At 69.5% G+C, this 171,724-nt stretch carries 153 protein-coding genes and 5 pseudogenes (1 of these 158 only partly in view); 67 read left to right on the top strand and 91 right to left on the bottom strand.

Going from position 1 to position 171,724, the window contains the following annotated elements; translation table 11 throughout:
- The first annotated feature begins 411 nt into the window (after window positions 1-411).
- A complete protein-coding gene (locus IG88_RS0108030) occupies window positions 412-603 on the top strand; it encodes a hypothetical protein (RefSeq protein WP_031036663.1) in 192 nt (63 codons plus the stop codon).
- Window positions 604-973: 370 nt separating this feature from the next.
- Here IG88_RS0108030 and IG88_RS43295 read toward each other — a convergent pair whose 3' ends face one another.
- Complete coding sequence (locus tag IG88_RS43295; protein ID WP_051851825.1) at window positions 974-1,519, bottom strand: hypothetical protein; 546 nt, start codon at window positions 1,517-1,519, stop codon at window positions 974-976.
- Between the two features lie 306 nt (window positions 1,520-1,825).
- Between IG88_RS43295 and IG88_RS0108015 the strand changes: the two genes are divergently transcribed.
- Complete coding sequence (locus IG88_RS0108015) at window positions 1,826-2,464, top strand: hypothetical protein (protein ID WP_158853847.1); 639 nt, start codon at window positions 1,826-1,828, stop codon at window positions 2,462-2,464.
- 69 nt (window positions 2,465-2,533) lie between these two features.
- On the opposite strand, the gene IG88_RS0108010 is transcribed toward IG88_RS0108015, so the two are convergent.
- The 3 genes from IG88_RS0108010 to IG88_RS43290 all read right to left on the bottom strand — a co-directional run bounded on the left by IG88_RS0108010 (window position 2,534) and on the right by IG88_RS43290 (window position 13,583).
- Window positions 2,534-9,070: an RHS repeat-associated core domain-containing protein gene (locus IG88_RS0108010; protein ID WP_234332067.1), complete on the bottom strand. Its 6,537-nt coding sequence runs from the start codon at window positions 9,068-9,070 to the stop codon at window positions 2,534-2,536.
- A gap of 117 nt (window positions 9,071-9,187) precedes the next feature.
- The gene (locus IG88_RS0108005; protein ID WP_031036652.1) at window positions 9,188-12,835 is read right to left on the bottom strand and encodes a LamG domain-containing protein; all 3,648 of its coding nucleotides are present in this window, start codon (window positions 12,833-12,835) and stop codon (window positions 9,188-9,190) included.
- Between the two features lie 571 nt (window positions 12,836-13,406).
- Window positions 13,407-13,583, bottom strand: coding sequence for a hypothetical protein (locus IG88_RS43290; protein ID WP_158853844.1), 177 nt, complete (start codon window positions 13,581-13,583; stop codon window positions 13,407-13,409).
- A 440-nt stretch (window positions 13,584-14,023) separates the two neighbouring features.
- Between IG88_RS43290 and IG88_RS0107995 the strand changes: the two genes are divergently transcribed.
- From IG88_RS0107995 to IG88_RS0107970, 6 genes and pseudogenes are all read left to right on the top strand, one after another.
- A complete protein-coding gene (locus IG88_RS0107995; RefSeq protein ID WP_037835538.1) occupies window positions 14,024-15,499 on the top strand; it encodes an NF041680 family putative transposase in 1,476 nt (491 codons plus the stop codon).
- 59 nt (window positions 15,500-15,558) lie between these two features.
- On the top strand, window positions 15,559-16,035 hold the full coding sequence (locus IG88_RS0107990; RefSeq protein ID WP_037835488.1) for a hypothetical protein: 477 nt from the start codon (window positions 15,559-15,561) through the stop codon (window positions 16,033-16,035).
- 305 nt (window positions 16,036-16,340) lie between these two features.
- The gene (locus IG88_RS40160) at window positions 16,341-16,751 is read left to right on the top strand and encodes a hypothetical protein (RefSeq protein ID WP_158853841.1); all 411 of its coding nucleotides are present in this window, start codon (window positions 16,341-16,343) and stop codon (window positions 16,749-16,751) included.
- Window positions 16,748-17,149 (top strand): annotated as a pseudogene (locus IG88_RS45260) (magnesium transporter MgtE N-terminal domain-containing protein); the annotation flags it as partial. The gene IG88_RS40160 and the pseudogene IG88_RS45260, both read left to right, overlap by 4 nt.
- A 443-nt stretch (window positions 17,150-17,592) precedes the next feature.
- The gene (locus IG88_RS0107975) at window positions 17,593-18,129 is read left to right on the top strand and encodes a hypothetical protein (protein ID WP_158853838.1); all 537 of its coding nucleotides are present in this window, start codon (window positions 17,593-17,595) and stop codon (window positions 18,127-18,129) included.
- Between the two features lie 363 nt (window positions 18,130-18,492).
- Window positions 18,493-18,828, top strand: coding sequence for a hypothetical protein (locus tag IG88_RS0107970; RefSeq protein ID WP_037835534.1), 336 nt, complete (start codon window positions 18,493-18,495; stop codon window positions 18,826-18,828).
- A 21-nt stretch (window positions 18,829-18,849) separates the two neighbouring features.
- Here IG88_RS0107970 and IG88_RS0107965 read toward each other — a convergent pair whose 3' ends face one another.
- Complete coding sequence (locus tag IG88_RS0107965; protein WP_158853835.1) at window positions 18,850-20,421, bottom strand: ISL3 family transposase; 1,572 nt, start codon at window positions 20,419-20,421, stop codon at window positions 18,850-18,852.
- Between the two features lie 209 nt (window positions 20,422-20,630).
- Between IG88_RS0107965 and IG88_RS0107960 the strand changes: the two genes are divergently transcribed.
- Window positions 20,631-21,110 (top strand): HIT family protein, encoded by a 480-nt coding sequence (locus tag IG88_RS0107960; RefSeq protein ID WP_031036635.1) that lies wholly within the window; start codon window positions 20,631-20,633, stop codon window positions 21,108-21,110.
- Between the two features lie 550 nt (window positions 21,111-21,660).
- Here the strand turns inward: IG88_RS0107960 and istB are convergent.
- Together istB and IG88_RS40965 are read right to left on the bottom strand one after the other, a co-directional pair.
- Window positions 21,661-22,470: an IS21-like element helper ATPase IstB gene (istB, locus tag IG88_RS0107955; RefSeq protein ID WP_031036631.1), complete on the bottom strand. Its 810-nt coding sequence runs from the start codon at window positions 22,468-22,470 to the stop codon at window positions 21,661-21,663.
- Entirely contained in the window at window positions 22,467-22,631 is a 165-nt protein-coding gene (locus IG88_RS40965; protein ID WP_199807426.1) for a hypothetical protein, read from the bottom strand. The genes istB and IG88_RS40965 overlap by 4 nt, the downstream gene beginning before the upstream one ends.
- 54 nt (window positions 22,632-22,685) lie before the next feature.
- Here IG88_RS40965 and IG88_RS0107945 point away from each other — a divergent pair, with 54 nt between their 5' ends.
- The 3 genes from IG88_RS0107945 (at window position 22,686) to IG88_RS0107935 (ending at window position 25,091) form a co-directional block, all read left to right on the top strand.
- Window positions 22,686-23,852 carry an IS30 family transposase gene (locus tag IG88_RS0107945; RefSeq protein ID WP_031036628.1) on the top strand — a complete coding sequence of 389 codons (1,167 nt, stop codon included), beginning with the start codon at window positions 22,686-22,688 and terminating at the stop codon, window positions 23,850-23,852.
- An 82-nt stretch (window positions 23,853-23,934) separates the two neighbouring features.
- Window positions 23,935-24,531 carry a TetR/AcrR family transcriptional regulator gene (locus IG88_RS0107940; protein ID WP_031036623.1) on the top strand — a complete coding sequence of 199 codons (597 nt, stop codon included), beginning with the start codon at window positions 23,935-23,937 and terminating at the stop codon, window positions 24,529-24,531.
- Window positions 24,528-25,091, top strand: a complete 564-nt coding sequence (locus tag IG88_RS0107935) for a TIGR03086 family metal-binding protein (protein ID WP_031036620.1) — start codon at window positions 24,528-24,530, stop codon at window positions 25,089-25,091. Before IG88_RS0107940 ends, IG88_RS0107935 begins: the two co-directional genes overlap by 4 nt.
- A 234-nt stretch (window positions 25,092-25,325) precedes the next feature.
- On the opposite strand, the pseudogene IG88_RS0107930 reads toward IG88_RS0107935, so the two are convergent.
- The 4 genes and pseudogenes from IG88_RS0107930 to IG88_RS0107915 all read right to left on the bottom strand — a co-directional run.
- Window positions 25,326-26,261, bottom strand: a pseudogene (locus IG88_RS0107930) (Tn3 family transposase); the annotation flags it as partial.
- A gap of 7 nt (window positions 26,262-26,268) precedes the next feature.
- Entirely contained in the window at window positions 26,269-27,120 is an 852-nt protein-coding gene (locus tag IG88_RS0107925) for an IS5 family transposase (RefSeq protein WP_031036612.1), read from the bottom strand.
- A 103-nt stretch (window positions 27,121-27,223) separates the two neighbouring features.
- On the bottom strand, window positions 27,224-27,883 hold the full coding sequence (locus IG88_RS0107920; RefSeq protein ID WP_107452079.1) for a DedA family protein: 660 nt from the start codon (window positions 27,881-27,883) through the stop codon (window positions 27,224-27,226).
- Entirely contained in the window at window positions 27,880-28,620 is a 741-nt protein-coding gene (locus IG88_RS0107915; RefSeq protein ID WP_031036606.1) for a class I SAM-dependent methyltransferase, read from the bottom strand. The genes IG88_RS0107920 and IG88_RS0107915 overlap by 4 nt, the downstream gene beginning before the upstream one ends.
- Before the next feature lie 132 nt (window positions 28,621-28,752).
- On the opposite strand from IG88_RS0107915, the gene IG88_RS0107910 reads away from it, so the two are divergent.
- Both IG88_RS0107910 and IG88_RS0107905 read left to right on the top strand, forming a co-directional pair.
- Entirely contained in the window at window positions 28,753-29,907 is a 1,155-nt protein-coding gene (locus IG88_RS0107910; protein WP_234332064.1) for a sensor histidine kinase, read from the top strand.
- Window positions 29,904-30,554 (top strand): response regulator, encoded by a 651-nt coding sequence (locus tag IG88_RS0107905; protein WP_031036600.1) that lies wholly within the window; start codon window positions 29,904-29,906, stop codon window positions 30,552-30,554. Before IG88_RS0107910 ends, IG88_RS0107905 begins: the two co-directional genes overlap by 4 nt.
- Before the next feature lie 93 nt (window positions 30,555-30,647).
- Here IG88_RS0107905 and IG88_RS0107900 read toward each other — a convergent pair.
- A pseudogene (locus IG88_RS0107900) lies at window positions 30,648-32,861 on the bottom strand (Tn3 family transposase); the annotation flags it as partial.
- Between the two features lie 358 nt (window positions 32,862-33,219).
- Here IG88_RS0107900 and IG88_RS0107895 point away from each other — a divergent pair.
- Genes IG88_RS0107895 through IG88_RS0107885 form a run of 3 tightly spaced genes read left to right on the top strand, consistent with a single transcriptional unit; the run spans window position 33,220 to window position 36,134 of the window.
- Window positions 33,220-34,338: a tyrosine-type recombinase/integrase gene (locus IG88_RS0107895; RefSeq protein WP_031036595.1), complete on the top strand. Its 1,119-nt coding sequence runs from the start codon at window positions 33,220-33,222 to the stop codon at window positions 34,336-34,338.
- Complete coding sequence (locus IG88_RS0107890; protein ID WP_031036592.1) at window positions 34,338-34,664, top strand: helix-turn-helix domain-containing protein; 327 nt, start codon at window positions 34,338-34,340, stop codon at window positions 34,662-34,664. Before IG88_RS0107895 ends, IG88_RS0107890 begins: the two co-directional genes overlap by 1 nt.
- A gap of 3 nt (window positions 34,665-34,667) precedes the next feature.
- On the top strand, window positions 34,668-36,134 hold the full coding sequence (locus IG88_RS0107885; RefSeq protein WP_031036589.1) for a hypothetical protein: 1,467 nt from the start codon (window positions 34,668-34,670) through the stop codon (window positions 36,132-36,134).
- Window positions 36,135-36,175: 41 nt separating this feature from the next.
- On the opposite strand, the gene IG88_RS0107880 is transcribed toward IG88_RS0107885, so the two are convergent.
- A complete protein-coding gene (locus IG88_RS0107880) occupies window positions 36,176-36,562 on the bottom strand; it encodes a hypothetical protein (RefSeq protein WP_158853832.1) in 387 nt (128 codons plus the stop codon).
- A gap of 790 nt (window positions 36,563-37,352) precedes the next feature.
- Window positions 37,353-38,366, bottom strand: coding sequence for an AfsR/SARP family transcriptional regulator (locus IG88_RS0107870; RefSeq protein ID WP_234332062.1), 1,014 nt, complete (start codon window positions 38,364-38,366; stop codon window positions 37,353-37,355).
- 946 nt (window positions 38,367-39,312) lie between these two features.
- On the opposite strand from IG88_RS0107870, the gene IG88_RS0107865 reads away from it, so the two are divergent.
- Genes IG88_RS0107865 through IG88_RS0107845 form a run of 5 tightly spaced genes read left to right on the top strand, consistent with a single transcriptional unit; the run spans window position 39,313 to window position 43,200 of the window.
- Entirely contained in the window at window positions 39,313-39,519 is a 207-nt protein-coding gene (locus tag IG88_RS0107865; protein WP_031036580.1) for a DUF5708 family protein, read from the top strand.
- Between the two features lie 42 nt (window positions 39,520-39,561).
- On the top strand, window positions 39,562-40,236 hold the full coding sequence (locus tag IG88_RS0107860; protein ID WP_031036576.1) for a response regulator: 675 nt from the start codon (window positions 39,562-39,564) through the stop codon (window positions 40,234-40,236).
- Between the two features lie 26 nt (window positions 40,237-40,262).
- A complete protein-coding gene (locus tag IG88_RS0107855; protein ID WP_234332070.1) occupies window positions 40,263-41,405 on the top strand; it encodes a sensor histidine kinase in 1,143 nt (380 codons plus the stop codon).
- Window positions 41,406-41,465: 60 nt separating this feature from the next.
- Window positions 41,466-42,086, top strand: a complete 621-nt coding sequence (locus IG88_RS40155) for a hypothetical protein (protein WP_051851822.1) — start codon at window positions 41,466-41,468, stop codon at window positions 42,084-42,086.
- Window position 42,087: 1 nt separating this feature from the next.
- The gene (locus tag IG88_RS0107845; RefSeq protein ID WP_031036567.1) at window positions 42,088-43,200 is read left to right on the top strand and encodes a beta-ketoacyl synthase N-terminal-like domain-containing protein; all 1,113 of its coding nucleotides are present in this window, start codon (window positions 42,088-42,090) and stop codon (window positions 43,198-43,200) included.
- Between the two features lie 63 nt (window positions 43,201-43,263).
- Here the strand turns inward: IG88_RS0107845 and IG88_RS0107840 are convergent, their stop codons facing one another.
- Window positions 43,264-44,688: a class I adenylate-forming enzyme family protein gene (locus IG88_RS0107840; protein WP_031036563.1), complete on the bottom strand. Its 1,425-nt coding sequence runs from the start codon at window positions 44,686-44,688 to the stop codon at window positions 43,264-43,266.
- An 82-nt stretch (window positions 44,689-44,770) separates the two neighbouring features.
- On the opposite strand from IG88_RS0107840, the gene fabG reads away from it, so the two are divergent.
- Window positions 44,771-45,478: a 3-oxoacyl-ACP reductase FabG gene (fabG, locus tag IG88_RS0107835; protein WP_030976662.1), complete on the top strand. Its 708-nt coding sequence runs from the start codon at window positions 44,771-44,773 to the stop codon at window positions 45,476-45,478.
- A gap of 59 nt (window positions 45,479-45,537) precedes the next feature.
- Here the strand turns inward: fabG and fabI are convergent, their stop codons facing one another.
- From fabI to fabF, 5 genes are all read right to left on the bottom strand, one after another.
- Window positions 45,538-46,305: an enoyl-ACP reductase FabI gene (fabI, locus tag IG88_RS0107830; RefSeq protein ID WP_031036560.1), complete on the bottom strand. Its 768-nt coding sequence runs from the start codon at window positions 46,303-46,305 to the stop codon at window positions 45,538-45,540.
- 89 nt (window positions 46,306-46,394) lie between these two features.
- On the bottom strand, window positions 46,395-46,484 hold the full coding sequence (locus IG88_RS42400; RefSeq protein WP_107452078.1) for a class III lanthipeptide: 90 nt from the start codon (window positions 46,482-46,484) through the stop codon (window positions 46,395-46,397).
- Between the two features lie 93 nt (window positions 46,485-46,577).
- Window positions 46,578-49,154 (bottom strand): class III lanthionine synthetase LanKC, encoded by a 2,577-nt coding sequence (gene lanKC / locus IG88_RS0107820; RefSeq protein ID WP_031036558.1) that lies wholly within the window; start codon window positions 49,152-49,154, stop codon window positions 46,578-46,580.
- A complete protein-coding gene (locus IG88_RS0107815) occupies window positions 49,151-49,855 on the bottom strand; it encodes a GNAT family N-acetyltransferase (protein WP_051851820.1) in 705 nt (234 codons plus the stop codon). Before IG88_RS0107815 ends, lanKC begins: the two co-directional genes overlap by 4 nt.
- Window positions 49,852-51,150: a beta-ketoacyl-ACP synthase II gene (gene fabF / locus IG88_RS0107810; RefSeq protein ID WP_051851828.1), complete on the bottom strand. Its 1,299-nt coding sequence runs from the start codon at window positions 51,148-51,150 to the stop codon at window positions 49,852-49,854. Before fabF ends, IG88_RS0107815 begins: the two co-directional genes overlap by 4 nt.
- 196 nt (window positions 51,151-51,346) lie before the next feature.
- Here fabF and IG88_RS0107805 point away from each other — a divergent pair, with 196 nt between their 5' ends.
- A complete protein-coding gene (locus tag IG88_RS0107805; RefSeq protein ID WP_030976672.1) occupies window positions 51,347-52,297 on the top strand; it encodes a ribonucleotide-diphosphate reductase subunit beta in 951 nt (316 codons plus the stop codon).
- Between the two features lie 59 nt (window positions 52,298-52,356).
- The gene (locus tag IG88_RS0107800) at window positions 52,357-52,605 is read left to right on the top strand and encodes an acyl carrier protein (protein ID WP_030976674.1); all 249 of its coding nucleotides are present in this window, start codon (window positions 52,357-52,359) and stop codon (window positions 52,603-52,605) included.
- Window positions 52,606-52,653: 48 nt separating this feature from the next.
- Here IG88_RS0107800 and IG88_RS0107795 read toward each other — a convergent pair whose 3' ends face one another.
- The 5 genes from IG88_RS0107795 to IG88_RS0107775 all read right to left on the bottom strand — a co-directional run bounded on the left by IG88_RS0107795 (window position 52,654) and on the right by IG88_RS0107775 (window position 59,370).
- The gene (locus IG88_RS0107795; protein WP_158853826.1) at window positions 52,654-54,240 is read right to left on the bottom strand and encodes an MFS transporter; all 1,587 of its coding nucleotides are present in this window, start codon (window positions 54,238-54,240) and stop codon (window positions 52,654-52,656) included.
- Window positions 54,237-55,145 (bottom strand): ACP S-malonyltransferase, encoded by a 909-nt coding sequence (locus IG88_RS0107790; RefSeq protein ID WP_078861433.1) that lies wholly within the window; start codon window positions 55,143-55,145, stop codon window positions 54,237-54,239. Before IG88_RS0107790 ends, IG88_RS0107795 begins: the two co-directional genes overlap by 4 nt.
- A gap of 13 nt (window positions 55,146-55,158) precedes the next feature.
- Window positions 55,159-56,886, bottom strand: coding sequence for a thiamine pyrophosphate-binding protein (locus tag IG88_RS0107785; RefSeq protein WP_031036547.1), 1,728 nt, complete (start codon window positions 56,884-56,886; stop codon window positions 55,159-55,161).
- The gene (locus IG88_RS0107780; protein ID WP_051851819.1) at window positions 56,883-58,124 is read right to left on the bottom strand and encodes an aldehyde dehydrogenase family protein; all 1,242 of its coding nucleotides are present in this window, start codon (window positions 58,122-58,124) and stop codon (window positions 56,883-56,885) included. Before IG88_RS0107780 ends, IG88_RS0107785 begins: the two co-directional genes overlap by 4 nt.
- Before the next feature lie 82 nt (window positions 58,125-58,206).
- Window positions 58,207-59,370, bottom strand: a complete 1,164-nt coding sequence (locus IG88_RS0107775; RefSeq protein ID WP_051851818.1) for an MFS transporter — start codon at window positions 59,368-59,370, stop codon at window positions 58,207-58,209.
- A gap of 196 nt (window positions 59,371-59,566) precedes the next feature.
- Here IG88_RS0107775 and IG88_RS44925 point away from each other — a divergent pair, with 196 nt between their 5' ends.
- Complete coding sequence (locus IG88_RS44925) at window positions 59,567-60,859, top strand: helix-turn-helix domain-containing protein (RefSeq protein WP_031036540.1); 1,293 nt, start codon at window positions 59,567-59,569, stop codon at window positions 60,857-60,859.
- Here the strand turns inward: IG88_RS44925 and IG88_RS0107765 are convergent.
- Window positions 60,849-61,478 carry a 4-phosphopantetheinyl transferase family protein gene (locus IG88_RS0107765; protein WP_031036537.1) on the bottom strand — a complete coding sequence of 210 codons (630 nt, stop codon included), beginning with the start codon at window positions 61,476-61,478 and terminating at the stop codon, window positions 60,849-60,851. The genes IG88_RS44925 and IG88_RS0107765 overlap by 11 nt on opposite strands.
- Window positions 61,479-61,705: 227 nt before the next feature.
- Here IG88_RS0107765 and IG88_RS0107760 point away from each other — a divergent pair, with 227 nt between their 5' ends.
- The 4 genes and pseudogenes from IG88_RS0107760 to IG88_RS45255 form a co-directional block, all read left to right on the top strand.
- On the top strand, window positions 61,706-62,323 hold the full coding sequence (locus tag IG88_RS0107760; RefSeq protein ID WP_158853823.1) for a LuxR C-terminal-related transcriptional regulator: 618 nt from the start codon (window positions 61,706-61,708) through the stop codon (window positions 62,321-62,323).
- Window positions 62,324-62,444: 121 nt separating this feature from the next.
- The gene (locus tag IG88_RS0107755; protein ID WP_031036531.1) at window positions 62,445-63,650 is read left to right on the top strand and encodes a sensor histidine kinase; all 1,206 of its coding nucleotides are present in this window, start codon (window positions 62,445-62,447) and stop codon (window positions 63,648-63,650) included.
- Window positions 63,647-64,342 (top strand): response regulator, encoded by a 696-nt coding sequence (locus IG88_RS0107750; protein WP_051851816.1) that lies wholly within the window; start codon window positions 63,647-63,649, stop codon window positions 64,340-64,342. Before IG88_RS0107755 ends, IG88_RS0107750 begins: the two co-directional genes overlap by 4 nt.
- A 208-nt stretch (window positions 64,343-64,550) precedes the next feature.
- Window positions 64,551-65,039, top strand: a pseudogene (locus IG88_RS45255) (IS701 family transposase); the annotation flags it as partial.
- An 86-nt stretch (window positions 65,040-65,125) separates the two neighbouring features.
- Here IG88_RS45255 and IG88_RS0107740 read toward each other — a convergent pair.
- Window positions 65,126-65,641, bottom strand: coding sequence for a hypothetical protein (locus tag IG88_RS0107740; RefSeq protein ID WP_234332057.1), 516 nt, complete (start codon window positions 65,639-65,641; stop codon window positions 65,126-65,128).
- Between the two features lie 284 nt (window positions 65,642-65,925).
- Between IG88_RS0107740 and IG88_RS43740 the strand changes: the two genes are divergently transcribed.
- Together IG88_RS43740 and IG88_RS0107730 are read left to right on the top strand one after the other, a co-directional pair.
- A complete protein-coding gene (locus IG88_RS43740) occupies window positions 65,926-66,816 on the top strand; it encodes a hypothetical protein (protein ID WP_199807425.1) in 891 nt (296 codons plus the stop codon).
- Window positions 66,817-67,251: 435 nt separating this feature from the next.
- Window positions 67,252-68,085, top strand: coding sequence for a hypothetical protein (locus IG88_RS0107730; RefSeq protein ID WP_031036523.1), 834 nt, complete (start codon window positions 67,252-67,254; stop codon window positions 68,083-68,085).
- Here the strand turns inward: IG88_RS0107730 and IG88_RS0107725 are convergent.
- Window positions 68,072-68,311 (bottom strand): DUF6207 family protein, encoded by a 240-nt coding sequence (locus IG88_RS0107725; protein WP_051851814.1) that lies wholly within the window; start codon window positions 68,309-68,311, stop codon window positions 68,072-68,074. The genes IG88_RS0107730 and IG88_RS0107725 overlap by 14 nt on opposite strands.
- A 1,318-nt stretch (window positions 68,312-69,629) precedes the next feature.
- Between IG88_RS0107725 and IG88_RS0107720 the strand changes: the two genes are divergently transcribed.
- From IG88_RS0107720 to IG88_RS0107695, 6 genes are all read left to right on the top strand, one after another.
- Window positions 69,630-69,854, top strand: a complete 225-nt coding sequence (locus tag IG88_RS0107720; protein ID WP_031036520.1) for a hypothetical protein — start codon at window positions 69,630-69,632, stop codon at window positions 69,852-69,854.
- On the top strand, window positions 69,851-70,753 hold the full coding sequence (locus IG88_RS0107715) for a sigma factor-like helix-turn-helix DNA-binding protein (protein WP_031036518.1): 903 nt from the start codon (window positions 69,851-69,853) through the stop codon (window positions 70,751-70,753). Before IG88_RS0107720 ends, IG88_RS0107715 begins: the two co-directional genes overlap by 4 nt.
- Window positions 70,750-71,649 (top strand): hypothetical protein, encoded by a 900-nt coding sequence (locus IG88_RS42390; RefSeq protein WP_051851813.1) that lies wholly within the window; start codon window positions 70,750-70,752, stop codon window positions 71,647-71,649. Before IG88_RS0107715 ends, IG88_RS42390 begins: the two co-directional genes overlap by 4 nt.
- A gap of 93 nt (window positions 71,650-71,742) precedes the next feature.
- Window positions 71,743-72,879 (top strand): ABC-three component system protein, encoded by a 1,137-nt coding sequence (locus IG88_RS0107705; protein WP_158853816.1) that lies wholly within the window; start codon window positions 71,743-71,745, stop codon window positions 72,877-72,879.
- Window positions 72,876-73,358, top strand: coding sequence for an ABC-three component system middle component 2 (locus tag IG88_RS0107700; protein ID WP_031036512.1), 483 nt, complete (start codon window positions 72,876-72,878; stop codon window positions 73,356-73,358). Before IG88_RS0107705 ends, IG88_RS0107700 begins: the two co-directional genes overlap by 4 nt.
- Window positions 73,355-75,202: a hypothetical protein gene (locus IG88_RS0107695; protein ID WP_031036510.1), complete on the top strand. Its 1,848-nt coding sequence runs from the start codon at window positions 73,355-73,357 to the stop codon at window positions 75,200-75,202. The genes IG88_RS0107700 and IG88_RS0107695 overlap by 4 nt, the downstream gene beginning before the upstream one ends.
- A gap of 380 nt (window positions 75,203-75,582) precedes the next feature.
- Here the strand turns inward: IG88_RS0107695 and IG88_RS0107685 are convergent, their stop codons facing one another.
- The 4 genes from IG88_RS0107685 to IG88_RS0107670 form a co-directional block, all read right to left on the bottom strand.
- On the bottom strand, window positions 75,583-78,339 hold the full coding sequence (locus IG88_RS0107685; RefSeq protein ID WP_031036505.1) for an RNAseH domain-containing protein: 2,757 nt from the start codon (window positions 78,337-78,339) through the stop codon (window positions 75,583-75,585).
- A complete protein-coding gene (locus IG88_RS0107680) occupies window positions 78,336-81,704 on the bottom strand; it encodes a hypothetical protein (protein WP_158853813.1) in 3,369 nt (1,122 codons plus the stop codon). The genes IG88_RS0107685 and IG88_RS0107680 overlap by 4 nt, the downstream gene beginning before the upstream one ends.
- A complete protein-coding gene (locus IG88_RS0107675) occupies window positions 81,701-82,900 on the bottom strand; it encodes a hypothetical protein (protein ID WP_031036498.1) in 1,200 nt (399 codons plus the stop codon). Before IG88_RS0107675 ends, IG88_RS0107680 begins: the two co-directional genes overlap by 4 nt.
- A 417-nt stretch (window positions 82,901-83,317) precedes the next feature.
- Window positions 83,318-83,509, bottom strand: a complete 192-nt coding sequence (locus IG88_RS0107670; RefSeq protein WP_031036495.1) for a hypothetical protein — start codon at window positions 83,507-83,509, stop codon at window positions 83,318-83,320.
- A gap of 646 nt (window positions 83,510-84,155) precedes the next feature.
- Here IG88_RS0107670 and IG88_RS40145 point away from each other — a divergent pair.
- The 10 genes from IG88_RS40145 to IG88_RS0107620 all read left to right on the top strand — a co-directional run bounded on the left by IG88_RS40145 (window position 84,156) and on the right by IG88_RS0107620 (window position 95,374).
- Window positions 84,156-84,653 (top strand): hypothetical protein, encoded by a 498-nt coding sequence (locus IG88_RS40145; RefSeq protein ID WP_051851811.1) that lies wholly within the window; start codon window positions 84,156-84,158, stop codon window positions 84,651-84,653.
- A gap of 130 nt (window positions 84,654-84,783) precedes the next feature.
- A complete protein-coding gene (locus IG88_RS0107660) occupies window positions 84,784-85,059 on the top strand; it encodes a hypothetical protein (protein WP_031036490.1) in 276 nt (91 codons plus the stop codon).
- 48 nt (window positions 85,060-85,107) lie between these two features.
- Window positions 85,108-85,554, top strand: coding sequence for a hypothetical protein (locus IG88_RS0107655; RefSeq protein WP_031036488.1), 447 nt, complete (start codon window positions 85,108-85,110; stop codon window positions 85,552-85,554).
- 92 nt (window positions 85,555-85,646) lie between these two features.
- Window positions 85,647-86,090, top strand: coding sequence for a hypothetical protein (locus IG88_RS43735; RefSeq protein WP_031036485.1), 444 nt, complete (start codon window positions 85,647-85,649; stop codon window positions 86,088-86,090).
- Window positions 86,091-86,438: 348 nt separating this feature from the next.
- Complete coding sequence (locus tag IG88_RS0107645) at window positions 86,439-86,711, top strand: hypothetical protein (protein ID WP_031036482.1); 273 nt, start codon at window positions 86,439-86,441, stop codon at window positions 86,709-86,711.
- A gap of 1,689 nt (window positions 86,712-88,400) precedes the next feature.
- Window positions 88,401-89,246, top strand: a complete 846-nt coding sequence (locus IG88_RS0107640) for a ParA family protein (RefSeq protein WP_031036479.1) — start codon at window positions 88,401-88,403, stop codon at window positions 89,244-89,246.
- Between the two features lie 602 nt (window positions 89,247-89,848).
- Window positions 89,849-90,292, top strand: a complete 444-nt coding sequence (locus tag IG88_RS0107635; protein WP_031036477.1) for a hypothetical protein — start codon at window positions 89,849-89,851, stop codon at window positions 90,290-90,292.
- A 393-nt stretch (window positions 90,293-90,685) separates the two neighbouring features.
- Window positions 90,686-91,141, top strand: a complete 456-nt coding sequence (locus IG88_RS0107630) for a hypothetical protein (protein ID WP_024126824.1) — start codon at window positions 90,686-90,688, stop codon at window positions 91,139-91,141.
- Window positions 91,142-91,538: 397 nt separating this feature from the next.
- Window positions 91,539-94,037: a hypothetical protein gene (locus IG88_RS38445; protein WP_234332055.1), complete on the top strand. Its 2,499-nt coding sequence runs from the start codon at window positions 91,539-91,541 to the stop codon at window positions 94,035-94,037.
- Window positions 94,034-95,374, top strand: coding sequence for a helix-turn-helix domain-containing protein (locus IG88_RS0107620; RefSeq protein WP_031036466.1), 1,341 nt, complete (start codon window positions 94,034-94,036; stop codon window positions 95,372-95,374). The genes IG88_RS38445 and IG88_RS0107620 overlap by 4 nt, the downstream gene beginning before the upstream one ends.
- Window positions 95,375-96,049: 675 nt before the next feature.
- Here the strand turns inward: IG88_RS0107620 and IG88_RS0107610 are convergent.
- The 7 genes from IG88_RS0107610 to IG88_RS0107580 form a co-directional block, all read right to left on the bottom strand.
- Window positions 96,050-97,228, bottom strand: a complete 1,179-nt coding sequence (locus IG88_RS0107610; RefSeq protein ID WP_031036463.1) for a methyltransferase domain-containing protein — start codon at window positions 97,226-97,228, stop codon at window positions 96,050-96,052.
- A 14-nt stretch (window positions 97,229-97,242) separates the two neighbouring features.
- Window positions 97,243-98,145 carry a radical SAM protein gene (locus tag IG88_RS0107605; RefSeq protein WP_031036460.1) on the bottom strand — a complete coding sequence of 301 codons (903 nt, stop codon included), beginning with the start codon at window positions 98,143-98,145 and terminating at the stop codon, window positions 97,243-97,245.
- 80 nt (window positions 98,146-98,225) lie between these two features.
- Entirely contained in the window at window positions 98,226-99,362 is a 1,137-nt protein-coding gene (locus IG88_RS44165; RefSeq protein ID WP_031036457.1) for a hypothetical protein, read from the bottom strand.
- A gap of 452 nt (window positions 99,363-99,814) precedes the next feature.
- Window positions 99,815-100,579 carry a restriction endonuclease gene (locus IG88_RS0107595; RefSeq protein WP_031036454.1) on the bottom strand — a complete coding sequence of 255 codons (765 nt, stop codon included), beginning with the start codon at window positions 100,577-100,579 and terminating at the stop codon, window positions 99,815-99,817.
- A complete protein-coding gene (locus IG88_RS0107590; RefSeq protein ID WP_031036452.1) occupies window positions 100,576-100,785 on the bottom strand; it encodes a hypothetical protein in 210 nt (69 codons plus the stop codon). Before IG88_RS0107590 ends, IG88_RS0107595 begins: the two co-directional genes overlap by 4 nt.
- 324 nt (window positions 100,786-101,109) lie before the next feature.
- Entirely contained in the window at window positions 101,110-102,477 is a 1,368-nt protein-coding gene (locus IG88_RS0107585; RefSeq protein WP_031036449.1) for a UDP-N-acetylmuramoyl-tripeptide--D-alanyl-D-alanine ligase, read from the bottom strand.
- Window positions 102,474-103,115, bottom strand: coding sequence for a C39 family peptidase (locus IG88_RS0107580; protein WP_031036446.1), 642 nt, complete (start codon window positions 103,113-103,115; stop codon window positions 102,474-102,476). The genes IG88_RS0107585 and IG88_RS0107580 overlap by 4 nt, the downstream gene beginning before the upstream one ends.
- A gap of 229 nt (window positions 103,116-103,344) precedes the next feature.
- Here IG88_RS0107580 and IG88_RS0107575 point away from each other — a divergent pair, with 229 nt between their 5' ends.
- The 4 genes from IG88_RS0107575 to IG88_RS43280 all read left to right on the top strand — a co-directional run bounded on the left by IG88_RS0107575 (window position 103,345) and on the right by IG88_RS43280 (window position 106,318).
- Window positions 103,345-104,187: an SDR family oxidoreductase gene (locus IG88_RS0107575; RefSeq protein ID WP_031036442.1), complete on the top strand. Its 843-nt coding sequence runs from the start codon at window positions 103,345-103,347 to the stop codon at window positions 104,185-104,187.
- 214 nt (window positions 104,188-104,401) lie between these two features.
- A complete protein-coding gene (locus tag IG88_RS0107570) occupies window positions 104,402-105,295 on the top strand; it encodes a carbon-nitrogen hydrolase family protein (protein ID WP_031036437.1) in 894 nt (297 codons plus the stop codon).
- Between the two features lie 189 nt (window positions 105,296-105,484).
- Window positions 105,485-106,012, top strand: a complete 528-nt coding sequence (locus IG88_RS0107565) for a GNAT family N-acetyltransferase (protein ID WP_051851810.1) — start codon at window positions 105,485-105,487, stop codon at window positions 106,010-106,012.
- A gap of 126 nt (window positions 106,013-106,138) precedes the next feature.
- Complete coding sequence (locus IG88_RS43280) at window positions 106,139-106,318, top strand: hypothetical protein (RefSeq protein ID WP_158853810.1); 180 nt, start codon at window positions 106,139-106,141, stop codon at window positions 106,316-106,318.
- A 267-nt stretch (window positions 106,319-106,585) separates the two neighbouring features.
- On the opposite strand, the gene IG88_RS0107555 is transcribed toward IG88_RS43280, so the two are convergent.
- Both IG88_RS0107555 and IG88_RS0107550 read right to left on the bottom strand, forming a co-directional pair.
- Window positions 106,586-106,822: a DUF397 domain-containing protein gene (locus IG88_RS0107555; protein ID WP_051851809.1), complete on the bottom strand. Its 237-nt coding sequence runs from the start codon at window positions 106,820-106,822 to the stop codon at window positions 106,586-106,588.
- The gene (locus IG88_RS0107550) at window positions 106,819-107,676 is read right to left on the bottom strand and encodes a helix-turn-helix domain-containing protein (RefSeq protein ID WP_031036430.1); all 858 of its coding nucleotides are present in this window, start codon (window positions 107,674-107,676) and stop codon (window positions 106,819-106,821) included. The genes IG88_RS0107555 and IG88_RS0107550 overlap by 4 nt, the downstream gene beginning before the upstream one ends.
- Before the next feature lie 246 nt (window positions 107,677-107,922).
- Here IG88_RS0107550 and IG88_RS0107545 point away from each other — a divergent pair, with 246 nt between their 5' ends.
- The 12 genes from IG88_RS0107545 to IG88_RS0107490 all read left to right on the top strand — a co-directional run bounded on the left by IG88_RS0107545 (window position 107,923) and on the right by IG88_RS0107490 (window position 117,824).
- On the top strand, window positions 107,923-108,300 hold the full coding sequence (locus IG88_RS0107545; RefSeq protein ID WP_158853807.1) for an ATP-binding protein: 378 nt from the start codon (window positions 107,923-107,925) through the stop codon (window positions 108,298-108,300).
- A 230-nt stretch (window positions 108,301-108,530) separates the two neighbouring features.
- Entirely contained in the window at window positions 108,531-109,268 is a 738-nt protein-coding gene (locus tag IG88_RS43730) for a hypothetical protein (RefSeq protein WP_199807424.1), read from the top strand.
- Between the two features lie 4 nt (window positions 109,269-109,272).
- Window positions 109,273-109,938: a dTMP kinase gene (locus IG88_RS0107535; protein WP_031036409.1), complete on the top strand. Its 666-nt coding sequence runs from the start codon at window positions 109,273-109,275 to the stop codon at window positions 109,936-109,938.
- The gene (locus IG88_RS0107530) at window positions 109,935-110,810 is read left to right on the top strand and encodes an isocitrate lyase/phosphoenolpyruvate mutase family protein (RefSeq protein WP_234332054.1); all 876 of its coding nucleotides are present in this window, start codon (window positions 109,935-109,937) and stop codon (window positions 110,808-110,810) included. The genes IG88_RS0107535 and IG88_RS0107530 overlap by 4 nt, the downstream gene beginning before the upstream one ends.
- 115 nt (window positions 110,811-110,925) lie before the next feature.
- Window positions 110,926-111,396, top strand: a complete 471-nt coding sequence (locus IG88_RS0107525) for an NUDIX domain-containing protein (protein ID WP_031036407.1) — start codon at window positions 110,926-110,928, stop codon at window positions 111,394-111,396.
- 2 nt (window positions 111,397-111,398) lie between these two features.
- Entirely contained in the window at window positions 111,399-112,088 is a 690-nt protein-coding gene (locus IG88_RS0107520; protein WP_031036402.1) for a TylF/MycF/NovP-related O-methyltransferase, read from the top strand.
- Window positions 112,085-113,029 carry an NAD(P)-dependent oxidoreductase gene (locus IG88_RS0107515; protein ID WP_051851807.1) on the top strand — a complete coding sequence of 315 codons (945 nt, stop codon included), beginning with the start codon at window positions 112,085-112,087 and terminating at the stop codon, window positions 113,027-113,029. The genes IG88_RS0107520 and IG88_RS0107515 overlap by 4 nt, the downstream gene beginning before the upstream one ends.
- Complete coding sequence (locus IG88_RS0107510; RefSeq protein WP_031036396.1) at window positions 113,026-113,934, top strand: nucleotidyltransferase domain-containing protein; 909 nt, start codon at window positions 113,026-113,028, stop codon at window positions 113,932-113,934. Before IG88_RS0107515 ends, IG88_RS0107510 begins: the two co-directional genes overlap by 4 nt.
- A 35-nt stretch (window positions 113,935-113,969) precedes the next feature.
- Entirely contained in the window at window positions 113,970-115,850 is a 1,881-nt protein-coding gene (locus IG88_RS0107505) for a radical SAM/SPASM domain-containing protein (RefSeq protein ID WP_063760589.1), read from the top strand.
- A complete protein-coding gene (locus IG88_RS0107500; protein ID WP_031036392.1) occupies window positions 115,847-116,560 on the top strand; it encodes a 2OG-Fe(II) oxygenase in 714 nt (237 codons plus the stop codon). Before IG88_RS0107505 ends, IG88_RS0107500 begins: the two co-directional genes overlap by 4 nt.
- Before the next feature lie 92 nt (window positions 116,561-116,652).
- Window positions 116,653-116,820, top strand: a complete 168-nt coding sequence (locus tag IG88_RS43275; RefSeq protein WP_158853804.1) for a hypothetical protein — start codon at window positions 116,653-116,655, stop codon at window positions 116,818-116,820.
- A 95-nt stretch (window positions 116,821-116,915) separates the two neighbouring features.
- On the top strand, window positions 116,916-117,824 hold the full coding sequence (locus tag IG88_RS0107490; protein WP_051851806.1) for an HEXXH motif domain-containing protein: 909 nt from the start codon (window positions 116,916-116,918) through the stop codon (window positions 117,822-117,824).
- A 130-nt stretch (window positions 117,825-117,954) separates the two neighbouring features.
- On the opposite strand, the gene IG88_RS0107485 is transcribed toward IG88_RS0107490, so the two are convergent.
- The 3 genes from IG88_RS0107485 to IG88_RS0107475 form a co-directional block, all read right to left on the bottom strand.
- Window positions 117,955-118,698, bottom strand: a complete 744-nt coding sequence (locus IG88_RS0107485; RefSeq protein ID WP_031036386.1) for an aminoglycoside phosphotransferase family protein — start codon at window positions 118,696-118,698, stop codon at window positions 117,955-117,957.
- A 115-nt stretch (window positions 118,699-118,813) separates the two neighbouring features.
- On the bottom strand, window positions 118,814-119,209 hold the full coding sequence (locus IG88_RS42385) for a phosphotransferase (RefSeq protein WP_107452075.1): 396 nt from the start codon (window positions 119,207-119,209) through the stop codon (window positions 118,814-118,816).
- A 15-nt stretch (window positions 119,210-119,224) separates the two neighbouring features.
- Window positions 119,225-119,854, bottom strand: coding sequence for a coenzyme F420-0:L-glutamate ligase (locus IG88_RS0107475; protein WP_234332051.1), 630 nt, complete (start codon window positions 119,852-119,854; stop codon window positions 119,225-119,227).
- Between the two features lie 130 nt (window positions 119,855-119,984).
- Between IG88_RS0107475 and IG88_RS43725 the strand changes: the two genes are divergently transcribed.
- On the top strand, window positions 119,985-120,305 hold the full coding sequence (locus IG88_RS43725) for a hypothetical protein (RefSeq protein WP_199807428.1): 321 nt from the start codon (window positions 119,985-119,987) through the stop codon (window positions 120,303-120,305).
- Here IG88_RS43725 and IG88_RS40930 read toward each other — a convergent pair.
- Genes IG88_RS40930 through IG88_RS0107435 form a run of 7 tightly spaced genes read right to left on the bottom strand, consistent with a single transcriptional unit; the run spans window position 120,274 to window position 127,173 of the window.
- Window positions 120,274-120,747: a GFA family protein gene (locus tag IG88_RS40930; protein WP_078861426.1), complete on the bottom strand. Its 474-nt coding sequence runs from the start codon at window positions 120,745-120,747 to the stop codon at window positions 120,274-120,276. The two genes, IG88_RS43725 and IG88_RS40930, sit on opposite strands and share 32 nt — an antisense overlap.
- A gap of 52 nt (window positions 120,748-120,799) precedes the next feature.
- A complete protein-coding gene (locus IG88_RS0107460) occupies window positions 120,800-121,894 on the bottom strand; it encodes an NUDIX hydrolase (RefSeq protein ID WP_031036376.1) in 1,095 nt (364 codons plus the stop codon).
- Between the two features lie 49 nt (window positions 121,895-121,943).
- Window positions 121,944-122,717 carry a PIG-L deacetylase family protein gene (locus IG88_RS0107455; RefSeq protein ID WP_031036373.1) on the bottom strand — a complete coding sequence of 258 codons (774 nt, stop codon included), beginning with the start codon at window positions 122,715-122,717 and terminating at the stop codon, window positions 121,944-121,946.
- Window positions 122,718-122,756: 39 nt separating this feature from the next.
- Window positions 122,757-123,641 carry a glycosyltransferase family 2 protein gene (locus IG88_RS0107450; RefSeq protein ID WP_031036372.1) on the bottom strand — a complete coding sequence of 295 codons (885 nt, stop codon included), beginning with the start codon at window positions 123,639-123,641 and terminating at the stop codon, window positions 122,757-122,759.
- A 26-nt stretch (window positions 123,642-123,667) separates the two neighbouring features.
- Complete coding sequence (locus IG88_RS0107445; RefSeq protein WP_234332049.1) at window positions 123,668-124,516, bottom strand: hypothetical protein; 849 nt, start codon at window positions 124,514-124,516, stop codon at window positions 123,668-123,670.
- A gap of 14 nt (window positions 124,517-124,530) precedes the next feature.
- Entirely contained in the window at window positions 124,531-126,906 is a 2,376-nt protein-coding gene (fxlM, locus tag IG88_RS0107440; RefSeq protein ID WP_031036369.1) for a methyltransferase, FxLD system, read from the bottom strand.
- A gap of 33 nt (window positions 126,907-126,939) precedes the next feature.
- Window positions 126,940-127,173: a hypothetical protein gene (locus IG88_RS0107435; RefSeq protein ID WP_031036367.1), complete on the bottom strand. Its 234-nt coding sequence runs from the start codon at window positions 127,171-127,173 to the stop codon at window positions 126,940-126,942.
- Window positions 127,174-127,453: 280 nt separating this feature from the next.
- Between IG88_RS0107435 and IG88_RS0107430 the strand changes: the two genes are divergently transcribed.
- The gene (locus IG88_RS0107430; protein WP_031036365.1) at window positions 127,454-128,344 is read left to right on the top strand and encodes a DUF4231 domain-containing protein; all 891 of its coding nucleotides are present in this window, start codon (window positions 127,454-127,456) and stop codon (window positions 128,342-128,344) included.
- 24 nt (window positions 128,345-128,368) lie between these two features.
- Here the strand turns inward: IG88_RS0107430 and IG88_RS40925 are convergent, their stop codons facing one another.
- The 16 genes and pseudogenes from IG88_RS40925 to IG88_RS0107355 form a co-directional block, all read right to left on the bottom strand.
- A complete protein-coding gene (locus IG88_RS40925; RefSeq protein WP_158853801.1) occupies window positions 128,369-131,737 on the bottom strand; it encodes a toll/interleukin-1 receptor domain-containing protein in 3,369 nt (1,122 codons plus the stop codon).
- Window positions 131,738-132,356: 619 nt separating this feature from the next.
- Window positions 132,357-132,854, bottom strand: a complete 498-nt coding sequence (locus IG88_RS0107420) for a hypothetical protein (protein WP_031036364.1) — start codon at window positions 132,852-132,854, stop codon at window positions 132,357-132,359.
- Window positions 132,854-135,046: a hypothetical protein gene (locus IG88_RS0107415; protein WP_031036363.1), complete on the bottom strand. Its 2,193-nt coding sequence runs from the start codon at window positions 135,044-135,046 to the stop codon at window positions 132,854-132,856. Before IG88_RS0107415 ends, IG88_RS0107420 begins: the two co-directional genes overlap by 1 nt.
- On the bottom strand, window positions 135,043-136,779 hold the full coding sequence (locus IG88_RS0107410) for a site-specific integrase (protein ID WP_031036362.1): 1,737 nt from the start codon (window positions 136,777-136,779) through the stop codon (window positions 135,043-135,045). Before IG88_RS0107410 ends, IG88_RS0107415 begins: the two co-directional genes overlap by 4 nt.
- Window positions 136,779-138,230 carry a site-specific integrase gene (locus IG88_RS0107405; RefSeq protein WP_031036361.1) on the bottom strand — a complete coding sequence of 484 codons (1,452 nt, stop codon included), beginning with the start codon at window positions 138,228-138,230 and terminating at the stop codon, window positions 136,779-136,781. Before IG88_RS0107405 ends, IG88_RS0107410 begins: the two co-directional genes overlap by 1 nt.
- A gap of 88 nt (window positions 138,231-138,318) precedes the next feature.
- Window positions 138,319-139,461, bottom strand: a complete 1,143-nt coding sequence (locus IG88_RS0107400) for a phosphotransferase (protein ID WP_234332048.1) — start codon at window positions 139,459-139,461, stop codon at window positions 138,319-138,321.
- Window positions 139,458-140,294 carry a class I SAM-dependent methyltransferase gene (locus tag IG88_RS0107395; RefSeq protein WP_031036356.1) on the bottom strand — a complete coding sequence of 279 codons (837 nt, stop codon included), beginning with the start codon at window positions 140,292-140,294 and terminating at the stop codon, window positions 139,458-139,460. Before IG88_RS0107395 ends, IG88_RS0107400 begins: the two co-directional genes overlap by 4 nt.
- Complete coding sequence (locus tag IG88_RS44160; RefSeq protein WP_234332046.1) at window positions 140,291-140,953, bottom strand: HIT family protein; 663 nt, start codon at window positions 140,951-140,953, stop codon at window positions 140,291-140,293. Before IG88_RS44160 ends, IG88_RS0107395 begins: the two co-directional genes overlap by 4 nt.
- A complete protein-coding gene (locus tag IG88_RS0107385; RefSeq protein ID WP_063760588.1) occupies window positions 140,950-142,161 on the bottom strand; it encodes a methyltransferase in 1,212 nt (403 codons plus the stop codon). Before IG88_RS0107385 ends, IG88_RS44160 begins: the two co-directional genes overlap by 4 nt.
- The gene (locus tag IG88_RS0107380; RefSeq protein WP_031036345.1) at window positions 142,151-142,495 is read right to left on the bottom strand and encodes a hypothetical protein; all 345 of its coding nucleotides are present in this window, start codon (window positions 142,493-142,495) and stop codon (window positions 142,151-142,153) included. The genes IG88_RS0107385 and IG88_RS0107380 overlap by 11 nt, the downstream gene beginning before the upstream one ends.
- Window positions 142,492-143,889: an MFS transporter gene (locus tag IG88_RS0107375; RefSeq protein ID WP_031036341.1), complete on the bottom strand. Its 1,398-nt coding sequence runs from the start codon at window positions 143,887-143,889 to the stop codon at window positions 142,492-142,494. The genes IG88_RS0107380 and IG88_RS0107375 overlap by 4 nt, the downstream gene beginning before the upstream one ends.
- Before the next feature lie 102 nt (window positions 143,890-143,991).
- A complete protein-coding gene (locus tag IG88_RS45090) occupies window positions 143,992-144,573 on the bottom strand; it encodes an NUDIX domain-containing protein (RefSeq protein WP_420712078.1) in 582 nt (193 codons plus the stop codon).
- Window positions 144,559-144,765 (bottom strand): annotated as a pseudogene (locus IG88_RS45085) (NUDIX hydrolase); the annotation flags it as partial. The gene IG88_RS45090 and the pseudogene IG88_RS45085, both read right to left, overlap by 15 nt.
- Entirely contained in the window at window positions 144,684-145,457 is a 774-nt protein-coding gene (locus IG88_RS45080) for an NUDIX hydrolase (protein ID WP_324608995.1), read from the bottom strand. The pseudogene IG88_RS45085 and the gene IG88_RS45080, both read right to left, overlap by 82 nt.
- 449 nt (window positions 145,458-145,906) lie before the next feature.
- The gene (locus IG88_RS0107360; protein WP_051851805.1) at window positions 145,907-146,776 is read right to left on the bottom strand and encodes an endonuclease/exonuclease/phosphatase family protein; all 870 of its coding nucleotides are present in this window, start codon (window positions 146,774-146,776) and stop codon (window positions 145,907-145,909) included.
- Window positions 146,773-147,873 (bottom strand): aldo/keto reductase, encoded by a 1,101-nt coding sequence (locus tag IG88_RS0107355; protein ID WP_031036335.1) that lies wholly within the window; start codon window positions 147,871-147,873, stop codon window positions 146,773-146,775. The genes IG88_RS0107360 and IG88_RS0107355 overlap by 4 nt, the downstream gene beginning before the upstream one ends.
- Window positions 147,874-147,980: 107 nt before the next feature.
- On the opposite strand from IG88_RS0107355, the gene IG88_RS0107350 reads away from it, so the two are divergent.
- Window positions 147,981-148,568, top strand: coding sequence for a hypothetical protein (locus IG88_RS0107350; RefSeq protein ID WP_234332038.1), 588 nt, complete (start codon window positions 147,981-147,983; stop codon window positions 148,566-148,568).
- A gap of 64 nt (window positions 148,569-148,632) precedes the next feature.
- On the opposite strand, the gene IG88_RS0107345 is transcribed toward IG88_RS0107350, so the two are convergent.
- The 24 genes from IG88_RS0107345 to IG88_RS0107225 all read right to left on the bottom strand — a co-directional run.
- Entirely contained in the window at window positions 148,633-150,783 is a 2,151-nt protein-coding gene (locus IG88_RS0107345) for a B12-binding domain-containing radical SAM protein (RefSeq protein WP_199807423.1), read from the bottom strand.
- An 85-nt stretch (window positions 150,784-150,868) separates the two neighbouring features.
- Complete coding sequence (locus tag IG88_RS0107340) at window positions 150,869-151,537, bottom strand: HAD family hydrolase (protein WP_031036326.1); 669 nt, start codon at window positions 151,535-151,537, stop codon at window positions 150,869-150,871.
- Entirely contained in the window at window positions 151,537-153,495 is a 1,959-nt protein-coding gene (locus IG88_RS0107335; RefSeq protein WP_031036324.1) for a phosphoribosyltransferase, read from the bottom strand. Before IG88_RS0107335 ends, IG88_RS0107340 begins: the two co-directional genes overlap by 1 nt.
- Window positions 153,492-154,286: a class I SAM-dependent methyltransferase gene (locus IG88_RS0107330; RefSeq protein ID WP_051851804.1), complete on the bottom strand. Its 795-nt coding sequence runs from the start codon at window positions 154,284-154,286 to the stop codon at window positions 153,492-153,494. Before IG88_RS0107330 ends, IG88_RS0107335 begins: the two co-directional genes overlap by 4 nt.
- On the bottom strand, window positions 154,283-154,750 hold the full coding sequence (locus tag IG88_RS0107325; RefSeq protein ID WP_031036318.1) for a hypothetical protein: 468 nt from the start codon (window positions 154,748-154,750) through the stop codon (window positions 154,283-154,285). The genes IG88_RS0107330 and IG88_RS0107325 overlap by 4 nt, the downstream gene beginning before the upstream one ends.
- Window positions 154,743-156,248 (bottom strand): NAD(P)-dependent oxidoreductase, encoded by a 1,506-nt coding sequence (locus IG88_RS0107320; protein ID WP_031036315.1) that lies wholly within the window; start codon window positions 156,246-156,248, stop codon window positions 154,743-154,745. The genes IG88_RS0107325 and IG88_RS0107320 overlap by 8 nt, the downstream gene beginning before the upstream one ends.
- A 38-nt stretch (window positions 156,249-156,286) precedes the next feature.
- On the bottom strand, window positions 156,287-157,027 hold the full coding sequence (locus IG88_RS0107315) for a GNAT family N-acetyltransferase (protein ID WP_158853798.1): 741 nt from the start codon (window positions 157,025-157,027) through the stop codon (window positions 156,287-156,289).
- A 137-nt stretch (window positions 157,028-157,164) separates the two neighbouring features.
- Window positions 157,165-157,986, bottom strand: coding sequence for an endonuclease/exonuclease/phosphatase family protein (locus IG88_RS0107310; RefSeq protein ID WP_031036310.1), 822 nt, complete (start codon window positions 157,984-157,986; stop codon window positions 157,165-157,167).
- Window positions 157,983-158,915, bottom strand: coding sequence for a hypothetical protein (locus IG88_RS0107305; RefSeq protein ID WP_031036307.1), 933 nt, complete (start codon window positions 158,913-158,915; stop codon window positions 157,983-157,985). The genes IG88_RS0107310 and IG88_RS0107305 overlap by 4 nt, the downstream gene beginning before the upstream one ends.
- On the bottom strand, window positions 158,912-159,523 hold the full coding sequence (locus IG88_RS0107300) for a DUF6624 domain-containing protein (RefSeq protein WP_051851803.1): 612 nt from the start codon (window positions 159,521-159,523) through the stop codon (window positions 158,912-158,914). The genes IG88_RS0107305 and IG88_RS0107300 overlap by 4 nt, the downstream gene beginning before the upstream one ends.
- Complete coding sequence (locus tag IG88_RS45250) at window positions 159,520-159,678, bottom strand: helix-turn-helix domain-containing protein (RefSeq protein ID WP_420712077.1); 159 nt, start codon at window positions 159,676-159,678, stop codon at window positions 159,520-159,522. The genes IG88_RS0107300 and IG88_RS45250 overlap by 4 nt, the downstream gene beginning before the upstream one ends.
- 138 nt (window positions 159,679-159,816) lie before the next feature.
- Window positions 159,817-160,185, bottom strand: a complete 369-nt coding sequence (locus tag IG88_RS0107290) for a recombinase family protein (protein WP_051851802.1) — start codon at window positions 160,183-160,185, stop codon at window positions 159,817-159,819.
- 126 nt (window positions 160,186-160,311) lie between these two features.
- Window positions 160,312-161,664: an MFS transporter gene (locus IG88_RS0107285; RefSeq protein ID WP_031036301.1), complete on the bottom strand. Its 1,353-nt coding sequence runs from the start codon at window positions 161,662-161,664 to the stop codon at window positions 160,312-160,314.
- A complete protein-coding gene (locus tag IG88_RS0107280; RefSeq protein ID WP_234332036.1) occupies window positions 161,661-162,182 on the bottom strand; it encodes a helix-turn-helix transcriptional regulator in 522 nt (173 codons plus the stop codon). Before IG88_RS0107280 ends, IG88_RS0107285 begins: the two co-directional genes overlap by 4 nt.
- A 98-nt stretch (window positions 162,183-162,280) precedes the next feature.
- Entirely contained in the window at window positions 162,281-164,122 is a 1,842-nt protein-coding gene (locus IG88_RS0107275) for a glycoside hydrolase family 15 protein (RefSeq protein WP_031036296.1), read from the bottom strand.
- A gap of 239 nt (window positions 164,123-164,361) precedes the next feature.
- The gene (locus tag IG88_RS0107265) at window positions 164,362-165,048 is read right to left on the bottom strand and encodes an HAD family hydrolase (protein ID WP_031036293.1); all 687 of its coding nucleotides are present in this window, start codon (window positions 165,046-165,048) and stop codon (window positions 164,362-164,364) included.
- A 5-nt stretch (window positions 165,049-165,053) separates the two neighbouring features.
- Window positions 165,054-165,755 carry a hypothetical protein gene (locus tag IG88_RS0107260; RefSeq protein ID WP_234332034.1) on the bottom strand — a complete coding sequence of 234 codons (702 nt, stop codon included), beginning with the start codon at window positions 165,753-165,755 and terminating at the stop codon, window positions 165,054-165,056.
- A 125-nt stretch (window positions 165,756-165,880) separates the two neighbouring features.
- The gene (locus IG88_RS0107255; RefSeq protein WP_234332033.1) at window positions 165,881-166,189 is read right to left on the bottom strand and encodes a hypothetical protein; all 309 of its coding nucleotides are present in this window, start codon (window positions 166,187-166,189) and stop codon (window positions 165,881-165,883) included.
- Window positions 166,190-166,317: 128 nt separating this feature from the next.
- Window positions 166,318-167,547 (bottom strand): cytochrome P450, encoded by a 1,230-nt coding sequence (locus tag IG88_RS0107250; protein WP_031036284.1) that lies wholly within the window; start codon window positions 167,545-167,547, stop codon window positions 166,318-166,320.
- 14 nt (window positions 167,548-167,561) lie between these two features.
- Complete coding sequence (locus tag IG88_RS0107245) at window positions 167,562-168,122, bottom strand: GTP-binding protein (protein WP_031036281.1); 561 nt, start codon at window positions 168,120-168,122, stop codon at window positions 167,562-167,564.
- Complete coding sequence (locus IG88_RS0107240; RefSeq protein ID WP_031036278.1) at window positions 168,112-168,501, bottom strand: DUF742 domain-containing protein; 390 nt, start codon at window positions 168,499-168,501, stop codon at window positions 168,112-168,114. Before IG88_RS0107240 ends, IG88_RS0107245 begins: the two co-directional genes overlap by 11 nt.
- Complete coding sequence (locus tag IG88_RS0107235) at window positions 168,498-168,956, bottom strand: roadblock/LC7 domain-containing protein (protein ID WP_031036275.1); 459 nt, start codon at window positions 168,954-168,956, stop codon at window positions 168,498-168,500. Before IG88_RS0107235 ends, IG88_RS0107240 begins: the two co-directional genes overlap by 4 nt.
- A 15-nt stretch (window positions 168,957-168,971) precedes the next feature.
- The gene (locus tag IG88_RS0107230; RefSeq protein WP_078861423.1) at window positions 168,972-171,287 is read right to left on the bottom strand and encodes a nitrate- and nitrite sensing domain-containing protein; all 2,316 of its coding nucleotides are present in this window, start codon (window positions 171,285-171,287) and stop codon (window positions 168,972-168,974) included.
- A gap of 230 nt (window positions 171,288-171,517) precedes the next feature.
- On the bottom strand, window positions 171,518-171,724 hold the 3' portion of the coding sequence (locus tag IG88_RS0107225; RefSeq protein ID WP_031036270.1) for a hypothetical protein. The gene runs 585 nt beyond the window's last position; the window shows 207 of its 792 coding nt (coding positions 586-792); its start codon lies beyond the right edge, outside the window; the stop codon is at window positions 171,518-171,520.

Genomic DNA, 171,724 nt, shown 5'->3' with positions numbered 1-171,724 from the left:
CACGATCCACGGCCGAACACTCACACCCTCACGAACGGCCGAATCGTCACACCGGTCACGCCCGACCAGCACACTCAACAAGATCGTGTTACGAGCTCTTGGAGTCGTAGACGGCCAAAACGCGGCTGAGGTCCGGCGCGACGAGCGTGGTCATGTCCGGCGTCGCGGTGACGGCGAGGACCCCGTCGGGCAGTACGCACACCGCTGAACTGGGGTTTCCGTCCGTGATAATCCTCAAACGGAGAATGTGTCACAAAGCCCTTCCGAATGGCTGGCGGAAAACCGTCGGCCATCCTGAATCCCCTCCCTTCACATAGCGTCTCGGAACGGACAGAGGCCGCCCGGTGCAGGGTCGGCCTCCTCGCGTCCTCACCCCCTCACAGCCGCAAGCAGTAAGGAAGGGACCGCCCCATGGAAACACACCCCTGGAACAACCTCCCCCTCGAATGGCGCCGTCCCGGCCTCGCCGACACCACCCTCGCCAGCACCGCCTGGTACCTCCTCCACGTCCAGCCGCAGATCCCCGAGTTCATCGCCGCCACCGCGGCCCTCGTCATCCTGCGCTGCGTCCGCTTCCGCAACCCGACCGGAGGCCGCCGTTAGTTCCACCGACGGATGCGCTGCGCCCCCCACCACCAGATGGGTGAGGGCCGCGGCGCGTTCCCGGCCTCCTCGTCTCACGCCTTCATCACCGGCCGCCGCGCCCTGCGGCCGGCAGAGGAATATCGCACCCCCACCGACGCCGAGTGGGAGGACTTCCTCGGCCACTTCGAACGCCGCAAGCTCTCCGTCGGCACCTGCGCCCGCGCCTACGGCACCGCCTGCATCCACGAACACGCTTGTGTTCGTTCCTCCGGCCGGACCCGGCCCAGCGCGACCGGTTGGAGGAGATCCGCGACAACCTCGCCGCCCGCATGACCGGTTGGGAGGCCGCATCCGATGCCCTCAGAGTGCACCTCAAGACGAGTCCGGCTCACAAGCCACTGCGCAGCAGGGGGTACAGGGAGTCGGGTGCTTCAAGGACGCCCCAGTTGCGGGGCGGGCGTGGCCGTAGGCGCGACGGGAGTCTGATTCCCAGGTACGCGCTGCCTCCGAGTTCGGACCAGGTCGGGTCGATTACGCGGCCGTCCGGGTCGGTGCACCAGGCGTGGGCTGTTGGTACGGAGCTGTCCGTCGGGACGGCGAAGCCTTCGGTGTAGGCCAGGCGCGGGTGCTCCCGCTCAGTCGCTGCCGCGTTGGCGAAGCAGTGCCGCTCCGGGCCCGGCCGCACCTCGGCCGGGAGGGGGGCGGGGGCGCTCCAGCGGCCGTGCACGGCCACGAGGTCGTACACGGAGTGGTGCTTCCACCCGACGGTGCCGTCGAAGCCCAGATGATGCTGCAGGGCGAGGTGCGCTTCCAGGAAGTCTGCGAGCACTTGTTCGGCGGGGGACGTCGGCCGGGCGGCGGCGACATCGTCGACGGGACTGGGGACGGGGGTTGCGCCGGTCGGGACGCCCTCGCCGCCTGCGGAATTCAGCATGGCTCCCCTGCCCCGGTCCTCCACAATCTTCTGCCGAGTTCGCCGGGCCGGAAGATCAGGCGCATGGGGCGGTCGAGCTGGACGCCGGTCTGGCCGGGGGTGACCACGAACCCGTCGATGGGCCAGAGGGGCTGGCCGCGGCCGGAAGCCACACCCCGTAGGGACGCGCCGCATGCGGGGCAGTCGTGGTTACTGATCTTGTCGCCTCGTCGGATGTATCTCGGGAACCCCTGCTGCCGTCTCTCGGTGACCGAGTAGCAATGACAGCCGCGAAGCGAGGACGAGAGGGGTGCAATAATCGCAACCATGATTCCCCCATCGAGCATCAGCCTGCCCCAGTTTCTCACCAAGTGGTATGGTGAGCCGGATAAATCTGCGGCCCGTATCGTGAGCCACCCTCGGGTACCGTCAGCACTCACGGAATGGCATACCCTTGCTGCGCAGTGGTCCCGCCCTTTGATGGCGGTTAAGAAGTTCACCCCTATAGGGGATATCAACGTCCGCGACGGCATGAACGTCTTCATGACAGACCCAGGAGACGCCATCTGGGCCTTCGACCCAGCGACGCCAATGGCGGTTTACGAGGGGAGAATGTATGAAGAGTGGCGCAAGGTTCCGGAGACCTTTGAAGAATTCCTGATTCATAATGCGCTCGTTGAAACCGCGTACAATGCACCGCACAGACTGTCTTGCGACTCCATCCGCAATGACCGAATGGTCGATGTTCTCGCGCCGATGGAAGAGGTAGCGTTTGGGGAGTGGAACTGGCCCGCGCCGGGCCATCGCGTATTCGCCAACGATACCCTGATCGCCCATATCGGTCCCGCGCTGAGCGAAGGCGGACCGTTGGATATCCCGTCAGCCTGTAGCGAAGTTCAGATCGGCGCCATCGACCCGACAGAAACGTCCTATCTGCGCAACATTTCGGACACCGACTGGTTCTGAGCATCCGCAGGCCATTGAAATTGCCCCTCGCATTCGACAACAAAGGCGAGGGGCAACCAAGTTGTTTTTCTATTCCTTGCGGCCAAAGGTTGGGCTATGGACCTCTCCTGCACTATCCCTATAAGTCACAGTCAAAGTCGCACCTTCGGGAAGCATGCGATCCAGCCGATCTAGACAGGCACTGCAGATGTAGTCCTGATCGATGAAGAGGTGCCCGTTACTCCATCCTTGACTCCGCATTAGGGCCACCGCGTGAGTCTCGGCGTGCTCACGGTTTACTGTGCCCGTCCCTGGCGGGTCCACATAGCCGGCAGGCTGGTTTCGCTTACCCGAGGAAATGGGAATTGCATCGTCATAACCCTCAACGTAAAGTGCGCCGTTCGTCCCTCCAGGCTTACTGAATGCACCCTTCGCTGCTGCGGCCGCCGCGAGCCCTTCTTCGTTTGTTAGTTTCACGCCGAGGCTACTTGCGGGCCCCTTAACTCCACCGGCAGAAAGGCGAAGCTTAGCCGTGCCGACGAATCCAAGAAATATACTGGAGGCGTACGTCGCTCCACCGGACGAGAATGCACTGCCTGACGTATCACACGCTTCATCTTTATGGAAGAACGTGCAGTTGAAGTAGTCGTCAAGGACGGTTAGTTCTTTATAGGCGCGAAGTACTCTCTTCCGAAATTCTGCGTCGCATCCATTACTCGTAGAGACGTTGCACAGGTCCGTCCGGAACGGGCTTGGCAGGTCTATCTCACCTTGGAGGGCACCCTGGCAAAGGGTGCCGCAACCGGTCCAATCGTCATCGCTACTGCCGCTGTCTTCCCACCCACCGCTGTCGTCGGGGACTTGGTGCTGGTCTTTGATGCCGCCCGTCCCATTGGGCCCGCATTCGTTCCAACCGCCGACACAGTCGGCGAGCCTGGTTCCGGTGGGATCGGACTGTGTGACGGGGTTGTTTGCGGCGTAGCTGTAGCCGTTGAGCGTTTGCGGTCTTTCGACTTCGAGCACAGGGTCGACGCTGATGAATTGACCGATGGTGGGGTCGTATTCGCGGGCGCCGATGTGGGTGAGGCCGGTTGTGGTGTCGCGGGTTTTTCCGAGGAAACCCCTGTCGTCGGGCCAGGGCCCGTAGAGGAGCTTGCCGCGGCCTTCGCCGAACGGGGTGGTGTAGCGCTTGGTGAATTTCTGGTCGAGTCGGTCGACGGCGAGGCTGGAGGTGCCGTGGTGGTCGCTGATGAGGAAGGTGACCTTGGTGGTTCCGGTCTGGTTGGTGCGCATGCCGGCGGTGATGCCGTCGGCGGTGTAGTAGCGCTGGGCCCAGCTGGTGCCGTCGGCTCGGAGGTGCAGTTCGGTGGTGCCGGCGTAGAGGACGCGTTCGCCGTTTTCGGTGGTGCGGATGAGGAGGGTGCCGTCGGCGCCGTAGAGGTAGTCGGTGGACTGGTCACCTTCGGTGACTTGGCTGAGCTTGCCCTCGTCCGACCAGGCAAGGTCCTGCGTCGAGTCGTCGGCGACACCGGGGCGCTTGGTGGTGTTGCCGGTGGTGTCGTAGGTGTAGGTGCGTTCGGGGTTGGTGCAGTCGGTTTTGGTGGTGGTGCCGGTCAGGGTGTGGGGCTGTTTGGTGTTGGTGTAGCAGTAGGTGGTTTTCGTGGTGGAGGTGCTGGTGTGCTGGGTTTCGGTGGTGCGCTGGCCTGCGGGGTTGTAGGTGTAGGTGGTCCAGTAGGGGGCCGGGCCTGAGAGTGTGCTGGCGTTGCGGGTGTCGGTGCAGTTCTGGGTGGTGGGGGTCCAGGCTTCGGTCAGGCGCTGGTGGGCGTCGTAGGTGAAGCATTGGGTTTCGGGGCTGCTGGTGCCGCCGAGGGTGGTGGGGTCGCTGATGGAGGTGACGTTGCCGGCCTGGTCATAGCTGTAGTTCAGCTCTTGCAGGTGGTAGTCGTGGGTGTGGTCTTGGGTGAAGGTTTGGGTGAGGCGGTCGGTGCCTTCTTCGAAGCGGTTGGCGACGTAGACCCGGTCGTCGTCGGTGCCCATGGTGAGCAGGAGCGGTTTGGCCAGGGCTGAGTAGTCGATCTCGGGCAGGTAGGTGCCGATGGCGGTGAGGTTGCCGAGGTCGTCGTGCTTGTAGCCGACGATTTCGGAGGGCAGGCCGCCCAGAGCTGGGTCTGTGGTCTGCTTCAGTGTTCCGTCGATGTTGTAGTGCGTTTCCGAAGCGACGGTGGCCGACTGGCCGGCTTTCACGAACGGGTCGCTGGCGGGCAGCCGCAGTTCGGTGTTGGTGGCGCGGCCCATGGTGTCGTAGGCGGTGACGGCCTGGGTGTAGGCGGCTCCGTTCTTGCCGCCGATGTAGCGGGTGGACGAGGTCGGCAGGCCCTTGAGGAGGGTGTCGTAGGTGTAGCCGGTGAGCTGGTTGGCGTCGGTCTTCGAACCGCTCCAGGTGCCGGTGGGGCGGCCGAGTTCGTCGTATGCGCTCAGGATCGACTTGCCGCGGGAGTCGGTGGTCTTGATGACCTGGTCGAGGGCGTTGTATTCGCTGCTCGTCTTGCCCTTGTCGGGGTCGTCGGTGCTGGTCTGGCGGCCGAACAGGTCATAGCCGTAGGACCAGGTTGCCCCGTCGGGCCCGGTGATCGTCTTCTGGCGGCCATCGAGACCGTAGGTGAACTTCGTTGCGGTGTAGCTGGTGCCGGGGCCGGTGCCGAAGGCGGTGTCGGCGGGGCTTTCACCGGCGTAGTTGCGCGTTTCGGTGGTCCTGCCACGGATGTCGGTGATGGTGCGCTGGGCGGAGCCACCGTCGAGGGCGGTGGTGGCGGTGGAGTCACCGGTGTAGCTGGTGGTGGTCGCCCACTTCTTGACCCCGCCCACGTAGAAGGTGCTGGTGGTGGGGCGGGCAGCGCCGTCGAAGACGGTCTCGGTCTGCTTGGGGGCACCGCCGTATTCAGCGCGGGTGTAGGTGCCGTTGGGGGTGCTCTTGTTGTCGAAGATGTCGGCGAAGGTTTCGTAGGCCAGGCCGCGGGTGTCGTAGTGCGTGTCGGTCAGTAGCCGTCCGCCGTCGGGGGTTGGGGACTGGGTCTGCAGCGACCGCAGCAGGGAGTCGTACACCGCATAGCTGGTGACGTAGGCGTCGCTGTTGGTCAGAGTGGAGGTGGACACCCAGGACGGATTGGTGTTGTCCAGGTGGTAATCGAAGGTGACGTTCGGTTTCTGGCTGCTGCTGCGGTTGGGCAGCCGCACTTCCTTGACCCGGCCGAGCGCGTCGTACTTCTGCTCGGTGATCTTGCTGTTGATGTCGACGCTCTGCCGGACCAGGCCGCGGCGGGGGTCGAGGAAACTGTAGGAGCGGTAGCCCTTGGGGTCGGTCGAGATCGTTTTGGTCAGGGGGCCGGCATCGGCGGGTGTATAGGCGGTGGAGGTGGTGCGGCCGACAGTGTCGGTGACGGCGAGTGGCCGGCCGAGGGTGTCGTAGGTGGTGGTGGCGACGGTCTGCCAGCCGGACGGCAGGCGCTGCCCGTCACTGTCGGCCGTGGTGGTGTAGCCGGTGGCGCGGCCGGTCCAGGTGGCCTGGCCCTTGGTGGGCTTCTGGGTAGCCAGCCAGGTGGTGGCGTCAGTCTTGTCGTAGACCGTCGCGGTATCGGCGAGGACGTCGCCGGATGTGGTGCTGGTGGCGGGCAGGTTCAGGCCGGCGTCGGTGACCGAGCACTGCTTGGCGACGGTGCGGGTGCGCGAGACCAGGCTAGTAATGCCGGCGTCGGGGTTGCGGGCGTACCAGGTGCGGGTGCAGGTTTCGTCACCGCCGAGGCCGGCCTGGCCCCAGTCGTCGGCGGCGTACACCATGCCGAGGTCGTCGTACTTCTGGCCGGTGGTCTGGGTGCGCCAGGTTTTGGAGCCGGTGAGGTAGGTGCTGGTGTAGGTGGAGGAGTTGCGCACCCACAGGGCGGTGTGGTCGGCGGCGTCCGGGACCGTCTGGGTGGCCGTGTTCTTGTAGGTGTAGTTCTTGAAGACGCTGCTGATGGGCTGGCTGCCGTTGTAGGTGACCTGCTGGCGCAGCAGACCCTTCCAGCGGTCCGCGTCCGAAGTGCCGGAGAAGTCAACGTCCGTGTCGAGCAGGGGGTTGACGGTGACGGATTTGGTAGTCCCGTCCTTTTTCTTGTCGCCGTGCATGCCCTGCAGGTAGAGGGAGACGCTCTTGGAGCGGGTGCCGCCGGCGGCGCCGGTGTAGGCGGTGACCTGGCGGTAGCCGCGCCAGTCCGACCAGGTCCGTTCGTCCTTCGGTGTGAACGGGTCGTCGTTGTAGTGCCAGGCACCGCCGCTGTAGGAGTAGGCGTACTCAACGGCGGGGTTGGTGACGGCTGCGTCGTGGACGCCGACGGCGGTGACGCGGTACTTGTGGAACCAGTCGATCGCCGCGTTCTCGTTCCCGTTGATGTGCCAGTACTGCGGGTAGCAGGAGCGGGTGTTTGTGTCCGGTGCCGCGTCCAGGGCCTCGCTGCGCGTGCACTCCGGTGACGACAGGGTCACCGCGGTGACGGCGCCGGTCTCGGAGGTGATGGTGGAGATCCGTGGCCGGGTCAGGGGCAGGATGTCGTCGGTGCCGTCGACGCGGTTCGGCCGCGTCTGATAGGTGAACGTGACGGGGTCGACCGTGATGACCGTGTCGCCTGCCTTCGCGGTCCGCTTCAGGTCGGTGAGGGTGAGGACCTGGTCGGAGCTGTCGCCGATGTCACCGCCGTCCAGGTACTTCTCGGTCAGGGCCCAGGAGTCCACCGGGTCGTAAGCGCTGCTGGTGGCGTTGTAGGAGGAGGTGTCGATGCTGGTCAGGCGCTTGCGGGTGAAGAAGGACGGACCGGCCGCGTTGCATTCGTCGTCGTCCTTGGAACAGATCGCGTCGAACGGCACGTCCGGCCAGTTCTCGGCGGTGTCCTTGGTCAGACTGCCGCACTTTTCGACCGAGACGGTGCAGCGTTCCTTGTAGGTGAGGGTGACCTTGGCGTCGGCCTTGTCGGTGAACAGGGCGTCTTTGCGCAGGCCGTACTCGATGCGGTCGAGGTGGCCGCCGCGGTCGTAGGGTTCGCTGGCCTTGGTCGCTTTGTTCTTCTTGTAGTAGTTCGACTCCTTGGTGTACCAGTACGTGGAGGCGTTGCCGCGGGTGTCTTCGATGTAGTCGAGGTTCCAGCGCCATGCCTGGGTGAGGGCGCGGTCGGCGAAGGTGTCGCCTCCGCTGTAGCCGGGTTCGCCGGAGTCGTCGCCGAAGACGGGCACGGTCCAGGTGGAGTTGGTGCGCTGGGTGCCGGCGCCGTCGAGCTTGTTCTTGCCGAAGACGTACTTGGTGCCGTCGCTGGTGGTGACGGTCCAGTATTCGCCGTTGTCGTCGTTGTTGTCGGCGCCGGTGGAGCGGGTCACCGTAGAGGCGTCGTCGTCCTCCAGGTGCCAGGCGCCGCTGGTGTTGTCCTTGACCAGGCGGGTCGACTTGCCGTTCAGGACCAGGCTCGCGTTGTCGTACTTCCAGCACTGGTCGAAGACGTCGTCGTGACCGTCGTCGTCGCAGGAGCCGTAGGTGCGGGTGATGTAGGACTCGGTGATGGTGAAGCCCTCGCCCACCGACGTGGTCTGGTTGTTCGTCGTGGCGGTGCGCCCGTCGACACTGCCCGAGTCGTACGACAGCGACAGGGGCGGCACCGGGCCCGCCGCAGCCGGGGGCATGGCGAAGTCGTAGGACCAGGTGAAGGAGCCGGAGCTGCCGCCTGCCTGCCAGGACGAGGACTCCGACAGCTTCGTCGCCGAATAGTCGCCCGCGCCCTTGGGTGATGGACCCGACCCGGCCGAGGCTGCCGTCACCGCCAGCACCGTCGCGTTCGGGGCGGCACTGCCCGCCTCGGCCAGCAACTGAGCGGACGGCCCGGCGGTCGCCTGGCTGAGGGTGACCTTCGCAGACACCGCCTGACCGTTGAGATCGTTGTCAGAAGGAACGGGCGTCTGCTTGCGGCACTCTGCCTTGTCCGGAGTCGTCAGCACACAGGATGGCAACTGGACCAGGTGCAGTCGCTGGGACCAGCCGCCACCGATCGCCGAGGCGAAGCTGCTGTAGTCCACGCGGACGTTCGCTGTGCCGGGTGTTTCGGCGGCTGCTGTGAGCAGGACGCCGGTCACCCCGGCCTTGCGGGCGGTCTGCTGGTCCAGAACGGTCAGCTGTGCCTCGCCGTCTGCTTGAGCTGACGGGGCGGTGGAGCGCTTGCTGGTGCCCGTGGTCGGAGTGATGGTGACGGGCAGGCCACCCGGAGCGATCTTGGCGCTGCTGCCGCTGTTCAGCGTGAGCGTTGTCGTGGCCTGCTTCGGCCAGGCGGCATTGCGTTCTGCTGTGGCCTTCTTGGCCTGCTGGGCGTTGGCCTTGCGTTCCTTGGCAACCTTGGCCCGTGCCTTGTTCGCGTCGGCTTCGAAGGCCTTGACCTTCGACACGGGGGACTTGGGGACGTCGGGGCGGCCCAGGCCCTCCTGTTCTGCTGCCAGCGCGACCTGGGCCAGCCCGGTCGGGACGATCAGCGCCAGCGCCACTGCCTGCGCCAGCAGCCGGCCCTTGCCATGCCGGCCTGCTCCGTCCCGGCGTCTTGAGGTGCCTATGCCAAAGCCCATGGTTCTTGCCCCACCCAGTCCCTACGAAGGAAGTCCGTCGCGCAGCGCGCCGCCGCGTGTGCCATCGCTTGATGTGGTGGGGGCGGACGCCGGTGTCCGCCCCTCACCGTTCGTCCGTCAGTCGCCGACAGTGGTCTCGCTGATCTGTTCTGGCGTCGTCATCGCTCCAGCCCACAGGCGTGCCTCGCGTACGCGGGCGGGCAGGTAGTGCTGCCATTTCCCGTTGCTGAAGCCCTTGCCGAGGGCGAAGTCACCTGTTCCGGCCTGTGCGGTGAAGACCTGGGGTGTGCCGTTGGCGATGTTGCCGACGTAGAGGGTGATGGTGCCGTCAGCGGCATTGAAGACTCCGGTCAGGCGGACCATGTCGTCCATGGCTGCGCTTGCTTCCGAGGCCACGGCGTCAAGGGTTCCGTCAGCATTGAGTCGGCCGAAGTACCAAAAGCCCTCCGGGACGGTTTTGAACTCTCCTGTCGTCTCGTCGAACTCGCTGGTACTGCCGGTCCGCTTGTACCATATGCCCCATGCCGAGCCGTCCGCGGTGCGCTGGCCCAGGACCTGGCCGATGTAGCCGTCGGTCTTGGAGGCGACCTTGTCCGGGTCTAGGGCTGCCAGGGTGGTGACGGTGAACGAGCCGGATTCGTCTACAAGTGGTCCTGGTGCGGTGGCTGCGTCGTCCGCGCCGTCCAGGGTGATGGCCTGGTCGTTCAGCGACGCTCCGCCGGTCAGGGTCAGCGGCTTGCCGTAGCCCGAGGCCATGCTGTCGGGGATGATGGTGCCGCTGCCGTGGTCAGCCGACCAGTCCGCCACCAGTTCCACCGCCGCCCGGTTCGGCGAGTTCATCGGCTGTGCGAGATCCGCGATCTCCTGCGGCTGCAGTGCCCGCTGCCACACGGCGGGCTCGTCCATGTTGCCTTTGAAGTAGTCGCTGTAGGTGTCCGACCAGTGCATGCGGCCCATCTGCAGCGGGCCGGTCGCCGCCCACGCGGTCGTATAGGGCGCGGTGCCCTGCAGCTTGCCGTTGACGTACAGCCGGATCTCCTGCTTCTCCGCGTCGTAGACGCCGGTCAGAAGGGTCCAGGCTCCGATGGTCGGCGCGTTGGCCGAATTGACCTGGGCGTATGACCAGGTGTCGGTGACCGGGGCGTCCTTGTTGACCGCGCGCAGCGCCCATCTGCCCTTCGAGTGTTCGTAGCCGAGGGCGAAGGGGCTGCGGTGTCCGCCGTCCTGGCTGAGGACCGTGGAGTTGTGGGTCGGCGCCTCCGTCAGCCGTGCCCACGAGGAGACCGTGTAGGAGGCCCGGGTCTCCAGGACCTGGCCGGCCGTGGCCGCGTAGCTCGTGGTCCCGTTCAGGGACAGGGCCTTGTCGGTCTCGGGCTCCTGCGGGGCGTCGTGAGCGTCGTGGGTGATCTCGCCGAGTCGGCCGTGGTCGTCGCGTTCTGCTCCCCCGGCCAGGGTCGCGTCGTCGGCGTCGTCCATGGTCTTGGCGGAGTCGAGGGCTGCTCCTTCATCCTCCGAGAAGTCCCAGCGTCCGACTTCTTTCTCACCGACATCGACGAGGAAGTCGACCACGGAGGCCGCCCCGATTCTGCCGATCACGTCTTTGGGCATCACATACAGGCTGTACAGGCCCGCTTTCGGCGGCGTGATCGTCACGGATTTCGTGGAGCCCTGCACCGTGGACCAGCCATCGTCGGAGGACAGCCGGTACAGGTAGGCGGAGTTTGTGTCGCCTTCGGCAGGTGCGAAGGTGAACTTGCCGGCTGTCCCAGGCCCGCCACCGGCCTTGCAGTCGTTGGTCACACACTCGCTGTACGGTGCTCCGACCGTGATCTTCGGTGCCTTGGGGCGTGTCGGGTCGACCTTGAAGAAGCAGAAACCGTTGGAGGCCGCGCTGCTCAGGTGGGAGCCGTTGTTGTAGTAGGACCAGGTCCAGGCGTGGTAGCGGTACAGCTTGCCCTCGACCAGACTCGACCATTTGAGTGAAACACCCTGATTGTCTGCCACGTACCCCGTGGAGGGACTGAGTGAGCCGGTCGAGGGCGGGGTGACGTCCGACCAGCTCGCGTCGGCGTTCTTCACGTCGATGTCGAAGTACACGCGAAGCTGCGCTTCCTTCTCCCCGCCGGCCTTGGTCTGCGGAGTGGCCTTGAGGTTCGGCGCGGGGTAGGAAACGATCGCCGGGTCGCTCTCCGACGTATTGCAGACGGGCTTGGTACTGCTCCCGCCTCCCTGCAGACCGACAGCGCTGGGCTTCTCAGGCAGGCCGACGAAGTCGACCGCAAGCACGGCGTCGTTCTTGAACCGCTTCCACGCTGAGGTGTCCGACTCGTCGTGCGCCCGGATCTCCAGGGTGAGGCGGGAGAACTTGCCCGCAGCGAAGCTCTGCACGGTCGGAGTGAGGTTCTCGTTCGACTCCTCCGGGTTGTCGTTGAACTCGATAGGCGCATCCGGCGAGTCCGGGTCGCACAGCGAGCCCCGGCCCGCCGACACCCACCGGTCGCCCATCCAGTCGAGTTCCTTCGGCCGTGACGACCAGGTGGTGGAGGAGGAGATGTTGTTGGTGCGAACCAGATCCACCCAGCGCGGATCGCACTGGAACGCCCACGGCTCGGTGACCCGGAAGGTGGCGTCCAGGATTTTCTTGCCTTTCAGGCTGTCCGGGGAGAACTCGAAGTACAGCTTCTGCACGTAGCCAGGACCGCAGTAGTAGCCGGACCAAGAGCCGCACTTGCCCGCACCCTTGCCCAGGCCGTCGTCCCCGTTGCCCCAGCCGTAGGACTCGTAGCCGTCACTGCGCAGCAGCGTACGTTCCGACTCCCCCCACGTGATCGGGGGGTCGATGAAGACCGGGAAGGCCGAGGGCTCGGTGGAGGTCAGCATGTTCGTGTCGGGGATGACCGACAGTGCGTCCTGGGTGACCTCGACGTCGATGCGAGCCACGGTGTCTCCCTGGCCCGGTTCCTGGCCCGAGCCGGACGGTGCGCTCTCCGCCGGGTCCGACGGCTGCCCCTCCTGGGCCCCGCCCGGAGTGTCGGCGGCCTGAACGGTCACCAGCTGCGGTGCGGTCCCGCCGCCGGTGTCCTGGCCGGCCGAGTCCCACATCCGGGCCGGCGGCGCCTTGAAGACCGTGGTGCCGTTGCCGTCGACCGCAGCCAGGTTCCCCGCCGCCCCCTCACGGACGGTCAAGTTCTGCGTGTCCAGGCCGAAAGTGAGCTTCTCCAGCTCATCACTGGCCGCCGCTTCGGGGGTCTTCACCACCAGGACGTACTTGAAGCTCTCCGGCGTGGCGGTCACCCGCAGGTCGACGTCCTTCAGCACCTCCGGGTACACGGCACTGGACCCCTCCAGGCGCGGGACGGGCAACTGGCCCGGCCAGTCCAGCGCCAGAGAGCGCCCCTGATCCTCGATCCGCGCCAGCGGGCCGGCGTCGCCGCCCCCGGAGAACGCCATCTGCACGGCAGCCCCCTTCGGGCCCACCGTGCCGTCCGAACGCTTCACCAGGGTCGGATCGGGTGCCTGCCACCCACCGTCCGCAGCCGGGGCGCGGACCGGTGTGGAGGACTCCTCCAGCGTGAACGTGTGACCGTCCGGATTGGCGAAGACTGTCGTCCGCGCCGTGCGCTCCCCGGTCACCTCCACCCGCTGACCAGAGTCCTGCGCCTGCGCGAGGGCCTTCTGCCCCTCCGACAACGGCGCAGCGGGCGGCTCGTCCTCAGCCGCGGCGTAAGCCGCCGGTCCCGGAACGACGGCCACAACGACCGCCATGCACACGGCCGCCGTCAGACCCGCGCCCGCTGCGCGGCCGCGTCTTCCGTCCGGTCTCCCCGCACGGCCCCTCCGTCCGGTCAGCATTCGTTGCCCGGCACGCAATCGGATCCACATCCCCGCCACACCCCGCCCACAAGATTCACAAAGTAGCCAGGGGTAACTAACGCCTCAACAGAACGCCACGTCAACGGACGGAAACGGACATCAACACGCCAAGTTCCGGAAGGCCATGTGAGGGACCCCACGTTTGGGCATGGTTGTACGACATGTGATCACGTTTACGTAACCATCATGACCCGTTAGGGCGGCAGCCTGACCCGCCGGAACTTCGGTCCAATGTGCCGTCTCTGCCGTGCATCGGCACCGCCCGCGGGCAGTCCGAACCCCCACGAGTCCGGGCCTCCCAAGTGCACAGGAGGGACGATGGGCGCGGCGCTACAACCATGGTTGTGCCGTTCGCGGGCCAGTGCCATGAGCTGCTCACGAGTGCAGTTGACCGGGATGTTGCCAGCCTTGAGGCACCCGACGGCGGCTGTGAGAGTGGAGTGCTCCAGCCAGCTGCAACCACTCAGTGCGGCGGCGCTGGCATAGGCGCCCGTCGTAGACGGTGGATGATGACGAGCAGTTCGCCGCCGTAGCGGCTGATGACGGCGATGAGCATGCCGCACCCGTCAGCGGACCGATCGTGGGCGTCGGCCTGCTCGGCTACTCCGCGGACCCAGGATTCGCCGACGCGCAGGATCACACGGCCACACTCAGCTGGGAGTCTGTGCACAGGGCGTCGAGATGCTGCTCCAGATCATCGAGGAGCCATCCGTGCTCATCTGACACCTAGACGACGGGTCCCCTCGCGCCAGATGTCCGCGGTCGGCGCTCCAGTCTTCGAGCGCGGTCCGACTCGCTGAAGGACTGCAGCTTGACCAACGAGCGAGGATGTCCTCGGACAGGCCCAAGGCTTCCTTGTCACCTGGTTGTTGATGTACAGGTCGTCAACCCTCGTGACACACTGCGCCCAGCCTTGGACCGGTTGCTGCGGGCGGTGACGGCGATGAGCTTGTCACTTATGGTCCGGTGTCGAACGCGGCTCGAACTTGGTCAGCGTTTTCGCAGTTCGGCGGACGTGTAGGCGGCCTTCGTCTGATCCTGTGCTCCGTCACAGAGTGGATCAGCGCGAAGGCCGTGACCGTGAGCTTGGTGCACCAGGGCGTCCTGCGGGATGCGTTCGCGGAAGTGTCACACTTCCGGTCGGAGCTGTACGCGTGTCTGACCGCACGTGGCGACGCGTTGTTCGAGCTGTGCGACGCGTTGCTGTGCACGGACGGGCCGGTGCGGACGCTGGTCGATCTCGCGCTCGCGCCCGAACACCGCCGTGGGCATGGAGCTCTGTACGGCGGACTCAACCAGGGCCGCATCGACGTCGCCCGGCTGCGTCGGGCCCTGGCTGGGGTGCCGTTGCCCAGGGCGGCGGACGGCCGGCTCGTGCTGGCGGTGGATGTCTCGCCGTGGCTCCGGCCGGACGCCAACACCAGCGCCGACCGGGCCTTTTGCCACACGTTCGGCCGGGGTGAGGGCAAGCATCAGATGGTGCCCGGCTGGCCTTACTCGGTGGTGGCCGCGCTGGAGACCGGCCGCACGTCCTGGACGGCGGTGCTGGACGCGGTGCGCCTGGACCCTGGCGCCGACGTCGCTGCGGTGACCACGGTCCAGCTCCGCGAGGTCGTCGAACGGCTCGTCGCCGCCGGTCAGTGGAAGCAGGGCGACCCCAACGTCCTGGCCGTCCTGGACACCGGATACGACGCGCCCCGCATCGCTCACCTGCTGGGCGACCTGCCCGTCGAGATCCTGGGCCGACTGCGGTCGGACCGGGTGATGCGCCGGCCGACGCCCTCGCTCAAGGAGTACGCCCTGTCCTATCCCCAAGGCGGGCGACCGCCGAAGCACGGCGGCGAGTTCGTCTTCGGCGACCCGGCCACCTGGGGCACCGAGCAGGCCGTGACGGTCACCGATACTCGCCGCTACGGGAAGGCGACCGCGCAGGCATGGGACCGGCTGCATCCGAGGCTGACACGTCGGGCGGCCTGGCTCGACCACGACGGTCCGCTGCCTCTCATCGAGGGCACCGTCATCCGTCTGGTCGTGGAGAAGCTGCCCAGCGGCGGGGTCAACAAGCCGGTCTGGCTGTGGTGGTCGGGCACCGACGCCACCACCGGCGACGTGGACCGCTGCTGGCAGTCCTTCCTCCGCCGCTTCGACATCGAGCACACATTCCGCCTGTTCAAGCAGACGCTCGGATGGACCAAGCCCCGGCTTCGCAGCTCGGAAGCAGCCGACCGGTGGACCTGGCTGGTGATCGCCGCCTATGCCCAGCTCCGGCTCGCCCGCCCGCTGGCCGCTGACCTCCGGCGCCCCTGGGAGAAGCCAGCCGAGCCGAACAGACTCACTCCCGCCCGCGTCCGACGGGGGTTCAGGAACCTGCGCACGAAGACCGGCACTCCTACCGGTGCACCGAAACCGTCCCGCCCTGGACCCGGCCGTCCGCCGGGCTCAAAGAACCGTCACCCCGCCACCCGTCATGACGTGGGCAGAGTCCTCGCGACAGGCGAGGCGTATACCCGTCCCGCCCATCACAAGGTGGGCACCAAGCCTCGCCGCACAGCGTGAACCCGCAGCTCACGCCACCTCGACAACCGATGCACCTCCCACCAGGCAAAATGAGCGGCATGGTCAACGACGGGAACACCAGCTTCGTGCTGCCGCGGGGGGCGACAGGCTTCTTCTGGCCGAAGGAGGGCCCACTCCCGAAGACCGACCTGCGGGCGTTCCGCGCCGCTCTGTATGCCGCTGCCCGCGGCGCCGGGGGCAAAGTGGGCGACGTGGAGGAACAGGCATACCCTCGGACCTTCCACACCGCATCGGTCGTCGGAGGCGCAGGCGAGAGCATCGTCCTATGTCACGCTCATCACCCCTGGATCGCCTTCGCCCAGACACGTCGGGACTGGTACGGGGAGGAGTTCCTCGCACCGCCTCCGTGGGCTCATGCCTTTACCGACGCGGGCTTCGTCGTCCTGAGCAGCAAGTTGCTTGCCACACCGCTTTCCGACGTGGACACCTCAGTGCTCGGGCCGGGCGAGTGGCGTGAGGTCCGCTTCTACAGCATCACGACGTTGGGCGGAGTGCTCTTCAACGCATGGGACTGACAAGCAAGCAGAGCCGTTAAACGACAAGTTCAGAAGCTGTGTCTGAGCCCTGCATGACAAGCGGCTATAGCCTCCGACGTGGGTGGATGTGGCGATCGAGTTGGACGGACTCACTGAACCCATCTCCCCGCGAGTAGCTACTGGCTCTGCCGATCGGGGACGGCGCGTTGCTGCGTGTGTGATGGCGCGTTGATGCCGGTGTGGTGGGCGGCGCTAGAGGCCAAAGCGGAGTAAAATCCGGCGCGTTGACGCGAAGCGAGGGGGGGGATCCCGTGCTGCCAGAGGCTCTGACGGCGGTAGCCGCGATGGCAGGAACCGCAGTCGTGCAGGCTGCTGGTACCGACGCCTGGAACACCTTCCGTGAGCGGCTCGGCCGGATGCTGGGTCGCGGCGGGGAGCAGGCAGAGAGCGGTGAGCTTGCAAGGCTTGATCGAACAGCCGCTGAGATTGCCTCTGCCGATCCGACAGAGGCTGATTCAGTGAGGACGTACCAGGCCGGAGTGTGGCGAACCCGGGTAGAGCTGCTGTTGGAAAGTCTCGATGAGTCGCAGCGAGAGGCGTTCGCAGCCGAGCTCCGTGCCGCTATGGAAGACGTCGCTGGCAATGATTCGGCTCAGCAGGTCTGGAACGGCGGCGTCACCATGAACGGTCTCGCAACGGGCCAGTCACGCATGTATCAGCTCGGCCAGGGCACGATGAACATCTCCGAGTCATGACGGAGACCGGGGCTGGGGAGCCGGGCGACGGCACAGCAATGCATGCCCATGCAGAGGGCAACGCGCGTGTCTACCAGGTGAGACAAGGAAACATCCACATTGGCACGGACTTCACTCGCACCGTGGCGAGTGAGTTGTCCAGCACGTCCGTGACTGCGGCGGCGGCACGCCTTGCCGAAATGCCGCTTGATCAGGCAGTAGCTGTCTGTGTCGCCATGGAAGTGGACGTGGCGGCTATGAGGCTTGGCTTACTGTCCCCGCAGCGAACCGGCGAGATGCTCGCCACCATGGACGAAGTGCGAGCCATAATGCTGCTCGCTTCCATGTCTGATTCCTCGGCGGTTGACTCTCTCTGCGCCATGCCCAGCGAAAACGCGGAGCATCTCATGGCCGTGATGCCGCGTGAGATTGTCGCGAAGATGCTTGCCGCGGGCCGTGCGCTGGACGTCTTGGCGCTGCTTCCGCCAGAGACTGCGGCGCAGATGATTGGCAATAACACCTCGGACGCCTTGGCGAAAATCATCAGCTCTCTTCCCAGAGAATCTGGACTACCGCTGCTTGGGGCGCTGCCGAAATATCATCAGACGGACATCCTTCGCGAGATGCCCGATGCATGGCTGGTCAGTTCCCTTCGCGACAGTCCACCTCACGTGGCCTCACAGGTAGTGACGGACCTTGGTGTTGAACGCGCAGCTTCCTTCGTCATCGAGCTGCCTCAGCGGAGAGAGGTGTTCCAAGCTCTCTCGCCATACGACGCAATCTTGCTTTTTAGAAGCATGGGGCCAGAAGGGGCCCTGGCGCTCCTGTCGTCCCTCCCAGCAGATCAGGCAGCCTTCGCGGTTTGGAAGTTCTCCAAGCGCACTCCTGGGCCGCCAGCGATCTGGGGCGCGTCATGGTCGCTTTTCCGGAGGAAACGCTCTCAGGGATCCTTGAGCGACTGGACACCCCGACACGGCAGAAGGTGCTTGACGAAAGATCGGCTGCCGCCCAAGTGGGCAGGTTCATCGGCATGTCTTTCGACCGCATCTGCGCCGAGATTGAATCCATGCCTGAAGACCGGGCGTGTTCTGCGGCGGAGCATATGTCCGCGGAGCAGCTGATGTCGGTCTTGGGTAGTCTCTCGGCGCGCCGAGCCCGGACACTCGCCTTCGCAAGGCCGGACACTGAAGGCATCTGCCTTGCGATCCCGAAAAAGACAATGCGGTCGATTGTGCGCGGCGCCAGCCCGCTTGCTGTCTATGTTCTCCTGAGAGATGCAGAGCCTCCCCAGAAGCAGCAGATCCTCCAGAGGCTTCCGATCGCATGGAGGATTCTTTACTGGAGTTGGATGCGGGGAATGATCGCTGCGTCCGTTCCAGTTCTCCGTCTGTTCGGATGATGCGAAAGCTTCCAAACATGTACCGCCACACCCCTGTTCGGCAGGGCTGACGTCCGTACTGTGACGACATGGGCAGGAACGGGGTGCCTCGGCTGCGGCTGGTCGTGGTCGCGGACGACCGCGTTACTGGGCCGCGGCTATGTCGGGGGTGCGGGGATCCGCTGATGCCGTCGGTGGAGTCGACGGCGGTGTTCTGCTCCGGCCGTGGGGACCAACGGAACAGCCGTTGGCGCTAAGCACTTGATCTTGGCCCCGGACATCACTGGCCCCAGTGATGGGGATCTTTGAGAACGGCTCTGTCCGCAGTTCCGTGAATGGGCATATAGCAGGGACCGAACGTGCCGCATGTGGCACTCTGGCCCGATGGCAGGCAGCAACCGGGAACGTGCAGCAGAGGGCTGGATCTGGAATGAGAACGTCCAGCCCCTCTTGGCTCTCCTGGCGCGCTATGCAGGCTACGACTTCGATGACACCGACTGGCAGACGGTCGAACTCGGCCTTGAGGCCACCGATGATGAACACCCGGATCGCTGGTACAGCTATCCACTTGTCGGATCGGACCATCACGTCGAAGTGCACCTTGCGCACGCCGTGGGTGGTGATGAGATTTCTGTCCGCGTGGCGGGAACGTGTAACCCTGAGCTGCTGCTGAGGGCGGACACCCTGATAGCGGCCTTTGCCACCAGGCTCGTTGCATGAGGCGGGCATGAGTCACAGCCCTCATGGCTGGGTGAGAATCCGGGTCCGGAGGAGTTCGAACGAGGCTCGGCCGTACATGGCTCGCTTGAGCGTTTTCACCCGGTTCACGTGTCCTTCGACGACCCCGGAGCTCCAGGGCAGGGTGAGGCCGGCGGTGACGGCGTCGAGGTCCTGGCGGAGGAAGCCAGCGAAGCCCTTCATGGGCTTCGGAGCATCCTGCTCGGCTTGCCGGATCCACTCCAGCAGCAGGTATCCGCGCTGGTGACGGACGAGATCGGCAAACGCCCGAGCGAGGTCGCAGGCTCGGGTGATGTCCGGGCAGGCGAGCCGGACTTGAAGCAGCCGTTGGTCCTGGCTCTCGGTGAGAGTGTTACGGGGCCGCATGATCCACGAGGTGATCTTGCGAGGGCTGGGGATGTCGGCCCGGACTGGTTCGGCGGTGCCCGCGCGGAGGGCGGCGAGGTGTTTGCGGACGACCTGGCGGCTGCCACGGTAGCCGCGAGCCTGGATCTCCAGGAACAGGCGTGTGCCGCTGACCTGGCCTTGGGCTTCGGTGAACTGGGCGTTGAGGTACGCCTTGAATGGCTCCAGGACGCCGTTGGGGCGGCGCTCGCGGGCGGAGGCCAGCAGCTCGTCGAGGTCGGTGTCGCGGAAACGGCGCACGGTCTTGCGGTCGAGGTTCAGCCGGCGGGCGATGGCGCTGACGGTCCAGTGCTTCTCCAGCAGGCGGTGGATGTCCTCGTAGCGGTGGCGGGTGCGTTCGATGATCTGGGTGCGGGGCAGTTCCGCGGGCGGTAACAGTATCGGAGGCGGTCCCGGCACCTCGGTCACTGTCTCCTCCTCGGCGCGTTTGCGCAGGCAGTCGCGGTGCTGGTGGCAGGTCTTCTCCACTGCCGCGGACAGGTTCTGTAACAGGTGCCAGCGATCAGCGACTTCCAGGGCACGAGGGGCGGCTTCCCTGACCGCCTTGGTGTAGGCGCTGGCCCGGTCCCGGCAGATGATCTCGGCGCCGGGATGCTCGGTGAGCCAGGCTGCGAACCTCTCCGAGGTGCGGTCGGGCAGTACGTCCACGACCCGGCCGGCCTCGACGTCGACCAGCACGGTGCCGTAGGTGCAGCCCTTGCGGAAGGCGAACTCGTCCACCCCCAGCACCCGTGGGGCACGGTCCGGCACAGCCGGGACCGTCAGTAGCCTGAGCAGCCGCGTCCGGCCCGCGGTCAGCCGCAAGCGGCGGCACAACCGGGCTGCGGGACGGCCGCCGAGTTCGATCGCGATCGAGCGCAGCCAGCCCGCCAGCCCAGTGCTGGAACGGCGGTAGCGCGCGGACAGGCCCGGAACCTGCTCGACGAAGGTCGTACGGCAACACTTCCACCGGTCGCAGAAGTACCGGCGCACCCGGAGACGGACGATGACCCGGCGCGAGCCCAACGGCCGTTCATCCAGGGTGCGTTGATACGTGCTGTGCACGCGGCGGGCCTGCTTGCGGCAGTTCGGGCACCGACCTGGGCGGGCCGTCGACACCGCCTCCACCACCAGGACGCCGGAGGAGTCGTTCACCTCCTCCACCCGCACATCGATCCCGGGAAACAGCACATCCTCAACCGTCTTGCTCGCCACGACAAGAAGTACGTTGCTGAAACGATCCCGCGTTCCTGCTACTGACCTGGGGATTCACGGAACTGCGGACAGAGCCTTGAAAACGGCCGGGGCCGCTCCTCGCCCCACTTGCTTGGCCTTTGAAGTGTGTGAGGAGGGTGGGGATCGGAGAGCGGTCCTTGATCACCAGAATGTAGGTTTTGGCCATGACTGGTGACTGGCGGATGGACCGGATCGGGGCTGCGCTGAGGGGCGAGAACCCGACCGTGCTGCGACGGCTGGCGTCGGGGTTCGCGGTGATCGGGGACGTTCAGTTCCTGCCGGGCTACTCGGTTCTGCTCGTGGACGAGCCGGATGTGCAGCGGCTGTCGGACCTGCCGAGGGCGAAGCGGCTGTCGTTCCTGTCTGACATGGACCAGCTTGGTGAAGCGGTCGAGCGTGCCTGTCGGCGGCTGGACCCGGCTTTCCGCCGGGTCAATCTGGAGATCCTGGGGAACACGGACCCGTTCTTGCACGCGCATGTCTGGCCGCGGTTCGAGTGGGAGCCGGCCGATGTGGTGGGCAAGCCGGTGTGGCTCTATCCGCGTGAATGGTGGAGCGACAAACGGTTCAGGCTCGGTCCGCAGCATGACGCGCTGCGGGATGCGATCGGCGGCGAACTGGACCATCTGCGCTCGGGGACCTGAGTGATGCGGGCCCGCCGACCGTCAGGTTGGCGGGCCCGGTGATCGGTGACGGTCAGCCCAAGCTCACTGGAGTCGTCTGAGTGGGGTGATGTCGGTGATGCGGTTGGTGATCGTGGGGCGGGCGGCTTCCTGGGTGGCGAGCAGGGCGACGATCGTGACGGGCTGGTCGCAGTGCGGGCAGTTCCGGACGGCCGTCGGTGCCAGGGGGTCGATGGTCCCGGGGGCTGTCGGCTGCGGAGCGGGCGGAAGGGTTCGGGGGTGTTCGCCGAGGCGTCGTGCCCGTTCCTCGTCGCGGGTTCGGTTGCGTTGCCTTTCCGACTCGCGACGGCATTCGGGCGAGCAGTAGACCTGGCGGAGTCGGGGGTTGGCGGTGAAGTTGCCGTCGCAGACCGGGCATGTGTGGGCGACCAGGCCGGCGGGAGCGCGTCGGTGGGCGGCGCTCTTGCAGCGAGGAGAGCAGTAGATCTGTTTCGGGCTCGGCGCGAACTCGCCTGCGCAAACTGGGCAGTTGATCGGTCTGGGGGTGAGCTGGTCGTCGTTGTGAGTGGGGTCAGGAGACACGTGCGTTGACTCCCTTGCGCATGGCGTCGGCCTGGTTCTGATGGCCGCGAAGTCGATAGGAGGGTCCGTCGATGCCTGCGACGGCAGCTCGGTGCAGGAGCCGGTCGAGCATGGCGGCAGCGACGGTGGCGTCGCCGAAAGCGCCGGCCCAGTCGGCGATCCCGACGTTGGTCGTCAGGATCGTGCTGGACTTGAGATGCCTCTGGTTGATCACCTGGAACAGGGCCGAGGCGCCGTCCTCGGGCAGCGGCAGGTAGCCGAGCTCGTCGATGATCAGAAGCTTCGGACCTGCGAAGAAGCGCATGCAGGTCTTCCAGCGGCCTTCGAGGGCGGCCTTGTGGCACTTGGCTGCGAGTTCGGCGGCGGTGGTGAAGTAGACGCGGTGGCCGGCGTCGACGGCCGCTCGTCCGAGGGCGACGGACAGCATGGTCTTGCCGACTCCGGGCGGGCCGACGAACAGCACGTTGGAGGCGTCGTCGAGGAAGCGCAAGGTTGCCAGGTCGCGGATCAGCTTCTCGTCGACGCCGGGCTGGGCGGCGAAGTCGAAGTCGGCCAGGGTCCAGGGCTCGGGCAGGCAGGCGAACCGTTCCCGGGCGGCGAGTTTGCGGGCTTCGGTGGCTTCGACCTCGATCTCCAGGAGCCGTTCCAGGGCTGCGGTCAGTGACATCCGCTCGGTGCGGGCCTGGTCCAGGACCCTGTTCAACGCCTCGGCTGCGTCGTTGAGTTTGAGGTAGGACAGGTGGCCTCTGAGCTGCTGGAATCGGCGGGCTTCGCTCACCTGCATCGGTGACGTACTCACTCCGGACTCTCCTCCTGCTTCGGTGAGGGGACGCTCCGCAGCCGGTCGGCCACGGCGGCATAGTGGGTCAGGTCGATCACGACCCGTTCGGCGGAACTGCCGGCGGCGGGTCCTTCGCGCAGGCGCTCGGCTTCGGCCAGGGCTGCGGCTGACGGCGGCACCCTCAAGTGATCAACGCACCACCCTCGGATGATCATGTGATCGTGGAGGCACAGGTGCGTGACTACGGGTTTTCGCCAGCTCAGCAGGACGAGATCTGGAGACGCTGGCGCGAGGGGCAGTCGTTCAGCTTGATCGGGCGGGCGCTCGGGGCGCCGATGCAGAGCGCCCGTCGGTTCCTGCACCAGAGCGGCGGCGTCCGCCTCGCCGCTCAGATGCGGTCAGAGCGGCATCTGAGCGGCAGAGAGCGCGAGGAGATATCCCGCGGCCTCGCCGCCGGGGAATCGGCCCGGCAGCTGGCCAAGCGGCTAGGCCGATCTCCTTCGACCATCTCACGCGAGATCGCCCGCAACGGCGGCCGGGACCGCTACCGAGCCGCGTCGGCCGATGCGGCCGCCTACGAGCGCGGGCGCCGCCCCAAGCAGGCCAAACTCGCCCAGCGACCTGCTCTACGCGCACTGGTGGAAGCCAAGCTCGCTCTGTGCTGGTCACCCGAGCCGATCGCAGGATGGCTGCGCCGGCAGTTTCCTGATGACGCCTCCATGCAGATCTCGCACGAAGCGATCTACCTCTCGCTCTACGACCCTCGCCGGCGCCAGGCGATCGACCGCAGCCTCACCCAGCGGCTGCGGTCAGGCAGGCCCATGCGCCGTCCGAAGATCGCCCGTCGGCCCACCGGGCGGAGCGTCATCCGCGGCATGGTGTCCATCACCGCCCGCCCCGCGGAGGTCGAGGACCGCAAGATCCCGGGCCACTGGGAGGGCGACCTCGTCATGGGTACCCGACCCTCGGCCGTCGCCACGCTGGTCGAGCGCACCAGCCGTTACACGGCCATCGTCGCGCTGCCCGACGGCATCAAGGCCGAGCAAGTCACTCCGCATCTCACCAGGAATCTCCTCGGCATCCCGCCCCAGCTACGACGAACGCTCACCTGGGACCGAGGGCGCGAGATCGCCGAGCACCAGGCCATCACCGCCGAGACGGGGATGCCGATCTACCTCTGCAAGCCGCACAGCCCGTGGCAGCGCGGCACCAACGAGAACACCAACCGGCTGCTTCGGCAGTACCTGCCCAAGGGCGCGGACCTTCGCAGGTTCAGCCAGGCCGACCTGGACGCCATCGCCTACGAGCTCAACCACCGCCCGCGCAAGATCCATGGCTACCGCACTCCGGCAGAGGTCTACGCTGACCTTCTGAACAGCGGTGATGCGCTGACCGCTTGAGCTCGCCTTCGTTTTTCGACGTCCTGCGGCCTTCCCGGAACCGCCATGATAGAGTACTGGTCTAGAGCAGTACTCTGGTGTCATGTTGGGTTCCGATACCTACCAGCGCATCCTGGCCGCGGCCCTCGGATGCTTCCTCGAAAACGGAGTGCAACGCACGACGGTGGAGGAGGTCCGTAGGCGGGCGGGGGTCAGTAACGGCAGCTTCTTCCACCACTTCCGCACCAAGCAAGATCTTGCCGAAGCGGTCTATCTCCACGGTCTCCAACAGCACCAGGCCGAGCTGATGGCAGTGCTGACGCCTCAAGCTGCTCTTCAAGGCGGCATCGAGGCAGCCGTGCGCCGCCACCTCGCCTGGGTGGAGGCGCACCCGGAGCTGGCTGCCTTCCTTGCAGCGCCGCCGGACTGGGGCACGCCTCGGGAGGCGCCCCGGATCGCGGCTTGTAGCAGGGAGTTCTTCCGTGCTGTCGCCCAATGGCTGAGGGACCGTGGCTGGGACGGCATGCCCGACCTGAGCGTGGTGGTCGCTGTGTGGATTGGACCGGCTCAGGAATACACCCGCAACTGGCTGATGGGCGGAGCCGCGCTACCCCATACAGCGGCAACGGCACTGGCCAGGGCCGCATGGAACGCCCTGCATCCGCTCCTACGGACGCCCACCTCGGAGGAGGCACGATGAACCATGTCCTCGCGCGCTACCAGCGCGTACTCGCAGGCGTCAGCGCCGTCGTCGATCGAGTGCCGGAACACCGCTGGACCAGCGCCTCCCCCTGCCCGGGATGGACCGGCTTACACGTCCTGGGACACATCATCGACGGCCAGCAGCAGATCGCCGCTCTGCTGTCGGGCCAGGGACCGCGTGAGCCGCTCCGGGACCCGGTCGAGGCGGTCGTCGGGCAACCGGTCACAGCCTGGAGTGCCACTTGCCGGTCCATGCTGGATCTGCTGACCACCATCGACCCGAGCAGCTGCGTTGCCTCACATCACGGCGAAGTGACGGGCGAGTGGGTACTGACCACCGCGGTCATCGAACCGCTCGTGCACGCCTGGGACCTCGCCCAGGCCGCGGGATTCGAAACGGTCCTTGATGGCGAGGCCGTCGAGGCGTGCCTGACGGTCATTGCTCCCATGGCAGAACAATTCGCCGCCACCGGAATGTATGCACCCTCGCTGACAGCTCCGGCGCGCGCCACAGCTCAGCAGCAGCTTCTGGCTCTCCTGGGGCGCAAGACCGCGTGACCTTCAGAGCGGCGCCTGTTCGCGTCCTACGCACGATGGTCAGGCTTGTACAGGGTCTTGGGGCGGCCGCGACCGCTCTCAGGTCGAGCCGCTGGTTCATATCGCGGCGGAAGGATCCATCGGCAGAACTTTCTCGCACCGACACCGCGACCTTGCCGCCCCGGTCCTGAACCACGCGCCGTACGCTCCGGGCGCCGGGCGGGGAGTGTGCCGGCCCCCCGCCCGGTGCCCAGCTCATTCCTCCGCGCCGTCGTCGTCATCGTCGAGGTAGATCGCGTCCGGGTCACGAAGGGGCCGCAGCCCGTCGACCGGCTGGGAGGCGGTGAAGCTGTAGCGGCCCAGGCAGTTCAAGTTCCGGTGCTTGAGCGGGGACAACCGGGCGACATCTTCGTCGCGGATCTCGTGGCCCTCGGCGCGGAGCTGGGTGACGGCGGCGTCGATGTAGCGTGTCGTCCACAGGACAACTGCGTTCAAAACCAGTCCAAGTGACCCTAGTTGGTCTTCCATCCCGTCCCGGTATGCCTGGTGGATGGTGCCCTTCTTGCCGTGCCAGATGTCGCGGGCGAGCTTGTGGCGGGACTCCTGGACGGTGAGCTGCTTGTGCATCTGCCGGCGGTAGGTGTCGTCCATGGGGGCGACGACTGCCAGGAGGTGCAGGGTCTTGGCGATCCGCCCGTACTCGGCGAACGCCTGCCCCAGCGGGGTGGGGTGGCCCTCGCGTCCGAACATCCGCAGCAGGTCATAGGCGCGGACCTGGTTGGTGACCAGGGAGCCGGCCACCCGGAGCATGTCCGGCCAGGCCGTGAGCACCTTCTTCACGTTCACCTTGTTGCGGGCCAGTGCCTCCAGCGGCCCGTAGGTTCCCAGGGCTTCGCCGCCGGGCATCTGGGCCTTCCAGAACCGCTGGTCTTCGAGGTCCTTGAAGCGCGGGGAGAAGCGGTAGCCGAGCATCTTGAAGATGCCGAACACCATGTCGGAGTAAGAGGCGTTGTCGGTGGCGACCATCTCCGGCTTCACCCCGCCGTCCAGGTTCAGCAGGGCATCCAGGATGAACAGACTGTCGCGCGGCGTGCCGGGCACCACCATCTGCCCGATCCCGATGACCTGGTCATTGATCGCGTTCAGCCAGGTGATGCCCTTCTTCTTCGCGAAGTACTTAGACCGACCGGCAAATGGATCACTGGAGGCGTCGGGTGGTGGGGCGGCCCTGCCAGCGATAGTGGTTTGTGGAGCGTCGGATGAGCATGCGGAGCGTGACGAGAGCGGCGGCGAGGTAGAGGTAGAAGTCCACGACCGCGCCGCTTCTCTCAGTGCAGCGCCGCAGCTTGCCGTAGTCGTTCATCCACGAGTGGGTGCGTTCGACCACCCAGCGTTTGGCGGCCTGGGTCGGGGCGGGCACGCCCTTGCGGGCGATCTCGGCCCTGAAGCCCAACTCGGCTATAAGCAGACGGGACTTGTTGCTGTCGTAGCCGCGGTCGAGGTTGATGTTAACGGTCTCTGGCATCGCGCCGACCTGTGCCCTGGCCGCGTCCAGGGTGGAGCCGAGCAGCAGTGAGTCGTGCCGGTTGGCCCCAGCGGCGACAACTGCGAGCGGGACGCCGCAGGCGTCGGTGGCCACGGAGCGTTTCAGTCCTTGCTTACCCCGGTCAACCGGCGAGCGACCGGTCTTCCTGCCGTTGGACGGGGCCTTGGTGATGCACCCGTCCACCGAGATCTCGCCGAGCCCGAGGCCAATCATGCGGTCGTAGCCTTCCAGGGCGAGAGCATGCACGGCCTGCGAAATCCCCTGCTCAGCCCACTCTTTGACGCGTCGGCGGATGGTGCGGTCGGAGCATCCTGGGGTGGAGATGCGCTCGTAGCCCGAGCCGTGGACCAGAGCGAGGACCACATGCTCGAAGACCGTACGATCAGGCACCCTGCGCCTGTGGCAGCCCAATGGATGGCCTGGCGCGAACTCCTCCCGTGCGGGCAGAAGGGCGGCGAACTGAGCCCACAACGTTTCGAGCAGGCTGGATGGCAGCGCGGGCACAGCCCGTTCCCTTCCTGATCACTGGAACTTTCCCCGTCGTGATGACGCCGGGATCGTGTTGAGGAGGAGTGCGGCGGACGCGTGGGTCTCGCGGCAGGGGCGGTCAGCGCACCGGGGCCTCCTCCTTACAGACCGGGTGACCGGGCGGGATGGTTGCGGCACCTCGTGCGGAGCGCCGGGAACGCCGCCACCAGAGCGTGGTGATGAGGGCGGTCAGGGCGACCACGGCGAGGGCCGGGCCACCGACGGTGAGAACCTGCTGGAGGGAGGTTGCGGCGCTGTAGCCGATGCCGGCTTCGGTGGTGGCCCACAGGACGGCTGCGGTGGCGCTGTAGGGGGCGATGCGGCGGTAGGGCAGGCGGGCGGCGCCGGCCAGATGGGGGGTGAGGGTGCGGACCACGGGCAGGAAGCGGCCGAGGAAGACGGACCGGCCGGCGTGGCGGGTCATGAGCGTCTCGGCCTGCTGCCAGGTTCCGGCGGGGATTTGGCGGCCGAGGCGGCCGGTCCGCAGGCGCTCGCCCAGAAGGTGGCCGGTCCAGTGGGCGAGGCGGTCGCCCGCGGCGGCCGCGGCGGCGGCGGCCGCGATCACTGGCAGGAGGTGCACGGTGCCGGTGCGGGCCATGGCTCCGGCCGTCAGCAGCAGGGTGAGGCTGGGGATGAACGTGCCCAGAGCGAGCACGGATTCGGCGAAAACGGCCAGGGCCAGGACCATGTAGACGGCGGTCGGCGGCAGGTGGGTGAGAGCGTCGGTGAGGTGGATCACTGCTCGGCGCCTGGCAGGAGGGGCAGCGGGTGCAGCGGGGCGGCGGCGTCCACGCTGGGGCGGCGCAGCTGCCAGACATGGGCGGGCGGGAGGTTGGCGAGGACCGTCCAGCAGGCGGTGGCGTAGCGGCGCTGGTAGGCGCCCACGACCTGGTCAACGGCGGCGTGGCGGCGGGCTTCGGCGCGGGGGGCGAGCAGGGTGCGGGCGCGGCGGGTGCCGAGGTAGGCGAAGTAGGTGAGGGTGCCGGCGGGGTGGAGCAGGTCCAGGTAGCGGGCCATGATGCGGTCGACTTGCTCGGGGGTGAAGTTGGTCAGCGGCAGGCCGGAGACGATGACGTCGTAGCGTCGGCTGGTGTCGAGTTCTTCGACGTACGCCTGGTGGACTTCCGCGCGGACGTGTCGGTTGACCGGGGCAGGGTGGTGGTCGACGAGGTGGCGGAGGCGTTCGGTGAAGCGCGGGTTGGCTTCGACAGTGTCGAGGTGGCTGCCGCGCGGGAGGCGGGAGAGCAGGGTGCGGGTGACGGCTCCGGTGCCGGCGCCCGCTTCCAGGACGGACAGCGGGCGGGGGCCGCGGGTGGTCACGGGATCGGTCAGGGTGCGGGCCAGGGCCCGGCCGCTGGGCGCGATGGCGCCGGTGGTGCGCAGGTCGCGGGCGGCTTCGCGCAGGAACGTCCAGCTCTCGGCCTGCCGGGCGGCGACGTTCCGGGAAATGCGGGGGGAGGAGGTCTGGTGGTCCATGCTTTCGACGCTAGAAATCCGGGACGCCCTTCGGACCTGCCGTTGTGCGACGGCCCTCCCCGACGAAAGTAGGGGTTGGGCGTCGCATTTCGTACCGCCTCCGCGTGCGGCGGGTTGCCTAGCATGGTGAGGGTGAAGTGGTGGAGGAGCCCGCGGTGGGCCGCGGTGGGCCGGGCGGCGTTCCTGGCGTTCCTGGTGTGGACGGCCTACCAGAACGGCACCGCGACGGCCGGGGCCGGGTTCGGAGTGCCGGTACTGATCGCCGCCGCGCTGTGCGCGGTCGTCCTGGCCGTGCCCCGGTGGCGCCTGTCGGTGGCACCGGTGGTCGTCACCGTCGCCACTGTCTGGGGAGGGTGGGTCGTCGACCCGTTCCTGGCCGTGGTCCTGTTCGACCTGGCAGTGGCCCGTCGCACCCGCACCGCCCTGGTGTGTGCGACGCTCGCGTTGGCGGGCAACCTGCTCGGGGTACAGGCCGGCTCGATCTGGACCAACCATCGGTGGACTGTGACGCTGACGGCGCTGCTGTTCGGCCTCGTGGTCGGCCTGTGGCAGGGCAACCGCCGCCGCCTCCTGCGCACCCTCGCCGACCAGGTCGACCACCTGCGGGTGGAGGCACGACTGCGCGAGGACGCCGCCCGGACCGCCGAACGCTCGCGGATCGCCGCCGAGATGCACGACGTCCTCGCCCACCGCCTGAGCCTGATCGCCCTGCACTCCGGTGTCCTCGCCACCCGCTCCCCCGATCTGCCGCCCCAGATCGCCGAACGCCTCGCCCTGCTGCGCGCCACTTCCCTCGAGGCTCTGTCCGACCTGCGCGAGGTGCTCGGCGCGCTACGCGGACCCGCTTCCGAGGACGGCCCCGACCCACTGGAGCCCGCGCTCAAGGACATCCGCGACCTGGTCGACCAGGCACGTGCCGCCGGGCAGGACGTCACCCTGACCGTCGACGGCGCCCCCTCGCAGGCACCGACCACGCACCGCCTGGCCGCATACCGGATCGTCCGGGAGGGGCTGACCAACGTCCGCAAGCACGCGCACGGCGGGCAGGTGGCCGTCCGGGTCGGCTACCTGCCGCCCGCGACCTTGGTCGAGGTCACCAACGACACCGGCTTCCCGGGGCCGGGCGCTTCGACCGGCTCCGGCTACGGGCTGGTCGGTCTGCGCGAGCGCGTCACCGCGCTCGGTGGCCACCTCGACGCCGGCCCGGCGGGTGCGGGGGCCTGGCGCTTGGCGGCCCGACTGCCCCACCCCGCCTCCTCCCCAGACCAGAACGGGAAGTACTCGTGATCCACGTGATGCTCGTCGACGACGACGCCCTAGTCCGCCTTGGTCTCGCCGACCTGCTCGACGGCGACGCCGGCATCGAGGTCGTCGCCCAGGCCACCGACGGGCTCCAGGCCATCGAGCAGGCCACCGCGCACCGCGTCGACGTTGCACTGGTAGACGTCCGGATGCCCCGGATGGACGGCATCACCGCCACTGCCCGGCTGCGCGCCTTGCCCCACCCGCCCAGGGTGATCACCCTGACCACCTTCGACCTCGACGAGTACGTCTACAACGCCCTCGCCGCCGGCGCCGACGGCTTCCTGCTCAAGGACACCGACCCCGCCGAGATCCTGCGCGCCGTCCACCTCGTCGCGGCAGGTTCCGCGATGCTCCACCCCAACGCGGCCCGGCGCGTCATCGACCGCTACCACGCCACCAGCCAACCCCACGCCATCGCGGCCCGGGACCACCTCGACAAGCTCACCCCCCGCGAACGCGACGTACTGGCCCTGCTCGCCGAGGGCGCGCCCAACGCCGACATCGCCACCCGCCTCGCCATGCGTGAAAGCACCGTCAAAGCCCACGTCAGTCGCATCCTCGCCGCGCTGGAGGTCACCAACCGGGTCCAGGCCGCCCTCCTCGCCCGAGACGCCGGACTCACGTCCTGACCAAACCAAAGACCGAAATCACTGAGCGTGACTGCGGCCGAGCCGACGCCGAGCCGTGTCCCCTCCAGTAATCGCTGCCTATCGCCGGTCGGTCTTAGGGCTCGGGGCGGCGTTGATCGTGCGGACGGGGACGACGAAGCGCAGGCCGTCGACGGAGGCGAGCAGGCCCTTGCCCCAGAACTTGACGATGGGCACCTTGGCCTGGGCCTCGATCAGGGCGGCGTTGACGGCGGCGATGGTGTCGGCGCGCAGGTAGTACTGGTCGACGTGGACCAGGCGGGAGCGGGTCAGGGCCTCGATGTTCGGGTTGATGACCGGGGTCATCCCGATGTTGCACGCCTCGCTCACCAGCAGCGCCACCACAGAGGTGGTCAGGTCCTTCATGCGGGTTTTGCCGTCACCCAGGTGCACGAAGGCGTCCAGGAACCCGGTCCAGGAGCGGACCTCGAACAGCAGGTCCGGCAGGTCGATCTTCGGGAGCATCTTCTCGACCCGCTTGCGCAGCCAGGCCAGCGATTTCGGCTCACCCAGCGCGTGCATCTTCTCGACATTGAGCTTGGCCCGACCGTTGGGCTGCATCTCGATGCTGATCTTCGCCTCCGAGCCGACCTCCTCCAGCCGCTCGGCCATCTGCTTCCACGCCGCGTCCAGCACGGCGACCAGGTCCTTCAGGTGCTGCTCGGCGTCCTCGTCCAGGCTCAGGCCCGCCAGGAGGTCCTCGCGGACCGCCTCCCACTCCGTGCCGTCCAGCAGGCGGGCACGCGGGTCGGACCAGCGGTGCGAGGGGGAGGCGAAGATGTCCCGGCGCTTCAGGGCGCGGAAGAGCTGCTCCAGCACGCACACCACGTACGCGTCGCGGTCTACCGCGCCCTCCGGCAACCCGGCGTTGGCGTACACCGCCTTGCGCCACACCGGCGGCACCAGCTTGTCGTCGATCTCGCGCGGCAGCAGCGGCTTCTCGCTCACCCGCCGCCGGGCCAGGGCGGGCAGCCGCTTCACCCCGGCCAGTACCCGCTTGCCGCCGCTCGCGGCGTCCAGCGCTTTCGACTCGCCCAGCAGCGCGAGGAACGGTTTGACAGTGTTGTAGCGCAGGGCCAGCGCATTGCGCATGGCGATCTCCGCCGAGTCGTCGTCCTCCGGGACCAGGCTCACCACCGTGGCCGCCGCGCTGGACAGCTCAGCCCTCGGCGCGACTTCCTCCAGGGCCCGCCACAGCGCGGCCACATCTGGATCGCAGCCGGTCTCCTCCAGCAGTTCCAGCTCCTCGATGAACACCTTCGAGACCCTGGCCGTGATCCTGGCTGCCTTCTCCAGTTGCGGCAGCGTGGACAGGCGTTCCTTGTCCCTGGCCCGCTTCGTGGTGCTGATCAGCCTTGTCGCCATCAGGATCTCGAACAGGTCCAGCGCGTCGTCGATCGCCTTCGCCTCCAGATGCCGCATCACCGCGGTGAGCATCGCTGTGCGCTTCGGCTCCGAGGCCCGCTCTAGCTTCGCCGCCTTGGTGCCCAGCCCGTACCGGGCCAGCGCCGACAGCCGGTTCGGTGGGATCTTGTTCAGCTTCACCCGCCCCAGCCGGTACGCGGCGATCGCATCCACCCGCTGCAGCGCGTTCTTCATGGCCGTGCCCGTGGTCCGCGTCGGCGGCCGGCGAAGCTGCTCCAGGTACGAGTACCGCTTGCCCTCCGGCGTCTTCAGCAGCGCCATCAGGTCTCCCGGCAACGCCGGGTCCGCCCGCCGAGCAGCCTTCGCGACCGTGGCGTGCAGTCGTTTCTCCGCGATTCCGCGGACCTCCGCCACCTGCCGCGCCAGTACCGAGACACCTGGCAGCAGCACCCGGTTCCGGCGCAGCCAGCCCACCGCGTGGTCGAATAGAGCCTTCGGACCCTCCGAATGCGCCGTCCACGCCCGCCCGTGCAGGAACGCCCTGAACTTCCGGCCCCACTCGTGATCCTCGAACTGGTGGTAGCCGTACGCGTCCCGGATCTCCCACGCATGCTCGTACGCCGTCTTCAGCCGCTCCGTGTACTCCTTGACGCAGGAGACGTCCTCGATCCCCAGCTGCCCGGCCAGGTGATCGACCACCGGCCACGGCACATCGAGAGGGTCCTCCAAGAACAACCCGACATACCTCACCGTGCAGAGCTGCAGCGCGAAGCCAAGGCGGTTGTGATCCCCACGCCGCTTCGCAATCAGCTTCCGGTCCTCGTCATCCAGGAAGAAGAACCGCTCCAGCTCGGGCCTCGTCGGCTCCTCGGCGAACTTCCCGTACGCCTCAGCCTTCTCATCAGATAAGAATTCGACCGCCACGCCCGGACGGTAGCCAGGCCCCACCCGTGATCGAGGATCTTTCCCCGAACCTCAGCGCCGGACTGGATCACTCTGCCACTCGACCAAGATCAAGTGCCTAGCGCTAATGGCTGTTCCGTTGTTCCTACCGACGCCAATTGCATCGGATGCGAATACGCGACACCCGGCCTGGAGGCGGGCCCGGGACCGCGCGGAAACGACCCCATCAGGGACGTTGGCCTCGGAAGCACGGTAGCGGTTACAGCACTGAGTGTCCGCGGGCCTCACTCCATCGAGCGATTGAACTGCGAAGACGCCCCCGAGTCGCATCTGATGCGAAATTCTCGCGTCAGATGCGATAGACGGAGAGTGATGGCGGATGGGTGGGGACGGCCTCGTTCCAGGGTCTGCTCGGCTGCACCTGATCGACGGGCTGCCGCTGCTGCGGCCGGACGAGCAAGTCTTCGAGGCGATGATCAAGGGCTGGCGCAACCAACAGCTCGCCCGCAACCTCTCGCCGGGATACGTCAACGACCAGGAACGCACGGTCCGGGCCTTCACCCGGCATGCCGACGCGATGCCGTGGCAGTGGACGCCGCAGCACATCGACGAATGGTCGGCCGATCTACGGGCCGTGCACGGCTGCGTCCGCTCCACCCTGCGCACCTACCAGGGCTCCGTACGCCAGTTCTGTGACTTCCTGACCAACCCCGCCTACGGCTGGAGCGACGAGTGCCTACGGCACTTCGGGACCCACCCCGTCCAGGTGGTCTACGACTGGAACGCTGCAACGCATGCCGACGAAGCCGAGGGCGAGCCGGAACGCCGGGCCTTCACCAGGCCCGAGCTGGAAGCGTTCTTCGACCACGCCGACGAGGAGGTCCTGCGCGTCCGCGGCAAGGGCCGCAAGGGCTGGCTGCCGGCCTTCCGGGACGCCGCCTTGTTCAAGACCGCGTACGCCTACGGCCTGCGCCGCAACGAGACCCGGATGCTCAACCTCACTGACTTCGGCCGCAACCCGCAGGGGCGGGAGTTCGGCGAGTACGGCACCCTGCTGGTCCGCTACGGCAAGGCCAAGAAGGGCTCGCCGCCCAAGCGCCGCAGCGTGCTGACCGTCTGGCACTGGACACCCGGCACGATCGAAGAATGGATCAGCGAGGTGCGTCCCGGGATGCGGCACTCGACCAGCCGGGCCCTCTGGCCATCCGAGCGAGGCCCGCGAGTCGGGCACCAGCGGCTGGACTCCCGCTTCGCCGCCTACAGGGACGCCCTCGGCCTGGATTCCGCGCTGGAGTTCCACTCGCTGCGCCGGTCCTACATCACCCACTTGATCGAGGACGGCCACGACCCGCTGTTCGTCCAGCAGCAGGTCGGCCACGACCACGCCTCCACCACTGCGATCTACACGTGCGTCTCCTCCGACTTCCGCACCCGCTCCCTGCGTCGCGTCCTGGACGCCACCGTCGAGGCCGCTTTGCGGCCGGGAAGGACCTCCTGATGCCACGCCAGATCAGCTACCGATGGCGCCTGCGCGAGCTGATGGCCGCCCGCGGCATGTTCACCGTCGCCGAGCTCATGCCGCACCTGACCGAACGCGGCATTACGCTGTCCTCCTCCCAGGTTCACCGCCTGGTCTCCGGCACGCCGGAGCGGTTGTCCCTGCCGGTGCTGGCCACCCTCTGCGACATCCTCGACTGCACGCCCGCCGACCTGATCACCACTTCGGCTCAGAACGTCCCGGCCCGCCGGGCAGCCGGAGAGGAAGCGCCGATCAACCTGGCCGCCCGGCGACCCACGCGGGTCCGGCTGACGCAGGAGGGGTGAACGGTGACGCCGGAGGAGTACGAGCGGTGGATGATCCGCGACTGCGCACGCTGCGGCCGTCGAGCCTCGAAGTCCGCCGAGTGGTCGGACGGTCCGATCTGCCGGACCTGCTACGACCGCGCCATGCATGTCCGCGGCTGCTGCCCCGGCTGCCGAGCCGACCGGCTGTTGCCCGGCCGGGACGCAACCGGCACGCCGATCTGCCGCGACTGCGCTGGCATCGCCCGCGACTTCTTCTGCGTCCGCTGTGGCTTCGAGGGGTTGCTCCTCGGCGGACGCCTCTGCGAACGCTGTACCCTCGCCGACACCCTCGGCCGACTCCTCGACGACGGCACAGGTCACGTTGCCGCTTCGCTGCAACCCCTGGTCACCTCCCTGGTGGAGATGGACCGGCCCAAGAGCCGCCTGATCTGGCTCCGCAACCCCATTGTCGTCCGTCTCCTCCGGGGCCTGGCAGTCGGCAGCATCCCGCTCACCCACGACGGGCTGCACCAGGAAACACCCTGGCGAACCATCGTGCACCTGCGTGACTTGCTGATGGACAGTGGTGTCCTGCCACGCGTCGACCGGCAGCTTCTGCTCTATCAGCGCTGGCTGGCCGAGCGGCTCGCCACCATCGAGGACCCCGATCACCGGAGGCTTCTTCAGCACTTTGCCACTTGGCACCAGATGCGGCGCCTGCGGAGCAAGGCGGAGAAGGGACCGCTGGGACGCTCCCAGACCAACCAGACGAAACAGGAGATCACCCAGGCCGGCGCCTTCCTCGCTCAGCTTGCCGACCGAGGCCGCACCATCGAACACTGCCGCCAGGCTGACCTCGACGCCTGGCACACGGAGAAGCTGGCCACCCGGCGCCCGGCCCAGACATTCCTGCGCTGGTGCATGAAGACGGGCCGGATGCCCCGCCTCGCCCTGCCACCCCAGGTCGTCAACCAGGACCAAGCGCTGCTGCACCAGCACCACCGACTCGCCGTTCTCCGGCGGGTCCTCAACGACGACTCCCTGCCCCTACGGGCCCGGATCGCCGCCGCACTCGTTCTCCTCTATGCGCAGCCCGTCACCCGCATCGTTCGCCTCACTGCCAACGACGTCATCGACGACGGGACCACGGTCACCGTCCGGCTGGGAGACCCACCCTCCCCACTTCCAGAGCCCGTCGCCAGCCTCATGCGGGCATACGTCCAGTCCTGCCGGCATCTGCCCTATGCCAGCAGCAGGAGCTCACAGTGGCTTTTCCCCGGACGCCAGCCCGGCCAGCCGATGAACCCGGTCAGCCTTCAAGTGCACTTGCGCGAGATCGGCGTCCCGCCGCAGCGCGGCAGGACCTCCGCAATCCGACAGCTCGTCCTCCAAGCCCCGGCTCCCGTCATCGCGAAGGCCCTCGGTTACCACGACAAGACAGCCACCCGCCTGGTCACCGAAGCTGGAGGAACCTGGAGTCGATACGCTCCCGGCGACCACACACGGTGATTGCGCCTGAGCTCGGTTCGCCGCTCCACACGCTCGCGAGATCAGTCGTCTGGGGGAAACTCCCGCTCCAGAAGCTGTAGTACCTCCTGCTGCCGCCGATGAAATCCGGGCAGCAGGGGCTGCACGAGGGCGAGATGCTCCGTAATCGACAAGCCCCGGTGAGCGGGCGGCTGCGCCGAGTGATTCCGATCAAGGGCCTTGTTCATCGAAGCACAGAACAGGTACGCCGTTCCCATAGCCTCCGAGTCGAAAACGATCTGTCCGGCCGCCACTGAATCGACCGGACCACATACGCCTTCGACCAAGGTGCCCAGCACATCAACGGCGACCGCCGGATCACCGTCCGGGTCCCACCGAGCATGCATGAGCGCAGCGCGCATGCCCTCAGCCAACTCCGAAGCTGACGGCTCCGCCAGATCGCTCGCCACCCCCGCATCGTCCCAGCCTGACTCGCGGAAAACCACCCTGAACCAGCTACTCACCGTGACCGAAGTCGCGGACGCCCAGCGAATACACGACACCTCAACATGCGATCCCACCAGTCCCACGGCCGTGCTCGTCGGCGTGCCGCTCGCGGCACTGGCGGCGGATGCGGCGCACGAGGGCAAGGACCGAGGCGGTCCAGGCCGCCCGGACGGTGAGCTGCCCGGAGTGCGGCGGGAGTTGGACGGTCGGGGTGGGCCATCCTGCCGGCACGGTACTGCTCTCCCCGTTGTCGCAAACGGGCCTGGCACCGGCGGCGCACGCCGCCGGGCGGGGTGTGAGACCGCGCGTCCCGCTACGGCAGGGCTGCTCCACGCGCTGGCCCGTACGCCTTGGCAGCCGCTCCCGGATCGCCGGATGGTGTCAAATGACGGGTGTTCGCGGCGAGGTGACGGCATGAAGGGTGCCGCGCCGGGCCCCGTGGGAGTGGGTGCGGATGTCCGGAAACGTCGGCAGTGTGACCCGACTCGCCGCGGCCGAGCCCACCATCGCCGACGACATCCGCTGCTCCAAAGAGAACTGATCAAGAGGTCTCTAGAGCGGGCCCCACAGGACTTTGCCTTCCGCGTCCGGCGGCGCGGCTCCGGAAGCGGGCGACAATCGGCATTACGCCATTGGCCGGGCGAGATACTAACCGGCACGGCGGCACCAGCCGAAGCCACGAACCGCCTGTTCCCTCGAAAGGGCGAGTGGCTGGGCGTGCTCGGTTGGGGGAAACTTGCGTCATTCCTCGGTTCAGCGGGCGTGGGTGGGGCGGGGCAAGAGGTTGCGTAGGAGTTCGGCGGTGTCGGCTTCCATCTCTACGCCGCCAGCGATCGAGTCGTTGATCCTGCGGAGACGTTCGGCGGCGCTGCGGAGCGCGTCGATGTCGCCGACTGCGTGGTGCGCGAGGAACACCGCGCGGTACAGGGTCTCGCTGTCTTCGACGGCGAGCAGGCCTTGTTGGGCGGCCCACAGGGCTCCGCGGGGGTCGCGGGCTTCGCGTCGTCGGGTGGAGAGTTCGGTGGCGACGTCCGTGATCGCGGAGATCATCTCTTGGATGGTGGGCTCGGCCCAGGCGTAGCGCTGGGGGTCCATGCCGGCGAAGGGGCGGCCGCGGACCAGTGCCAGGGCTCGTCGCAGCGCGAGGTCGCCGTCTTCGCTGTGGTCGGTGAGTCCTTGGTGGGCGTGGTGCTGGAAGGTGAGCCAGTCGCAGGTGACGTGGGGGCCGAGGCGGTAGCGCTTGTCTGGTGTGTTCTGTACCCGGGGCAGGTGTTGGTTGCCGTCGGTGTCGGTGCCGAGCCAGGACCGGGCTCGGCTGATGACGGCGTTGCGCATGTCCTTGCTCACGCGGGAGGCGGGCCACAGTGCGGAGTCGACCGCGTGGCGGTCGCTTCCCGGGTGCAGGGCGAGGAAGGCCAGAAGTTCGGTGGCAACACTCTTGCGGTTGGAGTCGACACGTCCTGTGGCGCCCTCGATGGTCAGCGGCCCGAGGAGGAGGACGGCCGGGCCGCTCGGGGTGGGCTCGTCCTCCGCGAGTGGCGTGCTGATCGGCGGGGTGTCCGGGCTGGCGGTGCGCGGCTGCGGAGGGCTGGCTGCGGAGCGGATGGGTTCGTCGTCACTCGCTGTGTCGCTCGCCAGGACGTCGGCGAGGGATTCGCTCGGTGCCTCGTCGGCTGTGCTGCCGTCGGCTTCCGGCCCATGACCGGGAAATGGGTAGGCCCTAGACGCGCCGCTCGCACCCCGCCGCATGCCGTCTCGGCCTCGCATCGGAGGCCGGTGACGGCCGGTTCACCGAGGTGACCTGGCGCCGCAGCAGCAAGGGCGTGATGACCTCACGGTTCGCAGGTGATGACAGTGCGACCCGCGGGGCAAGCAGTCCCTGGCCGCAGTCCAGGAAGCGGGCGGCGGCCGCAACCGACGGTACCCCAGAGCCTGGCCCCTCCTACACCGAACTCTCCGGCATACGCGTCTACTTCATCCACGTCCGTGTCCTGCCACCCACCACCACTGCCAGCAGAGCCGGCAAAGCCACCCGCGTCACCGTCACCCACGCCGACCTCACCAACCCCGACACCACCTGACCCGCGCCCCATCAAGTAGCAGTTCACCGCACCTGCACGACGCTCGATCAACCTGCACGCAGCCCCGTAGGTGCAGGTCAGAAGGACACCACCCCGCTCAGCCCCACACACCGAGCATCCCAAAGCTGCGAACATCACCCAGAAGGACTGAGAAACCCCAGGTCACAGCTACAGCAACGACTCAGAAGGGACTGGGCGACGACAGGAGCCGTGCACTGCCCGCCATCGACCCGTGGTGGAACTCGGCGTGATAGCACGCCTACCACCACGCCCGTAAGCAGTGTGGCAACAATCAGCTGCTGGAACCGGGTCATGGCTTCCGCGGGGTGGAGACGTCTGCGGCTTCGTAGCTGTACGCGCAGTGTGCCCTGTTCGAAGAGCTCTATCCCTACCAGCAGGATCTGCTGCGGGTTTCCGGCACCCCGTTCGGCGTCGGCACCGGGAAGGACCGCGCACTGCACTCTTCGATGGATCCGCACGGTGCTGCACCAGGTTTCCGGTCCGTCGAACTATGTACTCCAGATCATTCAGCAGGGTGAGGAATCGACCACGCTCCGTTCCTACGCTGAAGGGGATCCTCGGAAACGGTGCGCCCGGCACCGGTTCACGTGCTCGAAGGAGAGTGACCATCCATGAGTCAGGCGTCGAAGAACCTGGTCGAGGGAGTCGTCACCTTCGTGATCGGCCTGGCGTTGCGGTTGTTCACGGACGGCGTGGAGATCCCCGTCTTCACACTGACGAAGGTCGGAGTCGTACTGATGTGCATCGGAGGCGTGCTCATAGTGATGGGCCTGTTCCAGACGACGCGCAAGGATTCGGTGAAGGGCAGTCAGGGGTAGCTCCCCACGGTGTCTCCTGTTCCGAAATGCGAAAGGTGTGACGTGATACGGGTCGCCGTGGTCGACGACGAAGCCCTGGTGCGGGCCGCACTCCGCCAGATACTCGACTCGGCCGAGGACATCGAGGTCGTAGCCGACTGCGACGGAGGGGACGCACTGAGACAGGTGCGCATGACGAGACCCGACCTGGTCCTGGTGGATGGTGTGATGCCCGGCGTCGACGGGGTCCAGGTCGTCCGTGCCGTCCGCACTCTTCCGGAACCGCCCGCCGTGGCCATGCTCACGGCCTTCGACAGCGGTGAGCTCTTCGCCGACGCGCTGCGCAGCGGCGTCGCCGGGTTCCTCGTGAAGGACGCCGATCCCGACACCCTGATCGACGCCGTCCGGGTGCTCGCCGCCGGCGGTAGCGTCCTCAATCCCCACGTCCGGCACACCTTCGCGGACGTGCTCCGCCCGCAAGAGGCGGCAATGCCCTCGCGCGCCGCGACGGTGCTGCCCCGCCTCACCGAGCGGGAGCGCCAAGTGCTGTCCCTGGTGGCGACCGGGATGTCGAACGCGGAGATCGCCGCGTGTCTCGGCATCGGAGCCGCGACGGTGAAGGACCACGTCCGCTCACTGCGGCTCAAACTCGGGGCCAGGACCCGTGTCGCCGTGGCGGTCGCCGCCTATCAGATGGGCCTCGACGCACTCCCGGGCCGGTCATGCGCCGCATCCTGACGAGGAGGTCCGCGCCGCGGTTGGCCGTGATCGCGGTCGCGGCGGCCGAGATCTGGGCCACCCGTTCCCTGGGCGGTCCGTCGGCGCTGGCTGCCGGCTGTCTCGCGGTGGCGGCGCTGACGGTGTGCGGCCGGTGGCCAGTGTGCGCACTCATCGCGACGTTGCCCGCGCTGTCCCTGGGCTACATATGGCTAGCGCCGATGGCGGCGCTGTACCGGGTGGCGCTGGTGTCCGGCGCCCCGGCGACCGTGTACTGTGCGGGCGCGGTCGCCGTCGTGTCCTTCGTGCCGTGGCCGCACTTGGGACCGGTGAGCTGGGCGCCGTCGGCCGTGGCGCTCGCGCTGATGTTCTCCGGCCTGGTCTCCGGCGCGCCCGTTGTGCTGGCCAGGCTGGTCGCCTCGCAGCGCGAATTGCGGGCCCGGATGGCGGAACTCGCCCTCGCCAGGGCCCGTGAGGAGCAGCTCGTGAGCCGGCAGACGATCCTGCGGGAGCGGGTCCGCCTCTCGCGCGACATCCACGACACCGTCGCCCACCACCTCAGTCTCATCAGTCTGCAGGCCGGTGCGCTGGAGGTGGCCGTGCCTCCAGACCGGCGCCAGGACGCCGCACTGGTCCGCAGATCGAGCCAGGCGGCGCTGGCGGACCTGCGCCGCCTCGTCACGTTGCTGCGGGCCCCAGCGGCGGACCGCGCGGAGGGCGTGTCACCGCCGGGCTTTGCGGACCTCCCCGCCCTCATCGCGGCGGGGGGGCCGCTGGTCACCGGCGACCTGGAGTGCCTCCGCGGCTTGGAGTGTGCGCCGGAGGTCCAGGAAGCGGTCTTCCGGGTCGTGCAGGAGTCATTGACCAACGCGCGCAAGTACGCCCCCGGCGGACCGGTCGCGGTACTCGCGCAGCGGACTCCGGCCGGCCTGGAGGTGCAGGTGCGCAACCGGCGTGGCAGAGGCGGACCGGTATCGGACGGCCACGGTGACAGCGAAGGCAGCGGGATCCAGGGCATGTGCGAGCGTACGGCCGCCCTGGGCGGCACGCTGCGGGCCCACCGGCTCTCCGACGGCGGCTTCTCAGTCTGTGCCTCCTTCCCCCTTCCCCTGCCGACGGTCACCGAACGGGGGCCTTCGACCGCAGGGCCGCCTGTGACAGGTTCAATCACTTCGTTTTACAACTTGTGACTCCCCTCCCATGATGTTGGAATGTTTTGTAACTGAAGATGACTTGAGTAGGGGGAGCAAATGTCAACTCGAACGGACCTCGTCGGAACCAGGGCAGCGATCGCACCGCGCATCGCGCTCGCGGCAACGGACGAGACCGCCCTGCGCGCCGCGACCCGCGCCACGGGCGACTCCTTCCTGGCCGCTCCGCCGAGCACGGCGCGGACCATCGGCGAGGCGATGAGCACCGTCCTGGAGGCGGCCTTCGCCGCACTCCCCGACGAGCTGCGCGGTCCCGCTCCCCTGTACGTGCTCTGCCACGACTACAGCGTCTTCGCCGCGCGCCGCCTCGTGACCCGCTGCCATGACACGGAGCGGCGCCTGCGGCCCTCGGACTCCATACGGCCGGAGGCCTCCGAACTCGTCCGCCCCTATCTCACGGCGGCCGGGCACCGCGGGAGCTGCTACCTGCTGGCGGGAGTCTCCGCCGGGGCGGTACTGGAACTCGTCGCCTCGAGCGGCCACCCGGGGGTCGTGGTGTGCGAGCCGGCGCTGCTTCCCGGTGACGACCCGCACCACCGGGACTGTCTGGCCGTGGCCGCCGCATGGGGTCCGGGCGGCGAGCTGCCGGTCCTGCCCGGCATGGCCCCGTCCACTCCGTCCGGCCTGCTCAACGCTCTGTCGACGGAAAGGCAGTCCTAGCATGCGTGACATCGTCATCAGCGGCATCGGGCTGGTCACGGCCTTCGGCCCCGGCACCGACGCCTACGTCCGAGGACTGCTGGCGGGCCGCTGCGCGCTCGGCCCGGCGCGACGCTTCAGCGCGACGGCGTACCGGGGGCACGCGGTCGGCGAGGTGAGCGACACTGTGCCGGGCACGGTCCCGCGGCGCCAGGCCTACATGCTGACCGCGGTCGAGGAAGCCGTGCGGGCGGCTCGCCTGACCGCCCTGCCGGACGGCACCCGGGTGATCCTGGTCGGCCAGTCCCCGCTCCCCTCCGGCCCCGCGGCGGCCGACCCGGAGCAGCGCGAGTTCATGGGTCCCGCACCCGGCGGCCTGCTGGGCACTGGCCCGGCGCTGCACATCACCCAGGCCTGTGCCTCGACGCTGTTCGCGATGAGCCTGGCACGGGAGATCATCCAGTCCGGCGCCGCGCCTGCGGTCGTCGTGGCGGGCGCGACGGCACTCAACCCCTACGAGTACGCGAGCCTCGACGTCGTACGGGCCCTGGCGAGAGAACCGGCCCGGCCGTTCGACGTGGAGCGGCAGGGCATCTCGCTCGGGGAGGGTGGCGGCGCCCTGGTGCTGGAGCACACCGACCACGCCCGGCGGCGGGGGGCCTGCACCGATCTCGTCGTCGCGGGACTCGCCTGCCGCCTGGCCGGCGGAAAGGCCGTCGCCTCCGACGAGGACGTCGTGAGCGCGTGCATGCGCGCGGCCCTGGACGACGCCGGAGTCGATGCCGTCGGCTATCTGCACGCCCACGCCACCGGCACCCAGCAGGGTGACGCCGCAGAGCTGCACGCGGCCGAGAAGATCTGCGGCGAGAGCGGTATGACCCGTCTACCGGTCAGTTCGCACAAGGGGTCCATCGGGCACCTGTTGCACATCTCCGGCGTGGCTGCGATCGCCGCGACCGCCGCGGCCCTGCGCACCGGCACCGTGCCGCCCACGACCGGGCTCTCGACGCCCGAGGCCACGAGCCGGGTCACTCTTCCCACCCGAGCCGAGCCGGGCCACCCGCTGTCCCACGCGGCCGTGAACAGCTTCGGTTTCGGCGGCAACAACGCCTGCCTGGTGTTGCGCTGCGCATGACGCCCGGAAGGGGCACGGCCCGGCGCAGCCGACCGTGCCCTCGAGCGCGATGGACCACGGCGTTCAGCCTCCAGCCACGCCGATCAGCCGGCGCAGGGCCGTGGTGTCCACCTTGCCGTTGAAGCTGACGGGGAAACTGTCGACCACATGGACGGTGTTGGGCTGCTCGAACTCGGCGAGATGGGGCGCGAGGCGGCGCCGCCACGCGAGCGGGGACCCGCCCTCGGGGTCCGCGACGACGAAGTGCAGGGCGTGGCCACGCCGTACGTCGTCGACGGCGACCACCTTGATCTGCCGTCCGCATCCCTCCGCCTTGCGTTCCAGGCTCTCCGGGAAGATCGTGTAGCCCATGCGGTGCACCGCCTGGTCACGGCCGCTGAGCCACAGTCGGCCGTCCTCGTCGAGGTGTCCCACGTCTCCGGTGCGGAACCAGTCGCCGTCGGTCGGCCGGAGCGCACCGTCCTCGGTGAGATAGCCCTCCATCCGTCCCGCGGAGCACACCTCGATGCTGCCGAGTTCACCGGGAGCGGCCGGCCGCCCGTCCGGTGCGGTGATCCGCACCTCGACGCCGGGCAGGGGCCGCCCGCAGGCGACGGGGTCGGCAGGGGTGGCCAGCGCCACGTTGCCGAGTTCGGAGAGTCCGTAACCGTCCAGGAGGGGTGCGCCCATCTGCGTCCGGAACGCCTCGGCCAGGGGCGCGGGCAGCGGGGCACCGCCCACTCCCCAGACGCGTACGCCGCCGAGGCCGGCCCGCATGATGGGGCGACGACGCACCACGCCGAGCAGTGCGTGATACGTGGGCGGGGCCGCGTCCACGCAGGTGACGCCGTGTGCGACGGCCTGGCCAACGGCCAGGTCGAGACGTTGGTACGGAGTCACCAGCAGCGTGCAGCCCACGCGCCACCACAGCAGGAGCACTGACAGCCCGTACTGGTGGGAGAAGGGCAGCAGGGGCGCCATCACGTCCTGCGGCCGGTAGCCCATGGCCCGGGCGGTGCGTTCCGTGTTATCCAGTACGGCGCTTCCGGACTTGACGATGCCCTTGGGCCGGCCGGTGGTGCCCGAGGACCAGAGCACGGCCGCGTCGCGCCGCCGGAACCAGGCGGACAGGTCCACCTCGCCCGGCTCCGCCGCCTCTCCCCCGCCCAGCTCTCCGATGAGCAGGACCCGGCCGCCGACCGGGTCGGTCTCAGGACGACGGTCCGTCAGCATCCAGCGGGCGCTGGCCTGGCGGGCCGCGGCACGCGTGTCGGCGGGAGTCTGCCGGGGGTCGACGGGCACCAGAGAGACGTCGAGCTGCATGAGGCTCAGCAGGGTCTCGACGTACTCTCTCGAATTGTCCGCCTGCACGAGGACGCGGTCGCCGCCGCGCACTCCGCGCCGTGCCAGATCCGCTGTGACGGCGTGCACGCGCCGCCACAGCGCCGCGGACCGGACGGGGCCCGCCGCTCCGATCAGGCTGGGTCCTGCCTGTCCTGCTTCTATCACGCTGCCCTCCACCATAGTCATCGATTGTCATCTAGAGTAATACTTAGTCACAAGGCAGTCACGTGGAGCGGAGGGGAACGGGATGGCAGGGCGGCGCACCGTGTTGGTGACCGGAGGGAACCGCGGGATCGGCCTGGCGGTTGCCCGCGCGCTGGACAAGGCCGGGCACCGGGTCGTGGTGACCTACCGGGACAGCCCGCCCGAGGGCCTGTACGCGGTGCCATGCGACGTGACCTCGGAGCAAGCCGTGGGCGAGGCGTTCACCGAGGTGGAGCGCCTCCACGGGCCCGTGGAGGTGTTGGTGGCCAACGCGGGCATCACCCGGGACGCCCCGGTCACCGTGATGACCGAGGAGCAGTTCCGGCAGGTCCTCGACACCAATCTGACCGGCGCCTACCGCTGTGTGCGCCGGGCCGTGCCCGCCATGCGGCGCGGCCGCTGGGGGCGCATCGTACTGATCGGCTCCGAAGTGGGGCAGTCCGGGAACGCGGGCCAGGTCAACTACGCCGCGTCAAAGGCGGGTCTCGTCGGCATGGCGCGTTCTCTGGCCCGGGAACTCGGCTCGCGCGGCATCACCGTCAACACCGTCGCTCCCGGACTGATCGAGACCGACATGACGGCGAACCTGCCGGCCCGTCACAAGGAAGACCTCTTGGCCGTCAATCCCGTCCCGCGGGCCGGCACGGCGGAGGAGGTCGCGTCGGCGGTGGCCTGGCTCGCAGGGGACGACACCGGGTATGTCACCGGCGCGGTGATCCCCGTCGACGGCGGCATGGGCATGGGAGCGTGAGGGCGGCGTCTCGCTTCCAGCGCCCGCAGAACGGCGACGCACGGGCGCGAACGGGACGTTCAGCCCACGATGTGACGCCCGCCGTCCGCGTGAATGATCTCCCCCGTGGTCGCGGGAAGCCACTCTGACAGCAGGGCGAGGCAGGTGCGGGCCACCGGGCCGGCATCACTCGCGTCCCAGCCCAGCGGGGCGTCCGTGTCCCACTGCTTCTCGAAGGCCTCGCCGTCTCCGCCGATGCCCCGCGCGGCCAGGGTGCGCAGCGGCCCCGCGGCGACGAGGTTCACCCGCACGCCCCGCGGCCCGAGGTCCCGGGCCAGATAGCGTCCGCAGGCCTCCAAGCCAGCCTTGGCCACGCCCATCCAGTCGTACCCCGGCCAGGTGCGGGCCGCGTCGAAGTCGAGGGCGACCAGGGAGGCCCCGGGGCGCAGCAGCGGCCCGGCGGCGACCGCCAGCGCCTTGAGCGAGTAGGTCGAGGTGTGCACGGCGGTGGCGACGTCCGTCCACGGCGCGTCGAGGAAGCCGCCGTCGAGACAGTTGGCGGGCGCGTGGGCGATGGAATGAAGCACGCCGTCGACGCCGTCGAGGTGCGCGCCCACACAGTCGGCCAGGCTGGAGAGCTGGTCCTCGTCGGTGACGTCCAGATCCACGACGGGTGCGGGGATGGGCAGCCGACGGGCAAGCCGGTCAACGAGCGACCGGCGACCGTACGCGGTGAGCACGATCCGGGCGCCCTGCGCCTGGGCAAGACGCGCGACGGTGTAGGCGATCGATCTCTCACTGATCACTCCGGTGACGATCAACTGCTTTCCGTCGAGCAGACCGCTCATCCCATTCTCCTGGTCTTGTCGTCCGTGTACCGCGACCCACGCGCGCCAGTGCGGGCCGGGGGTTGGTCCCGCACCGGCGCGTGAACGGGTCAGCCGCAGTTGTTGCTGATGGTGCTGCCCAGGGCAGCGGCCTCCTCGGCGGGGGCCTCGAGGCCCTGAAGGTCGAGAACGGTCGACATGGCTGTCCCTCCTCTCATCGGTTCGGTCGGTCGGGGACCGGACGGCGGAGGCCGTCCGGGGCTCGGGGGACGCGGGCCCGCACGGAGCCGGCGTCATGGCGCGAGGAACGGCAGGAAGCCGCGTCGGCCGTCCAGTGCCGCGGACAGCGCGAGCAGGATCCCGGCGTTTCCGGTGGCCAAGTCCATCGAGAGCCGGCGCAGCTGCTCACCGGGGAAGGCGAGCTGTCCCTCGTAGGACAGGGCGTGCCAGTGCAGACGCGCCAGGTGCTGCTCGACGTAGGGAACGGTGTCCGGATGCCGGTCGGCCACGGCGCCAAGGACGGCGAGGAGGCCCGCGCGGCCAGCGAACAGGTGCGGTTCCAGGGTGAACTCCGGGCGGGCGGCGCGCAGCAGCCCGGGCAGGGCGTCGGTCAAACGTGGGTCCGGACGGTGCTCGAGCACCTCGGCCGCCACGAGGGCGATGCCGGCGCTGCCCACAGCCAGGTACGGCAGTGTGCGGAAGCCGCCGTCGACCTGGAGCGAGCCGTCCTCGGCCAGCACGCACAGATCGAGGTCACGGTGCACGGCGCGGACCGCCAGATCCAGGTGGGCCGGGTCCCCGGTACTTCCGTACAGGCGCAGAAAGTACAGGGCGACGCCGGACCAGCCGTGCAACAGACCCGCACGGCTGCCACGGCCGGGTCCGGCCGCTATGCGGGGAGCCGAGCCCCGCTCGACGGCCTCGGCGAGCCGGGAGGCGAGGGTGAGGGCCTGCTGCCGGTGCCCGTCCGATCCGGTGCGCGCAGCGAAGTCGAGCAGGTTGAGCCCGATGCCGGACAGTCCGCCGTACAGGCTGAGGTCGCTCACCGCGTCGACGGCGGCGCCCGGCCCGTCCAGCAGGCGCAGGGCCTCCTCCCGGCGGTCGAACCGGTCCAGCACGTAGGCGATGCCGTGGGCTCCGTCGAAAAGGCCGGGCGGCAGCGTACGGTCGTCCCGTACCGCAGTGACCAGCCATTCCTCGTGCTCGGGGTAGCGGCCGGCACCTGTGGCGTGCAGGGCCCACAGGACGCCTGCCGCGCCGTGGGCGAGGTTGCCGCCACCCGTGGGGAGCTGCCGGACGTCGCCGGGGAAGAGCCGGTCCTCCCGTTCCGGGGTGGCGCTGAGCAGGATCGCCGTGGCCAGCGACTTACGGACGGCCGTCCAGTCGGGAGCCGGGGTGTCCAACGCCACGGCCGGGGACCTGCGCAGGGACGCAGGTACCCGGGCCATGCGGTCGGTGTCGGGCGCGAGGGTGCGCCGGACTGCCTCCAGGCTTCCTGGCGCGAGCCCGAAGCGCCGCTCGGCCAGATCCGCATAGGAAGCGGTACGGCCCGGGTCGAGTTCGGTGAGCGCGGTGAGCGGGAAGAGCAGCCACACCCGCAGGGCGGCGAGGGCGTACCGGTCGATGGCGAAACCGGTACGGCCGGATCCGGAGAACCCGGGGTCACCCATGCCGAGCCGTTCCGCCTCGGCCACCGGGCCCGTCAGCTCGAAGTCGACCAGGGCCACCTGGTCGTCCTCGTCGACCATGATGTTGGACGGATGCAGGTCGCCGAAGACCAGGCCGCGGGCATGCACCTGCTCGACCAGCCGGGACACCCGATCGGCGACGATCCCGGCCCGCCGCGCGTACGACCGGAGGTCCTCCTCGGCGGGATCGGCCTTGGTCAGTGGGTAGTGGCGGGCGACCCAGGTCTGCAGGGTCTCACCCGGCATCTGCTGCACCGCGAGGAAGTGGTGCTCCCAGACCCGGTGGTGGCCGTAGAGCTCGGGGATGCCGGGGATCCCAGCCAGTTCCTCCAGGGCGGAGCGCTCCCGCTCGAGCCGGGTGACGGCGTCGCGGCAGCGCCCGTCGAGGCCGGCGTGCGGCCTGGCCTCCTTCAGCACGACGGACCGTCCATCGGTGTGCCGACCTACGTAGACCCCGCCGCCGTTGGAGAAGTGCAGGACGCGTTCCACCTCGTACGGGAAGTCGTCATAGGTCCCGACGGCATGGCGGGCGGCCACGTGCGGGGAGAGGAAGTCCGGGAGTTCCACCCAGTCGGGCACCGTGAAGACCGGGCGCCGGTCGTCCGGCACGAGGGTGCCGTCCGGCCGCTCGACGGCGGGCACGGGTGCCCCGTCCGGACCAGCGCAGTAGCGGTCCACGAAACCGCCGTAGCGCAGGTAGACGGGGCCGTCGCCCCACCTCAGGTCCGTCAGGATGTACGGTCCGGGGATGCCGTGGAGCAGGTCCGCGAGCGCCTCGGCGGTCTCTCGTACCTGCCCCTCGTCCGAAGGGTATACCGTGACGATCTTTCCGCTTGCCGAGCGCGGCGCGTACTTCAGGCTGTGGGTGGTCACGACGTCACGGCTGCGCAGGAACTTGAAGGGAAGGCCGTGGGCCACACAGTGGTCCCAGCACAGGTCGATGACGCGATGGGCGTTGTCCGGCAAACCGGAGACGTGGATCTTCCAGCCTTGTGCGGGCATCGAGTGTCCCTCGGGGGTGTGGACTACCCACACCCCGCGCTCGGTGCGTCGCCAGCCGGGCGGGGCGGGACTGAGGGTGCGGTCGAACGCCGAGGCGTCGTCCGGGCTGTACCGGGTGCCCGTGTCGTAGAAGACGGGGTCGGCCTGGCAGTAGGCCTCCGCCTGGGGCCGGCTGTTCATCGTGCCTCCGCCACGGCCACGAGGGTGGCCTCGGCATCGGCGTTGGCGTCCTCCAGCAGCAGCTGGATCGACGTCTCGGAGCGCGGGTGCCGCAGGTGGCTGAGGACGATGTCCAGCGCCTCGGCCTTGGTGGACTCCGGGATCACGTCGGGCCGTACGAAGGACGGGTCGCGCTGCTCCTGGCGGTCCAGGGAGTCGTAGTACTCGTAGCGCAGCAGCGACCAGACCGCGGCGTGATGGTAGGTGCCGTCGAGGTAGTGGTGGTCGCGCAGGATACCCTCCAGCACGAAGCCCGCCCGTGTCACCATGCGCAGCACGCTCTTGTTGTAGAGGGCGGTGGTGAACTGCATCCGGTGCGCGTTGCGTGCGTGGAACAGGTGGTCGATGAGCAGGTCGAACGCTTCGGCGCCCAAGCCCTGCTGCCACAGCGCGGGGTCACCGATGGCCCCGCCGATGGCGTAGTTGCCGACCGGGCCGTGCTGACGGTAGTTGACGGTGCCGACGGTCCGGCCGTCGTGGGTGCGCACCGCGAACTGCCGTATCTGACCGCTGCTGTTGAGTCGCTGGAGGTCCTCCGGGGTGATGTACTCCCCCGCGTCAGCGGTCAATACGGCCGCTTGGGAGGCCGGCCCCAGCCAGTCCGCCATCAGTTCGTAGTCGGCGTCCGTGGGCCGATCGAGGCTGACGCGCCTGCCCTTCATCCCTCTTCCCCCTGGTTCTCCTGGACGCGGTCCGTGCCGCGGGCCTCGCGCACGACCAGCACCGCGTTGTGTCCGCCGAAGCCGAACGAATTGCTGATCACCACGCGGGCGTCGTGCCGTCGCGCCCGGTGGGGTACGTAGTCGAGTTCTGGGTCCTCGGGGTCGTCGCAGTTGATCGTGGGCGGCACCACGCCGGTGCGCACCGTCTGGAGCGCGGCGATGAGTTCCACCGCGCCAGCGGCGCCGATCATGTGCCCGGTCATCGACTTGACGGAGCTGATGGGGATCGCTGGCGCGCGTTCCCCGAACACCTCGCGGATCGCCCCGCTCTCGATCCGGTCGTTGAGCGGGGTGCTGGTGCCGTGGGCCGAGATGTGGTCGACGTCCTCGGGCCGCAGCACGGCGTCGGCCAGTGCCTCGGTCATCGCCCGCCGCACGTCCCGCCCGTCGGGGTGCGGATGCGTGGAGTGGTAGGCGTCGGTAGTGACGCCGTAGCCCGCCAGTTCTCCCAGGACGGTCGCGCCCCGTCGGATCGCGTGCTCTTCGGCCTCTAGGACGACGACCCCCGCTCCGGCGCCCATCACGAAACCGTCGCGCTCGCGGTCGAAGGGGCGGCTGGCGCGTTCCGGCCGGTCGGTCCGCCGGGAAAGCGCACCGATGTTGGCCGAGGTCGCGAGATCGAGGGGGTTGACGGCGTCGTCGCTGCCGCCGGCCACCACGACGTCAGCATAGCCATGGCGGATCAGCCGCATCGCGTCGCCGATGCACATGGCTCCGGTGGCACACGCCGCCACCATGGCGCCGGAGGGGCCGCGGGCGCCGAGCCAGCTCGCGATCTCCACCGTGGCGCTGTCCGAGGAGCCGGCCGAGGCGAAGTAGGCGTTCATGCGCCGGCGCCCCGAGTCCCGCAGGGTCAGCACGGCGTCCCGCGTGAAATGGCCGGCGCCGTACCCGGTTCCCACCACGACCGCGGTCCTGGGCGCGAGGTCCTCGGTGACGGTCAGACCGGCTTCCTGCACCGCCTGCATGGCGGCGGCGAGGGCGAACTGGGCGAACCGGTCGAGCCTGCGTCCCACCCGGTTGGGCATGTAGGTGCGGGCGTCGAAGTCCACCACCTCGCCGGCGAAGCGGGTGGGGAGGGTGTCGGGGTCGTAGCGCGAGATGACCCGGATGCCGCTGCGCCCGGCGACCAGCGCGTCCCAGAAGTCCCGGGTAGTGAGGCCGATCGGTGAGATCACTCCGGTGCCCGTGATGACGACACGCCGGCCTGCCGGGTCGCGTGGCGTGGCGGTCATGTCCGTCTCCTTCTCGTCCGCTGCCCCGGACGGGGCGCAGGTCTGGTCGGGGCCGCACGGGGCGACGTCGGAACGCTGGCACAGACCCGTCACACTTGTCAAGAAATATGACTCATCATTGACAGCTAGGGTGAAGTTGTGTTCACATTGCCCGACGTGATGAGTCACATATGATGACAACCGGCAAGGAGTGCTGATGACCCGCTGGAGCACACTGCTGCTCGACGAGGCGTCCCTGACGGAGATGCCGGACCTGCCGTTCGGCCATGTGATGCGCCACGCCGACCTGGTGGCGGCCGAACGCCCCAAACCCCACAAGCTCTACGAGCGCTGGGAGAGGCAGCAGTGGTCGGCACAGGCGATCGACCTGGAACGGGACCGTGTCGCCTTCGACACCGAGCTGCCGAAGACCACCCGGGACGCACTGGCCGAGTCCATCGCCACGTTCATCACAGGCGAGTACACCGGCCTCGACCTGCTCGGGCCGATCCTGACGGGGGCCCCGGAGGAGGTCGACCACCTCTACCTCGGCACCCAGATCGCCGACGAAACCCGTCACACGCAGTTGATGCTGCGCTTCGGCGAGGAACTGCTGGGACTCGACCGCGATCCGCGCCGCATGCTCGTCCAAGCATGGGACATGCTGACGCCCTCGCACCGCGAACTCAGCATCATCGAGGCCGAGATCGTGAGCGAGCTACAGTCCCACCCCTCGGACTACCGGCGCTGGCTGCGAGCTGTGACGCACTTCCACCTCATCACCGAGGGCGTCCTCGCGCTGGTGGGCCAGCGGGCCATCCTCAACGCGCTGCACGACACCACGCTGCTGCCCGGTGTGAAGGCCGGCTTCACGGCCATGTGCCGCGACGAGTCACGGCACGTCAGCTACGGCCTGCACGCGCTGCGCCAGGGCGTGCAGGAGGGCTACGGTGACGAGATCCGCGAAATCGTGGAGCTGACCGCGCCCATCGCGCTGCGCATCGACGCCGACAGCGAGACCGTCGAGGAACGGGCCGACGGACTGACCATGACGGACCTCAGCGTCCACAGTCTGCGCCGCCAGCTCGACCTGATCGGCATCGAGCGGGAGTTCACGGAACACGTCATCCAGCGCTCCCTGCAGCCTGCAGCCGCCGACTCCGACTGACCTCCCGTCCGGCGCAGCCCGCCGGACCGAGCACCGCACCTCTTACGAAAGGCAAGCACATGACGCGTGAACAGATCGTGGCCGCTTTTGCCGACATCCTCAACGAGGTGGCCGACGTGGAACCCGCCGACGTCACCGAGGACAAGTCCCTCGTCGACGAACTCGACGTCGACTCGCTCGCCATGGTGGAGATCATCGTGGCGGTGGAGGAACGCTTCGGCGTCGAGCTTCCCGAGGAGGCGCTCAAGGAACTACGTCTCGTCTCCGACGTGGTCGGCCGGATCGAGAAGCAGCTCGCCCCGGCGTGACACGCGGGCCCCGGCCTTCCGGGCCGGGGCCCGCGCATCTCCGCCGGCTTACTTGCCGGTGCGGTCCCGGCGGGGGAAGAAGGTGTACGACCAGGACCACAGAGTGTCGATGACGTACGCGGTCACCCACACGCGGCTCACATCGGGCAGCACCTCGAGCAGCCTCAGCACCGCCTGGCCGGGCAAGAAGACCGCGGTGTGGACGTACCAGCGCCGGCGTTCCGTGCGCGCCCGGCCCTCGGAGGACGGCCGCGGGCGCTCCGGCCCCGCCGGTTCGCCGAGGCCGTCCTCCGGCCCGTCCTCGCCGGCCGCTGTCGCTTGCCGCCGCGGCGCATCGGGCGCGTCGGTGCCAGGAACCTCGGCCCGGTCATCGGAAGCAGCCTGCCGCACGCCCGGCCCCCCGTCAGCCGGGCCTTTCGGGACGTCGGGCCCGTCGGCGCCGGGGCGGGTGACGGGCGGCAACCCCAGAGCCCGGATCGCGTGCGGAACCGCCACCGCGCCGCATCCGAAGGCGGCGGCGGCCACCAGGCACGCCGCGGCCCAGCCGGCGCCCTCGTAGACCGGTCCGAGCAGGGCGGCCCCCGCCACCACACCGGCCAGCCGGGCACTCTCGTACCGGCCGATGCCCCGGCCCGGGCGGTCCTCCGCAACCGCAGCCACGGTCGCCTGTTCGACAGGGATCTGGGCGGCCAGACAGGCTGCGGTCAACGCCCACAACGCGCTGACGGAGGCCGGCGAGGACACCACCCCAAGGCCACCGGCGAACAGTGCCCCCGCCACAAAGGAGACGACGAGTGTGGCGGTGCGTCCGATGCGGTCGGTGACGCGATGCGTGTACTCCGGCAGCAGAATGAGCACCAGGAACCCCGGTGCGAAGACTCCGGCAACCTCGACCGGCTCCATCTCCAGCTCCTCCTGGAGCCGCAGCAACAGCACCATCCATAGCCCGGCCTCGGCGGCCGAGGTAAGTGCCGTGACGCCCATCAGGGCCGTCATGCGTCGTACGGGAGCGGAGCCCTGCGGATCCCCGTCGGACGGGGTCCCGGTGCGTACGCCGGCCGGAGCCGTCGCGAGCAGGACGGCGGCGAGCGCGCTCACCGCGCACCCGGTCCAGAACAGTGCCGGATATCCCCCGCGGTCCAGCAGGCCGAAGGCGGCGAGGTAGCCGGCCAGGGCCCCCTTGCCCTCGGCCGAGAGGAGGGCGCCGTAGGCCGCGGTGTGGGCCGTGCCGCGCAGGCCGGCCGCGATCCAGGTGCGCAGCGCGACCCAGAACAGGGCACCGCCCACGCCCCCCAGCGCGGCCGCGGCGAAGGCCATGGGCAGCGAGTCGGCCACGGCGTAGCCGGCAAAGGACACGGCGTACAGCGCCGCCCCGCCGGCCGCCGCCCGCCGGGGGTCGCGCCGGTCGCACAGCTCACCGGCCAGGGGTCTGACCAGCAGAGAGAGCAGCGCCTCCACAGCGATCAGCGCCCCGACCTCGGCCGCGCCCGCGTGCAGCCCGGACCCCGCCCACAGCGGCAGGAGGAAGTCGAGCACTTCGGCCGGAGCCCCGACCAGCACCGCAGCCGACAGCAGCCGGCGGTCCACCCGGGTCCCGGTGCCGGAGGACGGGCCGGGCCGCTCCACCCTGGTCACGCAGCGAGCGCCGTCTTCGGCGAGATCACCCGGGTGGGGTAGGCCCGGTTGCTGATCCGGGCGAACATGTTTCGAGGTCCGGGAATCCACACCCGATCGCCGCCCGCCCGGCCGATGCCGTCCATGACGGTCCGCCAGTGGACAGGGGTCGTCCAGCCGTCGAGGAGGTCCTGCTTAATCTCCTCCCCGCTGGTCAGGCAGCGGCCGTCCACGTCCGAGATCATCGGGATGGTGGTGTCGCGCCATGTGACGGTGCCGTACACCTCGTCCGCGAGGCGGTCCCGCAGCCTGGCCAGAGCCGAGCAGTGCTCGGCCCGGTCGACGGTGTAGAAGGGCATGCCGCCCTCTTCCCTCACCCGCTGCTCGAAGCGGGTGAGGGTGTCCTGGTGCGCGGACACCGCGTGCACCGAGGTGTCGAACGCGACGGACAGTTCCATCCACAACCCCTGCGCCCGGAACTCCTCGATCAGCTTCTGTACGGTGTCGTAGGAGAGCTTGTAGAAGAAGTGGCAGCCGATCGGTTCCCGCTGGGAGGAGAAGTAGTCCTGCTCCACCTGCACGCTGCGGGCCATCAGCCGCAGCGCGTCCGCGTAGCTGAGGGCTCCCGCGCGCACGGCGGCCATGACGGCCCCGTAGCTCTGACCACCGCACAGCTCCGGCCGCTCGCCGTAGTGCTCCTCGGCCCAGTCGGCGAGCGCGAGGGTCAGGGCCATGTATCCGCTCTGGTAGACCTCCCAGTCGTAGATGGACGCGTTCTTGTACGCCTCGATGAGGGGGTAGCCGAGGACCTCGTCGGCCTCGGCGAATCTGCGCTCGGCGTGTCTGTGGGTGGTCACGAAGTCGCCGATGGCGTCGTACCGGGTGGGCGTCAGCCCGGGGAAGAACAGCACCAGGGACACGTTCATCTTCCTTTGCTCGTCAGTCCTGCTCGCCGGCGGGTGCCTCGCGCTGCGGGAAGTCCCCACCGGGTGTCTCCATACCGGGCGGCACGTCGTCGAGCGCCACCGCGACCTCGACCACGGTCGGCACACCCGAGGCGCACTGCTCCCACGCCTTGCGCACGGTCCCCTCCAAGTCGCCCCAGGAGTCGACCCGCCAGTGTCCGAGTCCCATGGCCCGGGCGAGTGCGCCGGTCCCCGTGTCCCGGTCGGCGACGAACGCGAACCTGGACAATCCGCCGGAGACCTGGTCGAGGTTGCTCTGCAACCAGCCGTAGCCACCGTTGTCCAGCACCACGTACAGCACCGGGCTGCCGCGGTCGGCCAGCGTCGGCAGCTCGCTACGGAACAGGTGAAAGGCGCCGTCGCCGACCAGCGCGACCACGGGACGCCCGGGCTGCGCGTGGGCCACTCCGACGGCGGCCGCCGCTCCGAAGCCCAGGGGCGTCTGCTCACTGGGCACGACGGACCCGCCCCGGGAGCCGCAGGACCAGTGGGGGAAGTGGTACGACCACATGTCCTGCAGCCCGTTCTCCTGGACCAGGACGCTGTCGTCCGGTACGACGTCACGCAGAGCGTCCAGCACCTGGACGACTGCGGGGCGCGCCGACAGGGGGACCGTGGCCGCCGCGGCGCTGCGGGCCCGGGCGCGGGCGTGCAGTTCCGCACGGGCTGCGCGCACCCGCTCCGTCCAAGAGGCGTCCGGGGTTCCGAAGGCGAGCAGGCCCGCCCAGCCGGAGACCGCCCGGGCCACGTCCCCGAGCACCGCGCGGCCTCGCGGGCCGGTGACGAGGGTCTGCTCGTCGGTGGTCACCTGGATCACGGGCGCCTCGAACGGCTCCGGCCAGCCGAAGGTCGCTGTCTCCTCCAGCCTGCTGCCGAGCGCGATCACCAGGTCGGTCTCGGCCCACAGCCGGGCGGCGGGGCCGGTGCTGTAGAGACCGGCGAGGCCGCAGAACAGCTCGTGGTTCTCGTCGAGGGAGCCACGCCCGGAGGCTGTGCAGAACATTCCGGCACCGATGAGCTCGCCGAGCCTTTCGACGCAGCGGCCCGTGTTGCGGTGCCGGGTGCCGCCGCCCGCGAGCAGCAGCGGCCGCCGGGCTGCGGCGATGAGGCCGGCGGTCTCGCGCAGGACGTCGCCGTCGGGGGCGAGCCGCTGCGGTGCCGCTTTCCCGCGCAGGATCCGGGGGGCCGGGGACGTGTCCTGGATTTGTTCGGCGATCTCGACGTAGACCGGTCCCGGGGTGCCGTTCAGGCAGATCGCGGTCGCCTTCTCGAGGACGGCCGGCAGTTGGTCCGCACGGTCAACCCTGGCTGCCCACTTGGTGAACGGCCGTACGGCCGCCATCTGGTCGAACTCCTGGAAGGCGCCGGTGCCGAGGCGGCTCAGCGCGGTGCCGTCGGCCACCAGGATTACCGGGGCCGCCGCGGACCGGGCCTCCAGCAGCCCGGTGAGGGCGTTGGTGAAGGCCGGCCCCTTGCCGACGGCGCAGATGCCCGGGGTTCCGGAAGCCAGGGCGTAACCGGTGGCCATGAAGACGGCGTTGCGCTGGTCCCGGCACAGTACGACGTCGATGTCCCGGTCCTCGACGGCGGCGAGCAGCGCCATGTCGTCGCCCGGCAGGCCGAACACCGTCCGGGTGCCGAGGTGTTCGAGATGGTCGGCGATCAGGTTCCACGGCCGGGAGGCGTGGGTGGGGTGGTTCATCGGGCGGCCTCCGGCAGATGGTCGGCAACGGCCTTGGAGATCAGTACGGGCTCGGCCCAGAGCCTCTCGCCGTCGGTGATGTAGTTGGCCTGGCGTCCGTAGCCGCCGAACGGTGCGTTGCCGTCGTCGACCGTCAGGAGCGTGGCGTCGACGGTCACGGTGGTCCTGCGCCGCAGGGCCTCGATGAGGGCGGGCGCGTCACCGTAAACGCTGGCCCCGAGAGCGCGTTCGGTGAAGGGGCCCGTGGTGAGGGTCGCGGCGAGGCTGCCGGTGTCGTCGTAGCCCACGACGTTGAAGACGGGGGCGAAGAACTCGGGCACGTGCGTGCGGGGGGTCACTCCGTCCGCGACGACCACCACGGGGTCCAGGCGGCGGCTGCGGAAGTCGACCGCGCCGCCGTGCACGATGGAGGCCCGGTTGCGGGCCAGGAACACGGCCGTCTCCTCCAGCGTGCTCTCGTAGAAGAGCGGGCCGTAGTCGGCCCCGGGGTCGTCGTAGGGCCCGTAGCGCAGTTGCTCCAGGCGGGCAACGAGGGCGTCCAGGAAGGCGGGGAGCAGCGACCGGTGGACGCAGAACAGGTCGGGCCCGAGGCAGTCCTGGCCGGCGTTGAGTATCCGCACCTCGACCGCGTCGTCGACTGCGGCAGCGAGGTCGGCGCCCGGTGCGACGACGAAGGGGTTGACGCCCGCACCCAAATGGAGGAAGAGCTGCCCCGGGGAGAGCTGGGCCCGGATGCGTTCGGCGTTGTGGTAGGAGCCAGTGAAGACCACGACGGCGGCAGGTCCGGCGTGCTCGGCGACGAAGCCCCGTTGACTCGCGGCGGCGAGCCGCACCGGCAGCCGGTGCCGGCGGGCCAGCAGGTCGTGGAGCCGGGCCGTCTGGTCGCGCACCTGGCTGGAGGGCCGGAACACGATGCGCTCGGCGTACAGCGAGGGGACCAGCAGGTAGAGCACGTACGAGTACAGGATGACGTTGGACGGCATGAACACGGCCACGCTCGGCACCTTGCCGGGGCGGTAGGTGCGCACCTCTTCGGCTGCCCCTTCGAGGGTGTCGACGGCCGCCTCGATCTCGTACCGCGCCGCACGGTGGGTGGAGATCTCACACAGGAGGCGATGCACGGGTCCCGGCTCCTCGACGAGCAGGTCACGGACCGACTGCAGGGCCTCGAGCCGGTCGGCATACGGGATGTCGAGTGTCACGGCCGCACCGACGGGCCGGACCAGAGCCGATGTCATCTGTCCCCCTAGAAGCGGACTCTCGGAAGCAGGTACGAGTGTCCCCATAGAGTCACAGCTTGTCAACAATAGTCAATTTTCGTTACTCATCGAGTCGGTGAAACGCCGGTGCCGCCGCACACGCCGCCACGACGGCCAGATAGGCGGCCGCGATCAGCAGCACGGTAGGCCGCAACCCCAGACCGGCGACGAGCACGACAGCCAGGGACGACCCGAGCGGTACAGCGGTCAGCGCCAATGCGTCGACGGCGGTCACGACCCGGCCGTAGCGTCCGTACGGCACCGCGCACTGCAGGGCCGTCGCCCGCACCGGCGCCACGGGCGCGGCCACCGCGCCGAGCACCGCCAGCAGCCCTGCGGCGACGGGCAGCGGCGGCAGCGCCGCCAGCGGTGCGATCAGGAGGCCCGCACAGCACCCGGCGGTCAGATAGGTGCGGCGCCGGCCGAAGCGGTGCCCCACGGCCGCATAACCGAACAGCCCCGCGGCCGTCCCGGCGCCGAACGCAGTCAGCAGCACACCGAGATGCGCCGCGCTGCCGAGGTACTGATAGGCGTAGGTAACCAGCACGACCCCGCTGAAGCCGCTGTCCAGGCCGTTGAAGGCGCTCGACGAGGCGGTCAGCGCACGCAGCAGGGGATGCTGACGCAACGTGCGCAGGCCGCTGCACAACCGGGCCGCGTAGCCCTCCGTGCCCGCCGTCCCGGGGCGCCCGGCGGCGGCGGGCACGCCGAGCGCGACGACCAGCGCGGCGAGGCCGCAAGCGGCGGCGTCGACCAGAAGGACGCCGGCGGACCCCACCAGGACGACGGCAAGGCCGCCCAGTGTCGGGCCGCAGAGCTGACTGATCTGGCGCACCCCGGACAGCAAAGCGTTGGCCCGCTCCAGCGGCACGCCGGCCGACCGGGCCAGGGACGGAACCAGGCCGGACACCGCCGCGACCCCGGGGATGTCCAGCAGGCTCGCCATGAGGACGAGGCCGAGCAGGGCGGCGAAGTCCAAGCGTCCGGCGGCGTGCAGCAGGGGGACCGCGCCCGCGGCCGCGCCTCCGAGTAGATAGGAGGCGACCGCCATCGCCTTGAAGCCGACCCGGTCCACCAAGGGGCCTGCCGCGAATCCCGCCAGGCCCGCTCCCACCGAGGCCACGGCGACCACGAATCCGGTGCGCGCCACACTGCCGGTGGTCTCCAGGACGAACCATGGGACGGCGACGACGATCATGGCCTCACCGACCGACACGACGGCCACCGCCCCAAGGAGAGCGACAAGGCCGGCCCGCCTTCGGGTGCCCTGCCCCTGCATCGACTTCACAGTAGATGACTGTAACATGACTCATTTTTGACAACCTCTTGCGTCGCCGAAGCTTCGAAGCCGGTACCGAGCTCGCTAAGCTGCTGGTCAAAGTTCCTTACTCATCCACACAACCCCTGAGCGAGCGATTACGGTGACGGTCGAACAACCACACTTCGGACAGCAGGTGAGGCAGATCCGCCGCGCGCAGGGGCTGTCGCAGTCGGACCTGGCGGGCGACACCATGTCCCCGAGCTACATCTCCCTGGTCGAGAGCGGCCGGCGGGCACCCAGCCTCAAGCTCGCCCGGGCGATCGCCGAGCGCCTCAACACGCCGGTGGAGGCGCTGCTCGCCCCCCAGGAACCGGAGCAGCAACCGCCGCACCGACTCGGTGTCGTGGGCCGGCTGGTCGCCGCGCGCGCCCACCAGCTCGCCGGCGACTGGGACGTGGCCCGCGACGAACTGACCGGCATCATCGGGCTGCCCGGCGGGCCGGAACTCGACGACGTGCGCTGGGAGGCACGCTGGGAACTGGCGACCACTCTGGGTCGGCTCCGGGAGTCCAAGGCTCGGGAGCAGACCCTCCGGGACCTGCTGGCCGATCCGCTCACCCAGTCATCTCCCCTGCTGCACACCCGGGTCGCGGTGGAGACGGCCCAGGCGCTGAAGGACATGGGGAACCTGGCGGAGAGCGCCCGGTTCGCCGAGGAGGCGGTGCGACTCGCCCGGACCGCCGAGCCGCCCGCCCTCGTGGAGACGGCCCAGGCCGAGACGGTCCTCGTATCGGTGTGCACCGCGAGCGGTGACTGGGAACGGTCCTGGGAACTGGCCGACGGCCTGCTGCGAACGGTGCAGGGCGTCTCCGGGGGCCGGCTGCGGGCCACCGGGCTGTGGGCGGCGGCGGGCGCCCACTACGTCAACGGGCGCGCCAAAACGGCCCTGGCCCTCATTGCCGAGGCCGAGCAGGCCATGGCGCAGGCCGGCGATCTGCCGCTGCGTGCCCGGCTCCAGTTGGCGGCGGGGCTGTTGCACATCGCGGGCGGCCAGCTCGACGCGGCGGACACCCTGCTGGGGCAGGCGGCGCAGGCGACGGAGCTGGTGGGCAGCCCCGAGGACGGGGTGCGCCTCGCGGCAGCCCGGGCACTCGCCGCGCTGCGTCGTGACGACCTGGCCAAGGCGGGCCGACAGGGCGCCCTGGTAGACTCCGGACTTTCCGCGCTCGCCGTGCTGGACCGGGCGCGCTGCACCGTGGTCACGGCCCGGATTCACCGGGCCCGCGGTGAGGAGGACGCGGCCCGCGACCGCTTCCAGTCCGCCGCCGCCCTCTACGAGGAGGCCGGCGCCTACCGCATCGCCGTCAAGGTGTGGCGGGAGCTGAGCGCCGCGGACGCGGTGGCGGGCGCGACAGCCCCGGACGTCGATCCACACGTGCTGCTCATGCCGTGACCGGCATCCGGTCGAGCTGCCAGACGAAGACCTCCCGCACCGGACACGAGGTGGCCACCGACACCACGACCCCGGCGTCGTCCGGCACGTCGTGCACATAGGCGACGTCCGGTCCGTGCCATGTGGACGGGCCTGCGTCGGGCACCACGACCCTGCCCTCGCGTTCCTCGCACAGCACATCCACCAGGTCCGCCCGGGAGAAGCCGCCGCCGGACAGACGCAGGGTGGCTTCCTTGCGGGTCCACAACCGGGTGAGCCGGCTGGCCCGCATCTCCATCGGCGCCGCCGCGATGAAGGACCGCTCCGGCGCACTGAACGGCAGCAGTGACAGGGCGTCCACGCGGCCGGGAACCCGGCGCCCCGAGATGGCCACCGACGTGCCGCGCGCCAGGGCGACGAACTGGCGCTCCTCCTCGGCGCACACCGCAATGTCCACATCGCTGTCCGTCCCGGCGACCCGTCCGTAGGGGTCACGGGTGAGGGCCGCTTCGTCGGTGTCTCCCAGGAGCCAGCTCAGCAGAGCCCGCCACGGGGCCCGGTGACGGCCCGCTTCCCGGTGGCGAGCGGGCCCGGCCAGCGAGAAGACATGGACCGCCTCCACCTCACGTACGCGCTGCACCGGCGGTTTCGCGTACGTCTTCGGTCCGCGTATGACGCACCCCCGTACTCCGCACATGGATTTGCCCCCCCTGAGCTGAATCAGTCGGCAGGAGGATCATGTCAGCCGGCCGCGCAGACGTTCTAATACCAGAGGACGATCTGACACCCCCCCATCGGTGGGGTGGGAACGGGGGAAGCTGCATGATCCGGGTGTACATCTTGGGCGAGCCCGAGGACAGGGAAGCGTTGGCCAGAGTCCTCCGGACGCTCCCGGATCTCACGCCCCTGCTACCCGGCCGGACCGAGGAGGGCGCGCGCCGGGTGCCGCCCGGCACCGACCTGCTGCTGCTGAACGCGCCGCGGTGCTCCTCCTCGGTGCCGGAGACGTTACGGCGGCTGCGTACGGCACCCGACGCGCCGCCCGCCGCGGTCGTCACCGCAACGGAACAGGACGCCTACGTCGCCGACTGCCTGACCTCCGGTGCCGCGGGCATCCTGCATCACGACCTCGCACCGGCTCTGCTGCTGTCCGCCATTCGGATACTCGTCGCGGGCGGCAGCGTCCTGTTCCAGGACCCCCGGGCAGCCGTTCTCCCCGTGCCCGGTGCCGCCGCCCCTGCGGCCGCGGTATCCGCGGAGGCCGCAGTAAAGCGCCTGACCGCGCGGCAGCGAGAGATACTCCGCCTGCTGGCCATCGGGCTCACCAACGCCGAGATCTCACGGCGACTCGGCATCTCGGGTGACACAGTCAAGGAACACGTGCGCGCGGTCCTCCGGGAACTCGGCGTTCCACGCCGGATCAGCGCCGCGCTGCTGGTCTACCGCACGGGCCTGCTCGACCGGCTGAGCCCCGATGCGACCTGAGGGTCCGCCGAGGGTGAGCGGGGCGCGTCGAGCACTACATCCTTCGATGTACACCGGCCGGCGTTCCGGCTACACCTGCAAGAGGAGGCCTAACGAGGGTCGACGTGCTGAGATTGGGAGCATGCTGCCCGTGTTGCCCCGGCCCCACCGAGACGATGTCCTGATCGCGGCGGGCGGGCTGGCCGGAGGCGTCGTGCTGTGGCATCTGGGCCTCTTCACGAACGTGCCCGCCCGGCGGGACCCGGGCGCACTGCCGCTACTCCCCCTGATCGCCATGGCCGCGGCCGAACTGCTGCGCCGAGTCGCCCAGCCCCTGGCCCTGCTGATGGCCGTCGCCGCCGTCGCCGCCGACCAGTACTTCGGGTCGCTGATCGCCACCGTCCTGATGTTCACGGACATCGTGTACGCCAGCGTGGTATACGGGCCGTCCCGGACCGCCCGTCAGGTGATCCCGGCCAGCATCCTGGTCACCGTCGGGCTCACGGTGTGGGCCGTGTCTGCGGTGCCGAAACCGGAGTCGCTGTTCGTCGGCGTGGTCGCCGCGCTGGTCACCATCGCCCCGGCGTGGACCGGGCTCACCATCCGGCAGCACCAGAAGGTCGCCGACGAGGAGCGGCTGCGCGCCGAACAAGCGACGCTGCTGTCCGAGATGGACCGGTGGCAGGCCGTGGAGGCCGAACGAGGAAGGGTGGCCCGCGAGTTGCACGACCTTGTGGCCAACCACCTGTCCGCGATCGCGATCCAGTCGACGGCGGCCCTGTCGCTAAACGACCCGAAGGCCTCCACGGACGCCCTCGGGGTCATCCGGACCAACAGTGTGCAGGCGCTCGCCGAGATGCGGCGGCTGATCGGGCTGCTGCGCAGTGGTGAGGCCGAGGACGAGGTACCCTCGGCCGCCCCCACGCTGGCCGGGCTGAACACGCTCGTCGACCGGGCGCGGGCGGGCGGCTCCACGAGCGGCCTCACCTTCGTCGCCGAGGACACACGGGGCAAGGAGGTGCTGCCGGCCCCCGTCAAACTGGCCGCCTACCGCATCGTGCAGGAATCGCTGACGAACGCACTGAAGCACGCCTCCCCCGGGGTGGTGACCGTCTGCCTCAACCGCGAGGCGGCTGGCCCGCTCACCGTGGAGGTCACCAGCCCGTACACCCCGCGCGTCGGCTCCCGCGCGCCGGGCTCGGGGGCCGGCCTGGTCGGCATGAGGGAACGAGTGGCTCTGCTGGACGGGGAGTTCGAGGCGGGACCGGTCGGAACAGCCGGCTCCGAGCCGCCGACGGTGTGGCGGGTGTGCGCCGTGCTGCCCGTGGAAGAGAAGGGACCGGTATGACAGAAGCGGCCTGGAACGACCTGACGGACTCCCCGCCCGAGCGGCGCATCACGGTTCTGGTCGCGGAGGACCAGTCCGCCGTCCGGGACGGCCTGGTCCTCATCCTGCGGTCCGCGCAGGACATCGAAGTGGTGGGCCAGGCCTCGGACGGTGAGCAAGCCGTCCGGCTCGCGCGGGAGCTCCGTCCCGACCTGGTGCTGATGGACATTCAGATGCCGAAGCTCGACGGCGTCTCCGCGACCCGTCAGGTGGTGCAGGAGAAGAGCGCCGATGTCCTCGTCCTGACCACCTTCGACCTGGATGAGTACGTGTTCGGTGCGCTGCGCGCCGGCGCGGTCGGGTTCCTGTTGAAGAACACGGATGCCCACGGGCTGGTTGAGGCCGTACGGACGGTCGCCCGGGGCGAGGGACTGATCGCGCCAGCGGTCACCCGTCGGCTGATCGCCGAGTTCGCGTCCCGGCCGGCCCAGTTGGAGGAGGACCCGGTGGACCGCTCGGTCCTCGATGCGCTCACCCGGCGCGAGCGCGAGGTCCTGTCATGCCTCGGTGAGGGGCTGACCAACGCGGCGATCGCCGACCACCTGGAGATGGCCGAGGCCACCGTGAAGACGCACGTCAGCCGGCTGCTGGGGAAGCTGGGGCTGCGCAGCCGGGTGCAAGCAGCGGTGCTGGCACAGGAGTTAGGGATCTAGTACTGCAGCCGGTTGCTGTGACCGGTGATCCGGCTGGCCGTTGTGCTGGTCATGGGTGGGGGTGTCACGGTTGACGAGGTGCATCGCTGGGCGGGCTGATCTCGATGTGCCGCGCGAGCGGGCAAGGCAGTATCTGCTCGGAGGAGCCGGGCCGCGTGGTGCACCATCGCGTCAGTATCGGCGTCGTACGCTTCGACACATCCACCGGCTCGCCCAGAGGCGGCTCGGTTACGTGCTGGCGATCGGCTGCAAGCACCGGTGCGGTCCCCGCGGGCAGAACGCCCGCACCACCTCGGCCATCCTGCCCGAGGACGCCTGGGAGATCCGCTCGGCCGGCGACGGCGCCCACGGCCTGCGCGAATACGCCTGGGCGTTGGTTTCGTTGCCTGGTTAGGGCGCGGATGGCTTCGAGGATGGACTGCTCATCCGCCGGTCCCTGGTCGACGGCGAACGCGCCTACTATCTCGCCCACGCCCCCGCCGACACCCCGCTGGCGAAGATTGTCCGCGCCGCCGGGGTCCGCTGGGCGATCGAGGAAGCCTTTCAGGCGGCGAAGAACGAGGCCGGGCTGGACCACTACCAGGTCCGTCACTATCCGGCCTGGTACCGGCACATCACCCTGGCCATGGCGGCCGCCGGCCATCTAACCGCCCTCCGGGCTGCCACCGGGGAAAAGGGGGACACCGAGGCGACCTGATCCGACTGACCGTGAACGAGATCCGCCGCCTGCTGAACAAACTCGTCCACACCGTCCGGCACGGGACCGACCACATCCTGCACTGGTCACGCTGGCGCCGCCGACACCAGCACCGAGCCTGGCTCAGCCACTACCGCCGCCGCGGCCACCGACCTCCGTAGCGCTGACCACGGGGCAAAGAGCCGGCGGGCGGCGAACACCGACTCCAGCGCCGCCCGCCGTCGCCAGTACGGCCATCCGATCGTCACGGTCCCGGACAACCTGAGCAGATCGAACGCCACAAAGTGGGCAGGCCACTCCTCAGCTGCCCGGACCGCACCGGCACCACGCCGGGCAAGCCGGTTCTGCAACCGCTTGAAGGCGAGACGACCCGCGGCATCCCATACGACCAGCTCGCCGTCCATCGCGGTCGCATCTGGTAGCTGCACCGCCCCGGACACGACCTCCGGAAACGCCGGCCCCATCTCCGTGCCATGCCGGGAGCGCAGCACCACCCGGCCCGCGTCGACCGAAACGGCAGCCCGGAACCCGTCCTTCTCCAGACTTTGACGTGTCTCATGGAACGCAGGAAAAGGCCCATTCGCGCGGGCTCTGCTCTGCACAGCCGTCCCTGTGACTGCGCTGTCAGTGGGGGTGCCTAGGCTTCCCCAAGATCACCGGCAGTCTGTGCCGGGGCGGTACGAGGGAGGGGCCGGGGATGGCTTGGTGGAACACGCGGCCGTGGGATGCCCGGGAGCAGTGGACGCTGGAGCCGTTGGTGGGACTGGGGCCGTTGCGGTTCGGTATGAGACCCGACGAGGTGACGGCGGCTCTGGGCGAGGCCACTCCCTCTGTCACCCATCACGCGGGCACTGGAGTTGGCTCGGCGCAGTACACAGACTGGGGTGTGACCGCGGTGTACGGGGAGCAGTCCCAGCTCGTGGCGGTCAAGGTCGATGCGATGGGCGGACCGCGGGTCAAGCTGCGCGGTATCGACCTGATCGCCAGGGCGCCCTCTGAAGTCCGGTCGGATATCGACCGTCTCGCGCGCCAGGACGGCGCGTGGGTGCGGGTGAACTGGAGCGGGGACCCGGAGGTTGTGGCGTGGGGTGTCTCCATGGGAGCCGAGCTGGAGTTCGAGGTGTTGCCCCAGCAGTATGTGCACCGCACGGACAGGATGATCTCCAGCGCGCTGTTCGTCGGCCCCAACCTGGCCGATGCTCCGTACGCATCCGAACCGGTGGTCCGGTGGTGTGATGTCAGCGTCGAAGAGCCGAATCCGGGGGCGTGGCCGGTGAAGGCCGAATCGGACCGGCCGCTTTGGGAGTGGCGGCCGCTGGAGAGCGTCGGCCCGCTCCGGTTCGGCATGGATCCGGCCCAAGTAGCCGCCGCGCTCGCAGACAAGCCTGCCGCCCGTCATGGCCGATATCCCTTCGGGTCGTCCTGGGAGGGCATCGGGGAATGGATGCTGCATGACGACCGGTTCGACGCTGCCGGCGTGACCGCTCACTACCGCTGCGGCTTCGGCGTTCCGCCTGTTCTGGGCGCCGTCACGGTGCACGGACGGACTGGCCCCCAGGTCGAGTTCGACGGGATGCCCCTGATAGGCAGGAAGGTGTCCACTATCGACAAAGCGCTGGTCGAGCGCGCGGACAACGGTGAGATGAGCCTGCTCGTCGGCTGCAACTTCGATCTCGGGCCGGACGGCCTCAACATGTACGTACGGGCCGCCAGAGCAGGAGACCACGTGGTCAGCGAAGCCCGGTTCTGCCAAGCAGAATGGGAAGACCACGGCTGAGCTCTCACAGGACAGGGCGAGCGGGACATAGATCCGCTCGCCTCCAGACACATCTGAGTGTCTGGAGAACCGTCCCACTTCGGCTCGCCCGCCCAGCCCGGCCGCAGACCCGGGCTGGACACGGGGGTGCTCAGCATCGGCTCCGGCAGCATCCACGTCACACCGGATCCCTTCCACCGAGCAGCGACGAACCACTCGCCGTGCCGGACGGCGTGAAGCTGATCGTGTCCGGCGTGTCACGTGTCCGACTGCGCGCAGGCCGCTAATGTCACCCTGACAGGCCAGGGACGGCCTGGAGGCGAGCGGTCCGCCCGGGCGGACTCGCAGGAGTCTCAAGGGTGGGATGCCCGGTCCCGCAACACGCATCTCGGTGTCCGTGCAGGACTGGTCCTTCCTCCGCGGCTGCCGCCCGGGCGCAGCCGGAGCAGGAACCTCATGCCGCACACGACCGACAAGCGGACCTACCAGGAACTCGCCCGCCTCCTGTACCTGGGACGCCTTCAGACCAGGGGCAAACGCCCCACTCTGGACCCCACCGACCGGGGCCAACTCGCCTTCCAGGCGCTGCTCTTCGAGTGCCTGATGAGTACCCGCGAGCACCCGCATTCCCTGGAGCAGCCGCGCAAGAGCGCGATGGCCAGCATCAGCGGCTACCTGAACGCCATCTGCCACCAACCCGAACATCTGGAGATCCACACCAACACGGCCTCCCGCATCGCCAGCCGCATCCTGCCGTACCTTCATGAAGACCACGGTGTGTGCGGCATCCCCGGTCTCCGGCTGATCGATGTCACCTGCCGGCGAGTGCGCCTCACCCACCTCCCCACAGGGGCCCGTCTCGACCTCGTAGACCCGCAGCGCTGGCACGACATGGACACTGCACGCATGGTGTTCCGGCAGGAGACCAGCTGGCATCAAAGGGACGGGCGATCTCCGCTGTGGCGGCACAACGGCCTCACCGACGAAGAAGCCGCGCACCAAGCGAGCTGGACGTACACCGACAGCACACCGCTGCGCAGCGCCCTGCTGATGCGCTCGATGCCCCTGTGGTACCGCTTCGACCTGAGTCCGGCCTGGGTCCCCGGCAACCCCACCCGCCCGGACGGGCTCATCTGGGACACCCACTCTGACACCGCGCACGAGCAAGTAGTCGAGCTGCTGACACGCTCTGCAGCCCGCATCCCAGAAGCTGTCTACCGTCCCAGGACGCCTTGCTCCGGGATCATTCAGCTCGGCACCGGTATCGCGCAGTTGATCAGTAACTGTTAGGCACCCGGTCGTCGGCCTCGTGTTCGGAGTGCTGCCGCAGGTCCAGAAAACAGCGCAGCCGGACGCCCGGCTCGCCCGGCTCGTGGGTTGTGCGGTCCGCCGGGGCGATCGCCCACCGTGTGGCGAGCAGTTCCTGGACCGCGAACGCAGTCTCGTCATCGGCGGCGGCGACCTCCACGACCGCGAGCCCCGGCCTGGCCAGATGCGCCTCGTTGATTGGCTTCATACCTGGCACGACGCGCCTGTGCCCGCCGGGGTTCTCGCGTCCGGGCAGCGTCACCCGACCGGGTACGCAGCAACGTGCTACTGACCGTCCGCCGCGTGCTGCACGAGTGCTGTGAATTGCCGTTTCCGGTACGACCATTCCACCCACACGGGCGGCGCACTCGAGGAACGCCCGACAGCGCCCCCTCGGAAGTCGTTATCAACGGCTCATGCTCACCACCGTGCTGCGCGGCCTGGTCGCCGCCTCCCTCGCCGCCCTGCCCGTGACCGTGTCCTCCTCCTGCTCACGCCGCGGAGACGCTTCCTCTGGCCGAAGCCGTCACCCGGCTGCCAGTGGACACCGAGTCCCGTGAGGTGCACTGCCGGTACGTCGCTGAATGGGTGGCCACGAAGCTCCGCTGGAGCCTGACGGCTGACGAGGCGGAGGTGGTAGCCCTGGAGGAGACGGCGGCCGGCTGTCCGGACCAGAGCGTGACGAAAACCGGCCGCGTAACCGAACGGCTCGGCTTGCCGTCCGGTGCGGTGGAATCTCTGCTTGTCCGCACTCTTGCTGTTTCTCGCCACTGTGGCGCATTGTGGCCGCACCACCGTCCCACCGGAGCTCCCCGTGCCGGGGTCCGGCACCTCCCGGGGACGGTGGCTGCCTGCCTCTTGTCGGCCTTCCCCAGGCGGATGAGGCGGCACAGCCCTCGCTGGCTCCCCCTCCAGCGGGGGCATAGCCATGTATCGGCCCACGCCCCCGAGGGTGATGTGTCCCATGTAGGCGCCCGGGCTGCCTCTTGCAGCTTCGTCCCCAGTGCTCCGTGCCGTGGCTGCGCGATGAGGGGCGCGAACGGTGCCCGGGGGAGTGTCAGTGGTGTGTTCTACGGTCGTCGTGCCCCTGTGTGGGTTGCGCTCTCGCCTGGCCTCTAAGGCCGGCCAGGCGAGAGCGGATGCCCGTTTCCCCCATTGTTTCGGCACGGGGACGGGCCCTTCCGGATGGAAGGCCGACACCGAAGGCGTCATGCCCTATTGACGTCGTTTCGGCGTGCAATTGCAAGGAGAACCGGGAACTTCCACCCGTCAGCGCGCCGACTTGCCTGCGCCGGCCGCCGGTGTCTCACAGACCGCGGGGGTCCGGACCGACCCCCGCATTGTTCCTATTGTTCCGTGATTCTTTGATCACGTGGCGTAGCAACTTCCCATGTGGCCATGCTGGTTGCCCTCCCCAGCGTGGCGGCCTCGGCACCCGCCTGCCCGGGATGCTGGCGCGCCCCCTCCGGATGGGGCCGCCGGGTTCACATGGCTGATCTCGAAGACGTACGAGGGGAAGGCTCTGTATGAAGCCTCGCCAGATAGTGGTCGTCACGGTCACGGTGACGGTGTTCGCCTGGAGTGTGGTGATGGTGACCGCGGGCCAGACGGCCGCGGTGGCCGCGCTCGCCCCGGCCCTCGCCCTGACCGTGCAGCAGATCGTCCACACCGTCCGCTCCCACACCGCGCCCACGACCGGCGCCGGGACCCGCCTTGACGCGGCCGCGGACAAGGAGGACGACGCCCCGTGACGACGCCGACCGAACCCCCGGTACCACCCGGCAGACCCGCACCCGCACGCCCGGGGCGCAAACTCGGGCCCGTCGCGGACAATGTGGGCAGCGCCCACCGGGCCTGGCTGGACCCGCTGCGCACCGCCTACCTGGCCAGCGGCCTGACCCTGAACGAACTCAGCAGCCGGGTCCGTTTCGCCAAGTCGAAGATCAGCGAACTGCTGCGCGGTGTCGGCCTCTACCCCCGCTGGGAGATCGTGTTCCGGCTCGCCGACGAACTGGGCATGCCGAACTGGCCCCTGTACCGGCTCTGGAGCCAGGCAGCCCTGGAAACCCACAAGAGCAGCGAGTGGATCAACGGCTGCACCGACCCCACCACCCTGACGGCCTCCCACGCGGCCCCGCCCCTGGAGCACCGGGCCTTCCGCGAGCTCGTCGAGAACGACTACCTGCTCTACGCCCAGGTCTTCCTCGACGGCGACCAGCGCGACATCGCCGTCGCCGACACCTTCGACCGCCTCTGGCTCACGTGGAACCAGGCCCTCGCCAGCCACGACACCCGCCGCTACGCCTGGAACATTCTGCGCACCACCGTCATGGCCCGCACCCCCCACCGCGACGGCCGGCCCGAACTGGGCAGCGCCGCCTTCGACACCGTCGCCCTGCAGACCCTGGCCACCACGGCCGACCACATGGACCAGCTCACCGAGACTCTCGAACTGTTCACCGCAATCAGCCGCCTGCCCGACCGCCAGCTCGACGTCATCGTGCTGCGCCGCCTGTGCGGTTTCCCTCACGAGTCCGTCTCCGCCCTCCTGGGCACCTCCCTGGCCACCGTCCGCTCCGACGAACGCCACGCCACCCGCTTCCTGGAGAGCGTCATCCCCCCGCCCACGACCGAAGGGACCACCCCGTGAGCCACATCGAAGAACTCCTCTCCAGAGCCCTCCTCGTCCGCAACCGCACCGTCCCCCGCGAACCCGCCCCCCACCCCACCATTCCGGCGACTGGCCAGCACCGACCCACGCCCGCGCACCGGCCTGCCCACAACGGCACGGTGGACGCGGCAGCCGAGGACCTGCGAGCCCTGTGCGAGACCCTCCTCACCCACACCCCGCCCGCCGCCGTCGCCGACTTCCTCACCGACCAGGTCCCCGAACCCCGCAGCGCCCTCGCCCTGGCCTGCGTCCTACAGCTGTCCGACACCGACGAAGGCGCACGATTCTGGTGGCAGTACGCCGCCGGCGCCGGACAGGCCGCCGCCGCCTACTGCCTCTACCTCCACCACCTCGCACAGGGAGAGGGAGACACGGCCGACTGGTGGCACCACCAGGCCGACGACGTCTCACCCCCGCCCGGAACACCAGATCCCGACCAGGACATCGACACCGTGTCCTGCGCCGGGCACTGGCACCCCGCCAACCACTCCCTCACCAGCACCTCTACCGCCACCATCCTCAGAGTCCTGCGCCGGCTCTCCCAGAACACCGCGCGCCCCCGGTCGGCCGCGGTCCGCAGACTCATGGCCTACATCCCGGACGCGGTCGCCGCCGGCTACCTCCGCGAACCGGAAACCGAGCTCCCCCTCCCGGGAGCCGGCTTCGCCCAACGCGTCCAGGCCCTGATCACGGCGTCAGCCACCCGTCCTGCAAAGGGCGAGCACCCACCCGTCCTGCCACCCGCGAGTCCACTGAAACAACGCCCCGGGCCGCGGGCGGAGCCGCGAAACGGTGACTCGACTGGTGAAAGCGGTTGCGGGCCTTCGCCATCAAGTGCCCGTCCTGATGAACCGGACCCCACTCGCTGCCGCTGATGAGCTCGGGCCTTCACGGTGAGCAAGCCGGGATGATATGACTACGGTGCGTGATCTTGCGTGACGGCTCGGTGCCGGGGGGGGCGGTGAAGTGTGGCTGGGGAGCTGCAGCCAGGCAGGGACGGCGCGAGGCCAGTCTTCGAGAACATTCCGGAGCCAGCCTCGCCTCCGGTCGTGGTCACCGCTCCGCAGGGCGCTCCCACTTTCACCCCGCAACAGCTCCTGACCCACGTCTACAAGGCCGACGACTGGGAGGACTTCACCGTCGAATGGGTCCGGGCATTCGGCCTGTGGAACGGGCGACCCTATCTTCGGGTGAAGAGAATGGGTGGGGCAGGCGACCGAGGAGCGGACGTCGCGGCCTGCCTGACCCCGCAGGGCACTGCCGGGGAGTGGCACTGCTACCAGTGCAAGCACTACAGCAAGGCGCTGACGCAAAGCGATGCGTGGCCCGAGATGGTCAAGATCTTCACGGCGAAGGTGCTGGGCGAGTACGAGCTGCCCACTCGGTACGTCTTCGTGGCACCGAAGATCGGCCAGACCCTCGATCGGCTCCTCCTCCACCCCCCAAAGCTGAAGAAGGACTTCCTCGAAGCCTGGGACAAGGGAGACTCCAAACTCGGGACCGATCTTGACCCGGCCATACGGCAGGCCGTCGGAGATCTCGCTCGACAGACGGACTTCTCGATGTTCGAGGCCTCAGACATCGACAACATCCTGGAGCTGCACGCGACGACCCCGCACCACGTGCGGCGCTTCCCGGAGCAGCTCAGGCCGCGTCCAGATGCCGATCCGGCGCCCGTAGAACAGAGGGCTGACGAGGCCGTGTATGTGCAAAAGCTCCTGGACGTCTACAACGAGAAGTACGGCCTCAGCCTGGAGACCCTGGCCCAGGCTCGCGAGCACGAGCGGATCAACCGGCACTTGGCCCGACAACGAGAGGCGTTCTTCCACGCAGACGCGTTGCGGGTCTTCGCCCGCGAGAGCGTGCCCGAGGCCACCTACAAGAAGATCGAAACGAACCTGTACAACGCCGTGGTCGACATCGAGGACCGCGACTACAACTGCGGTCACGACCGCCTGGACGCCGTACTAGACGCGGCCGCAGCCCACCAGCCCAACCCACACAACATCCTCGCCCCCGTCGTGGAAGTCATCGACCTCAAGGGGCTCTGCCACCATCTGGCGAACGACCAGAAGCTGACCTGGTGCAAAGAGGAGTCCGCGTGAATCCTCTCAACAGTCCCCTGGAAGTCGGCGTCCGCGCCTTGGTCCTACTGTCCGGGACTTTCCCCCGCCGCCTGGACGTCGCCCAGCTCGTCTACCTCGACCACGCGATGCTCCACAGCGGCGACCTCGACGACGGCCCATCCAGCCTCCACCCAGACCTTCCCGTCGGCCCTGGCGAACTCGGCATGCGTCGGCGCCTCATCGAACGGGGACTCGTCGTGCTGATGCGTGCCGGCCTAGCCGACATGACCGCCACCGACGACGGCTTCCTCTACGGGGCAACAGAGGAGGCCGCCAGCTTCCTCAACGTCCTGGAAGCCCCCTACGTCGGGCTGCTAACGGAACGGGCCTCCTGGCTCGTCAGCACCTACATGCACGAAGAAACGGACGTCCGCGACGGCATGAAGCAGATCACCCAGCGCTGGTTCGACCGCCTCACCGCTGACACGCCGCACTCAGCCGAAGGGGACGTCCTGTGAACAGGCTGTCGCTGGTACACCTGACGTTCCTCGGAGTGGGCAAGCCCCCCGCGACCGTTGAGTTCAGCCCGGGCCTGACGGTCATCTACGGCGCTTCCGAGACGGGCAAGTCCTACATCGAGAAGTCTGTGGACTACATGCTGGGCGCCAGCGAGCTCAAACCGATCCCGGAGGACAAGGGCTACAGCCGCATCCTGCTCGGGCTGCGGGTAGACGACGGCAGGGTCCTGACCCTCTCCCGTGGGCTCGCGGACAGCCCCATCGACGTGTTCAACAGCGATCTGCGCCAGCTCACCACGGCGCCGGCCGATGCCACGCTCGGCTTCAAGCACAGCTCGACCTCTCAGCGGAACATCTCCCGATACCTCCTCAAGGTGCTGGGAATCGACGGACTGAAGATCCTCCGGAACTCGCGCGGCGAGGTACGGCTGCTCAACTTCCGGGACCTGGCCCGACTCTCTGTCATCAACGACTCGCGTATGGCCGGAGAGCGGTCCCCGGTCCTCACCACAGGGCTGCCGCAGAACGAGACTGGCGAGAAGTCAGTCCTCCAGCTCCTCCTTACCGGGCACGACGAACCAGTCGGCCCGACCGCGCCCGGCACGGTGGAGAAGAAGGTCGGCAAAGGCCAGGTCGAGATCCTCGACCGCCTCATCGACGACAACCGCGGAAAACTCACGATCGCCGCGAATCAGTCCGAGCTGTATGAGCAGCTGGCTCGCCTGCAGAGCTCACTGGACAACGCCACGTCCCGATCCGGTCGGCTCATCGCTTCCCGCTCCGCGCTCGTGCAGCGTCGCCGTGACCTGGAAGCCAGCGACAGCGCCAATCAGCAGCGCGCCAGTGAGGTACGTCAACTTCTAGCCCGGTTTGCACTGCTATGCGAGCAGTACGAGTCGGACCTCGAGCGCCTGCGCATGGTCGGTGAAGCCGGGAATCTCCTGGGCTACTTCCAGACCGGCACCTGCGTTTTTTGCGGTGCGGAACCAGAGCACCAGCACCCTGGGCATCACCTTGCCGAGACAACTCGGCTGGCGGCAGCTGTTGCCGCTGAAACCCGGAAGACCACGGAGCTGCACCGCGACCTGCTCAGCACGATCGAAGACCTTGAGGCTCAAGCGGCAGATCTGAACGCGGACTGCGCCCGCCGCGCTGACCAGCTCGCGGCCATCGACAGTGAACTGCGTGCACTTGAGGAGCAGCTCGAACCACTTACGACCGACACCAGCGAGGTCCTCGCAGCTCGCTCACGCCTGGAGCAAGAGCTGGCTATCCATGCCCAGATCGAGCAGCTCGAAGAGATGAAGGCATCACTGCCGATTGCCCTGCCGAACCCGCCACCGGCCAGGCCGGACGGCATTCCCGCTGCCGACGTTTCAGACTTCGAGCAGGCCATTCACCAGACCCTTCAGGCCTGGCAGGTACCCGGAGAGAATCGCGTCACCTACAACCCGACCAGTGCAGAGATTGCAGTCGACGGGCGGCCCAGAGGGAGCCGGGGCCAGGGCATGCGGTCCATCATCCACGCGGCCTTCGCCGTATCACTGGCACGCCGCAATACTGCTCGCGGTCTGATCCACCCTGGATTCGTCGTGCTCGACTCGCCCGTGCTCACCTACCGACAGCCCGAGAATCGGGAAGCTGATCCGGAGCTAATGACCCCCGACGTTGTGGAGCACTTCTACCGAGATCTGCTCGACGACCCCCCGGGCCAGGTCATCATCATCGAGAATGGCACTCCGCCTGCTACCATCGCCGAACGTGCCAGGATCTATGCCTTTGACGCCGACGGTTCCGAACGTCTCGGTTTCTTCCCGCCCCAAGACGAGCCACCCACGGGCTGACCGTAGATCAGGTTAATGAGTGGCCTGGTCCCAGACTGTGGCGGCGACCCGGCCCACGAACGACGACGTCGTCTCCCCGGCGAGCGGCGCGATGCGAAAGACCTCGTGCGCCATGGCCTCGGCTACCCCCGGCATCACCGGGGATGACGCCTCTTGGCGCGACCTGCCCCCCTCACGAGGCCCGCCGCCCGCCCAGCGGTCCTGAACCCCGCACAACGCGCCGCAGGCAATGGGTGCAGCGCGCATTCGCCCCATTCTCTCCCTGCGGAGCAGCAGCTCCGTCCGGCGGCCTGCGGGTCGCGAGCTGCCCGGGACGCCGGATCCCGATCGCGGCCTGCAGCGCCCTGTCTGTCTCCTCGCCCGTGCCACCGCGCCTCGGGTCACAGGCTGGTCGTCTCCTCGTGCGCGGTGTTCCCGTCTTCGGCGGCATCGGGGGAGTCCTCGGCGCTCTCCGCGGTGCGGCGGTAGTAGGGGTGGGTGGAGTCCATCCTGCGGGCGAGGTGGAGGGGGGTGGGGGTGCTTTGGCGGACGTCGGAGGTGATGCCCTGGTTGGTCAGGACAGCGGCGACGGCTCCGATGAGGTCGCAGTCGACGTCGGGGCCCTGGGCGATGACCGTGTACCGGGTGGCGGTGTGGGCGTAGCCGTTCTTGCTCTGGCTGCCGCTGTCGAAGCGTGTCTCGTCCTTGCCGAAGCGGCCGGCGGGGCCGGCGGCCCAGGTGCGGGGGACGTTGACGAGCAGGAGGTCGGGGTAGGTGAGGGTGCCGTCGTCGGTGGCGAGTTGGAAGAGGCTGTTGGTGGTGTCGGTGGCGCGCCAGGTGCCATCGCTGGTGCGCATGTGGGCTCCGGTGGGGCGGCCGATGCGTTCCAGGTCACCGATGACGCGGACGGTGGCCAGGGGTCGCTGGGCGCGGGGGAGGCTGTGGCCGGGCAGCCAGGACGCTGGCCGGGGCATGCCGGGCGGCGGGTCCTGGCCCAGGGCTTCGTCGGTGAGGCCCGCCCAGATGTATTCGGCTGCGTCGCCGTCGACGTAGAGCACTGCGGGGGCTGGTGCGGGGAGTTGAGTGCGGGTGGCGATGAGGGCCTGCTCGACGATGTCCGCGGCGGCGCGGGCCTGGAGTGTCTCGTCCGCAGCGGCGCGGTATCCGCTGACGTCCCAGGCGAGGTCGGCGGCGTGCAGCGTGGTGGTGGCCGGACTGTGGGGCTGCCATTGCCCGGCCTGGGGGCTGTAGGACCAGATCTGCCAGGGGGCGTCCTTTCCGCCGGTGGGGCGCATGGCGGTGAGGGTTGCGGTGATCGGTGCCGGTTCGGTGGTGCGGCGCTTGCCGGGTGTGCGGCGCTGGGCGTGGCGGCGGACGTGGATGCCGATGTGCCACCAGTTCTCGAGCGGCAGTTTGCCGAACGCGGCACTGAGGCGGTGGTCGGTGGCGCCGACGCCGCTGAGGATCTCGCGCAGCACGTTTGCGGTCGAGCTGTCGAGGCCGCTCTGGCGGGAGGCGACCTTCTTCGCGCGGTACTTCTCGTTGTAGGGCTTGCCCTCCCGGGTGTGGGTGGGGACCGGCGGCGGGGCCTGCTTGATGTACTGAGAGGTCGCTGCGAGGCGTGCGAGAGCCTGCTTGGAGGGCCACTTGCCGTCCTCGGCCTCGGCCTTCTCGCGGGCTTCGACGCTCGGGTACCAGCGCTCGGGATCCCAGTCGGTCTCGCAGATAGCTGCGATGAGTGTGTCCTTGCGGGTGTGGGGGGCGAGCATTTGCGCCAGGTCCCGCTCACGTTCCGCGCTGGTGCGCGGTCCGTGGCCGAGGGCGCTGGCCTTGTCGTGGAGGAAGATGACCTCGATACGCCCGCCGACGGCGGGTTCGGCGACGCCTTCGGCGGCCTTCCAGTCTTCGCTGGGGCCCCACTGGGCGGCGATCGCGGCCTTCACCCGGGCGCGGACCTCGTCGGTGCTCCACAGGACGGGGACGAGGAGGGTGTCCACGCCGGCGGCGTCCAGGGCGGCGGGGATCCGTTCGAGGGGGATCGGTCCGCTGACGCGTGAGCCGCTCTCGGTGGGCGGCACCTTGATGCCGGGGACCTCGATGAACACGGGGCTGCGGTGGCTGTACTTCTCGCACCGGGTGTCGATGGCCTCCTCGACGCGGCGGAAGAACTCCATGCCGTGTCCGCGGCCCAGGCCGGGGGTGCGGACGCTGGCCGGGGCGACGGCCCAGACCGGCCCCGGGGCGGTGCCGGCCAGGGCGTCCTCGGCGAGGTGCTCTGGGAAGGGCGGCACGTTCGCGCTCAGGCGGGGCAGGGCGGCCAGGCGGCGGCTGGCGGCGACCGCAGGGACGTTCAGTCGGCGCCTCCACGGCGGGCCGTCGGTGGCCGCGGCGACGACGAGCGGCTGGTCGGGGTTGGCCAGCAAGACGGTGGCGACACCCTTCCAGGAGGTGGCGAGGAGGGTGGTGCTGGCGTTCACGGTCACCGCGTGACGCCGGGAATGCCCGCTGGCGGCAGTGCCGATGGTGATACGGGGCAGCAGGTGGCGCACGACGCCCTTGCGGTCGGGTTCGGCGGACAGTTCGTGACCGATCGCGGCCAGGCGTCCGTCGGTGCACAGAGCGAAACGGACGGGGGCGCCGTTGTTGCGGGGCCACTCGAGGGCGGCGAGTTCCTCGGCCAGGCGCCAGCGGGCGAGCTCGCCCGGCCACCAGGCGCGCGAGCGCTTGCCGGCGCTCGGCGGCGGGGGCAGAACGGCGGAGCGGGGCTCGGCCCGGGCAAGGAGTTCGGCCAGATGTTCGCCGATGCGCCGACCGTCGGCACCGGGGACCACGGCTTCGGCCCAGTAGCAGAACACGTCGCGCCGGTCCTCGGCGCTGATCGGCGCCGCGCACAGGAGCTCGTAGCAGCCGTCGTTCCACTGCCAGCGCGCCCAGGTACCCGCCGCCGCGCGCAGGACACACTCCAGCGCCCGGTAGGGCGGCTGCACGTCCAGACCGGTGCCAACGTTGCGCTTGTACTCGCGCGAGAGCTCCATGGCCAGATCCATGACGGGGGCGTCTGGCCGGTAGGCGATCACCTCGCCCAGGTCGGCGGGAGCGGTGCGGAACTGCAGCAGGCGGGCCTGCTTGCGGGCGACGCTGTCGAGCGGGCGACTCATGCGTACTCTCCCAGGTAGGCGTCAAAGCCCGCGCGCAGCGCGGGGAGCAGGTGCTGGGCGTGGGCGTACTCGGCGATTTCCTCGATGGTGTAGCCGTAAGAAGCGCCGAGCTGCGCGAGGTCGTCCTGAGGGGACCGCTCGAGCAGCCCGCGGATCAGGGTGGGCAGGTCAGACCCCCAGGTGGGGTCGTGGAAGGCGCCGTCGATGAAGTGGAGCTCGACGTGGGTCTGACCGCGGCGTCCGCGGCCCGCCAGCTGAACGCTCTGCCCGAGGAGGGTGGCGACGAGTTCGTACTTCAGCTCGTCGGGCAGGGAGGAGAAGCGCTTGGGCGCGTTGAGGTTCAGGCGCAGGTGCGCGTCGGCCGCCGCGCGGGCTCGGGTCAGGACGGCGGCGGGGTCGTCGCCGGGCACGGTGTCGCGCCAAGCCCGGGCGGCGACACTGGCCGCCAGCACCGCCGGGTCGTCGGCCGGCATGACCGGCCGCACACCCATGGCGATCAGGGTGATGGCAGACACGGCGACGCCCTCGAACACGGTCAGTACGTTCAAGCCCCGCTCGGTGCGTGGCAGCGGTGAGATGAGTACCTCGCCGTCGAGGTCCGCCAGCTCCGCGAAACGGTCGCGGGTGAGCTGGCCGATCGCGTCGCAGACCGGCGGCAGAGACAGGTCGGGGGTGTCCGCGACGGCGACGTAGATTCGCAGCCGCCGCCCGAGGGCGAGCGCGGTGTCGTACAGGGCCTGGGCGAACAGGCGCGCCTGCCGGTAGGAATTGACGGTGATCAGGGCCCGCGCGCGATGCCGGGTGCGCGCCTCCGCGGCGAGCCGGTCCAGGTCGCGCACCAGGTCTGGTGCGTAGCCGGCGGCCAGTGAGATGACCCGCTGGTCGCGTTCGCGGTAGGGGGTGCTGCCGACGGCCAAGAGCTTTCCGTCGGCGACGGGGGTGCTGTTGTAGATGGTCAGACCCTCGCGGAGGGTGTCGGGCATCGCCCAGTCGGGGCGGCCGAGCAGATGGGTGCGGGCCGCGCCCGGCATGAAGCCGGTGGCGGACATGCCCAGGACAGTACGCTGGCGGCCGCTGAGGGCGAGGGAGACGATGCTGCCGAGGAACTGCGTCTCGGTGTGGGGGTCGGCGCGCAGCACCTCCATCTTCAAACTCGCATGGGCACCTGGATCGTCCAGCCCTTCGAAGCGGAACCCGCCCAGCTGGCGTCCCAGCGGCCCGAACGGGACGACGGTGCCGGCGCCCTGGTGGCCGATCGCGTCGGCGAGCTCGGAGGCCGCGTCGATGCCGTGCCCGGCGAGTTCGCCGGCTCTGTCGGTCAGGTTGAACATCGTGTGGACGATGGCCGTCAGCCACGTCTTCATGATCAGCGCGTGCAGGACGCCTGCGGTGACCTCGGTGCGCGTGGGCGCCCGCTCCGGCTCCGGCTGGTTGGGCCCGCGCTGTGCCGGGACCGTGGACTCGGCAGGTGTTTCGTCGGCTCCGCCTTCGGCGGCGCAGAAGGCGGGCAGCGCGGCGGAGAGGATCTCCCGCAGTTCGTCCTTGAGGGAGCCAAGCTGCCACTCGCCGCCCTCGTCGATCGTGAGCATCCGCTCCAGCACGTCCGGGACGGGCAGCAGCCGGTCCGGTAGGACGGCGGAGTATGGGCGGTCGCCTGGCCGGGTGGCCACGCGCGGGAGCAAGGCCTGCAGACAGTCGGCCTGCTCGTCGGTGGCCGCGACCTCGGGATCCACCCCGATCAGGTTCTCCAGCAAATGCCGGTCCCACTGATGGGGCTGATACCAGCGCTTGCGGTCCTGCAGGACCTGCCGCGTCCGGCGCGGGTCCTGGCCGCGGGCCAGGGCCCGCGCCTGGGCGACCTCGGTGCAGACCTCTTCCCCGGCCACCAGGTCGAGCATCTGCTCGGCCAGGAACACCGCCCGGGTCAGGGGCCGGCGCACGGCCACCGCCAGCCGCGGCGGCGCCTGGTGCAGGCTGTCGCGAATGCGCCGCAGCACCGTGGTCGGGCGGGAGCGGGACGCGAGCTCCAGCACGCCGCACTCGTCGAACCCCCGCGACTGGTAGGCATCGATCTCGTCGACGACCACATAGGACGCCAGGCGCAGAAGGAACTCGCGCACGCTGATCCTGTTGCGGACCTCCCCGTCGACCTCCACCGGAATTTTGATCACCCCGGACTGGAAGCAGGCGTGGGTGGTCACGATGATCCTTGCCGTCGTCGCGGCCTCGACGTGGGAGAACTTCCCACAGGACGACACATACGGGCACAGCGCACGCTCCGGTCGCTCGAAGGCGTCCGACGCCGTGACCGTGCACGGCTCCCTGCCACCCTCGAAGGCGTCGCGTCCCTCAAGCTGCGCCTGCGCGGCGCACCCGTAGGCGGAATTGTTGACGAGGAAGTCGATGCCCGCCGAGGCCTGCGCCAGCGGCACGCCGGTGCCCTCCAGCTTCGCGGCGGAGCGCAGTGCGAAGTTGTAGCGGCTGTTGGGGGCGATGAACGGCGTGGCCGTCTCCTCGACGCCCGCCGCCCGCAGCTCCTGCTGCAAGGTGGCGGCCTCGCCATAGACGTCACCGTTATCACTGACCACCAGCACGGTGGTGCGGCGCAGACCCGCCTGCTGGATCGCCAGCCCTCGGCCGAAGACGTTCTTGCCCACGCCCGGAGGCGCACTCAGCAGGTGCATCCGGCCCGGCGGCAGGACGACGGGTTCCAGGGGGCGCTGCCCGCCACCGATGGTCCCGCGCAGCAGCAGCGCAATCTGCTTCTCGCGGAAGGCCGGGCCTTTTATGTCCTGGTCGGTGTCCCGACTCTGCCAGCCGAGCTCATCGGCGTCCACCACCAAATCCACCGACGGCGCGGTCACGACCCGAGGCGGCTTGTACACCCCTTGCTCGTCCGGGAAAGCGAGCTGTACCCGGCCTCGCGATGTCGGCGCCGACCAGCCCGACCCGCTCGCGACCCGCAGCAGCCGCCGGCGCCTGGCCGGCGCGAGCAGGCGATCGACGATGTCCGCAGGGTTCTGCCCGTGAGTCGGCAGCACTTCAAGCGCCCGCCCCCGCTCGCTGTACCCGAGCGCGTAGAGAGCGGGCAGCGGGTCATCCGAGTCCGGTGTGTGGAAGACGTCATAGACGGTCCGCTCGACGTGGTGCAGTAGCGCCTCCCCCCGGTGACGGGTGCCCAACAGCACGCCAAGGCGCTGCTTGTCCGCCTCCGACCACTGCTCCCAGCCCGCCACGGCACGCGGGGTGTGCCCGCTCAACAGGACATGGGCGTCCGCGACGCGCACCACCTGCCGCCCGTCGCGGAACCGGGCGGGAAGAAGGTACTCGGCCAAGGCCAGAGCCCCGGCAAGCGTCCTGCTCACGCCCCCTCCACCTCCGCCACCAGGTCGGCATCGGTCAGCACGCGCGCCCCACTGTCCCGCACCACCCGGCGCAGCAGCGGCAGGTACCCCCGCAGGTGCTCAGGCACCACGAAGCACAGCTCGCCGGGCCCCTCGGGATCCTCACGCAGCTTCTGGGCCAGCCCGTACGGGTCGGCCCAGGTCTTGACGTCAACGCGCCACACCCTGGACCGGCGGGGACGAGTGACATGCAGGTCATAAGCGTCACCGAACGGCCACAGCCGCACCTCCGCGCCCAAGGCGACCAACCGGTCGCGCAGCTCGACCTCCAGCAGGCCCGGGAGCGTCACCCACAGCCACAGGGCGTAGGGCAACGCCACGTAGCCCTCCACGGGCAGCAGCTCCGGCACGATGCGCAACTCGCCGCACGGGGCCAAGCGCCAGCCCACCGCAATCGGCTCGGCCCGGTACCGGGCGCCCAGCAGACGGTGGCGCTCGTCCTCACACTCGACATCCACCATGCCGTTGGGGCGGTAGGTGGCCCGCATCGTCCACCTGCACATCGGACACGCTGCCCACAGGCCGCCGAACTGCCGCGTCGGGGAGATACCGGTGTACGCGCCCAGCTCGACCAACGCGGTATTCCGGGACAAAACGCGCCGTGTCAGGACGGGTGTGCGGACCATCGTCTCCCGGCCCCGGGTGTACGCCTCGAAGCCGGCGGCGCCCAACGCGCGGAAGACGGCGTGCTGGACGGTCTCGCCGGAGATCCGCGACAGCCCAGTACTCACCGGCAGCATCCCCACCGCCCGCAGCAGACTGTGCAGATGACGGATGTCGGCACCGATCCCCGGGGCCTGGTGGCCGTGCTCAGAGGCCTCCACCGCGAGCCGGTGCAGCGCCGAGCTGGGCATGCCGTCGTCATCGAGCAGCCACAGCTTGCCAAGCACTGATCCCTGGGGCCGTCCCGGCAAAAGGTCGGCCACCCGGCCTCCGCGGAGCCGACGGGCGAACACCTCGTACGACGGTGCCTGCTCAAGGACCCCGAACGAGCGCACGTAGCGACCATGGCACTCCATCAGCAGCCGCATCCGCCCCTGTGCCTCGCCCTCACTGCTGCTCAAGGCCAGCGCCGCGACCACGCAGGCGTCGAGCGCTGCGCGCTGGTCCCCGTCGAGTTCTTGAACGGCCGCTGCCGTCCCGGCCACCGCCGACACCCCGGTCCTCCCCGCACCGCATCGAGCCCATGCCACAACCTCAACCCCTCCGCCCGGTGGGAGGGCACGGGAGTTCGGGGACCTTTCCCCGATCCGGTGATCCTGGTCCGGCGGGCGCGCTGCGGTGGTCTTCCGGACGGACTCGTGTCCGGCTCCCTTCGGACCGGGGCCAGTTGGTGTTGCCCTTCAGCACAAGACGGCCAGCACGAACCTCGGAGAGATAGCCTCGCCAGCGGTCGGCCAGCTCCCATGAGTCGTCGGCCTCAGCCGGGATGACCAGGCCGGTAGGTGCTGTCATGACATTGTCCTCTCGTCGATGGCCTGCAGAGCGCTTGGGGGCCGGGCTTAAGGGGCTGATGCCTCGGAAGTACTCCTTCTTGACCAGTACGCCGACCTTAAGGATCTCCGTCACGGCGGTCAGATGATCCTTGACCCTTTCTCCCATGCTTCAGCCGTGACGCACGGACGGGAGATCCACGCCCGGAAGAGGAGCGCCTGAGTCACCTGCGCGTCGCTCTCATGACGTGAGATGCGATCCGAAACCTCGCGGGTGTTGTCGGGCCTGTTCTCCGCCCGCCCGACCTTGATGTAGGACAACTTCTCGACCATGGACCGAAACTCCAGGACGTAGAGCCGGTCACCGACGGCGTCGAGCGGCCCTCCCGCTACTTCCAGGTCCTCCCACGCCGTGTGCCGTACGGCGGCGCAGATCTCCTTGGGTGGCGTACGCCCCGTGTCGAAGTAGTCGAGCAGCCGAACTCTGGCTGCCGGCAGCAGATGCCGGTTCTTGAAGTTCTTGGTCCTTCGCGACTTCGGCAGCGCCTCTCCGTCCCACAGGGGCGCGTCGGTGAAGTGGATGACGTCGTCGCCGAGGTACTACTCTTCCTGAAAGTCCTCTTCACGCATGCCCCTGATGGTGACCCAGGAGCGGAGCCGTGATCCCCGGAATGGCTGAGGACGAGCAGACAGCGAGCGCTTCGGTGGCGATGCTCCCAAAGGACCCGCTCGCACGAGGTGGAGATCGTACGCTCTCGCCGAGGCCACCCGAAGCTGCGCCGCGAACGGGCCGTCCTGAAGGTCCTGGAGAAGCACGACGGCTTGCCTGCACGGTGCTGGAAGAGACCACACCACCTCCGAGATGTTGCGTATTTGAGTTTCACTATGTATTGTTGTTGGTGTTGAGGGCACCGTTCCCCTCCACCTCACACCCCCAGGAGCCACACGCCGCTCCTCCATGCCCCTTGCGGAGAACCCCATGTCCGAAGCCGACGCAGTTCGCTCCGTCATAGCCCGTCTCACCGCCCATGCCGACGAGACCCAGACCCGTCTCGCCCACGAACTCTTCCGCCAGGCCGGCTACCTGTGGCGCTGCGGCAATCCGTCCTGCCCCGCCTACAACTACCGAGGGCTGCGCTACTGCGAGGGCTGCGGCTGGGGCAGCAAGGGCAAGCCGGTCGGCGACCTCCACCCGTACATGTACACCGAACGCCGGTGGGCCGCGCTGCGCCGCGCCCTCCTCAAGCACTACGCCAACCAGGCCCCTATGCCCGACGCCGTGGTCTTCGAGTACTGGGGCGGGCCCGGCTGGCGTGGCGCCGAAGTGACCGAGATGTACAGCGGCACGACCGGGGAGGTAACCGGCGGATTTGGCGACCACGACCACTTCACGGACATCGCCGCCGCGCTCGACTCCCTCACCCGCTGGTCGAAGCCCAGCCACGGCGAGCACATCCGCGTCGTCCTGGCCTCCTAGCCCCGCCGCCACGAGAGCGAGCCGCATCCTGCCCACTCTGCTGTTCGGCCACTGGTCCCAGGACGGCTCCCCCTCAGCATCACCGCATGCCACCCGGTTCAATGGCGACCAGGCCGCCATCGACGCCCTGGTGCGGCCCGCATTCGACGTCGACGACCATCACCGCGCCGTGCAGCGGGTGTACGAGGAGTACGCCCGCGACTACCGCGCCTGGGTCGACGACACAAGCACTTCGAGCCCGTCACCCACTGATCACCAACACGCGCGTGGCCGGCTACCGGCGTCCCGCGCCGCAAGCCCGGTCCTGTGGATCAAACGACGGATCTGGCGCAAGGACCCCGCGTACTCACAGCTCGTCGTCGACACGCGCGTGCCCGTCCGCCGGCAGAGCGTCCCCCAGCCGTAACACGCCTTCCGCCCGTTCTTACCCGCCCTCTTCACAGGAGTTCACGTCATGAGCGACCGCCCCAGCCCGGCGCGCGCCAGCAGCTCGGTGCTCGCTACCGAATCGATCATCGATTCCCTCCTCGACGCCTTGGACGAGCAGCAGCTCGACGAGCTGGCCAGGCGCATCAGCACCCGCCGCTTCGCACGGGTCGAGGTCCGGCTCCTGGCCACGCTCCGCGCAGACAGTGCCGTACTGCACCGCGAGGGGCTCACCGACCATTCCATGCCGGTCACCCACGTCACCTTCAGCACGCACGACAACGACTACGACCCCGTGTGCTGGAGCGTCAACGCTTCCGCCCGGCACGAGTCGGGGGCGAAGACCCCGGTCGACTACGGCGGTACCGACATCGAGCACGCGCTGCGCGACTACTCCAGCTTCACCTGTCCCGTAGCGGGATCGCGGCTGGTGATGGACCTCAACACCGGCCAGTCCACCGTCCGGGGCGCGTGAGAGCCCGAATGAACCCCGGCCCTGCCAGCGCAGGGCACGCCACCGACCGCCCCTCCCTTCTCTGCTCCCCCACACCTCCAAGGACTTTCCTGATGAGCGAACGACTCGAATGGGCCCACGCCTCCAGCGGGGCTGAACTGCTCTTTCCCGGCATGGACATCGATGGCGCAGTGGTTGAGCCCGGCGAGATCGCCGTCGCCGTGTGGACCGGCAGCAACGGCATCGCCCTCCACGGCCTGCGAGAGGCAGTACGCGACCGGCTGCTCCAACTGGCCCTCGCCGTGCACGAGGCCCCCCCGGTCCCCTTCGCCGACGCGTGCATCCCGGAGCAGACTGACCCCCGCCGCTGGCGGCCGGCCCCGCTCCCCCGCCCGCTGGCGCCCAACCCCGCAGGAGCGGCCCTGTGTGGAGGCGCCAACCGCCCGGCCGCCGCCGACCCCCGGCTGGCCACCTGCCCCGACTGCATCGAGAGGTGGAACAACGACGCCCCCCTCACTCGGCTCAGCCTGACTCACGCCGTCCCCGCCCCGTCCTGACACCTCCGGCTCCTCCTGCCCCATACACACGGCCGGATTCGCCCAATGCGCGCTCGGCTCCACACCCCTGAGGACCACAGATGACCACCCCTAGCGCCCGCACGGCCGCCGCCGAAGCGCTCCTGGACGCACTCACCTCCGAGGCGTCCCAGTGGGCCAGCGACGACACCGAGGACCAGCATCTGCTCGACGCAGTCGACGCGGCGGCCCCCGGCGACAAGCTCGCGCTGCTGCAGAACTCCAGCCTCGTCCCCTCCCACCTCTTCTCGGCCGTCGCCGACGCCCTTCTCGCGCTCGACCCCGCCACCTACTCCCCCCGACTCCGCTCCAACCACCCAGGGACCCGCCATGCCCGACCCCGAACTCCACCGCATCCGCGACGCGTCGATCACCGTGGTCGACGCCTCCCCGAACGACAACACCCCTAGCGACGTCTACGAGATGCAGGTCCACGGCATCAGCGTCCTCATCCGCCGCCGCACCCAGTGGGGCCCCGCCACCAACGTCCCCTACATCCACATCGAGGACCGGAGCGAAGGGCAGGGGCTGCTGCTCGTCGAGGTGAACAACGGCGGCCCGCACGAGCACCCGCGCCCCTCACCCGGCGAATCCGCAGCATGAACGCCGGCTACGCCTAGGCCACTGCCCACCAGCTAAACGACCCCGACTGACGCCGACTATTCAGACCACCACCGGCTGGACACAGCCCACCGACCCCACCCTCCGCAAGGGCTAGTTCACGAATTCACACACTTTCACGCACGCACGCACTCACTTCCTCCACCGAGCGCGTTCACCTGCGCGCTCACTTCGCTGCACGCGCCCCCGCGAGCGAAGCCCCAACCGTTACACCGCACTCCTTCCCATCGACTCTCGCCTCCCACCGGCCGCGAGCACGATGGAATCACTAATTCACACACTTTCAGGCACGCACTCACGCCCGCGATCACACCCGCGCATCTGCAACGCCAACCCGTTTCGCCTGACGCCACAGGCCACACCTCTTCCGTTGCACTACACCCCACCTCGCCATCACTCCCCGCCCGGCACGAGCGCACGCGTGCGTTTCACTAATTCACACACTTTCACGCACGCACACTTACGCGCGCTTCCTCGCACGCCCCCTGACCCCTCGCTTGCATCACTCGTGCTGCCTGCACCTCGCTCGCTCTTGCCTTTGTCGTCTATCGCCTACGCATTCTCATTCTTCCTCTCTAACTAATCCGCTTACTGCCCTCTAGAGTCGCTCTCGTTCCTCTCAACGCCCTTCACCGTCTGCTTGCGCGCACTCCTTCCTTTCCACCTTCTTACTCACTTGTTTACATTCTTCTACTCTTTCTTTCTCCCGGCAGTCCTTACACTTCCACTAGCTTGCTTTATCACTTACCTCTACACTCGCTCGCTCTACTTCTGGCCTTCTCTCCTGTAGAGCTATCTTCTTGCGCGCTGCTTTAGTCGCAGCCACTCTTCCTTATCCGCCTACTTACATTGCTTCTCGCGCTGACACTCGCACCCGTATTCACGTACTTCGTTCCACGCGAGCACCCTTGCGCTCTGTCTCCCGCTCTAGCTTTCCTACTTGCTCAAACCAACTGTTGCGTGCGCACATCCGAGCAGGCAGTCTCCTGTGCGTCGTTCATGGCGCACATACTTTCTCGCTTCTTCGCGCGCTCGCCCCCGCTGCTACTTGAGTTCGTGCCTCGCTGCCTTGCTCCGTGTTCTCACGCAGCAGCGCTTCCGCCTTTGCGCCGGGGCGCAGGCTCGGCCCGACACGGTGGCACCTAGCTGCTCATGCGGATCCGCGTCGGAACGGAAAGACGCCTTCTCAGGCGTATCTCCTTGCCACGGCTTCTGCTCACCTACTGGTATCTCGCGGCGCGACCGCACACCCCTCCCGCGCACGCGGCGCCTATCAACGCGCGCTTCCGCTCGCCTATCTCGCTGGGCGGTCCGGCACTCGTCGGCCCTGACTATCAGCCGCCCGCCCTGACCGGCCGGAACCCGTGCGAGCACCTCACAGCACACCAGTACGTTCAGCTGCCGTCCGCTTCGAACTCATGGGATGCACCAAAACGGCATAAACTGGGGCACTTGCCAGCGCAGGCGAGTCTGACAGGCTCGCCCGATCCCCGATCGCCGATGACCGACACGCTGTAAGTGCCCAGGTTCCACGCAGAGAGCCCCCCTCCTGCTGTTAACCTTTTGGCCGTCAGCATGAATCTGTCAGTCTCAGTCCCCATCGCCGTCGGCAGTGCAACCCGGAAAGCAAAGATCTAGGCGAGGCACCTGGGGAATGGGAGGAAGGCACCCATGAAGGTCATCGTCCTAGCCAGCCAGAAGGGTGGAGTGGGTAAAACCACGACATCCGCCAACATCGGCTCGAGCCTTGCCAGTGGTGGAGCCCGCGTCGGCATGGTCGACCTCGAGCTCCAGGGCCAGCTCGGAGTGTCCTTGGGTGCGTTCGCGCGCAAGCCCCAGGACATTGGAAGCGCACTGCTCGACTACATCGACGCGGTCGACTCAGACGAGCTTGCAAGCATGACGCCCCTGCGTAGCCGCATGGTTGACAGGACCGTCCTGCTCAAGGACTTCGAGAAGCCCGGCACGCTCAGCGTCATCGGCTCGGTCATGAACGTGACTGATCGCGCTCGCACTGAAATCGCGAAGCGAGGCTGGGAGGCCGTGTCAAGCCTTCGCCATCTCCTGCTCACCTTGCAGGACGACTTCGACTTCATCATCGTCGACACCCCGCCGTCAGCCGACGCCCTGGCCTCCGTAGCCCTCGCCGCCGCCGACTACGTGATCGCCGTCTGCAACCCCCGGCTTGCAACCGCGGACGGCGCTCGCGTCGTTCGGAACAATGTGGCCAAGGTGCCGGAGCGTACGGGAGGCATTTGCCGCCCCGCATTCCTCGGAACCGTGATCAACGAGGCCCAACCACCGTCGAAGCGCACTGAGGAAGCAGACGCCGTTGACGCCTTCCTCAACAAGCACGACCTGGCACCTTTCACGAAGGAGATCAGGACGAGCCCGCAGATCTCCGCGTCGTACGGCATCAGTCGACCCATCGTCATTGACGAGCCAAGCTACGCAGCAAGTGGCTGGTTTGAGGATCTCACCGTGGAGATCATCGACCGGATTCGAGGGCTGTCATGACGCCTTCACCTGAGGAGTCGACGCAGGGAACGCCGAAGTCCCCGCGGAGGAGGGGACGTGGCAAGGCGCGGTCTTTCGACTTCAGCGCGATCGAGCATGTGGGCAACGACGCCACTGAGGGCGGGTTCCTGGGCGATGACTCTGCTGAGTCCGAGCGACGAGGGACATCAACTGCCGTCGCGGTACCGCCCACGCTGACTCTCGACTACGACTCTCCTGGGCCGAAAGAGGGAGAACACACCACCACCGCCCCTCCTGGGTCGGAGACTCGCCCCTCTACCCACGAGGGGGCAGAGTTCTCGCCGACACCCGTCGCCCCTGAGGCGTCCCCTGTCGTTCCCTCACCGTCCCTGCCTCCTGAGGGCGCAGCCACCCCTGCGGCCCCTGACAAGACTTCTTCCGACCCCGAAGCGGCAATCCCGAAGGCGTCCCCAGCGGACGAGCCGGCTGAGGAGATCGAGAAGCCTGGCGGTGCGAAGGCTTCGCCTGAACCCCCGGCTACGGGTCGTCGCAGGAACGACGGTCCCGGTTTCACAGCCACCTCTGCTGAGCCGGCTTTGAAGCCGCGCACTCGCAAGAAGGCTGCTGACACGAAGCCGCCCATGCAGGCCGCCGTCCTCGGTTCGTTCATAAAGCACAGGACGGAGCGCAACTGGCCGACTTGGTCCGGCCGCATCGAGGGGGAGACCAAGGCGCGCCTTCTCAAGAAGGCTGATGATGACGCCGAGTCTTCTGGGCGCAATCTCATGCCCGGGCACTACCTCGACGCTGCACTGAGGCTTGTTAAGGACTCGAGCCCCGAGGAGCTCGCGGCCCTTGCCAACGAGTGGCTGATCGAAAAGTGGTCTGGCGAGCACCCGCCTGGTGTAAGCATTCAAGCTGGCGTGTCTCCGGAGATGTACCAGTTCCTCAAGGGACTCAAGCGTCATCTACGCGGTCAGCGCGGAGCGGGCAGCGGGGGTCTTATCCTGGACGTGGTCTCAGCATCGGTGGATCGCTTCCTTGATGCCGCCGACGAAGAAGGACCCTTCCCTCCAGCTCGCTGAAGGACACGGAAGAGGGGTGGCCCGACCTACTTGGACGGGCCACCCCTCTTCTGCTTTCACTTATTCACCCACTTCCACGCACGCGTCACGCCAGGCTTCGTCACACGCACCCACGCGCACAAGCTGACGATCAGCCTGCCCTCTCTACTGCGCACCGGACGCATCCACAGCATCACCCGCAATGACACTGTCACACTCACCGAACGGCCAACGTGCTTCTGACACGCTCACGCCGCCACAGGCTCCAGGTCCCATTTGCGCAGGTCTAGGACCCTTTCGCGAGTGATCTTGCTGAACCTCTGCTCGAGGATCAGACACGCGATGGTTCTGTCATTACCAAGACAGGGCTGATCAGTGAGTAGGATGCTCTTGGAAGAAAGCGAGGACTGATTCATGAGCACGGCGCCCAGCGGTTGGTCACTTCGCGCCCTGGCGCAAGAGGCGCACGTCCTGCCCAAGGTGGCCCGAGATGCCGCCGAGGAAGGAGTGATCGACGCCCAACACACCGTAGAGACGGACATTGTCCTTGTCCGCCTCTACGGGGCCTTGAAGCGCCTCGTCTGGCCCGAAGAGCGCCGGCCAGCGAACAAGGACCAGGGACTGCGCGTCTGGGAAGCCATAACGATCGAGACCGCGCGAGCTGCGCTTCCCGACGAAGTGCACGACGACACGGGCCTCTTCGTTCACCAGACAGGTTGCGAGCTCGTCTCGGGTCCGGGGCCGAAGGCCCTTGCCTTCTTCAAGTTCGCCGAACAGCCCTTCTACTACGCCCCGTTGGGCCGATGGTTCAACGAGCTACCGACACGACGCCGTCTCGCAGAAGAGATGACGGAGAAGGCCAAGGACTGACAGCCCCATCACACGCCGAGTAGGTCGGCCAAGACCCGCCCGACAAGGCGCTACGGAAACTGGCCCGGGACTCCGCAATCCCGGGCCAGTCGCGTCGAGGAGGTGAGCGCCGCTCCACATCCCTAGCTGAATACCCGTCGCGCGTCCGACCTTCCAACCTCCCCAGGCGGTGCCGGTTGGCGATGAGGGTTTCCCTGTTACTCCTCGACTGGAGCAGATCATAGCTACCCGTACGAGGGTCGGCTCAGTCATGCCTGAAGCAAGCGACAGCCTACCCAAGAAGTCTCATTCTCCAGGTCCGGCGCCCTTGACCACGGGCTTCTCATCAGAGTTGCCGCAGACTCTCGCCCGACCAACTTCAGCCCTACAACTAGGCCGCGACATGCGGCTCCGGTTGTTGGCAGCCATCAGCGCCCTGCTAGCAGATGTCCGGCTCGTCGGCCGCAAGGACGTGGTGCGTCTCGGCACCCTCGTGCTGATGGCGAAGGCCGCGCATGGCACCTGCCGCGTCGAGAGCACGGCCCGGGAGCTGGGTCGTTGGCTCGGGGTGTCAAAGTCGACGGTGGACCACGAGGTGCTGGGCGTTCTGCGGGAGGTTGATGTCGTCGCTACGGGGGTCCTGCGGGGTGACGACGGCCTGCCGACGGGCGTCGAGTATCGGGTGGAGCCTCTGTGGGAGGCCCGCAACGCCGTCGGCGCGCCCTTGGCGTTGTCGAAGGTCGAGTTGGCGACGCTTCTTCGGTTCGTGGAAGCGCTGTTCGCTCCAGGGTGGGGGGAGCGGTGCGCCACGCCTCCGGGTCTGCTGGTGGGGCGGCGGGGGAGGGGCGCGGCGTCGGATCGCCTGGCTCTGCTCCTGCTGGCTTTGCATGCGCGGCGGGACGGGCGGGTGCCTTTGGTCGGCGGTCCGTTGGCGAAGACAGTGGCTCGTCATGGGCGGGCGGCGGTGACGCTGGCGCGGTTGCTGGGGTGCCGTGTGCCCGTCGCCGCGACGGTGCTGGGCCGCCTTGTGGCCGCGGGGGTGGTCTCAGGCGGTCCGGGTCGGCTCGTGGTGCCGGCGGTGGCGGCCGCTCACGGGTCCGAGGCCCCGGTTCAGGACGCTGCTGTGCTCACGGGTTCGGCATCACCGGATCCGGTGCCTGCCGGTGATGTGGCGGGTCGTGCGCGGTGTGCCTGCCGCGACGACGCCGGTGACGAGCTTGTGCTGGAGGGAGATGGCTGGCGGCAGCTGTCCTGGGATGATCTGGAGGGGGCCGAGGAGGCTTCCGGAACTGCACCCAGAGGTCTCGACGACGCTGAGAACGATCTTTTCGCAGGTCAGACCGTCTTTGAGTCGTTCGAGGCGAGTTGTGCTGCTGCAGACACTCACACCGACCACGCTGTTGTGGCTGATGTACGTGGTGAGGGTGCTGGAGATCTTGGGTTTTCCGGCGAAGCCGCGTCGGGGTACTGCCGTCAGCCGGTACGCGCACGCGAGGGCGGGAACTCCGGGGCATCGGATGGTGGTCTCCAGGGTGACGTGCCGGTCGTCGACGGCGGGAACGGCCCGCTTCGCGGGGAGAAACCCGATCTGCTGCTTGCGGAGGGGGAGTCGGAGGCGTCGGCCGCGGCGTCGACTCTCCAGGCGTGGCGGGCTGCGTCGGGTGGACCGCCGCCGGTGTGGGCTCAGGTGCCCAAGGGGTTGGAGCGCGTGCTGGAGCCGGTGGCCATGGTGTGGGGCCGGCTGGACCGGCTGACGACGCGCCGGTACGTCACGAAGGTGGCACGGGCCCAGCTCGGCGAGATCTCGGGAGCGTGCGGCCCGGAGGTGGATGCCGAGCGGATCCTGCGGGAGCGGCTCAAGCGCCGGTTGGCGCAGCAGGGCACGGTGCCCATCACCGACCCCGTGGGCTGGCTGGTCGGCCGTGCTCTGCCACGCCGGGCGATGTGCCCGGATCTCCGGTGCGACGACGGACGGCGGATGGACACCCGGGCCGACTGCACCGCCTGCCAGATGCTGATCCTGGACGGACGAGCGCTGCGGACCCGCGCCTTCACCAAGGCGACCACGGCCTTGGCCGGCAGCCGGGTAGACCGCTCTGCGTTCGAGGCAGAGCTGAACACGTGCTGGCAACAGGAGGCCGCCCTCGCGGCAGTCCGCCGCGAGCAGGCCGCTCGAGAGCGGCACGCCCGTGCACGGGTGTGGGCCGAGCAGCGGGCCCAGTACGCGGCCCAGGAGGCCGCACGGCAGGCGCTTGCGTGCCAGGCGTGCGGGAAGCCCAACACGGCGGGAATGTGCGGGCAGTGCCGCGATGAGCGCCGCGTCGAGGAGCTGGTGGCCGAGGCCGTCGACGTGGCGGTGGCCACCTGGGGCCTGGGCAGTGAGCTCGATCGGCTGGACGTCGTTCGCAGGACCGAGCGGGACATGCGCGGAGCGGTCGACCAGGCGGTGGCGGAGCTGCTCGCCGCGGGCGGAGGCGCCCTTCCCGAGTCGGTGGCACTCGCGGCGCGGCTGGCCGCAGAACTCCAGCTGGGTGCCCTGCGGCGGCGGGCGCTGAGTAAGTTCGCCTACCAGCCGCCAGCCCAGGCCGAGTACAAGAACGTCTTCGCCACAGAAATGCGGCGCAGCCACCTCTACGAGAGCCTCGGGGACGCCCGTGAGGCTGCGGAAGAGGCAGCGCAGACGGCCCGGTTCAACACGGTGCATGCGCTCTTGGAGGACCGGCTGCGTACGCTGCGGTCCGCCCGGCCGGCCGCGGAGGTGGACGCCGAGCCGGACTGGTACGCGCAGGCGGCCGCTCAGGTCCGTGCTCTGATCCGCCCGGCGCCACCGGAACATGCCGTGTCCGTACGGCGGCCCACGACATCCGCGGCCGCGCCGACGGTCGGCAGCGGGGAGCCGGCGGGGGTGGGGGCATGAATCGTCCCGTACGCGTCCTCGCGCAGCGGCCCGCTCGGCGGCCGTCGTTGACCGAGTGGGTGGAAGGGCTGCCGGGCCTCTCGGGGCGGGCGCGCCGGCTGCTGCTGGAAGGCGACACCGAACGCCGGTACGCGGGCCGGACGTCAGCCGATTCCGGGTACCGGCTGACGATGGCCCTGGCGGTCGCGGTCTCCCAGCCCGGCCGGGAGTGGACCTTCGCGCAGTGGTGGGAGGCCCTGGTGCTGCGCCCAACAGCGGGCGGCGCCTGGGCGAGGTCCCTTCGTTCACGCAAGGGCGAGCGGTACGCCGAGGGCAAGCTCGCCGGGATGCTCGACAAGGCGCGCACGTTCGTGGGCACATCGGGGGCGATCGTGTGCCGGGCCGATGCCATGGTGGCAATCGCCCGCGTGCGGGCAGCCGTGGAAGCCGTCGTGTGGCCGGGGTCCGGCGGCGGCACGGACCTGAAGAACCTCACCGCGCGGCTGCAGCTGGCCGAACAGGCCGGCGGGCTCGAGCACGAGGTGTCGGTGCGGCAGCTGGCCGAGCTGATGGGCTGCGCCCGCTCGACTGTGGAAGCGAGCAACACCCGCCTCCGCGCCGCCGGGTGGCTGTCCCTGGTCACGGCCGGCACCGGTGAACGCAGCTCGACTTGGTCCCTGCGGATCCCACGAGAGGCCGAGGAGTCCTGTGCACGCCCGGGACACCGTCCAGCTCCGGGGGAGAGGGGGGCAGAGAGTGTCCCGGACGTGCACACGGGCCGGGAGGTGAACACCCGCGCGCTAGGCACCGTGATGGACACGGACGCCTGCCACCACTACGCCCACGGCACGTCCGGCGCCCGGATCCTCGCCGCCCTCGACCCGCTCGACGGCCTCGACATCGCGCACCTGGCCGCGGTGACCGGGCTGCACCGCACCACGGTCCGCCGCCGCGTGGACAAGCTCGTCGAGGACGGTCTGGCCGAGGAAGCCGACGGCCTGGTCTACCTGCCCCGCCACCTGGCCGGCGACGAAGGCCTTCGCCCCGACCCCGACCAGCTTCGGCAAGTCGCTCTCGACCGCGGCACCGCGGGCCTGGGGGAGCGGCGTTGTAAACGGCACGGCGATCAGCGGCGCTACTTCCGGGAGTGGCTCACCGCACGCGCACAGCGCGCCGTCGAGCGTCGCCGGCCCGGCCGGGCGCGGCTGCGGCTGGTGCCCGAGGGCGTGGTCGACGAGAACACGGGAGAACTCCGCGACCCGGCGTGGCGGGGGTGGATCGTCGACGATCCGTACCGGCCGACCTGGCCCACGCCACCCTGGTCCGGCGACGGATCGCCCGAGGCGGTGTGCGGATGACTCCGCCTCCAGGACTCCGCAGATGGTGCAGCGCCGACCGCTCGTGGGCGGGCGGGGGTCCTTCCCTCTGGGCGATCATCTGGCCCTGTGCGAACTCGGACATCGGCGCCCGGCAGACGCTCGGGGAGATCAAGATGCCAGGTCAGCCGCTCAGGCCCCCGTTGCGGACGGCTTGGGCGAGTTCCGCCTTGGTCATGCCGGTGGCCTTCTGGAGCTCCTGGAGGCGCTGCTGCAGCGGGACGTGGGGGACTGGGCGCGAGGCCGGCGAAGTTGCGTCCCGATCGGCATCCACGGGGATGCCCGCAGGCGATGTCGTTCCGTGTGTCGGTCTGGGTGAGGGCGTGAAGAAGGGAGTGGGCACGCTGGGCAGTTGCGGCAGCGAGCCCGGCAAGGGTCTGGTTGTCGAACCCGCCAAGGACGGGGAGCACCGGTGTGGCCGGCTGCTCGGGAGGCGGCCACACCGGCGGAAGGACGGGGCGGGCAGCGTGTTCCCATTCGTCGAAGGGAGTCTGCGCGGAGGTGAGCGGCGGGAGCGGCAGGCGCCGTGGCCCGTGGTTGTGGAGGCTGGGGTGGAGTTTGCAGGGGGTGGGAGCGATCATCTCGGCCGATGGCGCACTGAGCGTTCATGGCCGAGCGCGCCGATCCAGCGAAGGACCGGCGCGCTCGGACCGTGGCTCAGGTGAGGGTGGCCGACCAGCCCCTCCGGGAGAAGGTGACCGCGCCGTCGGGGGCGATGGTGACCGTGGCGCCGCGGACGGGGAGGTCGCCGTCCACGACGAGCCAGGTGCGGATGCGGTCCAGCTTGTCCCACAACCGCCGCGGGCCGCCCTGGTGCACGGTCGGGCAGTCCTTGCGTCCAGCGGCCGTGGCGCGGGCCCAGGAACCATCCGCGTGGAGCATGTAGACGGTGCGGGTGCCGTCGGGCGCGGTGTGCTGGCGATGGTCGATGCCGGGCACTTCGAGTTCGAGGGTGGAGCGGACGTCCCAGGTGTCGGGGACGTACATCAGCGGGTAACGACTGGTGGAGATGCTGTCGCCGTCGGCGTGCTGGGCGGTCTGCCACAGCGGTGGGTTCTCCGGGAAGGTGTCGTCGTAGTCCTCGCTGTGGCGCGCGGACATGAAGCCAGCTGCTTCCGATGCGACGTGACCGGCGGCGCCGCCGTCGGGGGTCTTGTCCGCGACGATGACCAGCCCGGTGTCGACGATGGTGGTCACGAGGCGTCCGCCGGGGCCGAGCGCCCTTAGCCACGACGTGGGTACGGCGGGTACGGCGACGGTGGAGATGATCCGATCGTAGGTGCCCTCGGGCAGGTCGCCGGTCAGGTCGCAGACTTCGAGACGCGGTTGGTGGCCGGCTTCGGCCAGCCGTCTCCGTGCCGACTGCACGAGATACGGATCGATGTCCACGCTGGTGACCTGGTCCTCGCCAAGGCGAGCGCAGGCCAGTGCGGTGCCGTAGCCGCTGCCGCAGGTGAGCAGCACCCGAGAGGTGTCGGTGATCCAGGCGGCCCGGTACATCGTCAGGATCAGCGTGGGCAGCGTGGAGGACGAGGTGGAGCGCCCTGCGCGTCCCCGGACAGGTGTCTGGTCCGCCTGGGCGTGGTCGGCGTGGAGGGCGCCGACGCGGGTGACGAGCGTGGTGTCGGCGTAGGTGTCCCGCAACCATGCTTCAGGGTCGCTCGCGCCGTCGCGCAGCTTCCACACGGCCTCGCCGTCGCTGTTCGTGGCCCTGGTCCACCACCGCGGCACGAAGAGGTGCCGCGGGGTGGTGGCCAGCGGCTGGTACCAGCGTGACTCGGGCCGGATCACGGTGCTGGCGGCCAGCCGCTGTGCTGCTGCTTCCCAGTCCTTCAAGGGGTCCTTGCCTTTCAGCCCGCAGAGTTCGGGATGGCGCTGTCGTCGGCGGGGCCGCAAGTTCCGCCGCCGCCCTGGCTGTCGTCGTTGGGGCCGCAGTCCGGGCCGCACGGGCCGAGATGGCCGGCCGGGATGCTCGCGGCGACCTGCTGCCACTGCGGTGAGCCGAAGACCCCGGCCAGCGGGGTGTTCTTGATCTGCCCGGCCGGGAGGAAGCGGCCGATCACACAGGGAGTCACGGTGCCGTCCGACAGGATCGCGGCGGTGCCCCTCGCGCACCGGCCGCACAGCTCGGACGTGGACGGCAGACCGTCGTCCTTGACCGCGTTGCCGACGGCTCGGACTCGGTCGATGTGGACTTCCGTGATGCCGAGCCCTTCCAGCTCCGCGCGGGCCTGTTCGGCACGCTGGCCGTCGCCGTCCTGCACGTCCACGATGCCGACTCGTACGCGGATCCCGCGGCGGTGCGCTTCGAAGAGGTTCGCGCGGGTCGCGGCGTGGGAGCCCTCGCGCCCCGTGACTGCGTCGTGTCCCTCGTCCGTGTCGGCGTAGTAGGACGTCGCCAGGGAGATGCCGGGCCGCTCAAAGAGCGTCCAGTGGTCGCGGCGGACGTGGTACAGGTTGGAGAACACCTCCACCTTGAGCCCTTCGTCGAGGGCGTGTTCCACGATCTCGACGAAGCCCGGGTGGAGCGTGGCTTCCCCGCCGATCAGCTGGATCTTCTTGATGCCGAGCGCGGCGGCCTCGCTGAGGACCCGCTTCCAGTCCTCGACCTCCATGGTGCCGTGCCCCTTGGTCGGCCCCGCCTTGACGAAGCAGAGCGTCGGACACGTGAGCTGACAGCGGTTGGTGATCTCCAGCTCCAGGAAGCCGGGGACAAGGGGCGTTGTCGTCGGTGCTTCGGACGCGATCGTCACGAGCCGTTCCCTTCGGTTGTGTTCCACGGTGGACCGGCCGCTCCTTCTCCGGAAGGAGAACGGCCTATTCTGTGGCGCTTCTACTCGGACAAGAGGCCCTCGGCGGTCTTGGTGAGCAGCTCGGCGCTGGCGCGGCTGTCGTGGGTCAGGACCAGGGCGCGGCGCGGCAGCAGGGCGAGCCGGTCGGCGAGGTCGGTGGCCGGCGCCGCCTTGTCGGGGGCAAGGCGGAAGAGGTCCGGGTAGCGGTCCTCGGTCTTGCTGGTGAAGAAGTCCTCTTCGTCCAGTGAGCGCGGTGCCTCGGCGAGCTGGGGTTCGGTGTCCTTCTCGACGCGCGGGAAGAGCAGCGCGGTGGCGCGGGCCTGGGGAGCGAGGGTCATGCCGAGGATCGAGGAGAGCTGGTCGGGGAAGAACTGCGGCTTGAGTTCCTTGCCCTTGGCGTTCCAGATCGGCTTGGTGCTGCCGGCGTGCAGGGCGTCGGTGACGCGCTGGTCCTGGGTGGGGTGCATCTGCTCGCCGTCCAGGACGCGGGCGCGCAGCGGCTCGTACAGGCCGGTGGACTCCAGCAGGCCGAAGCCGATCGCGGCGGCCGACGGCCACGGTAGGATCCGCAGTCCTCCGTCTTCGGGACGGATGAACACGCGGTCGTTGGCGAGGAGGTCGTATCCCTCGCGGGCGAGCAGGAGGGCCGTGGTGGTCTTGCCGGCGCCATTGGGCCCGAAGGTGAGGAGCGCGCGGTCGCCGCGGACGACGCAGGAGGCGTGCAGGATGTGGAACCCGGCGCGCAGCAGTTGGCCGCGGATGAGTTCGCGGGCGAGGCGGGAGGCGGCGACGGCGACCGGTTCGGCGTGGGCGCCGACGATGACGAGTCGGCTGGTGGCCGGGTCGTAGTGGTAGGCGAGGCGTTCGGCGGGCTGAACGGAGTAGATCATGCCGTCCCCGTGCCGGGCGAGAAGGGTGCGGGCGTTCGCGTAGACGACTCCGTCGTGCTCGTAGTCACCGACCAGGGTCTCGATGTCCGCCAGGCGGTCGCCGTCGACATCGGCCAAAAGCAGAGCGCCGCCCTCGGCGATGCTGCCGCCAGGCGCGGCCGGGGCATCCACGGCGGTGGCGTTCCACCAGCCGCCGAAGTAGCGCAGGGCCCAGTCGGTGATGGCCTTGGTGTCGCTGACGACCGTGACGGTCGCCTCGTCGGCGTGGATTCGGGTGGCGCTCAGCACGCGGTCGCTCCTGGAGGGTCTGCTGATAGGCGGAGTCGAGCTTGATACGGGCAGCGGTCGACTGCCGCTGTTCATCGGGATGGAGGTCGGGCAGGGCCACGGTCGGGCGGCCCGCGGAGAACTGCAACGGGATGCCGAGCCACACGCCGTCGTGGTTGGCGGAGAGCACCTCGGTGCCGTCGCTGACGCCGAGCGTCTTGCGCAGCGCACCGAGCACGGCGCCGGCCGGACCGCAGCGGGTGCGGCCGATCCTCGCTGCGATGCCTCCGATCACTGCGCCGGATCCGCTTGGGGACGACCCAACAGCCTGCCCAAGGCACTGCTGGACTAGCCGCGCCTGTGAGCCCCCGGTCGAGGACGTGGCCGCGGTGGTGGGACGGAGCGTTGAGGAAGTCGGACGGCGCCGCCAGTTGGCCGTTCGGCCGCCTGACACCGCCATGCCCCGGCAGAGATCAGGACCCGGAGGCGGGACGGCGGGGGGAAGGAATCGCGCTCAGGAGTTCCCACAGTGGAGTGGAGCCAGCGGCCCACCGGGCGAGCAGATGGCGGTCGACGAGGTGGAGCCGCTGGGAGCGGGCGAAGGCGACGGCTTTGTCCGTGAAGCGGCCGTTGGTGACCAGCACGACAACGTCACCGTGGTGGACGGGACGACCGGTGCCGTTGAGGACATGCAGGTCCGGGGTTCCGACCGCGGAGCCGGCCAGTCCGGCCTTGCGGTGCTTACATTGGATCACCCACAGGCGGCCGAAGGGGTCCGTGGCCTTCACATCGGCGCCATTGTCGCCGGCCCCACCGACCCGGATCGCCTCAGGGCAGCCGTCACGGCGCATCAGATCCCGTACGGCTTCTTCGAACTGCCGGTGGTGAAGGGCGTCGATCTGCGGCATCGCGTAGCGCAGGCCCTGCTCCCGCACCCGGTTCCAGCGGGCGGCCTCCCGGCGCCGGTGCACCCATACCCCGCCGGCCGCCGCCGCGACGAGCAGCAGCACGATCGGCACCCAGGGATGCGCGGCCAGCCACCGCAACGCGCCGACCACCAGGCTCCACACCACGGCGAGCACCAGGAGCAGCAGACCGGCCTGCTCCCAGCCGAAGGCCCGCCTCGGGCGGTAGGAAGCCGGGCGACGCCTCAGCGTGGAACGGCGTCGAGAAGCGGGAGACGTACGGCGCTGGCGTCGGGCGGGGGAGCGGCGAGTGCTCCGGAAGCGGGGGCTCATGTGCCGGCCTGCGAGATGCCGCTCACCAGCTGCTGGATCACGGTGAAGATGCCCTGGCCCAGCGGGGTCGGCGCGATCACGATGCCCAGGGCCAAGACGAAGAGCGCGGTGTTGCGTTCCTCGACGCGACTTCGGGCCTGAGTCCTGCGGCGTAACCGCATCACCACGATGACCGCGAGCAGCACCCCCACGTTGATCGTCACCATGCGAACCCGCTCCCGCCCCGCCCTCGTCTCCTGCATGTCCCTGGCGGCCCTGAAAGGGCCGGGGAACAGTGCAGCCGATCAGGCGGCCGAATCGCAGCGGGTCAGTGAACGTTGGCGGAACGTCGCCGGACGCTGTCCGGTTACCGCCCGGACACCCGTTCCCACAGGTGAAGAGGTAGAGGGACCCGAGCGGCCGTTCCGGCCCGGCGACCGCACTCACCCAAGAAGAACCGGCCTCGACACCGGCCACCCGTAGCGCCGAGCGGAGCCGGGGCCGGCGGCAGATAGCCATCCACAACGGGTGCCTCCGGCCCCTGTCGTAGATCAGACGGTGAGGAGCTGGTCGGCGACGGCGTCCAGCCCCAAGGCATGGGCACCCTTGACGAGCAGGACGTCGCCTGGGAGGAGGACGGCGCGGACGGCGGCGCTGACCGTGTCGGCGGTACGCCGGTCGGGGGCGGTGTGGGTGGCGGCGGTGTAGGCGTCGGCCAGGACGTCGGCGCCCTCTCCGCTGCCGACGACAAGGAGGTGGGCGAGGCCGGCCCGGGCGGCGGCGTCAGCGACGCGCCGGTGCCACTCGACGGAGGCGTCGCCGAGCTCGGCCATCTCGCCCAAAACCGCGATCCGTCGACGACCGCGCCCCACTTCGGCCAGGGCGTCGAGGGCGGCCAGGACGGACTCGGGGGAGGCGTTGAAGGCGTCGTTGATGACGGTGACACCGTCGGTGCGGGTGGTGACGGCCATGCGTCCTCCGGTGGCCATCCGTGCCTCGGACAGGGCCGTGGCGACGGTGTCGAAGGGCACGCCGGCGGCGAGCGCGGTCGCGGCGGCGGCCAGCGCGTTGGTGACGTTGTGCCGGCCGTAGACGGTGAGTTGGACGGCCGCGGTACGGCCCTGGTGGTGGAGGGTGAAGGTCGGACGGCCTTCGTCGGTGGTGATGTCGGTGGCGCGCACGTCGGCGCCCTCGTCGGTTCCGAAGGTGAGGATCTGGCCGTCGTGTTCCCGGCGCATGGCGGCCACGAGCGGGTCGTCGGCGTTGAGGACGGCCGTGCCGGTCGCGGGGAGGGCGCGGACGATCTCGGCCTTGGCCTCCGCGATGGCCTCACGGGAGCCGAACTCCCCGACGTGCGCGGAACCGATGCCCAGGACGGTGGAGATCCCGGGGCGGGCGATGTCGCACAGGGCCTGGATGTGGCCCTTGCCGCGCGCGCCCATCTCCAGCACGAGGTACCGGGTATCGGGCCGGACGGAGCTCACGGTGACGGGGAAGCCGATCTCGTTGTTGAAGGAGGCCCGGTTGGCGACGGTGGGGGCGTGAGCGGCCAGGACGTGGGCGAGGAGGTCCTTGGTGGTGGTCTTGCCCGCCGAGCCGGTGATGCCGATGGTGACGCCGTCGTAGCGCTGGTGGACGGCGCGGGCGAGGTCGGACATGGCGGTCAGGACGTCGGGGACAAGGACTGCCGGGACGTGCACTGGGCGCTGGGCGAGCGCGGCGACGGCTCCCTGCTCGACGGCGAGGGCGGCGAAGTCGTGGCCGTCGACCAGAGTGCCGGTGAGGCAGGCGAACAGGGCGCCGGGGGCGGGATGGCGGGAGTCGAACGCGAGCGGCGCGTCGACGACGGGGGTGCCGTCGGTGGTGTCGAGTACGCCCCCGGTGGCGGCGGCGATCTCGGCGAGGGTCATGGGGATCATCGGACCGGCTCCTCGGTGTGCGACAGGACGATGCCCCGGCGGGCGTAGAAGCGGGGCAGGTCGGCCCAGGGGACGCGGTGGGCGCGCTGGCTGTGGCCGGGAAGGCCGCTAGGGTTGTTGATGCTCAGGGCCGTCTTGTCAGCGCCGACGGCAAGGACGAGGTGGCCGCCCCGTGAGGCGGGGTGCGGGGCGAGTGTCCGGATCGTCTTGTGGACCGAGATGACGACGAGGGAACCGGCGTGAAGGGCGTCGGCGATCTGCGTCTCTTCCAGGTCGGTGTGGACGGTGGCGCTGATCGCAGGCCATCGGCGGGTGACGTACGCGGCGAAGGGCCGGTAGATCAGACCCGCCACGGTGTCGTCGGCGCGTACGTAGGCCCCGGCCTCGCACAGGTCAGTCACGAGCGGCATGACGGGCGGGACCTGCTCACCGAAGTAGTCCAGGGCCATGCGCAGGCAGGCGATGCCGCAGGTGCGGTCGGCCCAGAACGCGTACTCGTCAGGGTCGGCGGCGCCGGACTTCTGCCACAGTGGGTCGTCACGGACCGATCTCGTCCCGGCGATGAACTCCGGGACAAGATCGGGTGATTCCCACTGCGAGTAGTAGGGGACCTGGTGCAGCGTCGATCGGTCGGGCATACCCGTCAGTGTCACCCGCAGCACGTCGGGAGACTGGTTGAACGCGCTGTCGACAGGCCAGTCAGCCGGAAGGCAACCCGCGCGTGCGCGGTCTCCACGCCTCTACTTGCGCCTCTGGGCCATGGACCGCCCCCGTCTCCCGACTCGGCCGAGTCATCCGGCTTCAGAGGTCAGCGGATCCCGCCAAAGCCGCTCTGGGCGGCACCCGTCGCCCGTAACGTGAGGCGGCATGACTGTGCTGATCATCGGCGGCAGCGGCTTCCTGGGTGCCGAGCTGGTACGCCAGGCAGTGTCCGCGGGCCGGCGCCCGGCCGCCACCTTCCACTCCCGCCCCGGCAGCGACGACGGAGCGGCATGGCATCACCTCGACCTCCGTGACCCCGCCCGCCTGGAGGAGGTCCTCGACACAGTGGCTCCGGCCGCGGTGATCAACGCGACGAGCGGCGGAGCGGACTGGGCGGTCACCGCCGAAGGCGGCATCCGCCTCGGCCAAGCCGCAGCCGAGCGCAGCATCCGCCTGGTACACGTCTCCAGTGACGCGATCTTCTCCGGCACGGGCCGCCACCGGTACGACGAGTCCTGCCTCCCGGATCCGCTCACCCCGTACGGGGCCGCGAAGGCAGCCGCCGAGACCGCCGTCCGCCTCCTATGCCCCGGCGCCGTCGTCGCCCGCACCTCCCTGATCATCGGTGACGGCCGGTCCGAGCACGAGCAGTTGGTGCACGCGCTGGCCACCGGCAGCCGACAGGGTGCCCTGTTCACCGACGACGTTCGCTGCCCCGTCCACGTGACGGACTTGGCCGCCGCCCTGTGGGAGATCACCCGATCCGACGCCGCCAGCGTCTTCCACCTGGCTGGCCCCGACGCCCTGAGCCGTTACGAGCTGGGCGAGCTCATCGCCCGCCGCGACGGCCTTCAGCCCGCCCGGCTGCCCTCGGCGCGCCGCTCGGACACGGGACTGCCTGGCGGGCTCGACGTACGACTCGACAACCGCGCCACCCAGCAGAAGCTGCGCACCCGGCTCCGCGGCGCCCGCGAGTTCCTGAGCGAGAGCAGCCCGGAGCAGACCTGACGGGCGTGCCTTCCGGCGCTGCGAAGAGGGCGCGGGCCCCTACGAGGCGGTCTTTCAGCGGCTGCGCGAGAGGACGAACGCGGGCCAGCCCTCACCATGATCGGCGATCCAGCCCGCCGGTCACGGCCGGCGAACCGGACAGGAACCACGCGGATCCGGCCGGGCTCACCGGACCTTCAGGCCACAAGGGCGAAGATGCCGTAGCGTCCGCGCCATGGCGAGGACATTGCGGCTGGCTGTCGCGCAGAGCACTGTGCCGGAGGATCCCACCGACCGAGGCGCGCTGCGAGCAGCCGGGCAGGAGATCCGGGCCCTGATGGCTGAAGCCGCCGACGCAGGCGCGCGCCTGGTGCAGTTCCCCGAGGGAGCGATCACCTACCCCAGCAAGCACGTGATGGCGGCCGGCCCCGATGGCGAGTTGGCCCCGGCCGACTGGAGTCGTGCCGCCTGGGACGTACTGCGCGAGGAAGCCGAGTCGATCGCCGCGCTGGCGGGAGAACTACGGCTGTGGACGGCGTTCGGGTCGATCCACCCGCTCACACCGCCGAACCGGCCCCATAACAGCCTCTTCATCGTCTCCGACCGCGGCGAGCTAGTCGCGCGCTACGACAAGCGCTTCCTGTCGCACACCGAGGTCTCCTACCTGTACACCCCGGGGCGCGAGCCTGTGGTTTTCGAGGTGGACGGAATCCGCATCGGCTGCGCGCTATGCGTCGAGGCGAATTTTCCGCCGCTCTTCGCCGAGTATGAACGCCTGGACGTCGACTGTGTCCTGCTTTCCGTGATGGTCGACGACGCGCCGCGGGCGCGGATCGCCCAAGCCTACGGAACTCTTTACAGCTACTGGCTCGGCTACTCCATCCCGGCCCAGTTCAGCACCACGGTGCCGTCCGGAATCGTGGCACCCGGCGGCCGGTGGCTAGCGCAGTGCCCCGCCGATGGACAACCCGCTCTGGCGGTCGCGGACATCAACCTTGACTCGACCGACTCGGACATCGACGTGGCTCTCCGCTACGCCCGTCCCTGGCGCCGTGCGGCACAGAACGGGCTCTACGACGACCATTTTGTATCCGGGGACCCGCGAAGCGACACCCACACCGCCTTCTGAGACCGCCGCCCTTTCCTCGAGAGCCTCTCGGTGCTGCACCGGGCCACGGCCGTCCGCGATCACCGCGCTGACCACCACCCTCCCGCAAGGTCAGCCCACCCGATGTCGCACGCTCCTCACCGGAGTCCGCACAGCCGCCGGCCGAAGACTGCGCGCCGCCGGACGCCTCCGCACGGCACGATCGACACCATGACCTCGCTGCTCCAGGCCGACCACGAATGGACGCTCACCGCCGTCCCCTACGGCAGCCCCGACGCCCGCGCCCTCGCCCAAGCCCTTTACCAAGAGCAGCTGGCCACCTACGGCACCGCCGACGACCCCGAAGCCACCGAGAGCGCGGAATTCGACGCCCCCAACGGCCTGTTCCTCCTCGCCCGGCTCGGGGACGGACCAGCACTGGCCTGCGGGGGTTGGCGCACCCTCAACACGGCTGCCGCCGAGATCAAACGGATGTACGTCGCGCCGCCCGCGCGCGGGCAGGGACTCGGGCGCCGGATCCTCGCCGCTCTGGAACAGGACGTGCTCGGCCGCGGCCCCACCGAGATCCTGCTCGAAACCGGCATACGCAACGTCGCCGCACTCGGTCTGTACACCGCATGCGGCTACGAGCCGATCCGCTCGTACGTCCCCGGCCGCAACCCTGAGATCAACCGGGCACTGAGAAAGGTCATCCGGCAGCAGCCGGCATCCCAACCCCACACCAGCCTGCCCATATAGCCCGTCTCAGGCCCAGGCCCAGGGCCATGGCCGTCTGCTCACCACCAAGACCAAACGGCCACGCCTCGACCGCGAGGCACAGGCGTGGCTGGCCGCAGCGCTTTCTGTCGCATACGGCTTACTCTCATGGGCCGCCGAGTGGAGGCGCAGCGCGTATTCCCTGGCCTGTTCCAGGTGCTGGCCAGGCTCATGGAGGAGGACGAACCTGCGGCGCTCCCCGAGCCGATGCCGGCGTACCTCGCGGTCGCGCTGCAGCACATCGCCGACGGCAGCCCCTGCAGCCAGTACGCGTGTCCCTCGGCGTAGTGCCGAGGGCTCTTTCGCGGACGTGGTGAGGTCGTCGGTGACTGCTGAGGCCGGTATGGCTGCTCAGTCCCGCCTTGCCGCCGTGGGCGACGTTTCGTATCTCGACTGCTCCTTCAAGGGGCGAGGTTGGCGCGATGAGTTCACGCTGGGCGCTGGACCCCGTGGCAGGCGTGGATCTTGCCGGAGAGGAGTTTGGCGGGGGCACGGTTACGAGCCGTGCCCCCGCGTAGTTGAAGAGCTTGAAGGAGTCTTCGCTGGCAAAGCGGTTCAGGGGCGGCGGAGTTCGCCATTCTGGATGCCGCTGACGAAGGCGTCGTACTCGGAGTCCGTGAACAGGTGCGGGGCCTTGTCGGGGTTCTTGGAATCACGCAGGGCCACGATGTCTTGGTCGAGGAAGGCGACCTCAACGCAGTTGGTGCCGCCGCTGCTGGCGCTGCTGGTCAGCCACTGGGCGTCACGCAGCTGGGACTCTACCCACGCCGGGTCGAGTTCGTTCTTGTTCATGCAAGGTCCTTGGCAATGGTGGTGAGAAGTGGCAGCGACGCTTTCTGAGAGAGAGCGTCAGATTTGAGCAGGTCACTGGTGGTGCGGTAGATCTGCACAGTCTCCGGCTCATTGAGGTGGAGCGAGGCCCGCATGGACTCGATACACACCAGATCCCGCCCGGTTGGGAAGGACATGAGCATGAAGGGTCCGTCCATCCCAGCGTGCGCGCCGACCCGGTGCGGTAGGACCTGGATGGTGATGTTGGGCGCCGTGCGGGCGAGGTCGATCAGATGCTCTATCTGGGCGCGCATGACGGGTCGGCCGCCGACTTCCTGACGCAGGAGTCCTTCAGGAAGGACTGCCCAGATTCTCAGCGCCGGCTCGCGCTCCAGCATGTTCTTCTGGTGCTCCTGGCGCATGGACACGAAGCCGTCGATGTCCTCCGGAGTCTTCCAGGCCCGGCTGCCCTCGGTCACGGCCCTGGCGTACTCGGGGGTCTGGAGGAGCCCATGGATGGCAGCGGGGTTGAAGACGAACAGGTTGCTGGCAGCCTCCACAAGGGAGAGGTAGTCGCCGAGCGGGTCGTCGACAACGCCCTGGAATCGCTGCCACCAGTCAGCTTCCCCAGCCCGGCGGACCAGGTCGCGCAATTCCTCGCGCAGCGCGGGATCCGTGATCTCGTACACCTCGAAAAAGTGCGGTAGCTGCTGGATCTTGAGACCCTGCACCCCCTTCTCGATCTTGCTGACCGTGGAGAAGGACCGGTAACCGAGGCGGCTCGCCGCCTCCTCCTGCGTCCAGCCCAAGGCTTCGCGGATGCGCCGGAGTTCAGCACCCAGGCGTCGGCGCCGAGGAGTCGGCTCGACCGGCATCCCCCACCTCCTCGTCAATATCGACGCCAGACTAGCGGCTGGGCCAGTTCGTGAATATGCCAAGTCCCCGAGAGGAATGACTTTCCTCAAGGACTGCTTGTCGAAAGGGCAGTTGGCCGTCATTATCGAAGCTCGCCCAGCGGACGGTAGCGCCACGGTCACACCGCGCCATCTCCGCCGTGGACGCGCGTGCCACCTGGAGGGTCAGTGCCTGTGATGGCGGTCAGCCCAGTTCGGCAGCACCACATGGTGCTGCCCGCGATCGGCCCGGAGAACATGGAGAGCGTCCGGGAGATCGTTCGGATCCTGCTGCGGATGTGGCGCAAGAGCGAGCTGGAGTTCGTCACCGAGCTCGGCGTCACTGAGCTGCTGACGAACGTCCTGAAGCACACGCCGGGCGACTGTGAGCTGTTGGTGCGCGAAACGCCGGACGGCGTCCTGATCAGCGTCACCGACTTCGAAGACGCGCTGCCGGCCGTGAAAGATCCTGACGACGATGCCGAGGGCGGCCGCGGCCTGTTCCTGCTGTCCTGCCTGGCCGACGAGCTGCAGACTCAGCCCCTGCTGCACGGGAAGCAGGTCTGGTTCCGGATTAGCCATGCCGCTGACCGGGAGGAAAGGTGATGACGGTCGCCGACACGGTGGCTTTTGAGTCATCTTCCCGGTTCCGCGTAATAGTTCGAGCGCTCTTGTGCTTCGGTGGCGGCCTGCTGAGAGATCTAAACTCGGGGTCGTTTGCCCGGTTTCGGTGGTCGGCCGCCCAGGCTGCATACGGCCGTGCGCGGTGCGCCGTGAGCCTGCCGCCTGCGCCATCTCCTGGTGATCCTCTGCCCCTGCCCGACGAAGGAGCCCGTGTGTCCCTCTCTCCACCCTGCCCGAACGTGCACGCGTCCTGGGAGGCGCTTGCCGACGGACTGCAGGTCCAGCGCCTGGTCCTGCACCTGCCGCAGCTGCGCGAACAGCTCCTCACCCCGCCCAGTAACGTCGCTCTGTTCGCGCAGACCCCGCCGAGCGCGCTGACAGCGCGCCCCGCCCCGCTCGCGGAACCGTCGGTCAAGGCCGTGATCGACCAGGTCGGACTTCAGCACTGGCTGCGCCTGCCGGTCGAGTACGGAACGACCGATGCCGGGACGAGCCCCTTGGCCGCGAGCGCCGACCAGGTCGCAGACACCCTGGTCGAGGGCGTCACCGATCCGGTAGTCCGCTCTGCGGTGGCCGCCGTGTGCACTGCGTCGGCCTGGTGGGTGGGCGCGTTCGCGGTCATCCGCCACCTCGGCGTCCACCACACCTCCCTCCAGCCCGTCGAGTCCGCGATCGTCCTGGAGACGCTGCAGAGCGCGACGAGCATCGTGGCACTCGGCACTGCCCAGCGGATCCTTGCTGGGCATGTGCAGACCGGGGTGGCGGACGAGGCCGTACGCATGGCTTATTGCCGCGCGATCACCGAGAGCGTCGTCATCGAGAATCGGCTTCCCGAGCTGCTGGAGGAACTGGGCGAGCTGCGGCTGGTCGACCTGGTGTCGACGTCGATGCCGTGGCGCGGCCGGTTCACGAAGTACGCCGGGGGCACCGGTGCCGGGCAGGTGGAGTAAGCCGATGGACCGCTATCCCTTCATCGTCGTCGAGGGCCTGGACGGCACGGGCAAGACGACTCTGCGAAAGGGTTTGTTCCGCCTCTTCGAGGGCCTGTTCCGCGTCACGCCGCTCGCCGTGCTGACAACCAACTTCCTCAACCCAGATGTCGCGCTGGACCTGGTGGAGGGCAAGTACCAGCCCACCGGGGAGAATCGGGACCGCTACCTGGCGGCGCTCGCCGCAGACAAGAAAGCCACCGCCGAACGGTTGATCACCCCCTGCCTGCCGGCCCGCCCGGTCATCGCGGACCGGTGGCTGCTGTCCGAGCTGGCCTTCTTCATGGTCAAGCACGACCGCGCCCCGAAGGAGACGTACGCACAACTCACCGAGCAGCTCAACCTGGTCCCCGACCTCACGCTCGTCCTGGACATCACACCTGAGATCGCGATGGAACGGGCTGCCGACCGCTCCGGGGACGCCACTCGCCCCGACTGGGACGTGATGGAGGTTCAGGCCAGGGTCCGGGAGGTCTATCAGTCCGTGGCCGACGCTCCGGCCGCGTTCCCCGCCTTGGGAAAGGTCACCCGGATCAACGCCGCGCAGGACCGCGCCACCGTTTTGCACACCGCTTGGAAGGCCCTGGCCCAGCGCGGCCTGCTGCCCGACCTTGAAGGAGCCGCGTCGTGACCACTCCCACCAAGGCTGGCATAGCCCCGCTCGTGACGCGGCTTGCTGCCGCAGCGGACGCCCGCCGCCCGCTGCGGGCGATCGGCGCTGCGAACGCGGTGGCCGCCAAGGTCGCCGTGGAGACTGGCTTCGACGCCCTGTGGGTGTCCGGCCTGGAGGTCTCCACGGCCCTTGGGCTGCCGGACGAGAACGTGCTGGGGCCGCGCGACCTGGCCGACACCGTCCTCGCCCTCACGCGTACGGCGGCGCTGCCGGTGATCGTGGACATCGACAACGCCGGCGGCACCCCGGCCGCGGCCCGCCGGTTCGCCGGCGACCTCACTCGCGCCGGGGCCGCCGCCCTCTGCCTGGAGGACAGTGCCTACCCCAAGGTCAACTCCTTCGCCCTGCACCGCAGCCAGGCGCTCGCTGACATCGAGACGGTGGCCGAACAGATCGCCGCGATGCGCGACGCCGTCGGCACCCGGGTGGCCTTGATCGCGAGGACCGAGGCCCTGATCTGCGGGGCAAGCATGACCGAGGCAGTGGGGCGGGCTAAAGCGTACGCGGCCGATGGTGCGGACGCGGTGCTCATCCACTCCAAGGACCCCACCGGGCAGCAGGCCCTGGCCACGGCCGCCGCTTGGACGGGCGCGGTGCCGCTGGTGACCGTACCCACCGCGTTTGCGCACCTGTCTCCGGACGAGCTCGGCGCGGCCGGATTCGCCCTGGCCATCTACGCCAACCAGCTGTCGCGCGCCGCGCTTGCCGCTATGCGGAGCGTCGCAGCGTCCTTCCAGGCCACCGGCTCCTTCACCGCCGGCGGGACGTCACTGTCCGATGTCGCCGACCTCCTCCAGATCGCCGACCCGACCGCCCGCGCCTGCCTGTAGAAGGCACTCGACCCTGCTGCTCCACCAGGCTCCGCTCTGCTCCAACCCCGCACCACCAGCATCCGCCGGCCAGTCGGCCGCAGCGGGCTCGACGAGGGAAGGAACACACCGCGCCATGGCACCTCTGCCCCGCATCAGCGTGTCGGTCAAGGCCGCGATCGTCCACCAGGGCCGCATCCTGCTCATGTCGTACGACGACCACTCCGGCTTCCACTACAACCTGCCCGGCGGTAAGGCGAAAGAGGGCGAGCCGTTGCGCGACGCGGTCGTGCGCAAGGTCAAGGAGGAGACCGGCCTGCGGGTCCGCACCTCGCGCCTGCTGTTCGTCGTCGAGTACGTCCCCGAGCAGTACAACGACGAATTCGGCACCGTCCACAAGACCCAGCACAACTTCCTCGCCGAACTCCTCGACGAGGACACCGAGCCGCGCAAGTCCAACCCGCCCGACCCCATTCAGGTCGGCTTCGAGTGGGTGCCGCTTGCGGAGCTCGGTGGCAAGTACCTGCTGCCGCGGGTCAACCAGCAGCTCCTCGACGCCCTCGCCGGGAACCCGGCCGACCGTGACGTCCTCGTGGACCGGTGGTGACCATGCACCCCCGCCCCTCCACCGTGCTGAGCCTGGCCGAACTCCACGACTGGCTCCTTCAGCACCACAGCGACACCGTGGACGCCGATCGCCTGCCCGCCATCCGCACGGAACTCGAGCACCTCGCCACCCGGCAGGTGCCCGGCGCCGTGGTGGAACTCGGCTGCTACCAGGGCGCCATGGCACTGTGGATGCGCGCCGTCCTGGACGCCACCGGACAGCACCGGCGCCGCGTCCACGTCTACGACTCCTTCAAGGGCCTGCCCGAACGCGGGACGAAGGACCCGGACCTGTTCGAGGCCGGCTACCTGCGCGCCGAGCCGGAACAGGTGCTCGCCCTCCATGACCGCTGGGGCCGCACCCCGCCGACGATCCACCCCGGCTGGTTCGCCGACACCCTCCCCGACCAGCTCCCCGACCAGATCGCCTTCGCCTACCTGGACGGCGACTACTACGACTCCATCCACACCTGCCTGACCGCGTGCGTCCCCCGCATGGCCCCCGGCGGCACGCTGATCGTCGACGACTACGCCGACCTGGAGGCGAACCCGAAGGCATGGAACGGGCTGCCCGGCGTCAAGGCAGCCTGCGAGGACTACTTCCGCGCCCCTTCACCGCTTCAGGTCATCGCCGGCGCCGGAGACCTCGCCTTCGGCCGCTACACCGCGCCGGCCGCCGGGACCGGGCAGTGAGCGGCGTACGCGGGGCGCCGCTGATCGTCAGCGTGCGGGGATCCGCCGACACCGCGCTGCTGCAGCAGCACCTCCCCGCCGCCACGATCCGGGAGATCACCACGCTCGCTACTGCGGATCCGAAGCTCGCCGCCCAGGCTGAGGTACTGGTGCTGCGTTCGGGGCATCAGCTGGACGCCGAGCGCCTGAGCCAGTGGCCGGCGCTGCGGCACCTGATCCGGGCTGGGTCCGGGCTGGACGGCATCGATGTCGATGCCCTGACCGCGCAGGGCGTCACCGTGTACCGCAACCCGGAGCCGGCTGCCGCCGCAGTCGCTGAATGGGCTCTGGCCGCACTGCTCGCGCTCGCTCGCCGGATGCCGTACGGGCACGCTGCCCTGTTCCAGGGGCGGCACGTCAAACAGCACTGCCTCGCCCCGCCCGTCTCCCGGATGCGACTGGCGATCTGGGGCGCCGGACCGGTCGGCCGGGCCTGTGGGCGCGTCCTGGGCCCGCACGTCGCGGAAGTCGCCTTCGCGGCCCGGCCCAGCCTGCCGGACGCCCTGCCCTCGCGGCCCGGACGCGACCTGCCTGCCTGGGCGGACGCCCACGTCGTGGCACTCCCGCTCACTCACGAGAACCGAGGCCGGTTCGGGGCTGAGTTCCTCTCCACGGCACGGCAACGGCGTCCGCTGCTGCTCTGCGTCGGCCGTCTCGGCACGCTCGACGTCGGTGCCTGTCTGCGCGCACTCGCCGACAGCCAGCTCGGCGGTCTCGCCCTCGACCCTGTCGAGGAAACGGATCTGCCGCTGTGGCCGGACACCATGGTGCCCGGGCCGCTGAACCTGATCGCCACTCCGCACATCGGTGCCCAGCGAAGCGACGTCCGCGCCCGCCTCGACGCCTGGGTCGCCACGACCGCCGCCAGTGTCCTGACCCGTGCAGAGAGGGCGGCCCGATGACCTCCACACCGTGGTTGGATGCGCGGCTGAAGGTAGCCGAGCACGCCGCTGCTGCGCTGGCCGACGAGTACGCCGGCGCCAAGGTGTGGCTGGTGGGCGCGCTCGCCGAAGGTCTGGCCCACCAGCACAGTGACGTGGATCTGCTCCTGATCACCCCAGGGCCCGTCCCCGGGCCGGGATCGCGACTCATCCACGGCGTCCGTGTCGACGTACGGGCGGTGCGTGAGAGCACTGTGCACGACTGGCGCACGCTGCTCGACCAGTTCAGCGTGACCCGCGACGACATCGCCACCTTCCGCATCGTCCGAGCCCGGCTCAGCGACCTCACCCTGCTGCGCACGGCCCGTCCGCTCACCCTGGTGCCGGACCATACAGAGGTCCTGGTGTCCGAGCAGCGGGCCGTCTATCAACGGTGGGCCCTCGCGGACCGGTGCGAGATGGCGGCGAGCCTGGCCGAGGACCTGCTCGGCTTGGCCCAGGCAGGCCTGTACCCGCACGCCGACCTGGTGTGGGACCAGCTCGCCCGCGTCGTCGCCCAGACCGAGGCCGTCGCCGGCGGCGCCCCGCTGCTCGGCGAAAAGTGGCTGCCCAGCCTGCTGAGCCAAGGCGACGCTGATCGGTTCACGCCCGTGCCCGCACTGCCCGAGCCGCGGTGGCTGAGCGCCGCCGCGCACAGTCCCTTCTTCGCCTCCGTCCAGGCCCGCCTCGCCCATGCCCTGCTCGCGCTCTGGCCCACCGATGCCAAACCGGAGCCGGTCGACGAGGCGGGGCTCGGCGGCTTCGGCTGGCTGCCTCAGCGATACAGCGACGGCTGGTTCCTGCGCCGTGGCGACGACCGTGTCCCGCTCACCGACGGCCAGATGCGCGCCTGGCAGCGGTCCGCCGCGCGACGCGCCCGCGCCTGAGCCCATCCCGTCCATCTGCGACCGGGGAGGTCCCGATGCCCAGCACGCTCACCACCCCCACGACGACCGTCGGCGCCGAAGTGTGGCGGCCTCTGGAGGACACCGACCACGCCGCAGCGGTCTCCGTCGTCCTCAAGCTGCGCGGTGAGACCTGCGACGTCGACTGCCTGTACTGCTTCGAGAAGCGCAAACTCGCCCCCGGCGGCGCCCGGATTACCGTCAAGCACATACGCCGCCTCGGTGAGATCTTCGGCCAGCGGCCCCTCGCGATCGAACTGCACGGCGGGGAACCGCTGACCGTCGGCAGGGTCCCGATGGCCGCGCTTCTCGACGAACTCGCTGCCCAGCCCACCGTGCACCGCGTCCACCTGCAGACCAATGGCGTGCGGCTGGATGGCGAGTGGCTCGACCTGTTCGACGCCCACTACCCGGGCCTGCACATCGGCATCTCCATGGACGGCGACGAGCAGGGCAACTCCTGGCGCGTCGGCTACGACGGCACCGCGATCTACCCGCACATCGTGAACGCGTTGAATCTCCTGGCCGAGCGCGGACGCGCCTGCGGCATCGTCACCGTGGTCACCCCCGCCGTCCTGGGCCGCGCCGCGGAGGTCATCGACCACATCGCCTCCTTCGACGCGGTACGCGCCGTGCACCTCCTGCCCGCCTTCGACACCACCGTCACCGAGACGCTCAAGGCCACCGGGAGGCGTACCAGCCCCAGCCGCCGCCTCCAGGCCCGAGCGGTCCGTGCCGACGGCGCGGCCTGGGCGATCACTCCCGCGCAGTACACCGCCTTCGTCCTGGACGCCGCCGCCCACTGGATCGGCGCCGGCCACTTCCGGCGGATCAAGCTCGACCCGGTCGTCGCCGCGATTCGCCGCCTCAAAGGGCTGGACACCGCCCACTGCCACTTCGCCGCCCACAAGTGCTCCCACGTCTTTACCGCCTACCCCGACGGCCGCCTCGGCTCGTGCGACGAACTTCCCTGGCCCGAAGCCCATCTGATGCCGCTCGCCGCCGCCCACAGCGAGGCGGACGTCACCAGGGCCCAGCACGCCAATGGGCTGCTCACCGCCGGACGGGAGCTGATGACCAAGTGCGTCTCCTGCCCCTACCGGGCGGTCTGCGGCGGCGGCTGCACCGCGACCCGCTGGCGCATGCTGAAGGCGACCGGCAGCGACGACGCGTACTGCGACCACCGCGCCCGTCTCATCGACGGTACGGCGCACCTGCTCGCCGCCCCCGACCATCCGGCTGGCGCTCACTGCCTCCGTGCCCGCTGGCAGGCAGCCGTCCCGAACGTCATGGACGACCCGGACGACTTCCTCGCTCGCTGGGACGATCCGGCAGCTACCCGTTCCCCAGCCCAGCTTCGGACGAGCGACCACGGCAACATCAACACCGTCGGCCTGCCCGGTCAGCACGCAGCAGACGACCTCGACCCGCACCACCCCCTGTGGCGAGACGGCATCGAGGACAGGGCGTGGCCGCTGGTCGATACGATCACCCGCAGCTGGAAGGCCGTCACCTACGACTCCTGCCAGGGCCACGCCCACACCGGCACCGGCCTGGCCCCCTCCGCGTTCCGCGTCGGCTTGCTGCCGCGCACCCGCGCCGAGTACGCCGCGCTCGCCGCCCGGCTCTGCCACACGCTCGCCGCCGCCGACGGCTACCTGCCCGCCTCCATCACCGCGCACGTCGTACGCACCGACCTGACCAGCGCCCGCACAGGCCGCCGCCACCCGGCCCTCAACCTGAGCCTCACCCCGGCCCCCGGCAGCACGTGGACCGACTACTTCACCGGCCTCGACCAGGCCGTGCGCACCCTCACCCACGTCGCCCGCCACACCCCGGCGGCCACCGGATGCGCCTGCGCACTCCGCCCGCCCCGCCCCACCCGGGAGACACGATGATCCACATAGCGGAGACGCTCACCGTCTCCAGCATCGAGAACTTCCTGACCCCCGACGAGATCACCACCCTCATCACCGTCGTCGACGACACCCTCGGCGAAGACGGCGTCCTCCGCTTCGACACCGAGCGCACCACCACCCTGCACTCCATCCCCGGCCACACCAGCGAACAGGCCATGGCCGTCTACGAGCCCGCCGGCCGCCTCGAGATCCACCCCCCGCCCGAGGCCGCCGCCAAGATTCTCGCCCACGCCGTCGAGCGGGCGATGCCCGCACTGCGACGCGCTCTGCCCGCCCTGACGTCCTGCCGCGAATGGATGTACGTCGAGTACGCGCCCGGACAGCACATCACCCCGCACGTCGACGGCATCGCCCTCACCCCCACCGACCCCATCCGCCAGCTCGCCGGAATCAGCGTCGTAATCGAACACGCCTCGGACGGCGGGGAATTCTTCGTCGAGACCACCTCCCACCCCGCGCTGTGGAACGACCAGCACGGTGGTGACGGCTACCACCCGGCCATGGCGTTCACCCACGACGGCGCCGACCACTCCGCCGACTGGTTCCGCACCATGCCGCGCACCCGCTGGAACGTGCGCCCCGCACCCGGCACCGCGCTGCTGTACGGCTCCCAGGTCACCCACGGCACCGAACCGGTCCGCGCGGGGCGCGAACGCAAGTTCATCAGCTGGCTGATCAGCGAAGCCTGATCCGACCATGCCCCCGCCCATTCGCGGTCCGCCCCTCGGCGGTACGCCCCCGGCCAGTCCCCGCACTCCAGGAAGAAGAGGAAGAGATGGACATGACCGATGCGTGCGGCGAGTTCCTCGCCGCCGTGGACCAACTGCGCGACGACCACCCGGTGCGCCTGACCGCGCACACCTCCAGCGTCTCCGCCGATGCCTGGAGCACCCCGGACACCGGTGCCGAGCCGACCCCGGCCACCCCGGCGGCGGACAGCGCCAGCTGATCGGGCCGGCCACACGGCCTGCCTCACATCACAGACCCGGTGCCGGTGCCCCTGGGCCCGGCACCGGGCCCCGCAGCCAAGGAGCCTTCCCCGCCATGAACGACATCGCCGCCGCCCTCGACCTAGGCGCCATCGCCGCCCACCGCCACGACCGCGCTGCCGTCGTCTTGGAGCTGCTCCAACCCGGGCACACCCCGCTGCCGGGCGACAAGGCGCTTTCACTGGCCTATGCCGTGGCGCACCACCGTCTCGAAGGCGCCGAGAACGCCGCCCGCCGAGGCGACACAACCACGCTCGACTGGTACCAGAACACAGCCGGGTCCGCCCTGGCCTGCCTGGTCCACTCCTCCCGCCTCGGCCCACGCATCGTGATCGCCCCGACCGAGGACCAGATGATCTGTGGCCCGCACTCCGACACCCCGTACTACGTCCTCGGCCGAGACACGACCCGCGCCGCTGAGCCCCTGGCCGCGCTGACCGACGATGCCTTCGATCACATCGCCGCCACCGGCCTCGACGCGCTCGTCGAGGCGCACGCCGCCGTGATCTGCCTGACTGGCCGGCGCCGCCCCGACCAGACCTTGCGCAGCTTCGCGATCACCCGGCTCCCAGCGACTGTGTTCACCGACCACACCGACGACGCTGCTGTGCTGGGCCGCGACCTCGTCCACGAAGCCGCCCACAACTGGCTCAACGACGCCCTGGTCGCGCTCCGGGCCACCATCCCCGACGACAAGGTCTACTTCTCCCCGTGGCGCGGCACCGAGCGGCCCGCGTACGGGTTCCTCCACGCCTGCTTTGCCTTCCCCCTCACGATGATCTACGCCGCCCGGACGCGACCCGGCACCAGAGCCAGGCACGCCGCCCTCACCGACCACCTCCGCCAACAGCGCGCCCATTTGGCCACCGCCCAAGTCGACTTCAACCGCGCCGTGAAGTTGATTCCCGACCCCGGGCTGCGTGAACGGCTCGACACCGTCTTCCAGTACGCCCGCACGCTCTGAACCCCCCATGGATCCTCCCGCGGCCCGCGAAGCGCTTGCCCGGTCACGCCGATCCGCCCCAGCGGTCCCAGGCAACGTCAGTGATCGTCTATCGCCTCAGCCAGCCCATCAGCGGCTCCTCCGAGGCCCGTCATTTGAGGGCGTCCTCGAACACTTTGCGATGCTCAGCAGTGTGTTCGTGCTCGCGACGGGACCAGGCGATACGATCTGAGATCTGCTGGTCAGTGGCCACGACGGTCATGAAGCCAGCCTGCACCTCTGCCCAGAATCGGACATTGCGGGCTTGCCGTTCAAGCATCGCGTCGACCAGCACAGCACGCTCAGGACCAGCCAGGCCATAGGAGTCGGCAAGCACGCGCACCTGGGTGGCCTGAACGTCCACGGGAGGAGCCCCCGCCTTCGAGGACACACACCACAACCACGACATATAGCCAACATCCTCCAGCGGGCTGCCTGGCGCGGCCATGTCGAAATCGATGAACGCGACCGGCATCTCGTCCTGGAAGACGGCGTTGTTCGGTCCCAAATCGTGGTGGCACACGACCTGATGCTGTCCGGCAAGATCACTGCCCCGGGTGGCATCGTGCATGGCACGGACCAGAGTGCCGGCCGCAGCAACCTGCGCATCGGTCCATGGCCGGAACTTGAGCGGGACCCAGCCAGGCAGAAAGCTGAAGGTATCCCGGCCTGCCTGATCCCGACCGAGATATCGCGGAGCCCCCGTGAATCCTCGGCTCTCCAACAGATCAAGCAAGGAGGCGACGAACGGCGAGGCAGACGAGGTCGGCCTCCGGACCGTGTCACCGATGCGGACGACACCCTCGGTGATGCGGCCACCCCGCAGGGGGACCACTTCGCCAACAATCTCGGACATGCAGCTCGTTCCTTTCTGCTGTGTCAGGCGGCTGCGGACGAGTGATGTCCCACGGGGCCTCGCGAGCGCCGATGCTGCGCAGACCCAGCGCTTGACCCGTGATCGACAGCGGGTCTCATGAGACATGCTGAGCGCGAAGAACACTTCCACGCCATCTAGCCGAGGTCCTCCAGCAAGGAGCCGGGGCCGCGGCGTCGAAGTCGATGAGAGCTGTCGGCACCCCGTCGCGGAAGACGACGTTGGTCGGCCCGGGATCCTCATGACACATCACCGGGAACCGGCCGGCGAGGCATTGATGTACGGCCGCAGGCAATACCTCACTGCCACACGCCGTGCACTGAGAGCGCCACGCCTTCGACCAGCGGGGAAAGCCCTCCAGCCGCCACAGCCCACAACGCCTCGCGACGCTCGCAGGTGGCAGAGTCGTGGGCGGGTGCTGGTCGAGCAGTTGGAGCGGGACGCCATGGCCGGCGAGGTCGCCGGCGATCCAGGGCCGATGACCCGGCGGCACCCGTGATCAGCAGCGTCACGGCCGGTGGTGGAGCATCGCGGTAACTCCCTCATCGCTGGCGTGTGTGTAGGCGATGCCGCGCAGGACGGCGACCGGGGCGCCACGTCCACGCTGCCCGAGGATGATCCCGGCGGCGGCGATGAGGTCGGTGAACGTCTCCTCCTGCCGCTTGCCACCGTGCTCCGTTACTCGAAGGGGGGCAACGCCAGCAGCCCCGATGGAGATGACGGTGGCCCCACGCCGGTCGGCGCGGCCGTCGGAGTCCACGATCACCACGGCGACGGTTACGCCGGTGGCCTTGGTGATCCCGTCGCGCAAACCGCGGGCAGAGGCATCCGGATCGCTGGGCAGCAGCCATGCACCGTCCTGGCCGTCCCGGTCAACGCCCGCTGACGTGAGCTCGAAACCCAGTCGGTGCCGGGCGATGATGGGCCCCCGGTCGCAGGCCAAGAAGTGCGTGACCGACTCATCGAGCACGAGTTGGACCACCTCGGCGGGCTTGCCAGTGCGGGCGGACAGCTCCAGGGCCTCCGCGCTGGGGGTGACGGTGACCAGGTCCACCCGGCGGTTCTCGGAAATCGAGACCGCCTTGCTCGCGACGACGATGATGTCATCGTCGTGAAGGGCGGCCCCCTGGGCCTCCATGACCGTGGTGATGGCCTCGACCAGGTCGTCGCCCGGCTTGATCGCGGGGGAAGGGCTCCAGCGCGAACGCCGCGAACGAGGAAGTGATCATCGAAGTCTCCGTGCACCGGGGGGCTTGATCAGGGTCGGCTTGGTCATCGTCAAGGTTCAGCAGATCGCCCACCACGAGATCGGGATCACGTCGGAGGGCTACGACACCCGCCTCGACGTCGACTTCAGCGTTGATGCGGGCGCGGAGCGCGGACAGGGCGCGGCGGGCGTCGCCCGGAGCCATCAGGGCGGGAAGGTCAGCAGGTTCGGCGAACCCGATTTCCTCGATCTCGACCGGCGCGGGCCGGATTGCCTCGATTTGCGCCTTCACTCCCGGCAACCAGAGCCGGTGGTCAGGGCCGAACAAGGAACGGAGCTCGGCAACGTACTCAGGAATCATGAAGTCCGCCGGGTGACGTGACCGTGTTGTGCTCGGTTTCCAGCACGGGAGTCAGCCAGTGCACGGCGTTGTCGCAGAAGGACGCGTGGATCGGCACGAGGTCTTTGCCACTCGTGTCGTCGAGGGCCGTGACGTTGATGCCAACCTCTGGGATGTCGCTGTCGATCGCCGCGACGCTGCTGCCACAGGTAGGGCAGAAGCCGCGCTTCGCCTGACCGGGGAAGGTTTCAAACCAGGTTGGTTCGCCGCCCTGACCGGTCCAGACGACCGACTCGAACCCCACCCACCACATCACTGGTGTGCCGCCGAGCTTTTGGCAGTGGGGGCAGGCACAGGTGTGGGGGAAGACGGCCGGACCTCGTGCGGTGAAACGGATGCGGCCGCACAGACAGCCGCCGGGACGCCCTTCGTCACTTCCGGTTCCCTCGGCGCCGGCGGCAGGGGTGGTGTGAGAGCTGGCCATGGGGGTTCTCGCTTCGATGTGGGCCCGACCTTCTGGGAACCGGGCAGGACTATCAGAGGGTGAGCGTGCCAGCTGCCGGTTCGGAGACGGGCTGGCGTACGGCTTTGGGGATGCCGAGCCGGATGCGGGCCTGGTGGAGGGCGGCGAGCTGGTCGGCGGCCGGCTCGCCCCAGTCGAAGAGCCCCAGGGTCTGTTCGGGTGTGGCCAGGATGCGGATGTAGGTGCGGCCGGTGGCCGGATCGACGGGCGCAGGCCCCAGGCGGGTAAGGGCGGCGGCGTACCGCAGGCGGGAGCACGTTTCGTCGGGGGCGGAGAGGTGCCCGAGGAAGAGCGGGTTCCCGACCTCGGCTGCGGCCTCCTCGCGGGTCTCCCGGCACAGTGTGAGCACAGGGTTGCCGCGGTCCTGGAGTTCGGGAGTGCCGCCGGGCAGGCAAGCCGCGCCCGTGTCCGGCTCCAGTAGCACCAGCACGCGGCCGTCTGGGGCAAAAAGCCAGCCCCACACCTGGTGTACGGGAAGGTGTTCCGGAGCCGGGCCAGTGTGGAAGGGGAAGTGGTGCCGGAGGCGGGCGGTGCTCAGGACACCGGCCCGGTCTAGGACGGTGGGGGCGATCGGGAGACCGTCCTCCAGCAGGGCGGGACCGGCGGCGTTGATACGGGCGCGCAGCGCGGACAGGGCCCGGCGGGCGTTGTCGGGTGACATCAGCTCGGGCAGTCGGGCGGGTTCGACGAACTCGACCGCCTCGATCTCACCTGCGCGGGGCCGGATGGCGGCGATCTGTTCGTCGTCCCACGTTCCGCCGTCGAAGACGTGCAGGACCTCGCCGGGAAACCGCATGGCGGGGCGCGCGTTGGCGCCGGCGGTGGAGACCCAGTCCACGGCGAGCCCGCGGTTGAGTGCCATCGTGACGCCGAGCTCTTCGTACAGTTCGCGGGCGGCGGCCTGGGCGGGTGACTCGCCCTTGTCTACCGCGCCGCCCGGCAGGAGGCGGGTGTCGCGGTAGCCGACGCGCTCGGTCAGGACCCGGCCGCGCCGGTCGGTGATCACTGCGGACGCTCCAGCCCACACGGCCGCCTCGGCGCGTTGAGCCCCGTACTGCTCGTCGCTGAAGGCGCTCGGAGTTTCGTCAGCGGCAGGTGTGGTGGTCATCGTGGCCTCCAGTTGTGCGGTGCGCGCGGAGAGTGCGGGGGAGTGCCTGTCAGGCGAGGAGCCGGGATGGATCGCCCGCGACGGGGCCGGGGGTGAGCCTGGTGAAGGACTCGGTGCTGATGATCTCGTTGCGTTCGGCTTCGGGCAGGCGGGCGAGGATGCCGGGCAGGGGCCGCTCGCGTGCGACCTCCCCCTGGTGGGCAAGGATGGCCGCCCACTTGGCCCCGGCCCACGGGCTGACGTCGACGGTCGTGGTCACATACGCGTCGGGGACGGTCAGCACGCTCTTCCCGACGCTCTCCAGCAGGGTCCCGAGCTGGCCCGCGCCAGCCTCCGAATGCGTCGCCGCGTACAGCGCCGACGGCTGCCAGGGGGTGCCCGCCTCTGGGTAGAGAGGCTTGAGACCGGCGGCCTCGACGGCGAGCACGGTGATCTGGTGGGTGCGTACGTGGTCGGGGTGGCCGGTCAGCTGGCCGAGAGCGTCGTGAGTGACGACGATCTCGGGGTGGAAAGCCCGGATGTGGGCGACGAGGCGACCGATGGCCTCGTTGAGGGGCGCGTCGACGAGGCGGGACTCAGCGGGAGCGGACTCGGGGTTGCGGGCATCGCCGTAGCCGAGCAGCCGCGGGGGACCGGCGCCCAGGACAGCGAGGCCAGCGGCGAGTTCGGGCGCGCGCCTGCTGTCCTGCGCCCAGGTGGCGGTGACGACACCGGTGCGTGCCCCGGCAGCGTGGTGCTGTGCGAGTACGCCGCCGGCCAGGAGGCTCTCATCGTCCGGGTGCGCGAACACCCCCAGCAGCGAGGGCAGCGGCGGGCTGTTCATGCGAAGGGGTCTCCTCGAAGTGGTGGGCGGGCGGGAGGTTCAAATGACCGGCGGACGTCCGGCGGCGGTGAGCCGGTACACGGTGTGCCAGTTCATCGGGCGCCGCGGCTGCGTACGCCGGGTCGTCCAGCCATCGCGCATCCCGCGCAGCGTTTGGCGCAGTCCGCCGCCGCGTACGGCCCGGGCCAGGGTGATCACAGTCCACGCGCCCAGGTAGAGGGGGACGAACGGGGCAGGAAGGTTGCGGTATGCGATCCAGATCCGGTTGCGGGCGGCGAGCCGGTGGTACAGCGCATGGCGGGCCGGTGTGGTGAGCGGGTGGTGCATACGGATGCCGGCGGCGTACCAGCCGCTCCAGCCTGCCGCATACAGCCGCCAGGCCAGGTCGGAGCCCTCGTGGTACAGGAACAGGCTGCCCTCCCAGCCGCCGACCTTGTCGAAGGCGGCGCGCCGGATCAGGACGACGCCCTCGGTCATCGAAGTGACCCTCCCGGCCCGCCCCGGGTTCGCTGCACGTAGCCGGGGGACCCAGCGGCGCGGGGTGGTCACATCGTCCGGACCGGTCAGCCGGGGTTGCACCCATGCGGCTTCTAGATGCCGCTCGGCCTCGGCGACGAGCCGGGCGAGGACGTCGGGTCGGGGGAAGCGAGCGTCATTGTCCAGGAAGTACAGCCAGTCGGCCGGATCGCCCGCCTCGTGCAGCGCGTCGGCGCCGGCGTTGCGACCGCCGGGGATGCCGATGTTCTCGGGCAGGCACACGGTGAGCGCACCAGGTGGCACGGCCTCGGGCTTGCAGCCGTTGCCGACGACCACCACCCGCACGTCGACGCCGCTCTGGGCAAGGAGTGTGGCCTGCGCGGCTGCTTCCTCCGCAGGGCGGTCGTTCATGGTCAGAACGACGACGTCGACGCGTGGGCGGGACATGGGTTCCTCCAGGCCGTCGGGGCCGGTCAGGGCGTGGGGAGGGGGATGCCGGTGAGGTGCTCGGCCTGGCGGGCGACGAGCGGGGCGAGGTGAGGGTGGACGCCCCGGGAGCACGCCTGGAGGAGTTGTCCGAGGGCGATGAGCTCTCCGGTCCGGCCGGCTTCGGTGGCCAGGACGTGACCGAACTCGCGCCGGATCCGGGCGGCGGTCACCGGCGCGGCCAGCGAGTACGCGTGGAGCAGCCCCACGTCGTAGCCCACGGGCAGCCGACCCCAGTTCTCCCAGTCCAACAGGACCAGGGGCGCTCGCGTCACGTTCGCCCAGTGCAGATCGGCGTGCCCGGTCGTCGTCTCACGGATCCGGATGGGGTCGATGCCGAGGAAGCGGCGGAAGTTCCGGTCGACCCAGTTCTGCCGTACCGATTCCCGGTCGGTGGGCACCGTCGCGAGCGCCCCGAGCGCAGACTTCAGCTCCGACCACCACGAGTCGGGCAGAGCGATGTCCTGGTCGAGCGCGGGAGTGCCGCTGGTGACCGGCTGGACGGACACGTACTCGGTGAGCTCCGCCCGGTAGGCGACGTCTCGGGAGGCCCAGTCGAGAACGCCGCGAAGCCGCGGCCGCGGCACCGCCCGGGGTACGTGCGTGTCAGCGGTCGCCGTTCCCTCCCACAGCCGCCCGCCCGCCTTGCCGGCCTCGGCCGAGACGATGCGCAGCCAGCAGTCCCCGGCCCGGCGCCCCAGAGTGCGGCCCTGCCACCCCCATACCTCCGGCCCCGATGCGGACACCCGGAACTGCTTGGCGGCGGCCGCGTGCGCGCGCCGCATCCGGTCGAGCTCGTCGCGCTCCGCCGGGGCGACGAACACCACCTGTCCCACTGCCGGTTCCACCGTCACACCCCCTCCGCCACAGCGTCGGCCACAGGACGCTCAACGGGCCCTGGCAGCACAACGTCACGCCCCGGCCACCGGAACACGAAGCGGCAGTTCACCTTGTCCAGGACGTCGCCGGCGGGCAGCGCATCGTCGGGCGTGCCGGCCGGGTGGACCGTCAGGACGGGGTCGGCGTGCTCGTCGTTGGCCTCGGCGCGGATGTGCCGGTCCCAGTCCAGCACCGTGGCCACCAGCCGCTCGGCGAGCTCGGGCCCCTGCTCGCCGAAGGCGTACGCGAACCACTCCCACTCCTTGTCTTCCCGTCGGTCGCTGTCCTTGGTCTGGACGTGGATCAGGTAGGCCAGCGAGGCCTCGCCGAGGATCGCGGGGGCGTCGCGGTCCTTCGCGATACCGGTCACCGCCTCGGCGGACTCCTGGTGGGCGGCCAGCCGGCAGAAGCCCGGCACGGTGGTGGCCGCGAACAGTTGAAGGGAGCCGAAGTAGGAGTTCGCAGCCCTCATGGTCACGCCGGTCGCGACCTCGTGCCGCCGCCCGCGCAGCGCCTCCTCCAGGCCCTGAGCGCCGGCGGCGGGGCCGTCGTCGAAGCGCAGGGCCAGCGCTCCGTCGAGCAGGGGGACGACCGGGGCCGGGCGGGCCTGCTGCCCCTGGTCGCGGACGAAGCCGCAGTAGGTGAAACGGCGGGCGTGCAGCACCTCGCCACGCCGCTCAAACTCGATCGCCCGGGTGTAGCCGCCCATCTCCAGCGGCAGGACCAGGCGCCCGCCCTCGGCCAGCTGATCGCGCCACGGCGGACTGATGTCCCAGCAGTTGTAGGTGATCACGCTGCCGTCGAAGCCGCCGCGGGGCACCAGGTGGGCGGGCGCGCCGAGTGCGGCGTCGGCTTCGACGGTGGTGACGCGACCGCTGCCGGCCTCCGTGAGGAAGGCGCGGGTGCGGCGTACGACCCACGGGTCGATGTCGACGCTCACCACGCGCCCGTCGGGCCCGACGACGTGAGCGATCAGCTCGGCGTTGTAGCCACCGGACCCCGCCTCGAACACGATCGCACCCGGCCGAAGACGCAGGCTCTCGAGCATGTCGGCCTGGAGCCAGGCCGCGGACACCGAGCTGATGGCCCTCCCGGTTTCGTCGCGCCGGGTGATGACGGCCCGGTCGCCGCCGTCGTACGCGTCCGCCAGGTTCACTTCCGGGGCGAAACGATGGCGCGGCACCGTGCGCAGCGCGTCGCGGACGGGCTCGGACGGGGCCCAGCCGCCGTCGATCACCGTCTGAGCCATCGCCTGGCGCAGCCGGACGGCTTCGGCCGGCTCACCCGGCACGGGCGGCCGCTCGGCGGCGAGCGGGTAGGACACCACGGGAGGCAGGTCCGGGATGACGCCGGGCCACACGCTGTCGATCGCGAGTGCGGCCGGGACGAAGACGGGGCCGACACAGGCGAGAGCGTGTTGGTCGAAGAACTCCCAGCGGTCAAAGAGCTCCGGCTCCGCGTTGGTCAGGGTCCCCGTCCACGCGGTGATCCGGACGACTGCCGTGAGCCGCGGGATGCCGTGGCTGTCGTCGACCAGCATCGTCACCACGTACGCATCCGCCGGGTCGGCGGCCAGGCCCGTCTCCTCGGCGAGCTCGCGGACCGCCGCGGCGACGAAGCCCTCCGGACCGCGGGACTTGCCGCCGGGCAGTTCGAGCATGCCGCGGCGGGATCGGCCGAGAAGGACCCGGCCGGCGTCGTCGGTGACGACCGCGAGGGCGCCGGTCAGGGCATGGGCGGTGGTCGGCCGCTTCTCGACGGCCCTCGTGTCGGCATGGCAGGGGCCACGCAGGACCAGGACGGCCAGGCCGTCCGCGTCCAGCCGCTCCACCGTCTCCCATCCGGCGGCGAGCACGGCGATCTCGTCCTCGTCCAAGGCGATGCCGCGCCGCTCCTCGGGCGTGGTGGCCGCTACCGGGGTGATGACGACGAGAGCACCGCTGTCCCTCAGTCGCTCACCCAGCCCGTGAAGGACGCGCCCCCTGTCCTGCACGAACGGGTACATCAGGCGGAGCGTGATCAGGTCGTACCCCTCTTCATGCAGCGGGGCGGGGTCGTCGCGCTCGATGTCCATGTGCAGCCAGCGCACGCCCTTGACGTCGGCGTGCTCCTCGCGGGCCCGGGCGAGCGCGCTGTCGGTGAAGTCGCACGCGTCCACGGTGTAGCCGAGGGAGGCGAGGTAGGTGGCCAGCTCGCCGGTGCCGCAGCCCACGTCGAGCGCGCGGCCGCCGCTCTCCGGGGCGGGGGTGTGCTCGGCGAGGAGCTCCCGCTCCCGCTCACCGACCTGCCGGAAGTTCTTGCCGTCGCTGAAGTGCTTCTCCCACTTGTCGCGGGTGGTGTACGTCAACGTGCTGCTCCTCGTACGTAGGCGTGGTGGTGTTCAGGGGCGTTGGGCGGCGCGGAGTCGGGCCAGCGTGCGCCGGCCGCGCTCGACGAGCTCGGGATCGTCGTGGGTTGTGCCGTAGGAGATGCCGGAGACGGAATCCAGGACGGACAGGATCGTGAGGTGAGCCCCTTCGTCCGGGGTGAAGCGGCGGCCGTAGCCGTCCATCACGGCCTGGAAGAGGTCGGGCCGGCCGTGCCAGGCGTCGCAGAGCCGTACGAAGTCCCGCACGGCCGGGCCGTCCTCCGACCGCTTTGTTTCTGCAGAGGCCGTGTCCCCCGCTGGTCGTGTCGCTTTACGAGGCGGCCAACGACGCTGTCAGTGTCGTATTGCAGCAGCGCATCGTGTCGTTATCCTCATCCAGAGCTGTGATGAAGCCCACACTCTACTGGGTGTGCCTCCCCAGTCTCGACGAAAATCCGCCCAACTGCTCTGCTGTGCAGGTCGGTTGCTTCGCCGCAGCTCCTCCCCTCCCTTGGCATGCGTGCGGGGGAACCGTCAGAATCTGAAGGTGACAGGGATCTCAGAGGATGCAGCAGTTTCGTCGGTTTGGGACCAGCAGAGCATCTGGTCTCAGAGTGCGAACCGACTCAAGGCGTCGGTCGAGCGGGCACGTGCGTTGGCATTGGCTCTGGGCATTGCTGCAGCAGCCATGGGGACGGCGGCGTCCCAGATGATGAGCTGGAACTCCCTACTGGGCAAGACACTCGCCTTTGCCGCCGCGGCGGCTGCTGGAGCGGCTCCCCTGGTGGCACAGCGCGGCAGCCCGAATCGGTTGAGCGATTGGACGCGCCTGCGGGCCGTATCCGAGGCGCTCAAGGCCGAGGTGTATACCTATTTGGCGAGAGTTGGTCCTTACCGCACGGCGACGTCGCCGACAGCACTGCTCGCCGAGCGCAGCCGCCGCTACCGTTCCGACGGCATCGACCTGGTGCGTTACACCACCGGGATCACAGCACAGCCGCGATCGGTCCCGGCGGTAGTCGATGCCGGCACCTACGTGGAGTATCGCCTGCGACAGCAGATCGCGACGTACTACCGGCCCAAAGCGGAGGCGATGCATCGCAAGGTCCGGTTCGTCGAACGGATCGAGTTGCTACTGGGGGGCTTCGGTGCGGTGCTCGCTGCTGCCGCGGGTGTCTTTTCCGTGGAGCGGGCGGCAGCGTGGATTGCCGTTATCGCGTCGGTCTCGATCGCGGTAACGGCGCATGCAATCGCTCAGCGGTACGCGTATCAGCAACTTGAGTTCACGCGCACCGCTGAGGAACTGGAACGTCTGCTTGAACGATGGAGCACGACGCCTCATCACTCTGCGGAGTTCGCTGACGCATTCGTCGCCGAGTGTGAAGGTGTCATCTCCGTCCAGAATGAGGCATGGATGATCCGCTGGAACGTGGGGTAAACCGTTCCGTGAGCGGGGCGGCTTTCAGCATGGTGACCTGTAGTGCTCCCTCGGTGCCACGTCTTGCCAATCGGAGTTGCTGGGTGGGCGCGTGAGCATTCCGCACAGAGCCGCCGCCCACGCCGAAGGTTCTACACGGATCCTCGTGATGCCGTTTCCGTCTGCGACGTCGACCCGGGTGGCATCGGGGCTGAAACCGACAGCCACGTCGCGGTGTGTCACGAACAAGTCGGGACCAACCTGTCGTTGACCTGCAACGTCCCACAAGGTTAGAGCCACATCGGAAACATCCCCATCTCCGATCACAACCAGGGTGAGACCGTCGGGACTGAACAGCACACGAGAGGCACCTCCTTCGGGTACGAGGCTTTTCCCGATCTTCTTATGGGTAGTGACGTCCCACAATGTCACGGAGCCACCACCAAAATCGTCATTGTTGTCCTCACCGACTGTCGCGAGGACGCGTCCGTCAGGACTGAGCGCAGCGTTCCCGGCGTTGCGGACTTTGAAGGAGAGCTGGTTTCCAGAGTCAGTATCCCACAAACTGACGGTCTGTTGACGGTCGGTGAGGGCCAGCGTTGCCCCGTCCCCGCTAAGTGCAGCCTGATCAGCGAATCCATTACTGGCGGGATCTGGGCCGTAACTACGGGTCTCACGTCCGGTTGATAGATCCCATTCTGCAACCCTGGATTCCCCCTGTAGCGTGCCGTACAGCTCTTTACTGTCGGGGGAGAAAAGCAGCGTCGGGAGACCGCTCTTCAGGCCGGGCGTGTAGTGCATCTGGGCTACACGATGGCCACTAGGCACCTCGAAGACTTCGACCGGGGAGCGTTGGGCTGCGCCTGCACGTTCGGCCACAGCGAGCAGTGATCCGTCCTCGTTGAACGCCAGGGTCGCGCCTGTCTCGGCAAGGCGGATCGTGCCGGCGAGGCTTCCTGTGCGGCTATCCCGCAGTTGCACCACGGGCTGCTGAGAGTCCGCCGTGGCGAAGGTGTTCGTGCTGGGACTTACGGCGAACGCATTGAATGGGGTCTTGGCCTTGGGGAGGGCGTGGTGCTCGGCGAGCCGTCCGGTAGTCGTGCGTTCCCAAATGACCACTGACCCATCCTTGGTCACGGTTGCAACCCGTTTTCCGTCAGCAGTGGCCGTTTCGCGGTCACCGTCCGTGTCGCTGTACTGGGGCTCGACAGGAGCGTCCGATCGGACGGAGTGGGCAGCTTCCTTTTGGCCGGTCGTGGTCCGCAGCCTCTTGTGTGACTTCAGGTCCCACAGCTCCCAGCGCCTCAGGTCTGGCGAGTGGACTACCGCATGCCGACCATCTTCCATCAGAAGACCGTAGTTCAGCGACATATTCTTGGATGGAATCCAAGGGTGGGAGGATCCTGGCTCATAAACCCTGGCCTCACCTACAAGGTCCGCCGTCTCACCGTAGTTCACCACTACACCGTCATCTGAGGTGTAACCTTCGAAACTCCAGCCCGACGTGGAGATCGTTTGCCGAGTCCGCAGGTCTGGCAACTCGAGCACCTGCACTCTCCCCTCCCTTCCGCAGGTGACGGTCTCCCCTGATGGCGCCATCTCGGCCACATCGCACGAAATGACCTTCAAAGTACGGTGGTTGGGAACGTCCCACACGGCAATCGATGCTCCAGCGCCGAATGATCCTCCAGCCATGAGAATCTCGCCATTTGGGCTCAGACCGCCGCCGCTGTCACCGATTGAACCTGTGCCTCCGGTCCTCGGGACTGAGAAGCTTTCCTTGATTCGCAGATTACCGGTGTCCACTAGGTCGACCTGCTCGCCATGCTGTCCGGTCCGCAACGCCAGAGTCTTACCGTCGGCGGTAAGGGAACGCGCCCCGCCGTCACGCCAACTGAGTAGAGTTCCTTGCAAAGTTCCTCGACTGCGTGCCGTATTCGCATCCCAGATCTGGACGTTGCCGTAATCCCGCTCGATAAAGAGCAGTCCTCCGTCAGGGCTGAAGGACAGCCGCGACACCACACCCTTCTTAGGCGGAATGATGGTGCGTACGTTGTTGAGGTTCGCCAGGTGTGCAGCCAATGCGCTCTGAGCCTCGGCCGTGGACTCCTGGCCGTAGGCGGCCAAAGCCAACTGAACGGCCTTTTCCGGTTCGGTCTTGGACAGACCTAGCGAAGCGGAGGCAAGCTTCCGAGAGAGCGCCGTACGTCGCTGGCTCTCGGCGTCCCCCTGTGCAGATACAACCAGCGAGCTTAGGCCGACCACGGCTGCAGTGACGACGGCAACGCCGGCCCGGAGACGTCTAGCACGCCGCTTGGCCGCGCGCCGACTATCACTGAGATATCGGATCTCTCGCTCGGTCAGACCAATTTCGTGTTCCTCACCCCAAGGATGCTCTTGCCATTTTTCAGCAAGAGCTAGTTCCTCGGCGCGGAGCAACAGACCGTCTTTGCGGCCACTTTCCCACCACTCGTGAGCTAGATTACCCAGGCGTGTGTGGAAGGCATCCCAGCGATGGCGTTGCGTGACGAAGGAAACGATGCGCTGAATGCCTCGGTCGGGATCTTCATCGCTTCCCTCAATCATGTGGAAGCTCTGGTATGAGCGGAGCGGTTCCCAACCATGCTCGTTCATTGCGGCCGTGACGCCCGTGGCCAGGTTCGGGTCGATGATGACAGGCAGAATCCGCTTGTGTAAATCGATTGCCTTCATGCACTCGTCCCGACAGTAAGGGGACCGCAGTGAATCCTCACTCACGAGGAGGATGAAGGCATCGGAAGTTCGGATTCCCTCGTCGATAGCCTGCCGCCACTTCTCGGAGGGCTCGATCGCCTCCCAGTCCACCCAGACGTGGCGCAGCTTGCCTTCTAGACTCTCTCGGATCCCACGGGCGACGGCGCCGTCCTTGCGTGAATAGCTAAGGAACACCTTGCCCGTCGCTTCCGGCAACGGGGCGTCCGCCCGTGGTTCGGAGGAGGCGTCGCTGAACGGGTCCGATGTCGTGCCGAGCCGTGATGCGAGATCCCGGAGGAGGGCCGAGGAGAGAGCTGCCAGCAGTCCGGCGCCGGCGACCAGTCCCACCCAGTACTGCTGATGTTCGTATGTCGGCCCGAACAGGCTGGTGGAGAACTGTGCGTCGAGCAAACGTACTGCGTCTGCAGCTTGCTCCATGCCTGGAGCAACTTCGGCTGTGCCGAACGCAAGTGGGCGGCCCACGGTGCGCAGGACCCAGGCGCCGCCACCCGCGATCACTGCAGCAACGAGGGCGTGTGTAGCGAGAAACCATCCCGAGGTGCGTACAGACCGGTGGCCTCCCCGTCCGACATTTTCCTGCCCGAGGGGAACACCTCCCACGGTTATTTGAATCCCAGCCCACCAGACGGTGCCCACGATGCCGAGGGGCAGGAGCGTCACGGCCTCCCAGAAGTAGAAGCTTCCGGACGGTGCCACAGTGACCTGCCAGGCCAGAGCGACGGCAGTGGCGAACGGCACCGCGAGGGCCTCCGGTCGCAACAGAGGTTGCCAAGCCCAGGAAGCGGCAAGCTTGCCGATTTTCCCGGCCTTCCAGATGGCTATCGGTGATGGACCTGGGAAGTACACAAAGAACGGCACGTACAGCCCTAGGAGTGCAGCTGATGGCCCGAAGAACGGGTAGAAGAGCGCCCAACTGACCAAGCAGGAGGCAAGCCAGGCCGCTGTCCTCTTGATGCCCGGCCGACGCTCCCTTGAAGTCGATTCGTCTGGTGAAGAATGCGCCTGACGCGCCACACCTACCCCCGTGTGCGATCGTCCACCTGCAAGACGATGTGCAGACTACCGAGGGTCGCAACCGGCTGGCGTCATGTCCGGCGGTCTGACCGGTCATCCACACAAGCGGCCAGCATGAGGGGGAACACAGGTGCCACAGCATCTCAGCTGTCCGTCAATGTGGCTGGCTGCTCTGTCGCGCCCGACGTGCCGGGCACGGGAAGCCTCGTCCCGGGCCGACTGCGCCCGGTCTTCGGCGGCCCGGGCTCGGTGACCTGCATGTCTCTCAGCTGCACGACCCGTACGGCGCCGTACCACCGCGGGCGGCAGGCAGTTGGCGGATGTTGCCGAGGGCGGCTGCCTGTTCCCGGAGCCGCGTGATCTTGTCGTGCTGGGCAGCGAGTTGCGAGATAGCGGCGGTCTTGAACTCGGTGAGGTCGGCTACGACGTCGTCCTGCTTGGCGACGCGATCCTTGAGCTCAGCGACCTGGGCCTTGAGCCGTTCGATCTGCGCCGCCCGTGGGTCGACGGTCTCGCCGGCCTGCCGCAGAGCCGTAAGGCGCCGCTCGAACTCCTCGGCAAGGTGTTGGTAGGGGCCCGGCCGGGTGCTGCCGTCCCGGTTCTTCTTTGGGTAGAAGCCGGTCCGGGTGACGCCGGACTCCAGGGCCAGGGTCTTGAGATCGCATTTGCCGCCCGGCGGGAGTTCCCCGCGCAGCAGCCGGTCCATGGCCGCTCGGATGGCGTCCTCGTTGCGCGCGCGGCCGCTGTCGCTGATCCGCCCCATCAGATCGCGTCCTTCCAGGCCGCACGTGCGGCGGCTTGGTCGATCTCGGCGAGAACCCGCTCGGCGCGGGCCACGCTCGCTTCCAGCCGGGTCCGCTCGGTCTTCTGCCGGCGGCTGAGACTGCCGATGAACACCTTCGCGGTCTCCCGCGATTCCTCCCACACCGGGCGGTGGCACGGATGGTGCGTCGCCTGCGGGCAGCGGGCGGAGTCACACATCCCGGCGAGCGGCCGGTCGGCGTCCGGGGTGCCGGCCAGTCGCAGGCACAGCGCCTTGGCCGGGTCGATGAACCAGCAGTAGTTCGCCGTGCCCAGGTGGAGGGTGCGGGCCCGAGTCGAGAGCATGGAGACGATCTCCAGGTCGTTGTCGACGCGCTGGGGCGCGAGCTCGGCGAGCTCGTGGAGCCGTCCGTCGACGCTGGTGAAGAGACTGATCAGATCGCGGGCGCCGGGGCCGGACGGCATGATCCCGCGCTGATAGTCGCGGTAGACGTCTGTCAGAATGCCGATGTTGCGTTCTTCCTCGAGCTCGTTGATCTCGGCGAGGAACTTCGCCTGAGCGCCGCCCGGCCGCGCCGCGTACCCCTCCGTAGTGACTACAGACAGGTGCTTGAGCTGCAGTTTTGCCGCGAGGAGGCCGCCGGGACGATACGCGATCTCCACGGCGAGGGTGCGCCGGAGGGCCCGTGGCGTCACCGCCCCCTCCGGGATGGGGGCCAGGCCCAGCCGCTGCCCTGCCGGCCCGTTCACCCAGGTTTTGAAGTTCTGGTACGTCGTGTCACAGAAGACCGGATGGAACAGCGAGGTGCCGGGCGCCGCGTCCAGGCCGAGGAGCTGCTCGGCCACCTCGATCGCTTCGTAGACCTCCCGGGTCACCACCCACTCGTCCCGGACGCCGCCGAGCGGTTGGCCCTTGATGAGCTTGCCCGTGAGCCGGTAGCGGAACAGGCCAGGAGCGATCTCCTGGGGCGGCTGACGGCACCCGACGACCAGTTCACCCAACTCGCAGTGGCGCATCCCGGCGAGCGCGGCCACCGCCAGGCCGCAGGCCGTGGCCAGGTATCCGACCAGAAACTTCAGCTCAACCGAGAACAGCGGTTCCGTCCAGGCGACGTGTCCCTGCCCGTTGGCTCGCTCCACCTTGGCTGCGTTGCGGCCGTAGGGAGCGCAGACCCCGACGAGGGCAAGGGCCCGCTCCAGGTCGGGACGGAGATCCGGAAGCCAGTCACCCCGAAACTGCCGGGTCCCGCACTCCCGAGCGAGAGCACTGAGAGAAACAGCGGCCAGGGGGTCGTTCTCCTCGCGCAGTCCGCGAACATGGGCATCCTTCACTGCGGCCGGTGTCATCAGTTCCAGAGGTTCTCCGGCTTCAACCCGGCGCTCCAGATTGCTCAGGAATGCCCCGTGTCCGGGGTGCTTGGTGGCGCTGAGGCTGCGGTCCGCGGCCTGACGCTTCCGCTTGGCCTCGGCTTCGCGCAGGATGTGCGGAGCCAGGGTCTGGATCATGTACAGCACGGCGGCGAGCAGAGGCTGCTGGACTTCGGACGCCAGCGGCTGCACCTTGTTCGCGCCGCCCAATTCCGCCGTCCGACCGGAGCCCCCAGCGGCACTCGCGCCGTCGAAGGGGCGAAGATCGTCTCGGAACTTCTGCCCGCTGAACAACTCGCGGTATTGCGCGAGTCCGATCACCGCGCCCATCGCGACGGCTCTGGTCGAAGCGGAGTCGGCGACCACCTCACCGTCATTGCCGAGCTTCTCGCCTCGGAAGTCCACGTACGCGGTGCAGTGGTAGTTGGTGACCTGGTCCAGATCGGTGACGCCCTGCTCCGTGAGCCACCTGAACCACCGTATGAGCTCGGACAGTTTGCCGTGGCAAGTTGTCAGCGTCTGAACGGTGCGTTCGGCATGGGCGAGGTCACGGACAGCGTCGTGACGCGGCGCCATCAGCGCCGCGATGTACTCCTTCGCGGTCAGCCTCCAGCCCCTGTTGACGATCGGCGTGAAGTCGAGGGCGCGCTGGTTGGGCCGCAGATAGGCCGGCAGCCCGATCACCGCGTCGAAGGGCCACCGATCCTCGTCGAAGTAGGGTCCCGTCATGCCCAGCGGCAGAGCGAAGCCGAACAGAGGGCACAGCTCGGCGCCGGCGAAGGGCGAGACGACGCGCCTCGGCCTGGGGTTCAGTGGCGGCATCATGCAGTGCGCTCCTCGGGGTACACGGGGATCTCGTCGTCGGTGTCGGTGATCACCGTGGCCATGCGCGCAAGCTCGGCCGGATCGTAGGAGGTGAGGATCTGCTCGATCCGGTGCGCGTACGGACCGAACACGGCCATGAACTGTGCGGCTGGCATCTGCTGCCATTGCCGTGCGAAGAACGCCTTCATCCGCAGCAGGTTGGCGGCGTGCCTCGGCGCGAACAGGGAGAGAGGGCACAGCAGGCACACCCACGGGCGGGCCGGGCACGGCTTGCCTTTCGGACCATGCAGTCCCGCGAGCGGGTCCGCGCACGCGGCGACGAACACGTCCCGCTGTCCGCCGACCAGTTCGGCGATGGCCGCGTCGTCCAGGCCGAGCCGGGAGACGAGCACGGGCAGGTTGTCGGCCAGTTCCGCCAGGTCGTCGTCGCTTAGCACGGTCGGCGGGAGCGCCTTACGCAGAAGATCGCCTTGGGCCTCCTCCACGATCGCCTCCAGCGCATCCTTCTGTGCGGGGGTCGCGGCCGTGAGGTAGTGGTCGCCCTCGACCTGTGGGCTGTGGTTCGGGTCGATCCGCCCGCGCCCGCTGCCGAACCAGTTCTTGCGGTCCCGGTGGGACTCGAACGAGGTCCGGATGCTGTGCCGGTGGATGCGCAGCGGCTTGCCGTCAGTGCCCTTCAACCCCGTCCGTCTCACCCATCGCTGGATGGAGTCATGGCGCGACGGGCCGGTCCACCAGACCCCGACACGGGTGTAATCGTGGCGCAGCCACAACTCCGAGGCTTCGGTCTGGGCAGCGAAGCGGCGCGAGACGGCGGAATGCTCAAGCCATCGTTCCACCAGCCTCACGGCCCGCGGGGACAGCGTCACGCTCTCCTCGGCCGTCCGGCCCTTGAGGTAGTTCACCAGCATCGCCGCGTCTCCGGCCCACTCCAGGTCCTCAACACCGAGATCGGCGATGCCGTCGGGGACGATGCCGGTGTACGCGCCGAACAGCAGCTGGTAGGCGATCACCACCGATGGGGAGGGGAACAGAGCAGTACAGGCACGCTGCGCGTCACCGCCGCGGCCCATACGGAAATAGGCCATCGTCGGCGTCCACCCGACCCGTTGCCCCAGACTGACCGCGTTTTCCGGGCCATGGCGGACCATCCACCAGCACAGATTCTCGTGTGACCAGCCGTGATGGTAGGGGTCCCTTCCCCTCTCGGCCGCGGCGCGAGCCTGCCCGAACTGCGACCATGCTCCCCGGATCTCTGCCCGGCACACCTCCTGCAGCCTGCTCCAGACCGTCTCGTCGTAGGGCAGCAGCGGCTTGGAGTCCCGTCGGCGCTTCTGGTTGTACGCCCGTCCGGCCACCAGTTCGCGGACCTCGGGACGCAGCGCGTGGGTGTCCTGGTCGAACGACGCGAGCATGCGCCGGATCATCGACTCGTGAGCGGCTCCGGTCACCCACAGCTGCTCGAGGAGGGCAGGACGGGTGAGCTCCGCAGCGCCGCCGACATGCCCGCGTTTGGCCATCGCCGCGGCGAACAGGCGAGTCGCCCGCACGAACTCCCGGACAGTCGTCTCCGCGTCCACCTGGCCGTGTGGATGTATCAGTCCGATCAACCCGCCTGCCATGTCGCGCACCAGCTGCGGGTTCTCCTGCTCGGACAGCTCCACCGTCGCGGTCGTGCCCTTGGTGAACCAGCAGACCAGCCGAGCGGGCTCCTCCATCAGCCGAGCGGCCATCAGACGAGCACCGCCTCGTCCTCGAACTCCTCATCCGCCTCGGCCTCGGCGATCAAGCCGAACTCATGCCCGGCGCGTTCATACGCCTCGCGGTAGATCCGGGTCATGTCCAGACGGCGTAGGTACGCTTCCGTGGTGACGACACTGGTGTGTCCAAGAAGGTCACGCAGCACCATCATCGGGTCCGCCTTACTCAGGTACAGAGCCAGCGCCGCATCCGTGTCGGTCGCGTGGACCATGCGGGCCGCCTCCACGAAGTGGCCGCTGACCAGCCACTCCAACGTCCTGATCGCAAAAGTGTGACGGAGCCGATGCGGGGCGGTGTGAGGGAAGCGGGGCTCGAAACGCTCCCGGATCCGGGCTGACGTCCGCTCGAAGACCGTGGCCCAGGCGGTGAAGGGAGCCCCGCTCGCCTGCACCCCCAGCAGCATCGATCCGCCATCGGGCGCTACCAGGCGCCGCCGCTCGGATGGCGTCAGCGCCGCCCACTTCACCCGGGTGCCGTTCACCCGACCGCCCCGGGCATCGGCCTCGCTCACCACCAGCGGCTCACCCCACCGGGCCGGCGGCTGCCAGCGCGAACCGGCCCTGGCCAAGGGGCGAACCGTCGCCATGTACCGGTGTAGGCGAGCCAGACTGCTGTAGGACGTCCACGTCGTGCGGAACTTGCGCCCCTTCGTCACGCCCTCGGGGACAGGGAAGGAGATCGGCAGCGCGGTTGGCTTCGGCGGAAGCGGGGGAACCTCCACGTCCAGCAGGTACGTGAACTCCTGCGACCGCAGCCCCGAGGAGAGCACGAAGTCACCCATCGCGGCGTTACGCGTAAGTGTCCGTCCGCGGTACGAGGTATCAGGCGATCCATCCGGGCGGAGCCCCGCCAGGCCCCGGACGAAGATCTCCGCGAAGTCGGACTCGAAGTAGCGGATCGTGACATGGCGCTTCGGAGTACGTCGGCGGGCCTGGTTGACTCGGTGGGTCCGCACCTGGTCCCCGTACATCGAGACGGCTTCCTTGTAGGTGAACGGCAGCGCAGGCGCGTAACTCTCCTGGTCCGCCCATGTGTAGAAGCGCGACAGGATGCTCATCTGCTGATTCCACGTGCTGGCCGCGAGCCGGCGCTTCAGCGGACCGCACGACCTGTCGACCGCATACAGACTCAGCGCGTCCTTCAGCCGGGCACGCTCATCGAAGACGCCGATCCCCAAGGTCGCAAGGAACTCGCACCACTCCCGCAGCGTCCGCCCGTAGAACTCCCAGGAGTTGGGCGCCGGGACACCATCCAGGGGCAGCCACCGCAACCAGGTATTGATCGCGACCGTGTTGCGCACGCCGCGCTCATCCTCGAAGAGAAGGTCGTCATCGACGAGGACCGGCATGCGGTCGGGTATCACGGGTCGGCCGCTGAGCCCCCACGACTTCCAGCCCTTCGAGCTGAAGAAGATCATTTGCATGGCTGGGACGGTACGTGGGGGACAGCAGAGACTGCAAAGCACAAATACAGGTCAGGGCCTCACCCGTTCCGGCTATGAGACATGACCACTAAGCGGAGACAAACCGCTCGAAGTCGATCACGTAGAGAGCACCGGTGGTCTCGTCCCAGCGCAGGTTGCGGAGCTGGAAGTCACCATGCGTGGGCACCGCCTCCAAGGGGGCCAGGCCGGCGGCCTTCTCGGCGGTGGCGCGGATGAACTTCTCGTCGCCGGGAGCGAGGTGGGGCAGGGCGCCCGCGAGGTGGCGTTCCAGCTTCCCCAGCGGCAGACCATCGGCGGTCGGCCGGGGCGGGGCGCTGTGGTGGATGGCCGCCGCGAGTTGCCCGATGCGGTGGAAGATCAGGCGCTGCTGCTCCGGCGGGTGGAGGACACCGTGCAGGGTTTGGCCACCCACTGCGGTGAGCACGACAGCCCGCAGTGTGAGGTCGGCGGCCACCAGCCGGGGTGCGGCCGCCCCGAGGCCGGGGACCCAGCTGCGAAGGGCATCCACTTCACGACGGTGGAACCGGTCGTTCTGGTGGATCTTGACGTACCACTCGCCGCCCTCGGCGCCGGCCGCCCGCCACACGCGGCTCTCCTCCCGCGCCCAGGACACGTCCGTCCACGCGGTGATCCGGCCGACCGCCTGCTCGGCGAACGCGCGCACCGCCTCGTCCGGGACCGCGCCGCGAGCGGCGGGTCCAGGGAGGAGGACCAGCCGGTCGACGGACCGGTTGTAGGCGATCGGGTCGCCGGGCTCCTGGAAGTGCACGGCCATCTGTGCGCCGGCCCGGTAGGCGTCCAACCCGGCGCGGCAGTACGCCACCATCGGCTCCGGCAGGGCGTCGAAGGAGAACCACCCCATGGCGTCACACACATGAGGCTCCATGACCTCCGGGGTGCCCTCCCACCGATCCACCACGAAGAACACCCCGATCCGGGCGCCGCCGGCAGGGGCCCGGTGGTGCACAGTGACAGCCGCCCGGACATCGGCCCGGTCGATGATGACACCGGCCTCCTCCCGGGCCTCACGCACCAGGGCGGTGACCATGTCCTCCCACGGTCCGTCCAGATGCCCGGACACGAGATGCCAGCAGCCAGCCGCGTACACGTTGCCGGCCCGCCGGGACAGCAGCACTTGTGGGCCCTGATCTCCGTCACGGACGGCGAGTAGATGCACGTCCACCGGCACGGTGTGCCGCCCGCCGCTCACGCCTTGCCTCCCGGACGTCGGGCCAGCAGCACGGTGAACACCGCGTCCTCGACGAGGCCGCCGCGCTCGCTGTGCCGCTCCAGCAGCTCCAGGGCTTCGTCTTCGAAGAGGGCGTGACGGTCGCCGAAGAGGTCCGGGCGGGCGAAGCTCGTGCTGCGCAGGTAGCCGAGGACTTGAGCCGGCGTCCAGACACGGCGGACAGGGAATCGGCGCTCGGTGACCTGGCTGAACGGCGAGGCGGCGAGGTTGTCCTCGTACCGGCGGCCCGGTCCGGCATACACGCCGGCGGTGCCCGCGCGGCGCTCCTCGCCCAGGTAAGACTGGATGAGCTGCTTGAGCGCGGCCGTCCAGTCCGCCCGGTAGGTCCACAGGCTGCCGTCCCCCATGATCGCCACCGTGGCTGCGGGAGCGGTGACACGGTCGGCCATCTTCAGGACGGCGGACCGGTCCATCCAGTGGAAGGACCGTGCGCAGGTGACCAGGTCCGCCCGGTTGCCGTCGAACGGGGGCGTGAAGGCCTCGGCCGCCACCGGGTGGAAGCGAGATGGACGGCCTCCCAGCAGGGGTTCGAGAGCAGCGGCGGCCTGGCGGAGCATGTCCTGGTCCGGGTCGACCAGGTCTACGCGGTCGATCCGGGGAACGGCCGGGAGCAGGGCGGCAGGCACCTGACCTGTGCCGGAGCCGAGGTCGAGGAGGGCCGGCCGGTCGGCGTCCCGCATGGTGTCGGCGAGGAGCGAGACGACCTCCGGCGGGATGCCGGGACGGTGGCGGGCGTAGTCCGCCGCCGCCGACGTGAACAGGTCCGAGGGCTCGTTGGGCGGTGGGGTGGTCACGCGTCCTCCATCAGGGTCCGCAGCGCAGCAGCGTCGGCCTGCAGCTGTGCCTCGTCCTGGCGCCCGTTGTCGAGTACGTCCCAGGGCAGCGGCCCGCCCGGCGCCGGGTCGGTGTCACCGGCGTACCGAGGGCAGATGTGGCTGTGCAGATGGGGTACGACGTTCCCGAGGGTGGAGAAGTTCAGCTTCACGGGCTCGTAGAAGGCCGTCAGGGCTCTGCCGAGGGCGAGGGTGTCGCGCCAGTAGGCGGCGGCGTCGGCTTCGGACAGGTCGGTGGGCTCGGCCACGTGCGGGGCACCGCGGTGGATGAGCACGCAGTAGCCGCGCAGGCGTCCGCTGCGCCACAGGTAGGCGTTGGCCACTGCACCGCGGCGGAGCAGGAGGCCCCAGCCGATGTCGTCCGCGGCGTAGTCGTTCGCGCACATGGGGCATCCGTCCCCGGCGCGGTGGCGCAGGAAGGTCTCGGGCCAGCTGGCCGGCACGGCGGGGCTGACGGCTTGGGGGTGAACAGGGCGTGGTGGCTGGGACACCCGTAACTCCTTGTCGGTGTGCGGCTGGTGTGCCAGTGGGGGGGAGGGCCTGAGCAGGTTGGCCACCCCCGCCTGGTCCGTGGGGTCCGGGGCATGCAGTTCGACGGCGATCCCAGGAAGTGTGGTCATGGCGCCTGCCGGGGCACGGCGGCGAGCGGAGGAAGCGTCCAGGCCAGGGCCTTCGGGCCCACGCCGGAGGTGACGTGCTGGGCCCCGGCGCTGTCGCGGAGGTCGACCCGGTACTGCTCGGGCCGTCCGGCCTGCTCCCAGCGCGCGTGGAGGTTCTCAAGTTCAGCCCAGACGTCACGCGGCCCATGGACTCGGACGGTGCCGTCGCCAGGGCCGGCCACGGCCCAGGAGTCGTTCTCGGGCGCGACGATGGTCATCGTCTCGGCCTGGAAGTCCCGGACCAGACCGGGGGCGAGGTAGGCGGCGGTGAGCCAGTATCCGTACGCCTCGTCCGGTGGCGGCGTGAGCCGCGTGGACCGTGCCGTGCCGGGGGCGGCCTTGATGCGGGCGCGGTGGTCCAGGGCGTTGAGCCACCGGTAGCCGAGCAAGGGCCGGTACCCGCGCGGCCGGCCCCGCAGGACCGCCTCGACCGTTCCGGCCGCGGTGCGGGTGACGAGGAGCTGTCCCGGCCAGCTCGGCGTACGGGTCACGAGTGTCGTGAGCAGCCGGCCGCCCGGCGCGAGCTGCTCCACCCACGGCACCGGGACACACGGCACGCCGATGCCGGAGTGGATCAGGTCGTACGGCGCCCGGGCCTCGTGCCCGTCGAGCGCGTCGCCCTCGATCAACTCCGCACCGACGCCGAGCCGGTCCAGGTTCCGCTGGGCGAAGGCCGCCATGTGTCCGTCCCGCTCCACGCCGGTGGCGAGTCCGGGGCCGGTGATGGCGGCGGCGAGTGCGAGGGAGACGCCGGGGCCCGGCCCGAGCTCCAGATACCGCTGCCCGGAGCCGAGTCCCAGAGCTTGGAGGGCTTCGACCGTGGCGGGGGTGTAGGTGGACATGGACGTCATGTGCCCTCCGGTGACCGGCCCGCGGGCGAGTGCGTCGAGGGGCTCGCCGTCGCGCTGGAGGAGGATCGACTCGTCGCTGTGGATCAGGTCGAGCCACTCCTTCTGGTCGTCGGGGTGGGAGCCGTCGAGGAGGCGCCAGTCGATCGGGTCCGCGCCCGGGCCGCTGACTCGGACGTACGCGTGCGGGAGCAGAACCTCGCGCGGCAGGCGAAGCAGCGCGTCACGCAGCAGCGAGTCGGTGAGGACGCCCTCGGCCGCGAGCCGGTCGACCATGCCGGCCCGCCGTCGGCTTGCCGCTTCGTGGAGGTCAAGAGGCATGAACGGGGCCCTTCGCGGGAGTGGAAGTAGCAGAGGGCATGTTGGTCAGGCGGCGGACCGGAGATGGCCACGGCGGTCCAGCCGGCACGAGGCAGAAGACCGTCCCGGCGATCAGCGCGGCCTGCACGGAGAAGACGACGACGCTGGCGCCGACCACCAGCCCGGCGGCCTGCCGCAGGTTGGTCTCCAGCCAGACAGCGGTCTGCGGCGCGCAGGTTCGCCGGTCGGGAGGGGACAACTGTTGGCGGAGGGACCGCTGTGTCGTACCCGCGGCGGCCGCCGGCCCCAGCGCGACGGCGGACGGCATCCCCGCCGTCTTCGGCTCCGTGTTCACATGGCATCTCCTCCGGGCGAGCGGTCGTGACGGGCACCTTCCGTAGACGCGGGGGGCGTGGGCACGGCCGCAGGGGCCGCCCGCAGTACGGGCGACGGCGGTGCGGGCTCGCCGCCTGTCCCCGGCGCGGAAGGCGGCTGGTCCGGCATGTGCAGCAGGGTGCGCAGCGGAGAGCGGGCGAGGACTACGAGCGGGACGACCAGCAGGAAGGTTCCGACGGTCAAGGCGGGCCGCACGCCGATCCACGTCCCCAGCCCGCCGGCGAGGAGCGCGGCCGCCGGGCGGGCGCCGGACGTCAGCCAGGTGCTCACGGCCTGCATCCGCGCCTGCATCCCGGCCGTGGTGACGATCTGCCGAATGGATCTTTGCGTGGTGCCAGCGGCGCCGGCGCATGCGAGCTGCAGGAAGAGCGCCGCCCCGATCGTGATCTGCCAGGCAAGGCCGGGGGAGGCGAGCAGCAGCGGGAGCTGGGTGAGCGGGGTGATTGCGAGCGTGGTCAGCATCATCGGCCCCGGCCCGTACCGGCGGGCCAACGCCGGTGCGGTGAGCGCTCCGGCGGCCGCGCCCAGCGCGCCGAGGCCCAGCACCACTCCGAAGACGGTCGCGCTCATCGCCAGTGACCTCAACAGGTAGAGGGCCCAGAGGGTGTTGAGCAGCCCGAGGGCGAACGACGTCGTGGCGTTGACCAGGGTCAGGGTCCACAGCCGGTCATCGCCGCGCACGTACCGCAGACCATCGCCGATCTCACCGCGCAGCCGGCGGATCTCCGGGCGGGCGCGGGCGGGTTCGGCGGTCTGGATGCGGGCGGTGCACACGGCGCTGATCAGGCAGGAGGCGACGTCGCCGAGCAGGGCCCGGGCGGGCCCGAGGAGCGCGGTCAGCGCGGCGCCGAGGTGGCTTCCGGCGGTCGCGGCGACCGCGAACAGTGCGCCGACCCGGCTGTTGCTCCGCGGGATCAAGGACCGGTCGACGAGGCTGGGCAGCAGGCTGATGGCCGCCGCGTCGTGGAGCACGCTCGCCGCCCCCTGCACCACGGCGACGATCATGAGCTGCGTGAGGGTGAGGGTGCCCAGCGCGGCCGAGACCGGGACGGTGGCGAGCACCGTCGCGCTCACCAGGTCACCCAAGATCATTTGCCGTCGCTTGGAGTGCCGGTCGGCGAGCGCGCCGGCGTGCAGGGCGAGCACCGCGGGAGGGAGCTGTCCGAGGAACGCCAGCCAGGCGACCTGGGCGGTGCTCGCGTCCAGGTGGAGCACGGCCAGCACCGGCAGCGCCATCTGCGTGATCGAGCTGCCGGTCACGCTCGCAGCCTGGCCGGTCAGGTACCGGCGGAAGTCCCGGTGCTGCCACAGCGAGGTGCCGGCGGCGGAGAGGGGCTCAGTGCAAGGCGGCACAGGGCACCTCCCTCGGCTCCGCCGGGAGCCCCCGCAGTACGTATCTGGGCTCGGTCTCGGCCCGCGGGCCGGGCCCGTTGAAGGTGGGTGCGCTCACCCTGCTCACCAGCCCAGCTGAGAATAGGCGCGGCCTTTGGCGATCGCGGTGATGGCTGTGCGGGTGTAGGAGACGATCGGGTCCGGCAGTTCGTCCCGCGGCCACCACTGCCAGGCCAGGCACTTGTCGGACTCGCGCACCTTGGGGGTGCCCTCCCACCGGCGAGCTCGGAAGACGAGCTGCATCAGGGGGAGGCTGCCCGGGGTGTCGACGACGTGCACGACGTGCACGAGCTCCACGTCGGCGGGGTCGATGACCAGCCCTGCTTCCTCCCACGCCTCGCGGAGCAGGCACGCGAGGGCGGGCTCCTGCTCACACCGCCCGGCGAGGTAGTGCCAGGTGTTCCCCGCGTATTTCGAGTCGGGGTGACGAAGGCCGAGCAGCACCCGGCCTTCGGCGTCTTCGAGGTGGAGATGGACTCCGATGCCGTTCAGTACGGTCCGGCTGCCCCCGTCCCAGACGGGCGGGGCCGTGGCCGGCTGGTTGTCCGGGGGGTTCTCGGCCGCATGCCGGCGAATTAGGTCCCGGGTGGCGGGGCTCAGGCGCAACCGGCCCAGTTCCTCGGGCGTGAACCAGCGCAGCAGCACGCCCTCGTGCAGCGCGAGTCGGTCGGGGTTGCCGCGCCACCGGCCGGCGAAGACCTGTACCGGGACGCTGAGGCCGTCGATGCTGGTCGCGGCCTCCACGGCGTAGGGTTTCACGTCCTCGAGGCGGAGGTCGGGCACCTCCTCGGATAGTTCTCGCAGCAGGGCGCCCTCAAGGCTTTGATCGTCGTGCGTGCGGCCCCCGCCGAGAAGGGCGAACGCCCCCGACTCCCAGATGACGCCGGGCTTGTGGTCACGCAGATGAAGCAGGTACCGGGCCCGTCGTGGATCAGGGCGGAAGCGTTCACCGGCTCCGGCAGGCCGTCCAGGTCCGCAGCGAGGAGCTTGGCGCGCAGTGTCGGTGAGGTGACCTCCGGCTGCGGGAGCCACTGGGCGCCGGAGACCTCCTCGTCCTGCAGCGCGATCGTCGGCGGTTCCTCGCCGGAGAGGTAGAAGACGTAGCGGACGTCGTAGTGGCGGTGGGCCGGTTCCCCTTTGGAAGGGCTGGCGTCGATGTCGTGGACGTCGATGTCGATCGGAGTACCGAGCAGCTGCCGGGTCAGGCACAGGGCGCCCGGCGGGATCCCGGCTTCCTCGGTCACCTCGCGTAGCGCCACGGCGAGCAGTGTGCGGTCCTGGGGCTCGATGTGGCCGCCGGGGGCGAGCATGAGACCGCCGGTGGCCCGGTGCCGGATGTGCAGGACCCGGGCCTGCCGGTCGATGACGACGGCGCTGCACGTGACGTGCCCGGGCAGCGTCGTCCGGGCGGTCGTGTCGACGGGCCGGTCCAGCGCGGCGAGGAGCTCGGCCAGGGCGTCACGCTCGCCGGGGTGCCGGCCGAGGTACGCCTGGACGGTCTTGCGGATCGCGGTGGAGCTGGGTGGCATGGACGTCGTCTCGCCTTCGATGTCGGGGGAGGGGAGGCGGGGGAAGGAAGCTCCAGTGGTTCAGGTCGCCGTTCCGTTGCTGGACGGCTTGGCGCCTCGGGGGCCGGGTGCGCCGCCAGTCGACGGCGCGATCTCGTACTGGGGGGCCTCGGCGGTGCACACGCCCCGGTACGCGCCACGCTTACGGGAGATCAGGTCCTCGTGGGTCTTGTCGCCGCCTGGTTCGACTGGCGTCAATGTGTTCCCCTCTCGTGGACGTGGCGGTGGCGTCGCCGTGCTCAACGACGCCGCACGATTTCGAGCACCTGTTCCTTTCGGACGCGTTGCACACCCTGTAATTCGGCGGTTCTCCGAGGGTGCGCAGTGCATCGACCCTTGCCACGCAAGGGCCTGCGGCTCGGGGGAGGTTGGCCGAAACGCCGACGTTCGATCGCTGCGGCGGCCAGCTGTCAGCTGGCCCCCCTCCCTGGGGCTTCATCCTGTTCGCCCGGGGCGGGCGGCAGGCCGAGGCGCAGCGTCATGACTGCGTGGTCGGTCAGCCCCACTTCACGGGCTTCCTGGTGGTAATCGCAGGCCAGGAGGCGCTCGGCGTGGGGTGTGGAGACGAAGAGGTGGTCGAAGCGGAAGCCGTTGCCGCTGCGTCCGAACCAGGAGTGGGTGACCTCGTCGGGGTGGAGGTGGCGGAAGGCATCGGTGAGGCCGGCGGCCTGGAACGAGTCGTAGAAGTCGTACTCCCAGTCGCCGAACACCTTGTGCGGGGGCTGGTGGCCGCGCTCGATGACGTTGAGGTCCCCGGCCACGATGACGGGCATGTCCGGGAAGGCGGCGAGCAGCCGTGGCAGGCTCTCGGTGACCGACTCCTGGAAGGCGCGCTTGGCGACGTTGCGCTGGTCCTTCGGTCCGCGGGAGGGCACGTACAGGCCCAGCACTCCGATGTCGTGGCCGCCGACGGTGACGCGGGCCGCCGGGGCGCGATGGGGGGTGACGGTGACCGGGCTGGGGACGGTCCGGACGGCACTGGTGCGGCAGGCGATGACCGTGCGGTAGTCGGGCGTGGACGGCTGGGGGGCGATCACGGTGGCGTACCCGCGCTCGGTGAGGGCGGTGACGAGGGCGTCGCCGCCCTGGGTGGAGGACACCTCGGTGAGGACGGCGATATCGGCGCCCTCCTGGCCGGCGATCCATTCGGCCTGGCGGCGGGAGCGGTCCGGGGAGGCGTGCTGGGCGTTGAACAGCAGCAGTCGCGCGGCGTCGGTGGCCGGCTGGTGGGCGGGCGCGTCGGTGGCGAGCAGGGACAGTTGCTCGGAGGCGGGGTTCATCGGCCAGCTTCCTTCTCGTCGAGGAAGACCTCGCTGTTGGCGTCCAGGTTCTGCTGGAGGCGGCCGAGGGTGGTGCGGACGAAGGCGAGCTCGTCGTCGGTCAGCGGGGTGCCGACGGCGGTCAGGTTCGCGTCGACCTGCTCAGGGCGGGTGAAGCCGACGAGGACGGCGGCGTTCTCGGCTCGCTGCAGACATACCTGGAGGGCGACGCGGGTCAGTGCGGCCGGGCTGTCGCCGAAGCGTTCCCGGAGCGGGCGCAGGCCGTCGGAGATGATCCGCAGTGCCTCGGGGGTGAACCACGCTTTGCGCAGCCGGTGGTCGCCGGGGGCGAAGACGGGCGGGTGGTCGGGGTCGTACTTGCCGGTGAGCAGGCCCTGGGCGAGCGGTTTGTTGATCAGGACGCTGGCGCCGAGGGAGGCGGCGAGGGCGAAGATGTCCGGCCGGCCGGCGGCGGGGGGCGGGGTCAGGGCGTTGAAGCGGGCCGCGAGGTAGTCGGGGCGGATCTGGTCGGCGAGGTGGGCGAACCGGGCGTACTTGTCGCCGCGCTGGTCCTTGGCGACGGTGACCCGTTCGGTGGCGTGGCGGTGGGGGCCGCGCATCCCGACGGCGGTGACCAGGCCCTGGCGCTGGAAGTCGCGCATCTGGGCGACGGCCTCCTCCAGGTAGCGGTCATCGGGCCCGAAGTCGGCGTTGTGGAAGAAGTAGATGTCCAGACGGTCGGTGCGCAGGTTCTCCAGGCTTGTCTCGAGCTGGCGGCGCATGGCCGCGGGCAGGTAGGCGTGCCGGGCAGTGCCGCGGTGATAGCCGACCTTGGAGGACAGCACCACGGTGTCGCGGGGGACGGTGGCGGTGAAGTCACCGATGATCCGCTCGGAGTGCCCGTGCCCGTACACATCTGCGGTGTCGATGAGGTTCGCGCCGAGCTCGTAGGCCCTCTCCAGGCCGCGGCGGGAGGCGGCGTCGTCGGCCGTGCCCCAGCCCATCGGCAGCCCGAGGTTGTTGTCGGCACCGCCCACGGCCCAGGCGCCGATCCCGATTGGATGAACGGACAGGCCGCGGGCGAGCGTGCGGCGTGTGGGGGAAGTCGGAGCACTCACAGGAAGTACCTCTTACCTCTCAATTAGTAGCAAACACTGATGAATCGTGTGCGGGAGTGAGTATGGTGCCTCGCGTGACGACACAACCTCCCTTCACCGAACTTGACTTGAACGCGATCGCTGAGCGGCGCTGGGTCGACCGCGGCGACTTCACCGACGCCGAGTTCGACCGCGCCCGCGCCTTCTACGAGGAGATGCGCGTCCACGACGACCGCCTGGAGCGGGTGCGCGCCGAGGCGGCCGCGATGATCAGCGAGTGGACCGGGCACAAGCCGCGCGACGTCGGCTCCTTCGGCACCCGGCTGAACCTGGAGAGCTCCGACCTGGACCTGGGCATCGGCTACCCGGTCGAAGACCGCGACCGCCTGCGGGAGGTCCTGGCGCCCCACACCACGTTCCTGGGCGAGCGCAAGACCCGCTTCTCCACCTCGCGGCTGGTGTTCTCCTTCACCCTGGACGGCATCGAGATCGATCTGAGCGCGCTGACGGTCGAGGACTACGCCGTCGCCTGCCGGATGCTCGACCAGATCGACACGACCATGACGCTGGACGAGCGCATCGCGCACACCTGGGTCAAGCACCTGCTGCGCAGCTCGGGCCGCACCGATGAGTACGCGACGTGGAAGCTGACGACGTACGCCCGCTTCTGCCCGGAGTTCAACTGGGTGCCGATCCCGGAGAAGACCGGCGCCTGAGCACGGGGTGCCGGGCGCCCCGACCGCAACGCGGTGACGGGACGCCCGGGCCCTGGCCGGACGCTCACGCACAGGACTCGCCCGCGTTGATCAGCTCCCAGCTCGTCGCCGACGTCCACCGGCCGTGCTCCCGGGCGAGGGTGGCCGCGTGCTCACCGGACAGGTGCCGGCCGGCCTCCGCCGCGGTGATGGCCATCCGGTCGCGCAGCAGTCCGGCCCGCGCCTGAAGCGCCGTCTCGATGCGCGCGGACAGGGCTGCCTCCTGCTCGGGCCGCTCGAGGTCGTACTGCTCGATGGCGCCGATCACGTCACCGAGGACCTCGTAGGCGGCGTCCTTCAGCACCACCCGCGCCTGCCGGACGGCGTGCCTGGGCGGGCCGTCGAGGACCTTCTCCAGGCTCTTGAAGGTGTAGTCGAGGGCGAAGTGGCGGTCCACCCACCGCTGCGCCCACCCGCTTGCGACGCCGATGCGCCAGTCCCGGTAGCGGCAGGCGACGCGGCCCATGAGCGGCTCCGGCTGCCCGGTGAGCCCTTCGGCGCTCGCCTGCCGGGTGTAGGCGGCGCCGATCAGGCACTCCATGCTGACGAGCATGTAGCTGATCCCGGTGTGCAGCGGCCGGCCGGTGGTGTGCGCGGCCACCCACTCCTCGTCGCGTACGCCGCGGACGATCTGGCGCGCCCCCAGGCCGGGCTCGGGGCGCAGCAGCAGATCGGTGCGCCCCTGGAAGGCGTGGGTGGCCTTCAGCTCGTCCAGGCTCATGAGCGGGTCGAAGGTGATGTAGGTGTAGCGGGTGGGGACGCCGAGCGCGGACAGGGTCCGGATGGCCAGGGCGTTCTGCTCGGCGGTCGTCTCCTTGTTGAAGCGGGTCAGGATCGAGTCGACGCCCGACTCCACGCCGAACAGCATCCGCCGCAGGCCGAGGGCGACCAGGGTGCGCCACATGCGGGCCCGCTCGACGTGCCACGCCTCGTCCTGGTCGGTGCGTACGGTCTGGTCGATGCGGCAGCTGGACTCCCAGGTGAACCCGGCCTCGTGCAGGGTGCGGGCGAGCTCCAGGACCCGGCTGACGGCGTCGTCGCCCGCGCCGATGATCTCCTCGTCGACCAGGTAGAGGGTGCGGGAGATGTCGGGGTGGCGGTCGAAGACCTGGCCCAGTTCGTCGAGGATCCACGGCAGCTTGCCGGGGGCGGCGCCGGCCCACAGGCCCTTGTGGCCGCGCGGGCAGAAGGAGCAGGTGTTGGTGCAGCCGCGGCTGGTCTCGAGCTGGGCCACACCGTGGTGGGCGAAGGTGGCCGGCAGCAGGTCGAGCTCGGGCAGGATGTCGCTGGCGGTGTCGCGGGAGACGGGCTTGGCGGTGCGGCGCCGGCCGATGGCCATGCCGCCGCCGCGGGCGGCACCGGTGTAGCCGATGCCTGGTATCTCCTGGCGCGGGATGTCGCCGTGCCAGTGGGCCAGGACACCTTCAATGGTGGCCTCGCCGCCGCCGCGGGCGACGAGCAGGTCGGGGTAACGCTCCAGGAGCAGGGCCTCGTTGCGGGCGGTGAGGCTTCCGCCGGCCACCACCAGCGGTGGGGTGGGCAGGGCGAAGGCCGCATCCAGGAGCTGGAGCATCAGGTCGTGCTGGCCGAACGTCGCCGAGATGCCGACGATGTCCGGCGCCTGGGTGGTGAGCTGCTTGAGCAGGTCCTCCAGCGTGACGCCTAACTGCATGTCGGACAGGGTGACCGTGCCCATCAGCGTGGAGCGGGCCGCGCGGGCCACGTCGCTGATCCCGAGAGGGAAGCGCGGCAGCGGAAAGAACTCCGGGTGGTACAGGGCCATCAGGTGCACGTCCGGCCGGGCCAGCCGGTAAACGGCGGTCTCGGTCAGCTCGGCGTGCGACAGCCAGGACTCCGGCGTGTCCAGCCGGACGTGCCCCTCGCTCCACCGCGGCCAGTGGCGGGAGGTGTGCTCGGCGCCGGACAGGTCGGCCGCGACCCACCCGCCGCTCGGGCGTTCCAGGAGCAGCAGGCGCCGGTCCAGGGCGCCGCTCACCCTCACCCGCCCCGGCGCGCCCTCCAGGTGGGCCTCCAGGCGGGCCCGCATGTCGTTGGGTGAAGTGAGCAGGGGGGCGAGGGCGGCCCTGTCGGTATCGGTCAGCGGGCGGCTGGCGGGGTGCGCGGTGGTGACGGCACGGGCCAGCCGGTCCAGTGCCGCAGTGGTGGTGTCGGCCATGGGGAATGTCCTTTTGGGTAGGGCCTGCCGGCCCCCGGGGTGTGCAGCGGTCCCCGGGGGAGGGCGGGCGGTGTTCGGGATGCGGTCAGGTGGCGGTGGACGGCTCCGGTGCGGTGGTGGGGCCGGCGGCTTGAATGCGGCACCAGGCGGCCAGGTCGGCCGGGGCGTCCAGCAGCCGGTCAGGTTCGGCTCGGGTGAGGTCCTCACGGCTCGCGTAGCCGTAGGCGACGGCGATCGCGGTCAGACCGGCGGCGTGGGCGTGCCGGACATCGCTGCCGGTGTCGCCGACGTACGCCGTCGCTTTCCACCGGGTGCGCAGGTCGCGGAGCTTGTCGGTCTTGCTGCCCGGCTCGTCGCGGGAGAGCAGGATCCGGGGCATCGCCTCCGGGATGAGGGTGCGGGCGAGCAGGGTGCGGACGGTGGTGTGGTGGCTTCCGGTGACCACCGCGTACCCGGGCCCGGCGGCCAGGCCGGCCAGCGGGTCGGCCAACTCGGAGATGACGCCGTGCGGTTCGCCGGCGGCGGCCCGGGCGGTCAGCTCGGCGTGCCGCTTCCAGAACCGCTCGGCGATCTCGAAGTCGATCCAGCGGGTCAACGAAGCGCTCAGCACGCCCTGGTAGACGACCGGCAGGTCGTCGGGCCCGGCCAGGTCAGGCAGCGCCCACAGCTCCATCTCCTCGCGGGCGTCCTGATAGCAGCGCCAGGCCCGGGCGCGGGAGTCGTGCAGGACACCGTCGAAGTCGAACACCAGCATCAGCTCACCTCGCCCAGCGTTACGACCGGTACACCGCACCAGGCCAGCAGTCCGGGGCGGGGCAGCAGCCGGGCGAGGTCCTCCAGCGCGGCCCGGTCCCGGTCCCAGGCCGACGGCGCCTTGAGCGGGGCGAGCAGCAGCACGTCGCCTTCGCGCACGGCCTGGGCGCGGCCCTCGGCCCAGCGGGCGACGGCCTTCAGTGCCATCTGCGTCTCCTCGCCCGTCGGGCCGGGGCCGATCGGGCGGGCGGCGGTGCCGCCGAACGGTAGCCGGGGCTGAACCAGAGCCCCGGGCGGCTCCTGCCACCGGTGCACGACGCCAGGCACGGCCGTCTCCGGACCGCCGACCAGGTCACTCAGGACGCGCTGTACGGCCTCAGCCGCCTTCGACATGCCGCGCTGAAGCCGGTACGCCTCCACGGCGGTCTCGGCCGCCCGCTGCGGGTTGTAGGTGCGCGGCAGCTGCGCGCCCCGTGCCGTCCCGTAGCACAGCAGCGCCACAGCGAGCGGCGCATACCAGGGCCTGCTGCCAGGGAGGCGGCGGGCGAGACGGTCGGCGACGGTGTCCAGGTTGCTGCCGAAGGCGACGCAGAGCGCGGCCAGATCGAGCAGCGGGGTGAGCAGCTCGTTGTCGCGCCGGTAGGCGTGGGCGAGGTGCCCGGTCTTGCGCAGGCGTCCGGCGTCGTCGAGGAACCACTTCTCCGCCTCGCACCGGTTGTCCGGCAGCGCCGGGGCCAGCGCGGACAGCAGCTGCAGCATCCGCGCGGAGGCCGGCGCCGCCACCGCGGCGTCCGTTCCGGTCAGGGCCCCGGCCACCGCCTGCAGAACCGCGGGCATGGGCCCGCCGGGGACCGCGGATTCCACCGGGAGCTGCCGGGCGCGGGCAAGGACGTAGTCCACAGCCTCCTCCAGCTTCCCGGGCGCCGGCTGGGGACCGAGGGGAGCGGCGGGGGCGAGGCCCTCACTGACCACCATCGCGGGCGCCACGGCGAGCGTGGCCGGGACCACGGGGCTGCGCACCGAGGTGGCAGCGGCCCGGGCGGTGTCGCCGAAGATCCCGGGCGGCACCCATCCGGCGACCGCGTGCCGAAGGCCCCCAGAGGTGGTCAGCCGGACGGCGGCCCGGGCCGGGGAACGACGCCGCACGCCCGGCCACGGGGTCAGGGCGGAGTTCTCCCGCCCGGGCACGAGGCCCTCCACTACCGGCGCCGGCCCGGCGTCCTGCCAATCGGCGTGCGCGTCCAGGTAGGCGGACAGGGCGTCCGGTTGAAGGCGGCGGGTGGACTGCCACCGCTCGCGCGGCAGCACGGTGACCGTGATCCCCTCCTGACGCAGTCCCTGCACGTCGGCGGGGTCGAAGACGGGCACCAGTACCTCGCCGCCGGCCGGTCCCGGCACGCTCTGGGCGAGGGAGAGCAGGGTGCGGCCGGTCAGCGGCGGGTCGTCCACGAGCAGCACCCGCCGGTCCCGGACGTCCAGGTCCTCGCCGGGCCGCACGCTCGTCACCCGGACATCCAGGCCCGCGGCCTCCAGCCGGGCGGCGACCAGCGGCGCCAGATACGCCCCGCCGGTGCGCACCCCGGCGACGAGAACCGGCCCGGCGTCCCGCCGGGCTCCCAGCCATGCTTCGGCCAGGGTGAGGGCGTCTGGGCACTCCACACCTTGGACGGCAAGGGAGGCCGGCAGGCGCACGAGGGAAGCGTCCCTGGTCAGCCGGTCGGGGATGCGGTCGAACTCGGGCGTGATGAGGGCGGTCTCGCCGGCCGCGAGCCGCCGGGCGGCGCGCAACGTCATCTCCCGCAGCGCCCGGGCCCCCGGCGTGGCGGTGTCGCAGCAGCGGATCCACAGCGCGGCGAGCGACTCGTAGCAGCGCAGCGCCTCCATCGGCTGCCCCGCCCGGGCCTGAAGGGACCGGGCGAGGTGGGCGATGGTCAGCGGCCGGATGACCCCGCTGGTCATGCGGTGGCCTCGCGGCGCGCCACGGCGTGCACCAGGCGGCCCAGCTCCCGGTACGGGCTGCGACTGGAGGCGGCCCACTCGGTCTCGAGCGCCGCCTGGTACTCCTCCTCGGTGGGCTTCCAGTCGGTGCGGTGGTCGTGGAAGATCCGCACGCCCTGCCACGGCAGGGGGGTGAGCCCGTTCGCGCGGGCGAGGTCGTCCAGGTGGTCGGGGGTGTCGCCGCGGGTGGTGATGCCGAGGTTGCCGACGCTGGCTGCCTGCCCGCTTTCGATCTGCGCCTGGGCCGACGCGTAGTCGCCGGACAGCGCCTCGCGCACGCCCACGGCGAGCCGGTTCTTCGTCAGGACGCTGAGGATGCCGCCGTCGGCGACGAGCCGGGCGAGGTGGGCGATGGGGGCGGCGGAGTCGGCCAAGTACATCACGACGCCGTGGCACACGACCGCGTCGAACGCGGCGTCGTCGAACGGCAGGGTGTAGATGTCGCCCTCGCTCAGGGTCACTCGCTCGGCGATCTCGGGGACGGCGGCGATCCGCTTGGCGGCGGCCTCGAGCATGCCGGGCGACTTCTCCACGCCGGACACGTGGTGTCCGGCGGCCGCGAGGCGCAGCACCATCTCCCCGTCGCCGCATCCGACGTCCAGGACGCGGGCAGACCGCTCACCGAGCTCGGCCAGGACGCGGCGTGCGGTGATGTCGTGGCGCAGACGGCCACGGCCGCCGCCGGAGTACGCGGCGTAGCCGGAACCGACGGTCGCGAAGTCCGGGCTGGTGGAGGAGGAAGCAGCGGTCATGAGGTGAACTCCTTGTTGAGAGTGGGCCAGTGTTCGACGAGAAAGCGGAACGAGGGGTAACTGCCTCCGGCGGACAAGGCATCTCCGGCCGCTCCGGAGGGGGTGAAGGTGCCGGTGCGGATGGCCTGGCGGACACGGACCAGGCGTGGGATCCGGGCGGCCAGCTGCGGCACCCGGGCCCGGGCGTCCGGGGCCGGCAGCCAGGCGGTCAGCTGGTGCGGGCGCATCTCCTCCCACACCACGAGGTCCGCGATCCCGCTGTCCAGGCGTACAGCGAGAAAGTGCGGCACCGCGGTCGTCCCGGGCGACGGGCCGCGGTGGCCGAGGGTGGTGACGGCGCCGGGGCAGCCGGTGCGCAGGGCGGTGAGGTGCTCGGCGAACACGGCGCTGAGGTTGCAGGCCAGGCAGCCGCACCGGGAGTGGGCTCCGGTGAGGTCGTCGAGGGTGAAGATCCGTTCAGCCACGTCCGCCGCCGGCGGCCGGGCCGTAGAGGCGGTAGTAGTCATCGACGATGCCCGCCTCGGCGAGGATCAGGTTGGTCGCGGCGACGTTGTGCCCGGGCCGTAGCCGCTCGTCGCCGCGGGCCAGGGCCACCGCGCCGACCGCGAGTCCGGCCAGGACCAGGTCGACGTAGCGGTTGGACAGGGACTCGGCGTAGTGGAAGTTGATCGGCATGCCGTGCCCGAGGACGACGATCTCGGGGCCGTCGGCGAGCTGGTAGCCGGTTCCGAGCACGCCCCGGTCCGTCACCGCGGTGCTCGCGGCGCGCAGCTCGTCGAGGTCGAATTCGAAGTTCCGGCTGGTGGTGCTGACCAGGAAGGAGCGCTCCGGCAGGAGTCGGGCCTCGGGCGCGCCGAAGCTGCGGCTGCCGACGCAGCCGATGACCAGCCGCGGCTGGTGCGTACGCACCAGCTGCTCGAGTGACTTACCGGTGAGGAACCCTTCCTCGTGCGCGGCGACCAGGCGGGTGATGTCGGAGTCGAACACCGCGACCCGCATCCGTCGCATCTCCAGGACGCGGGCGACCTCGTGCCCGATCCGGCCGAAGCCGAGCACGAGCGCGGCCTGACCCTCCAGCTTCTCGTCCGGCAGCAGCCGCAGGGTGTTGCGGACGGCCGCGTCGGCGATGCCGTACGACTCGATCATGGACTTCATGTCGCTCTCGGCCACGCTGAACAGTGGCAGCGGCAGGTCGAGCCCTCCCACCTTGCGAATACCGGAGGTGGTCTGCTCCACCAGCCCCACGAAGTGGTCCGCCTGCTCGGGCAGTTCGCGAAGGACGGTGGGCATCACGTAGCCGCCGTCGTCCATGACCACGGTGCGCTTGCCCGCGGCCGCGACCCGGGCGGTGTGGTCTTCGATCCCCGCCCGCAGGTCCCGGTATCGCCACACGGCGATGCCGTGCCGCTGCACCAGGTGCGCGTCCACCCGGTGGGTGTGCGCGTAGGGGTACTCCTTGTCGATCACGGTCATGTGCCCCGGGTCCACGCCGAGGGCGAGCAGACTGTCGACCAGCACGAGGAAGTCGCGCATGTGGTGGATCGTCAGCAACACACCGACGCCGGACAGCGGCTTGTCGGCCCACCGGTCGGCCAGGTGACTCGTCAGCGGCAGCTCGGACACGGCAGCGGCGACCTCGGTGGCGGTGAACGGCAGATGGCGTACAGCCGTGAAGAACGCCTCAGCTGCAGCGGGGGGGCCTTGTTCGAACGTCGCCACGATCCGGTGGGTGTGAGCGGCGGCCGCGGCCGGGTCCGCCGGGGCGGCCAGCGTCAACCGGCCGCGGCCGCCGTCGGCGAGCGTGCACTGCCACGATGCTGAGGTCTCGTCCCAGTCCATGCTCTGCACGCCGGTGGTGAGAGCGAGGCGGGCGGCGAGTTCACCGGTCAGATGCCGGGCCTCGTCCTGAGTGCCGATGATGTCGACCGCGTGGACGAGCGGCGGTTTCACGGATGTGGACATGGACGCCCTCCTGTCAGGGGGTAGGGGATGCCCGGGGCTCAACGCTCGCCGGGAAGGGTGTAGGTGTGGCAGCGGCCGGTAACGCGCATGCCGCTGGCGGTGAAGTCGGCCGGGTCCTGCCGCGTCACCGCGCGCACCGTCGCGACCTGTTGTTCGGCTGCCAGGGCGTGCGCCTGGGCGATGAGCCGCCTGCGGACCTCCGCATCGGCGGCCCACACCTCGGCCACCAGCAGCTCACTGCCGGTGGTGTTTCGCTGGACCAGGGCCAGCAGCAGCGACCCGGTCGGAGGGTCGAGCAGCAGCGTCTCGGCGCTGAAGCGTGCGTCGTCCCGCCACCGCGGCAGCGTCGCCTCGGCGAACGACGCCTCCAGACCGGCGAACCGGCGGCCGGCCGCGGCGACGTACGCCTCCAGCCCGGTGATGCCGACTGCTGTGACGGCACCGGGCCCGTCGGCGGACGGGGTGCCGTGTAACACCGTGATGGTGTGCAGCACCTCCCACCCGGACCTGGTGAAGAACATGCCGGCGCCGTCCCGGTCCACGGGCACGTCCGTGGTCACCAGCGGCCACTGCACCGCGTCCACCACCGTCTGCAGCAGCCTCCGACCCAGATTTGCTTGGCGCGCCGACGGCTCCACGACCGGACCCCACAGCCGCGCCCTCGCCTCACCAGGCTCCGGGCGCCGCACGGCACACCAGCCGGCCAGGCCCTGCCCGTTACGGGCCACCGCGAGGACGGGCGGCACGCCGGTCAGCGCGTTCGTCAGCCGCGAGCGCACCAGGGAGGCGCTGACCGGCCGGTCGTCGCTATACCCGCTAATGCATCGCTGAGCCAGACCCGCGAGCTCCTCACACACATCGCCATCAAGGTCCGGGAGCAGATCGATACAAGGGGCGGCAGGGCACCTGACGTGGATCATGCTGCACCCGCCTGCGGCAGTTCGAGCGTGACGATGAACGGCAGGTGGTCGCTCAGGCCCCGGGCTTCCTCGGTATCGGGTACCTCGCACCCGCTCAGGGCGGGAGCGAGGCCCGGCGCGAGGAGGATGTGATCCGACCGGTGGTCCCACTGCTCGGCGTCGCTCCAGTAGCCGGCCGTGCGTGGCACCGGGATGCCGAGCGCTGCGACAGGATCGGTGAAACCAGCGTGCACGAGCTTGGCCATCGCCAGGCGGTCACTGCCGCCGTAGCTGCCGTCGGGCAGTTGCGACCGGTGGCGGGAGTGCAGTTCGGCCGGAATGACTCCCCAGTCCTCCAGCTCCTCGTCGACGAGGCCTTGGACGTTCAGGTCTCCGGCCAGGACGACGCGCCGGCCGGCGGCGCCGTACTCGGTCAGCCAGTCGGCTTCGCGGGCGCGGCTGCTGCCGTTGAACGGGGCCAGGTGGGTGTTGAGCACGGTGAGTTCGTGACCGCCCACAGTGAGGTGGGCACGGGAGACGGCATGGTGGAAGGTGCCTTCTGCGACATCGGGGTAGAACGCCGTACACCGCATGCGGGGCCACCGGTAAAGGGTGACCAGGTGGCACTTGTGGCTGTTGGACGGAGCGAACTGGGCCTGCATCCCGAGAAGTTCGGCGAAGCCGAGCATGCGGGCGTAGCCGCCCTCGTCCCACCTCTTCGCCTCCTGCAGGCACAGGACGTCCAGGTTCTGCGCCCGAAGGAACTCGGCCTGAGCGCGCCAGCGCTCACCGCCGCCGTTGAGAAGGTTGTACGTACCCAGCCGAACAGTGATGGTCATGCCGCACCGCCGGCAGCCGCATGGTGGTGGCCGTGGGCGGACGCGGCGCACCGGTTGTCGTGCGGCTGATACATCGCGGTGGGCCGGTGCAGGATGGTGCGCAACTGCGTCACGTCGAACTCGGCGCGCAGGGGCAGGTGGTCGGACAGTCGGCGCAGTTCCGGGGTGTCGCAGACGGTGAAGCCGGCCAGGGCGGGGACGAGTTCCGCGCTGAGGTATCCGCGGTCGATGCAGTACCTGGGCCCGTTCGGCCGGCCGGGGTGGTCGCGGTAGCCGGAGGAGGGGTTCAGGGCATCCGGCTGACCGAGGTGCTCGGCAGCGTGGCGGCCCATCTCGACGTATCCGGCGGCGAGCATCTCGCGGTCCGGACGGTCGTCGGTGTGCCGACGGCCGCCTTCGAAGTAGGTGCGGCTGGCTACGAAGGCGAGGTCGTCGTAGTCCTCCCACGGACCGCCCTCGTCGGCGCGGTAGCTGTTCCAGTCCCAGAAGTGGAGGGCGAGCCAGCCGGGCTTGGCCAGGGTGGAGCACCACTTCGTTTCGGTCAGCCGGTACTCGGCGGACCAATAGCAGGCGTGCCCGCTGACGCATCTGATCTGCCGCGGGCTGAAAGTGCCATCGTCGTCGCGCAGTGTCACCGCGATGTTGGCCGGAGCATGCCAGGGGGCCCAACTCTGCTCGTACTCCTCGACGAAGGCGAGCGGGCCGCCGCGCTTGAGGAAGATGGCGTTGTCGTTGTTGCTGCTGGGCCGGTGGACGGCGCTGTACCCGTCCATGCCCAGACGCTCGGCGAGGACGTCGAGCTGTCCGGGCTGGACCTCCTGCTGGAAGAAGATGTCCGAGTCCTGCTGCTGCACCCAGGTCGCAGCTTCCTCCCGGTTGATGCCCTTTTCGACGTTCCAGTTCAGCGCGGTGATCGTGCTTGCGTTCATGCCGCGTGCCTTCCGGGCAGGGGGGCGGGCTCCGCTGCAGCGGAGACGGATAGGAAGGCGATCGGCCTGTGCCGCTCGCGCAGATGGCGGGCCTTTCCGCTGTGGGGCGGCAGGCCCGCGCCGGCCCGGCGGGTGTCGAGCTGAGCGGGATCGGCGATCGGGTGCGGTTCGAGGAGCCCGTCGGGGCGGTACCAGTGCTGGGTTCCGTACAGCTGGGCTTGCCCCACGTTGACCTGGCAGCGGTCTTGCAGGTGAGCGAGCTGGGCGCTGGTGGCGTCACCGGCTTCCACGGCTCTCCGGAGCAGACCGAGCAGCGTCCGCTGGAGCGCCGGGTTGTGGTCGCTGTGCACCGCGATGTCCACGGCGGCCTGGCAGGCGTCCGCCCCCACGGTGCTGCGGCCCGGCCACTGCCCGAGCCGATCGACGATCCGCTTCAGCCCGGCGGCGTTGTCGTGCTGGGTCTGGGCGAGGGCGGCGAGTGTGTGTGGTGACATGCCGAGGCGTTCGGCGCCGGGTGTGCGCCAGTGTTCCTTGGCCCGTTGCGCGCGGTCCAGCAGGTCCTCCGCGAGAGCGGGGTAGCCCGGTTCGGGCGGGTGGGGGTCGTTCACGAGCTCACCTGCTCTTCCGTGCCGGCGGTGCGGCGCCCGCGCTTGGTGGCCCCGGCTTCGCTCAAGAGGGAGTGGATGGCTCCGTAGGACCGGTTTGTCACCTCGCAGATCTCCCGGATGGTGACCGTGCGGCCCGGGGTGCGGTAGGCGGCCACACCTTCTTCGCGAACTTCGCCCGCGCGGCGTCGGTGAGCTTCTTGCCTGTCTCGATGAAGGGCAGATCGAGGCGTTCGGGGGAGGGGTCGACTCCGGGCTCCGTGTCGTCACGGCGGCCGCGGGCGTTCTCGGTGAGGTCATAGGACGTTCTCCTCGCGCGCGAGGGCGAGTCCGACGCCCAGGGCTCGGATGTGATCGAGCATCGCCTCGTACTCCTTGTCGTCGTCGCTGATGTCGAGCCGGGAGGCGGCGAGGATGCCGTGGATCTCCCGGCGTCGGGCCGCGGCGAGCAGCCGGGCGAGCTGGGGGCGTGTGGCCGGGGCGGTCGGTCCCGTGACGTCGAAGGTGCGATCGGCGACCGTCCAGCCCCGGCGGGTCGCGAGGGCCTGCGCGGCGGCGAGACGAGGAGCGGGATCCTGCCCGGAGCCGACCAGTACGTACAGAGCGATCCGCTTCTCGCCCGCTTCACGTCGCAGGACCGTCTCCAGTTGCGCGCGTCGCAGCAAGCCCAGGCGAGACGCCGCGGCGTTACGGTGCAAAGCAGTCGTCACATTGGTCATGCCAGGCCGCCAGTGACCGTGAACTCAGCCCACGCCCGCACCGGTTGGGGCCGTGCGGAGGGGGTAGCGCGATCAGTGGACACGGTCTCCGCCTTCTTCCATCGGTCGACTGATCTGAGCGGGCAGCGCTGTGGTGGCGCCCGGCATGACCTTCAGCTGGCGGACGGGCGAGATCCACAGCAGCGCTACAGGGCTGAGGAGGAGCACCGTGCCGGTCAACAGCGCGGCCCACACACCGACCAAGGCAGCTACGGCGCCAGCCACCAGGGTCGCCAGAAGCCGGGCCCCGGCAACCAGCCACACGGAGGTCTGCTGGACACGGGACTGAAGGTGAGATGGGCACAGCTGCTGGCGGAGCGACCGCTGTGTGGAGGCGGCCGCCGTGACCGCTACCGCCTTGACGGCGCTGGCCGCGACCAAGGTGATCAACCACCCGTGCCCGGAGCGGGCGAGAAGGAGCGGAACCCCGTATATGGGGTACGCGGCGAAGCCGACGAGCAGGACCATTCCGGGTCCCAGTCGGCGCACCATCCGGCTGGCGACCAGGGCACCTACGAGGCTGCCGACCCCGACCGCGCCCAGCACCAGTCCGAGACCGATGTCGCCGTAGTCGAGTTCGGTCAGCAGGTAGTACGCGAAGTACGTCGTGACGATGGCCTCGGCGAATGCGTGGTAGGCCATCGTCAGGACCAGGGGCCGCTGGAGCGGATCTGGCAGTACGTGCGCCATGCCCTCACGGATCGACGTGATCATCCCGGTGCGCGGTCCGGCTGAATGCCGGTCTGCGTGGATGGTGGAGATGCGCGAGGCGCACCAGGCGCTGATCAGGTAGGACGCGGAGTCCAGGAGCAGGCAGCGGGCGGCGCCCAGCAGGCTGACCGCGGCGGTCCCGGCGTAGGTTCCGGCGGATCCGGCGACGGCGAAGGCCGCCATCGCCTGGGCGTTGGCATCGGGCAGGAGTTCGGGTTCCACCAGCTCGGGCACGATGGCGATCGCCGCGGTCTGGTGCAGCACCGTCAGCGCCCCCAGCAGGAGCGCCACGCAGTACAGGACCGGCATGGACAGCGTGTCGGTGGCCCAGCAGGCGGGGACCACCGTGACCACCGCGGCCGCCGCGAGGTCGGTGCCCACCATCAGCTGCTTCTTGGAGAAGCGGTCGCCCGCGACGCCGGCGGGCAGCGCGAGGAGGAACGCGGGCGCCATCATGGCGGAGGCGAGCGTGGAGACCTGGCCCGGGGTGGCGCCGAGCTCCATCGCTGCGATCACCGGGAGCGCGACTGCGGAGACCGACGAGCCGGCCAGGGCTGTTGCCTCGCCCAGCCAGTAGGCCTGGAAGCTGCGGTGTCCGCGCAGGGAGGGCGCCGGTGTCGAGGAAGGGGCAACGGGAGCATCGACGGATGCGGGCTGAGGGGGCAGAGGACTCACCGTGCCTCCCGGTCGGACATGGTCCACAGAAGGCCTGCGCGGGCGGCGTAAGCGACTGCTTCGGCCCGCTGGTGTACGCCCAGCCGAACGAAGATGTTCTTGAGCGTGGACCGGACTTGCTCGGGGTTTCGGCCGAGCCGCCGGGCGATGCCCATACGCGTCAGTCCCTGAGCCACGAGGAGCAGAACGTCGACCTCCGAGGGCTTCAGGAGGATGCCGGGCTGCCCGAGCGTTTGCTGACGTGTCGGCTCGGCCGCGGCGGTCCGAATGCTGCTTCCCAGTCCAGGCGGGAGGCGGTGCCCGCCTTCGGCGGCCAGGGCTTTCACGCGCTGGAGGAGGTCCGGGTCGTCGTTCAGCTCGGCGGTGCGCACCACCGCTGCCACGCCGTACGGCGCGACAGCGACGATGTCGTGAGCGCCGACGAGGTCGGCCATCAGGACGACCGGGACGTCGGGGTGGCGCTCGTAGTGGGACTTCAGAGCGTCATGGCAGGCTCGATCGATGCGGTCGGCGGTCACGACCACGACGTCCCGGGGGGCCACGAAGCTGCTGCCTGCGGGACCCGGAACGCAAGCGGCGCCACTTGGGGGCGAGCCCTCGGCAAGAGCGTTCCGACTCATCGGGCCGCTCCCTCGAGCGCGGCGAGCGATGCCCGTTGGTCACAGAGTTCCAGTTCGAGGGCTACCTCCACGACGCCGAGGTGGCTGAAGCCCTGCGGGAAGTTCCCGAGCTGCCGCTGCAGCTTCGAGTCCCATTCCTCGGCCAGCAGCCCGACGTCGTTGCTCAGGCTGAGGAGGCGCTCGAACAGGGTGCGTGCGTCGGCGTAGCGGCCGATCATCGCAAGGTCCTTGGCCAGCCAGAACGCGCAGACGAGGAAGTCACCCTCGTCACCCGGCAGCCCGTCCATGCCGACGTCGTTGCCATTGGTCGGGTAGCGCAGGACGAACCCGTCGGAGGTGGAGAGTTCCCTCTGGACGGCCTCGATGGTGCCGATGACTCGCTCGTCGTCCGCCGGCAGGAAGCCCACCTGGGGGATGAGCAGCAGCGCGGCGTCGAGGTCCTGGCTGCCGTAGTACTGGGTGAAGGTGTTGCGTTCGGCGTCGTATCCGTTGGCGCAGACGTCCTGGTGGATGGTCTCCCGCAGCTTCCTCCACTGTTCGACAAGGCCGTCGGCATGACCGTCCTCGACGAGTTTGACGGCCCGGTCGACCGCGACCCAGGCCATCACCTTGGAGTGCACGAAGTGCTGGGCGGGCCCGCGCGATTCCCAGATGCCCGCGTCAGGCTCACGCCAGTGCGTCTCGACCGACTCCACGAGCTTGGTCAGCAGGGTGTTGCTGGTCTCGTCGCGTTCCAGACCGAACAGGGCGGCCAGGTGCAGGGTCCCGATCACTTCGCCGTACACGTCGAGCTGGCGCTGGCCGGCGGCGCCGTTGCCGATGCGTACCGGTGCCGAACCCTCGTAGCCGACGAGCCAGTCCAGCGTGGTCTCCGGCATCTCGCGCTCCCCGGCGATGCCGTACATGATCTGCAGGTTCTGCGGGTCGCCGGCGACTGCGCGCAGCAGCCACTCGCGCCAGGCGCGGGCTTCGTCGAGGTAGCCGGCTCGCATGAGGCTGGAGAGGATCTTCGCGGCGTCCCTGATCCAGACGTAGCGGTAGTCCCAGTTGCGGACGCCGCCGATCTCCTCCGGCAGCGAGGTGGTTGCCGCGGCGGCGATCCCGCCGGTCAGCGGGTTCGTCAGCGCCTTGAGCGTGATCAGCGAGCGGATCACCGCGGCCCGGTAGGGGTCGCTGTGGGTGCATCGCGAGACCCAGTCCGTCCAGAACTTCTCGGTGTCCTCGAAGGCCTGGTCGATGTCGAGCTTGTCGGGCGCGCCCTTGTAGGAGGGCTGCCAGCTCAGGGTGAAGGTGGTGCGCTCGCCCTCGGCGAGCGTGAGGCGGGAGCGTGTGGTCAGCGACTCGCCGTGGGTTTCCGCATCGGTGTCCAGCCAGACTGCGTCGGGGCCGGCGACCGCGCGGGTGCGGTTGTCGGCGGCCTTCTGGACCCAGGGCACGACCTTGCCGTAGTCGAAGCGCAAGGACAGGGCGACGTCGACGTCGACGGTTCCGGTGATGGCTTCGGCAATCCGCACCAGGCGCGGCGTGTCGTCGGCGTCCATCCGCGGAGGCATGAAGTCCGTGACGCGCAACGTGCCGGTCGGGGTGTCCCACTCCATTTCCATGATCAGCGTGTCGCCGCGGTAGGAGCGGCGGTCGGCCGCGGGACGCGGGCTGGTCTCAGGCACCGACGGGCCGATGTGCCAGTAGCCGTTGTCGGGGGTGCCCAGCAGTCCGGCGAGCACGGCCTCCGAGTCCAGCCGGGGCAGGCACAACCAGTCGATCGTCCCGGTGCGGCCGGTGAGCGCGGCCGTCTGGAGATCGCCGATGAGTGCGTAGTCCTCGATACGCCCAGCCATGGAAGTCCGTTCTGTTCGATGGTCCTGCGGGGGGACCGCGGTGGTTGTCGTGTCGTGCGGCTCGACGCCCGCGGATCGCGGGCGCCACGGGGTGCGGTGAGGCCGGCGGAGCAGATGCCGCGCGGCCTCGCTTCGGCGCGGACTACAGCGGGGTGGGCAGCTGCGCGGCGATGATGATCACCGCGACGGCGATCAGGAAGGTGGCCAGCCGGGCGATGTCCTTGCCTCGCACAGGTGAATCACCCGCCCACAAGGGAGAGGGGAGAGGGTCGTTGCGGACGGGGCGGGTTGGCGAGCAGCCAGGTGGCCGCCTCGACCACGTCATGCGCCACGTGGGTGGGTTCCGGGTCGAGGTGCTGGCGGGTACGTCCATGGGCGATCCATACGGTGCGCAGCCCCGCGTGCTGCCCGCCGCCGATGTCGGCGATGAGACTGTCGCCGGTCATCACCGCGTGGGCGGGGTCGTCGACGCCCAGGTCGTCCAGTGCGACCTGGAACAGGGCCTCGTCCGGCTTCCGGATGCCGTACTCGCCGGAGATCACGACCGCGGCGAAGTAGCGGGTCAGGTGAGCGGTTTCGAGCTTGCGGCGTTGCGCGTCGGGCGATCCGTTCGTGATGACGCCCAGTTCCCAGCCCTCGTCGGCGAGTTGCTGCATGGCGGTGCAGACCTCAGGGCGGTAGGGCACGAGCTCGGCGGAGCGTAGCCGGTAGTCGGCGTGCAGGGACGCGATGGAGCGCCGGAGCCCGAAGGCGCTCTTGAGGTCGGCGAAGAACGCGTGGCGGGCGCCGCCATGGAGCGTCTCGGCTCTCATCAGCGCGGACAAGGGGATGCCGGTGGAAGCGCCGAACTCATCCGCCCACCTGGCGAAGGCCGTCGCGTGGTCGGTGAGAGTGCTGTCCAGGTCGAAGAGTGCCGCTTTGCGCATCGTGGTCACCCCCACACCGGGCCAGGGCCCGACAGCGCGCCCACGGCCAGGCGGGCCGTGGGGAAGTCACCTGCCACCAGGGTGGTCACGTCGAGTTCGGCGTTGATCAGCTCGCGCATCAGCTGGCGGGCGACCAGCCGGTGCAGGGCGTCATCGCCGAAGCGGACAACCTGGTTGGGCTGCGGGGGGTCGGTGGGGGAGTACAAGGTGCCCCGCACGCCGATGACCGGGGCTTCGCGCACGCGCAGAGCGATGAACCCGCCCTGAAGTTCCCGGCACGCCCGCAGGGCACGCCGGGCGCACGGGATGCAGACTGCGGGCGTGGCGGTCGTGATGCTGATGGGGAAGGACACGAGCGCCTGGGTGTTCTCATCGGCGTGCAGGAGCCAGAGCGTTCCGCGTTCGTCGCGGTCCGGCTCGCCCTTGCAGACCCCGCACAACGGCCGCCCGTCCATGACCTCGCACTGGCGCGCGGGGTGGTGCGCGGCCCAGTCCGGCTCGCCGGTCGGACTCCCGCCCCACCGCTCCCAGAGCAGGTCGTCGACGTCGCGGTCCTCGGGTCGTTCGTCGGCGAAGTAGGCGTGCCCGTTCTCGTCGAACAGCACGGTGACGTCGCACTCGAACTCGCCCGCGAGCGGGGCGATGTACAGAGGGCTGCGCCGCTCGGGGGCCTGGTTCGTGGACGGTGGGGCGCTGAGGGCTTGCACGGACGTCTCCTGGTCAGACGGTGCGGATCGGCTTCGGTGTCTGCGGTGCGCTCGGGTGGCCGGCGCGTCTTCGGGTCGGCTGGCCGCGGTTGTGGCTGTCGCTGTTGGCCAGCGGAGACGGGGCCCTACGCGGCGGCGGCGAGGGCGGTGAGGACGGGGTGGACCAGCAGCGGTCGGCTGAGCCGGTTGCCGTCCCGGCTCACCCACCCGGATGCGCCCGTCCACGCGTCCGGCCGGGCTCCGGGCGCGGGGAGCGTGAGGCTGGAGCCCGCCTTGAGGTAGGTCGTGTCCGACGGCCAGGCGGGCTCGTCGGACTCCGGGGGGAGGAAGATCCCCCACTGTCCGGCGTGCGCGAAGACCCAGCCCAGAGGAGCGGTCCGGGCAGGTCTTCCCGCCAGGGCGCTCGTCAGGAGCCGGCCGAGCCGCTCGGGCATGAGCAAGACCTCCCAGTGGGGCCCGACCCGGCGAGGCCGGGCGGCGGGGACGAGATCGGGTGCTGGGTTCGCAGCGGTGCGAGTCACGAGGGTCGCGAGGGTCATGTCACGGTTCCTTGCTGGCACGCCTAGGTCGAGCGGGCCGGGGCGTCGGAGGCGGACGGGCGGGGGGCGAGTTCGACGGCGAGCGGCGCGCTGCTGTAGCCACGCAGGAGGTTGTTCAGGACGCGGACCGGCTCGCCGTCGAGGGTGAGGTGGGAGCAGCGGGCGGCCAGGGCCCGCAGGACGGATCGGGCCTGGAGCTCGGCGAGTGGGATGCCGGCGCACAGGTGCGGCCCGCCGCCGAAGGCCAGGTGTTGGTGGTTGCGCAGGCGCCTGATGTTGAACATGTCGGCTTCGTCCCCCCAGCGGCGGGGGTCGCGGCCGGCGGAGCCGTACAGCAGCCACACCTGGTCGCCCGCGGGCAGGTGGACGCCGCCGATGTCGGCGTCCTTGGTCAGCAGCCGCCCGAAGCCCTGTATGGGGGCTTCGAGTCTCAGAGCCTCATGGAAGGCGGGCGTGGCCCAGCGGACGGGGTCGCGGCGGAGGACCTGCCACTGCTCCGGGTGCCGGGCGAGCTGGACGAGGCAGTCGGCGAGGCCGAGGACGGTGGTGTCGATGGCCGCGGCCGTGTAGGCCGAGGCGAGCGGTACCGCGTCGCTCTCCTCGATCTGTCCGGCGTCGACGGCTTCGAAGATGGCCCCCATCCACGACTCGGAGGGCACGTTCTCGCGGATCAGCTTCTCGTGGAGCATCTCGACCATGCGGGACGCCAGCGGCAGCGCCTGCTGGTAGCGGTCGCCGTGCGGGCCGAACACGTCGAAAGTCGCCGCGGCGCCGGACAGGAGTACCTCCCGGTCCGCGTCGGGCAGGCCCATCAGCTCCATCACCGTGTCGCAGACCATGTGGCGTGCCAGGGCGACGGCGTCGAACCGGCCCGGCTTCGTGTACTGGTCCACCAGGCGTTCGGCGCGGTCGGTGATCCTGCGGGCCAGGGCCTTCATCGCGCGGGGAGCGAGCTGCTTGGACAGCACCTTGCGGAGCTTGGCGTGCCGCGCACCGTCGGAGGCGAGGACCGTGCCGGCGAGGATCTCCTGGTTCGCCAGGGCGGTGAGGGCTATCCCGCCTTCGGAGCCGAACATGTCCGGGGCCTTGAGGATCGCGGCAAGGTCGGCGTGCCGGGGTATGGCCCACACGCCGTACTCCTCCAGGTGCACGGCGGCGCCGGTGCTCCGCAGGGCGCCGTACGCGGGGTAGGGGTTGGTCAGGAGCTCGTCGGTGAAGAGGGGAAGGGGGCTGGAGGGAGAGAAGGCGGGCATGGGGGTCCTTCGGATCAGGCGGTGGCGGACTGGCTGAGCCGGTACTCCAGGAGCGTGAGCAGCGCGAGGGTGCTCGAGCCGGACTCGCGGGCGTCCAGCTGGAGCAGGGGGATGTGCGGCGGCAGGTCTATGGCGGCGCGCAGGTCAGCCTCGCTGTAGGCGGGAGCGCCGTCGAAGGCGTTGACCGCAACGATGTAGGGCACGCCGCGGACGTCGAAGAAGTCGATGCTCGCGAAGCAGTCGGCGAGCCGCCGGGTGTCGGCCAGGACGATGGCGCCGACCGCGCCGCGGACCATGTCGTCCCACATGTACCAAAACCGGTCCTGGCCGGGCGTGCCGAACAGGTACAGGGTGACGTCGTCGACGGTGCGCCGGCCGAAGTCGAAGGCGACGGTGGTGGTGGTCTTCTTCTCGACTCCGTCGGTGCGGTCTATCCCGGTGCTTGCCTCGGTGATGACGGCTTCGGTGTTCAGCGGTTCGATCTCGCTGACCGCACCGACGAACGTGGTCTTGCCGACCCCGAAGCCCCCGGCGACGACGAGCTTGACGACTTCCGGAGCGGGTTCAGTTGGCACCGCGTGCCCCCCTGGTTTCTTCTTCGTATTGGGCCTGCAGGGCGGCGTGTACGCGCTCCATGAGGCGGTGAGTGACGTTGTCGTTGAGGGACATGTCGACCGGGGCCTGGGTGGTCACCATCTGGCGCTGCCGGAGGTCGGTGACCAGGACGGCGATGACCCCGACGGGCAGCTGCAGCAGTCCGGCGAGCTCCGACACCGCCCTGGGTTCGGAGCACAGGTCCAGAACGAGCTGATGCTGCTCGCTGAGCAGCCGCCCTCCGTGTCCCGTATGGGCGGTGATCTGGGTGTCGATGCTCAGCGTGGCGTCGGGAGCCTGGGTGCGGCCGCCGGTTCCGGCGTACGGCCGCGTCCGGCGGCCGCCCGACGCCGCCGTCACAGAATCGTCCCGCCGTGCTCGCCCGTGACCAGCTCTCGCTGCTCGACGTCCAGCATGCCGCCGAGCTGACCGGCGAGATCGGTCAACTCGAAGCCGAGCTGGCCGAGGGTGGCCTCCTTCGACGCGTGCACGGCGATGACGCAGTGATTGCCGGCGCGGCTGGCGACGCACCAGCCCTTCTCCGTTTCCACCACCGTGCGCAACATGTGGCCACCGTGGATGTAGTCGGCCTGCCGCTGGGCCAGGGTGGCCATGCTGCTGGTCATCGCGGCCAGGTGCTCGCCCAGCTCCCTGCGTGCGGCCTCGGCGGACTTGTCCCTGGAGGGGTCGGCGGCCACGTTCGTCCAGCCGCTCATGTAGCGGAAGATGCCGTCCTCGGTGACGACGACCGCTCCGAGCACGTGAGCGATCTGGCCGACGCGCTGGTCGAGGAGGTTCTGGATCTCGGGGTTCATGATGTCTTCTCGTCCTTATCGGTGGGGGTGGTTCTGAGGGGCCTGCTGTGTTGCGGCCTGGAAGTCCGCCCAGTCGGCCCCGACTTGCTGGGGGTCGGACTCGTCCCTCGCGCCCCGCGGCTGGGGGGAGGGAGCGCTGCTGCGCAGGATGGGGTTGAGGTGCTGGCCTGCGTGGCGGCGCGGCAGCGGATCGGCGTCGGCGTCGGTGGCTGCCGGAAGTGCTCCGGCGCCGAGATGCTGGGCCTGCCGCTGCGCATGAGCGGCGGCCGGGTCCAGAGCCGGCTGTCGCCGACGGGGCAGGGAAGCGCGTGACGGCACGCCGCTCGCGGCCGTCGTGGTGAGAGCCGTCGACGGCGCGGGGCGGGCCGACGCGGGAGGCGCGACGACGTCTTGCTTCCCCGTGGTGAGCGCCTTGTTGTCGATCATGACGACGGCGGTGATCCCGCTGTACGCGGATCGCCTGAGCGACACGTTCAGATGGTGGTGGCCGGCCAGGCGCGCGACGACGAACAGGCCGAGCTTGCCTCGCCGCTGCGCCATGGCCTCGAACGTCGCCTGGTCGTGCTGGGCGAGTTCGGCGTTGGCGGCGTCGATGGCCTCCTGCGGCATCCCGAAACCGGTGTCCTCGATCTCCAGGGCGATTCCGTGCACGGCCTGGATGCTGCGTACGGTCACATCGCCGGTGGAGTTGCCGATCCCGTTCTCGATCAGCGCGGCAACGACCTTCACTGTGGCGGCCGCGTGCTGTGGTGGGACGAAGGCGGTGTGGGTGACCTGGTTGGCTACCCGCTTGGGAGAACCGGTCTCCACCGCGGCGTCATTGACGAGGTCGAGGATCGACCGCGGCCGGTCGTAGAGGTCCTGCCGCATGCTGCCAGCCAGCGTCCCGACATGCTCCTGGTGGCGGCGGCTGGCAGAGACGGCCCCGTCGATGGTGATCAGGTCGTCCAGCAGGGCAGGGTCGACGTCCGGCCGGGCCATCACCTTCTCCAGGTGGCCTAGGGCCCGGTTGATGTGTCCGAGGGTCCGCTCGGTCGCCGCCGCGACGAATGCGCCGATCCCTCGGCGGTCGCCGGCCTGAGCGGCGGCCTGGCGCACCGCAGTGCGCTGGGCCTCGATCAGGGCGGCCTGGACGTGGCTGAACTCGTCACCGCGGTCCGGCTCTAGGAATTCCGTTTCTGCGTCGACTACTTCGCCGCGCATCAGCCGGTCCACGACCTGCAGCAGCCGTTCGGCGCCCTCCTGTGTCTGCTGACGCAGCTGACGCAGCCGCGAGGCAATGGAACGGATCAACCAGATGATGAGCCCGGCGATCAGCAGGATCGCCACCAGGCTGCCGGCGGCCTGGAGGAACACCTGAGTGCGGATCTCGTCCGCCCGCTGGAAGCCGTGGGCGAGCAGCCCTTGCGTGCGCTGCAGGTTCAGGCCGGCGAGCTGCCCGCTGACCTTCGCGTACGCGTCGTCCCACTGGAGGAGGGAGGACCGGTCGCCGATCTGCTCCTTCCCGAGGTCGTCGATCGGCGGCGTGATGACCGACCGCTGCGCCGCCTGGAGCGCCTGCCACTCCGGGCTCGCGGTGATCTTGTCGTAGAGCGCCTTCTCCTGTTCCGGCAGGTAGGGAGCGATCCACCGCCCGTACATCACCTGCTGGGTGCCGTACGCCTCCGCGAAGGCCACCCGGTGGGCGTCCGTCATCTGCCCGGATTCCCGGGCCTGGGTGATGAGCATGTCCTGCTGGGCCAAGGCGTCCGAGGCGTAGAAGAGTCCGACCAACGGCCTGGTCTCCAGGGTGAGCGGGCCGTCGTCCATCGCGCTCAACGCCTGGTAGAAGCTGATCATCCGGTTGATCAAGGAGGTGTAGTAGCCGGTGGCCTCATCCGGCTCGCCCTCCCGGGCGTCCACACTCTTACGCACCCGGGGCAGGTCATCGAGCTGCCGGTAGACCGCTTCGACGTACTCCCATCGGTGCCGCTGGTCGGTGCGCAGCTCGGTGCCGGACAAGCGCCTGAAGGATGCGAGACCGGCGTCGGTCTTGCCCCGTTGCGCCTTCAGGGCCGCCTTCGCGGCGGAGGACGGGTGAGCCAGGTAGGCGGCCGTGAGCTTGCGCTCGGCCTGTGCCGCGATGAACAGGGGCAGCGACGCTTCGCCGCCGAGGCGGCCCGTGGTGCTGTCGTTGCGCAGGTTCCTCTGCTTGTCCCAGGCCGGCACGGCGTTGACGACGACCAGGGCGAGCAGTGCGGTGATCGCGACGGAGGCCACGACGATGAGTCGGGTGCGCACCGTCATGATGCGCCGCGGCGCCCTGTGGCCAGAGCGGTCTATGGGGGTCATGAGTCCTCGGACGGTGGGAGGGGTGGAAAGGCGTGGGGGCGTGGACCGGCTGCCGCGGGTGCGTTCTGGGAACCGCGGCAGCCGGGACGGCAGCACGGGGGATCTGCCACTCGCCCTCGGCTTCCGGGACCGGGCCGGCGGTGCGCCGGACGGTCCCCCAGAGTCGGAAGCCGAAAGCCCACGGCGAGCACCGGCGACGAGCGGGGCGTGGCGCGTCGCCGGGCTCGGGTCTATGCGGGCGGCCCACAGTCGCCCAGCGATCCCGCAGCGGCACTGACCAACTCGGCCGCCCGACTCGACCGGTGCTGCGAAGGGGGCCGGGCGGAGCCGGGCGCCGACGTGCGGGCGAGCTCAGGGCGGGGCATTGACTCGGTCTTGGTGAGTTCCGGCTCGGCCCCGTTCCGGCGGCCGGCCACTGCGTGGCCGTCGGAGGGGAG

Source organism: Streptomyces sp. NRRL F-5650, from assembly GCF_000721365.1.
Taxonomy (GTDB): domain Bacteria; phylum Actinomycetota; class Actinomycetes; order Streptomycetales; family Streptomycetaceae; genus Streptomyces; species Streptomyces ardesiacus.
This window is presented reverse-complemented; position numbering and strand designations above follow the sequence as displayed.

Coding starts and splice junctions, on each gene's coding strand:
- IG88_RS0107570 (WP_031036437.1), top strand. CDS start 104,402: ATGGCGAGGACATTGCGGCTGGCTGTCGCGCAGAGCACTGTGCCGGAG.
- IG88_RS0107510 (WP_031036396.1), top strand. CDS start 113,026: ATGACCTCCACACCGTGGTTGGATGCGCGGCTGAAGGTAGCCGAGCAC.
- fabI (WP_031036560.1), bottom strand. CDS start 46,305: ATGAGCGGTCTGCTCGACGGAAAGCAGTTGATCGTCACCGGAGTGATC.
- IG88_RS0107685 (WP_031036505.1), bottom strand. CDS start 78,339: ATGAGTCGCCCGCTCGACAGCGTCGCCCGCAAGCAGGCCCGCCTGCTG.
- IG88_RS0107565 (WP_051851810.1), top strand. CDS start 105,485: ATGACCTCGCTGCTCCAGGCCGACCACGAATGGACGCTCACCGCCGTC.
- IG88_RS0107780 (WP_051851819.1), bottom strand. CDS start 58,124: ATGACATCGGCTCTGGTCCGGCCCGTCGGTGCGGCCGTGACACTCGAC.
- IG88_RS40160 (WP_158853841.1), top strand. CDS start 16,341: ATGGCAGGAACCGCAGTCGTGCAGGCTGCTGGTACCGACGCCTGGAAC.
- IG88_RS0107235 (WP_031036275.1), bottom strand. CDS start 168,956: ATGAACCCCGAGATCCAGAACCTCCTCGACCAGCGCGTCGGCCAGATC.
- IG88_RS0107520 (WP_031036402.1), top strand. CDS start 111,399: ATGCACCCCCGCCCCTCCACCGTGCTGAGCCTGGCCGAACTCCACGAC.
- IG88_RS0107865 (WP_031036580.1), top strand. CDS start 39,313: ATGAGTCAGGCGTCGAAGAACCTGGTCGAGGGAGTCGTCACCTTCGTG.
- IG88_RS0107555 (WP_051851809.1), bottom strand. CDS start 106,822: ATGAACAAGAACGAACTCGACCCGGCGTGGGTAGAGTCCCAGCTGCGT.
- IG88_RS0107550 (WP_031036430.1), bottom strand. CDS start 107,676: ATGCCGGTCGAGCCGACTCCTCGGCGCCGACGCCTGGGTGCTGAACTC.
- IG88_RS43275 (WP_158853804.1), top strand. CDS start 116,653: ATGACCGATGCGTGCGGCGAGTTCCTCGCCGCCGTGGACCAACTGCGC.
- IG88_RS0107585 (WP_031036449.1), bottom strand. CDS start 102,477: ATGATCCCCATGACCCTCGCCGAGATCGCCGCCGCCACCGGGGGCGTA.
- IG88_RS44160 (WP_234332046.1), bottom strand. CDS start 140,953: ATGACCACACTTCCTGGGATCGCCGTCGAACTGCATGCCCCGGACCCC.
- IG88_RS0107890 (WP_031036592.1), top strand. CDS start 34,338: ATGCCACGCCAGATCAGCTACCGATGGCGCCTGCGCGAGCTGATGGCC.
- IG88_RS0107785 (WP_031036547.1), bottom strand. CDS start 56,886: ATGAACCACCCCACCCACGCCTCCCGGCCGTGGAACCTGATCGCCGAC.
- IG88_RS0107720 (WP_031036520.1), top strand. CDS start 69,630: ATGAAGCCTCGCCAGATAGTGGTCGTCACGGTCACGGTGACGGTGTTC.
- IG88_RS0107345 (WP_199807423.1), bottom strand. CDS start 150,783: ATGGCCGACACCACCACTGCGGCACTGGACCGGCTGGCCCGTGCCGTC.
- IG88_RS0107420 (WP_031036364.1), bottom strand. CDS start 132,854: ATGGGGCGGATCAGCGACAGCGGCCGCGCGCGCAACGAGGACGCCATC.
- IG88_RS0107580 (WP_031036446.1), bottom strand. CDS start 103,115: ATGCCCGACCGATCGACGCTGCACCAGGTCCCCTACTACTCGCAGTGG.
- IG88_RS0107460 (WP_031036376.1), bottom strand. CDS start 121,894: ATGACCACCACACCTGCCGCTGACGAAACTCCGAGCGCCTTCAGCGAC.
- IG88_RS0107730 (WP_031036523.1), top strand. CDS start 67,252: ATGCCGCACACGACCGACAAGCGGACCTACCAGGAACTCGCCCGCCTC.
- IG88_RS0107630 (WP_024126824.1), top strand. CDS start 90,686: ATGAGCACGGCGCCCAGCGGTTGGTCACTTCGCGCCCTGGCGCAAGAG.
- IG88_RS0107725 (WP_051851814.1), bottom strand. CDS start 68,311: ATGAAGCCAATCAACGAGGCGCATCTGGCCAGGCCGGGGCTCGCGGTC.
- IG88_RS0107405 (WP_031036361.1), bottom strand. CDS start 138,230: ATGCAAATGATCTTCTTCAGCTCGAAGGGCTGGAAGTCGTGGGGGCTC.
- IG88_RS0107640 (WP_031036479.1), top strand. CDS start 88,401: ATGAAGGTCATCGTCCTAGCCAGCCAGAAGGGTGGAGTGGGTAAAACC.
- IG88_RS0107255 (WP_234332033.1), bottom strand. CDS start 166,189: ATGCCCGAGCGGCTCGGCCGGCTCCTGACGAGCGCCCTGGCGGGAAGA.
- IG88_RS0108010 (WP_234332067.1), bottom strand. CDS start 9,070: ATGGGCTTTGGCATAGGCACCTCAAGACGCCGGGACGGAGCAGGCCGG.
- IG88_RS0107595 (WP_031036454.1), bottom strand. CDS start 100,579: ATGAGCCCCCGCTTCCGGAGCACTCGCCGCTCCCCCGCCCGACGCCAG.
- IG88_RS0108005 (WP_031036652.1), bottom strand. CDS start 12,835: ATGGCGGTCGTTGTGGCCGTCGTTCCGGGACCGGCGGCTTACGCCGCG.
- IG88_RS0107635 (WP_031036477.1), top strand. CDS start 89,849: ATGCAGGCCGCCGTCCTCGGTTCGTTCATAAAGCACAGGACGGAGCGC.
- IG88_RS0108015 (WP_158853847.1), top strand. CDS start 1,826: ATGATTCCCCCATCGAGCATCAGCCTGCCCCAGTTTCTCACCAAGTGG.
- IG88_RS0107335 (WP_031036324.1), bottom strand. CDS start 153,495: ATGACCAGCGGGGTCATCCGGCCGCTGACCATCGCCCACCTCGCCCGG.
- IG88_RS0107670 (WP_031036495.1), bottom strand. CDS start 83,509: ATGGTCGAGAAGTTGTCCTACATCAAGGTCGGGCGGGCGGAGAACAGG.
- IG88_RS0107870 (WP_234332062.1), bottom strand. CDS start 38,366: ATGCGAGGCCGAGACGGCATGCGGCGGGGTGCGAGCGGCGCGTCTAGG.
- IG88_RS42400 (WP_107452078.1), bottom strand. CDS start 46,484: ATGTCGACCGTTCTCGACCTTCAGGGCCTCGAGGCCCCCGCCGAGGAG.
- IG88_RS0107250 (WP_031036284.1), bottom strand. CDS start 167,547: ATGCCCGCCTTCTCTCCCTCCAGCCCCCTTCCCCTCTTCACCGACGAG.
- IG88_RS0107960 (WP_031036635.1), top strand. CDS start 20,631: ATGACTGGTGACTGGCGGATGGACCGGATCGGGGCTGCGCTGAGGGGC.
- IG88_RS43295 (WP_051851825.1), bottom strand. CDS start 1,519: ATGCTGAATTCCGCAGGCGGCGAGGGCGTCCCGACCGGCGCAACCCCC.
- IG88_RS0107475 (WP_234332051.1), bottom strand. CDS start 119,854: ATGGAGGCCCAGGGGGCCGCCCTTCACGACGATGACATCATCGTCGTC.
- IG88_RS0107410 (WP_031036362.1), bottom strand. CDS start 136,779: ATGGCCGCTCGGCTGATGGAGGAGCCCGCTCGGCTGGTCTGCTGGTTC.
- IG88_RS0107525 (WP_031036407.1), top strand. CDS start 110,926: ATGGCACCTCTGCCCCGCATCAGCGTGTCGGTCAAGGCCGCGATCGTC.
- IG88_RS0107590 (WP_031036452.1), bottom strand. CDS start 100,785: ATGGTGACGATCAACGTGGGGGTGCTGCTCGCGGTCATCGTGGTGATG.
- IG88_RS0107310 (WP_031036310.1), bottom strand. CDS start 157,986: ATGACCATCACTGTTCGGCTGGGTACGTACAACCTTCTCAACGGCGGC.
- fabF (WP_051851828.1), bottom strand. CDS start 51,150: ATGACCGCCACGCCACGCGACCCGGCAGGCCGGCGTGTCGTCATCACG.
- IG88_RS0107655 (WP_031036488.1), top strand. CDS start 85,108: ATGAGCGACCGCCCCAGCCCGGCGCGCGCCAGCAGCTCGGTGCTCGCT.
- IG88_RS0107790 (WP_078861433.1), bottom strand. CDS start 55,145: ATGAACGTGTCCCTGGTGCTGTTCTTCCCCGGGCTGACGCCCACCCGG.
- IG88_RS0107620 (WP_031036466.1), top strand. CDS start 94,034: ATGAATCGTCCCGTACGCGTCCTCGCGCAGCGGCCCGCTCGGCGGCCG.
- IG88_RS0107545 (WP_158853807.1), top strand. CDS start 107,923: ATGGTGCTGCCCGCGATCGGCCCGGAGAACATGGAGAGCGTCCGGGAG.
- IG88_RS0107990 (WP_037835488.1), top strand. CDS start 15,559: ATGGTCAACGACGGGAACACCAGCTTCGTGCTGCCGCGGGGGGCGACA.
- IG88_RS0107450 (WP_031036372.1), bottom strand. CDS start 123,641: ATGTCCCGCCCACGCGTCGACGTCGTCGTTCTGACCATGAACGACCGC.
- IG88_RS0107455 (WP_031036373.1), bottom strand. CDS start 122,717: ATGAACAGCCCGCCGCTGCCCTCGCTGCTGGGGGTGTTCGCGCACCCG.
- IG88_RS0107500 (WP_031036392.1), top strand. CDS start 115,847: ATGATCCACATAGCGGAGACGCTCACCGTCTCCAGCATCGAGAACTTC.
- lanKC (WP_031036558.1), bottom strand. CDS start 49,154: ATGAACAGCCGGCCCCAGGCGGAGGCCTACTGCCAGGCCGACCCCGTC.
- IG88_RS0107940 (WP_031036623.1), top strand. CDS start 23,935: ATGTTGGGTTCCGATACCTACCAGCGCATCCTGGCCGCGGCCCTCGGA.
- IG88_RS0107305 (WP_031036307.1), bottom strand. CDS start 158,915: ATGAACGCAAGCACGATCACCGCGCTGAACTGGAACGTCGAAAAGGGC.
- IG88_RS0107360 (WP_051851805.1), bottom strand. CDS start 146,776: ATGAACCCCGCCTCCGAGCAACTGTCCCTGCTCGCCACCGACGCGCCC.
- IG88_RS0107485 (WP_031036386.1), bottom strand. CDS start 118,698: ATGTCCGAGATTGTTGGCGAAGTGGTCCCCCTGCGGGGTGGCCGCATC.
- fabG (WP_030976662.1), top strand. CDS start 44,771: ATGGCAGGGCGGCGCACCGTGTTGGTGACCGGAGGGAACCGCGGGATC.
- IG88_RS0107845 (WP_031036567.1), top strand. CDS start 42,088: ATGCGTGACATCGTCATCAGCGGCATCGGGCTGGTCACGGCCTTCGGC.
- IG88_RS0107575 (WP_031036442.1), top strand. CDS start 103,345: ATGACTGTGCTGATCATCGGCGGCAGCGGCTTCCTGGGTGCCGAGCTG.
- IG88_RS0107340 (WP_031036326.1), bottom strand. CDS start 151,537: ATGCTGGTGTTCGACTTCGACGGTGTCCTGCACGACTCCCGCGCCCGG.
- IG88_RS0107895 (WP_031036595.1), top strand. CDS start 33,220: ATGGGTGGGGACGGCCTCGTTCCAGGGTCTGCTCGGCTGCACCTGATC.
- IG88_RS43735 (WP_031036485.1), top strand. CDS start 85,647: ATGAGCGAACGACTCGAATGGGCCCACGCCTCCAGCGGGGCTGAACTG.
- IG88_RS0107915 (WP_031036606.1), bottom strand. CDS start 28,620: ATGGACCACCAGACCTCCTCCCCCCGCATTTCCCGGAACGTCGCCGCC.
- IG88_RS0107805 (WP_030976672.1), top strand. CDS start 51,347: ATGACCCGCTGGAGCACACTGCTGCTCGACGAGGCGTCCCTGACGGAG.
- IG88_RS0107275 (WP_031036296.1), bottom strand. CDS start 164,122: ATGGCTGGGCGTATCGAGGACTACGCACTCATCGGCGATCTCCAGACG.
- IG88_RS0107415 (WP_031036363.1), bottom strand. CDS start 135,046: ATGATGCCGCCACTGAACCCCAGGCCGAGGCGCGTCGTCTCGCCCTTC.
- IG88_RS0107970 (WP_037835534.1), top strand. CDS start 18,493: ATGGCAGGCAGCAACCGGGAACGTGCAGCAGAGGGCTGGATCTGGAAT.
- IG88_RS0107800 (WP_030976674.1), top strand. CDS start 52,357: ATGACGCGTGAACAGATCGTGGCCGCTTTTGCCGACATCCTCAACGAG.
- IG88_RS0107385 (WP_063760588.1), bottom strand. CDS start 142,161: ATGCCTCTTGACCTCCACGAAGCGGCAAGCCGACGGCGGGCCGGCATG.
- IG88_RS0107750 (WP_051851816.1), top strand. CDS start 63,647: ATGACAGAAGCGGCCTGGAACGACCTGACGGACTCCCCGCCCGAGCGG.
- IG88_RS0107505 (WP_063760589.1), top strand. CDS start 113,970: ATGCCCAGCACGCTCACCACCCCCACGACGACCGTCGGCGCCGAAGTG.
- IG88_RS0107935 (WP_031036620.1), top strand. CDS start 24,528: ATGAACCATGTCCTCGCGCGCTACCAGCGCGTACTCGCAGGCGTCAGC.
- IG88_RS0107330 (WP_051851804.1), bottom strand. CDS start 154,286: ATGACCGCTGCTTCCTCCTCCACCAGCCCGGACTTCGCGACCGTCGGT.
- IG88_RS43280 (WP_158853810.1), top strand. CDS start 106,139: ATGGGCCGCCGAGTGGAGGCGCAGCGCGTATTCCCTGGCCTGTTCCAG.
- IG88_RS0107320 (WP_031036315.1), bottom strand. CDS start 156,248: ATGTCCACATCCGTGAAACCGCCGCTCGTCCACGCGGTCGACATCATC.
- IG88_RS0107815 (WP_051851820.1), bottom strand. CDS start 49,855: ATGAAGGGCAGGCGCGTCAGCCTCGATCGGCCCACGGACGCCGACTAC.
- IG88_RS45080 (WP_324608995.1), bottom strand. CDS start 145,457: ATGCCACCCAGCTCCACCGCGATCCGCAAGACCGTCCAGGCGTACCTC.
- IG88_RS40155 (WP_051851822.1), top strand. CDS start 41,466: ATGTCAACTCGAACGGACCTCGTCGGAACCAGGGCAGCGATCGCACCG.
- IG88_RS0107230 (WP_078861423.1), bottom strand. CDS start 171,287: ATGACCCCCATAGACCGCTCTGGCCACAGGGCGCCGCGGCGCATCATG.
- IG88_RS0107535 (WP_031036409.1), top strand. CDS start 109,273: ATGGACCGCTATCCCTTCATCGTCGTCGAGGGCCTGGACGGCACGGGC.
- IG88_RS0107645 (WP_031036482.1), top strand. CDS start 86,439: ATGCCCGACCCCGAACTCCACCGCATCCGCGACGCGTCGATCACCGTG.
- IG88_RS40145 (WP_051851811.1), top strand. CDS start 84,156: ATGTCCGAAGCCGACGCAGTTCGCTCCGTCATAGCCCGTCTCACCGCC.
- IG88_RS40930 (WP_078861426.1), bottom strand. CDS start 120,747: ATGGCCAGCTCTCACACCACCCCTGCCGCCGGCGCCGAGGGAACCGGA.
- IG88_RS0108030 (WP_031036663.1), top strand. CDS start 412: ATGGAAACACACCCCTGGAACAACCTCCCCCTCGAATGGCGCCGTCCC.
- IG88_RS0107755 (WP_031036531.1), top strand. CDS start 62,445: ATGCTGCCCGTGTTGCCCCGGCCCCACCGAGACGATGTCCTGATCGCG.
- IG88_RS0107490 (WP_051851806.1), top strand. CDS start 116,916: ATGAACGACATCGCCGCCGCCCTCGACCTAGGCGCCATCGCCGCCCAC.
- IG88_RS0107265 (WP_031036293.1), bottom strand. CDS start 165,048: ATGCGCAAAGCGGCACTCTTCGACCTGGACAGCACTCTCACCGACCAC.